This is a genomic window from Acinetobacter proteolyticus (genome assembly GCF_000367945.1).
GTDB lineage: Bacteria > Pseudomonadota > Gammaproteobacteria > Pseudomonadales > Moraxellaceae > Acinetobacter > Acinetobacter proteolyticus.
The window spans coordinates 1-230,686 of the sequence record NZ_KB849179.1 but is presented as its reverse complement, the minus strand read 5'-3'; the positions used below and the strand labels follow the sequence as shown (position 1 = coordinate 230,686).

Annotated in this window: 208 protein-coding genes, 6 tRNA genes, 3 other RNA genes and 3 pseudogenes (1 of these 220 cut by a window edge); 87 read left to right on the top strand and 133 right to left on the bottom strand. The window is 40.1% G+C overall.

The features are described from left to right. On the bottom strand, positions 1-1,750 hold the 5' portion of the coding sequence (locus F993_RS15650; protein ID WP_004652840.1) for a carbon starvation CstA family protein. 353 nt of this gene lie to the left of the window's left edge; the window shows 1,750 of its 2,103 coding nt (coding positions 1-1,750); its start codon is at positions 1,748-1,750; the stop codon falls past the left edge of the window. A 346-nt stretch (positions 1,751-2,096) separates the two neighbouring features. Beyond that, positions 2,097-2,666, bottom strand: a complete 570-nt coding sequence (gene efp / locus F993_RS15655; RefSeq protein ID WP_004652839.1) for an elongation factor P — start codon at positions 2,664-2,666, stop codon at positions 2,097-2,099. A 354-nt stretch (positions 2,667-3,020) separates the two neighbouring features. Between efp and epmB the strand changes: the two genes are divergently transcribed. From epmB to F993_RS15670, 3 genes are read left to right on the top strand one after another with little or no spacing between them, the layout of a single operon-like run. After that, positions 3,021-4,037 carry an EF-P beta-lysylation protein EpmB gene (gene epmB, locus F993_RS15660; RefSeq protein ID WP_004652838.1) on the top strand — a complete coding sequence of 339 codons (1,017 nt, stop codon included), beginning with the start codon at positions 3,021-3,023 and terminating at the stop codon, positions 4,035-4,037. 13 nt (positions 4,038-4,050) lie between these two features. Continuing rightward, positions 4,051-5,805: a hypothetical protein gene (locus F993_RS15665; protein ID WP_004652837.1), complete on the top strand. Its 1,755-nt coding sequence runs from the start codon at positions 4,051-4,053 to the stop codon at positions 5,803-5,805. After that, the gene (locus F993_RS15670) at positions 5,787-7,877 is read left to right on the top strand and encodes an EAL domain-containing protein (protein WP_004652836.1); all 2,091 of its coding nucleotides are present in this window, start codon (positions 5,787-5,789) and stop codon (positions 7,875-7,877) included. Before F993_RS15665 ends, F993_RS15670 begins: the two co-directional genes overlap by 19 nt. A gap of 89 nt (positions 7,878-7,966) precedes the next feature. On the opposite strand, the gene rpmE is transcribed toward F993_RS15670, so the two are convergent. The 4 genes from rpmE to F993_RS15690 all read right to left on the bottom strand — a co-directional run bounded on the left by rpmE (position 7,967) and on the right by F993_RS15690 (position 12,355). Next, positions 7,967-8,191, bottom strand: a complete 225-nt coding sequence (gene rpmE, locus F993_RS15675; RefSeq protein WP_004652835.1) for a 50S ribosomal protein L31 — start codon at positions 8,189-8,191, stop codon at positions 7,967-7,969. A 199-nt stretch (positions 8,192-8,390) separates the two neighbouring features. Next, positions 8,391-9,359 carry a bile acid:sodium symporter family protein gene (locus F993_RS15680; RefSeq protein WP_004652834.1) on the bottom strand — a complete coding sequence of 323 codons (969 nt, stop codon included), beginning with the start codon at positions 9,357-9,359 and terminating at the stop codon, positions 8,391-8,393. 417 nt (positions 9,360-9,776) lie between these two features. Further along, positions 9,777-10,178: a lactoylglutathione lyase gene (gloA, locus tag F993_RS15685; RefSeq protein ID WP_004652833.1), complete on the bottom strand. Its 402-nt coding sequence runs from the start codon at positions 10,176-10,178 to the stop codon at positions 9,777-9,779. 2 nt (positions 10,179-10,180) lie between these two features. After that, positions 10,181-12,355 (bottom strand): AmpG family muropeptide MFS transporter, encoded by a 2,175-nt coding sequence (locus F993_RS15690; RefSeq protein WP_004652832.1) that lies wholly within the window; start codon positions 12,353-12,355, stop codon positions 10,181-10,183. A 186-nt stretch (positions 12,356-12,541) separates the two neighbouring features. Here F993_RS15690 and F993_RS15695 point away from each other — a divergent pair, with 186 nt between their 5' ends. Further along, positions 12,542-15,172, top strand: coding sequence for a Lon protease family protein (locus F993_RS15695; protein ID WP_004652831.1), 2,631 nt, complete (start codon positions 12,542-12,544; stop codon positions 15,170-15,172). 44 nt (positions 15,173-15,216) lie between these two features. Here F993_RS15695 and F993_RS15700 read toward each other — a convergent pair whose 3' ends face one another. The 3 genes from F993_RS15700 to surE all read right to left on the bottom strand — a co-directional run bounded on the left by F993_RS15700 (position 15,217) and on the right by surE (position 17,997). After that, complete coding sequence (locus tag F993_RS15700) at positions 15,217-16,146, bottom strand: LysR family transcriptional regulator (protein WP_004652830.1); 930 nt, start codon at positions 16,144-16,146, stop codon at positions 15,217-15,219. A 136-nt stretch (positions 16,147-16,282) separates the two neighbouring features. Then, a complete protein-coding gene (locus F993_RS15705; protein WP_004652829.1) occupies positions 16,283-17,107 on the bottom strand; it encodes a peptidoglycan DD-metalloendopeptidase family protein in 825 nt (274 codons plus the stop codon). A gap of 119 nt (positions 17,108-17,226) precedes the next feature. After that, entirely contained in the window at positions 17,227-17,997 is a 771-nt protein-coding gene (surE, locus tag F993_RS15710) for a 5'/3'-nucleotidase SurE (protein WP_004652828.1), read from the bottom strand. A 326-nt stretch (positions 17,998-18,323) separates the two neighbouring features. On the opposite strand from surE, the gene F993_RS15715 reads away from it, so the two are divergent. Then, complete coding sequence (locus F993_RS15715) at positions 18,324-18,698, top strand: MCR_0457 family protein (RefSeq protein WP_032812645.1); 375 nt, start codon at positions 18,324-18,326, stop codon at positions 18,696-18,698. 99 nt (positions 18,699-18,797) lie between these two features. On the opposite strand, the gene F993_RS15720 is transcribed toward F993_RS15715, so the two are convergent. Beyond that, the gene (locus F993_RS15720; RefSeq protein WP_004652826.1) at positions 18,798-19,160 is read right to left on the bottom strand and encodes a VOC family protein; all 363 of its coding nucleotides are present in this window, start codon (positions 19,158-19,160) and stop codon (positions 18,798-18,800) included. A 335-nt stretch (positions 19,161-19,495) separates the two neighbouring features. Here F993_RS15720 and F993_RS15725 point away from each other — a divergent pair, with 335 nt between their 5' ends. The 3 genes from F993_RS15725 (at position 19,496) to F993_RS15735 (ending at position 21,811) form a co-directional block, all read left to right on the top strand. Then, positions 19,496-19,900 carry an MCR_0457 family protein gene (locus F993_RS15725; protein WP_004652824.1) on the top strand — a complete coding sequence of 135 codons (405 nt, stop codon included), beginning with the start codon at positions 19,496-19,498 and terminating at the stop codon, positions 19,898-19,900. Positions 19,901-20,027: 127 nt separating this feature from the next. Then, positions 20,028-21,176 (top strand): D-alanyl-D-alanine carboxypeptidase PBP5/6, encoded by a 1,149-nt coding sequence (dacC, locus tag F993_RS15730; RefSeq protein WP_004652823.1) that lies wholly within the window; start codon positions 20,028-20,030, stop codon positions 21,174-21,176. 92 nt (positions 21,177-21,268) lie between these two features. Continuing rightward, entirely contained in the window at positions 21,269-21,811 is a 543-nt protein-coding gene (locus F993_RS15735; protein ID WP_004652822.1) for a gamma carbonic anhydrase family protein, read from the top strand. A 72-nt stretch (positions 21,812-21,883) separates the two neighbouring features. Here the strand turns inward: F993_RS15735 and F993_RS19990 are convergent, their stop codons facing one another. Together F993_RS19990 and fmdA are read right to left on the bottom strand one after the other, a co-directional pair. Further along, positions 21,884-22,180: an FmdB family zinc ribbon protein gene (locus tag F993_RS19990; RefSeq protein WP_032812403.1), complete on the bottom strand. Its 297-nt coding sequence runs from the start codon at positions 22,178-22,180 to the stop codon at positions 21,884-21,886. A 43-nt stretch (positions 22,181-22,223) separates the two neighbouring features. Next, positions 22,224-23,399 carry a formamidase gene (gene fmdA / locus F993_RS15740; RefSeq protein ID WP_004652821.1) on the bottom strand — a complete coding sequence of 392 codons (1,176 nt, stop codon included), beginning with the start codon at positions 23,397-23,399 and terminating at the stop codon, positions 22,224-22,226. Between the two features lie 300 nt (positions 23,400-23,699). Here fmdA and F993_RS15745 point away from each other — a divergent pair, with 300 nt between their 5' ends. From F993_RS15745 to purB, 4 genes are all read left to right on the top strand, one after another. Beyond that, positions 23,700-24,188 (top strand): NUDIX hydrolase, encoded by a 489-nt coding sequence (locus F993_RS15745; protein ID WP_004652820.1) that lies wholly within the window; start codon positions 23,700-23,702, stop codon positions 24,186-24,188. A 4-nt stretch (positions 24,189-24,192) separates the two neighbouring features. Continuing rightward, positions 24,193-25,326 (top strand): tRNA 2-thiouridine(34) synthase MnmA, encoded by a 1,134-nt coding sequence (gene mnmA / locus F993_RS15750; RefSeq protein ID WP_004652819.1) that lies wholly within the window; start codon positions 24,193-24,195, stop codon positions 25,324-25,326. An 18-nt stretch (positions 25,327-25,344) separates the two neighbouring features. After that, positions 25,345-26,076 (top strand): high frequency lysogenization protein HflD, encoded by a 732-nt coding sequence (gene hflD / locus F993_RS15755; protein ID WP_004652818.1) that lies wholly within the window; start codon positions 25,345-25,347, stop codon positions 26,074-26,076. 108 nt (positions 26,077-26,184) lie between these two features. Further along, positions 26,185-27,573: an adenylosuccinate lyase gene (purB, locus tag F993_RS15760; protein WP_004652817.1), complete on the top strand. Its 1,389-nt coding sequence runs from the start codon at positions 26,185-26,187 to the stop codon at positions 27,571-27,573. A 60-nt stretch (positions 27,574-27,633) separates the two neighbouring features. Here the strand turns inward: purB and F993_RS15765 are convergent, their stop codons facing one another. The 11 genes from F993_RS15765 to F993_RS15815 form a co-directional block, all read right to left on the bottom strand. Further along, the gene (locus F993_RS15765; protein WP_004652816.1) at positions 27,634-27,903 is read right to left on the bottom strand and encodes a hypothetical protein; all 270 of its coding nucleotides are present in this window, start codon (positions 27,901-27,903) and stop codon (positions 27,634-27,636) included. Positions 27,904-28,045: 142 nt separating this feature from the next. Continuing rightward, positions 28,046-28,843, bottom strand: coding sequence for a DUF7738 domain-containing protein (locus F993_RS15770; protein WP_004652815.1), 798 nt, complete (start codon positions 28,841-28,843; stop codon positions 28,046-28,048). 71 nt (positions 28,844-28,914) lie between these two features. Then, positions 28,915-29,733, bottom strand: coding sequence for a DUF7738 domain-containing protein (locus tag F993_RS15775; protein WP_004652814.1), 819 nt, complete (start codon positions 29,731-29,733; stop codon positions 28,915-28,917). A gap of 19 nt (positions 29,734-29,752) precedes the next feature. Continuing rightward, positions 29,753-30,595, bottom strand: coding sequence for a hypothetical protein (locus F993_RS15780; protein WP_004652813.1), 843 nt, complete (start codon positions 30,593-30,595; stop codon positions 29,753-29,755). 49 nt (positions 30,596-30,644) lie between these two features. Next, positions 30,645-31,643 (bottom strand): hypothetical protein, encoded by a 999-nt coding sequence (locus F993_RS15785; protein ID WP_004652811.1) that lies wholly within the window; start codon positions 31,641-31,643, stop codon positions 30,645-30,647. Positions 31,644-31,692: 49 nt separating this feature from the next. Continuing rightward, complete coding sequence (locus tag F993_RS15790) at positions 31,693-32,811, bottom strand: hypothetical protein (RefSeq protein ID WP_004652810.1); 1,119 nt, start codon at positions 32,809-32,811, stop codon at positions 31,693-31,695. 18 nt (positions 32,812-32,829) lie between these two features. Then, complete coding sequence (locus F993_RS15795; RefSeq protein WP_004652809.1) at positions 32,830-34,383, bottom strand: hypothetical protein; 1,554 nt, start codon at positions 34,381-34,383, stop codon at positions 32,830-32,832. Continuing rightward, positions 34,373-37,207 (bottom strand): type VI secretion system Vgr family protein, encoded by a 2,835-nt coding sequence (locus F993_RS15800; protein WP_004652808.1) that lies wholly within the window; start codon positions 37,205-37,207, stop codon positions 34,373-34,375. The genes F993_RS15795 and F993_RS15800 overlap by 11 nt, the downstream gene beginning before the upstream one ends. Positions 37,208-37,451: 244 nt before the next feature. Further along, the gene (locus F993_RS15805) at positions 37,452-38,915 is read right to left on the bottom strand and encodes an amino acid permease (RefSeq protein WP_004652807.1); all 1,464 of its coding nucleotides are present in this window, start codon (positions 38,913-38,915) and stop codon (positions 37,452-37,454) included. A 450-nt stretch (positions 38,916-39,365) separates the two neighbouring features. Next, entirely contained in the window at positions 39,366-40,409 is a 1,044-nt protein-coding gene (gene astA / locus F993_RS15810; RefSeq protein ID WP_004652806.1) for an arginine N-succinyltransferase, read from the bottom strand. A gap of 388 nt (positions 40,410-40,797) precedes the next feature. After that, a complete protein-coding gene (locus tag F993_RS15815) occupies positions 40,798-41,700 on the bottom strand; it encodes a LysR family transcriptional regulator (protein WP_004652805.1) in 903 nt (300 codons plus the stop codon). 241 nt (positions 41,701-41,941) lie between these two features. Here F993_RS15815 and F993_RS15820 point away from each other — a divergent pair, with 241 nt between their 5' ends. The 3 genes from F993_RS15820 to F993_RS15830 all read left to right on the top strand — a co-directional run bounded on the left by F993_RS15820 (position 41,942) and on the right by F993_RS15830 (position 45,295). Then, the gene (locus F993_RS15820) at positions 41,942-43,306 is read left to right on the top strand and encodes a hypothetical protein (protein WP_004652804.1); all 1,365 of its coding nucleotides are present in this window, start codon (positions 41,942-41,944) and stop codon (positions 43,304-43,306) included. Between the two features lie 81 nt (positions 43,307-43,387). Continuing rightward, positions 43,388-44,581: an OmpP1/FadL family transporter gene (locus tag F993_RS15825; RefSeq protein ID WP_004652803.1), complete on the top strand. Its 1,194-nt coding sequence runs from the start codon at positions 43,388-43,390 to the stop codon at positions 44,579-44,581. Positions 44,582-44,704: 123 nt separating this feature from the next. Next, positions 44,705-45,295 (top strand): helix-turn-helix domain-containing protein, encoded by a 591-nt coding sequence (locus F993_RS15830; protein WP_004652801.1) that lies wholly within the window; start codon positions 44,705-44,707, stop codon positions 45,293-45,295. A 73-nt stretch (positions 45,296-45,368) separates the two neighbouring features. Here F993_RS15830 and F993_RS15835 read toward each other — a convergent pair whose 3' ends face one another. The 5 genes from F993_RS15835 to F993_RS15855 all read right to left on the bottom strand — a co-directional run bounded on the left by F993_RS15835 (position 45,369) and on the right by F993_RS15855 (position 48,783). Beyond that, a complete protein-coding gene (locus F993_RS15835) occupies positions 45,369-45,812 on the bottom strand; it encodes an acetyltransferase (protein WP_004652800.1) in 444 nt (147 codons plus the stop codon). A gap of 330 nt (positions 45,813-46,142) precedes the next feature. Beyond that, positions 46,143-46,216, bottom strand: a tRNA-Trp gene (locus F993_RS15840). 68 nt (positions 46,217-46,284) lie between these two features. After that, a tRNA-Leu gene (locus F993_RS15845) sits at positions 46,285-46,369 on the bottom strand. Positions 46,370-46,469: 100 nt separating this feature from the next. Then, a complete protein-coding gene (locus F993_RS15850) occupies positions 46,470-47,300 on the bottom strand; it encodes a protein kinase domain-containing protein (protein WP_004652799.1) in 831 nt (276 codons plus the stop codon). Further along, on the bottom strand, positions 47,275-48,783 hold the full coding sequence (locus F993_RS15855; protein ID WP_004652798.1) for a DUF3336 domain-containing protein: 1,509 nt from the start codon (positions 48,781-48,783) through the stop codon (positions 47,275-47,277). Before F993_RS15855 ends, F993_RS15850 begins: the two co-directional genes overlap by 26 nt. Before the next feature lie 174 nt (positions 48,784-48,957). On the opposite strand from F993_RS15855, the gene F993_RS15860 reads away from it, so the two are divergent. Together F993_RS15860 and F993_RS15865 are read left to right on the top strand one after the other, a co-directional pair. Next, positions 48,958-49,848, top strand: coding sequence for an ATP-binding protein (locus tag F993_RS15860; RefSeq protein ID WP_004652797.1), 891 nt, complete (start codon positions 48,958-48,960; stop codon positions 49,846-49,848). 101 nt (positions 49,849-49,949) lie between these two features. After that, a complete protein-coding gene (locus F993_RS15865; RefSeq protein WP_004652796.1) occupies positions 49,950-51,050 on the top strand; it encodes a DUF6670 family protein in 1,101 nt (366 codons plus the stop codon). 72 nt (positions 51,051-51,122) lie between these two features. Here the strand turns inward: F993_RS15865 and F993_RS15870 are convergent, their stop codons facing one another. Next, positions 51,123-51,683, bottom strand: a complete 561-nt coding sequence (locus tag F993_RS15870; RefSeq protein WP_004652795.1) for a TetR/AcrR family transcriptional regulator — start codon at positions 51,681-51,683, stop codon at positions 51,123-51,125. Positions 51,684-51,774: 91 nt separating this feature from the next. Here F993_RS15870 and F993_RS15875 point away from each other — a divergent pair, with 91 nt between their 5' ends. From F993_RS15875 to F993_RS15885, 3 genes are all read left to right on the top strand, one after another. Continuing rightward, complete coding sequence (locus F993_RS15875) at positions 51,775-52,317, top strand: HPP family protein (protein WP_004652794.1); 543 nt, start codon at positions 51,775-51,777, stop codon at positions 52,315-52,317. Positions 52,318-52,468: 151 nt separating this feature from the next. Further along, positions 52,469-53,047 (top strand): TetR/AcrR family transcriptional regulator, encoded by a 579-nt coding sequence (locus tag F993_RS15880; RefSeq protein WP_004652793.1) that lies wholly within the window; start codon positions 52,469-52,471, stop codon positions 53,045-53,047. Next, complete coding sequence (locus tag F993_RS15885) at positions 53,044-53,955, top strand: DMT family transporter (protein ID WP_004652791.1); 912 nt, start codon at positions 53,044-53,046, stop codon at positions 53,953-53,955. Before F993_RS15880 ends, F993_RS15885 begins: the two co-directional genes overlap by 4 nt. 3 nt (positions 53,956-53,958) lie before the next feature. Here F993_RS15885 and F993_RS15890 read toward each other — a convergent pair whose 3' ends face one another. From F993_RS15890 to tsaD, 5 genes are all read right to left on the bottom strand, one after another. Then, positions 53,959-54,303: a hypothetical protein gene (locus F993_RS15890; RefSeq protein WP_004652790.1), complete on the bottom strand. Its 345-nt coding sequence runs from the start codon at positions 54,301-54,303 to the stop codon at positions 53,959-53,961. A gap of 124 nt (positions 54,304-54,427) precedes the next feature. After that, complete coding sequence (locus F993_RS15895; protein WP_004652789.1) at positions 54,428-54,931, bottom strand: hypothetical protein; 504 nt, start codon at positions 54,929-54,931, stop codon at positions 54,428-54,430. 40 nt (positions 54,932-54,971) lie between these two features. Continuing rightward, complete coding sequence (locus tag F993_RS15900) at positions 54,972-55,727, bottom strand: tRNA(His) guanylyltransferase Thg1 family protein (protein WP_004652788.1); 756 nt, start codon at positions 55,725-55,727, stop codon at positions 54,972-54,974. Next, on the bottom strand, positions 55,727-56,179 hold the full coding sequence (locus F993_RS15905; protein WP_004652787.1) for a bifunctional polynucleotide phosphatase/kinase family protein: 453 nt from the start codon (positions 56,177-56,179) through the stop codon (positions 55,727-55,729). Before F993_RS15905 ends, F993_RS15900 begins: the two co-directional genes overlap by 1 nt. A gap of 1 nt (position 56,180) precedes the next feature. Further along, positions 56,181-57,188, bottom strand: a complete 1,008-nt coding sequence (gene tsaD / locus F993_RS15910; protein ID WP_004652786.1) for a tRNA (adenosine(37)-N6)-threonylcarbamoyltransferase complex transferase subunit TsaD — start codon at positions 57,186-57,188, stop codon at positions 56,181-56,183. A gap of 145 nt (positions 57,189-57,333) precedes the next feature. On the opposite strand from tsaD, the gene rpsU reads away from it, so the two are divergent. Next, positions 57,334-57,549: a 30S ribosomal protein S21 gene (rpsU, locus tag F993_RS15915; RefSeq protein WP_004652785.1), complete on the top strand. Its 216-nt coding sequence runs from the start codon at positions 57,334-57,336 to the stop codon at positions 57,547-57,549. 27 nt (positions 57,550-57,576) lie between these two features. Continuing rightward, positions 57,577-58,023 (top strand): GatB/YqeY domain-containing protein, encoded by a 447-nt coding sequence (locus F993_RS15920; protein WP_004652784.1) that lies wholly within the window; start codon positions 57,577-57,579, stop codon positions 58,021-58,023. An 80-nt stretch (positions 58,024-58,103) separates the two neighbouring features. Here the strand turns inward: F993_RS15920 and F993_RS15925 are convergent, their stop codons facing one another. From F993_RS15925 to F993_RS15950, 6 genes and pseudogenes are all read right to left on the bottom strand, one after another. Then, entirely contained in the window at positions 58,104-58,463 is a 360-nt protein-coding gene (locus F993_RS15925) for a hypothetical protein (protein ID WP_004652783.1), read from the bottom strand. Positions 58,464-58,503: 40 nt separating this feature from the next. Then, positions 58,504-58,869: a GFA family protein gene (locus tag F993_RS15930; RefSeq protein WP_004652781.1), complete on the bottom strand. Its 366-nt coding sequence runs from the start codon at positions 58,867-58,869 to the stop codon at positions 58,504-58,506. A 29-nt stretch (positions 58,870-58,898) separates the two neighbouring features. Next, positions 58,899-60,296: a M48 family metalloprotease gene (locus tag F993_RS15935; protein WP_228254123.1), complete on the bottom strand. Its 1,398-nt coding sequence runs from the start codon at positions 60,294-60,296 to the stop codon at positions 58,899-58,901. A gap of 170 nt (positions 60,297-60,466) precedes the next feature. Further along, positions 60,467-61,054: a 1-acyl-sn-glycerol-3-phosphate acyltransferase gene (locus F993_RS15940; protein ID WP_004652779.1), complete on the bottom strand. Its 588-nt coding sequence runs from the start codon at positions 61,052-61,054 to the stop codon at positions 60,467-60,469. Between the two features lie 111 nt (positions 61,055-61,165). Further along, a complete protein-coding gene (locus F993_RS15945) occupies positions 61,166-62,131 on the bottom strand; it encodes a 2-hydroxyacid dehydrogenase (protein WP_004652778.1) in 966 nt (321 codons plus the stop codon). A 17-nt stretch (positions 62,132-62,148) separates the two neighbouring features. Beyond that, a pseudogene (locus tag F993_RS15950) lies at positions 62,149-62,586 on the bottom strand (hypothetical protein); the annotation flags it as partial. Between the two features lie 491 nt (positions 62,587-63,077). On the opposite strand from F993_RS15950, the gene F993_RS15955 reads away from it, so the two are divergent. Further along, positions 63,078-64,181: an MBL fold metallo-hydrolase gene (locus tag F993_RS15955; protein ID WP_004652776.1), complete on the top strand. Its 1,104-nt coding sequence runs from the start codon at positions 63,078-63,080 to the stop codon at positions 64,179-64,181. Positions 64,182-64,344: 163 nt separating this feature from the next. Here the strand turns inward: F993_RS15955 and F993_RS15960 are convergent, their stop codons facing one another. Further along, positions 64,345-64,941, bottom strand: a complete 597-nt coding sequence (locus F993_RS15960) for an FMN-dependent NADH-azoreductase (protein WP_004652774.1) — start codon at positions 64,939-64,941, stop codon at positions 64,345-64,347. A gap of 99 nt (positions 64,942-65,040) precedes the next feature. On the opposite strand from F993_RS15960, the gene F993_RS15965 reads away from it, so the two are divergent. After that, positions 65,041-65,949, top strand: coding sequence for a LysR family transcriptional regulator (locus F993_RS15965; protein WP_004652773.1), 909 nt, complete (start codon positions 65,041-65,043; stop codon positions 65,947-65,949). A 22-nt stretch (positions 65,950-65,971) separates the two neighbouring features. Here the strand turns inward: F993_RS15965 and F993_RS15970 are convergent, their stop codons facing one another. Together F993_RS15970 and F993_RS15975 are read right to left on the bottom strand one after the other, a co-directional pair. Beyond that, positions 65,972-67,270, bottom strand: coding sequence for a Y-family DNA polymerase (locus F993_RS15970; protein ID WP_004652772.1), 1,299 nt, complete (start codon positions 67,268-67,270; stop codon positions 65,972-65,974). A gap of 4 nt (positions 67,271-67,274) precedes the next feature. Beyond that, positions 67,275-67,886, bottom strand: a complete 612-nt coding sequence (locus tag F993_RS15975; RefSeq protein WP_004652771.1) for a LexA family protein — start codon at positions 67,884-67,886, stop codon at positions 67,275-67,277. A gap of 292 nt (positions 67,887-68,178) precedes the next feature. Between F993_RS15975 and F993_RS15980 the strand changes: the two genes are divergently transcribed. Continuing rightward, positions 68,179-68,409 carry a hypothetical protein gene (locus F993_RS15980; RefSeq protein WP_004652770.1) on the top strand — a complete coding sequence of 77 codons (231 nt, stop codon included), beginning with the start codon at positions 68,179-68,181 and terminating at the stop codon, positions 68,407-68,409. 190 nt (positions 68,410-68,599) lie between these two features. On the opposite strand, the gene F993_RS15985 is transcribed toward F993_RS15980, so the two are convergent. The 5 genes from F993_RS15985 to F993_RS16005 all read right to left on the bottom strand — a co-directional run bounded on the left by F993_RS15985 (position 68,600) and on the right by F993_RS16005 (position 72,369). Next, positions 68,600-68,827, bottom strand: a complete 228-nt coding sequence (locus F993_RS15985) for a hypothetical protein (protein ID WP_004652769.1) — start codon at positions 68,825-68,827, stop codon at positions 68,600-68,602. 222 nt (positions 68,828-69,049) lie between these two features. Further along, a complete protein-coding gene (locus F993_RS15990) occupies positions 69,050-69,715 on the bottom strand; it encodes a class I SAM-dependent methyltransferase (RefSeq protein WP_004652768.1) in 666 nt (221 codons plus the stop codon). Positions 69,716-69,833: 118 nt separating this feature from the next. Beyond that, positions 69,834-70,163: a hypothetical protein gene (locus F993_RS15995; protein ID WP_004652766.1), complete on the bottom strand. Its 330-nt coding sequence runs from the start codon at positions 70,161-70,163 to the stop codon at positions 69,834-69,836. A gap of 145 nt (positions 70,164-70,308) precedes the next feature. Next, complete coding sequence (locus F993_RS16000) at positions 70,309-71,196, bottom strand: LysR family transcriptional regulator (protein ID WP_004652765.1); 888 nt, start codon at positions 71,194-71,196, stop codon at positions 70,309-70,311. 192 nt (positions 71,197-71,388) lie between these two features. Next, a complete protein-coding gene (locus F993_RS16005; RefSeq protein ID WP_004652764.1) occupies positions 71,389-72,369 on the bottom strand; it encodes an MBL fold metallo-hydrolase in 981 nt (326 codons plus the stop codon). Positions 72,370-72,487: 118 nt separating this feature from the next. On the opposite strand from F993_RS16005, the gene F993_RS16010 reads away from it, so the two are divergent. Then, positions 72,488-73,414: a LysR family transcriptional regulator gene (locus tag F993_RS16010; RefSeq protein ID WP_004652763.1), complete on the top strand. Its 927-nt coding sequence runs from the start codon at positions 72,488-72,490 to the stop codon at positions 73,412-73,414. A 65-nt stretch (positions 73,415-73,479) separates the two neighbouring features. Here F993_RS16010 and F993_RS16015 read toward each other — a convergent pair whose 3' ends face one another. The 4 genes from F993_RS16015 to F993_RS16030 form a co-directional block, all read right to left on the bottom strand. Continuing rightward, entirely contained in the window at positions 73,480-73,758 is a 279-nt protein-coding gene (locus F993_RS16015; protein ID WP_004652762.1) for a VOC family protein, read from the bottom strand. Positions 73,759-73,969: 211 nt separating this feature from the next. Continuing rightward, positions 73,970-76,315 (bottom strand): TonB-dependent hemoglobin/transferrin/lactoferrin family receptor, encoded by a 2,346-nt coding sequence (locus F993_RS16020; protein WP_004652761.1) that lies wholly within the window; start codon positions 76,313-76,315, stop codon positions 73,970-73,972. A 525-nt stretch (positions 76,316-76,840) separates the two neighbouring features. Continuing rightward, positions 76,841-77,857: an AraC family transcriptional regulator gene (locus F993_RS16025; RefSeq protein WP_004652760.1), complete on the bottom strand. Its 1,017-nt coding sequence runs from the start codon at positions 77,855-77,857 to the stop codon at positions 76,841-76,843. 540 nt (positions 77,858-78,397) lie between these two features. Further along, entirely contained in the window at positions 78,398-78,739 is a 342-nt protein-coding gene (locus F993_RS16030; protein WP_004652759.1) for a hypothetical protein, read from the bottom strand. Between the two features lie 680 nt (positions 78,740-79,419). Between F993_RS16030 and pgaA the strand changes: the two genes are divergently transcribed. Genes pgaA through pgaD form a run of 4 tightly spaced genes read left to right on the top strand, consistent with a single transcriptional unit; the run spans position 79,420 to position 85,410 of the window. Next, positions 79,420-81,885 (top strand): poly-beta-1,6 N-acetyl-D-glucosamine export porin PgaA, encoded by a 2,466-nt coding sequence (gene pgaA, locus F993_RS16035; RefSeq protein WP_004652758.1) that lies wholly within the window; start codon positions 79,420-79,422, stop codon positions 81,883-81,885. After that, complete coding sequence (gene pgaB / locus F993_RS16040; RefSeq protein WP_004652757.1) at positions 81,885-83,699, top strand: poly-beta-1,6-N-acetyl-D-glucosamine N-deacetylase PgaB; 1,815 nt, start codon at positions 81,885-81,887, stop codon at positions 83,697-83,699. The genes pgaA and pgaB overlap by 1 nt, the downstream gene beginning before the upstream one ends. Next, positions 83,696-84,940: a poly-beta-1,6-N-acetyl-D-glucosamine synthase gene (gene pgaC, locus F993_RS16045; protein WP_004652756.1), complete on the top strand. Its 1,245-nt coding sequence runs from the start codon at positions 83,696-83,698 to the stop codon at positions 84,938-84,940. Before pgaB ends, pgaC begins: the two co-directional genes overlap by 4 nt. Continuing rightward, positions 84,937-85,410 (top strand): poly-beta-1,6-N-acetyl-D-glucosamine biosynthesis protein PgaD, encoded by a 474-nt coding sequence (gene pgaD / locus F993_RS16050; protein WP_004652755.1) that lies wholly within the window; start codon positions 84,937-84,939, stop codon positions 85,408-85,410. Before pgaC ends, pgaD begins: the two co-directional genes overlap by 4 nt. An 84-nt stretch (positions 85,411-85,494) precedes the next feature. Here pgaD and F993_RS16055 read toward each other — a convergent pair whose 3' ends face one another. The 8 genes from F993_RS16055 to F993_RS16090 all read right to left on the bottom strand — a co-directional run bounded on the left by F993_RS16055 (position 85,495) and on the right by F993_RS16090 (position 95,732). Further along, positions 85,495-87,216, bottom strand: a complete 1,722-nt coding sequence (locus tag F993_RS16055) for an acetyl/propionyl/methylcrotonyl-CoA carboxylase subunit alpha (protein WP_032812397.1) — start codon at positions 87,214-87,216, stop codon at positions 85,495-85,497. Beyond that, positions 87,216-88,799 (bottom strand): 5-oxoprolinase subunit B/C family protein, encoded by a 1,584-nt coding sequence (locus F993_RS16060; protein WP_004652753.1) that lies wholly within the window; start codon positions 88,797-88,799, stop codon positions 87,216-87,218. Before F993_RS16060 ends, F993_RS16055 begins: the two co-directional genes overlap by 1 nt. Positions 88,800-88,831: 32 nt before the next feature. Continuing rightward, positions 88,832-89,647, bottom strand: a complete 816-nt coding sequence (locus F993_RS16065; protein WP_085942722.1) for a putative hydro-lyase — start codon at positions 89,645-89,647, stop codon at positions 88,832-88,834. A 2-nt stretch (positions 89,648-89,649) separates the two neighbouring features. Next, positions 89,650-90,414 (bottom strand): LamB/YcsF family protein, encoded by a 765-nt coding sequence (locus tag F993_RS16070; protein ID WP_004652751.1) that lies wholly within the window; start codon positions 90,412-90,414, stop codon positions 89,650-89,652. A gap of 35 nt (positions 90,415-90,449) precedes the next feature. After that, positions 90,450-91,703: an NRAMP family divalent metal transporter gene (locus F993_RS16075; RefSeq protein WP_004652750.1), complete on the bottom strand. Its 1,254-nt coding sequence runs from the start codon at positions 91,701-91,703 to the stop codon at positions 90,450-90,452. A gap of 344 nt (positions 91,704-92,047) precedes the next feature. Further along, entirely contained in the window at positions 92,048-92,959 is a 912-nt protein-coding gene (gene mumR / locus F993_RS16080; protein ID WP_004652749.1) for a LysR family transcriptional regulator MumR, read from the bottom strand. A gap of 107 nt (positions 92,960-93,066) precedes the next feature. Then, positions 93,067-94,011 carry a DUF4424 family protein gene (locus F993_RS16085; protein WP_004652748.1) on the bottom strand — a complete coding sequence of 315 codons (945 nt, stop codon included), beginning with the start codon at positions 94,009-94,011 and terminating at the stop codon, positions 93,067-93,069. A 194-nt stretch (positions 94,012-94,205) separates the two neighbouring features. Beyond that, positions 94,206-95,732: a TerC family protein gene (locus F993_RS16090; protein ID WP_004652747.1), complete on the bottom strand. Its 1,527-nt coding sequence runs from the start codon at positions 95,730-95,732 to the stop codon at positions 94,206-94,208. Between the two features lie 667 nt (positions 95,733-96,399). On the opposite strand from F993_RS16090, the gene mutS reads away from it, so the two are divergent. From mutS to F993_RS16115, 5 genes are all read left to right on the top strand, one after another. Further along, complete coding sequence (mutS, locus tag F993_RS16095) at positions 96,400-99,057, top strand: DNA mismatch repair protein MutS (RefSeq protein WP_004652746.1); 2,658 nt, start codon at positions 96,400-96,402, stop codon at positions 99,055-99,057. Between the two features lie 138 nt (positions 99,058-99,195). After that, complete coding sequence (locus F993_RS20450) at positions 99,196-99,363, top strand: hypothetical protein (protein WP_004652745.1); 168 nt, start codon at positions 99,196-99,198, stop codon at positions 99,361-99,363. Between the two features lie 168 nt (positions 99,364-99,531). Continuing rightward, positions 99,532-99,861, top strand: coding sequence for a ferredoxin FdxA (gene fdxA, locus F993_RS16105; RefSeq protein ID WP_004652744.1), 330 nt, complete (start codon positions 99,532-99,534; stop codon positions 99,859-99,861). 124 nt (positions 99,862-99,985) lie between these two features. Continuing rightward, positions 99,986-100,699 carry a D-Ala-D-Ala carboxypeptidase family metallohydrolase gene (locus F993_RS16110; RefSeq protein ID WP_004652742.1) on the top strand — a complete coding sequence of 238 codons (714 nt, stop codon included), beginning with the start codon at positions 99,986-99,988 and terminating at the stop codon, positions 100,697-100,699. Between the two features lie 138 nt (positions 100,700-100,837). Continuing rightward, complete coding sequence (locus F993_RS16115) at positions 100,838-101,506, top strand: O-methyltransferase (RefSeq protein WP_004652741.1); 669 nt, start codon at positions 100,838-100,840, stop codon at positions 101,504-101,506. Between the two features lie 119 nt (positions 101,507-101,625). Here F993_RS16115 and F993_RS16120 read toward each other — a convergent pair whose 3' ends face one another. The 11 genes from F993_RS16120 to F993_RS16170 form a co-directional block, all read right to left on the bottom strand. Then, a complete protein-coding gene (locus F993_RS16120) occupies positions 101,626-102,468 on the bottom strand; it encodes a universal stress protein (protein WP_004652740.1) in 843 nt (280 codons plus the stop codon). Positions 102,469-102,574: 106 nt separating this feature from the next. Further along, complete coding sequence (locus tag F993_RS16125; RefSeq protein WP_004652739.1) at positions 102,575-103,189, bottom strand: acyltransferase; 615 nt, start codon at positions 103,187-103,189, stop codon at positions 102,575-102,577. Continuing rightward, positions 103,182-103,781, bottom strand: coding sequence for an IMPACT family protein (locus F993_RS16130; RefSeq protein ID WP_032812393.1), 600 nt, complete (start codon positions 103,779-103,781; stop codon positions 103,182-103,184). Before F993_RS16130 ends, F993_RS16125 begins: the two co-directional genes overlap by 8 nt. Positions 103,782-103,871: 90 nt before the next feature. Beyond that, complete coding sequence (locus F993_RS16135) at positions 103,872-105,062, bottom strand: HlyD family type I secretion periplasmic adaptor subunit (protein WP_004652737.1); 1,191 nt, start codon at positions 105,060-105,062, stop codon at positions 103,872-103,874. 17 nt (positions 105,063-105,079) lie between these two features. Then, positions 105,080-107,203: a type I secretion system permease/ATPase gene (locus F993_RS16140; RefSeq protein WP_032812641.1), complete on the bottom strand. Its 2,124-nt coding sequence runs from the start codon at positions 107,201-107,203 to the stop codon at positions 105,080-105,082. After that, a complete protein-coding gene (locus F993_RS16145; protein WP_004652735.1) occupies positions 107,203-108,693 on the bottom strand; it encodes a TolC family protein in 1,491 nt (496 codons plus the stop codon). Before F993_RS16145 ends, F993_RS16140 begins: the two co-directional genes overlap by 1 nt. A 345-nt stretch (positions 108,694-109,038) precedes the next feature. Then, a complete protein-coding gene (lptB, locus tag F993_RS16150) occupies positions 109,039-109,785 on the bottom strand; it encodes an LPS export ABC transporter ATP-binding protein (RefSeq protein WP_004652734.1) in 747 nt (248 codons plus the stop codon). Continuing rightward, entirely contained in the window at positions 109,785-110,333 is a 549-nt protein-coding gene (gene lptA, locus F993_RS16155; RefSeq protein WP_004652732.1) for a lipopolysaccharide transport periplasmic protein LptA, read from the bottom strand. The genes lptB and lptA overlap by 1 nt, the downstream gene beginning before the upstream one ends. Continuing rightward, a complete protein-coding gene (lptC, locus tag F993_RS16160; protein WP_004652731.1) occupies positions 110,317-110,868 on the bottom strand; it encodes an LPS export ABC transporter periplasmic protein LptC in 552 nt (183 codons plus the stop codon). The genes lptA and lptC overlap by 17 nt, the downstream gene beginning before the upstream one ends. A gap of 39 nt (positions 110,869-110,907) precedes the next feature. Further along, positions 110,908-111,447 carry a KdsC family phosphatase gene (locus tag F993_RS16165; RefSeq protein ID WP_004652730.1) on the bottom strand — a complete coding sequence of 180 codons (540 nt, stop codon included), beginning with the start codon at positions 111,445-111,447 and terminating at the stop codon, positions 110,908-110,910. A 3-nt stretch (positions 111,448-111,450) separates the two neighbouring features. After that, on the bottom strand, positions 111,451-112,428 hold the full coding sequence (locus F993_RS16170) for a KpsF/GutQ family sugar-phosphate isomerase (protein WP_004652729.1): 978 nt from the start codon (positions 112,426-112,428) through the stop codon (positions 111,451-111,453). 376 nt (positions 112,429-112,804) lie between these two features. Between F993_RS16170 and F993_RS16175 the strand changes: the two genes are divergently transcribed. From F993_RS16175 to F993_RS16190, 5 genes are all read left to right on the top strand, one after another. Next, a complete protein-coding gene (locus tag F993_RS16175; RefSeq protein ID WP_004652728.1) occupies positions 112,805-114,211 on the top strand; it encodes a purine-cytosine permease family protein in 1,407 nt (468 codons plus the stop codon). Between the two features lie 106 nt (positions 114,212-114,317). Then, positions 114,318-115,739, top strand: coding sequence for a cysteine--tRNA ligase (gene cysS / locus F993_RS16180; protein ID WP_004652727.1), 1,422 nt, complete (start codon positions 114,318-114,320; stop codon positions 115,737-115,739). A gap of 62 nt (positions 115,740-115,801) precedes the next feature. Then, a tRNA-Gly gene (locus tag F993_RS16185) sits at positions 115,802-115,877 on the top strand. Positions 115,878-116,023: 146 nt separating this feature from the next. Next, entirely contained in the window at positions 116,024-116,149 is a 126-nt protein-coding gene (gene ykgO / locus F993_RS19985) for a type B 50S ribosomal protein L36 (RefSeq protein WP_010590029.1), read from the top strand. 108 nt (positions 116,150-116,257) lie between these two features. Continuing rightward, positions 116,258-116,731 carry a copper resistance protein NlpE gene (locus F993_RS16190; protein ID WP_004652726.1) on the top strand — a complete coding sequence of 158 codons (474 nt, stop codon included), beginning with the start codon at positions 116,258-116,260 and terminating at the stop codon, positions 116,729-116,731. A gap of 99 nt (positions 116,732-116,830) precedes the next feature. On the opposite strand, the gene tsf is transcribed toward F993_RS16190, so the two are convergent. Together tsf and rpsB are read right to left on the bottom strand one after the other, a co-directional pair. Beyond that, positions 116,831-117,706 (bottom strand): translation elongation factor Ts, encoded by an 876-nt coding sequence (gene tsf, locus F993_RS16195; RefSeq protein ID WP_004652724.1) that lies wholly within the window; start codon positions 117,704-117,706, stop codon positions 116,831-116,833. A 138-nt stretch (positions 117,707-117,844) separates the two neighbouring features. Further along, positions 117,845-118,597 (bottom strand): 30S ribosomal protein S2, encoded by a 753-nt coding sequence (rpsB, locus tag F993_RS16200; RefSeq protein WP_004652723.1) that lies wholly within the window; start codon positions 118,595-118,597, stop codon positions 117,845-117,847. Between the two features lie 235 nt (positions 118,598-118,832). Between rpsB and map the strand changes: the two genes are divergently transcribed. From map to F993_RS16220, 4 genes are all read left to right on the top strand, one after another. Then, positions 118,833-119,657: a type I methionyl aminopeptidase gene (map, locus tag F993_RS16205; RefSeq protein WP_004652722.1), complete on the top strand. Its 825-nt coding sequence runs from the start codon at positions 118,833-118,835 to the stop codon at positions 119,655-119,657. 204 nt (positions 119,658-119,861) lie between these two features. Then, positions 119,862-120,956, top strand: coding sequence for an OmpW/AlkL family protein (locus tag F993_RS16210; RefSeq protein WP_004652721.1), 1,095 nt, complete (start codon positions 119,862-119,864; stop codon positions 120,954-120,956). A 382-nt stretch (positions 120,957-121,338) separates the two neighbouring features. Beyond that, positions 121,339-122,685 (top strand): MFS transporter, encoded by a 1,347-nt coding sequence (locus F993_RS16215; RefSeq protein ID WP_004652720.1) that lies wholly within the window; start codon positions 121,339-121,341, stop codon positions 122,683-122,685. A gap of 83 nt (positions 122,686-122,768) precedes the next feature. Then, complete coding sequence (locus F993_RS16220; RefSeq protein WP_004652719.1) at positions 122,769-123,905, top strand: porin; 1,137 nt, start codon at positions 122,769-122,771, stop codon at positions 123,903-123,905. Positions 123,906-124,008: 103 nt separating this feature from the next. Here F993_RS16220 and F993_RS16225 read toward each other — a convergent pair whose 3' ends face one another. After that, complete coding sequence (locus F993_RS16225) at positions 124,009-124,596, bottom strand: TetR/AcrR family transcriptional regulator (protein WP_004652718.1); 588 nt, start codon at positions 124,594-124,596, stop codon at positions 124,009-124,011. 174 nt (positions 124,597-124,770) lie between these two features. Between F993_RS16225 and F993_RS16230 the strand changes: the two genes are divergently transcribed. Continuing rightward, the gene (locus tag F993_RS16230) at positions 124,771-125,985 is read left to right on the top strand and encodes an MFS transporter (RefSeq protein ID WP_004652717.1); all 1,215 of its coding nucleotides are present in this window, start codon (positions 124,771-124,773) and stop codon (positions 125,983-125,985) included. Between the two features lie 329 nt (positions 125,986-126,314). On the opposite strand, the gene F993_RS16235 is transcribed toward F993_RS16230, so the two are convergent. Further along, positions 126,315-127,499, bottom strand: a complete 1,185-nt coding sequence (locus F993_RS16235) for a trypsin-like peptidase domain-containing protein (RefSeq protein WP_004652714.1) — start codon at positions 127,497-127,499, stop codon at positions 126,315-126,317. A gap of 188 nt (positions 127,500-127,687) precedes the next feature. Here F993_RS16235 and F993_RS16240 point away from each other — a divergent pair, with 188 nt between their 5' ends. From F993_RS16240 to F993_RS16250, 3 genes are all read left to right on the top strand, one after another. Continuing rightward, positions 127,688-128,446 carry a Nif3-like dinuclear metal center hexameric protein gene (locus F993_RS16240; protein WP_004652713.1) on the top strand — a complete coding sequence of 253 codons (759 nt, stop codon included), beginning with the start codon at positions 127,688-127,690 and terminating at the stop codon, positions 128,444-128,446. A 345-nt stretch (positions 128,447-128,791) separates the two neighbouring features. Next, positions 128,792-129,415, top strand: a complete 624-nt coding sequence (locus F993_RS16245) for a superoxide dismutase (protein WP_004652712.1) — start codon at positions 128,792-128,794, stop codon at positions 129,413-129,415. Positions 129,416-129,641: 226 nt separating this feature from the next. Next, positions 129,642-130,268, top strand: a complete 627-nt coding sequence (locus tag F993_RS16250) for a superoxide dismutase (RefSeq protein WP_004652711.1) — start codon at positions 129,642-129,644, stop codon at positions 130,266-130,268. A gap of 316 nt (positions 130,269-130,584) precedes the next feature. Here F993_RS16250 and F993_RS16255 read toward each other — a convergent pair whose 3' ends face one another. Further along, positions 130,585-132,189, bottom strand: coding sequence for an isocitrate lyase (locus tag F993_RS16255; protein WP_004652709.1), 1,605 nt, complete (start codon positions 132,187-132,189; stop codon positions 130,585-130,587). A 530-nt stretch (positions 132,190-132,719) separates the two neighbouring features. On the opposite strand from F993_RS16255, the gene F993_RS16260 reads away from it, so the two are divergent. Further along, positions 132,720-133,721, top strand: coding sequence for a LysR family transcriptional regulator (locus F993_RS16260; RefSeq protein WP_004652708.1), 1,002 nt, complete (start codon positions 132,720-132,722; stop codon positions 133,719-133,721). 201 nt (positions 133,722-133,922) lie between these two features. Then, positions 133,923-135,251 (top strand): polyamine export protein PaeA, encoded by a 1,329-nt coding sequence (locus F993_RS16265; RefSeq protein ID WP_004652707.1) that lies wholly within the window; start codon positions 133,923-133,925, stop codon positions 135,249-135,251. 39 nt (positions 135,252-135,290) lie between these two features. Here the strand turns inward: F993_RS16265 and F993_RS16270 are convergent, their stop codons facing one another. Both F993_RS16270 and F993_RS16275 read right to left on the bottom strand, forming a co-directional pair. Continuing rightward, complete coding sequence (locus F993_RS16270) at positions 135,291-135,554, bottom strand: ribosomal protein L7/L12 (RefSeq protein WP_004652706.1); 264 nt, start codon at positions 135,552-135,554, stop codon at positions 135,291-135,293. 63 nt (positions 135,555-135,617) lie between these two features. After that, positions 135,618-136,133: a hypothetical protein gene (locus F993_RS16275; protein ID WP_004652705.1), complete on the bottom strand. Its 516-nt coding sequence runs from the start codon at positions 136,131-136,133 to the stop codon at positions 135,618-135,620. A gap of 215 nt (positions 136,134-136,348) precedes the next feature. On the opposite strand from F993_RS16275, the gene F993_RS16280 reads away from it, so the two are divergent. After that, entirely contained in the window at positions 136,349-136,897 is a 549-nt protein-coding gene (locus F993_RS16280; RefSeq protein WP_004652703.1) for a DUF2239 family protein, read from the top strand. Positions 136,898-136,945: 48 nt separating this feature from the next. Here F993_RS16280 and F993_RS16285 read toward each other — a convergent pair whose 3' ends face one another. The 6 genes from F993_RS16285 to F993_RS16310 form a co-directional block, all read right to left on the bottom strand. Beyond that, positions 136,946-137,302, bottom strand: a complete 357-nt coding sequence (locus F993_RS16285; protein ID WP_004652702.1) for a hypothetical protein — start codon at positions 137,300-137,302, stop codon at positions 136,946-136,948. A 91-nt stretch (positions 137,303-137,393) separates the two neighbouring features. After that, entirely contained in the window at positions 137,394-139,007 is a 1,614-nt protein-coding gene (gene cysN / locus F993_RS16290; protein ID WP_004652701.1) for a sulfate adenylyltransferase subunit CysN, read from the bottom strand. An 83-nt stretch (positions 139,008-139,090) separates the two neighbouring features. After that, positions 139,091-139,999 carry a sulfate adenylyltransferase subunit CysD gene (gene cysD, locus F993_RS16295; RefSeq protein ID WP_004652700.1) on the bottom strand — a complete coding sequence of 303 codons (909 nt, stop codon included), beginning with the start codon at positions 139,997-139,999 and terminating at the stop codon, positions 139,091-139,093. A 324-nt stretch (positions 140,000-140,323) separates the two neighbouring features. Beyond that, on the bottom strand, positions 140,324-141,781 hold the full coding sequence (locus F993_RS16300) for a capsule assembly Wzi family protein (RefSeq protein WP_004652698.1): 1,458 nt from the start codon (positions 141,779-141,781) through the stop codon (positions 140,324-140,326). A 143-nt stretch (positions 141,782-141,924) separates the two neighbouring features. Further along, on the bottom strand, positions 141,925-143,451 hold the full coding sequence (gene lysS / locus F993_RS16305; protein WP_004652696.1) for a lysine--tRNA ligase: 1,527 nt from the start codon (positions 143,449-143,451) through the stop codon (positions 141,925-141,927). 158 nt (positions 143,452-143,609) lie between these two features. Beyond that, a complete protein-coding gene (locus F993_RS16310; RefSeq protein WP_004652695.1) occupies positions 143,610-144,047 on the bottom strand; it encodes an SRPBCC family protein in 438 nt (145 codons plus the stop codon). 348 nt (positions 144,048-144,395) lie between these two features. Here F993_RS16310 and rubA point away from each other — a divergent pair, with 348 nt between their 5' ends. From rubA to oxyR, 4 genes are all read left to right on the top strand, one after another. Next, entirely contained in the window at positions 144,396-144,560 is a 165-nt protein-coding gene (gene rubA, locus F993_RS16315) for a rubredoxin RubA (protein ID WP_000760495.1), read from the top strand. Between the two features lie 83 nt (positions 144,561-144,643). Beyond that, positions 144,644-145,825 carry a rubredoxin reductase RubB gene (gene rubB, locus F993_RS16320; RefSeq protein WP_004652694.1) on the top strand — a complete coding sequence of 394 codons (1,182 nt, stop codon included), beginning with the start codon at positions 144,644-144,646 and terminating at the stop codon, positions 145,823-145,825. Between the two features lie 83 nt (positions 145,826-145,908). Next, the gene (gene estB, locus F993_RS16325) at positions 145,909-146,853 is read left to right on the top strand and encodes an esterase EstB (protein WP_004652693.1); all 945 of its coding nucleotides are present in this window, start codon (positions 145,909-145,911) and stop codon (positions 146,851-146,853) included. A gap of 6 nt (positions 146,854-146,859) precedes the next feature. Continuing rightward, complete coding sequence (gene oxyR / locus F993_RS16330) at positions 146,860-147,765, top strand: LysR family transcriptional regulator OxyR (protein ID WP_004652692.1); 906 nt, start codon at positions 146,860-146,862, stop codon at positions 147,763-147,765. Positions 147,766-147,823: 58 nt separating this feature from the next. On the opposite strand, the gene dusB is transcribed toward oxyR, so the two are convergent. Next, complete coding sequence (dusB, locus tag F993_RS16335; RefSeq protein ID WP_004652691.1) at positions 147,824-148,846, bottom strand: tRNA dihydrouridine synthase DusB; 1,023 nt, start codon at positions 148,844-148,846, stop codon at positions 147,824-147,826. 82 nt (positions 148,847-148,928) lie between these two features. Between dusB and F993_RS16340 the strand changes: the two genes are divergently transcribed. Together F993_RS16340 and F993_RS16345 are read left to right on the top strand one after the other, a co-directional pair. Next, complete coding sequence (locus F993_RS16340) at positions 148,929-150,137, top strand: DUF1615 family protein (protein ID WP_004652690.1); 1,209 nt, start codon at positions 148,929-148,931, stop codon at positions 150,135-150,137. Continuing rightward, positions 150,104-150,778, top strand: coding sequence for an HAD-IB family hydrolase (locus tag F993_RS16345; protein ID WP_004652688.1), 675 nt, complete (start codon positions 150,104-150,106; stop codon positions 150,776-150,778). The genes F993_RS16340 and F993_RS16345 overlap by 34 nt, the downstream gene beginning before the upstream one ends. A 25-nt stretch (positions 150,779-150,803) precedes the next feature. On the opposite strand, the gene proB is transcribed toward F993_RS16345, so the two are convergent. From proB to uvrB, 8 genes are all read right to left on the bottom strand, one after another. Next, positions 150,804-151,937 (bottom strand): glutamate 5-kinase, encoded by a 1,134-nt coding sequence (gene proB / locus F993_RS16350; protein WP_004652687.1) that lies wholly within the window; start codon positions 151,935-151,937, stop codon positions 150,804-150,806. A gap of 15 nt (positions 151,938-151,952) precedes the next feature. Beyond that, entirely contained in the window at positions 151,953-153,170 is a 1,218-nt protein-coding gene (gene cgtA / locus F993_RS16355) for an Obg family GTPase CgtA (RefSeq protein ID WP_004652686.1), read from the bottom strand. Between the two features lie 158 nt (positions 153,171-153,328). After that, on the bottom strand, positions 153,329-154,009 hold the full coding sequence (locus tag F993_RS16360; protein WP_004652685.1) for a hypothetical protein: 681 nt from the start codon (positions 154,007-154,009) through the stop codon (positions 153,329-153,331). After that, positions 154,009-154,752, bottom strand: a complete 744-nt coding sequence (locus tag F993_RS16365) for a hypothetical protein (protein WP_004652684.1) — start codon at positions 154,750-154,752, stop codon at positions 154,009-154,011. The genes F993_RS16360 and F993_RS16365 overlap by 1 nt, the downstream gene beginning before the upstream one ends. Before the next feature lie 137 nt (positions 154,753-154,889). Further along, entirely contained in the window at positions 154,890-156,347 is a 1,458-nt protein-coding gene (locus tag F993_RS16370; protein WP_004652683.1) for a glyceraldehyde-3-phosphate dehydrogenase, read from the bottom strand. 246 nt (positions 156,348-156,593) lie between these two features. After that, positions 156,594-157,547: an EamA family transporter RarD gene (rarD, locus tag F993_RS16375; protein WP_004652682.1), complete on the bottom strand. Its 954-nt coding sequence runs from the start codon at positions 157,545-157,547 to the stop codon at positions 156,594-156,596. Positions 157,548-157,650: 103 nt separating this feature from the next. Beyond that, positions 157,651-158,235 carry a lipocalin family protein gene (locus F993_RS16380; protein WP_004652681.1) on the bottom strand — a complete coding sequence of 195 codons (585 nt, stop codon included), beginning with the start codon at positions 158,233-158,235 and terminating at the stop codon, positions 157,651-157,653. Positions 158,236-158,355: 120 nt separating this feature from the next. Next, entirely contained in the window at positions 158,356-160,380 is a 2,025-nt protein-coding gene (uvrB, locus tag F993_RS16385; protein ID WP_004652680.1) for an excinuclease ABC subunit UvrB, read from the bottom strand. A gap of 418 nt (positions 160,381-160,798) precedes the next feature. On the opposite strand from uvrB, the gene F993_RS16390 reads away from it, so the two are divergent. Then, positions 160,799-161,782, top strand: a complete 984-nt coding sequence (locus tag F993_RS16390) for a GGDEF domain-containing protein (RefSeq protein ID WP_004652679.1) — start codon at positions 160,799-160,801, stop codon at positions 161,780-161,782. Positions 161,783-161,946: 164 nt separating this feature from the next. Continuing rightward, positions 161,947-162,744 carry an A1S_2505 family phage non-structural protein gene (locus F993_RS16395; protein WP_004652677.1) on the top strand — a complete coding sequence of 266 codons (798 nt, stop codon included), beginning with the start codon at positions 161,947-161,949 and terminating at the stop codon, positions 162,742-162,744. A gap of 36 nt (positions 162,745-162,780) precedes the next feature. On the opposite strand, the gene F993_RS16400 is transcribed toward F993_RS16395, so the two are convergent. Then, a complete protein-coding gene (locus F993_RS16400; RefSeq protein ID WP_004652676.1) occupies positions 162,781-162,960 on the bottom strand; it encodes a hypothetical protein in 180 nt (59 codons plus the stop codon). 214 nt (positions 162,961-163,174) lie between these two features. On the opposite strand from F993_RS16400, the gene F993_RS16405 reads away from it, so the two are divergent. Beyond that, complete coding sequence (locus F993_RS16405) at positions 163,175-164,410, top strand: pyridoxal phosphate-dependent aminotransferase (protein ID WP_004652675.1); 1,236 nt, start codon at positions 163,175-163,177, stop codon at positions 164,408-164,410. Positions 164,411-164,507: 97 nt separating this feature from the next. Here the strand turns inward: F993_RS16405 and F993_RS16410 are convergent, their stop codons facing one another. After that, positions 164,508-164,927 (bottom strand): GFA family protein, encoded by a 420-nt coding sequence (locus tag F993_RS16410; RefSeq protein WP_004652674.1) that lies wholly within the window; start codon positions 164,925-164,927, stop codon positions 164,508-164,510. 181 nt (positions 164,928-165,108) lie between these two features. Between F993_RS16410 and F993_RS16415 the strand changes: the two genes are divergently transcribed. Then, complete coding sequence (locus F993_RS16415; RefSeq protein ID WP_004652672.1) at positions 165,109-165,546, top strand: PaaI family thioesterase; 438 nt, start codon at positions 165,109-165,111, stop codon at positions 165,544-165,546. A gap of 37 nt (positions 165,547-165,583) precedes the next feature. Here F993_RS16415 and F993_RS16420 read toward each other — a convergent pair whose 3' ends face one another. After that, positions 165,584-166,015, bottom strand: a complete 432-nt coding sequence (locus tag F993_RS16420) for a hypothetical protein (protein WP_032812640.1) — start codon at positions 166,013-166,015, stop codon at positions 165,584-165,586. 236 nt (positions 166,016-166,251) lie between these two features. Here F993_RS16420 and F993_RS16425 point away from each other — a divergent pair. The 4 genes from F993_RS16425 (at position 166,252) to F993_RS0119550 (ending at position 167,474) form a co-directional block, all read left to right on the top strand. After that, positions 166,252-166,327: transfer RNA gene (locus F993_RS16425), tRNA-Asn, on the top strand. 179 nt (positions 166,328-166,506) lie between these two features. Then, the gene (locus F993_RS16430) at positions 166,507-166,815 is read left to right on the top strand and encodes a DUF8200 family protein (protein ID WP_004652670.1); all 309 of its coding nucleotides are present in this window, start codon (positions 166,507-166,509) and stop codon (positions 166,813-166,815) included. 85 nt (positions 166,816-166,900) lie between these two features. Further along, positions 166,901-166,976 (top strand) — tRNA-Asn (locus tag F993_RS16435). 57 nt (positions 166,977-167,033) lie between these two features. Beyond that, a complete protein-coding gene (locus F993_RS0119550; RefSeq protein ID WP_032812378.1) occupies positions 167,034-167,474 on the top strand; it encodes a DUF2726 domain-containing protein in 441 nt (146 codons plus the stop codon). A 19-nt stretch (positions 167,475-167,493) separates the two neighbouring features. On the opposite strand, the gene F993_RS16440 is transcribed toward F993_RS0119550, so the two are convergent. The 6 genes from F993_RS16440 to glnA form a co-directional block, all read right to left on the bottom strand. Then, a complete protein-coding gene (locus F993_RS16440; protein ID WP_032812375.1) occupies positions 167,494-167,700 on the bottom strand; it encodes a hypothetical protein in 207 nt (68 codons plus the stop codon). A 105-nt stretch (positions 167,701-167,805) separates the two neighbouring features. Beyond that, complete coding sequence (locus F993_RS16445; RefSeq protein WP_004652666.1) at positions 167,806-169,146, bottom strand: alpha/beta hydrolase; 1,341 nt, start codon at positions 169,144-169,146, stop codon at positions 167,806-167,808. A 109-nt stretch (positions 169,147-169,255) separates the two neighbouring features. Continuing rightward, entirely contained in the window at positions 169,256-170,137 is an 882-nt protein-coding gene (gene ubiA, locus F993_RS16450; RefSeq protein WP_004652665.1) for a 4-hydroxybenzoate octaprenyltransferase, read from the bottom strand. A 15-nt stretch (positions 170,138-170,152) separates the two neighbouring features. After that, positions 170,153-170,644: a chorismate--pyruvate lyase family protein gene (locus tag F993_RS16455; protein WP_004652664.1), complete on the bottom strand. Its 492-nt coding sequence runs from the start codon at positions 170,642-170,644 to the stop codon at positions 170,153-170,155. Positions 170,645-170,806: 162 nt separating this feature from the next. Next, positions 170,807-171,292 carry a hypothetical protein gene (locus F993_RS16460; RefSeq protein WP_004652662.1) on the bottom strand — a complete coding sequence of 162 codons (486 nt, stop codon included), beginning with the start codon at positions 171,290-171,292 and terminating at the stop codon, positions 170,807-170,809. 138 nt (positions 171,293-171,430) lie between these two features. Then, on the bottom strand, positions 171,431-172,846 hold the full coding sequence (gene glnA, locus F993_RS16465) for a type I glutamate--ammonia ligase (protein WP_171057879.1): 1,416 nt from the start codon (positions 172,844-172,846) through the stop codon (positions 171,431-171,433). 623 nt (positions 172,847-173,469) lie between these two features. On the opposite strand from glnA, the gene F993_RS16470 reads away from it, so the two are divergent. Both F993_RS16470 and F993_RS16475 read left to right on the top strand, forming a co-directional pair. Beyond that, a complete protein-coding gene (locus F993_RS16470) occupies positions 173,470-174,054 on the top strand; it encodes an anthranilate synthase component II (RefSeq protein WP_004652659.1) in 585 nt (194 codons plus the stop codon). A 356-nt stretch (positions 174,055-174,410) separates the two neighbouring features. After that, positions 174,411-175,775 carry an L-cystine transporter gene (locus F993_RS16475; RefSeq protein WP_004652658.1) on the top strand — a complete coding sequence of 455 codons (1,365 nt, stop codon included), beginning with the start codon at positions 174,411-174,413 and terminating at the stop codon, positions 175,773-175,775. Positions 175,776-175,834: 59 nt separating this feature from the next. On the opposite strand, the pseudogene F993_RS16480 reads toward F993_RS16475, so the two are convergent. Together F993_RS16480 and F993_RS16485 are read right to left on the bottom strand one after the other, a co-directional pair. Then, positions 175,835-178,601, bottom strand: a pseudogene (locus F993_RS16480) (M1 family metallopeptidase). Between the two features lie 13 nt (positions 178,602-178,614). Beyond that, a complete protein-coding gene (locus tag F993_RS16485; RefSeq protein ID WP_004652656.1) occupies positions 178,615-181,341 on the bottom strand; it encodes a TonB-dependent receptor plug domain-containing protein in 2,727 nt (908 codons plus the stop codon). A gap of 367 nt (positions 181,342-181,708) precedes the next feature. On the opposite strand from F993_RS16485, the gene trpD reads away from it, so the two are divergent. Together trpD and trpC are read left to right on the top strand one after the other, a co-directional pair. Further along, positions 181,709-182,758: an anthranilate phosphoribosyltransferase gene (gene trpD, locus F993_RS16490; protein WP_032812186.1), complete on the top strand. Its 1,050-nt coding sequence runs from the start codon at positions 181,709-181,711 to the stop codon at positions 182,756-182,758. 9 nt (positions 182,759-182,767) lie between these two features. Beyond that, positions 182,768-183,574, top strand: a complete 807-nt coding sequence (gene trpC, locus F993_RS16495; RefSeq protein WP_004652653.1) for an indole-3-glycerol phosphate synthase TrpC — start codon at positions 182,768-182,770, stop codon at positions 183,572-183,574. A 75-nt stretch (positions 183,575-183,649) separates the two neighbouring features. On the opposite strand, the gene F993_RS16500 is transcribed toward trpC, so the two are convergent. After that, positions 183,650-184,381, bottom strand: coding sequence for a hypothetical protein (locus F993_RS16500; RefSeq protein WP_004652652.1), 732 nt, complete (start codon positions 184,379-184,381; stop codon positions 183,650-183,652). An 82-nt stretch (positions 184,382-184,463) separates the two neighbouring features. Between F993_RS16500 and F993_RS16505 the strand changes: the two genes are divergently transcribed. The 4 genes from F993_RS16505 (at position 184,464) to F993_RS16520 (ending at position 186,973) form a co-directional block, all read left to right on the top strand. Beyond that, complete coding sequence (locus tag F993_RS16505) at positions 184,464-185,078, top strand: TetR/AcrR family transcriptional regulator (RefSeq protein ID WP_004652651.1); 615 nt, start codon at positions 184,464-184,466, stop codon at positions 185,076-185,078. A gap of 189 nt (positions 185,079-185,267) precedes the next feature. Further along, positions 185,268-185,957: a Smr/MutS family protein gene (locus tag F993_RS16510; RefSeq protein WP_032812373.1), complete on the top strand. Its 690-nt coding sequence runs from the start codon at positions 185,268-185,270 to the stop codon at positions 185,955-185,957. Between the two features lie 91 nt (positions 185,958-186,048). Then, positions 186,049-186,597 (top strand): GTP cyclohydrolase I FolE, encoded by a 549-nt coding sequence (folE, locus tag F993_RS16515; protein ID WP_004652649.1) that lies wholly within the window; start codon positions 186,049-186,051, stop codon positions 186,595-186,597. A gap of 13 nt (positions 186,598-186,610) precedes the next feature. Further along, positions 186,611-186,973 (top strand): cupin domain-containing protein, encoded by a 363-nt coding sequence (locus F993_RS16520; protein ID WP_004652648.1) that lies wholly within the window; start codon positions 186,611-186,613, stop codon positions 186,971-186,973. 10 nt (positions 186,974-186,983) lie between these two features. Here the strand turns inward: F993_RS16520 and F993_RS20885 are convergent, their stop codons facing one another. The 5 genes from F993_RS20885 to hemE form a co-directional block, all read right to left on the bottom strand. Next, positions 186,984-187,817 carry a PoNe immunity protein domain-containing protein gene (locus F993_RS20885; protein WP_004652647.1) on the bottom strand — a complete coding sequence of 278 codons (834 nt, stop codon included), beginning with the start codon at positions 187,815-187,817 and terminating at the stop codon, positions 186,984-186,986. Positions 187,818-187,819: 2 nt separating this feature from the next. Continuing rightward, positions 187,820-189,700, bottom strand: a complete 1,881-nt coding sequence (locus F993_RS16530; RefSeq protein WP_004652646.1) for an Lnb N-terminal periplasmic domain-containing protein — start codon at positions 189,698-189,700, stop codon at positions 187,820-187,822. Between the two features lie 77 nt (positions 189,701-189,777). Beyond that, positions 189,778-190,248: a DUF3015 family protein gene (locus F993_RS16535; RefSeq protein WP_004652644.1), complete on the bottom strand. Its 471-nt coding sequence runs from the start codon at positions 190,246-190,248 to the stop codon at positions 189,778-189,780. A gap of 182 nt (positions 190,249-190,430) precedes the next feature. Beyond that, a complete protein-coding gene (locus F993_RS16540; protein WP_004652643.1) occupies positions 190,431-191,225 on the bottom strand; it encodes a DUF817 family protein in 795 nt (264 codons plus the stop codon). Positions 191,226-191,267: 42 nt separating this feature from the next. Beyond that, entirely contained in the window at positions 191,268-192,341 is a 1,074-nt protein-coding gene (gene hemE / locus F993_RS16545; protein ID WP_004652642.1) for a uroporphyrinogen decarboxylase, read from the bottom strand. A gap of 197 nt (positions 192,342-192,538) precedes the next feature. Here hemE and F993_RS16550 point away from each other — a divergent pair, with 197 nt between their 5' ends. Continuing rightward, positions 192,539-193,741, top strand: a complete 1,203-nt coding sequence (locus tag F993_RS16550; RefSeq protein WP_004652641.1) for a L,D-transpeptidase family protein — start codon at positions 192,539-192,541, stop codon at positions 193,739-193,741. A gap of 55 nt (positions 193,742-193,796) precedes the next feature. On the opposite strand, the gene F993_RS16555 is transcribed toward F993_RS16550, so the two are convergent. Then, a complete protein-coding gene (locus F993_RS16555) occupies positions 193,797-195,068 on the bottom strand; it encodes a GGDEF domain-containing protein (protein WP_004652640.1) in 1,272 nt (423 codons plus the stop codon). A gap of 163 nt (positions 195,069-195,231) precedes the next feature. On the opposite strand from F993_RS16555, the gene pyrC reads away from it, so the two are divergent. The 3 genes from pyrC to F993_RS16570 all read left to right on the top strand — a co-directional run bounded on the left by pyrC (position 195,232) and on the right by F993_RS16570 (position 197,011). Further along, positions 195,232-196,266, top strand: a complete 1,035-nt coding sequence (gene pyrC, locus F993_RS16560; protein ID WP_004652639.1) for a dihydroorotase — start codon at positions 195,232-195,234, stop codon at positions 196,264-196,266. Beyond that, entirely contained in the window at positions 196,251-196,916 is a 666-nt protein-coding gene (gene rnt, locus F993_RS16565; RefSeq protein WP_004652638.1) for a ribonuclease T, read from the top strand. Before pyrC ends, rnt begins: the two co-directional genes overlap by 16 nt. A gap of 19 nt (positions 196,917-196,935) precedes the next feature. Beyond that, positions 196,936-197,011: transfer RNA gene (locus F993_RS16570), tRNA-Glu, on the top strand. 87 nt (positions 197,012-197,098) lie between these two features. Here F993_RS16570 and F993_RS16575 read toward each other — a convergent pair. The 6 genes from F993_RS16575 to F993_RS16600 form a co-directional block, all read right to left on the bottom strand. After that, positions 197,099-198,343 carry an NADH:flavin oxidoreductase/NADH oxidase family protein gene (locus tag F993_RS16575; RefSeq protein WP_004652637.1) on the bottom strand — a complete coding sequence of 415 codons (1,245 nt, stop codon included), beginning with the start codon at positions 198,341-198,343 and terminating at the stop codon, positions 197,099-197,101. Positions 198,344-198,454: 111 nt separating this feature from the next. Then, positions 198,455-200,050: an ABC transporter ATP-binding protein gene (locus F993_RS16580; protein ID WP_004652635.1), complete on the bottom strand. Its 1,596-nt coding sequence runs from the start codon at positions 200,048-200,050 to the stop codon at positions 198,455-198,457. After that, positions 200,028-201,038, bottom strand: coding sequence for an ABC transporter permease (locus F993_RS16585; protein ID WP_004652634.1), 1,011 nt, complete (start codon positions 201,036-201,038; stop codon positions 200,028-200,030). The genes F993_RS16580 and F993_RS16585 overlap by 23 nt, the downstream gene beginning before the upstream one ends. After that, on the bottom strand, positions 201,038-202,108 hold the full coding sequence (yejB, locus tag F993_RS16590) for a microcin C ABC transporter permease YejB (RefSeq protein ID WP_004652633.1): 1,071 nt from the start codon (positions 202,106-202,108) through the stop codon (positions 201,038-201,040). Before yejB ends, F993_RS16585 begins: the two co-directional genes overlap by 1 nt. A 296-nt stretch (positions 202,109-202,404) precedes the next feature. Further along, positions 202,405-204,246, bottom strand: coding sequence for an extracellular solute-binding protein (locus F993_RS16595; protein ID WP_004652632.1), 1,842 nt, complete (start codon positions 204,244-204,246; stop codon positions 202,405-202,407). 6 nt (positions 204,247-204,252) lie between these two features. Next, the gene (locus F993_RS16600; RefSeq protein ID WP_004652630.1) at positions 204,253-207,507 is read right to left on the bottom strand and encodes a LysM peptidoglycan-binding domain-containing protein; all 3,255 of its coding nucleotides are present in this window, start codon (positions 207,505-207,507) and stop codon (positions 204,253-204,255) included. 311 nt (positions 207,508-207,818) lie between these two features. Here F993_RS16600 and dnaQ point away from each other — a divergent pair, with 311 nt between their 5' ends. From dnaQ to nudC, 3 genes are all read left to right on the top strand, one after another. Continuing rightward, entirely contained in the window at positions 207,819-209,174 is a 1,356-nt protein-coding gene (gene dnaQ / locus F993_RS16605; protein WP_004652629.1) for a DNA polymerase III subunit epsilon, read from the top strand. Between the two features lie 127 nt (positions 209,175-209,301). Beyond that, positions 209,302-210,948, top strand: coding sequence for a hypothetical protein (locus tag F993_RS16610; protein ID WP_004652628.1), 1,647 nt, complete (start codon positions 209,302-209,304; stop codon positions 210,946-210,948). Beyond that, positions 210,948-211,700 (top strand): NAD(+) diphosphatase, encoded by a 753-nt coding sequence (gene nudC / locus F993_RS16615; protein ID WP_004652627.1) that lies wholly within the window; start codon positions 210,948-210,950, stop codon positions 211,698-211,700. Before F993_RS16610 ends, nudC begins: the two co-directional genes overlap by 1 nt. An 18-nt stretch (positions 211,701-211,718) precedes the next feature. On the opposite strand, the gene F993_RS16620 is transcribed toward nudC, so the two are convergent. From F993_RS16620 to F993_RS16635, 4 genes are all read right to left on the bottom strand, one after another. After that, on the bottom strand, positions 211,719-212,591 hold the full coding sequence (locus tag F993_RS16620; RefSeq protein ID WP_004652626.1) for an alpha/beta hydrolase: 873 nt from the start codon (positions 212,589-212,591) through the stop codon (positions 211,719-211,721). Positions 212,592-212,594: 3 nt separating this feature from the next. Next, positions 212,595-213,305 carry a BON domain-containing protein gene (locus F993_RS16625; RefSeq protein WP_004652624.1) on the bottom strand — a complete coding sequence of 237 codons (711 nt, stop codon included), beginning with the start codon at positions 213,303-213,305 and terminating at the stop codon, positions 212,595-212,597. 71 nt (positions 213,306-213,376) lie between these two features. Next, positions 213,377-213,781 carry a YraN family protein gene (locus F993_RS16630; protein WP_004652623.1) on the bottom strand — a complete coding sequence of 135 codons (405 nt, stop codon included), beginning with the start codon at positions 213,779-213,781 and terminating at the stop codon, positions 213,377-213,379. Positions 213,782-213,793: 12 nt separating this feature from the next. Beyond that, the gene (locus F993_RS16635) at positions 213,794-214,726 is read right to left on the bottom strand and encodes a penicillin-binding protein activator (protein ID WP_004652622.1); all 933 of its coding nucleotides are present in this window, start codon (positions 214,724-214,726) and stop codon (positions 213,794-213,796) included. A 16-nt stretch (positions 214,727-214,742) separates the two neighbouring features. On the opposite strand from F993_RS16635, the gene rsmI reads away from it, so the two are divergent. Beyond that, positions 214,743-215,585: a 16S rRNA (cytidine(1402)-2'-O)-methyltransferase gene (gene rsmI / locus F993_RS16640; RefSeq protein WP_004652621.1), complete on the top strand. Its 843-nt coding sequence runs from the start codon at positions 214,743-214,745 to the stop codon at positions 215,583-215,585. Between the two features lie 65 nt (positions 215,586-215,650). Here the strand turns inward: rsmI and F993_RS16645 are convergent, their stop codons facing one another. Beyond that, positions 215,651-216,292 (bottom strand): cation efflux transmembrane domain-containing protein, encoded by a 642-nt coding sequence (locus F993_RS16645; RefSeq protein WP_004652620.1) that lies wholly within the window; start codon positions 216,290-216,292, stop codon positions 215,651-215,653. Between the two features lie 61 nt (positions 216,293-216,353). On the opposite strand from F993_RS16645, the gene F993_RS16650 reads away from it, so the two are divergent. Then, positions 216,354-216,803: a MerR family transcriptional regulator gene (locus F993_RS16650; protein WP_004652619.1), complete on the top strand. Its 450-nt coding sequence runs from the start codon at positions 216,354-216,356 to the stop codon at positions 216,801-216,803. A gap of 23 nt (positions 216,804-216,826) precedes the next feature. Here F993_RS16650 and F993_RS16655 read toward each other — a convergent pair whose 3' ends face one another. The 6 genes from F993_RS16655 to F993_RS16675 all read right to left on the bottom strand — a co-directional run bounded on the left by F993_RS16655 (position 216,827) and on the right by F993_RS16675 (position 222,547). Next, positions 216,827-217,075: a hypothetical protein gene (locus tag F993_RS16655; protein ID WP_004652618.1), complete on the bottom strand. Its 249-nt coding sequence runs from the start codon at positions 217,073-217,075 to the stop codon at positions 216,827-216,829. Positions 217,076-217,248: 173 nt separating this feature from the next. Continuing rightward, the gene (locus F993_RS16660; RefSeq protein WP_004652617.1) at positions 217,249-218,481 is read right to left on the bottom strand and encodes an FAD-dependent monooxygenase; all 1,233 of its coding nucleotides are present in this window, start codon (positions 218,479-218,481) and stop codon (positions 217,249-217,251) included. Then, the gene (ubiH, locus tag F993_RS16665) at positions 218,478-219,689 is read right to left on the bottom strand and encodes a 2-octaprenyl-6-methoxyphenyl hydroxylase (RefSeq protein WP_004652615.1); all 1,212 of its coding nucleotides are present in this window, start codon (positions 219,687-219,689) and stop codon (positions 218,478-218,480) included. The genes F993_RS16660 and ubiH overlap by 4 nt, the downstream gene beginning before the upstream one ends. A 198-nt stretch (positions 219,690-219,887) precedes the next feature. Beyond that, positions 219,888-220,442: a hypothetical protein gene (locus F993_RS20590; protein ID WP_004652614.1), complete on the bottom strand. Its 555-nt coding sequence runs from the start codon at positions 220,440-220,442 to the stop codon at positions 219,888-219,890. An 83-nt stretch (positions 220,443-220,525) separates the two neighbouring features. After that, a complete protein-coding gene (pepP, locus tag F993_RS16670) occupies positions 220,526-221,845 on the bottom strand; it encodes a Xaa-Pro aminopeptidase (protein WP_004652613.1) in 1,320 nt (439 codons plus the stop codon). Between the two features lie 69 nt (positions 221,846-221,914). Next, positions 221,915-222,547, bottom strand: a complete 633-nt coding sequence (locus F993_RS16675; protein WP_004652612.1) for a UPF0149 family protein — start codon at positions 222,545-222,547, stop codon at positions 221,915-221,917. A gap of 66 nt (positions 222,548-222,613) precedes the next feature. On the opposite strand from F993_RS16675, the gene F993_RS16680 reads away from it, so the two are divergent. The 5 genes from F993_RS16680 to ssrS (F993_RS19970) all read left to right on the top strand — a co-directional run bounded on the left by F993_RS16680 (position 222,614) and on the right by ssrS (F993_RS19970) (position 224,594). After that, on the top strand, positions 222,614-223,168 hold the full coding sequence (locus F993_RS16680) for a hypothetical protein (RefSeq protein ID WP_004652611.1): 555 nt from the start codon (positions 222,614-222,616) through the stop codon (positions 223,166-223,168). 2 nt (positions 223,169-223,170) lie between these two features. Beyond that, positions 223,171-223,455: a cell division protein ZapA gene (locus tag F993_RS16685; protein WP_004652609.1), complete on the top strand. Its 285-nt coding sequence runs from the start codon at positions 223,171-223,173 to the stop codon at positions 223,453-223,455. A gap of 307 nt (positions 223,456-223,762) precedes the next feature. Further along, positions 223,763-223,951, top strand: a non-coding RNA gene (gene ssrS, locus F993_RS19980) — 6S RNA. Positions 223,952-224,089: 138 nt separating this feature from the next. Next, positions 224,090-224,278, top strand: a non-coding RNA gene (ssrS, locus tag F993_RS19975) — 6S RNA. 134 nt (positions 224,279-224,412) lie between these two features. Next, a non-coding RNA gene (gene ssrS, locus F993_RS19970) (6S RNA) lies at positions 224,413-224,594 on the top strand. A gap of 97 nt (positions 224,595-224,691) precedes the next feature. Here ssrS (F993_RS19970) and F993_RS16690 read toward each other — a convergent pair. The 5 genes and pseudogenes from F993_RS16690 to F993_RS16710 all read right to left on the bottom strand — a co-directional run. Further along, positions 224,692-225,131, bottom strand: a pseudogene (locus F993_RS16690) (SMI1/KNR4 family protein). A 172-nt stretch (positions 225,132-225,303) separates the two neighbouring features. Next, a complete protein-coding gene (locus F993_RS16695) occupies positions 225,304-226,542 on the bottom strand; it encodes a putative solute-binding protein (protein WP_004652607.1) in 1,239 nt (412 codons plus the stop codon). A gap of 235 nt (positions 226,543-226,777) precedes the next feature. Beyond that, positions 226,778-226,978, bottom strand: a complete 201-nt coding sequence (locus F993_RS16700) for a hypothetical protein (RefSeq protein ID WP_004652606.1) — start codon at positions 226,976-226,978, stop codon at positions 226,778-226,780. 429 nt (positions 226,979-227,407) lie between these two features. Beyond that, a complete protein-coding gene (gene tpgA / locus F993_RS16705) occupies positions 227,408-228,199 on the bottom strand; it encodes a trimeric autotransporter adhesin/peptidogylcan-associated protein TpgA (RefSeq protein ID WP_004652605.1) in 792 nt (263 codons plus the stop codon). 65 nt (positions 228,200-228,264) lie between these two features. Next, positions 228,265-230,686, bottom strand: a 2,422-nt coding sequence (locus tag F993_RS16710; RefSeq protein WP_004652604.1) for a YadA-like family protein, incomplete at its 5' end; no start/stop codon positions are given.

Genomic DNA, 230,686 nt, shown 5'->3' with positions numbered 1-230,686 from the left:
TGGTCACCCAAACATACTTCTCTTTTTTCATCTTGAATAAAATGACGGTTCCTAAAATTAAAGCCATGGACGCCAAGATTTGGTTACCGATACCAAATAACGGCCACAAGGAGTTAATCCCACCAAGTGGGTCAACCACACCTTGGTAAACGAAGAAGCCCCAACCTGCTACCGCGACAAAAGTTCCGACCAAGTTCCCAAAGAATGAACTCGATTGTTTAATCGCTGGAACCACGATACCTACCGTATCCTGCACCATGAAACGACAAGCACGTGTACCTGCATCTACCGCGGTTAGAATAAATAATGCTTCAAACAGAATCGCAAAGTGATACCAGAACGCCATCATTGAGCGGTTGTTGAAAATCTCTGAAATGATATGTGCCATACCAATTGCAAATGTAGGCGCACCACCTGTACGAGACAGGATTGAACTCTCACCGACTTCCTGAGCCAGTAAGGTCAACATTTCTGGACTCACCACGAAACCAAGATTACGCACTGCTTCCGCAGCGGTCTCAACCGAGGTTCCTAGAACTGCTGCAGGCGCATTAATCGCAAAGTAAATACCTGGATCAAGTACTGTCGCACAAATCATCGCCATGATGCCAACAAAAGACTCCATCAACATACCGCCATAACCGATCATACGAATATTGACTTCGTTATCCACCAGTTTAGGGGTTGTACCTGACGCAACCAAAGCATGGAAACCTGAAATTGCACCACAAGCAATCGTAATAAACAAGAAAGGAAATAAACTCCCTGCGAATACAGGCCCTGTACCATCAATGAAATGTGTTACCGCTGGCATTTTCAAATCAGGCATCGCAAAGATAATCCCGATGGCTAAGCCAGCAATCACACCAATTTTCAAAAAGGTTGATAGGTAGTCACGTGGTGCTAATAACAACCAAACAGGTAACACTGAGGCAATAAATCCATAAATGATCAATGCCCATGTCAATTGTGTTCCACTTAGGGTAAATAACTGCCCCCAATATGGGTCTTTTGCAACATCACCCCCATAGACAATCGCCGCCATCATCAATACAAAACCGATGATGGATACCTCTGCAATTTTCCCTGGGCGTAGATAACGCATGTAAATGCCCATGAATAATGCAATAGGAATGGTAGCTGCAATACTGAATACACCCCATGGGCTATGCGCCAAGGCTTTAACCACAACCAATGCGAGCACTGCAAGGATAATGATCATCACGCCCAGCGTACCCAGCATCACAATCACGCCTGCAAAGGTACCCAGTTCCTGTTTAGCCATTTCTCCCAAAGAACGACCATCACGTCGTGTTGAGATAAATAGAACAAGGAAATCTTGTACCGCGCCTGCAATCACCACCCCGACCAAAAGCCAGATCGTCCCAGGTAAGTAACCCATTTGCGCTGCGAGAATTGGACCAACCAAAGGTCCTGCGCCCGCAATCGCGGCAAAGTGATGACCGAATAGAACAAATTTATTGGTCGGAACATAATCCAGACCATCTGCGAGACGATGAGCTGGAGTTAACCGTTTAGGATTTAATTCAAAAACTTTGTTTGCAATAAATAAACTATAGAACCGATATGCAATGCTATATACACAGACCGCGGCAAGAACCAACCAGACCGCATTAACATGCTCACCACGACTGACCGCCAATATCCCAAATGAAATTGCCCCAACAATGGCAACCAAACTCCAAAGGAGTTTCGAGGGAAGTGTTGACTTTGCTTGTGTTGTCTCCATTCAAAACCTCTCAAATACATAACGCGTGGCTAGGGTCTGTTGATATTTCACAGATGCATGCGACAGAGGACATTTTATAGATGGCACAAGGCATGTTTTATGCAATTTAGCTATTCTAAATAATGAGTAGCGATTACAGCTACGCAAGATAACGTAGTGGCATCAAAAAATGTCAACAAACCCTATTAGATTTCCCTTTCTATATTTTCTGTAGAAGAAATATCTTTGTAAGTTTACCTTCTAGCTTCAATTATTTATCTAATACTTTGGCATAAAAAAAGGGATGATTGTTCATCATCCCCTTCGATAATTGTATATCTTGCGTAGCTCAGCTACACAGGCACAATTATGCACGCTCTAGGTAGTCACCAGTACGGGTATCTACACGAACGCTTTCTTCTTGCTGTACGAATAATGGAACACGTACCACAGCACCTGTTTCAAGTTTCGCAGGCTTACCGCCACCGCCAGAAGTATCACCACGGACACCTGGATCAGTCTCAACAATTTTGAGCACAACAAAGTTCGGTGGGCTTACAGTTAAAGGTACGCCATTGAATAACATAATCGTACATTTTTCATTAGAATCGTCTTTTAACCATTTCGCAGCATCACCCATTGCTGTTTTATCAGCAGCGATTTGCTCGAAAGATACAGGATCCATAAAGTTCCACATTTCGCCATCGTTGTAGAGGTAATCCATTTCTACTTCTACAATATCAGCTGCTTCTAAAGAGTCACCTGATTTGAATGTTTTTTCTAATACTTTACCAGAGCGAAGGTTACGTAATTTCACACGGTTAAATGCTTGACCTTTACCTGGTTTTACATATTCATTTTCCATGATTGAACATGGGTTGCCATCAAGCATAACCTTAAGGCCTGCTTTAAAATCATTTGTAGAATAATAGGCCATGAAAGGCGCACTCCAAACTTAAAAATCAAATCTTATGGGCTTATTTAACATTCATATTTGGTTGCGACAGAGGAGATTTTTTCGACGATACAAGGCATGGATGGTGAAATTTAGTTATTCTAAATGAACCATACATAACGCAGTAGCTACAAAAAATCTCCCTGTCCCGTAGGGTTATGGCTAAAATTTCCTCATACTTCGTTATGAAACTTGGCAAGGGAATAGCCATTCCCTGCGTTTCACGCCTCGCATGATTAAATTTTAACCGATAACGCAATTCATATATGAACGTTAAACAAGCCCCAATGCTAGACTAGGCACACAGCTGCGGCTAACACTATTTTTACGTATGGCATGATAAACTATTTACATCAAGAGCAAAACTGGCAATCACAACTCAGTGATCTAATTACTGATCCTTTAGAGCTGTTAAATCTGCTTGAGTTATCTACCGATCAGCTATTATCAGGGGCAATCCTCGCCTCTGAACAGTTTAAATTGCGCGTCCCGCGTGCATTCGTCGGAAAAATGACCGTTGGCGATCCACTCGACCCTTTGCTACTGCAAGTCCTACCGCACCATCTGGAACTGGAAGAACATCCAGAGTTTGTTACCGACCCTCTCGGTGAAGAAGCAGCCAATCAAATGGCTGGGGTTTTACACAAGTATCAATCACGTTTCTTGCTGACTTTAACCGGTGCCTGCGCCATTCATTGTCGCTATTGTTTTCGACGCCATTTTCCATATCAAGAGAATTTGCCTAAAAATGACGACTGGATCAACATTAAGCAATATATTGAGCAAAATCCGCAAATCAATGAAGTAATTTTTAGTGGTGGTGATCCACTGACACTGAACAATCGAAAAATTTCTTTGTGGCTAGAACGTCTAGCATCTCTCCCTCAGATCAAGATACTGAGAATTCATTCACGGGTTCCGATTGTAATCCCGAATCGTATTGATGAAGAGCTGATTTCTATATTAAAAAACAGTAGGCTACGCATTGTAGTAGTGGTACACTCAAACCACGCAGCTGAACTCGATGATTTCACTTGCTCAAAGTTATTACAGTTATCACTTCACCATATTACCGTGCTCAATCAGGCGGTTTTACTCAAAGGTGTGAATGATGCTGCAGAAACTTTAAATGACTTGAGTCTCCGTTTATTTGACGCACGAGTAATGCCCTATTACCTTCATGTTTTGGATAAAGTCAAAGGTGCTCAGCATTTTGATTTAAGATCTTCAGAGATAGATCAAATATACAGTGATGTATTAGCGAGTTTACCCGGATATCTCGTCCCAAAACTCGTCAGGGAAATTGCGGGCGAAAAAAATAAAACACCGCTTTTTGGGGTTCAAACGTTCTGAGATTGATAACACAATGATGAATAATGCTTTTTCGGATATTTTTCAAATTCCAACGGTCTTAAGAAGAGACAAACTGAGTTTTTGCGATACCAATTCAAAAAGCCTGAATGAATGGATTTCAGACCTGTCTATCATGCAATTGGGTGATACCTCCAAAGCACTGTTTGCTGCTTTATTAGAACTCAGTGAATTAGAATGTTCTGAAACTTTAAGATTCGATTTAATCCAAGTTTTACACCCGACCATAGAAAATGTTTTGGGTAGCTTGGAAAAAAACTTTTTTAATCAAGGTGTAATCAGTTCTGACCGTAATGAGCATATCATCGAATTGGCGATGCTATTACGTTGTTATTTTGCTGCTATTTACATCAATATTGTACGCCGTAGTAATGACCAGCTCGATCAGCAAAAATTTTCTATTTTCGCCTTGAATCAAAAGAAGAATCTGCAAACCGCAAGAACACTTGCTACCTTTCAATCTTTACAGCAACTGACCCAGTTACTCTATCAACAACATATGTTGTATAGCGAACCCGTTGCTGGACAGTGGTTAATTGCTCATCAGCTTTATGATGCCGCAGTAACACATAAATACCAACATACCAATTTAGATCAGTCTCAAGGTAAACCAAGTTCGATTACCAATATTACTCAGGCCTATGCACAATTGATTTTGATGGATATTTTTAATACCAATCAAATTCGTCAATCTGAAATTCAAGCGTTATTTCAGTGTAGTTTTGACTGGGCCAAAATGGTTCAAATCTTGGCTAAAGAAACTGATTTAACCAAGTATGTCGTTGATACCAGCAAAGACCACCCACCCATTTATAATAAAAAACAAAGTTCTGGCTTTAACCCAAATATTTTTATCAGTACCCATGGTCTACTCGACCATGTCACGGCAACCCTGCATAAAAATGCAGAATACATTTCCAAAAATGAAAAAATTTACTTAACCCCTGCGCTGAAGTTCCACGTACAAACCATTTTAGGCACCACCGCAGAACGCCGTCATGAGCGTTATGAATATTCAGCTCAGTTGCATATTTGCTTTGGTTTATTGACTGCACACTTCTATCTGTCCAAAGCCAAGAATTTCGCAGAGACCTTATTGCTAGACCATAGCTATGGCCTACAAAATGAATCGAAATTTATGTCTGCCTGGGACAAAAAAAGCGCCTCTGACAACCAAGAGTCTGCGATTCAACGTTTAAGTCGTGAAAGTAAAGCCGTTTATCAAGCCGATATTTTGGACATCAGTGTCAATGGTTATCGTATCAAATGGTCTGGAGAAGCACCTAAAAATCTAAGAACAGGCGAGTATATTTTAGTTAAAGAAACATCACATGGACATTGGCGTGGAGGCGTCATTCGTTGGCTGAAACAATCGACCGAGAAAAGTCTGGAACTTGGTTTAGAAGTATTGGCACAGGAGATCTTCCCTTGTGCTGTTCGCATACAGGCAGATCGACATATCAGTAATTATCATCCAACACTTTTATTAAAAAACCAAAATTTGGATGAAACAAAAACAACTTTAATTTTACCAGGTTCACAAATTTTTAGAGAACACCAAGCTGTTCATTTAAGATTGGGGAAAGAGGAAGTCAAAGTGTATTTATTAAACGCACAATTAATTACCCAGAGTTTTGTTCAATTTGAGTTTGAACTGCTAAATGATGAGGAACTTCCTGTTCTTCAAAAATATATGGCACAAAAAAATATGGACACAATTGATCAAGATTTATGGGAAGCATTGAAGTGAGAAATTCTTTACTCTCTAAAAAACTCAAACGGACAGAGACCCGTTTACTGATTATCGATGATAACCAGCTTCGTTATAATCAGATTGCAGCGATATTTAATGCACAAGATCATCAAATCAAGGCAACTTTATTGGATGATCTGAAAACATTTGAAAAGCAGTTGAATTTACCATGGGATATTGTGATTTTTGGTCGCGCTTATGACCTAAAAATCGAACAGACCCTGTCTTTGATTCAAGCGTCATCACAGCCCAGCCTACCTGTATTATTACTGGAACCAGATGACTACAATACTGATCAATATCAGAATTATATTCATAAAGGCATCTATGATGTTTTGAATCTCAAAGTACCTGAAACGTTCTATATCAGCCTGATCCGAGCATTGTCTTATAGTCGTCTGGTTCAAGCTGAACACCGCCTACTGAATGAATTAGAAGCAGCACAAACTCAGGCTCAATCCTTAGTCGCTGAGACACATAAAGCCGTCGCGATTTTGCAAGAAGGTATCCATATCAGTGCCAATACTGAATATGCTCATTTATTTGGATTTTCCAGTGAAGATGAGCTGATTGGCTTACCCATCCTTGATGTATTACAACCTGAAGATTTAGCGCAATTTAAGCTACGCTTTAAAAAGATTTCGCAAGGCCAGTTCGAGCAAGGACGTTTTGAGCTGCGTACTCAAAACCCAACCGTAAAAAATAATCCATTGCATATTGAATTTTTACCTTCAGGCAATGAAGAAGAAATTCAACTCAATATTGAATGTGGATCATCATCACAAGCGGCAGCAGCACCCGCAACCGTCGTTTCATCTGAAAAAGTATCCAGTTTAAATAGTGCCTTACAACAGATTAATCGACAACTCACCAATCACCCAGCCAATGCCAATGCTGTGGTCCTTTTTAGTCTGAGCAACTGCCCAAATGAGGTTTTCCAAAGCGATTGGCGTAGCACTAAAGCTTATTTTGCCAATATCCAAAACTTTATCAAAGAACAAGTCAGTGTTCCTGTTTATCAAGTCGATAGCACTCTCTACGTTGCCTTATTTCAAGCTGAATCCAAGAATGTTTTAAATTCATTGCTGATCGGTTTAAACAGCTTGCAGAAGCCACAACTTTTAGCGACTGCTCAACATACCTTTCCTCTGCATCTTAAATTAGGTTATTGCGAACTTGCGCAGGCCATTCCAGATGAAGCGCTTTTCGAGCAAGTTTTAAGCAAAGCATTTACTGCAACTTTACCCGTATTCAACAGCCCAAAAATTGATAGTGATATTGGTTTAACGACCGAACACATTCCAGCCAAAGTCCAATTAAGCCTGTTGCAAGAGCTTAAACAAAAACTGGATGCGGGTGATATCCATCTTAAATATCAACAGCTTTATGATAAACAAGACCAGCATACGCATACTTATGAGGTTTCTGGCGGCTTTATCTATAATAATCAATGGCAAGACTTAAGTGATCTGGCTGATCTTAAAGATGATGTCGAGCTCTCTGTGCAACTTGATCGCTGGATTCTGGTAGAAGCTTGCAAGCAATTGCATAACTTTATTACCCAATATCCGAAGGCCAAACTGATTGTTAATCTGAACCATCACGTCTTATTAAATGATAAAAAATTGCCGGAATTAGTTGCAAAATTATTGACTATTATTGGCAGTAAACAAGCACACCCATTAATTCTGCAATTCTCTGAACAAGCACTGCAACAGAACCTGTCACAAGCACAGCCACAAATTGCCTTGTTACGTCAACATGGTGCCGAAGTTTCAATTCGAGGTTTTGGTGATTCACTCTATAGCGATTCGATGCTGCAACAGATTGATGCGCAATATTTGAGTCTACATGGCAAATTGACCAAAATGCTTGCCTCTGAAAAAGATATTGCAAACTTACAAGAAAAAATCCTGCATTTTATTGGCCAAAAGCCAGTGGAAATTTTCTTGATGGAGCTGAACGACATGAACCTATTTGCCAATGCATGGAATGTTGAAGCGCGATTCTTACAAGGCAACTACTTCCAGAAAAAGCTTGATCGCCTAACCGATGTACAAGACCAATAAGGTCTTGTACATCACTGTCTATATACATTATCGATAAAAATATAGGTACAAAAAAACGGGCATAATGCCCGTTTTTTTCTTTCTTGATATTAACGTTTGATAGAACGTGACATACCAGAGAAACGTTGTTTGAATTTGTCGATACGGCCGCCTGTATCCACATTCTTTTGTTTACCAGTATAGAATGGGTGGCAAGCTGAACATACATCAAGGTAAATAGTTTCTTTACCAAGAGCAGAACGAGTTTCGATTACGTTACCACATGAACAAGTAGCAACTAATTTTTCATATTTAGGGTGAATATCGGCGCGCATGGTCGATGCTCCTATTTAGTAAGAAAGGCTTAAGCTGTTATCGCAATTGATCACTCTCAATTTGAGGAAAGCAAAGTGTTTTCACACTTGCAGATCAACACCATAACAGACCATTTCTTTTGACCCACCGAGACGCTAACGGTCAGAGCAAAGCCAACAAGTGGCAAGCATTATACGCCAAAAAATTTAATTTTGCGAACTATTCCTGATTTGATTTTGACCAATGGTTCGCAATCATGCCACAGACCATCAACTGGATTTGATGAAAAATCATAATTGGCAGCACTATCATCCCTAATGGCTGTCCAATGAACAGAATTTGTGCCATTGGCACCCCGCTCGCCAAGGTTTTCTTAGAGCTACAGAAGAAGATCGTGACTTGATCAGCATGATTAAAGCCCAACCACTTAGGAATATACAAAGCAAGCAGCATCACGATGGTCAATAACACCGAACATGCCAGCACCAGATACAACAAGGTTAAACCACTGACTTGATGCCACAAACCAGCCACCACCGCACTACTGAATGCCCCATAGACCACCATTAAGATTGATCCCTGATCAAATGCTTTGACGATACTGGGTACTTTAACCATATACGGGAAAACATAAGGTCGAAGCAACTGCCCCAGAATAAAAGGAACCAACAATAACAAAGTGATTTGAATAATTGATGTGGTTGGATCAAAGCCATGTTGACTTTGTCCTAAAATAAAATAGCTGACCAAAATCGGAGTAATGAACATCCCGATAATATTGGAGAAAGATGCACTACACACAGCAGCAGCCACATTCCCCTTAGCCATTGAGGTAAATGCAATGGAGGATTGTACAGTCGACGGCAAGAAGCACATAAACAGGAAGCCCCAATACAGTTGCTGTCCTAACATTGGCTCTAACACAGGTTTAGCCAGCAACCCGATTGCAGGGAAAATCAAAAAAGTAAAAGCGAACACCAACGCATGCATTTTCCAATGCAGCATCCCTTCTACCACAGCCTCACGTGACAACTTGGCGCCATGTAAAAAGAACAGCACAGCGATGGCGACTGTCGTGAGAATATTAAAATAATGCGCAATCTGCCCCGAGACTGGCAAGAAAGTCGCCAGTGCCACCATTGCAACTAATAATAGTGTAAAGCGATCCAATGCCAATAGCTTCAACATAACTTATCCTTACCTATTTACTAAAAATTATAAAGCCCAATATGATGTTGTTGACCATTTGATCGACTCATCATACTGGGCTATATAAATAAAGCTAGGGCTTTAGATTAGAAATCTTGGACTAAGTAGACCAAAGAGAGGGTCTATTGACATTTCAGCCATGCCTTGCGTTATCGGCTAAAATGACATAAACAAGGCATGAAACGCTGGCAATGGCATTCCCTTGTCAAGTTTCATAACGCGGTTTATGGAAGTTTTAGCCATAACCCTACGGGACAGGAATGTTTTTTGCCGCTACTGTGTTAGGTCTTGCTTACCTAGAATAACTAGGTTTCACAAAACCTGCCTTGCACCGTCTAAAAAACATCCTCTGTCGCAATGAGAGCTATAGCTCGTAAAGTGAAATGTCAACAGACCCTAGTTATTACGTGCATTTTGATCCTGTTGAATCAATTCAACTTTATAACCATCTGGATCTTCAACAAAGGCAATTACAGTAACACCACCTTTCATTGGACCCGCTTCACGTACGACTTTACCACCTCGTGCTTTAATCCCTTCACAGGCTTTATAAGCGTCATCAACACCAATGGCGATATGACCATAAGCATTGCCTAAATCATAGCTGGCTGTGTCCCAGTTATGCGTAAGCTCAAGCACAGTATTATTTGCTTCATCACCATAACCCACAAAAGCCAAGGTAAAACGCCCTTCTTCGTAATCACGTTGGCGTAGCAATTTCATACCAAGTACCTCAGTGTAGAACTTCAAAGATTGTTCTAAATTACCTACTCGTAGCATCGTATGTAACATGCGCATAGTTATTCACCTGTCTGTTGAGTTGTTTGTTTTTCATGATCGCGTAACAGTTTTGCCACCCAGACCACTAAAACTAAAATTGGAATACCAATTAAAGTCGTCATTAAAAAGAAATTCGGATAACCGATATTGCTGACAATCGTTCCTGAATAACCACCCAATAATTTTGGTGTTAAAGTCATTAATGAACTGAAAATCGCATATTGAACTGCGGTAAATGATACGCTGGTTAAACTCGATAAAAAGGCAATAAATGCCGCACCTGCTAAACCTGAGGCTAAATTATCGACAATAATGGCAAAATATAACCATAATGAACTATAGCTTTTAATCACTTTACCAGACAATTCAACCATACCTGATTGAGCTGGATCAACCACTGCAATCGGTTGAATATCAACATTTAGATCCGTTTCTGCATGAGATGCCGTATCGACGTGATATTGTCGAGTTGCCAATAATTCATTGCTCGTATTGTTGTTTAAATTAGCCAAAGCTGTAATGGTCTTGGTCGGTGAAGCTTGCAGAATTTTGCCATCAATCACGCCCGTGAATAAGCCATTTTGATCCACTTTCGCTACAAACTCCTGCCCATCTAATGTTAAAACAACCGGCCTTTCTGTATTGAGCTGCTCAGCTTTTACACCAGCTAACTGCCCCTTAATGACCAGACTTTGCTTTAACTCTTTCGGCGTGAGTTGATCATCACCACTCATTGGTAGCAGTTGAATCTGGGCGTGTTGGGTGTTCACCAAATAAGGAACTTCAAACTGAGTCTTCGAGTCCGCTTGCTTTTGATACTGAGTACTGACCTGAACTGTATTCGCTTTAGCTAAGACTTCATTTGGGACTTGTAACTTCCAATAACCGACCTCATCGGTTTGAACTTGATAATGTTGATGGCCGACTTGAACTTCAACCTGATCCAAAGGCTTGCCAGATTTAACCAAACCGATAAAGATCAAATTGGTCGAACTTGCCAACACCGCACCAACGAACATAAGTTTCATAATGTTCATACGCTGTGCAAGCAAACCTCCCAAGAAACCACCAACCAAGCTAAATATTACACCGTAAATTTTGACCGCTTCAGCAATCTGTTCCTTACTAAAATTTAAATCTTGATAGAACACATTGGAAATTACCCCTGCAATAATGTCAGAGATACGGAAGAAACCAATCAAAAGTAATAAAACTAACGCCAGTTTCATCCCATAGCGTTTAAAGAAATCTAGAATCGGTGCGACCCATGTTTCATGAGCCATCTGCTTATTCACCACACCAAATTTAATGAGTAAAGAAGCGACAAAAATAGCACCCGCACCTGAACCAAGAAACCGGACCGTCTCCATTAAAAATTTCAGTATGCTGTCATTAATTTTCCATTGGGTTTGCAAATACTGAACCACGTCATCCGAATAGATATAACAACAGACAAAGGTTGCAACCGCGATAAAAAACACAAACACTAAACGATAATAATCTGTGGTTTTATAATGCTTATACACACGATTTACTTGTGGTTCTCGTACACTTAAGGTGGTGATAATCCCCACCACCATCACTGCAGCCATGGTTAAATAGGTATATTTCCAAGCTTCGTAGATATAATTGCCTTTGGCTGTTCCAAGATATGCTGCCAAAAACAGAGCCCCTGCACCCGCCACAATCATCCCGATACGATAACCGGCATTGTAAGTTGACGCTAAAACAGTTTGCATTTCAGTCTCAGCCAGCTCAATACGGTAAGCGTCAATCACAATATCTTGTGTTGCAGCAGAAAAGCCCAGCAATACTGCACCAAAGGCCATTTGAATTAAATAGCTCCGCCCAAGTGCTGGATCTGAAAAAGCCATGATACAAATTGCACAGATAATCAAACATTGCGCTATCAGCAACCAAGCACGACGACGACCTAAACTCTTGGTTAAAAATGGGACGGGTAATTCATCAATTAATGGCGCCCAAACAAATTTAAAGGAATAACCTAACGCAGCCCAACTAAAAAAAGTGACCGCACTTTTATCAATACCAGCCTCACCTAGCCATAACGATAGACTAGAAAAAATCAATAAAATTGGAATCCCCGCAGAGAAGCCAAGAAATAACATAATCAGCGCACGGCGATCTAAAAAAGCTTTAAATGCCGACGCCCAACCAGAGGCTTGAGTTGTCATTGGTTATTATTTTCCATGAACATTCGCGAATGTGCTTATTCAATCGTTTCTTGCCCTCGCTTGCAAGTTGCTTTATGCAATCATTCTTTTGTTTTGTCGATAAAAAACACAAGTTCGCTTGATCTTTGGGGCTAAAACTGTATACCTTTAATTACTCAACTTTAGTTTATTTGTTGGATAGCAACAGTGACCCAAAAACTCGATCAGATGACTGCAACAACTTTATCTTTAACACCAACAAACACTATCACCGCAAATATAAACTCTTTACCTAGTGCCTTTGAGCAGACGGAAATACAAGCAACTCTGATTAAAACCGCTTTACGTGCCGATCAACTGACGCATATTCCAGACCTCGCAGAAATTCCGAGTTCAACTAAACGAATTAAACCGCTCAATAATTTTTTGGGGCAAGACCGAGCACGCGCTTCTGTTGAAGCAGGTATTTCACTCCCTTACTCAGGCTATAACATTTTTGCTGTAGGCACAGCAGGCCTTGGTAAACGTACCATGATCAAACGTTTACTCCAGCAACACGCCAAAACTATGCCGACGCCAAACGACTGGGTCTACGTCAATAACTTTAAAAATCCAAGACAACCAATTGCGCTACGCTTCCCTGCGGGACAAGGCAGCAAATTTCAAAATGCATTGCAACAAGCATGGCAAATCATTTTAAAGCAGCTTGAGCGTCGCTTTAGCGCAGAAAGTTACCACAATCGTATTGAACGTATCCGTCAGGATACTGGCGATGTGCAACAGCAAGCTTTGGTTGAACTCACCAAAGAAGGCGAAGGGCTTGATCTAAAATTGGTTTCTCGCAATGACAAGCATGTGTTTATTCCAATGCAATTACGCGATGATGAATATCACGAGCTAAACCAAAATGATCTAAATGCACTCAGTAGCAAAGAGCGTGCTGAAATTAATACCAATATGCGATATATGGAGAAAAAACTTGAGCGCTTGGGTCTGCATCTTGGTGATTTGGAAGATGATGCCCGTGACCAAGTATCAAGTTTGAATCGCGATATCGCGACCCAAGTAGTCATGCCACGTGTTGAGTCGCTATTAAACAAAAACAAAGAAGTGAAAGGCCTAGACTTATATCTAAAGCATTATGCTGAAGATATTATTGATAATGTTGAGCTGATTTTAGAGCAAGAGGAAGATGACTTTACTCCTGCTTTATTTAACCGTGTACCTTCACGCTATCAAGCCAATGTGATTGTAGCCAACAAACCGAATAGCGGTGCTCCCGTAATTTTTGAAGACTTCCCAACCCATTACAATTTATTGGGTCATGTTGAGCAATTGACACATAACGGCACCATTACTACCGATTTCACATTAATTCGCCCAGGCTCTTTACATCAAGCCAATGGTGGTTTTCTCATGCTTGAAGCGGAGCAATTGCTTGAACAGCCTTATGCATGGCAAGGTCTAAAGCGTGCTTTAAAATCTGGACAACTCAAGCTTTCATCACTCGAGCATATGCTGACTTTAACAGGCAGTATTTCGATTGAACCTGCTTCTGTTCCACTTGATATTAAAGTGGTTTTATTGGCAGAGCCTGAAATTTATTATGAAATTTTGGAAGTTGAACCCGAACTGGGCAGCGTCTTTAAAATCCGTGCTGACTTTACCGATACATTACAACGTAATGACAGTAATGAGCAGGCTTATATGCAGCTGATTGCTGATTATGTGCAAGCAGATAAACTTCTTCCATTTGATCGTTCTGCACTTGCAGCTTTGTTGACAGATTCTAGTCGCCAAGCTGAAGACCAAAGCTCATTGTCACTTCATGCATCCACTCTCGGTGATCTCATTCGCGAAGCGCATCATCACGCGTTTAAAGCCGATGACAAAATTGTGACTGATCAACATGTCAATCAAGCCTTACATCATCGTCAATACCGCTTAGGCTATTTACGTGAGCTGTATTGGCAGGATCTTTCTCGTGGCACCCAGCTGATTGAGACCTCAGGACATCGTCTTGGCCAGATCAACGCCCTCTCTGTGATTCACTATGCCGATGTTGAGTTTGGTCTTCCGTCTCGTCTAACTGCATCTGTGTATCAAGGTGGCGGTGATATCCTCGATATCGAACGCAGTGTTGAGTTAGGTGGTTCCCTACATGCCAAAGGTGTCTTGCTGATGTCGAGCTTCTTAAAAGCTCATTTTGGTCGTGAACAAATACTACACTTCTCTGCTGCTTTGGCTTTTGAGCAGAGTTATGGGCAAGTCGATGGTGATAGTGCCACAGTTGCAGAACTTTCAGCGCTGATCTCTGCGATCTGTCAAATCCCGATCGATCAGTCTTGGGCAATTACTGGTTCGATGAACCAGTTGGGCCAAGTACAGCCGATTGGTGGTGTCAATGCCAAAATTGAAGGCTTCTACGATGCCTGTAAATTACAAGGCCTAACCGGCAAACAAGGGGTTATCATTCCGCGTCAAAATATGCAGCACTTGATGTTACGTCAAGATGTGAGTGATGCTGTACAAACCGGTCAATTCCATGTTCACGCGATTGATACCATTGACCAAGCTTTAGAGATCTTAATGGCGCGTCCAGTCGGAACGCTCGATAAGAAAGGTCGTTATACCAAAAACTCGATTTATGCAGCAGTGATGGAACAACTTGAGTATTGGCAAGCGATTGAAGATGGTGAAGCAGTTGAAGATGACGAACCAAAGAAAAAGAAAAAACGCAAAAAGACCAAAAAAGACGAGCTTGCAGCAAAAACCAATGAAGAAACTGCGGTTGAAGCAAAAAGCTTAAAACCTCTCAGCAAAAAGAAACGAAAATAGAGTGAAGAAAAAAGCCATGTTCCTTTCGGAGCATGGCTTTTTTATTAGGCTACGCCCTGCAAGGAACGTCCACCAGGTAACTGAGCAAAGTATTGCTTCAGCGCATCAATACAGCGATGCACTTTCATTGGATATTGCTCACGCTTAGAGGTTAAAGCATGCAAGGTATAGGCTGGTAATTGCCAATCGGGTAAAACTTCAACCAAAGAACCATTTACTAATTCTTTTTGGATATCCATATATAGGATACGCGCGACACCATGGCCTTGTTGACACAATGATTTCGCAACAAAAACATTATTGGTGCCTAAACGTGACTTCATATCAACGTTAACGACTTCTCCGCTCGTCCCATGACGAAATGCAAAGTGTTGATAGTTTTGCATGAGCGTGATTGGAAGCAACTCATGATGGCGCAAATCTTCAGGACGTGTGATTGGCTGTGCTTGATTGAGATAACTTGGTGAAGCGACCAATACTTGATCTACTCGCGCTAAAGGCACGGCAGACAAGTGGTGATCATCCGCCTTTAGACTCATACGAATTGCGATATCAATCCGTTCTTCGATTAAGTCAATATAACGATGATCTGCTTCAAAGTGAATAGCCAAGCCTTTATGTGCTGACATCCAATGCGAAAGTGCAGGAATGATATGTAATGCACCTAATTCTGGTGTCGTTGCAATACGCAAATCGCCAACCAAATCATCCCGTAGTTCATTGATTCGAATCTTGCCACGTTCTGCCGCAGCCAACATTTCTTGGCAACTTAAAAAGAAAGCCTGTCCAGCTTCTGTGAGACTGAGTTTTCGGGTTGAACGATGGAGTAACGTAACATCCATTTCTTGTTCTAAAGAACGGATTTGTTGACTGACTGCGCTGGTTGTAATTCCTAACTCTCTAGCAGCACCGCTAAATGAGCTTTTTTCCACAACACAGGCGAAGACCCCCATAGCACGCAGTTGATCTAGCATAGACTTCCCTCTACCTTAATTTATTAATATGCTTATTGTTCTAATGAAAGCAATCTCATTTCAGTATACAAGGAAGTCTATTTACGCACTAGAGGATTATTAATAAATAATTGAAATATTGTTAATAATCTTAAGGTTAATTTGGTAAAACTGTGACAGGATTCACAGGTTTTCCATCTAAACGGACTTGGAACTCCATCATGACACGCGAAGCACCAGAAGAACCCATCTCTGCAATTTTCTGTCCAGCCGTTACCGTATCACCACTCTTCACTAGCATTTTGCTGTTATGTGCATAAGCAGTGATATAACCATCAATATGCTTAACCAAGACGAGATTGCCGTACTCTTTTAAGCCATCTGCTGCATAGACGACTTGACCATTTGCAGCTGCAAAAATTGGATCACCCTCATTACCACCGTAACGCGTACCTTTTACATTACTCGCCATATTATAGCTTTGAATAATTGGTCCATTCGATGGTTTCACCCAACGTAAACTCGAAGCCAATGTGGTAGATGGATTTACAGGTACGGCTGGAACAACGGGTCTTGGTACAACAGGCTGCGTTTTTGGAGCAACAGGTTGCTGAGTTGGTAAATTAATACTTTGACGTTGAATTGGTGTGGTTTGTGTCATAGCTTGCGTAGAGGTTGTACGCTGCGCCACAGAGCCTTTTAGACGCAAAGACTGATTGACGTAAATTCGATAAGGTGGAGCAATACCATTTAATGCAGCAACATCCAGGTAGTTCAAACCATACCGGTTTGAAATCGCACTTAAAGTATCACCCGAACGGACGGTGTAATAGTTCGGTGCTTGCACATAACGCGACCCACCATTTACTTGCGGTTTAGATGCACAACCCGTCATAACTGCCACTGTCGCAACCGCCATAGACAAAACGATTGTTTTAATCATTTTCTGTGATAGAAAAACCGAGACATGGTTTAAGTGCATCTTCGCCCTCATCGAAAAAAACCTTAATTCATTATTACATTTGCGCCTAAGAGTACCAAAAAAGTGAGAAAAAACGAGTTCTCACATTCTATATTCACAAAGTTATAACATTCATACGCCTAACCATTTACATGAGCATGTAAATTTTCAAGCACCGCATAGTTAGTTGCATCCATCTGAATCGGTGTAATGCTGACATAACCGTTCGAAACTGCAAAGAAATCGGACTGAATATCACTTGATACGGCTTGTGGATCAGTAATCGCCTCTCCTGCCAATCCAATCCAATAGACTTGACGACCACGTGGGTCAACATGACTACTAATAGGCTTAGATTGAGCACGGCGCCCCTGATAGGTTACCTGCGCACCCTTAATCTGTTCAATATCTGGAATGTTAATATTGAAAATATGACGTGGCGGCAATACAGGGAGACCTTTGGCAATAAAATCATGTACCCATTGTGCCGCAACGGCATAGTTTTGTGGATGTTCATAAGAACGTACATTAGAGCCTGCCAAAGACACTGCAATTGCAGGATGCTTCATCAAACGCCCTTCAAAAGCTGCGCCTACTGTGCCTGAATAGAGCACATCATCACCGAGGTTCGCACCACTGTTGATGCCACTTACCACCAAATCAAATTCAAAATCGAATAGCCCATTCATGGATAAATAAACACAATCTGCAGGCGTTCCATTGACTGCCCATACATCTTCAGAAATTTGTATAGGACGTAAAGGGCGATCCAAGGTCAAAGCACTGGAATAACCACTCCGTTCACTTTCTGGCGCAACCACCACGACGCGGCCCAAAGGTTTTAATGCTTGCGCTAAAGCTTGCAATCCAGGTGCAAAAACACCATCATCATTTGCGATCAAAATATTCACTGGAATCTATTCTCTATTTGAGGACAACTGAGATTTCAGTCATCCCTTGCGTTTAAGCCAACATATTTCAAATCAGGCATGAAACCTAGGCAATGACGCTCCTCTTGTCAAGTTTCATCACCATATTTGTGTCTATTTTCGTGAATAACAGCATAACAAGTGAACTCAACACTCAACAAAGCTAAACGCTTAAACTTAATACAATTCATGCCATCAACATTGTTGATGTGTCAACTAAGCTCAGCTTACTCAACAGTTTTTTCAATTGAATTATTCCTTGAATTATATATATTTAGGTCTTCATGGTATTAGAAATTTATACAGCCATGAGACATTTATCTAATTTTATTCGAATTTTCGGGGTGAGTTTCACACTTTTAGCGGCACCTGTCGTTTTTGCTGATGAAGCGGTTTCAGTGAAAGAAGCAGATGCGTTAATCAAAGATGACATTGCCAATGCCCAAGTGCTTATTGAAATGTGTCCAAACTTGATTGGCAAAAATGCAAAATTTGACCAAAACATCAAAAAGATGGTGGGTTCATATCTCAGCAATTATTCTGACAAATCTGCTTCTTTAGACAGCTTACAGAAAGATGCTGAATTTAAAACTTTACTGAAAGATGCTCGTGAAGCAGCATCAGAAGTGGATAAAGCTGAACAAAAATCAGTTTGTGATGAAGTCCTTAACTTTGAAGGTTAATTACTTTTAAAAATCTGATGTGGTTTTAACAATTGAATGATTTAAAACCACATCGCTATATCTAATTCATCAAAAATGTTGATGTTGCTCGAATCATGCTTACCAAGCATCCGGTTCACGAACCATATGAATAATATTAGCTGGACTGCTAATCCATCCTCCTCGAAATCCCTCTTCTAAGGGTTCAATTGCATCACAACGGACCACGCCTGCGGCTTCCAAATATTCAGCAGCTTCGGGGAAGTTATCGGTAAACAATTCAAGCCATAGCTCAGCTTGGCTCATTTCTGGCGCCGCAGCGATCCATAATTTAACAGGTCCAAGTTCAAAACCGATATCAGGCAGTTTTTCTGTAATTTGTTTAAGACCAATCACATCACGATAGAATGCAACGGTGGCTTCAAATTGATGTGGTGGAAGTTTAAGCGCGATATCAACACCGCCTGTGAATTTTGTCTTCATCTTATTGCTCCTGTTCTATACAGATTTATTATTTTCTCTCACATTTTATTTACTTTGCGCACTTAGCCTGCGGTATTTGCGGCTTGATCCATTCTCATCACAATACTGTAAATAATTACATCCATTTCAAACAGCATAATTTTTAAGCATGTGATGTATAAATGGCGATGTCAAGTTGCAACCCATGTTGTCGATATGGTGAAGGCACTTAATATTTTGAAAATTTAAAGCCACATTTTCTCCACGCTTCCTACAGCAAACATACATTTTTTAACATGCATTTATGCTATAAGTTATTCAAATTCTTTAAATCTTGTTTTTGAGTTTGATTTGTTATGAAGAAAATTTTTTTTAAAACACTAGGTTTATCATTGCTTATCGCTTCGAGCGCTTTAGCTCCTACAGCCTTTGCAGCAGATAAAAAAGCCGCTGAAGCAGAAAAGATTGAAGTTACTCCAACTTCTGATACTGTGACCAAACAAGAACTTGCAGCGATCTATGTGCTTTCCGAAATTTGCCCAGGCTTAATCGGCAAAGATTTAAAATTTAATAAAGCCTATGACAACCTCGTCAAAGCTTATTTAAACAACGATGGTAATGCTGTTGAAACCCTCAATAAACGAGTCAAAGGCAAGGACTACCAAGAGGCACTAAAAGAAGCACGTGCAGATGCAAAGGCGGCTTCTGATAATGACAATCGTCAAATTTGCGATGATGTTCGTAATTATTATTCGAAATAATCCGACCAATTAAGCTTCAGGTTACAATACTGTATGAAAAAGCCGACTTCCCCCGTAGAAGTCGGCTTTGCTTTGTCCTAAAATGCTAGGCTCGTCTGCTTCATACAAGATATTGGAACCACCTAGAATGACTCAAAAAAGCGCTCTTGCTGCATTACTCCTTTTGCCAAGCTTTTCATATGCAGCAACTGTCCTATCTGCCCCACCAGAATTAAATAATAAATCCTACGTATTAATGGATTATGAGACAGGACAGATTCTCGCTGCCAAAAACGAAAATGAAAAACTTGCACCTGCTTCAATGACAAAAATGATGACAAGCTACATCATTGAACAGAAACTTTTAAAGGGTGAATTGACCGAAAACGAACAAGTACGCATGAATGAATCGGCGTGGTGTCGTGGTAGCAGCTCTGAATCATGTATGTACGTTCCATTAAATGGCACGGCAACAGTTTTAGAAATGCTACGTGGTATTATTATCCAGTCAGGTAATGATGCATCTAAAGCAATGGCTGAACACATTGCGGGCAACGAAGGTACTTTTGCCCACATGATGAACCAAGAAGCAAAACGTGTGGGTATGGTGAATACGCATTTCATCAACTCAACAGGTATGCCTGCTGATGGTCATTACTCAACTGCAAAAGATATGGCGATTCTTGCTCAGCATATTATTAAAGATAGCTCTAAATACTACCCGATCTATTCGGAAAAAGAATTTACTTTCAACGGGATTAAGCAAGGTAACCGTAATGCCCTGCTTTATACCGACCCAAGTGTTGATGGTTTAAAAACAGGTCATACCAATGAAGCAGGTTTCTGCTTAACCACGTCAAGTAAACGCGGTCCAATGCGTTTGATCTCGGTGATCTTTGGTACACCAAGCATGAATGAACGTGCCAGCCAAACTCGCACCTTATTGGCTTGGGGTTTTGCAAACTTTGAAACTGCAAACGTTCAACCTGCCAACCAAGTGCTTGCTAAAGCAAAAGTATGGTTTGGTAAACAAGACGAAGTTCAAATTGGCTTAGCTGAAAACTTCAATGTGACTATGCCTAAAGGTCAAGCAGACAAGATCAAAACTCAGCTTGTGGTTCAACCTAAACTGAATGCACCTTTAGCCAAAGGTCAAGTGGTCGGTAAATTAGTGGCGAGTCTTGATGGCAAAGTGATTGCAGAAAAACCACTTGTGGCATTAAAACCTGTTGAAGAAGCTGGCTTCTTTGCCCGTATGATTGACCATATCAAAATGTTCTTCAGTAACTTATTCTAAGTTTTAGAAGAGTACGATTAAGCATTCATGCTCTTGGGCATGGATGCTTTTTTATTTTATAATTCCTTTAAATTTTCCGATCGAAAGCCCTTATGCCAAAGAACATCCGTCCTTATTTAGATCAAAAACCTGATGTTGATGCAAGCTGCTATGTAGATGAGATGTCAGTTGTAGTTGGTGATGTCAAATTAGCAGAGAATGTTTCAGTCTGGCCTTTTGCTGTGATTCGTGGTGATGTAAATTCGATTCAAATCGGCAAAAACAGCAATGTGCAAGATCACTGTATGTTACATGTCAGCCACAAAAATCAATCTAAACCGAATGGTTCTCCGCTGGTCATTGGCGAAGATGTAACGGTTGGACATCATGTGACTTTACATGGCTGTACCATTGGTAATCGTGTCTTGATCGGGATTAATACCGTGGTGTTAGATGACGTGATTATTGAAGATGATGTAATGATTGGTGCAGGTAGTCTGGTACCGCCACGAAAAGTATTAAAAAGTGGTTATCTTTATGTCGGGAGTCCAGTACAGCAAATTCGCGCACTGACCGAAAAAGAAATGGAGTTCCTTCCTTATTCAGCACGTCATTATGTGAAAGTGAAGGATAATTATTTAGATCAAGAGAAGTAATTTTAAAATCAGCATATAACAGGTGTTAAATGCTGATTAAATATGTGTCTTAAACACTAAAATAATGAGATATTAAAGCTCACATAAAGAACAATTTACACCTCGGCAGTTATGCAACACCGATGTCCGAGCACTTTTTTTGCTGGTTCCAGGTCCTTCAACCAAGGGCCCTGCCAATTGCTCAGCGCTGGATGAGGGTCGCCATTTATTTTTGACTGAGATCTTTTGATGCCCTGTAATCATCGGCCTTAGTAATATGGATTGCTGGCAGTATGGGCAAGATGTGTTATCCCTTGCAATACTGGCGATTGAGACATTCTGCTCGAAAATCCCTTCACAATGTTCACATCTAAAATCATACAATGGCATCTTAAAATCCTTCTTTAACGATCAATCTTGCATTCATCCAAGACTAACGATGTCCCCAAAACTTATTCTCGTTTAAGGCACCTTGCGGCAAAATATTCTTCTCAAAAATAGAAGTTGGTAGAGAAATTGTGCAAGCACAGTTTGGAATATCCACAATGCCACCGATACGCCCTTCCACAGGTGCAGCAGTCAGCAACATGTAGGCTTGAGATCCCGTAAATCCGAAATTCTCAAGATATTTAATCGCTTTTAAACAAGCCTGACGATAGGCAACTGTAGCATCCAGATAATGATTTACTCCATTTTCCACACTAATGCCTTCAAAAGTTAACCACTGATCGTAATTAGGTCTGACATTGCTTGGAACAAAGATCGGTGAATCAATATTATATTTTTCCATTCCACCTTTAATCAGGTCAAAACCAACACGGGTTACCCCATCCATTTCAATCGCACCACAGAATCCGATTTCGCCATCACCTTGCGAAAAATGCAGATCTCCCATCGAGAAACCAGCACCTTTCTGATACACAGGAAAATAAATACGACTGCCCGCAGCAAGATCTTTAATGTCGGTATTACCACCATGTTCGCGCGGTGGCACAGTACGAGCTGCTTCAACTGCCATCCGATCAAACTCTGCACCCGTGACACCACGTAACACCGCAGTTCTTGGATCAGGTGGATTTGCCTGTCCCTTAGGTACCAATAAGGCCTCTCTACGATTCCACTCTTTTAAAAGCTCATGCGAAGGAAGCGTCCCCATTAATCCAGGATGCTTTAAGCCCGCAATACGAACACCAGGGATATGACGTGACGTTGCAAACAATCCTTTTAAATCCCAAATCGCCTTATCTGCTTCAGGGAAATAATCCGCTAAAAAACCACCGCCATTTTCTTTCGCAAAAACGCCAGAAAAACCCACAGCGGAGATCGGCTGAATATCCAGAAGATCAATCACTAATAAATCACCCGGCTCAGCACCTTCAACATAAAAAGGTCCTGTCAACGGATGCGCTCGAGTGAGATCTACATGTTTTACATCAGACACATCATCGGTATCTTTAATTTGAGCGTCCAGAAAATCTAGACTTTCAATGAGGATTTCTTCACCTGGTTTCACCGATGTTAAAAAAGGAATATCTGGATGCCAGCGATTATGGCCAATCTCTGCTTGTTCTGCTAAAGCGACACCAGGTTTAATTTTAATATGCTGCATAATATTTTAACTCCGTGTGCTGTCTATCAATCTAATAAATTATCTGTTCTACTTCTAAATCATTGAAAGGCCATCACAAATATGACTTTTCTTGGCAGGGATTATTATTTTTACCTTGCGGTCAAAAAATACACTAGCATATTCTGTTTTTTTGAAGCAATTCCTTTTCGATTCTCAACACATCAAATACACACTGATGGCAGCAAATATTTTTCTTCCACTTTAGTGAATTAGCCTTCCTGTGTAGCCAAAAACAGTCAAATTTTGTAGAATACGTTTTTTAAAACCTTGGTGCTTTCTATGACCGCTTGGACACCTCATGTCACAGTCGCCACTGTAGTCGAAAAAGACGGACGTTTTCTGTTTGTTGAAGAACACAGCGAGGGCTTTGTACATACCGTGTTTAATCAACCTGCGGGTCATGTCGAATGTGGTGAAACCATTATCGAAGCAGCCATCCGTGAGACCTTAGAAGAAACAGGTCATCATGTTGGAATTGATCATCTGCTTGGGATTTATACCTATACTCCACCGATGTTTCCTGACCGTACTTATTACCGCTTTTGCTTCCTGGCCCATGTCACGGCAGTTGAAGAAAATGCACAACTGGATACAGGGATTGTCGCTGCAGTATGGATGAATCTGGATGAGCTACAAGAAACAGCGCGTGCGCGTAGCCCACTGGTTGTAAAAGCTGTTAAAGATGCCCTTGCTGGCAAAAAATATCCTTTATCGCTTATTTATGAGCACCCTTTTTCTCCCTCATTAACTTCTCATTTGGACGCTTAATTAGATGCAACAACGTGTCATCGTCGGTATGTCTGGTGGTGTAGATTCCTCCGTTTCTGCCGCATTATTACTTCAACAAGGATATCAAGTTGAAGGTCTTTTCATGAAAAACTGGGAAGAAGATGATGGTACGGAATACTGCACAGCACTCGAAGACTTGGCAGATGCGCAAGCCGTTGCAGATAAAATTGGCATCAAGCTACATACAGCTAACTTTGCGATGGAATATTGGGATCGTGTCTTTGAGCATTTCTTAGCTGAATATGCTGCAGGCCGCACACCAAACCCAGATATTTTGTGTAATAAAGAAATTAAATTCCGCGCTTTCCTTGATCATGCCATGACCTTGGGTGCAGACTTTATTGCTACAGGTCACTATGCACGTCGTGGTGCAAGCACACAAAACTCACGCGGCGAGACTTATGCCCCATTGCTCCGTGGTGTCGATAATAATAAAGACCAAACCTATTTCTTACATGCGGTACATGGTCGTGAAATTAACAAGACCTTGTTCCCTGTTGGCGAAATTGAAAAGCCAGAAGTTCGTCGTATTGCAGAACAGCTTGATTTAGCAACTGCCAAGAAGAAAGACTCAACGGGTATTTGTTTTATTGGTGAGCGTCGCTTTACTGACTTCCTTAAACAATACTTACCTGCACAAGCTGGAAAAATTGTTTTGGAATCAGGTAAAGAAGTTGGTGAACATCATGGCTTGATGTACTATACGCTGGGTCAGCGCGGTGGTATCGGTATCGGTGGTATGAAAGGTGTACAAGAAGGTGCATGGTTCGTACTCCATAAAGATATTGCCAATAACCGACTGGTGATTGGTCAAGGACATGAACATCCGTTGATGCAAAGTACGCAACTTTGGAGCGAGTCGATTGATTGGGTTGCAGGTGAACAGGACATTCCATCGGCTGGATTCCGCTGCACAGCGAAAACCCGTTATCGTCAGCCAGATCAAGCGTGTACTATCTATCGTGATGAACAGACTGAAAATGGCATCCGTGTTGAGTTTGATGAGCCGCAACGCGCTGTGACTCCAGGACAAAGCGTGGTGTTCTATTCTGGAGAGGTCTGCTTAGGTGGTGGTGTTATTCATCATACCAATGCACCTGAACCAGATTTTATTTAAGGAAATTGGAAGCGAAGCATGGTCGAGTTACCCTTTCAGCACACTCAAGCGTTGAATGTTAGACAGAACCGTGCTCTAGCATTGGCCGCAGTCTTTCAGGCAACTCAGTTAACACATATGACTGCGATGGCTGGCCAGCAAAGCATTGGCGATAGTGGTAATTTCTATTTTGAACTATTGATTAAAGCCAGTCTAAATATTCGTCCTGCAGCAAACAATGCCACTCAAACCTTAGATTTTTTTAATCAACTTGCAGACATTTCACTCGGATTAAAAACATTAGAAGGCTGTATTACTCAGCCTTTTAATACCGCACCAAAATCCCGTGTTCCTAAAATGTCGACAGCAAAACTACCCATGTCCTATGCGATGGCCCTGTTGCAGTTAGAAAAGAAAGTCTACAGTAACCCTGAATACGTAAAAATTATAGAAAGCTCGCAACAAAAAATCTTAAAGCAACTCTCCTTTTTCGATAATAACTATTTACACCCAAGCATTATTGCCAACCTCGCACAGACCTATGTAGAAACTGCTGGTCAAATTAATCCACGTATTTTAGTTCGTGGCAATGCTGAAGCATTTAAAGACATCAATCATACCAACCGTATTCGTGCCTGCCTCTTTACAGGCTTACAACTTGCGCATTTATGGAAGCAGCTCGGTGGAAGCTCTTGGAGTATGATCTTTAGTAAACGCAAGTTATTGCAAGATATTCAAGCTCTCGCTCGTTTGCAGTATCAGGTGGTATAGACCGATGCTGCAACGAATTTATTTTTATGCCGTTTTACAACCTCTCTAAATCTCTCCTGAGGAACGACTAAAGTTCCGCAAGGAAGAGCTAAACTTTAAGGAATCTGTATGAATGCTTTAACCGCACTCTCGCCACTTGATGGACGTTACGCTAGCAAATGCGATGCCCTACGCCCTTTTTTGTCTGAGTTTGGTTTAATCCACGCTCGTGTCACGGTTGAAGTGCGTTGGTTACAAGCACTTGCAAATCGTGCAGAAATTATTGAAGTTGCGCCATTTTCAAATGAAACCAATGCTGCTTTAGATGCAATCGTTTCAAATTTCTCTGAAGAAGATGCAAACCGCATTAAAGAAATTGAACGCACCACTAACCATGATGTAAAAGCAGTTGAATATTTCCTTAAAGAAAAAATTGCCAACATTGATGAATTACAAAATGCAGGCGAATTTATTCACTTTGCATGTACTTCTGAAGACATCAACAACTTGTCTCATGCGCTGATGTTGAAAAATGGTCGTGAAGTTTTAGTTGCAAGCATGAAGCAACTTCTCAATGCAATTTCAGCTTTGGCAACAACGCATGCTGAACAACCGATGTTGTCTCGTACACACGGTCAAACTGCAAGCCCGACTACGCTGGGTAAAGAGATGGCAAACGTTGCTTATCGTTTAGCACGCCAAATCAAGCAATTCGAAAATGTTGAATTATTAGGCAAAATCAATGGTGCTGTAGGTAACTACAATGCGCACCTTTCTGCATACCCAGAAATTGATTGGGCTGCACATGCACAAGCATTTGTTGAATCTTTAGGCCTAAGCTTCAACCCATACACCACACAAATCGAGCCACATGATTATATGGCTGAATTGTTTGATGCTTTACGTCGTTACAACACCATCTTGATCGACTTTAACCGCGATGTTTGGGGTTATATCTCGCTTGGTTACTTCAAACAAAAGTTAAAAGATGGTGAAGTTGGTTCTTCAACTATGCCGCATAAAGTCAACCCTATTGACTTCGAAAACTCAGAAGGTAACTTGGGTATTGCCAATGCTGTTTTAGGTCACCTAGGTGAAAAACTTCCTGTGTCTCGCTGGCAGCGCGACTTAACTGACTCAACTGTATTACGTAATATGGGTGTTGGTTTTGCGCAAAGCTTAATTGCTTTTGATGCTTGCTTAAAAGGTGTTGGTAAACTTGAATTGAATGCTGCTCGTTTAAATGAAGATTTAAACCAAGCCCAAGAAGTTCTTGCAGAGCCAATTCAAACTGTTATGCGTCGTTATAACGTTGAAAAGCCATACGAAAAATTAAAAGCTCTTACTCGTGGTCAAGCAATGACACGTGAGATGATGGTGGACTTCGTCAATGGCGATGAACTTGCTCAAGTTCCAGCTGATGAACGTGCTCGTCTAGCTGAGTTAACACCTGCAACTTATACTGGTAATGCGGCTGAGCAAGCAAAACAAATCAATGATTTGATCAGCAAGATCTAAAACTGATTGACTCAAAAAAGCAGAGCTTCGGTTCTGCTTTTTTATTTCATCAGCATACAATTATTTTTCTTTTTTACACCGATCAATATATTTTTCAATCATAAAGTTTACTATGTCAGCCTCTCCTCTTGGTTCTCTTTTTTTCTCATTATTATAAGTCTTCCAAGCCTCATCCCAATTCTCTTTTAGGAAGTTAACCATACACTCCTTGTAAGGAGCAGGCACTTTTTCTGCAACATGAGCTATAAACTTCTCTTGATATTTAACTTGTGAATTCGTACAACCAAATAATAAAAATATGGTAATTAACCCTATACTCCAGTTTTTCATTGGCTAATCACTCTTCATGTTTTGATTTCAACAACCTAAAATTATTTAGTCTATAACCGTTATCAGAAAATGAAATAACCCATCACAATATTTCACTACAAACACTTTATTTTATTGAGAAAAACTATTTATTAGTATTTTTCTATTCCTCCTCCAACTCCTCTGGCGTACAGTAACTTGGAATAATTTTCATAGTTTTTATATCCATATAATCACCACAAATTTCTCTACCATTTTCATCAGTTCTACGTCCTAATGCCTTTTTTTGCTCTTCACTCATCGAATCTAAGTAATTATAAAAATACATATGATCAATCACTTCAGGATCATTAAAACTGGTGCTTAACTCGATTCCAAATGCTTCACCTTTTTGATTTTCATTACAATCCGCTGTAAGGTTGTAGCTCACCCGTGTTTTTGAATGAAATTTACTTCTAATTTCATCATGCATTGGATAAGCACCGACAAGTACACCATCTACATCAATCGCATCTTTAAATATACTTCGCACTTGTTCCGTATCAGGTTTCTTTAGCTCTTCTTCTATTTCTGCATCTGTTTCTTTCTTTATATCATGCTCTGGTCGTTCTAAACGGAAACGAAAACTATCAATTTGCTTATCATTTTTTCTCTCAACCAATCGCACCCCTATATCATCATAGATATATAAATTGGTTAAATTAATTCCATCAGTACTGTCCACTTTTCTATAGTTTTCCCCTAAAACTTTGATCCAAGGTTCAACACCAGAATTCATATAAAGATCTGTACCGTTATAATTAATTGCACAACCATGCACCTTAAACCGATGTTGTGGATTTAATTTTTTTATAAACCCTTCGGTATCAGAATCTGTCTGAGCAGCTGACTGACCATTACTGCAACTCATACATAAAACAACGGGTAAAAAGCCTAGTAGAACCTTTTTAGAGTAACTCATAAATTTTTATTACCAAATACGTTTGCTGTATTGCTCACCCTCCTTTACACAAATAATTTATTGAGAAAGGGCTATTTATTAGCATTTTGCCTTTCCTCTTCTAACTCCTTTTCTGTGCAGTATCTTGGGACAACTTTCATAGCTTTTACATCAAAATATTCGTCACATACCTCCTTACCAGTTTCATCTTTGCTTCTATATAATTGTTTTTTTTGCTCCTCACTCATCGAATCTAAGTAATTATAAAAATACATATGATCAATCACTTCAGGGTCATTAAAACTGGTGCTTAACTCGATTTCAAATGACTCACCTTTTTGGTTTTCATTACAATCCGCCGTAAGATTGTAGCTCACTCGTGTTTTCGAATGAAATTTACTTCTAATTTCATCATGCATTGGATAAGCACCGACAAGTACACCATCTACATCAATCGCATCTTTAAATATACTTCGCACTTGTTCCGTATCAGGTTTCTTTAGCTCTTCTTCTATTTCTGCATCTGTTTCTTTCTTTATATCGTGCTCTGGTCGTTCTAAGCGAAATCGAAAACTATCGATTTGCTTATCATTTTTTCTCTCAACCAATCGTACCCCTATATCATCATAAATATATAAATTGGTTAAGTTCGCTCCATCCGTACTGTCCACTTTTCTATAGTTTTTACCTAAGGCTTTAATCCAAGGTTCAACACCAGAATTCATATAGAGATCTGTACCGTTATAATTAATTGCACAACCATGCACCTTAAACCGATATTGTGGATTTAATTTTTTTACAAATCCTTCAGTATCAGAATCTGTCTGGGCAGTTGGCTGACCATTGCTGCAACTCATACATAAAATAATAGGTAAAAAGCCTAATAGAATCTTTTTAGAGTAATCTGTCATTTTATACCAGTAATGAAGTTTATTGAGAAAGTTTCTCTTTACTAAATGCCAAATTGCTATCACCATCCTCAACTACTTTTTCCACCAGTATCCATGTCGTTTCAACTCTTATTGGGTTTTCAATTGTATCTGGAGTTGTAAAAAGATCTAGATTACTTTTAAAGCTGAAAACTTTAGGAGCTAATTTCCAGTCTTCAGGATGCTTGGCTGACATTTTTTCTTCTTTTATCATAAAATTACAAGCAGAGTATGGCTCAATTGAACGATAAATCCCTGTCACCATGATCGGCTCACCAGTTTTAACCATAATATTCGTATTGAGCTGATATTTAGGTAAATACTCTGGAAAATCTATCCCCACAACATACTCATCTTCTAATAGATCTTTATAATCCCATTGAGCTGTATAATAATCACTAGCAATATAGATATTCGTTGCTCGAGTTAGAACAATTTTTTCTTTAGCTTCATATTTTTCGACAGCTCCTTTTTCTACTTTTTCCATCCAGTCATAGGGATAATCTCTACCCTGTGCGATTGCAGCATTATTAATGCTGCTCATTCTTCTTAAGATAGGTAAAAAGCCCTCTTTTAAGTCATCCAAGCCATCAACTAAATGACGTAACACTCCTTTAAAGTTTGGTAGTACGATGGTTCCCCAAACATAGTCGGCTTGATGAGATGAAGGTTGGGCACAATGATCGGGTGCTAAATGAGCACTATATTTATCTAATAGTTCTTCAGTATATTGAATCAACTCCTTCCATAACTTTACCGTTCCATAGTAATAGTTATATGAAATAAATTGTTCAATTGCATAGATCTCTTGAGGGAATAACTCTAGCTTCTTTAAATCAATCATTTTAATTATATAAATCTCAAAATTTTAAATGCCCCGAAGGGCATATTAGTTATTCGTCACCATCCCAATACCAATACACCTCACCCCAGTCTGCTTCAGGAAGCACTGGTAATATTGCACCTTGAGTAAAATAGAGTCTTGTATTTGGTTGTGCAGGAGTGGACCAATAACCTGTTTTCGTTACTTTTTCTCCACCTTTTTTAGAAATTCTTTTTTCATTAAATATGGCATCTTTTTCACCATCTTCAACTACTTTTTCAACCAGTATCCATGTCGTTTCTTCTTCTTCTGAATTTTCAATTGTATCTGGTGTCGTAAAAAGGTCTGGATTCGTTTTAAAACACTGAACCGCTGGAGCTAATTTCCAGTCTTCAGGATGCTTGGCAGACATTTTTGTTTCATGTATCAGAAACTTACACGCTGAATATGGTTCAGTAGAACGATAAAAACCTGTCACCATAATTGGTTCATCTGTTTTTACACTTATCTTAGGATTTAAATAATATTTAGGTAATATTGGAGGATACTCTATACCCACATCTCTTTTATATACATCTTTTTTTAATAGATCTTTATAGTCCCATTGCGAGTCATAGTAATCACTTGCAATAAAGGTATTATTAGCTCTTATTGATACAATATCCTGTTTAGCTTTATAAATAGCAGCTGAGCCTTTTTCAACATGATCCATCCAATCATAAGGATAATCTCTCCATTGAGCAATAAGAGCATTACGAATGCCACTCATTCTTCTTAATATAGGCAAAAAGCCCTCTTTTAAGTCATCTAAACCATCAACTAAATGATGTAAAACTCCTTTAAAATTTGGTAGTACAATTGTTCCCCAGACATAGTCGGCTTGATGAGATGGGTGCTGAGCACGATGATCGGGCGCTAAATGAGCACTATATTTATCTAATAGTTCTTCAGCATATTGAATCTGTTTCTCCCACAATTTTACCGTTTCATAATAATAGTCATAAGAAAGAAATTGCTCTAATAAATAGATTTCTCTTGGGAATAGCTCTAGTTTATTTAAATCAATCATTTAAATTATATAAATCTCAAAATTTTAAATTCCCCGAAGGGCATATTAATTATTCTTCACCATCAAAGACCCAATATTCTTCACCCCAGTCTTTATTATATTTGGGAATTAATGTTCCTTTGGTAAAGTACAAACGCTTCTCCTTTTGGCTAGATAAAATCCAATAACCTGTTCTTGGACATAATTCTCCACCTATAACTTTTAAATCAGGTGTAGCAAACATATCTACATCCTCAACCCCAATATCTTCAAACTCACCATCAACCAATTCAACAAAGTACCAACTACAGTCAAAGCCAGTAAATGCATTTCTTGCAATCAACTCTGGGGCTAATCTTAATTGAGTGTCATAATCAAACTTTACATAACCAAAATCGTCATCTATTTTTTTCTTTTTAATATTTTCAATTGCAAATGTTCTTAGTTCTTCAGATGGAGTCCATGCTGTATATTCATTAAACTTAGAAAATAACTGCTTACCTAAAGCATTTAATGTTTCACATTCTTCCAATTGCCCCCCCTCAAAACCATTTTCATCACGGTAAGTCCAAGCAAATTGTGGTGTACCCAATTGATCGCCTACAGGGATATATACGCCTGTCCTATAAATAGATTCCTCACTATTTATATGTATATCTGTATGAACTCTAAGCTTTGGGACTTTATGATCAAAAACTCCAAGCTCTTTAATTACTTCAAATAAACTATATAAAGTCCATGATCTTGGAGGCTTAACACAAGAATCATAATAACTACATAATTTATATAATTCATCAAAGCGCATTTTAAAATCAGATTCTTCTTCTTCTGACATCCAATTAGGTCGAAACTCACCCAACATACGTGCTGTATTATATGCAGGTGTCCAACCATATTCATCTAATTTTGTTTCTTCAATTATTCTAATTAACCCTATTCTAAAATCGAGTAAAGATGGGTAAGCATAGGTACTCCAATTGGCTGAGGTATCACGCATTCCCCAACCTTCTTGCAATAGAACACGGTCACGATACTGCTGATCAGCCAAATCAATTACACCACCAGTATACTGAATCAAATCTTCCAGTTTGGTCAGCAACATTTCCAAATAAGGCCGTGAAGTAAAATAATATAACAAAGCAATTGATTGCTTTTGAAAACGAGTCAATTGCTGTTCTGTATTCTGCATTATAACGATCTCTTAATTTTATCTATTAATAACTTGTCCAGATATATTTGGAAGACCAATTCTGACATCTTTTAACTGCTCATCAAAATCCGTCATGCCCCAATTTGTATCATAAGGACCATGAAGATTCGGTTCTTTTATTTTGCTTCGAACTGCCTGATATTTCGCTTTCTCGGCTGGAGATAAACTATTATAAGCATCTCGACTTTTTGGGGATTTAAGCGATAAACGTCCGTAACTATCTATAGGGTAGTAGAAGGTATCATCATACTCTCCCTTTCTAAAAATAATCTGCTCCCAGCCCCCCTCCAAATGATAGGTTTCTTTTCTTAAAGCATCTTTTGTCTGACTTGAAGCTGGGCCTCGCCATACTTTAATAGATTGACCAGCGGGAATATCGTAAATTACAAACTGCCCATTCGCATTCCAGTCTGGCCAAACCGCTAAATATTTTCGCCAAGCCGCTTTCGGATCAGGACTATTCTTAATTTTAACGAAGACCTCTTCTGTAACCCAACACTCACCAAACGCACCATTTGCAGGTGAAGTTACCCGGTATAATCTGGCTGGTCCTGAAATAATATCTGCAGATATTTTACTAAAAGATTCAATATTATAGTCAGCTAAAGAAGGATATCCTTCTTTGACTTTTTTATCTATATCACTTCTATAGTCACTAGGTCTCAATGGCTTATTTTTCATACTTCCTTTGCTTAACCAAGTTGGACGTGGCTTTTTAGTACGCATTAAAGTAATGGCATGCGCTTCTGGTAATGTACCTCTAAAGTGAACATTAGTAGTATTTCTCACTGCTGTTCTTTGTAGATATGACTCCATATCTAATCTATAAATAACTCTTGCTAAGGCATCATTAAGTGGCGCCAAAGCTTTTGCCAATGGGGCATCTGCAGCATTTCGAATTTTTCTAACAATGGCGACAGTATTTCTAATTTTATCTTTTAAACCAGGAATATATTTGGCCTTATTCGTTAAGTTATCTAATAACTGAATCCCTCGATCAAAAGCAGCCAATAACTCCTTTGCACTAAGCTTATTTTTTACTTTTATAATTTCATTCTTTAAATAAACGAGAATATCCACGTTCGGTAGATATTTTTTAATATAATCTTGTACTTGTTTTTTTCTTAAAAAAGTAATAACCCATGTCATAGCTGAATCAACAGCTTTAACAACGGCTTTTCCTCCGCTTCGTCTTACAAATAAGAAGAAGATTTTTAGAACCCCTTTAACCAAACTCCCTAGGCTTGGAAATAGACCAATTAAAGTAAGGGCCAATGCGACCCAAGCCCACTGATCCGAAATATCTTCATTTAGCTTCTTACAATTTGCCACCAAATCGCGAACATCACATATCTGATCCACAAATGGGATCATGGAAATTGCAGCATCAAATACAATTTGCCCTGTACTACGATTATCATTGAAGTCTCCTTCAATGGCCTCTACCATCCACTCCCATATACTTTTTTCCTCTTGAATATCTTTTTGCTCACCAGTCATCCAAGCCAATGCATCTCTAGCTTGCGTAGCATTAGGAATATTATTTGCCATTATTTACATCCCCATAACTACGGATTGATGAGTCGTCTTCAATTTCTAATAACTCTTCTAATCGATTGGCAATTTTTTCTTTACCTTCTTGAGGTTCATATACTACTTTTTTTATGGTTTCAGGTGGTACATTTTCATGCCTAGCAAATCCATTAGCATCTAGTTTTCCTGCTAATGTTGTTCCATTTTTAAAGAAAATTTTATAACCATTATTTGCAATACCCTTTCTTGTTTCAGGGTCACGATAATCCAAAGCAATCCAATTTTTATTATCGAATTCAGGCAAAGCTGGTAATTGTGCATTCGCTTGTGCCCCACCCATAAACAAATGTTGCCCTGCCTTTACTTCAAACTTGCCACTTGTGATAGGGAAAATACCTGAACCATTCAGCTTGATCTGAGAACCACCCGCAGTAATCACAATCTCTTTCGGACTACTGATCTCAATACGATCTTCAGTTGAGATAATCTGAATGCCTTGCTTGGCAAGTAAATCCATTCCATCGCCTTGAGCATGCATTTCAATCTTGCCTTTGGCTGCGACTTGTTTAATGCCATTCTGCGCAGCAAACACACTGATTCTGTTTTGCGCATGTGTAATCAGATTCTTTTGTGTGCTCAGATTAATACTGTCGCCAGCAAACTGATTGATCTGGCCATCCGCAGATAAATGAATATCTTCATTCGTACTCAGAGCAATGCTCTCTGGTGAATTGAGCAAAAGTACAGCTTTATTAAACTTGGCAATATCCGATTCAATTGATTCGAAAAAAGATTTTAACTGTGCTAAAGATTCAACCTCATCAGTTTGCTGATTCTTAGCCACTTCGCTGAGTGCCTTGGCATTGTTTTGATTGCTTTCTAGCTGCTGTTTAGCAACTTGTGCGTCCAGATGTTCACCTTGCGCTTGATCCTGTTTATGCGTGGAAAGCAGTAAACCTTCACCTGCACGCACGGCACCCCATTGGTCAGTGCGTAGTTCAAAACCTTCACCACGGTCTTCACTTTCCGCTGTTGCTTTAGGATGACTCAATTTTCCGAGATTGAGTTGACTGGCGGCATGGCTGCTTTGCAACTGGGCACTGATCTGCCCTGTGGTGTCATCAAAACGCAGTTGGTTATAGCCTTCACCTTGATACTCTTTGGACTTGATCCCTGCCAGTTTCTTGGTGTCTGGCATTTTGCCTGCATGATCAAACTTGGTTGGGCTACGATGGCCTTCATGAATTCTTCCCACCACAAATGGACGGTCAATATTGCCATCAAAGAAGTCGATCACCACGATTTCATCAATACGCGGTAAAAAGCGTGCACCATAGCCTTCACCAGCCCAAGGCGTAAGCACATCCACCCACGCTGAATCGGTGTCGTTGTCATTGGCACCCGCACCACCATCCTGGCTATGGTCGTCATTACGAGTGAATAGAAAACGGACTTTAATTCGTCCCCATTCATCGACATGGATTTCTTCACCGCTTGGTCCAACCACTTTGGCTCGTTGCGGTGAGGCGGTTGGGCGGTGTTGCAATGGGTTAAATTCAGGAACAGTTTTAATACTGCGGCGTTGTAGTGTTAGTTGGTTGGCTTGGCGTTCTTCATTATTAGATTGAGTCGGTTGCCAGTTGCTTTGTACTAATAATTGATTGATCTGTTGATGTAAATCTTTAGGCAAATTGTTTTGGTTATAGAAGTTTTTGCCCGTAATCAGGAATTCTTTATCGCTGCCATCATGCTGATCTATTTCAGGGTGTTCAGCCAATTCAAACCAGTAACCGACATGGGTATCGCGCACGGTGCTATGGGCTGTAAATTGTTTGGATTGCAAGTCGTAGTATTGACCCAAGTTCCGATTCAGTTTTTCAATTTGGGCATTGCCCGATGGGGTTGCACCATCTTCACCATTCAGGTCTTGCATCCATGCCGGTGAAAAATGCCATGCTTGTTCCAGACCTAAACTGGCATTGTCATGTTGTTCGCTGTGCTTATGTGTGCTTTGTACACTGCCTGCGCCATCTTCCTGTTCCAGTGCATCGGCTTGCCAGCGTTGTACATGCACACTGCTCGGCTGTAGAGAGCGTTGCCCGACCAGACTAGTCATGCTGTCATATTGTTCAGTGGCACTACTACGGTGATAACGGATCTGTCGACGATCGAGTGCTTGGTACTGGCTATTGTCATCAATCAGACGGAGCTTTTGCGGCTGAATCGCGGCACTGCTTTGCGCGACGGTTCGTTCAGCTTCATCAATGAGCCAGTTAATCGATTCACTACGTAGCAAACGCGTCAGAAAGTCGTAGTCACTTTCCAAAGATTGCATGATAAAGGGACGAACATCGTAATCTTGGCTCAATCCGCTTAAATCAAGCGTTAAGCTGGATGCAAATAAGGGACTTTTGCTCTGCCATTCCTTGAAGATGATTTCCACCACATCACGCACACTTTTGTTCATAAATACGCGGCTGTTACGGCGTTGCTTCCACAATGCGGTTGGATCTTCTAAAGTCAGTTTATAGACAGTTAGGCTACCGTCTGATTGTCCTTGTAAGGCTTGAGTAATAATCCCTGTGACGCGGGTCAGTTGACCTTGATCGGTGACGGTATCAATTGCCGCTTGGCTGCCGATGAACTGTTTCAGGGGAATAGTCGCATTGGTCGACAGGCAAATCAGTTCTGCCTTAAATCCATCATTCAGCTGATGCTGACCATCAATACGTTGTAGGAAGACTTGAGTATTTAAATTTTGATTTGAAAATTGAATATGTACTGCACGTTTTTGTGCAGTAAGGCCAAGACTCTCTAAAGCTTGATGAATATTGTTCAACATTTTTATAGATTTTTTTGCTTAAATTTACGGCATTTTACTGATAGCAATACGCCTCTGTCTATACGGTATTGTCTGTTTATGACAATTTTTGTCACTTCCATAAATTACTTTTTAAATATTACGTTTTTATTCATCAAGATAAAGTACATGCTTTAAAGCATATTTTTTACCATCAATGTAAAAAGCAGAGCTTCAGCCCTACTTTTTAAAAGTGTATCAACCTATCACCGCTAATTATTCCAACTTAGACATAATCCACCGTTCTGGTTTTTAACAGATCAAGTTGCAGCATTTTTTTCTTTTTACGACGATATGCGATCAACAAACCAATGAACCACACAGGTGAAAAAGCCAATGCAATCAACGTATCATGATCTAATGCTAAAATAACAATGGTAAACACCAAAAATGACATGGTCAGCCACGCCATAACCAAACCACCTGGCATTTTAAATTTAGACTGTTGATGTAACTCTGGGAATTTTTTCCGATAGCAGATATAAGACAGAATAATCAGCATGAAGGTAAACACGCATAAAATTGAAGTCAGTGCTGAAATGATGGTAAACGCCGTCATGACATTCGGCACAATAAATAAAATAGAGGTTCCAATGGTGACGCAGGTCATTGAAAAAACTAGACCGCGAATTGGCACCTTTCTTTTTGACAACTTACTAAAGCTTTTAGGCGCATCATTGTCTAGAGACAAACCATAAAGCATGCGACTGGTCGCAAAGATACCGCTATTTGCAGAGGACAATGCCGAAGTTGCCACCACAAAATTGACCAATCCTGCTGCAATTGGCAGTCCAATCAATGAAAACATTTCTACAAATGGGCTCTTTTCTGGTGAAATTTTTGCCCACGATGTGACGGCGATAATACAAACCAAGGCACCGACATAGAACAGTAAAATACGCAACGGAATTGAGTTAATTGCTTTAGGCAAGGATTTATGCGGATCTTTGGTTTCAGCCGCTGTCGTACCAACCAGCTCAATACCGACAAAAGCAAAAATTGCAATTTGGAAACCTGCTAAAAAGCCTGTGACGCCATAAGGAAACATCGATTGAGTTTCAAATACATGACTCATCGAAGCTTTGACACCATTGGGTGAAGTAAAGCCAGTACTGATTAAATAAATACCCGCAAGAATAAACAGGATAATGGCGGAGATCTTAATCAACGAAAACCAAAACTCCAACTCACCAAACATTCGAACCGCAACAAAATTCAAGATGGTTAAAATTGCTAGCGAGGTAAATGCTGGTATCCAAACGGGTACGTCTGGATACCAAAACTGCATGTAGCCCCCAATCACAATCACATCGGCTATCGCAGTAATAATCCAGTTACACCAATAAGACCAACCCAAAAAGAAACCAGCCCAAGGGCCGATATACGCTGTGGCAAAATCAGCAAAGGTCTTAAAATTAGTATTTGCCAGCAATAGTTCACCCATTGCCCGCATGACAAAGAAAAAGAAAAAACCAATAATTAAATAAGTTAAAACAATCGAGGTCCCTGAAATACTTAAGGTCTTCCCAGACCCCATAAATAGACCCGTACCAATTGCACCGCCAATGGCGATCATCTGAATATGACGATTGGTTAAAGAACGTTGTAACTTTTCTTCATCCTGCTGCGTCATATGTTGACTGCCAAGCAGATCTCCTTGCAGAAGTTGCTTTTCATTATTCTGAGTCATGTCATCCTTACTCCAATGTATAACAACCGTTATCATTGCCTGATAAAAATAAATTATTTTTAAAATGCTTTAATTTAAAAGTTCCATTTTTCTAAAATTATTTTGAAATTAATAGTTTAAATAATCCACCTCATCTATAAATTGTTTGCATTAGATCCCTTCTCTGCGCGTTAGAATCTATTTTTATCGATCAAAAATATTTGAGCCGCAAGCATCATATCTCATCACCAAACGAGTTGAAGAGGATGCTTTTCACTTCTGCTTAATTAATATCCAATTAACATGAAATATACCCTATTATCACAATCCAATTCATCTTAGAAATATATGAATATCGATAATAGTAAAAAATTATGCATCGATATAAATAAAAAAATATGGCTAAAAATACAGTATAAGTGTTGTTAATTAAGATCTAGATCTGTGGATTTTCTGCTGATACATAGCCCATCAGTGCTTGTTCTGATTTGCAATATTGATATTGAGCAAACGCACCGATGCACCTTCTTTCACATGTAACTGATGAGCTTGTTCTGTAGTCAATATCACTTGGTTTTGATCTGGCTGGCTAAAGATCAGAATGGCGCGAAAATTTTCATAATCATCATTTGCAACAATATACGGTTCATCGCCTAGCGTCACTTGATCAGATGACTCAACCTTTACCATCACCACATGGCTGTCTCTAATCGCTCTTAAATTTTCAATATCAGCCTGCAAGGTTGCTCCCGCATCAAAGATATCGACATAACCCTTATAGCGTAGCCCTTCTTCTATTAAAAGGTTATAAGCTGGCACCGTATTGGGATGAACCGCAGCAATCACAGCCTTGGCTTCATCAGGCAACATATCGACATAGAGAGGATGCCGTGGCATCAATTCTGCAATGAAGGCTTTTTTGCCTGTACCACTCAGATAATCTGCTTTGGTAAATTCCATATCAAAGAATTTATGACCAACCGCATCCCAAAATGGCGAACGACCATTTTCGTCTGAAAATCCGCGCATTTCAGCCACAATGGTTTCTTCAAAATATTGCCTAAAAGCGGAAAGGAACAGAAACCGCACTTTAGATAAAAACTTACCATTCTTATTTAAGCGATAGTCAGGATCTAAAAATAAAGTACATAATTCACTACAATTGGTATGGTTATTACTCAAATACAAAGTTGGTAAAGCTTTATAGACATTTAGTGGTTCAGAAGAATGCACTTGCGTACCCACATGGAAATTATACCAAGGCTCTTTTAGGCCTAAAGCAACCTCAATTCCACATACCCCGACCACCTTATGCAGTGTGGTGTCTTCTAATGCAAATAAATAGCCCTGCTCCGACTTTTCTAGTTTGCCTTCGACCGTTTTAATCGCTCGGTCAATACGTGCAGCCAGTATTTCCATATCCGGCTGCAACGAAGTTAAGCCAAAACCCGCTTTTTGAGCCAAATGGTAAAGATCATGAATATCTTTCTGTTGAATATAACGAATTATCATCATGTCATTTATCCCTTATTTTGAGTCATAGCAAACGAAGCAAAGCTTAGGCTAATTGTGCTCTTGAGTAAGACATCCAATTCATTCTTTCTATGCTGAACCATGCACAATACTGACATTTGTTATTCCTTAATTCTTAAATTTTCCCTAGCATCAGCTCATTTACGTCTGAGCTGGCTTTATTTATCTAAGTCTTTTTTGTGACTTTTTCATCAAGCTGAAATCAAATTTAAATAAGCTAAACTGATCAACCGCTTTGCTGATCACTCTATTATTCAAAAACTAATTGGTACAAAAAATTTAAAATTAAGCAAAAAATGAGCTGTTTTTTAGCATTTTATTTATTGACAGTGACAATATGAAAAACTATGGAGAGGTCTAAAAGGGAAATTTAGGAATTTATCTTTTCAAACCAATCCTGAATCATCTCTAAAAACAGCCTCATCCCCATCGAGTGAATACTAATCGATTTATAAACTGCACATGCATGCCATGAAAAAGCAGGATTCTGATAATTTAAGACAGCAATATTCCGATTTTCCAACAAAGACTGAAATAAATGGCTTGGTCCAGCCGTAATTGCATCACTATGCATGACATGATGAATCAATAAATCGTAGTCATTCACAGTTAAGCAAATTCGTGGAGAGTGCCCCGTATGTGTTTGAGCTTTTAACCATTGCATTTTCTGTTTTGAAATTCGCGGTAAAGCAAATGGATAATCCAAAAGATGATCAAATGCCAAAGGGTTAATTTCAAGCAAAGGATGTCCAGTACGAACGATAAAATTAATCGGGTCTTGGAACAGTGAAACTGAAATTAAGTCGTCATTCAGATCAACATACTCGGTACTTAAAATTCCCAAGTCTAGAATCCCTTTCTCTAATTTTTCAACAATATTCTTGGGGTTATCAACATATAAATGTACTTCAATTTCAGGATATTGCTTTGAAAATAAAGGAATCACATCTTTCATCAATGCATGAATAATCACAGGCCCTGTCCCGATGTGTATTTCTCCAACTTGACCACTCGAAAGGAGCTTAATTTCTTTATGCAAGGTATCTAACTGCTGCAAAATCTGTGGTGCCTGTTTTAGGATATGCTCAGTATATAAAGTGGGCTTCACCCCTTTACTGGTCCTTTCAAACAGACTCACGCCCAAATCATGTTCTAATTTTTTAATGCTATTGGTTAACGACGGTTGGGTCATGCAAAGTACCTCCGCCGCCTGATTAATAGTCCCAATTTCAGTCAGCACCATAATTTGCTGCAAATGTCTTGGCTTAATCATGTCTCATCCTTGAATATTTTATTGCGATCCATAAACCTATTAAAAATCAGCTTCTATCCTCACTTAGCTAAAAATATATCTTATTTTCATTGTTCTTTTGGGTATATCTAAAAACTATAACTTCCATACAAAAAATCCATTATCCAATATATCTGAAACTTTTTATGCTCATTCCAGATTAAACTTTTTTTAATCCAAAGTTTTTCATCAGAGATAAATGTCATATTCACAAGGATGTAAAATGAATCACACGCTCTTACCACTGTTCATTGCAAGTACTCTATTTTCTATTGCTTGCTCCTCACAAGCCCAAGAAATAAAGACTCAAGCAAGCGCTCAACAGCCAGAGGCAATTCCGGGACCACGTTCATGCTTTTGGGCTCGCGGTCCTGTCAGTGCTGATCCCTATATCAATATCGCCTATCCAGATGCCAATGTTTATTATTGGGCGACTACCTTCACGATTCCTGAGGGTGCAAAACTTCAATTAAAGGGTGAATTTACACACTCTCGTTATATGTCTTTTATTAGTTATGATGAGGCAGGAAAACCTGTTGAGTCCGTTGCCGACTATTTAATCAAACCAGACAATAATTCTGCGAACCCTTTTGTTTACGGGCAACACCGCAATCCATCACAACGCAATTATACATTAGATCTATCAACCACACCTGTGACAGCACAACGTAAGGTGGGACAGCTCGGTCAAGCGCAAAGTGTTAACCAGCTATATGCTCCAGCCTATGGAAAAAAACAACAAACCGTTTTATATCGCATTTACCTACCTGATAACGGCCAAAGTATTACTGGTGGTGTACGCTTACCAACTCCTCGACTTACGCTTGCGGATGGCCGTGTTGTTGAAGCAGATCAAGCCTGTGCGCAGCTCAACACCAACCAGCCTCTACAACTCTCCTCAGCTGCTGTAAGCATTTCACCTAATGATTATCGACAACTTGTTCATCAAGCTGGCAAACCAGATACATGGCCTGCGCAGAATCCTGCCCAATGGTTTATTCAGCTTGATCGAGAAAGCCTGTTAGGTATTTTCACGGGCAAAATCAATGAACAAGCAAGACGTTCAGAAGGTGGTTTTTATCCAAACCTCGATAATCAATACATCCGAACAGTTGTGAATCGAAAATATGGCAAGGTCTTTGTACTACGTGGAAAGGCACCTACAGTTTCTAAGACTTTCAACAATACAGGGCAATTCACTCAAGGTGATTTACGCTATTGGTCAATCTGTTCAAATCAGGGTTTTGCCAATACGCGCGTCAATGACTGCTTATTTGATGAGGAAATCCCTGTCGATCAAAATGGTTATTACACCGTTGTCGTGAGTCGAGTTGCTGATCGTCCACGCAATGCCAAACCAGAATGTGGTATTGGCTGGTTACCGATGGCAGAAGATGGCGATGGTGCCGTCGATCCTGATATGACCATTGTCCAAATCAGACATATGCTCGCATCTAATAATTTTAAACACACGATTGCCAATGTAGAGCAGCAAAAAGATTTAGCTTCGGTCATGCGCGAATATCTACCCAAAACCCATTATCTAATGCCAAATCAAGTCGAAATTTTTAATCCATGTTTTAAATAACAATCAAAACAATCCATACAGCACTCAAGAAAATAATAAAACTTGAGTGTTGTATGCCCCAAAAGGAATTTGGAGGCTGCAATGAATTTACCAATCAAACATTACACCCTAGCCACTTTAGTCACGGTGCCCTTTATGATCAGCACAGGATATAGCGCAGGTCTGGATCGTTCTGGCCAATCCATTACTGATTTTTTCCAAATTGGAAGCTATGCATCCCTCTCTTATAATTATTCAATGCCTAAAGTCAGTGGGCAGGATAAAGGATTGAGTAGCCAAGGCAATCCCAACAGCATTCCCAATATTAGCGCTAATAATAGCGCTCTACGAAGCAGCTTAAAAACAGATTTAACGGAGAAAATAAGTCTAGGACTGATCTACGACCAGCCCTTCAATATTGATCTACATCATCGTGGACATAGCGATTTTGTTTCTCAATTTGAAAATAAACCTGCAAAAGGAACACAAGCCACTCTAGACAGCCATAATTTAACTGGGCTGCTTGGCTTGAATATCAATCAAAATTTAAGTATTTATGCAGGTCCAGCACTGGAGCAAATACAAGGTGAAATCAAACTACGTGGACAAATTTATAGAGGAACAGCCAATTACAACGCTAAATTACATTCAGATTATGCGATGGGTTGGGTTACAGGATTCAGCCTTAAAAAACCTGAAATTGGGCTAAAAGCAGCACTCACGTATCGCTCCCAAATCAAACATCAAACACGCACCACTGAGCAGTTTTCAGCAGTAAGTGATGAGCTATATGTTCTACCCGCTACTTTTACATCGCCTGAATCTGTTAATTTTGATTTTCAAACGGGCTTAAGCAAACAAACCTTACTCAGTGCCAATATTCGCTGGGTGCCTTGGCAAGACTTTGAACTTAAACCCGCCAAATTGGCAGAGCGGACAGCCCCAGTCAGTCCAGATAAAACAGGACTCCCTCTACTCAGTTATGAACAAGATCAATGGTCTGCACAAATTGGAATCGCGCAGAAACTTACTGATAAATTTTCAGTTTCAACGTCTGTCAGTTGGGATTCAGGTCTTGGTGATCCTGCTAATGCGCTTGGGCCAGTCAATGGTTACTGGGGTGTTGGGCTTGGATTGCAATATAATTTCCAGCCTAACTGGGCACTTTCACTCGGTGGAAGATATTTATGGCTAGGCGATGCCCAAGCAAAACGTCAGAATGGTGATATTGTTGGAGACTTTAGAGATAACCACAGTATGCTTCTGGGTTTAAAACTGGCATACCAAAAGAAATAAATTAAAAATGCTAATAGAAACAAACAGCATTCATTGTACTCGTTTGTTTCTATACCAATTTCATGCAACATCCATCTCATTTCTATCGCATAATATGCCTGTCCAAAATTGTAGGTTCATATCATGGTTGAAAAAGCGGATAGTCAGATGCTTGATACTGAAATCGCTCGTTTACTGCTTAAGCAAAGAAAAAGTAAGGGGTGGACTGTTGCCGAATTAGCGCAATATTCGGGAGTCAGCCAAGCGATGATCAGCAAAGTTGAGCGCGGCGCTTCCAGCCCCAGTGCAGCCATTCTCAGCCGTTTAGCCAGTGCCTTGGGTATTACACTTTCTAAATTATTTGCTGAAGCTGAACTCAACCAAAATACACATGTATTGGTCTCTAAACAATCACAACAACAATATTGGACAGACACTCAATTGGGACTTACCCGCTGGTCAATCTCGCCAGCAGGCGCAAACCCAGAAATGATTAAAGTCGAAATTCCAGCGGCAGGAAAATTCAGCATTCCTGCGAGTGCGTATCAACATCTTAGCGGTCAGACGATTTGGCTATTAAGCGGACAACTTGATATTCAAATTGATACGCAACATTTTCATTTAGACGCTGGAGATTGTATTGCATTGACAGCACCAGCACATTGCCAATTAACCAATCCAGATGATCAACAACCTTGTGTTTATATCGTGAGTTTTAGCCAAAAACAGGCTTAACACTTCATAATCAACGCGATTTTGCTGTCCTATTCATCTCACCCAATACCAACGATGTGTTAATAAAACAGCATTAAGCCTTTGGTTCAATCGCAAGATGCAACAATGGATATGCTCGACCTTGGCTATCCAGTTCTGAGCGGCCTGTAACCTGAAAACCGAGATGTTGATAAAACCCAACTGCTTGCTGATTTTGTTCATTCACATCAATGGTGAGATTGGGATGCAGCGTTAAAGCATGGGATAACAAAAATTTTCCAACGCCTTGTCCTCGAGCTGTCGCATCAATAAATAATGCTTCCATATGCCCTTCATGCAAGAACATAAAACCCAATGGCTGATCATCTGAATTCACAGCAACCCATACTGGAGTCTCTGAAAAAAAGCCAATCACCTCTTTTTCAATTTCAAGACGATCTTCAGGCTTAAGAAATTGGTGAGTTGCATCAACAGAACTTTTCCAAATTGCAACGATCTGAGCGCCCTCATCAGGACGCGACATACGAATGTCTAACATTTGATATCTCTTCACATAAACTTAAAAGTCAGGCAAAGAATTCCTCTAGAATGAATAATTCACCATGGGTTTAATTTACTATAGTGAACAAATAATTACAATAGTAATAAAAATAAAGTCTTTTCGACCGAACTAATCCAGGTCGCTTGGAAATTATAATTTTCAAATCTATAGAACCTGCTCACAGTACTGATCTGGGTCGATAGCCTGCCTTTCAAGTTGAACGCAAGATTTTTGAAAGATGGTACGTTTTTTAGAAGAGATATGAGATGAAGAAATATCACAGACAATAAAAAAGCCCTTGTTTTCACAAGGGCTTTTTTATTTATTTGGCAGAGGATCAAGGACTCGAACCTTGACGAACGGTTTTGGAGACCGTCATGCTACCATTACACCAATCCTCTATAACCACATGATTAAATCATCTCAGATTTAACCATAAAAAAAGCAAGTTAAACTTGCTTTTTAAATATGGTGGGGGCGAAGAGACTCGAACTCTTACACCTTGCGGCGCTGGAACCTAAATCCAGTGCGTCTACCAATTTCGCCACGCCCCCGATGGCTATGCATATTAGTGAGAAACATGCGGTATGACAAGTCTTTCCTATAAAAAAATCAATCAACTGAACACATAATATTCAAATCCAGTATTGATGTTTATTTTTGCGACAAATCAATTGCATTTAGGCTATTTTTTGCAGCTAAAACTGAATTAAAACGTTGTTTAACATGCTTTTGGGTTAACCCATTCAATAGCGGAAGAAAAACCTCAAATTCAATCGGAAGCTGAATCTGTAGTTGCTGACAATGTAAAACGGCCCAATCGTGATAAGTCGTTGCCTTTAATCGTGATTGAGTCAACCATTCATACACGATAATACCCAAAGCATAGAGGTCACTTTGAATACTTTTGCCTACCCCATGGAAAAGTTCGGGTGCCATATAGTGAGGCGTCGCATCTAGGGTCTGGATTGGCTGTCCAATTCTAAAACATTGCTCAAAATCGATTAATTTGCACGAATACTCATATAAACGGAAATGTTCAGTCTTCAAATCCCCATGAATCCAACCAACCTGATGCAAGGCCTCGACAACATCTAGCGCGCTTAGAATCTTTTGTTTTATCGTATCAATATCACGAAACATATTAATATCACTAAAATAAACATCTGAATTGACGCTTAACAACCCCTGCTCAACCCCTGCAAAATCTAAGTCTGTTGCAACATCGCTCAACGGAATGATTTGATAGGGCAATAAAAATGTTTGCTTTGCTTGAGCAAATTGTTGATAGAACACGAGTTCCCGCAGAAAGGCCTGTTCTAAAAGCGGATGTGTCCCTAGCTTATGAAATTTAAGCCAGTAGCATTGTTGCTCGACTTGAAAGGTATAAACACGTCGTCCAAAGCGATAACTTTGTACTTTTGTCTTTAACCTTACATCTTCAAGTTGAATTTTTGGATTAGAGATCCACGTAGTAAAACTCATTCTGCTGCTTTTCGTCCTGCTTCCGCAATGATGTTAAACAATGCTCAATGGTTTTACCAATCCGTGCATGGATTTCAATTGAGGCAATTTTCGGCCAAGTTGCCCGTTCGCCCTCTTGTTGCAAGATTTTAAACAGTTTCGGACGTGGATTTTGCAGCATATAGCTATAGTGTCTGAAACCATATTTGGCAATGATATTCACATCACCATAATAACGCTGCCCTAAAATACCGTAACCATGATCAAGTATCCGGCGAATCGGGAAAAAACTGCCCATATAGCTTCGAGTTAAATCCATGACATCCAAGGCAATGGTTTTGCCTTGATGACGGATAATTCGCTCAGGCCAACTGAGCACATCCCGTCGGAAGCGATTACTGTCACTTTGCATAAACGGCACGATATGTGGATTGACCTGACTGGCAATGGTGTAATTAATATTATACAGCCGAGCCATTTTCTCCTGCGGAAAATCACTGCGCATACTGCCATCCACCCATTTGGTATTGGCAAGATACGGGGTATGTTGTCCATCATAACGCTTACTGGTCAAATGCACGGGCGGGAATAACACAGGCACAGCACAAGAAGCCAGTACGGCGCTCCAAACCAACACATTGGGTGCAGTCAATGCATTCATAATGCGTGGGTTTTGTGCGGTGTTATACGGTGCAATCACAATATTAATATGACGCTTGGACTGTTTATACGCTTCGGCAAAAGTCACATCACCCAAGTTTTGCATCAGGAATTTTTTCAAATACATCACATCAGCAATACCACCACGACCTCGAATGAGCTCACTGATTTTTCTAAATTTAAATGCATCACTAAAAAAATGTTCCCCTTGTAGCAATTCAGGCACTTTATCTGGTGTAGAAACCCCCAACATGCCTGTCATGATTGCCCCTGCGCTAGAGCCAGATAAAACTTGCGGCATCAAATCTTGCTCGAGAAGCGCCTTACACACCCCTGTATGAAATAACCCCAAAGTTGCACCGCCTGAAAACATCAAAGCTGGTTGACCATAGGCTTTTTGACATTCCTCAAAAAACTGAATTTTCTCTTTCAACTGGAAGGTAATACATTCACTCGAAGCCAAGTAACGGAAACAGTCACTCATTTCTTCGACATAATTTTCAATAATCTTTTTGGTACCAATATAGGTTTCGGCAAATAACATTGGATGCCCAATATTGGCGAAGTCATAAGACAGACCTTCTCGCAATACATAAATCAGATCGAGCGTTCGATGCTGGATACGATACTTTTTTAATAAGTTATAGCGTTTCGAAAGAATTTCCGCATCAAAATAAGGCGATTCATTGTCATATTTCCATGCTTCATGCCCAGATTCTTCATCCAGTTTTAGTGCAATTTCTTTCCATTCTGTATAAGAGCTTGCATGCCGTAGGCGTTCTTGCAACACGTCAACTCTATGTGTCTGATATGTATTCTTTTTCTCTTGAACTCTATTGAACATTTGCAATCCTACATTTCAGCTTATTTTTTATACGCTTGCACCTATACAATGCAAAAAGCCGTAGCAACAATCAAGGGTAAAATCGATTTATTTCGATATTTCTGATGATATTTTCTTTATTTCAGTAATAGCAGTGATAGTATCCCTATTCATCATTGAGTTTGGTTTATATGTATGGCTATCCTTGATTTACCCGAATCTATCCTTCAATCCTTATCCAGTGTGTTAACACAGCTCCAGCAAGTTCTCCCAGAACCAAAGCAACCCACGGATTTCTCCGCAATTGCTTTCCGTTGGGAAAATCAGCAACTGGTCGCCATACAGCAGCCCAAGAAAATGTATCTGGAAGACTTAAAGGGAATTGAGCGTCAAAAAGACAAGATCATTCAAAATACTTTACAGTTTCTAAATGGTTTACCTGCCAATGATGTGTTGCTGACAGGTTCACGCGGTACAGGAAAATCATCCATTGTGCGTGCCCTATTGACTGAATATTCTGCTCAGGGCTTACGCTTGATTGAGATTGAACGTGATGATTTATCGGATTTACCTAAAATTCAAAAACTGATTGAAGATCGTCCTGAAAAATTTATTGTTTATTGTGATGATCTCGCCTTCAATGCTGAAGATGAAAACTACCGTAGCTTAAAAAGTGTGCTGGATGGTTCACTACAATCTGGTTCGAGCAATTTTATTATTTATGCAACCAGTAACCGCCGTCACTTACTACCTGAGTTTATGCACGAAAATACCCCTGTGCGTAAGGTCGATGTGCCGCAATATACGGAACTCCATCCACAGGAAGCGATTGAAGAAAAAATTTCGCTTTCCGACCGTTTTGGCCTGTGGCTATCGTTTTACCCAATGGATCAACAGCTCTATTTAGCCATCGTCGAGCACTATATTGTCAAAGCCGATTTGGAATATAACGATCTGGTTCGCGGTGAAAGTTTGAAATGGTGTCAGGCACGTGGGCAACGTTCTGGTCGTGCTGCCTACCAGTTCTCAAAACACTGGATTGGGTCACAAAACCTAGAAAAATTGTCAAACAAAGCCAGCGCATAAATGTCCTGAAAAGCTGTAGCTTTGTCCTTATTTCCGCTTAGCATCGGCAATTGTTTCTCATACTCTAACGGTCACAGCATGGATTGAGTTTAGGAAACAAGATGAAGAAACAATTGCCACCGACATCCCTGACCAGCAAAATTTTGGGTAAAAGCTTATTGCTTGCGCAAGGTACGCTCGATAAAGCCGTAAAATACTCGACCCTTCCATTTTCGGAACCTGAAATTATTCGCCCACGTACCGAAGAAAAATTTTATACGTGGACGCATTATGGAATTTTCTTTCCTTTATTGCCAGAACCGCATCGTTATTTAAATATCATGATTTTATTGGGTACACCTGGCGCATTGGCCTTTGACCATGATGATATTACGGTAGGTGATCCAAGAAAGAGTGCAACCTTCTTTTCCAGCACCGCGGCTGTAGATGAACACCTATTAAAAGCGTATATCATTCCAGAGAATGCCAATATTCAACAAGATGGCACACTGATCGAACTGGGTGAGGAAGTTTCGATTCAAGGCACATTACCGAATATTCATCTCAAAGGTGCCTATCATGGGCTCAACTTTGAATTTGAGTTAGATGTCAGCGATCAAATTTCATGGTTTATCAAAACCCCGATTTATGATCATTTTAGTTTATTGGCAAGCTTTAAAGGTCAACTTGAATATCAAGGTAAAACCACCCCTGCCGAAGGTTTATGTACTTATGAATATGCCCGTGCAACAGGCGCACATGGCGTGGTGAAAAAACTCCTGCCTGAACCGTATAAATTACCGTTGGATTTCTTTACCTATCAAATTATTAACTTAACTGAGACCACCCAATTACTGCTCACTAAAGCCGATATTCTAGGACAACCTGCCGCCTATAGTCTGCATGTTCGCCATACTGACCAGCCAGCAGAAATCTATACCAATGTGGAATTCAAGGTCATTGCTCATCAAGTTGATGATCATGTTTCACCGAGTGGCAAGAAAATGCGCTTACCACAACAGTTCTCTTGGTCAGTCAAAGATGATGCTGATCAAAAGGTTCTCGAGATCACTGCGGAAATTGATAGCCCATTCCGTTACGGTCATGGTGTTGGTTATGCCAGCGCCTATACGTTTACAGGCGAATATTTAAATAAGCCCGTTCAAGGTCGTGGTTATATCGAATATGTGGATGTAGAAGATCAGAACGCATTTAAACAATAAAAAAAGCAGTAAGCCTTTGCAATCTATCAAAGGCTTACTCACATACCATAACAATGATTTTACGACCAATTTTTAAAGTACTGCAGGATGAAACGCATCAATCATTTGGTTAATTGAATCTTTGATCTCCGCTGCCACCTTTGCATCATAACCTTCGACCAAAAAACGGCTAATGAGCCCTTCGATCAGCGTATAAGTCACCTCAATCAACATTTCTGCCTTTGGATAAGTGTGCAGATATTTTGTGATTAAGTTTCTAATCCAAACTTTATGTTCTTTTGACACAGAGATAATCTCTTGATCGCCCAAATGCGATTCCGCTACCGCTCTTACGAACAAGCAACCTTTAAAGTTATCTTCTTGAAACCATAATAAATGCCAATCGATCAGCCTATTCAACGCTTCTCGTCCTGTTGCATCTGCAACATAATCCAACAGACGCTGTCTGAACTTTTCATCACGCGCTTCTAAGACCGACTTCACCAATTGATTTTTGTTTTTGAAATAGGTGTACATGGTGGTTTTTGAACAGCCAGACTCATCTCGAATCAAGTCAACTCCCACTCCAACAAAACTATTTTCATAAAATAATTTTTCTGCGGTATGCAAAATTTTATTGGCTGACTTTGACATAAAAATTTACCCAATCAAAATAGTACAGATCTGTACTATTTGTAATTTTAGTTTTATTATCGGCATAAAGCAACCCTGTAGTGAGATCACCATGTTATCTTTATTCAACGGTAGAGAGCATCTCGCCCCCATACCCCAATCCATTGATGTCATAAGAAGCCTCATCGGTGGAACATTGAGTATTTTGATCTTAATTTTACTCAGTAAATTCACCCACAATCTATTTATCATGGCACCATTCGGTGCAACCTGCGTCATTCTATATGCGGTATCTCAATCGCCCTTGGCGCAACCTCGCAATGTGATTTTGGGGCATTTTGTCTCGGCTTTTATTGGTTTACTGTTTCTAAAAGTTTTTGGTGTCTCGACACTGAGCATTGCTCTGTCTGTCGGTTGTGCCATCGCAGCCATGCAACTTCTGCGTTGCGTTCATCCACCTGCTGGGGCAAATCCATTGGTGATTTTGCTAACCGCGAATACCATTCAATACCATTGGAGTTTCTTATTCTTTCCTGTGTTGCTCGGTTCAATTGCATTGGTACTGGTTGCATGGCTGGTCAACAATCTAAAATCCGAGAAAAAATGGCCTGTGTATGGATTGGCTTTTATCCACAGTAAAAAGAATCTTCAGTAAAATCCTGATCGATTAAGACCAAATCCATGCGCTTTAATCGATTTCCTTTTATCAATCCAACTTAAATAAATAGAACGCATAAACTTTTGCTTGCAAATAATTTACTTTTCCATAAAATTAGGTAGGTCGGTATACATAAATATATTTTCTTATGAGCTCGAAATCAGCAAAACAAAAAATCCTAGATGCGGCATCCACCCTGTTCTATAACGATGGCATCAGTAATACAGGCATCAACAGCATTACAGAGAAAGCCAATGTCGCAAAAATGTCTTTGTACAATAACTTTGCGACTAAATCAGACTTGATCACCTGTTATATCGAAGCCCGTCATCAGGAATGGCTGGATTTATACGAAAAAAGAAAAGTGCAAATCCAAACTCCGATTGATGGTATTTTGGCAATTTTTGATGCCTATCAGGATCATGCCGAATTCGCTTATGAAAAGGGTTTTCGTGGTTGTGGACTACTCAATGCAGCCGCCGAATTCCCCGCACATAGCCCGGAACGTTTGGCAGTTAAACAGCATAAAGATGAAATCGAAGCGATTTTAGCAGGTCATTTGCAGCAACTCAGCATCAACCCACAACGAGTTAAAGAGCTGGCACTACTGCTTTCATTTATCTTGGAAGGTTGCATTGCCCGTGCCGGTTTGGAAAGCTCCAGTGATAAAGTATTTGCCGCAAAGCAAATGGTTCACAACTTATTAGAACAAGAGGTTGCAAAGTGAGTAACGCATCTTTAAACCTCAGCTCTCATTCTGGCTTTATTGCGGTTTTAGTTGCTTCTATTTTATGGGGCACCACAGGCACAGTTGCCTCTTACGCACCTAATTTGAGCCCATTGGCCATTGGTGCAATCGCAATGGGTGGCGGTGGATTATTACAAGCCTTACTCGCCCATAAAAATATCCGCAGTCATTTACCGCAAATTCAGTCTTACTATCCATTACTGTTAATTGGCATGGTCTCAGTTGCCATTTATCCATTGGCATTCTATTCGTCGATGCGTATGGCTGGAATTACCATTGGTACAGTGGTTTCAATTGGTTCAGCCCCGTTATTTACCGCTTTACTGGAAAAGTTCTTTGATAAGAAAGCCCTCTCTAAAAAGTGGTTTATTAGCTTTATCTTTGGCGTGGCAGGTGTCCTATTGCTCTCTCTAGGAGAGTCACATTCCCAAGCATCAGCACACACAATTGCTACCGATCAGAAAACTATTGGCATTATTCTCGGGCTGATCGCAGCATTGACCTATTCGTTATATTCTTGGGCTGCCAAAAAGATGATTGATCATGGGGTCGACTCGAAAGCATCTATGGGATTAATTTTTGGTTTTGGTGCTTTAATTTTATTACCTACATTATTTTTTACTGGCTCCAACCTGTTTGATGAGCCTGTGAATTTGTATGTTGTTACCTATATGATGCTGATTCCAATGTTTCTCGGTTATCTACTATTTGGTTATGCACTAAAGACCATTTCAGCCAGCACCGCCACCACATTGACCCTGTTTGAACCACTGGTTGCCGCATTATTTGCAGTTTTATTGGTTGGCGAGCAATTAGCAGCCATTGGTTGGATTGGTATGGCATTGATTTTTTTGTGTTTGGCAGTGTTATCTAAAGCTGATCGTTAACAGTCAATCAACTAGAAAAATTGCTAAGCCATTAAAATCGATAAATAGTAATAAAGCGCACACAAAGCTAAAAGCAATGATTTTCCCATTAAAGAACAATGCTACTTTGGCTAGTTTTTTAATGGGTTCATCTTTTTTCAATCCAATGATCGAAAAAATGATGCCAATAAAATTACAGATAACTGAAATGATCCATGCCAGCAAAAAGAATAAATGAATAGGTGGCATTTCACAGATTCGATCAGTCGTACATGGAATACTGAGAACATAAATCGAAAAAATTGCTGCAGCAGCAACTATAATGATACTTAACCATGCACAGCCATTGGCTGCGTTGATCACCCACATTATTGATTCTTTTTTTATTTATATTTTATTAAACAAATCGCTAAAATCATTTGATAATTAAAAAGATGAGCAGTATCGATGCAGAAAAAGAAATTTTCCCTGCATCGAAAAATATACTGAAAGATTAATACTCTTTTGCTAGCTTCTCTAGAGTGGTAAGCATTTTTCTGACCACACTTCTTTTATGATGCAACATATTCTTAATGTTACTTGGATTAAAACCCGTCAATTTTGCAACACCACGACTGGTCATATACTCACCCGTTTTCGCAAAGTGTTTTTCACTTAACTCAGTTTTTGCATTTGAAAATCGAACCGCCAGCTTATAATCATTAAACTCAGACCATGCACCAGTCTTATATTCATCCGCATCAAAACTCCCCTTCTGCTGAGTCGGTTTTTCTCGAAGAATATTACTCAAGCGATTAATGACAATTTTTTCTTCGCTTTGTTCAATCAATTGATACAGTTCAGTTTCTTCAAAAGGTCGTCCTAAAGCGATATCTTTTCTATATTGTTCAACGATTTTTTCTTTTGACTCGACCTTTTTCTCACCTTGTTGAGTGAGGCAGAGAATCTTAAATAAAGACTCTAATCGGCCACATGTAAAAATATAAGAAATTTTCAACTTACAACTCCATTATGAACGATAGTTCATAAAAATATTTTCAAAAAAAATTTTGACCTATAAATTCACTATAGAATTCATTTAAAGGCAAATCAAAATCAGCAACTAACTGCCTTCTTGTCGTTTGTGTAATTTCACCAGTTTTTGGATTCAGACCCGTTTTTTCAACGTCTTTCCAATAAACACCTGTGCCACGTTTTTGCCATGCAGGGAGTTCATTAAAATTAATCTGCTGTGAAAAGAGTAAATCATGCTTTTCTTGACGATTTAACCCTTTAACTTGTTCTGTTGCTTCAGCTACTGCATGACCCGATTTTCTTAACATCCAATAACAGTGTGCATTTAATGCATTTCGATGAGCATCCTCTTGTCGCCAACGGAAGTAGTCATCTACTAATTGCGAATTAGGTAAAACACAAACTCGAGCATCAAAAGTAGCAATTTGGCCATGCATAACAGAGAATTTTGCACTGGCTTCACCTGCTAAAATAGAAAGAATTTTACGTTCCTTGCGGTTAAAACTTTCATCACGATAATGGAATAAAAGAGAAATTTCATCGCTCTGGGTATAACCATAGATGATATTAAAACCACACTGTAATAAATGGGTTGTGGTTTCTACCATTAAATCTCTAAAATGTACATCAAATGGCGCTTCGAATTGCCAAATCTCTTTGGTTAAGCGTGTAAATCCACGACCATCCAACCTGACGACAATATAATTTTCTGGTGGAATACAGAAATCGTAAGCGGTCTCATATTTTCTTAGTCTTGTATCTAGATCTTCAAATCTCATTATTGTTCTCTTTGATACAGCAAGCTCACATTAAAATCATTTTCTTGATCAATTGAAACGCTGTAAATTTCATCAAAACCTTCATTAAGCTCAGGAATTTCTAACTTTTTAAACGTAGAAATCACACCAACTCGAGGAATTTTCGCCTTACCTACTCGTTGTTCATTCCGCAAAAGAGCATCATCCAGACCACTATCAAAATAGTAAGCAATCACTTTAAAGTGAGCATTTTTTGCATCTTGAACATATATCTTTCGATCTAGTTTACTCGGATTGGTATTATCAACAACAACCTTCTGTTTTGCGTCCAAACAAGCCTGAAACAATATTTTCTCACGATGTCTGGTTTTCAACATATCAAGATTGAGACGAATATGCGTGTCAGAGAAATATTGCTTAAAGAATGTTGATTTACCTGAAGCTTGCCCACCTACAAAAATGATAAGTTCCATTTTAGGTCGGTTGTAACTCAGTCATTGGCCATCTTGGTGTTGTCGTTACCGCCAAACCATCATGTTGCCCAGCTTTTAAACGTTGATATCCAGCAAAAGCAATCATAGCGCCATTGTCCGTACACAATGCGGGTTCGGCATAATAAACATGTGCCTTGATCTTTGCCAGTGAAGTTTCTAATTGTTCACGCAAACGCAGATTAGCACTTACACCACCCGCAATCACCAAACGTTTTAAACCCGTTTGTTTTAAAGCTTTCACTGATTTTTTTACCAAAGTATCGACAACCGCCTCCTGGAAAGAAGCTGCCACATCGGCATCACGATTCTCTTCACCTAACTTTTTCAATTGTACTGAAACGGCAGTTTTAAGACCGCTAAAAGAAAAATCCAAACCTTGATGCAAGATTGGTCTCGGGAATTCAAATGCTTTGGCATCGCCCTGTAACGCCAATTTCGCAATATTCGGCCCACCAGGATAAGGCAATTTCATCATTTTTGCGACTTTATCAAAGGCTTCACCCGCTGCATCGTCAATCGACTCACCAAGCAGTTCATATTGACCGATCCCATAAGCTGCCATTAATTGGGTATGCCCACCTGAAACCAATAAAGCCACAAACGGAAATTCCGGTGGAGTTTCCGAAAGTAATGGTGCAAGCATATGACCTTCCATATGGTGTACACCAATCGCTGGCTTATTAAATGCAAAGGCTAAACTGCGGCCAAATAAAGCACCTGTCATCAATGCCCCCATCAACCCTGGACCACGGGTATAGGCAACAGCATCAATCTCTTGCTTTTTGACGCCACTTTGCTCAAGCAGTTGATTAATCAAAGGAATCATTTTACGAACATGATCACGCGAAGCCAGCTCTGGCACCACACCACCATATTCGGCATGTAGTTTGATCTGGCTATAGAGAACCTGTCCACGTAAGCCGAGCTCGCTATCATAGAGTGCTAACCCAGTTTCATCACACGAAGTTTCCAAGCCCAAAACAATCATTAAACTGCCTTTACAACGATCAAAAATAATATCCGAGCTATTATAGACTTGTGATCTGAGTTGTAAATGAGTAAAATACTGACCTTCACTTGCGATCTAGTGCAATCGTGCGTTAGATCTTATCCATTATCTTAGAGGATTTTACATGCCACAAGTTAAGTTGAAAGAAGGCGAACCAGTAGACGTAGCTATCCGTCGTTTCAAACGTTCATGCGAAAAAGCGGGTGTTTTAGCTGACGTTCGTAAGCGCGAATTCTATGAGAAACCAACTCAAGAACGTAAGCGTAAAAAAGCTGCTGCAGTTAAGCGTTATCAAAAGAAATTGACTCGCGAATCTGTACGTACTACTCGCCTTTACTAATTAATTTGTGATTGACTGTTGAAGACTATGAATACTTTAAAAAACCAGATTACTGACGTGTTAAAAAACTCAATGCGTGCCAAAGATATGGCAACAGTAACGGTTATTCGTGGTGTACAGGCAGCAATTAAGCAAATCGAAGTCGATGAGCGCATAGAGCTTGACGATGCTCAGGTTCTTGCGGTCATTGAAAAGCAAATTAAACAACGTAAAGAATCGATCAAAGCCTTTCAAGGCGCTGGTCGTGATGATTTAGCTAGTAAAGAACAAGCCGAAGTTGAGGTTATTTCTCAATTTCTACCAGAAGCTATGACTGAGGAAGAGCTTGATTCTATCATTGAGCAAACGATTGCTGCTCAAGAAGCTACTAGCATGAAAGATATGGGTAAGGTGATGAATTCTCTACGTCCGATCATAGCCGGGCGTGCCGATCCTGCACAAGTATCTGCTAAAATTAAAGCAAAATTAAGCTAATCCGCTTAATTCTCCTCTTTATATCATCTATTCAATTAAAAATTTGGATTCATTATAATAATGAACCCAAGGTGTTTTTATTATTTAAAATCACACTGAACATTATATTTCGCAAGCATTTGCATTTCTTTTGATTCAACCACCTGCTTGATTAAATCTTGCTTGTTCATGCTGGCATATTGCGCTGGTAGTGATGAGCGATTTTGTTCAATCGCATCAGACATATCCTGAATATAACGCTGATTAATCTGACAATACTTTGCTTGCTGCTCAGGCGTAAATTGTGACGTTTGGGGATTCAGACTCCGCAAAAAGCTACGGATATCTTGTGCATATACACCACGAATTTTATCTACTGAGTTTGCATATTGCTCAATCGATGCCGCTGAGCTAATCACCACACTGCTGATCGCAAAAATAAAAACTAAAATTTTCTTCATAAATGTTCTAACTTCTCAGCGATTGCTTACGCACGTCATCTTATCTTAATTCAATAAATTTTGGTTTATGCTCCAGAAAAAATTCTTCCTTCGGTGCAGGAATAACACCTTCTGTCACAGTGCCTAGGCGTAAACGAATTACATCAGGCAAATCCTTTCGATAAGAATAGACTGGACTTGCACAATTTTGACAAAATACACGTGCCTTGTTGGGTGTATGAAAATATTCTTTCAGTTGCTCTTGTCCAGAAATCAGCTCAAATTTGCTTTGCTCAATCGGACTGTTCCACCCCGCAATTGAACCTTGTGCCTGTTGGCAATCGCTGCAATAACATAAAATGCTGTTTTCAATTTCTCCATGATATTGATACTGCACAGCACCACACAAACATTGCCCTTTAATCATTCGCTTTCCTTGAATTGTTTTAATCGGTATTACAGTCGCATACGGCGCTCATCTTGCATCTGTTTTAAACGCGCGTCAATCTTGGCGGACATGGCTAGATTCCCCTTCGCCAACCGTTGTGCATGTAGCATCGACTTAATCGCATTTTCTTCATAACCCGACCAATACTCTGCCTCTGCCCGATAACCCAATACATTGACCGCTTGTAATGGTGAACTCTTATCTAAATTGGTGGCTTGTTGCAGCAATTGCCAACCTTCTATATCACGCTGGTTTTTATGGATAAAGCGCTGTACCAAGGCTTGTGCCTGTGCAATTTGTCCCTGCCGAATCAGGACTTCCGCCAGCTTATAAGATAAGGCTCTATTCTCCGGCATGGTCTTTTGAATCGGATTAATTGTGGCATAGGCCTGATCAAACTTATTTTGTCCCAAATAAATATCGGCCTGAATCAAGGGAATCAGCACATGATTCTTGAGTTTCGTTTTTACTAAATCCAAATTGGCCTGTGCCTGTGCATAGTCACCTTGTTCAAGATAGAACTTGCTCAGTGCTAATTGTGCAGCTGTACTTTTCTGATTCGCCAATGACTGTAATTGAAGTTCAGTGGCCTGATTTGAAACCACCAAGGTATAGAGTTTTAATATTTCAAAATCGAGATCGTAAATTTTTGATTTCACTTTCGGCAATTGATTAGCGCGCAAACGTGCCTCGCTCATCCGCTCAGTGGTTAAAGGATGGGTAAACCAGAAGTCTGGTAAAAAGCTGACCCGACTGGTGGCACGATGCATGGTTTCAAAATAATCTGCCATGCTCTGTGGGTTATAACCTGCGGCATACATAAACTGCATACCAATACGATCCGCTTCACGCTCCTGATTACGGCTATAACTCAACTGCTTATCCATCAATGCCGCTTGAGTCCCCATCATCACCGCCGCACCCGCATTGCCATCGGCTTGAGATGCAATGGCTGCACCAACAAGAATCCCAGCCAATGCGAGTAAACCCTGTCCCTTGAATGCCTCTTGGGAGCGGCTATAGTGGCGCTGTGATACGTGTGCAATCTCATGCGCCATGACCCCTGCAATCTCATCCAGATTCTTAGCTGAAGTAATCAAACCTGTATTTAAGGCAAATAAACCACCAGGAACGGCAAAGGCATTAATTTGAGGATCTTTGATAATCACCAAGCCAATCGGTTGACCAAGTTGGGTCTGACTTAAAATGCCTGAAAAAACCTGAAAAAACTGATCTTCCAACCATGCATCTTGCACCGTTGGCATTTGACGATGCACTTCACGATAGACTTTTTCACCGATAAATTTTTCTTTTTGTTGATCGAGTAAACCTATACCGCTGCCAATTTCAGGCACTTCTGTTTGCCCAGCACTATGCGCAGGCAAAAAAACCTCAGTGTGACTCAGTTGAGTTGTGGCGAAAAGGCCACAGGCGAGCAGGAACGATCTCAAGTGGTTTCTCTATGATTTTAATAAAGAAATTTAATATAGCATTGAAAAAAGGAGAAATTTGCAACAAAGTGTTATAAAAGGCAGGAAAATCCTGCCTTACTTTATGATTTTTGAAATCGACTGAATTACTCTGCCGCAACGTAACGCTGATCTACACTAAATTTCTCAGGGAATTTGGCATTGATCGTGGCATAAAAAGACATGATCTCTGTCATATCTTTTTTATAATCCCCTGTAGGATAAACAATTTTTCCTACGCCTGTTTTTTTCTTGGCATAATCCATATACGCAAGTGCAATCGGCACACCCGCTGTCATTGCGACATGATAAAAACCAGTTTTCCACTGCTCTTGTTTTGCACGTGTTCCTTCTGGAGTGACCAACATGACTAACTTAGGATGTGTCTTGAATAAATCACTCATCAGTTGAACCATACTTGGACGTTCTTGACCTTCATGTTTGACACGACGATCAATACCGATACCACCCATGGCACGAACAAAAGGACCAAACGGCAATTTCATATAACTGTCTTTGATGGTGAGGCGAACATGAACACCCAAAGCTTTCAAGGCTAAACGGGCATATAAGGCATCCCAATTGCTGGTATGTGGAGCCGCAATCATCACACATTGATCAATATTTAAATCCCAATGATTATCAATTTCCCAGCCCATTAAACCCAAACTTTGTTCAGCTAATTTCTCGAACACCAGACACCCCAAGACGAAGTCACAAAGGGCGCAAGTGTACCAATATTAATCAACTTAAAAAGATGGAGCCGTACAATAATGCAGCAATCAAATGGTCAGCATTGTAAGCAATTATTCAAACTTTGGATTCACTAAATAGCGAGGTGTACGATCTTCTAATGCATCAATCAGGTTCTGATAAGCAAGGTCCACCATCTTCTGGCGAGTTTCAGCGGTTGCCGAGCCAATATGCGGCGCAGTCACTGCATTGGGTAACTCAAACAAAGGAGAACTTTGTAGTGGTTCCTTGGCATACACATCTAAACCAGCAGCAAAGATTTTGTTTTGCTGCAATGCGTCGATCAATGCATGTTCATCGACCACCGAGCCACGCGCGATATTGACGAAGACCGCATGTTTTTGCATCAAGTCAAATTGCTCTGCGCCAATCAGTGCTTTTGATTCAGTATTCAAATCAACAGCCACCACAATAAAATCAGATTGCTGCAATAACTGATCTAAATCACGATATTGCGCATTGAAGGCCTGAGCCACTTCAATCTTTTCACGGCGGTTATGGTACAAAATATTCATATTGAAACCATAAAAACCACGACGAGCAATAGCTCCCCCGATATGTCCCAGACCAATAATGCCTAAGGTCTTGCCAAAAACATCCACCCCAAATTGTTCCGTCGCAACAGTACGTTTCCACTGCCCTTGCTTGGTCCAAGCATCTAATTGTGGAATCTTACGCGCGGCGCTCAGCAACAAGCTAAAGGCTAGATCGGCTGTGGTTTCCGTTAAAACGTGTGGCGTATTGGCGAGCCAGATTTTCTTTTGATTGAGATAGTCGACATCATAATTATCATAGCCAACCGACACCGTAGAAATGATTTTCAGTTTTTGTGCAGGTGCTAAGTTGCTTTCATTGAGTAAACGCCCTGCACCAATCATGGCATCAGCATCAACCACTTCGGTACGAATCTGTTCATTGATATCACCAAGCTTTGGATTGAGCACCACCACCTGATAATCTTGCTGTAACTGCGCTATAACATCCTGATTTATTTGGCTGAATACAACGACTTTCTTCATGATTCGATTTCCGTTCTTTATTGCATGAGCTGCCACAACCGTCTTTTCAAGACTGGTTGAGCCAGCATTTCTTCTAAACTCGCTAAATGTAATATATTAGAATGCTGAATAAAGTCCAGTTGACCTAAGCATAATATCTTTTTGCTGCTTGCCGTTGCATCCAGAAAGCCTTGAATATAAGACGATAGTCCTCTGCTCTCTTGAAACGTAGCCAAGGGAAATGGCCATTTCAACTCTGCGTATTGACCTAATCTTGCCTTTTGAATATTTTGCCAGAGCTGCCGTTGTGCATCACTGAGCTGACTGCTTTCCAACAAAATGGCACAATTTTCTAAAACATACATTTGCAGTTCAAATGCCTGAATTTGAGTTGTAATAACAATCTGTTCTTTTTCAACAACAGCTTCTTTTACAATAGGCTTTGCAATAATTTCTGTAGGTTGAGGAATTTCTTTTTCAGTGATCGCTAATGTTGGTCGCGATGCAATTTGAATTTCTTGTGGCGTTGGTACGACATCTAATATCGGTGTCAGCGGCTGTATGGTTTCTTCAACCACTTGATCTCGCCATAGACTTGGTGCAGTATTTTTTTGACATACGACTTCTCTTGGAATCCAAACATCTATTCCTAAAGTTGCCAATATGTTTCTTTGCTGCCCGATCATTTTACCTACTCGTTGTCTTGACTCACAGTGATTTACAACACTGTAACCTTGCATAGTCTAGCATAAACCAAGCTTCGCTAAATGACTTCCTTTTGCTCAATCACATCAATACACCTTCAATTTCGCAAGTAAACATTCAGTTCTTCTTCGTTTAGCTAAAGATTCAATAATGATAGGCAAGTTTTCATTCGTCGACATTTAAACCCTATTTCATCATTTTGTCGCTTTTAGTTTTTATTACTGTGGTATCGAATGCTCAAATGAAAAGGTTGACTCCATTTATGCTTATTCTTTTTGTTGCGATCGCCGTGGCCCTGCTTATTGCAGCGAGTGTTATATATGCACAACAACCCTTATTCGGTAAAATTCCTTCTGGTGAACGACTACAAGTCATAGAAAGCTCTCCCAACTACCGCCAAGGTCAATTTCGAAATTTAATTGAAAAATCAGGCATGAGCGAAGGCTCTAGTATTGCGGTTGAACTCTATAAAACCTTTATTAAAACCATTCCTCATCGCAATCCAATTGATCCAATTCCTTCCATTAAAACCAATCTGCTCAGCCTTGATTCCAAACAGGATGTCATCATTTGGTTTGGACACTCATCTGTGTTTATGCAGTTGCATGGTAAAACCTTTTTGATTGACCCTGTTATGAGTGGCAAAGCCTCTCCTTTCCCTTGGGGCACACGCGCCTATAAAGGAACTGATATTTATAGTGTCGAGGATTTACCAGCGATTGATTACTTGCTGATTTCACACGATCATTATGATCATTTGGATTATGAAACCACGCTTAAACTTAAGGATAAAGTCAGATATGTGATCACAGGCTTAGGTGTAGGTGAACACTTTGAGTACTGGGGTTATCCTAAAGAAAAACTGATTGAAAGAGATTGGGGCGACAGAATCGAATTTAATGATGGCATTACCATTATCACTGAAACCACCCATCATGATTCACGACGCGCCTTTGATGGCGGTAAAAATCTGTGGGTTTCTTTTGTGATTCAATCCCCGAATAAAAAGATTTTCTATACCGGTGATGGTGGTTATGACAAGCACTTTGTCGAGATTGGACAGAAATACGGTCCCTTTGATTGGGCATTGATGGAGAATGGGCAATATGATGCCGCTTGGCGTTCAGTGCATTGTCATCCAGATGAAGTTGCTCAAGCCACTGAAGAGCTGAATGCACGAAATATGATTCCTGTACATCATTCAAAATTTAGTTTAGCCAAACATGCATGGCATGAACCGATTAATCGTATTGTCGAATATTCAAAAAGCAGAAAATATCGTCTTGCCACCCCCATGATCGGCGAGTTAGTTGAACTAGACAATGATCGGCAAGCCTTTAAACAGTGGTGGAAAAACATTCGTTAATTGAAACATTAATTTTTATACAAGCCTCATTTTAGTGGGGCTTTTTAATTGACTGAACACAATCCTGAAATAGTAAGTGGTTATTTCAAACATAAAAAATCGGACAAACAGGCACCCTGCTTGTCCGATCCTACCAAAACTCGGTAGTAAGGGGTACCTAGTTTTAAACAGCAACCTGCTGTGCTTGTAGATGCGCCTCTTTTAATGCATCTACTCTTAAAGCAGGGATATCTAAACCTTCGGCGTACACAAAACTGACATCATGGATTCCCATCAAACCCAAAACTGACTGAAGATACGGTGTTACCGCATCGGTCACTTGCCCGAGATGAATACCGCCCCGACTGCTCATCACAATCGCTTTTACGCCTTCAACCAAGCCTTGTGGATAGGTTTCGGTATATCTAAAGGTATGACGGGCACGTGCCACCAAATCGAACCAGTTCTTCAATTGCGTTGGCACATTCAGGTTGTACATCGGTGCACCAATCAGTAATAGATCCGCTGCTTTAAGTTCTGCAATCAGCTCATCCGATAACTGGACAATCTTTTGTATCGGCGCTGCAATGTGCTCCGCACCACGCAGTGCATGGAAAATTTCAGCATCCAGTACAGGTAAGTTAAGCGTGGTTAAATCACGAATGATCACCTCATCCTGCACGCCTTTTTCAGCACGTTCTGTTAAAAATGCATCGATCAAACGGCTAGTCTGTGATTGATCACCCATAATGCTTGATTTCAATACCAACATTTTCGCCATGTTTGTTCTCCATATCTTTGATGGAGCTATCTTACTATTAGATTATAATCACCAGTAGTGATACTATTTCAATCAATTGATTCCAAAAACTCTACAATCATGCAAACAGAGCTGAGTACGATTTCAATCTTTGTGACAGTGGTCGAGGCAGGAAGCTTTAGCAATGCTGCTGAACAACTACATCTGACCCGCTCGGCGGTGAGTAAAAGCATTGCGCGTTTAGAACAACGTTTGGGCGTGACTTTATTTAAGCGTACTACTCGAACCCTGAGCTTAACAGCGGAAGGTGCGCTATTTTATGAGCACAGTCAGCGCGCGATTGCTGAGATTCATAGCGCTGAAAGCTTGTTAGACCAAGGTAAAATCAATGCAACGGGATTATTGAGAGTTTCAGCCCCAGTCCTGTTTGGACAACTTTATGTTGCGCCGTTGATGGTTGAGCTTGCACAACAACATGCTGATTTGCAGGTAGAACTTTCCTTCAATGATCGCACCATCGATTTGGTCGAAGATGGTTTTGATTTAGCCATTCGTATTGGCACTCTAGACGATAGCAATCATTTGATTGCAAGGAAGCTGGGTGATCATCGGATGCTGCTTTGTGCAACTCCGAAATATATACAACAGTCAGGTCCAGTGAATCACTTGGATGACTTACACCAACATACCACCATTGCTTACCCCTATTCTGGGTCCCCGACAAAGTGGCATCTTCAAGATAAAAACAAACAACTGTATGCCATCAAACCCAAAGCAAAATTGATGCTAAATGATATGCAGGCGATTAAAAATACAGTGTTATTAGATCAAGGAATTGCATGGCTTCCTGATTGGCTGATTCATAAAGAACTACAAGATGGCAGCTTAGTTCAGGTATTGGCAGAGTTTTCCAGTGTCGACTTCCCGATTCATGTGGTTTGGCCTGCTTTAACCTATATGCCACTTAAAACGCGTTTAGCCATTGATCTGTTAGTCGCGGTATTCCCATCTCGGCTCAGTGCGAATTAACCCCCCATCTATACAGAAATCATTATCCAACCTTTAAAACCTCATCCCATTTGGTCAAATAACTCGGTGACTTATGATTCTGTGTCATCTGCCATGCACGTCCATGAGGGCTAATCAAACGCCCTAAGGTCATACAATCGCGACCAAATTTCTTATTAATATCATCAAAAGCGACTGAAAGATTTTGTCGCGCAATCAGCTCATCGGTATCGTGGAAGAGATCAACAGCATGACGGTGTTGTGGAATAATATCCATTAAAATCACTTCGGCTTTCTTATAACGATGCCCTGTTTGATAAATCCGATCCAGCCCCTGTTGTACCGCTTTGATAATTTCCAAACGATCATCGCTATAATCAGACAAATACACCACCGTAAATGGTCGATAATATTGGTCTTTATTAAAACGATTGGTCCGAATACTGACCCCAATGGCTTTACACAGTAATTTCTGTTGCCTCAACCGCTCAACTGCACGCAAACTAAATTCAGTCAGTGCACCACTTAAGTCGCTTTTCTCCTGAATCGGCTGACCAAATGAACGACTGCTTAACACCTGCTGCCGATCCGTAATTACATCTTCTAGCTCTAAACAGGCCATGCCTTGCAATTCTTTGACTGTATTTTCCATCAACACGGAAAACTGCTTTCCCATCATTTTAGGATCAGATTGCAGCAGATCCATCACTGAGTAGATCATCATTTTTTCTAAGCGTTGCCGAATCTTTCGCCCGACACCCCATACTTCGCCCGCAGGCATCTGCTGCAACAAGTCTTCAATCACGCACGGATCTTCAGCAACGAGATTACAGACACTCTTAAAACAGGCGTGGGTCTTGGCTAAGTTATTGGCAAGCTTGGCCTGCGTTTTGGAATAACCAATTCCAATACAACATGGCAAACCCAACCAGTTTTTTACCGTATCTAGAATCTGGTGTGCATATTCGGTTAGGTCATAACTGTGTTGATAAGCCGTCAGTTCTAAAAAACATTCATCTATCGAATATACTTCCTGCTCACATGGATCAACAAAACTTGCCAATATATTCATAAAGCGGCGTGACATTTCCGCATACAAGGCATAATTACTGGAAAAGACTTGTACTTGATGCCGTTGAATAATCTCCTCGATCTGGAACATCGGAACGGCCATCCGAATACCGAGCTGTTTCGCCTCATAGGAACGAGAAACCACACAACCATCGTTATTGGACAGCACCACCACAGGACGATTTTCCAGCTTTGGATTAAACACACGCTCACAACTGACATAGCAGTTATTCACATCAATCAAAGCAAAAATACGTTGTGGCAGACTCATAAGCTTATCTCATCGGTTTCAGGTTATAAGTCACAACACCCCAAATCAATAACTCCTGCCCCTCGGTAATATAAATATTTTGATAATCAGGATTTTCGGCTTTCAACCAGACTTTCGGTGGACTGAAATGATGATCAACCATCAAACGTTTCACGGTAAAATCATTGTCGATCAAGGCAATCACAATGTCTCCAGATTTGGCTACAAGACTGCGATCCACGACCAATGGATCATCAATATCAATCCCGGCATCTAACATCGATAGCGAATTGGCTTTTACAATGAAAGTCGAATTTTCGTTACGAATTAAAAATTCATTTAAATCCAGTGCTTGTTCAACATGATCTTGGGCAGGTGACGGAAAACCCGCAGCAACCCGTTCCGTTGCCAATGGAATGTGATAAATTCGATCATTCTTGGGCTGTACATTCTGGATTTTCATTGAGCTAGTCAAATCGTTACGCGTATCGGTTTTGACATTATTCAGTAACCAATTTTTGATGAAATCAACTTGAGACTCTGGAACACGAATGACTTTAGTGGGTTCACTAAATTGTGCTTTACGCCCTGCATTGGTTCTGGCTCCCCCATGCTCAAATTCGTTTTTTTTGGACATGATTCCCCCGCCCCAAGTTTAAAATGCTTGTAAATAATTTAACTTGAAAAAGTTACAAATTCAAGTTGACGTACAATTAATTTTGCATAACAATGAATCCATAGATCAGATTTTAGCTTGTTTAACTTAGACAAGGATGTATAAGACAAACTGAAATTAATGTTTTAAATGAATGCCTTATCGTATTTTTATTCAATTAAAAAATATTAAGTCATTGATCTGATTCATTAATCTATTTGATCTCTCAGCAGTTAAGTTTTATTCAAATATTTTTGATGTGGAGACATGAAAAATGAACAATCGACGTGATGCTATTCTTGGTTATGCTGACGAACAACATGCTTTCTTTATTCGCCTGATCGAGAACAATACCGTTCTAGGTGATAGTTATGGACTATTTTGTGACAACCAAAATAGTGAAGCGGCAGAAAGTATTATGACCACACTGTTTTTAAAGAAATCTTTTTGGCTAAATGGTTCCGAGTTTAATGACATTGTGAAAGGGCTTAACCCAATCCATTAAGAACAATATATCTATTCAATTATCGCTTTGCCAGAAAAAGAGCTTGTACAATGATCGAAACAGCAAGCTCTTTATTTTTTTATTCTCAATTAAAGTATGCTTGCCAATATTTTATCTGTTCCAAATAAAAAACCCACCTATTGGAATCCCATAAGTGAGTCTTTTGTAGCGGTGAACAATAGAGTTAAACTCAGATAAATCTTTTGTCATTTACAGGTGCAACCAACTTATAAATTTTTCCATCTATCTCACTTTCAAAGAGTAAGTCAATATTTGGAAAAATGATATTTCCTTCTACTTCAATATGTTCAACCCGTTTAAAAAAAGGAATATCTTGGTCTTCTAAATCATTTAACTGTGCAACGACAATTGATTCGTTTTCTTCTTGGTCCTTGACGATGACTGTAATCTTATCCATAACAGTTCTCCCAATATGTATAGTTCATAGGACTATGGGAAATTTTGTATAAATTGTCGACTAAATGGTTGTAACAAGAATTATAAGTATTATCTTTTTATTTTTTAAACAGCTAAACCATTGAAACTCACTTTAAAATTATAAATTTCATTAATAATTGTTTAACCAAACAGTTACAGTAGGATGGAAAACGTATCAAAATAATTCGAACTCCTTTTCAATTTAATTGCTAATCAAACTCACCTCATCCCTCTTTTTAAAATACTCGTTTTTGAATTGCCAGATTGTATTTAAAAATCGTTGTTCTGTGTTCCAAGGGGTGATATGAATCTCGACCTCATGGCGTAACAAAATAAAGTTTCTGCCCAGTTTCTGGGCTAACTTTTCAACGCTATAACGCTCTACAGGCAGACCACTACACTGTGTTGGCCCATCTTCAGCAAAAGTCGACAAAATCATAAATCCATTTGGCTTTAATGCTTGACGGACGTTGTGCAGATACTGTTGTTGATGCACTTCTGTCACCATAAAGTGAAATACCGCGCGATCATGCCATAAATCATAGTGCTGTGGTTCTAACGCCACAGTACAAATATCAGCAACTTGCCAATCAATATGGCTGCTGTCTAAATTCTTTTCTAGCAATCTGGCTTGTGTTGTATTTAATGCTGTTTCTGATAAATCAAGCACATGTAAGTTTTTATAACCTGCCTCGATAAGCTGATCAACGAACAGTGAAGCACCACTTCCCACATCAATGAGTTTGGCCTGCAACGGTAAATCCAGAGATTGAATGAACTTCATTGTTTGACTTGGATGCTGCTGATACCAACTGACCTGATCTGTCTGTTTAGATTGATAGACATCCTCCCAGTAATTATCACTCATGTTAGCTCCTACCGAATGCCCATCTACAGTAAAAATAGAAAACCACCTCATGATTACCACACTCAGTTGGAATGAGCTAGAGCAACGCGATCAATTGTCCCAATACATCAAACAGAATCTATTTTTGTGTCACCACATTGGATATTTCTTTCTGATTTTTAGTTTTATCATTGTCCCGTTCATTGCTTTGTTCTACTTGATTTTTTAATTCCAAATATTGTCTTGCATCTTCCCGCCGATGAATTCCACCTAATTTTAAGGCCTGTGTATCAACTTCCTCATCTATATCTGCTTTTTTTGTAGACTGCTTAATAAGTGAAAGCTTACTTTTTTCTGGTGCTGGATTTACAGAGGTCATCTGTTCCCCGCTCTTGCTGACAGGTGTTTCAGTTGCATAAATTGTTATGGATATGATCAAGACAGCCATCACAGCGAGTGTACGTCTCATGCTCAAGCCCTAGCTTGTTTTTAATTTTAATGCACTATCTTAACATATGGGCTTGAACGTATTGCTTTAAATCTTCTCCAAAACTTTACTCCATTAAACTTATTGCTGTAGATGTCATAAAGTCCAGTCATGGTCTGTTCACACCCTAGAAATAGCGTTCTCTTAGAATTCCAGCAAAATAATTCACCTCATTTAAATGCTGCTGATCGGCATAAATGATTCCCACATTTAAACTGACATTAAAATCATCCACAGCCATAATTTCAAGATTCGAATTAAATGCAGCATGCTGATCAATAAAGGGTTTCGGAAAAATTCCCAGACCATCCCCATTTAAAATACTGTGTAATTGAGGTTCTATGCCAAAGATTTCCTTATTCGCATACAGAAACAGCTTTCGTTGCTTTAACTCTATGTTTAAACATTCCCTAAAACAGCAACCTTCAGGATGAATCACCCATCCCTTTTTACTGCAACGTTCCAAACTTGTATGTTGCTTAATGCCATTTTTGAGCGAAACAATAACTAAAGGTAACGTACCGATCTGTTCAAAATATAAATGGCTGGAGAAATTAAGGTTGGACGGAATCATGACAATCGCAAGTGCCAACTCACCTTCGGCGACTTGCTGAATTAAGCTCCGGCCCCACCCGCTCTGCATTTCTACTTCAGTCAAATAGTGGTCATGCTTATATCTTTCCGAAATATATTCCGACAGATCATCGACCAATGTGATTGGAACACCTATTTTAATTTTTGCTTGATATGTCAGAGTTTCTTGCTGATAAAAATATTCTAATTGTTCCATTTGCTCGAGAATATAACGACCTTTAAAATAAACTTTTTCACCAAAATGAGTAAGTTGCAAGGGGCGGCTTTTACGATTAAACAACTTCCCTTTTAATTTTTTCTCAATATTATTAATTCGTTTCGTGACAGTGGACTGATCAACACCCAGCTTTTCTGAAGTTACAGTTAAGGAAGAATTTTCAACAGCATATATAAACGTTTCTAAATCTTTAATCTCTAACACTCATTCACCTGTTGTTCAGATACATTCCAAATCAATTTCATCTCTTTCATGCCTAACCCTGTATTCATACATGGTGCGACGCATAGATTCGCCCTAACAAATCCATGAGAAATCACCATGTTCACTACATTCATATTGCTTTAAAATTATGACCCTACATAACTCTCTTTATTTTTATCAATCATCTATCAATTACCAATTCCCTCTACGATGATTCGATACCCAACGGTACATTCCCTGAATATTTGGCATTTTCATCGTACTGAATCCAATCCAGTTCTGAACATTCGGACTAAATTTGACATTACGATAGAGTTGATCCCAAGACTGGCCTGCCCGAACCAAATCAAGGACTTGTTGATGCAAGTCGACAATATAATCGCGCAATGCAATCTGATCTTCTCGCGTTGCAGGGCTGTAATGTCCAACGTCGATAAAATCGACATCTTGCTTGATTACCCAATTCAAGGTATCAATCCAACCCGTGTAATAAAAATCTAAAAAATCATTGTATGGCATGCTTTTACTTTCACATACATCAGTACATTGCAGCGCTTTGTATTTAGGGAAAAGTACCATCACCATACTGTCTGAATGGCTCGGTGCAACATAATGTAAAAGTACCTCCTCGCCCCCTAAGCTAATTTGCATATCCTGATCAAAAACGCGATCGGGTAATGCTGTAGCTAACTTTTCTCCCACAATCGGCTCAAGACTACGTTGATTGGCAACAATAGTTGCACCATCTGCTTTAAATATCTGTCCACCACTGATATGGTCCGCATGTGCGTGCGTATAAACGACATATTTAACAGGCACATTAAAGCGTGTCTTAATTTCATCTTTTAGCCATGTCGACGTACATGTCATTGCGGGATCAATTACCAATGCCCCTTCTTTGGTAATCAAGACTAAACCGCTATGTACTGCCAGACCAGCACCTGTAGTATGCCGATAAAGATTACCTTTTACCTGCGTTAAACTTCTTGGATTATCAGGACAAGATGCAGCGGTAAAATCGGTTAAAATTGTACGATTCTGATAGATCGATTGATCTACAGGAACCCCATTATCTTTCGCAAAAACTGAGCTAAAAGGTAGCGACAGCAATAATGCTACAAAAAAATTATTGCTCAGAGATGCCCTAATTCTTTGATTTTTAAATGTGCTCATCGATAAACCTTGCATAGAATTCACGAAGACCAATCTACCAAGTTCAGCCCCCTGACAAAACCCACAAAATCCGCAATATACTGTCCTAAAACTAGCAACAATAAAGGGTTGGGCCGCCATGCAAAAACTTGATGATCTGTTATTATTTGCAGAGGTGGTCGAACACGCAGGTTTTTCAGCTGCAGCACGTAATTTGGGTCTGCAACGCTCTAAACTCAGTCGACATATTGCAGAACTGGAAAATAGAATCGGCGTCCGTTTATTACATCGCAATACACGAAATGTTGTTCTGACACCTGCTGGGGAAGAAGTCTATATTCATGCAAAAGCTCTCAAGCAAGCCGCACAAAATGCTTTTGCCGTTGCAACAGATCTTGCAGGAGACCCAAAAGGAATATTAAGAATTGGGTGCTCCTCAACATTTGCACAAGAAGCATTGCTGCCTATTCTTAATTTGTTCTTACATCAATATCCGCAATTGCGTGTGATCATCAACACATCAGATCACAATATTGATTTGATCAGCGCACAAGTCGATCTGGTTTTTAGAATTTCATCCAAACTGCTCAATGACTCCAGTTTAATTATTCGTCCAGTCTGTGATTTACCAATGGTACTGGTTGCCAGTCAAGATTACATGAAGAATAAAGAAAAAATTGAATATCCAGATCAGCTCAAACAGTTAAACTTCATTGGATTAGGTGTGCAAAAAAACCTGATCCCCCAAATATTTACCAATCAAAATAATAACTTAAATACAGTCCTACTTGAACCTTATATCAGCTGTGGCAATATGTCGGTACTTAAATCGGCTGTACAACACAGCATGGGGGTTGCGGTTCTCCCCTGGTATTTATGTATCAATGAATTGAAGTCTGGCCAATTTGTAAATGTCTTTGAAACTGATTCAGCCTGGTCACCTCAAGCTTCTTTAGTGAATGCGCTTATACCAACACGACAAAATATTCTATTGGCAACCAAGCTTTTCTTAGATTTTTCAATTCCGCAATTACGGCACAATCTCAACCCGGCCTTAACCAATTAAATGATCCACTGTTTAATTTATTTTATCTAACGGACATAAATATTTTACTTGAATATCACGTTATTTTATTGAGAACAGCAACACTTACCAAACATATTATAAATAAAGTCTACAGGTGCATCGATCGGATAGACATCTCTATCAAGTAAATAAAAGAGTTCACCTTCATCCAATATAGTTAGGATTTTATTTTTCCGTTTTAAGATAATCCCTTTTTTTATTATTCTCTGAATTTCTTCTGCATCAATTTTAAACTGATAAAAGCAAACAATTTGCCCTGTTTTCAAATGCTCTGGAGCAATCTTTTTGTACTTTCCACAGGTCAAGCAAATCCATTTTTTCATTATCAATGCTCTGCAAAAAGCTCATCCTTATTGTATAAAAAGTATTCATTAAAAAATTAACAGCAAAGCCTTAAAAAATTATCATTTGGTGAAAATTTAAGTTTTAATTATATGAGACACGATTATCTTTTCTTAAATCAAAGTACAGATGTTCAGCAGTATGATTGCATCTGTACTTATCATTTAATTTCAATGCAGCACATCCAGACGACTAGAATCGCTGTGAAATACTGAGCTTATAATCGCGACCTGTACCGGTCATATATTCCCCTAAATACATTCTGTAATCTCGATTAAACAGATTGTCGATTGAAAAATTCAAAGTTGGTCCTTTTTCCCCAATCGGTTGCCAATCCGCATAAACACCATGTAAGGAATATCCTTTGGTCTTGGGTAAAGAAAAAGAGGAAGCAGCAATCGACTTATCATTATCTGAAAGGCTTCGATCTTGTTTAGCCACAAAGATCCCTCGCCAGCCCATCGTTAAATGATGTTCAGGCACATTCACCCCCAAAGTCGCCGTTGCCTTTTTCGGCGGGATATCTGTCATCCATGTTTTTTGTTCAAACCATGGATTTACAGGTGAATTATCTCGTTGGCCTCGGATATAAGAATAGGTTAATCCTGTGAACCAAGTCGGCTGATTATAGAAAATTTCAGCTTCATAGGCTTTGATCGTATAATCAGTGACATTACGGTAAAAGCCATGCTTATAGTTTCCATTACAGTCATTAATGCTGCCATTTCCACCATTGGCATTATTTTCCGCTTGTGCCTTACAGAAGGTTGATCGATTGCGGAAAATTTCATCACCACCCCGATTATGATGATAGGTCAAACGAACTTGCAAATGATCTCGCTCTGCAAAAACATCATCAAAATTCATTTCATTGCCGAGGCGGATCGCCAGCATTTTTTCGGGCAATAAATAGCGACTGGTTGATGGCACCGAAGTTATTGCGGATTGCACATAATATTGCTCGTCGACACGGGGTGCACGCCATGTTTTACTGATATTGGCAAACCAAGTGAGATAATCTGCCTGTTTCCAAGCCAAAGCCAAACGTGGCGACCAGCCGGTATAGGTCTTACTGGAATAATCATGCCCTGTGCTTGGATCATTATAACGTGATGCTCGGTTCGGATGACCTGTATTGGTAATATGATCATAGCGGAGCGATGGGGTAATGGTGAAGTTATTGATCTGATATTGATCTTCTACAAATGCACTCAGCATTTGCTGTTTGCCTGAAGGCATATAGTTTGGCTCATAATAACCAAAGTTATAGTCTGGTTTTTTGGCATTGTTCTTATCGTAAATGAGCGAGTTTTGCTCCATCTTTTGGTATTGTGCCCCGACCTTTAATTTATGCGTGCCGTAGTCTGTTGTAATATCACTGATATTACTGAGTTTAAATGCTGTATTGGTATAGGTCACCCAGCTTTCATTGCCCAGTGTTGCCGCAGATCCAGTCACGCTCGGTAATCTTTGATCATGTTGATCGGTCTTTGAATACGATGCTGTTGCCTTTAAATTTACATAAGGGTTTGATTCAGGGTTTAATTCATATCCAACCGAATAGCTGCTATCGCTTTGGTCGCGATAGACCAACCGACGTTTCCATGCCTCCTCATATCCATATTTTTTAATATCTGCTTCAGTTGGAACTGCATCTTGATCCCGCATTGCTGCAAAAGGTTCCCAACCTTTATGCCCACTCTGCATTGCATTCAAACTGATTTTTTGGCTGTCTGTCGGATGAAAATTAAGTTTGGCCAAATAAGTATCCTGCTGCTGCGCAGAATACAAAAACTTGCTGCCATCAGGGCGTTGAACATCGCCACTATCTCGATTGGTATAGTAGAACATCCCATCAACGACACCATTTTCACTCTTTCCATATACAGCACCTGTATAGGTATTTTGTGAATTATTCGAAAAACGTGAATATTTTAAAAAAGCCCCAATATTTTTGTCATCAACCAATAAATCAGTGGCATCTTTGGTTTCTAATGTGACTTTTCCTCCAAAACCACCATTTCCAACTTCAACATTATGTGGACCTTTATCGACTGTAATTTTTTTTAACAGTTCGGGTTCAATAAAAACTGAACCTTGTCGATATTTATCAAAACTTTTGACCGAATCATCTAAGGTAATCGGAACATCCTCAACACCTCCCATACCTAAGATATTAATGGTTTGCCCACCTGGTCGTGGAGAACCGGCAGAACCCACACTCGGCATGTGGTCCAGCAATTGTGCAACATTGTTGGCTTGATAACGGTCAATCGCTTTTTGATTTAGGACACTCTGGCCAAACTGGATGGTATCTTCCTTATCCGCCTGCACAATAATGGGGGTCATTTGATAAATTTGATTCTGAACATTGGCCTTAGACAATGCTGCTTGTACAGTTGGTACTTTTGTGATGGTGTTTGCCAAAACAACCTTGGTATTATCTGCATAAACAGGCATGGTCAAAGCATACATAGATAAAGCAATAGCCAGTACCAGAGGCTTAATCACCTTTGTTTGAGAGGGAGATTGGGACATAAACTTCACCAGAAGATCAAAAGCATCAGCAACCTAAATCAGGTGCTAAAATAATCGATGTTCTAACTATATAAAAAATAATAAAAAACAAGATTCAATAAAGCGTTGCAGCATACGCCAAATCATTCAGACTACAAACATAATTGACTGGGGTCTGACAGCAGCATGACGTCGCCCTTTAGATAGCGACGATGAATCAACTGCTATCTAGGCAGATTGAGGTAACATAACGCATTCAATTAAGCAAAACGACACAAATAATATTAATTATCATTTACATTTAGATAAATGTAAATGGATGGATAGAATTTTTTAGACATCTAAAGCGCTCTCTTCCGTATTGTACTGCAATTGTTTTTGTTTCAATCATTGAAGTCGAGATTGAATATTTTTAAAATTCGATCCATGTCCCACTTATGATGATCTTGATATATAGCCTATAAGTGATGATTGGTACAAGCATTGGCTAGATGGCCTAAAGTTGTCCCCCCTGCACAACAACATTGCAGGAGGAATATGCCAGAATCACGAACGATGATTTAAGATTTTTTTCTTCCGATATTGTAATGGGCTCATCCCTGTCCATGTTTTAAATGCCCGGATAAAGGACGTTTGCTCTTGGTAGGCCAATAACATGGAAATGTCCAGAATGCTTAAATTGAGATCGGCAAGATAATCAAAAGCTAAATCTCTACGAACCTGATTCAATCTTTCTTTGAAGGTATAACCTTGCTGCTTTAATTTCAGTTGAAATATCCGAGCTGGTAAGCCCAATTTATTTGCAACCTCTTCCACGCTGATATTTCCCTTACTCACAGCTTGAATAATTGTTTTCTGTATTAATTCATCAAAAAGGTCAAGCTTGGGACGTTTTGCTAGCAGTAGATTTGCTTGCTTGATTAAAATATCATTTAATACGGGGTCAGCATTTGAAACAGCCAAGTCCAGACTTGTCATTGAAATATATATTTCAACATCTTCACTTTCAAACTCGACAGGACAGCCAAAGAAATTTTCGTAATTATAAAAAAATTTTGTTTTCTCTGCACTAAAACTAATTTTTTGAACTTCTATTCTATTCGGGTGTACTAACTGATCTAAAAAAGTATAAAAAACTCCCATTAATAATTCATCTATCAGATGGTTATTTTTTAGATAAGGATCTGCCCCCCAACGAATGACAATAAATTGATCAGAAATTGACATCTTTGCAGGTTTAGCCTCACAAAAAAGTCTTTGATATTTTATAAAAACGTTTAATACCTCTAATATATTTTCACATGATGATGCAATGTATCCTAAAATACCTAAATGCTTAGGCTGTACATATTTTGATATTTCTAGCCCAAGTGTTGGTTTAGGCTTTTTTTGATTAATATCCTCCAGCAATTCAATCCACTCCCCCATTGGAATGAGCTCACTGGTTTTATAATCATTCAAATATTTTGCATTTTTAAGGTTATTTTCTACACAAAAATAATTCAGTAAATTGAGCATCGAACTTGATACTAATTTAACTTGATTAGGATTACTCAAAACCATTGCTACCCACTCATATCATATCCAAAAGCCCACCTCAGAAAAGGAATCAAAAAACCAGTTACATAAGCACATTATTTAATCAGTCTTAAAAGTTAACGATAATCCAGTTTTCCATTTTTCATACTAATGCGGCAAAAAATCCATTTTTTGTGATATTAGTCACAGATAATGCTCAGAATCTACTTTAAAATTCAATAAAAAAATTATCATTTCTATAAAAAAACTTATCATTTCAAGGAAAGTTTTAAGATTGTGAAAGCACTTCCACGAAAGAGAGAGTTAAAAGCAATTTTTATTGAAAATTCAAAAGCCAAATTATATAAAAGTAAGGTTTTATAATTCTTAAAATTTTATTTTTAACATCTAAATTATTTCATCGTAATGAATAGTAGCTATTCTCAAATCAATTTTTGATTATTTTTTCAATGTACTAAACATGACAAACAAATGCATTAAATTGGTGCAAAATATAAAGTATAGCGTTTTTTACATCGATCCATATTGAAATCAAATTTATTTTAAAACTAAAATTTAAAAAAATTATTTCGATGAAAAAAATAGTTCGACAACAAACATTAAAAAGAAAATAGAAATGATTAAACCAAAGCTAAATAAAAGAGAAAAACCCACCAAAAAATAATAACCACTCATTTTATCAAAAATATAATTTACAAAGTATAAAAACAAAAAAATATAACCAATATTTGAATTCCACAAGCACATCACCAGTAAAAAAAATAAATCATTTTTCAGATATTTTTTATTTACTTTAACTTCACTTTCTCTATTTATCTTCCGATAGTCGGATACTGTAATTTTTTTATATACCACATCTACGCCTTGGTTATATAATATAAAAATTAAAATAACGCCTTTGCTCATAAAATAATTAGCATTTAATACACAAAAGTTAGCATTTTTTCAAAAAACCATTTACTGACCTCTTTAGCAAAAATAATATTTATTGTATAAATTCAACCATATACAAAAACAACTATTGAGAAAAGTCTTCAATAAAGCTCATCAAAGCAGCTAACTTTTTGAAAATAAAATTTATAAAAAAACTTAAATAAATATAAAATACAATTATTTAAAGTATTCAATAACGTCAAATTAAAAAAAGAATGGGTTTATTTTTTGTAATTATAATACAAAGATAAAATTAATTTATATTTAAGTTTTTCTTATCCTGAATGCTTCATCTAAAACAGATATGTACGAACCAAATAAGACATACAATCACATGATTTTGCTTAAAAATATATTTATTAAAACTTAACTATATTATTCTTAAACTTATCTTTTTCAATCTATTATTCATATTGCTTGTTCAGCCTAAATAACCAAAATACAAAACATAAAATACACAAACGCATGAACAGAAAAAACAAAAAAACATCTAGCAATTTGGATGTAAAAACCAAACCAGTCAATAACAAACTGATTAATATATATTTATTTAAATAAAAACCAATCAGAATAGCTGTACACAAGCAAAACAATATGTGATTTAAATCACATATTAAAATAAAAAAGATAATTAACACACGCTTTAACACTTTATGCAAAATCTTCAATCACTCTTTCCAGCTAGCCTGTTGTTTCTTTTTATGTCTAATATTTCACATGCACATCCCTCTGATTTTTTAAGAGAAAAAGCAGTTTCTCAAATTAAAAATGGACAAACAGTCCAAGGATTAACAACACTTGAATCCTTATTACAGCAATACCCAGATCAACAGCTCATCTTAGCTGACTATTTACTATCAGCCTCAAGCATTCAAGCTCTGCCACAAGCCACTCTGATTGATTTAACCCAACGAATTCAGCCAAAGCTCTTCCCAGAATATGCTCAACTTGTAACAGTTAAACTTTTACGAGATCAGAAGCAGTTTGCTGCGGCATTGGCGCTATTAGATAAATTTGAAATTTATCAATTACATAATAAAGTTCAAGTCACCATTCTCAAAGCGGCATTATTGGCTGAAAATAAACAACCGACTGAAGCAGCAAAGCAATTAAAGAATCTTGATACAACGCAAATGAATGCTGAACAGTTGGCCTTAGCCGCTTATGTTTATCGGTTATTGCAACAATACACTTATGCATTACAAGTCATTCAGTTGGCCTATACCCAACAACCCAACAATGAAGCCATTCAATATGAGTATTTGAATATTTTGGTGGCACTGGGTAGCTATGAAATGGCAACTGCTTTTTCTGAAAAGCACCACCTATCTAATAGCCACCAGAATTTTATTTGGCTAAATAGAATTGGAAGATTTTCACAAAATGTGAATGAGGCCATCAAACAACAAAAATATTTATCCTCACGCGCTGAAAATGACAGCACAAGCTTTGCACAACTCGACCAAGTCTTGGAACAGGCAGAACAAATCGCCCAGCAGATTCCAGCTGATCAAGCAATGTTTAATCGCTTCTATTATGACTATCTCTATGCCTTAAATTATCGAGGTAAAACACAACAGCTTTTGTATATCTTAAAGCAAGTCGGATTAGCTCCAATTGAACAGATGCCAGCCTATACACGCCATGCGATTGCAAATACATACCTTGCAAATCAACAACCTGCTGAAGCCGAAAGGATCTACCGCAGCCTGCTCACGGAGAAAAACTATCCCGATATCAGTCTGTATACATCACTTTATTATGCATTAATCGAACAAGAAAAATATAAAGATGCAAATACCTTGATTCACGTCATTGATGAACTGATTCCCACATATGAATACAGTGAAGCGAAAGGTGTCGATAAAAGTGTACATGCAGATCGAAATGAATATCTGTCTTTGCTGGCTTTAAATATGGCTTATCGCAACCGCTTGGATTTATCAGAACAATATCTAAATAACACCGTAGCCAAAGCTCCGAATAATGCGCAATTTTTAAATGATTTGGCCAAAATCCAACGTTGGCGCGAAAAACCTCGTCAAGCTCAACACACAATTGAACTTTTAAATGGTTTACAACCGCAATCCAAGTACACACGGATCAATGCCATGCAAAACCATCAAGCACTTGGGGATATTCAAGCTTGGCAGCAGCAAACGCAAGCCCTTATTAAAGACTACCCAAGCGATAGCAGCATTATAAAAAGTCATAAAGAATTAAATGATCGTAATCACGCCAGTATGAGCCATGAAAGTCGCTTTTCACATAGCCGCTCTGAACAAAACCAATTACTCCAATCACTTAAAGGAACCCGTGATCGTGAATCTAACACTACTTTATATTCACCTTGGCTCGCAGACAATTATCGCATCTTGCTTGAACATCAAGATACTTGGGGAAAATACGCCGATGGTGATTTACAAGAACAACGCTTTGGTTTAGGTCTGCAATGGCAAGACAAAGGTAAAAATTTGGCACTGGTTGCCTCTCAAAATACAGAAGGTCAGCGTCAAGGCTTAAGAGCAGATTGGTCACATCAACTGAATGACTATTGGCAATATGCATTATCCATCAACACCCAAGCCAATATCCCTTTACAAGCCATTGCACAAGGAGAAAATGGCGAATCTTATGGCGCTGCAATTCGATGGCAACAACATGAATCTCGGCAAGCCGATGTAGGCTACAGCTATACCAAGATCAGTGATGGCAACAAACGCCAAGATTTTTTTGCAAATTATAAGCAACGTATTTTCCAAACTGCTCATCACACTACACAAGCAGGCTTTTCTACATTTCTAGGAAAAAATCGTTTAGATAACGTTGCTTATTTCAGTCCCAAACAAAGTTATAGCCTTGCGATCAACTTAAGTCATGACTGGTTAACTTGGCGAAGTTATGAGCGTCACTTCAATCAAAATTTTTCTATTGATGCAGGGTTGTTCCAGCAACAGGATTACGCTTCCAAACCGACTTTTGACGTGCAATATCGACATGAATGGCAATTGTCACGGATTTGGGCATTGCAATATGGCATTGGTTGGAGACTACATCCCTATGATGGCATCAATGAAAAACAAAGCTATGCCCTATTCGGTTTTGGAGGGCGATTCTAATGAATTTTTTGAATATTTTTAAAATACTCTCCGCTTGTGCAGTTCTCCTTCCAGTTCATCTTGTTGCAGCGGAACCTGCTAAATTCGACGCTCATCATTTTGTCAGTTTGACCTTTCATGATGTACGTGATGATGTTTTGAAGAATGGCGACCGAGATGTCTATGCCATTAATACCCAAAACTTAGTGCAGTTTTTTGAATGGCTGAAACGTTCTGAATGGACTCCAATTAGCCTCAAACAAATTATGGCATCTCGGGAACATGGTGTTCCATTACCGAAAAATGCAGTTTTAATTAGTTTTGATGATGGCGCCTTAAGTAGCTACAGCCACGTCTATCCACTCGTAAAACAATATCAAATCCCTGTGGTCTTTGCCTTGGTGATCAGTTGGACCGAAGGTAATACGCAAGCGGCCTATGAAGCCTATGGTCAAAATAATTTGATGAGCTGGAAACAATTACAAGACATGCAAAAGTCAGGTTTAGTTGAATTTGCCAGCCATAGCCATGATTTGCATAAAGGCGTATTGGCCAACATACAGAAAAATGAAAAGCCTGCCGCCTTAACTCGACGATACGATGTAACCCAACAGCGCTATGAAACCGAGTCAGAATATAAGCAGCGGATTTATAACGATCTGGTGAAATCCAAACAAATCTTGCAGCAAAAATTAGGAATAGATTCACTTGCAATCATTTGGCCCTATGGTGCGGTTAATCAACAAGTCACTCAAATTGCCAATCAAGCAGGTTTTCCTCTATCTTTTAGCTTGGGAACAGAAAAATTAAATAATACCAGCGATGCAACCTTTCAACGCGGTATTGTTTCAAATAATCCAACAGCTGAAAATTTACGTGAACAACTCACAGGTTTTATGGAATACGGTCAGCGACAAGCGTATGAACCTATTCGAGCTGTGCAATTTGATCTGGGCCAATTCTCACAAGACAGTACACAGTTTAATCAGCAGTTAGGTAGTTTATTAAATAATTTAAGTGCCTTAAAAACCAATACTTTAATCGTTAATGCATTCACTGATCAAAATAATGCTGCCTATGCTCAAAGCTACTTTCCAACAACGCATCTAAAACTGGCTCAAGATATTTTAAGCCGGACCCATTGGCAGACACGAACACGAATTTTTCATCGGGTTTATGCACAAATGCCGACTCCCCGCGACCCAAAGCAAGCACATCGAGTTATCGATTTAAGCAAAGATCTGATCCAGAATAATCCCAATCTGGATGGCATTATTTTAAAAACAGATCAACAACTCGCTTGTCGTTATAGCACTGTGGTGAACTCAGCGTGTCTGAAAAAAGAAGCTCAAATTTTAGGATTAACCCAACAGCTAAAAACAGCGATCGCGCCTTATCTCAATCAGAGTAATCCCTTTCATTTAACGCTACAACTCTCACTCTCTGATTTAGCAGATCAGGGCTTAGAGCAAATGGTTAACACCTATCTGCCTTACGTATCCTTATTGAATATTGAAATTGACAGTCTAGACAATTTCAATAGCTATCAAAAATTTATACAACAGGTAGATCATTTAACTGCCTCACAAAAAGCCAGGATGATGGTGACTTTAGTTAATCACGACCAGTCATCTCCAAAGCAGTTACAACGTTTGCAGCAACACTATTTAAATTTACAAAGACATGGAATCCAAAAATTGGTTTTAAGCAATTACCGCTTTGATAATGCAAAAGCGGTACATGAACAACTATTTACCCCACTCAGCTTAAATGACAGTCCAATCAGTTATCGTAATCCATTTCTCCAGCAGCACGTAAATGGAGAACAGCCATGACCTTAATGGAAACTCTTTTCCTGTTTGCCTTTATATATCCCTTGCTGATGGCATGGACATGGATGGTAGGTGGTTTATGGTTCTACTTTAAACGCGAATATAAGCAAAACCAATTACCCGAGATTTCAGAACAAGGATGCAGCATTATCATTCCTTGTTTTAATGAACAAGCTCAAGTTCGAGAAACCCTACGGTTTGCACTACAAACACAATATCCAAAATTTGAAGTCATCGCCGTCAATGATGGCAGTTCAGACGATACCGCAAAAATATTGGATGAAATGGCGCTTGAACATCCCGGTTTACGGGTTGTACATCTGGCAGAAAATCAAGGTAAAGCTTTTGCCTTACGTTCAGGCATGATGGTCAGCCAATATGAATATTTGATTTGTATTGATGGAGATGCCTTGCTGCATCCCCATGCTGCGATTTGGATGATGCATCAACTTACAGCATTTAATCAGGTCGGCGCTGTGACTGGAAACCCTCGGATTTTAAATCGCTCCAGTATTTTAGGTAAATTACAGGTGGGTGAGTTTTCCTCCATTATTGGTTTAATTAAACGTGCCCAACGGACGTATGGACGTATTTTTACAGTCTCAGGTGTGATTGCTGGCTTTAGAAAAACTGCACTGATGCAAGTGGGCCTATGGTCAGAAGATAAGATTACTGAAGATATTGATATCTCATGGAAACTTCAGCTCGCTGAATGGGATATTCACTATGTTCCCAATGCGCTGTGCTACATCTATATGCCTGAAACGTTTAAAGGGCTATGGAAACAAAGATTGCGCTGGGCTCAAGGTGGGGTTGAAGTCATTAAAACCTATTTTCCCAAACTCTTTAAGATTTCAGCACTCAAAATGTGGCCTGTCGCGCTTGAAGCGATCATCAGCATGGTCTGGGCCTATGTCATTTTGCTGATCATTATCCTGTTTTTCCTTGGGTTGTTTGTTCCGCTATCCGCAGAATGGCAGATTAAATCCTTATTTCCACAGTGGTACGGCGTCATTTTAGCCATCACCTGTCTGATTCAATTTTTTGTGAGTTTATTCATTGACAGACGATACGACGGAAACCGTTTCCTTAGAAATTATTTTTGGGTGATTTGGTATCCCCTGTTTTTTTGGATGCTCGGTGCAGCTACAACCGTGGTAGCTGTTCCCAAAGCTTTATTTACCCGTAACAAAAGAGCGAGATGGATCAGCCCGGATCGCGGTTTTAAAGGTGAGTCAGAATGAACAAACAACATTTGAATATCATTGAGGATATCTCACAGCTGGATATTCCTGAATATATTGACCAACATCAGTATGTAAAAAACAAAGGCGCACATTATTTGCTGCATGCGGTCGGTTGGGCACTCTGGACACTGCTATTTTTACCTCTATTGGCGATTTTTTTATGGCTATACCAAGGTAAGCTGATTAAAAACTATATTTTTGCAGAACAGATGAGCGTACAGATCCACAATTTCTTTTGGCTCGCCTTGATGGTGATGATCTGTTGTGCCTCATTGTTGTTATGGGCAAGCTATAACTGGTTGCGATACCGAAACACGGAAAAAACGACTGTGGTGAACGTAAGCCATTCCATTCTTGCTGAAGGATTTTTGATTCCAAAGGAGGAACTATCCAAAATTCAACGCTCAAAAAACATTGTACTGCACTATAACCATGACGGTATTTTAGCTGACTATGAACTGAGATAGATATTCATGAACGAAAATGAAAAGAGGCAATCAATTGCTTCTTTTCATCGCTTCAATTTCATGTATACCGACTGCTGTCGAGCATCATTCGATCATGCCAATAATCGATTCAGCCTGATAACTTTTTCCCTGTTCTGCCACGATTTGAATGACTCCATTTTGATGCGCAAGCACGGGGACTTCCATTTTCATGGCTTCCATAATCGCGACAATCTGCCCTTTGGTCACCTGCTCACCCTGCGTAACTTTCCATGAACTAATCACACCATTGATCGGAGCCAGTAAATGCTCAGCGCTCAGTTCAGGTTCAATCGACTGCTGCTGTTCAACCGCACTTGCAGGATTTTGTGCAAACATGCCTGCTGGTAAACCTAAACGATGTAATTTGCCATCAATTTCAATATAGCTGAGCAGCATGGGTTGTTGATGATTGGGAATACTGCGTTTGCTTGGCTTCAACTCCTGTTTAAAATCGTTTTCGATCCAACGGGTATGGATATTAAACTCATCACTAAAATCAGGTTCATTGAGTACCGCACGGTGGAAATCTAAAACCGAAGCCACACCTTCAATTTTAAATTGCTTTAACGCACGTTTAGCGCGGGCTATAGCAACTTCGCGGGTTGGGCCCGTCACAATCAGTTTTGCCATGAGAGAGTCAAAATGACTGGAGACCAATGACCCAGTTCGGACCCCTGTATCGACGCGTACGCCATGACCAAACGGCGCTTCAAATAAGCTCAGCACACCAAATGCTGGAATAAACCCACGTGCTGGGTCCTCGGCATTGATACGAAACTCAATCGCATGGCCTTGTGCTTTTGGTGTTTCTTGAATCGACAAGGTATGCCCTTGTGCGACACGGATTTGTTCTACCACCAAATCGACTTTTGAGGTTTCTTCAGTGACAGGATGCTCAACTTGCAAACGGGTGTTTACTTCTAAAAATGAAAGCTTTCCGTCACGACTGAGTAAATATTCAACTGTCCCCGCACCGACATAGTTTGCCGCCTGACAGATATTTTTTGCCGAACTTAAGATTTGTTGATAGATCTCATCGCTAATAAAGGGTGCTGGCGCTTCTTCAACTAATTTCTGGTTACGACGTTGCAAAGAGCAATCACGCGTTCCGAGTACCACAATATTGCCATGTTGGTCAGCAATCACTTGCGCTTCTACATGGCGCGGTTGATCTAGATATTGCTCAACAAAACATTCACCACGACCAAAGGCAGCTTTGGCCTCTCGTACTGCAGACTCATACAGCTCTTTGACTTCTTCAAGTTTCCACACCACTTTTAAACCACGACCACCACCACCAAATGCAGCCTTAATCGCAATCGGTAAACCAAATTGTTTGGCAAATGCTAAAGCTTCATCGGCATTATTGAGTGGGTCTTGGGTCCCTTGAACCAAAGGTGCACCGACCGAAGCCGCAATTTTACGTGCTTCGATTTTATCGCCTAATTTTTCAATTGCACTCGGTGATGGCCCGACCCATTTTAAACCTGCATCAATCACTGCTTGAGCAAATTCGGCACGTTCAGATAAAAAGCCATACCCTGGGTGCACCATGGTTGCTTTGGATTTCTTTGCAATCTCGATAATGGCTGCAATATTTAAATAGGTTTCACTGGCGGTTGCACCAGCCAAACCCCATGCTTCATCTGCAAGTTCGACATGCATACTGCCAATGTCGTCATCAGCATATAACGCGACCGATGCAATTCCCATATCACGGCAAGCATGGATAATACGAACGGCAATTTCACCACGATTGGCAATCAGTAATTTTTCAGTTTTCATCATTTATTCTCAAAATCTGTAAATTCGGCAATTTTTTTAAATTTAATCCAGCAACCCGCAGGAATCTGTGCCACCAAATCCCAATGATGTTTTGCAACGGCGGCAATGACGGGATAGCCACCCGTTAAAGGGTGATCATTCATAAACAAAACCGGTTGGCCACTGGGTGGAATCTGCAAAGCGCCAATGCATGTGCCTTCACTTTCGAGTTCATGGGTAATTGTGCGTGTTAAAGGCTGTGCGCCTGAAAGTCTGAGCCCAACGCGATTGCTTTCATTGGTCACTAGCCATTCCTGCTGACACAACAGTTCAATACTGTCTTGCTCAAACCAATCGGTACGTGGACCCATCACGATGTCTAGCTCAACCACATCACCAACTTTGGGCAAATCGTTTTTACCCACTTCATTGACACTAATGTTGGCTGCCTTTATCTGTCCTTGGTAAATAGTATCTCCAAGCTTTAAAGGTTCTGGCCCTAACACCGCCAAACTATCAAATGAAGCACTATTCAGTATGGGTTGAACGTCGATACCTCCACGAACGGCAACATAGTTTCGTAAGCCTGCCGTGGGTGGTTGAATATGAAACTCATCGCCTTCATCCAGATCAATCGGCTGATCACTTGTAAAGTCTGCGCTTTGACCATCAGTAAATTTCACACGAATATTTGAGATGGCACCTGTAACAGCAATCACGGCGGCATGCTGCATTTTGGCTTTCAATCCGCCATTTAAAACTTCAATGACAGGTGTATTAGTTGGATTCCCCACAATACGGTTAGCACTGTGCATGGCAGACAAATCCATTGCACCTGCCATTCCAACGCCAATCTTGGTCTGGTTTAAGCGCCCTTCATCTTGAATCAGCATCTGTAAACTTGGCGCAGTAATCTTAAACAGCGGCAGCGATTGTTTTGGCTCAACTGTGCGCGTGATTTGCTGCGGTACAGTCACTGTGGTTGGACGATACGTGACATCCTCAAAATGTACGGTCATGCCTGGTAACAATAGTGCTGGATTTTTCCGCTCCAAATCCCACATTTTTTCCGATGTGCCCCCAATCAACTGCCAGCCACCCGGACTGTCTTTTGGGTAAATACCAGAGTATTGTCCAGCCAAACCCAAAGAGCCTGAGGGTATTTTTTTACGCGGAACCGTTAAGCGTGGAATATCGGTAAAAGGCTTATCGGGACTGCTCATATACGCAAAGCCCGGCGCAAAACCAATAAAAGCTACATTCCAGACGCTATGGTGATGTTTTCTAATCACATCGGCAACAGATAACCCTTGTAACTCGGCAACCTGCACAAGGTCTTCGCCATCGTAACGAATCGGCACAATCACTTCTTGGCCGCTACGCTCAAATCCAGCAGCAATTTTGAGCCTCTGAATTGAAGCAACCAGCGTTTTAAAGTTGGTTTCGATCTCGTTAAAAAAAACCAAAATTGTTTTTGCAGCAGGGACTAAGTCTTTAATTCCATTCAATTGCGTATGTTGCAATTTATTGTACAACGCCAATGTTTCTTCGAGGCTCGCAAGCTCAATCAGAAAACAGTCGGCGTTTACGGATAAAAAACGCATTTGCTTATCCTTTTAATTGTTCTTTAGTCCAATTAACCAATCCAAGCACGGTCAGGAATGTCGGTAATCAACATGTGACCCGGTGCATGACTAATCGCAAAAGGAATTTTCGAATTCATGACTGCCGCTTGCGGTGTTACCCCACATGCCCAAAACACAGGAATCTCACCTGCTTCGATACGAGAGGCTTCACCAAAATCAGGTTTATTTACATCTAAAATTCCTAAACTTTCAGGGTGTCCAATATGCACTGGTGCACCATGTACACTTGGCATACGTGCGGTAATTTTTACGGCTTCACTAATTTGATGTGATGGAATTGGTCGCATAGAAACCACCATATTGCCTGAGATTCGCCCTGCTGGTTCGCACTTTATATTGCTCAAATACATCGGCACATTAGTGTCATCATGAATATGGCGAACTTCGATCCCCGCTTCTTGCAAAGCGGTTTCAAACGAAAAACTGCAACCAATCAAGAAAGTCACCAAATCAGGATGAGCATTATAAATCTCGCTGGCATCGGTCACTTCTTCAACCATTTCTCCCTCTTTCCAAATGCGATAGCGCGGGAAGTCGGTTCGGATGTCTGAGTCTGCTGCAAGCTGAGTTGCATAGATGCCTTCTTCGAGCACATCAAGGACTGGGCAGCTTTGTGGATTACGATGTGCATAGAGTAAAAAGTCATAGGCCCACGCTTTTGGCACCGAAATCATGTTGACCTGTGTCATACCCGCAGCCATACCTGCTGTCGGTTTGTCAAAGCCAGCACGGATTTTTAAACGCGCATCTAAAGCGGCTTTAAGCTGAGCTGGTTCGACTTTAATATCCTTATACATGGTGCTCATCCTTATGCTTTGTTTACAAATGGTCTGATTTCGATATTATTTTTTACAAGCTCGGCTTTAATCGCTGCCGACATTTCTAATGCACCGTCGGTGTCTCCATGTAAGCAAATGGTGTCGGCCTGAATTGGGGTAAATACGCCATCAATTGACTCGACCCCACCATTTTTAAGCATAGACACCACACGGCTCGCCACAAATGCCGAGTCATGTAAAACTGCACCTTCTAGACGGCGAGAGACCAGTGAACCATCGCTGTTATAAGCGCGGTCTGCAAATGCTTCAGACACCACGTTTAAACCAGCGGCACGCGCCTGCTCGACCAAGCTTGACCCCGCCAAAGCCACTAAAACCAGTTCAGGGTTGTACATTTTAATCGCATCAATCACAGCGGCTGCCTGAGCTTGATCATGAGCAATGGTGTTATACAGCGCGCCATGTGGTTTAACATATTGCACTTTCGAACCTGCCACTTTTGCCAAACCGTCCAATGCTGAAATTTGATACAGCACATCAGCAATCAGTTCATCACGTGACACATCCATATTACGGCGGCCAAAACCAACCAGATCTGGGTAAGACACATGAGCACCAATGGTCACACCAAGCTCAACTGCTTTACGAACTGTTTTTAAAATGCCGAGCGGATCGCCAGCATGAAAACCACATGCGATATTGGCACTGGTCACCACAGGTAATATCTGATCATCATTACCCATTTTCCATGAGCCAAAGCTTTCGCCCAAATCACTGTTTAAATCTACAAACATGGCAGTATTCCTTTTTCGCTATACGATTATCTAGCTTAAAGTTTGGTCAAATAGTTAAACACGGTTGTAAATGACATATAGCCCATCCACCACGTCAATACACAGGTTAACGCACCTAGAATAATTAACCATTTTGGATAATTATAATTGCCCATCAAGTCTCTACGGCAAGCCGCAACATAGACAAAAATTGTAAGGCCAATTGGCAACACTAAACCGTTAAAACCACCCACAAAAATGAGCAGACCTGCTGGCGTTGCCCCTAATACCACATAGAGTAATAAGGCTAAGGCAATAAAAGTGATGGTGGTATAGTTGCTTTGTTTTGGGGTTAAATTCTTTTTAAATGCACTAAAGAATGAAACCGAGGTATAAGCTGCACCAATGGTGCTACTAATACCTGCTGCCCAAAAGATCAGGCCAAATAATTTATAACCAAATGTGCCTGCTGCATATTGGAATGCTTGTGCCGCTGGATTAGCATTATGACTGGCTAAATCAATACTTGCTCCACTCACTACCACACCCAAGAAGGCTAAAAATAAGACATAGCGCATGATACCAACCACCACAATACCTTTGGTCGCAGCTTTGGCTACTTCATCAATATTTTCAGGGCCAACCGCACCTTTATCAAGTAGACGGTGCGCACCTGCATAACAGATATAACCACCCACCGTGCCACCGACAATGGTGGTAATAATGGCAAAGTCAATCTGATCTGGTGCAAAGGTTTGCTGTACCGCCTGCCCAACAGGCGGCATTACAATCACAGCCACAATGATGATCAGGATGATTTTCAGCAATCCCAATACGATCATGCTTTTGTCCATCGCAAGCGTGGCTTTTCTTGAAGCGAAAATCAAAATCGCCAATGCCCCGCTGAGGATACCGCCCCATTTGGTATCCAGACCAAATAGCGCATTCAGCCCCAGTGCAGCACCTGCAATATTTCCGATACTAAAGAAGAAACCACCTAAAATCACCAGAAATGCAAGTAAATAACCACTGCCTGGTAAAGCCTTATTGGCAATATCGGATGCACGCATTTGCGTGAGCGTCACTACACGCCAAATATTTTGCTGCACCACATAATCAATCAAAATTGAAACTAAAATGGCAAAACCAAATGCAGCCCCTAGTTTCACTGTAAATACAGCAGTTTGGGTTAAAAACCCAGGTCCCATGGCAGAGGTTGCCATCATAAAAATGGAGGCGACAATGGCCCATTGACGATCTGATAGCAAAGAAGATTTCAGTAAAGACATATTGATGCGTTCCTCATCCATTTGAGCTCAATAACGCGATTTTCAACTTGATCCAAGAGCATCATTTTGTTTATAAACGATCTTCTTTAATCCTTTTTAAATCACAAAGATTCCCTGTTCTCCCACTCAGCGATGGGTAATCAAATCTTCTCGTTCAAATAAAAACATATGCAAGCCAACTGAACAATACGACTTTTTAGATATAAAATTAAAATCAATCCATTGAATTTAATTACTTTTTATTTATGATTAGTTTAAAGATAAATTTTACTTATCACTCCTGATAAGCTGCTTTTATAATTTTTTAACTTTGCAGCTGTTGGATTCCATATACACGGTTCTTACAGAAGCTTGCTTTAAGCACCTCAAATTTTTATTTTCTGATTCAAGCTTTTCATCGCACTTTCAGAAACCGTCACGGCGACATCGGTTAATTTCTCTTTCAATGCAGCATCATTGCCTTGAATATAAATAGAGGTAAAGTGAAAGGTCTTTAACTTAATTGGTGTATTTAATATTTCTAATCGACCATCGGTAATTTCTTTTAAAGCGGTTAAGGTCGGCACCACAGCGATTCCCAAACCTTGCTCAGCAAGTCGTAATAATGTTGCCAAGGAATAACTGGTGATCGAAAGCGGCTCATCCAGCCCCTGTTCCTTCATTTTGGCTTTCAGCTCTTTATAGGGATAGGTAATTTTTGGATAGGTTAAAATGGTATGTGACATTAAGGTCTTAAATGACATTTGAGCAATCCCTCCTTTAAATGAAGGTGAAGCCAAGAAACTAAGTTCAAAGTCACAAAGTGCCTGTTCAATACATTCAAAAGCCAGCGTTGGTCCGAGTAAAAAGGCCATATCCAGATCACCTGTGCGTACGCCTTCTTGTAAATTCGGGGTTAGATCAACCACAATTTCCACAGAAACTTTAGGGAATTCCTGCTGAACTTTCTCGATATATTCCACCAACCATGTGTAGACTATGGTTTCCGAAACGCCCAAACGAATTGTACCAGTCAAATGCTGATTTTCAGTTAATTCTGCGATGAGTTCAGTTTCTAAACGCATCAATTTTTCAGCATATTTAAATAAGGTCATGCCCTTGTGCGTCGGTTTCAGTTGGCGAAAACTTCGATCTAAAACTTTAAATCCAAGGTCATTTTCAATCGCGGTGATTTTCTGTGATACTGCTGGCTGAGTGGTTTGTAATTTTGTCGCTGCCTTATTAAAACTATTCAGCGTCACCACCCAGTAAAATGCTTCCAGATTCTTTAAATTCACTTTAAACCAAAGCTCGCTATCCTTTTCTCGCTGTATAGTATGAGAGTGATCCGCCTGATTAAGCTACCTATTTATTGATTTTTGTTGCAGCTCGTTTGTAGATTGACTCATTTCACTCTTACAAAAATGATATCCAAATCCTGTTTGGGAACAAAGTTACGCTTGCTCATCTGAAATTGTGTTGAACTAATTTTTTCAACTTTGCCATTCCAACAAAATGAAACCAATTCATTCTTATCACGCTCAATCGTCAATTTAAAATTTTCAATCGGTTTAGCCCAATTTGCCCCCGTGGTCAGAATATAGCTTAAAGCATTAAACGGTGAATTCTCTGCTTTGGCTTTTTTTAAGCCCTGCTTAAATTGTGCATCCATACAAAAGTTTTGATTATATTCATCAGGATATAGAGCAACCGCGCCACCCAACAAAGGTTGATATTGATGCTGAATTTTGGTCAGAGCATTGGCTTTAAAGGTTTGCTTCCAACTATAAATCACTTGAGATGACCATGGAATTTCATCATCTTTTTTAAAATTCGCCAATATCTTCTGCATTTGTGGCTGCTTACATTGCTTTAATTTATCGACAAAATAGCGATCATCATCATTGTTACGCATCCAAGGATTAAGCATGTCGGTTTGACTAAAACCACATTGTTTAAATAGATCTGTTGCATCAATCAACGGCGACTTTTCATCCTTTTGGATAAAAGTACGCACATGCATTTCTGGCTGAATATTTTGACCATCAACTATAATTTTAAAGCTTTTTAGCAATGCTTCGGTATGGGCAAAATCCGCTTCAAAGAAATTATCAATACGTGGTAAGGGAAACAAAACGGTTTCTGTCACATCTTTATTACTTAAGTTTTTATAAAGATAATTCACTTTAATTAGTTTCTTGCTAATAAATAAGTCTTCACTTTGCATCGCAACATGCGCATTTTTAAGATAGGCCACTCCGCCCGTCCCCACATAGCCCGTTGAATCATTGGCTAGGCTATACATCGGTGTTTGCAGCAAAATAGAACATGCCAAGATGATTTTTTTCATTTTTAAGTGTCCAGTTTAAGACTGTCATTATCAGGATCAATCATAGCGGCTTAAAGCCTTAGATATTCACTTTTTTAGTTATTACACATTAAAAAAGGAGCAGTCTGTTGATCACAAACTACTCCCCTGATTCAGACTTTTATATTCAAGTTCAAAGTTTATTCAACCCTGAACGCTGCTTTAAGCAAGATGATTTACTTTAATCGAATCATCACCGTTTTAATTCGATTGCTTTCCATCTCCACCACTTCAAATTGTAGGTCTTGATAGTCCAGCATTGAACCAACCTCCACCATGCCATTACACTTATCTAGAATCAATCCTGACACAGTAATATAGCCGGTCTCTTCATCGACCAGATCAACACCCAGCTGCAATTCAAGTTGATACAGATCCAAAGTGCCTGCAGCTTTCCAAGTACGTTCATCGACTTGAATCAAATCAAGCTGCTCATCTGCATCTGGAAACTCACCCGCAATGGCTTCAAAAACATCCAGAGGTGAAATTAATCCCTGCACATTTCCAAATTCATCATTCACGAGCACCAATGAGCCTTTAGAAGTTCGCAATGTATTGATCACATCAATCACTTTCATTTTTTCAAAAATAAAGATCGGACGTTGTGCTTTAATCAGTGATTTTAATTGCGTCTCATCATCCAATGCATCCAAGATTTCCTTGGCGCGAACCACAGTTAACACTTTATCCAAACTACCACGACACACTGGAAATAAGCTATGCGGCACAGATAAGATCTGCTCACGTATTTTTTCTGGCGTTTCGTTGATGTTAATCCAAGAAATTTGACTACGTGGCGTCATAATTGAGGCCACAGATCGTTCTGCCAGCGTTAATACGCCCCCGATCATATAACGTTCTTGGTCATCAAATGTTTCTTGTGCTTGCAAATGTTGCAGCGGATTGGTTGCAGTGGTTTCTGCCTTGCCACCCATAAGCTTTAAAATCGTATCTGCTGTTCGATTACGCAACGGGATCTTCGACTCATGTTTAGATCTGTTGCGTTGGGTAAACTGATTAAATGCCTCAATAACAATCGCGACACCAATACCCGAATAGATATAACCTTTCGGAATATGGAAACCAAAGCCTTCGGCAATCAAACTAATACCGATTAACAGTAAGAAGCTGAGACAGAGAATAATGACGGTTGGATGTCGATTGACGAACTCAGTTAATGGTTTAGAAGCCAACAGCATCACCAACATGGCGACAACCATCGCGACCATCATGACGTAGATATTATCCACCATACCAATGGCAGTAATGACTGAGTCTAATGAGAACACGGCATCCAGCACCACAATTTGGGCTACGACTGCAGAAAAGCTTGCATACACCACATTGGTGGTAATTTTGACTTCTGCTTTGCCTTCCATACGTTCATGTAATTCACTTACCGCTTTATACAGTAAGAATAAACCACCGAATAAAAGAATCAGATCTCGACCTGAAAAAGACCAGTCAAAAATAAAGATGAGCGGTTTGGTTAATGTGACCAACCATGAAATGGCGAACAGTAAGCCCAAACGCATGATCAATGCGAGAGATAAACCAATGACTCTGGCTTTATCTCGTTGGGAAGGAGGAAGTTTATCTGCCAAAATGGCAATAAAGACGAGATTATCAATCCCTAAAACAATCTCTAAAACGATTAGAGTAAGCAGACCTACCCAAATCCCTGGATCTAATAAAAATTCCATTATTTACTCCTTAAACAAAAACAAGGAGTCATGAAATTGTATTTTAAATTTGTATCCGGCGAGGGATCCATTTATGTTAACCTTTTTGACAATAGTTGCTCTGATTATGCCTAATCTTTAAGAATTTGGTTTAATTTTTTTAAGATTCAAACACAGGTAAAATAAATTCAACAAAATTTCATAAATATCAATAAATTAAATAAAATAATAAGCGCTACCCCAGTTGAATTTTGCATAATTTGTTACATATTTTAAAGACCCAATATTCACACTAGAATGCCATTAACAAGACAATTTAGGACACCATCTTTAAATTAACAATGACCATGCCAAAGAACATCTCATATGTTCTTCACTTGTTTTATCTGTAATTCTCTAATTTTCCGAGCATGCAAACAACTTGAATCACCGTCTTTTTGCTGTTTATTTCTGCATCTACCACAGGATTCTTTTTTGTGAATCTTTCTCAATTTGTTAAGATGATCTAATGAGGAAGTCATTCAATTTCTCATACACTGTTGACTCAATTTTGACAGAATAGAAGTCCTTAGAAAGGTATACTTCCTTCGCAATTTAGTCGAATTTTACAGTGATTGTTAGAATTGGCGAGGCAGCCAAACGTTCAAATTAAACTTATTTATTATTTAAATTTAAGGATTTAACATACATGAATAGCGCTGAAATCATGGCTGATCTTTCATCTCATACGCCGATGATGCAGCAATATCTCAAAGTCAAAACGGACTATCAACATGCCCTGCTATTCTACCGTATGGGTGACTTTTATGAGCTATTCTTCGAAGATGCACATTTAGCAGCTAAACTGTTGGGTATTACGCTGACGCATCGCGGTAAGGCTAGTGGCCAACCGATTCCAATGGCGGGTGTACCTTATCATGCAGCAGAAGGCTATCTCGCGCGTTTAGTCAAAGCTGGACGCACAGTTGCGATTTGCGAACAAGTGGGTGAAGTCACAGGCAAAGGACCTGTTGAACGTAAAGTGGTTCGTATTCTAACCCCTGGCACATTAACTGATGATGCATTATTGGGGAGTTATCAATCCTCGAATCTGGTCGCGCTCTGTATCCAACAAAATCAAATTGGTTTTGCCTTACTCGATTTGAGTGCAGGTATTTTTAAAGTTCAACAACAAGACTATAAACCTGAACAGCTACCAATTGAGCTGGCACGTTTAATGCCAAGTGAAATTTTGATTGATGAAGATCTAATCGATCAAAATATTATTGAGCAGATTAAGAAAAATCTGGACTGCCCAATTACCAAGCGTCCAAACGTTGACTTCAATTTAAACAATGCACAAAAAACCTTATGTGATCAGTTTAGTGTTTCAACCTTATCTGGATTTGGCTTAGACCCACTCCCACTGGCGAAAGCTGCTGCTGCTGCTTTGATTCACTATGCCAAAGAAACTCAGAAAACAGCCTTACCACATATCCGTTCCATTCAAATTGAGCAAAGCACGGACTTTATTGCACTGGATCCCATCACTCGTCGCAATTTAGAAATTATTGAGCCGCTATTTGATCATGGTACATCGCTGTTCCAATTGATTAATGATTGTCAAACTGCAATGGGTGGACGCTTATTGAGCCGTACCCTGATGCAGCCAATTCGGGACACCGCGGTTTTAGATGCACGTCTTGATGCGACTGAACAATTACTCAAAGGCTACCATGAGTCACCGCTACGTTTGGTCTTAAAAGAAATTGGCGATATTGAACGTGTACTCAGTCGTGTTGCACTAGGTAGCGCTCGTCCACGAGACTTAGTGCAACTGCGTCAAGCTTGTGCACAAATTCCTTTTCTTCGCCATGCCTTAGATCCTGTTTTAAAAACACAGCAATCTAAGTTATTAACTCAATTAGATGAAGAACTTGGCGACTTCAAGAGCCTGCATAAACATCTGATGGCTGCAATTGTTGAAAGCCCGCCTGTATTACTTCGTGATGGCAATGTAATTGCAGAGGGTTATGATGATGAGTTGGATGAACTGCGTAAAATTCGTGATCATGCAGGACAGTTTCTGATTGATTTAGAAATCAAAGAACGTGAACGTACGGGAATTAACACACTGAAAATCGGCTACAACCGTGTCAGTGGTTATTATATCGAGTTAACCCGTGCCCAAGCAGAACAAGCACCTGCCGATTATATTCGCCGCCAAACCCTCAAAAATGCTGAGCGTTATATCACGCCAGAATTGAAAGGCTTTGAAGATAAAGTCCTGTCCAGCGAATCCCGCGCCCTCGCCCGTGAAAAACTCTTGTTTGAATCATTACTGGATGAATTACGTCAGAATATTGCGCATTTGCAGATGATGAGTGCTGCAATTGCTTCGATTGATGTATTGGCAAACTTTGCCCATCAAGCACGCCTCAACAATTGGGCAAGACCAGAATACATCCCTGAAACCAGTATCAAAATTCAGGCTGGTCGCCATCCTGTGGTTGAAGCTTTAAATAAAGCCCCCTTCACACCGAATGATACCTTTTTAGATACGCAACATCGCATGGCAATCATTACGGGTCCAAACATGGGGGGTAAATCGACCTTTATGCGCCAAACGGCTTTAATCAGTCTATTGGCCTATTGCGGCAGTTTCGTACCTGCCAAAGCTGCAAAACTGGGTTCGATTGATCGAATTTTTACCCGTATTGGCTCTGCCGATGATTTATCGACTGGTAAATCAACCTTTATGGTTGAGATGACCGAAACCTCGCAGATCTTGCACCATGCGACCAGCCAATCTCTCGTTCTGATGGATGAAGTGGGTCGTGGTACTAGTACCTATGATGGCCTTTCCTTGGCTTGGGCCTGTGTCGTTGATTTAACCAAACGGGTAAAATGCCTCTGTCTATTCGCAACGCATTACTTTGAGTTGACTGAATTGGGTAGCGAAGCTGGCATTGATAACTATCATGTTACAGCTCAAGAACTGAATGGCAATTTGATTTTGCTACATAAAGTTCAACATGGCCCAGCCAGCCAAAGTCATGGTTTGCAAGTTGCCAAATTGGCAGGTATCCCTGCCAACGTGATAAAAGAAGCACAGAAGCGTTTGAAGATTTTGGAAAAACAACAGCATCAACACTTGCAAAGTAGTGTGCAAAATGACTTATTCAGTGCTGTCGAGCATGAGATCGAAACCCAAGTGGTTGAGAGAATTGTTGAAGTCGAAACGAAATCACCTGCTTTGGAATTGTTACAGCAAATTGATGTCGATGACCTAACGCCACGTCAAGCACTTGAACAACTTTATCAACTTAAGGCTTTATTCAAAACAACTCAAACACTTGAAAGTTAATCGCCTTCAAATCAGCTCTAACATTTATGCTAGAGCTGATTTACACAGTTGCCGCTCAAATAAACAATCTCTCACCCATTCGCCTAAGTGAGCATGCTATTGCTATAACAGATCTAAAAGTCGATAGAGGATAATCTCATGTCTCGTGGCGATAAATCTGCTTATACAGCAAAACAGAAAAGACAAGCGAAACATATCGAGGAAAGCGAGTTAGAACAAGGTCGCTCTCAAGAAGATGCTGAACGTATTGCTTGGGCAACAGTCAATAAACAAGATGGTGGTGGTCTCAAGAAAAAACACAGATGAGCGAATTCACGCTGTTGTTGAGACGTATTATCAACAAAAGTCATATAAATAAGTCCATTTCATTGATACGAATAATAAATATCAATAAAAGGAATTGTTTCTATCGGTATTTTTTGCCTAAAATACGCTATGCAAAATGAAAACCATATTTTTTAGGTAGCTGCCGCCATGACCTTTGTTGTCACCGAAAATTGTATTAAATGTAAATATCAAGATTGTGTTGAAGTTTGTCCTGTAGACTGCTTCTACGAAGGTCCAAACTTCCTTGTAATTAATCCAGATGAATGTATTGACTGTGCACTCTGTGAACCGGAATGCCCTGCAAATGCGATTTTCTCAGAAGATGAGTTACCAGAAGGCCAAGAAGTGTTTATTGAGCTCAATGCTGAATTGTCGGAAAAATGGGCGGGCAATAATATCACGCAAATTGGTGAACAACCTGCTGACCGCGAAGAGTGGAATGGTAAACCAGATAAGCTTCAGTATTTAGAAAAATAATAAAAAAGGCCAGTTTTACTGGTCTTTTTTATACCCGAACCACACATTTCTTTGCAATTACCTCATTATTCATGCGCTATTTTGCATTAAAATAGTACGCCTACAGATTTTGAACTGCCTTTTTATGATGCGAAATAAATTACAGGGTCTATTATCATTATTTATCATCCCTGTGATGATGGCGGGCTGTACCAGCTCAACGACAAAAGTAAATCAAAACCAAGGTAAAAGAATTTACATTCCTCAAGAACAAGTCACTTTTACCCGCCCGATCCCAAACAAAGTTGAGCCAGCCTCTTATCGCCAATGGCTGAATCAGGGTGAAAACTATGCACGCGTTCGTGAATATGAGCAATTTTTAACACGCAACAATGTCGCACATATTATTCCAAGCTTTGAGTTACTTCGTACTGCTCGCGACTGGCAAAAATGTGGTCGTACTGAATATATGGTGCCGAATCGTGAATTGTGGGGCAATTCCCTTTCGACCTTACGAGTGTTTAAATATTTAATCGCCGCCAAAATTTTGACCGATTTTGAAGTGACTTCGGTCTATCGTGATTTACCACTCAACCAGTGTGCGGGTGGTGCAGGCTCTTCAAAACATTTATTCAACTCAGCCATCGATTTTCGGATTGGACCTGAATATCCTCAGCCTCAAGACTATGCCTATATTGAACAAACCAAGTTTAAGTTATGTCAGTTCTGGGCTCAGCATGGTCAAAGCCTAGACTTGGGAATTGGCTTATATAGTTCCGGTCAGATTCATATCGATACCCAAGGCTATCGTACCTGGGGACCCGACCTCACTCGAAATAGCTCAATGTGTAATTTCTAAAATAGATCACATTTAAAAAAAGAGATCAAAATGATCTCTTTTTTGTTTCAATCATACGGATTGATTCAGCAATAAAATTGCACTCTGAGCATAAACGTTTAAAATGCAAAGCTAACAAATTGGTAGGTAAACTTGATTATGCAACAGATGTGGACCGAAATTGATGACTATATCAATTCACATTTAATTCCCACGGATCCAAGACTTCAACATGCATTAGACAATACTGATACTCAGGGCTTTTCTAATCATTTGGCTGTTGCACCTAATCAAGGCATGTTTTTGCAAATGTTGATTCAGATGAACAAATGCAAACGTGTATTGGAACTCGGTACGTTTGGGGCATACAGTACCATTTGGCTTGCCAAAGCCTTACCTGAAGATGGCTATCTACTGACGGTTGAGGGACGCGACACTCATGTGATCATCGCCCAAGAAAATATTGATTATGCCAGTATGCCAACGACTATCGAACTCAAAAAAGGCCGTGGTGCCGATATCATGAACCAGCTCATTGCAGATGGTAGTGAACCCTTTGATCTAATTTTTATTGATGCAGACAAACAAAGTTACCGCGAATATTTTGAACTCAGCCTCAAGCTGTCACACTCAGGTACCATCATCGTATTAGATAATGTGATTCGTGCAGGGGCAATTCTGGATGCAGATAACAAGAAACCGAGTATAGAAGGAATTCGTGAAGCTTTCACTGCATTGAAAGACCACCCTCAACTGCTTTCTTGTACAGCTTTGCAAACCGTTGGCTCAAAAGGCCATGATGGTTTCGCAATTGCCATTGTCAAATAGAGATTAAAAAACAACCTATTATTTTTAGTCTTTCAATATCAAGACATTATATTTATCTACACCGCTTTTCCATATAGTTATCCACAGTAATTGCGGATAACTATATGGAATAAAATGAATCACTTAGCAACTAATAGCGGCACATTAGCATTACGGAAAATGCTTGTCGTAATACTACCCAAGAAGAATTGATGAATTTTACTATGACTGAATGCACCTAATACAATCAGTTGAATATCATGTTCTCTTTGATATTCAAGAATATTTTGTGCAACATCACCATAACGGTACACTGAAACCACTTCCAAACCCGCATCGGTCAAATACTTTTCGGGTTCCGCCAGCATTTCTGGATGGTCTCCTACATAAAGCAAATGGCATTGTAGTTTTTTTAACAGGTCACTTTGCGCGATTCGTTGCAGCATCTTTTGGCAAGTTGGTGAATATTCATAAGCAAAGATAAAACGTTTTGGCGGTTGGAAATGTTCTCCAACAGTGATGACTGTACAATTCGCACCACGAATAAAGTTTTCGACATTGCTGCCTATCGGCTTATTCTTCTCTGCGGCGCGCTCACCCACCCGTCCGATGATGACCACATCATTTTCATGGAGAATATTAAAACTTTGTTCAAGAAAATCGCCTTTTTCCTGAATTTTAGTACTGCTTAAACCATATTGTTTTTCGATCAATTCGGAAATATGATTCAGTAAATTATTACTATAATCGAGCGCCAACTCACTTTGCTTTTGTTCTAACTCTGCAAGTTCTTTAAGTAGCATGGCATTACTTTCAAAACCAATCACGCCACTGATTTCACCTAAATGATAGCTAGCTGGGTAATAGTCCAAGATTTGCAACAGTACCAACTCTCTTTGCGTTTGTTTCGCAACCCATGCCGCTGCTTCCGCAACTGCATCAATACAGGGTGAAGAATCAATACATGCAATTACACGGTTCATTTTCGCCTCTCTCTAGGTATATACCTTAGGTCTTCTACTTATTTTTAACTTAACATAGATAAAAGCATGGTGGGTTAAATTTATGTATCGAATCTCATACACTTTTTTATTCGCTTCGATAACGAATTAATTTTGCTGGATTCCCTGCTACCACTGCATAATCCTCGACATCTTTGGTCACCATACTGTTCATTCCCACCACGGCATGATCTCCAATTTTAATTCCATCCTTGATCCCAACATGAGCGCCTAGCCACACATCACAGCCGATTTCTATGCCTTTAGAAGTGACAGGCTGCTGATAAATGGCGCGATCTAAATCCATCCCATGATCAAATGCATATAGGTGACTATAGGCCGCAATTCGAACTTGATCGTGCAACTTAATCCCGCTACGACCACCATCTAAAATACAGTGGTGGTTGATCGCAACTTCATTGCCAATCTGTAAAGGACCATGCAAAGTACAATCGGCAGCAATGAAAGTATTATCGCCAATCGTAATCTTTCGACCACGTTCAGCAAAAATATGTGCTAAAGGTGAAATAAAACAGTTCTTACCAATTTCAACGGTTTCCATATCCATCAGATAGGCTTGATACTCGGCCTGCCATGCCTCAGCCCATTCACGATGCTTGGATTTTAATGTCCAATACAGCCACGGCATATAATTCAGACGCTGTTTATGCTGCTCTCGGTATTTTAATAAAGGATCATTCATTGTCTTGCTCCTCAACCAATACCAATTGCTCTCGACCTCTCGTGACATCTTGGAGTTTTAATCTTAATGGTTCAATCTGATGCACTTGAACTCGCGCCTCAATCACAACACCTGTTTCAGTATATTGCTCTTGATATTCGATCTGCTGCTGCATTAGCTCATACTGAATAATCGCCCATTCATTGAATAAACAAGCAAAGCGAATTTGCTTTTTTTCAATCAACTCAATTTTTTCAGCCAAGACCAAACATTGTCCCGCACAGCCACTATAAGCACGAACCAATCCACCTGTACCTAACTTAATCCCACCATACCAGCGATTCACCAATACAATCACATTGGTCAGCTCATTGCCTTCAATCGTCGCGAGTATAGGACGCCCTGCTGTGCCTGAGGGTTCGCCATCATCATTGAATCGAACCTGATGCCCAATTTTCCACGCCCAACATTGATGCGTCGTTGACAGATCTTTATGCTCTTCTAAAAAGTTCTTCACCTGCTGCTCATTTTCAACAACAGCAGCAATCGCTTGGAAACGACTTTTTTTAATGTCTTCTTCAAAAGTAACCGTAGTGGCAATAGTGAATGGCATAAACATAAATACAAATTTAAAACGAGATTATAGCTTTTTAACACCTAAATAAAAAACCTCGCATCAAGCGAGGTTTTTTATCAACACAAATTAACGTTCGCGTAATGCTTCTTTGGCTTTATTAAACGGTTTCAACAAGTAATCCATAATAGTTTTTTGCCCTGTACGAATATCCACTGTTGCCACCATACCCGGTGTGATGCTAAAGGCTTTACCCGCTTTGTTATATAAACGGTCTGAATCAGTACGAATATAAACACGATAATAGAACTGATCTTGCTTGACCTCATCACGAATGGTATCTGGTGAAATCACAGTCACTTTACCATCCAAACCACCATAGATTGAATAATCATAGGCCGTGATTTTAACCAGAGCTTCCTGACCAGGACGAATAAATGCAATATCTCGTGGTGAAATACGCGCCTCGATCAACAACTTATCTTCTAAAGGAACAATGGTCATCAACTTACCATTTTGAGGAATTACCCCCCCCAAAGTCGTAACATCAATTTCTTTCACAACGCCACGAACAGGCGCTTTAAATACCGCACGCTCTAAACTGTCATTTCGACCATTCACAATCTGCTGCTGAGTTTGAATATCGGTATTTGCCTTAGACAATTCTTCTCGTGCTTTGACATAGTACTGGTTGCGCGTGTCATTGATTTTATTGCTTAGATCATTGGCTTCACGCTTTAAACGCAAGACTTCAACCTCACTGGCCGCCCCTTTGGCAACCAATGGCTCAGTCATCGCCAGTTCTTGTCGTACCAGTTTTGCTGCTTGTTCATAGCCTTCAATTGACTGTTCCAAATTGGCACGTCGTGACAAATATAGCGCTGTTTCTTCTTGTACCAATTTAGGACTCTTTTGTACGTCTTCTGGAAAACTTAAGGGTGAACCTGTCACCTCAGCACGTAAACGCGCTGCGGTAGCTTGTGCCGATATCAGTAAGGACTTTGACTCTCCAACATTCGAAGCAAAACGTGTAGGATCAAGTTGAGCAAGGATTTGTCCCTTTTCAACCACATCCCCTTCATTGACATCGAGTTTAGTTAAAATCCCCCCTTCAAGCGACTGAATAATTTGCTCTTTTGAAGAAGGAATCACTTTCCCCGTACCGGTTGAAACCTCTTCAAGATTAAATAACCATGCCCAGATTAAGAGTGAAAGTAAACCAATCCCAATCATCCAAACAACAAGCGTCGAACGAGGTAACTTTGGTTCATTATAGGTTACGTTCATGGGACGACTGCTGTTCTGTTGTTGTTCACTCATAAAATTTCCTCAAAGTATTAAACTATTTTTTGTTTTATCGTTGATTGTTGTAAAACTTGATCTACAGGTCCATCCATGACGATTTTGCCTTCATTCATGACAATAATTCGGTCAACCAATTCCAAAACCGCACGTCGATGCGTTGCAACAACTAAAGTCCGATAACCGAGCCAAGACTTTAAGTGATCAATCAATTGCTTTTCTGCCACATCATCAATGGCAGCAGTCGGTTCATCCAGCAATAAAATATTTGGCTGACGAATCAATAAACGAGCCAATAATAAGGCTTGTCGTTGCCCACCAGAGAAACCAACACCCCCTTCCAATACTAAATGATCTAGCCCTTCTTTCTTTTCATGCACAAAACTCAACGCACCGGTTACTTTTAAAGCTTTGAGAATATCTTCATCACGTGCTAAAGGCGCACCAAGCGTCAAGTTTTCACGAATAGTGCCATAAAATAAATGTGCATTCTGGTTAAGTAAGCCCATGTCACGACGCACATCGGCAGGATCAATCAGGCTAATATCCAGATCATCCAAATACACCGAACCCGAATTAGGGAACTGCATTGCAGACAAAATCTGTAATAAAGTAGATTTACCTGCACCATTGCGCCCCAAAATCGCAATACGTTCACCCGCACGAATCTTAAGTTGTGGGATTACCAAACTTGGACGTGGATCATCTTCGGTATATTGGAACACCACTTTTTTCAACTCATAATCACCATGTAATACTTCTTTGTGTACTAAATGCGCTTGATCTGGTTGATCTACTGGTTTCTGCATTAACTCATCTAAGCTTTTCTTCGCGACTTTTGCCTGTTGTAAACGTCCCAAAATCCCTGTGATTTGTGAAATCGGCGCAAGCATACGTGAAGATAAAATCGAACAGGCCACCAACGCACCTGTGGTCATATCGCCTTTCATTACCGCAAAACAACCGACTAAAATCACCGCAGCATATGTCAAGCCCTGAATCTTTTGTGTCCACGCAGTCAGTACACCTACGATCTTGCGCTGCTGCATACTAATATCAGCAGATACTTCATTCATATGATTCCATTGATTCTGGAACCGTGACTCTGCACGTAATAATTTAATATCTTCAATACCTTGTACTGCTTCAACCAAAATGGCATTGCGAATTGAAGATTCACGCATCCCTTCCTGTGCAAGTTGTGCCAATTTATTCTGGGCCAAAATTGCAGGCAAAATCATCAAAGGAACCACCAATAGCATCACCCAGAAGAGGTTGCCGCCAATGATTGCAAAAATAATCAGGAATAAGAAAAAGAAAGGGAGATCGGCAATTGCGCCCATGGTGGTTGACGTCACTAAGTCTCGAACCCCCTCCAACTCACGTATTTGAGAAATAAAGGTACCTGTTGACTTAGAACGTTCACTATTTTTGATTCTTAAGGCATGACCAAAGACTCGATCAGAAATCCGTAAATCAGCTCGCTTACCAATAATGTCCGAAATATAGACCCGAGATAGCCTTAAAACAAACTCAAAGATAGCTGCAATCAGTACACCACTCGCAAGTACCCAGAGTGTAGGAATGGATTGCGATGGAACTACACGGTCATAGACTTGCATCGAGAAAATAATGGTGGCTAAAGCCAAAATATTGGCAATCATCGATGCCAACATGATATCGATATAGCGTTTCCAATCCTGTAATACAATTGACCAGAACCAGCTTGGTTCATACGGTTTGATATACTCATCGATACGCGCATCAGGCACCGACTGTTCTGGGCGAAGCACATACACATTTTTAATAATGTGTTTCAATGCACCCACTGCAAACTTTTGCGATAATCCCTGATCACCACTCAGTTGAACACTGACATGGCCTGAACCGTCTGCTTTATCGATAACACCAACCTGCCCGTCGGCTAATTCTACCAGTACAGGTAAACGCCAAGGGTTAATCACTTCGTTACTAAAAGCAACTCGCCTAACATTCAAACCGACCTGCCGACTAATCAAAACCAAGACTTCATCGAGATTTTGATTCTGGTTCCAGTCAAGCTGTAAACGAATCCGTTCCTCAGAAGGTTCAATGCGATAATGTTTTGCAATCGTCAGTATGGCCTGTAACCAAGGCTGATAATTTATTTTTGTAGTCATCATGGTTGTACCTCAAATCCTTGGATTTTTATATTATTGAGGTCATAGGCTTGGCGAGAACGTCCTGTCGCAGCAATATATTGTGCAATACTGCTGTAAATGTCATAACGTGCCGTTTCTGCTTCTGAATTCGCACTATGAATTGCCTGTTCTGCATTGAGCAGGTCAACCAAAGTCCGTGTCCCTAACTTATATTGTTCTTGGTAAAGTTCTCTAGTTCGTATTGTTGTTGCTTGTTGCCCTGCCAAAACCTGCATTTGGCGTTGCTTATTTTCGATTTGTTCACGGCTGGTTCTAATTTGATCCAACACTTTTAAATATACGGCATTGACTTGTGCTTTAGCTGCCTCTTCAGCAAAACTAGCCGCCCGAGTTTTTGAGGAGGTTGCTCCCCCCTGATAGAACTGACTGCTGGCTTCAAACATGATGGCACTATCAAACCCGCCCTCTTTATCATTGCTTGGGTTTCGACCGTGCAAAGCTTGACTCAGTTCACCTTTTACGGCAAGTGTCGGATAATTACTCACCTGTGTCTGTAATTTTTGATTACGCGCAACTTCAATTCCAGCTTGTGCTGCAATCATTTGCGGAATGGTATTGAACTGTGGTGCAGCATATAAATCTGATTGTTTTACATAATCTTCTGAAATGGCCCATTGTACATTTCGTGTATCAAAGCCCAATAAAGTATACAAATGCTGCTGATATTGACTCAGTAATGATTGTTGCGCAATCATCGCAGATTGTGCTGATTGCAAATAAGACTGTGCTTGTATTGGGTCAGCCTGACTACTAATCCCTGCATTAGCACGTAAATTCGCCATCTCTTGAATACGTTTAATCCCTGCGATTTGCTGATTCGCAATCTGGATCAATTTTTGATAACGCTGAATATTTATAATCGTCTGTGCAACGTCTAAGGAAATATCATCAATTTTGACCAGTACATTGGCTTGCCCAACCAAGACTTTTGCTTTTTCGACATCAACACCCGATTTTACTTTCCCAAAATCGTACAGCATTTGTGTTGCACTTAAAGTAAGCAACTGCTGGCCTCGGGTACTTTTTTTACCTAAATCTCCGGTACTCACGCCACCACCAATCTGTGGATAATAACCAGATTTGGCGACATCAATATTGGCATTTTGTGACGCTAATGCTGCAATGCCTTGTGAAATTTCAGGATTACGCTGTACTGCAATCTGTACCGCATCTGTAAGTAGTTTGCGTTGATTCTGCCAAAAAGCAGTTGGAATCGTATCGACTTGAGGGCGACCTGACCCAACCACAGGCAAATCACTTCCTAGCGAGGTATCTACAGAAAAATTACTCAATTTCTGCATTTGTGCCACTTTGAACTCATCACTACTTTTTGGGACAAAAAGCTTAGAAATGTTGTTTTTTAAAGTGTGATATTGTTCACTCGGTGTTGTTGCATGTGTGATTGGCACAGACAGTGTTGCTACATAGAGTAACCACTTAAAATCCATACTTTTTTTCCATGTTCCATTATTCACTTTTATATCGTTGTGCAAGTTCATATTTTTTTCGTATTGTTATCATTTCAGCATTTTCATTTTAAGCATTTTTTTATAAAAAACACTATGTTCCTCACATAAATTCCCCCATAGATATGTGTATATTTTTGTAAAACAGTTCACATTTTAATAGATTATGCCTTGGTAAGAGGATAAATAAAATAAATACTTATCAATAAATTAATTAAAAACATCCCTAAACATTTCATGATCGACCCAATCTTTCACCGCTTATCATTTTTTTCTTCATAAAAAAAAGAACCTTTCGGTTCTTTTCTTAAATACAGATTCTGCTGACTAAACAACAAAATCATCGCCTAGATATACTTTACGGACTTGCTCATTATCTAAAATTTCTTGCGGTGTGCCTTCTGCAATCACAGAACCCTCACTCACAATATAAGCTTTCTCGCAAATTGCTAAGGTCTCACGCACGTTATGATCGGTAATCAACACGCCAATGCCACGGTCTTTGAGCGTCTGGATAATATCTTTAATATCACCAACAGAAATTGGATCAACCCCCGCAAAAGGTTCATCCAGCAACATAAACTTCGGATCTGCAGCCAAAGCACGTGCAATTTCAGCACGGCGACGCTCACCACCCGACACGCTCATGCCCAGGGAGTCCTTAATGTGATTGATTTTAAAATCACTTAATAGTTCATTGAGACGTTGTTGGCGCTGCTGTTTATTTAAATCTTTACGTGTTTCTAAAATTGCCATAATGTTTTCGGCAATTGTCAGCTTTCTAAAGATTGAAGCTTCTTGCGGTAAATAGCCAATGCCTTTACGGGCACGTTCATGCATTGCAAGATCAGACAAATCAAGATTGTCTAAGTGAATTTCGCCTTTGTCCATGCGAACAAGACCAACGACCATATAAAAGCTTGTGGTTTTACCTGCACCATTTGGCCCAAGCAGACCCACAATCTGTCCACTTTGCATTGTAAAAGAAACATCTTTTACAACCCAACGTTTACTATAGTTCTTAGCCAAATGCTTAATACAAAGCGTCTGTGGTTGCTGCACTGATTGTTCCATTAATCACGCGCCCCTGGGAAACTTTTTGAGCTTGAAGGTGGAATAATGATTTGCACGCGATTGGTTGAAGAACCTTGCGCTTCAACATCTCCTTTGTTCATACTGTATTTTAGGCTGTTACCCCGAATACTCGAGCCATCCTGATACAGATAAGCTTTACCCGTTAAGGTAATAATACCCGTATCTGCATTATAGACGATGGTTTGTGCCTCACCGCGAGCTAAGCCCTTATTTGCATCCATTTGCTGCTGAAATTTTGCAAGCTGACCTTTTGCCGTGATGATCTGGATCTCTTTCTTACTATTTAAATTTGCAACAATTGAATCCGCCTGCAGCTTCATCGTACCTTGCTCAATCACGACATTGCCGGTGTATGTCGTTACACCTGTTTTATCATTATAGGTTGCGCGATCAGCAACTAATGAAAGTTGTTGATTACGATCTGACGGCAAAGCAAAACTTGCAGCAGAAGATAATGCAACCACGGCAGCACAAGTGATTTGTTTCAGGAAAGTAGAACGAGATTTAGAATTAAGAGCTTGGCGCATACTTTCCTCGAATTTTATAAAATTCATATTGACCATTATTTAAATTAGCCTTGAGGCCTTGACTCACGAACTCAGCTGACGGTGATTGCACCGTGACTTGATGTTGTGTTTCAAGCTCTCTTGTTTTTGGGTAACCCGTGAGTTCATCTGTATGAAACTCCATTTTATTACCCTGATCAGACAATTTCGTTGCGACTACATCACCTAGCAAAACAACTTTAGTATTATCATCATAACCATGTGCTTGTTTAGCATAGAATGTCGCATCAGGTTTGCCCTGTTTGTACATCACTGCATTCAGTTGATCAAGCTGAGAGGTTTTTTGTTGCATATTTTGTTCTAGCTGTTTGACTTGAGCACGAATATACAAATTACCCTGTTCATCGGTCTGGGTTAAATGTACACCCTGTGCTGAATAGGTCATATTCTTGGCTGAATCAACATCCAATTTTTTTGCTTTGCCACTGTAATAGTAATAGCCACCACTCACAGTAGCAACTGCGACAGCAACAACATATAAAACTTTGGTATCCATAAACAGGGTTACCTAACCTTTGAGCAAATCAACACTCTATTAATGTGGTACAGCAAGATATTTTTCAAGCAGTTCTTGGTAAACACCTTTTGCCATCAACAACATATCGCAGACTTCACGTACTGCTCCACGGCCACCCATTGCTTGGGTGACCAGATTCGCACGACGGCGTACTTCTTCATGTCCATTTGGCACAGTAACTTTCATGCCCGCAATCGCAAAGGCAGATAAATCAGGCCAATCATCACCCATATAGATACAATCTTCAGGTAAAAGACCTAGTTGTGCACAGGCTTCACGCAATGCAACACCTTTATCTTCACGTCCTTGGAATACTAAATCTACACCAAGATCAGACATCCGTTTTTCAACGATATTACTTTTTCGTCCAGTGATAATAATCACTTTCATTCCCGCTTGCTGAACCAGTTTCATGCCCAAGCCATCACGGATATCAAAGGATTTAATCTCATCGCCTGAATTGGTTAAAGTCACAAAGCCATCGCTTAAGATCCCATCCACATCAAGCACAAGGGCTTGTAAATGACGAGCTTGTTCTTGTAAAGCATAAGATGCCATGGCTTAATTTACTCCTGCCTGAATAAGGTCATGCATACTAATCACACCAATGACTTTATTGGCTTCATCAACAACCACAAATTGATTGACTTTTTTCTCATGCATTTTTTCTAAAGCTTTCACCGCACGGGCTTCCTGAGAAATCGTTAGTGGGTTTTTAGTCATGACTGCAGACACGGGTAAATTCACATCAAAACCTTGTTGCTGGTCAATCATGCGACGTAAATCACCATCGGTAAAAATACCCAACAAGGTATCATTTTCATCAACGACTGTAGTTAATCCCAGACGTTTGTCAGAAATTTCATATAACACTTTGTTCATTGGTGTATCTGGTCGAACTTTAGGTAACTCTGCGCCTGTATGCATCAAGTGTTTGACATGCAAAAGTAAACGTTTCCCTAAAGCTCCCGCTGGATGCGAACGGGCAAAATCATCTGCTGTAAAACCACGCGCCTCTAAAAGTGCCACGGCTAAGGCATCACCCAACACCAAAGTCGCAGTGGTACTTGAGGTTGGTGCTAGACCTAAAGGACAAGCTTCATCTGCTTGCCCCAATGTCAACGCAACATCCGCATTTTGTGGCATTGGTCCCCTGTCATCACGACTAATGGTAATTAAAGGCACGCCTAAATGCTTGATCAGCGGCATCAACATCATGATTTCATCACTCTTACCCGAGTTTGAAATCGCGATCAGTACATCTCCACGTACCAACATGCCAAGATCACCATGACCAGCTTCACCTGGATGCATAAAGAAGGACGGTGTTCCGGTCGATGCAAAGGTAGCCGCCATTTTACGACCAATATGCCCAGATTTCCCCATCCCTGTCACAACAACACGTCCTTGACATTGCAACAGGATCTCACATGCAACGTCAAAACGCTCATTAATCTGGGCAGCAAGAACTTCAATCGCTTGTTGTTCAATACGCAACGTTTCTCGTGCGCTTTTTTGAAAATCTATGGTGTGTGACATATGAGTTTGACTCAAAATAATACTCTATCCACTTGTACAGTAGATAATTTTAATCAAAAGAATGATGGGGATTCTAGCATATCTGCAAATATTACACGTTTCTAAATGTATAAGTTTTCATGAAAAATGAAGAGATGAAGTATGAAATAACACGCATTATATTGAGATTAAACACCCATATTCTGAATCCGCATTTAGTTAGGGATATGTCCATTCATCTTGAATGGTACGTCCCTTATATACCTTATAGAAAAACTTGCTTATTATTAAGCCTAGTTGTATATACATATATAAATAAGATTATACATGGCCACACCTAAGCACCCAATTAGGTATTTTTTATGACGATAATTGCTTCAAGGATGCGCAGTAAAAGATGAGCTCATTGGATGAGAAAGAACAACATCAATTTATTGAAAACCGCAGTATTGATTTCATTCCAGAACACGAAAGACATGGCAGTGTTTTCGGTCAATTTACGTTATGGTTTGGTGCTAATTTACAAATCACAGCAATCGTCACAGGTGCTTTGGCCATTGTACTCGGTGGTGATGTCTTCTGGTCGATTATGGGTTTATTAATTGGGCAATGCTTCGGTGCCACCATCATGGCTTTACATGCAGCACAAGGTCCCAAACTTGGCCTTCCGCAAATGATTTCAAGCCGCGTTCAATTTGGCGTATATGGTGCCTGTATTCCGATTTTCTTGGTTTGCTTGATGTACATTGGGTTTACCGCCACAGGCGAAGTCCTCGCAGGTAAAGCGATCGCACAACTCATCAATGTCAGCAATAGCACTGGAATTTTAATCTATGCGACGTTTATTGTGATCTTTGCCACCATTGGTTATCGCTTAATCCACTGGGTAGGTAAAGTTGCAAGCGTTATTGGCATAGTTGCCTTTATCATTATTTTGACTCAAATTTTAACCCATTCCAATTTTTCAGAATTAATTGCTGTTCGAAAATTTAGCTGGTCCTCATTTTTACTCGCGATTTCCCTTTCTGCTTCTTGGCAAATTTCATTTGGCCCTTATGTTGCCGATTATTCCAGATACCTCCCCTCAAAGACTTCTTCGACTCGTGTGTTTCTGGCGGTCGGTCTGGGATCCTTGCTTAGTTCACAGATCTCAATGACTTTGGGAGTATTGATTGCACAAATCTCACAAGGTGGCTTTGTTGGAAATGAGGTGCAATATGTCGTGAGGATGAATGCAGCCGCACTGATCATCACTTTCCTCTATTTCAGTATTGCCTTTGGTAAAGTGACCTTGTCCACCCTGAATGCCTATGGTTGTTTTATGTGTATTGCAACCATTTGGAATAGTTTTAAACCTGAATATCACATTTCAAGAATGACCCGTTTAGGTATTGTCTTAAGCATGGTTGCCATTTCTACCATCATCGCAATTCTGGGTGAACACACTTTTTTAAACAGCTTTAAAGCATTTATTTTGTTCTTACTCACCTTCTTTATTCCTTGGAGTGCAATTAACCTCGTAGACTACTATTTCATCTCTAAAGAAGAATGTGATATCGCTGCCTTATACGATCCAAATGGAAAATATGGTCGCTGGAATAGTATCGGCATTGGGTGTTATGTCATGGGGGTATTACTACAACTCCCCTTTATTCATAGTAAAGTTTACACTGGTCACATCGCGACCATATTAGGGGGTATGGATATCTCTTGGTTGGTCGGTATTCTGGCAACGGCAGTGATTTATTATTATTTTGCAAAAAAAGTCCAACTTCGGACAGCGAGTCAAATTGGTTTTGAATAAAGAAATATTGCAAATGAAAGCCATCTTTTTTCTGCTGATAACTTTATGAAATATGGTGCATACGTTATGATGAATAACGATTTTTGTAGAGTGTTTGAAAACCCTTATGCAACCTTTTGTTCTATATAACTCTGAGCAACGTAAAAAAGTTGAATTTGTCCCACGCAAAGAAGGTCAAATCGATATGTATGTCTGTGGTATGACGGTTTACGATTACTGTCATATCGGGCACGCTCGGGTTATGGTTGCATTCGACTACATCATTCGCTTCCTACGCAGCCAAGGTTGGAAAGTTCGCTATATTCGCAACATTACCGATATTGATGACAAAATCATTGCACGTGCCAATGAGAATGGCGAAAGCATCCAACAACTCACTGCTCGTTTTATTCAAGCAATGAATGAAGATGCGGCTAACTTAGGTTGTGCTGAACCTGATGAAGCACCTAAAGCAACTGAATATATCGATCAAATGCAAAATATGATCGGTACCTTGGTTGATAAAGGGGCTGCATACCCTGCTGCCAATGGCGATGTTTATTTTGAGGTGAGCAAATTCAATAAATACGGTCGTTTATCTGGTCGTAAATTGGATGATATGCAAGCGGGTGCATCTGAGCGTGTGGATGTTGAAGTTGAAAAGAAACATCCCTTTGACTTTGTACTGTGGAAACATGCCAAAGCAAATGAACCTGCTTGGGCTTCACCTTGGGGCAATGGCCGTCCTGGTTGGCATATTGAATGCTCAGCAATGTCGACTTGCTGCCTAGGCAATCATTTCGATATTCATGGGGGGGGGTCAGATCTGATGTTCCCGCATCATGAAAATGAAATCGCGCAAAGTGAAGCATCAACGGGTGAACAATATGTAAACTATTGGATGCATGTTGGTTTCATTAATGTCGATGGCGAGAAAATGTCTAAGTCTTTAGGCAACTTCTTTACCATTCGCGATGTGATGGAAAAATTCCATCCAGAAGTGATTCGCTACTTTATCGTGTCTTCACATTACCGTAGCCCTGTCAACTTCTCTGATGTTGCCTTAAAAGAAGCAAAAACTGCTTTGAGCCGTTTTTATCATTCATTTAAAGCTTATCAACAAGTATATGGTCAAAAAACGATTGAGACATTAGAGCAAAACTTTGTTGAGCGCTTTAACAATGCGATGTGTGATGATTTCAATACGGCTGAAGCAATGGCGGTGCTGTTCGAACTAAATAAAGAACTTAATCGCGCGGTGAAAGAAGAGCAAGCAGCACAAGCGACGACGCTTTACTCTACCCTGCGTCATTTAACCAACATTCTTGGTTTGGTTCAGCATGATGTGGATGAATTTCTCAAATCAGATATTGGACAAGAAGCACTTGCACTTTCTGACAGTGAAATTGAAAACTTCATTCAGCAACGTGTTGACGCGAAAAAAGCCAAAGATTTTGCGAAAGCTGACGGCATCCGCCAGTCTTTACTCGATCAAGGTGTCGTTCTGGAAGATACGCGACAAGGTACGATTTGGAGACGTGCTGATTAATTCAGCACTTAGTGCACTAGAGAGTTGACACTTGAATGAAACTCTCTATAATGCGTCCTATTGCGGGAATAGCTCAGTTGGTAGAGCATAACCTTGCCAAGGTTGGGGTCGCGAGTTCGAGTCTCGTTTCCCGCTCCAAATTCAAAAAAGCCCTTATCTTTCGATAAGGGCTTTTTTTATTTCCAATACCCACCTCTTCATTTAGGCTTTCAACAATGCGGCGAGCTTTACAATACAAATTAACTGAAATATTATAACATTACATTTACTCCTAAAGACCCAAAATGAAAGTCTGCTCATCTCTTAAAAGTGCTAAACGCCGCAGTAGTGACTGCCAGATTGTAAAACGTCGCGGTAAGTTATTTGTCATTTGCAAGTCAAACCCTCGCTTCAAAGCACGACAAGGCTAACTTGCCTTGCTTTACCAAAGGTTAAATAACCCTTACATTCCCTTACTACCATTTCTTTTTAAAATCTAATAACTTGGATATTAATGTTTTCACAAGGTTATATCTAAGATGAAAAAATCAATTATCGCCATTTCTTTAGCTTCTATTTTTTTAGTTGCATGCAATAAAGCAGAAACACCAAAAACTGATGAACAAGCTCCACCTGCAACGAGCACAGAAAGCAGCACTGAAGTTGTTGATAGTGCACACACAGCAGAAAACTCATTAGACTGGAATGGCACATATAAAGGTGTACTTCCTTGTGCAGATTGCGAAGGAATTGAAACCGAACTTGAACTTAATCTAGATAAAACTTACGAGCTCAAAGAGACTTATCTTGGCAAAGGTGATGGCAAAGCGTTTGAAAGCAAAGGCAGCTTTACTTTTGACAGCAAGAATACCTCTATTATTGAACTCGACAAAACTGGTGATGGCCGCAAATACTTTGTTGCTGAAGGCTACTTAAAAGCCCTCGACACGGAAGGCAAAGAGATTACAGGCGAATTAGCTGACAAATACGAACTCAAGAAAGAAGCTGAATAAGTTATTTCTACCGGTAAAAGCCCACTTAATATAGTGGGTTTTTTCTACAGGCAATAAAAAACCCAGTCAAAATGACTGGGTTTTTTTAGAAGATACGAATTACTTCGCAGCAGCTTGAGCAGCAGCAACTTCTTCTGCAAAGCTCATTTCAGCTTTCTTCTCAATACCTTCACCCACTTCGAAACGAACGAATTGAGCTACAACAGTACCAGTTGCTTTCAATACATCAGCAACTTTCTTGTCATTGTCGATAACATACATTTGACGATCAAGAGCAACTTCGTTCAAGTATTTTTCAACTGAACCCGTTACCATTTTCTCAACGATGTTTGCTGGCTTACCAGATTCTAATGCTTTCGCTTCAGCAATTTCTTTCTCTTTAGCGATCAAGTCAGCTGGAACAGCTTCAGCATTTACAGCAACTGGGTTGAACGCAGCAACGTGCATTGCAATACCTTTACCAGTGTCAGCATCACCTGTGTAAGAAACAACAACACCGATTTTTAAACCGTGTTTGTAAACAGCCAAGTTTTCGCCTTCAACGATTTGAGCACGACGAACTTGGATGTTTTCACCGATTTTTTGAACCAATGCAACACGAGCTTCTTCTACAGTTGCGCCGTCTTCAAGCTTAAGTTCAGCAATTTTCGCAGCATCAGTTTCGTTTGCAGCAAGTGCAGCAGCAGCAACTTTATCAGAGAAGTTTTTGAAGTTTTCGTCTTTAGCAACGAAGTCAGTTTGACAGTTAACTTCAACAAGAATCGCTTTGTTACCGTTTTGAATAATTGTGATCGCGCCATCAGCAGCAATGTTACCTGCTTTTTTAGCAGCTTTTGCTTGACCTGATTTACGAAGGTTATCAATCGCAAGTTCGATGTCACCGCCTGCTTCTGTTAATGCTTTTTTGCATTCCATCATTGCAAGACCAGTACGGTCACGTAATTCTTTTACCATGCTCGCAGTAACTGCAGTCATGTTGATCTCCTAAAATCGGTAGAAAATAAATCTGTTCAACAAAAACGGCCCAAAGAATCTCTGGGCCGTTTGCAATCTCGACGCTTTAATTTGCCACCATTACATGTCGCAAAAATGACAAGCTTGCGTCAAAACGCATTAAGCCTCAGAAGCGTCTTTAGCAGCGTCGTCGCCTTTAGCTTGTGCATTTGCTTGTGATTGAGCATATTCTTTACCAGCAAGAATCGCATCAGCCATAGCAGAAGCATATAAAGTTACTGCACGGATCGCATCGTCGTTACCCGGAATAACGTAATCAACGTTGTCTGGGTTAGAGTTTGTATCAACGATACCGATTACAGGAATACCTAAGTTTTTCGCTTCTTTGATTGCAATCGCTTCGTGATCAACGTCGATTACAAATAATGCGTCAGGTAAACCACCCATGTTCTTAACGCCGCCTAAAGCACGTTCAAGTTTTTCCATCTCACGAGTACGCTCTAAAGCTTCACGTTTAGTAAGCTTAGCAAAAGTACCGTCTTGAGATTGAGTTTGAAGATCTTTTAAACGGTTGATAGATTGGCGAAGTGTTTTCCAGTTCGTCAACATACCACCTAACCAACGGTGATCTACATATGGTTGACCAGCGCGTTGAGCTTGTTCACGGATGATGTTAGAAGCAGCTCGTTTTGTACCAACGAACAATACTTTGTTCTTTTTGCTCGCCAAGTTGTTAACGAAGTTCAAAGCATCATTTAACGCAGGAACAGTGTGCTCAAGGTTGATGATGTGAATTTTGTTACGTGCACCAAAAATGTATTGACGCATTTTTGGGTTCCAGAAACGAGTTTGGTGACCAAAGTGTGCGCCTGCTTGAAGAAGGTCGCGCATGCTTACGTTGTAATCTGCCATTTTCTTTACCTTAAAGTTTGGGTTAGGCCTCCATATATCCGCATTCTCCACCTATTGCTAGGCACCCAGAGTAATGTGTCGATATATGTGCGGATTTTTTTACGCCTATTGTTATCAGATATCTTCGTAAAATCTTTTCATAAATAAATAAAAGATAGTCACGAAAAGCATTTGATAAAATAGGCGGCTATTTATACCATAGACGCTTGCAAATTACCAAAAGTTTTTAGAGATCATGAATACAACTTATACGGCCCCACGTCGATTAATCAAAACACCTGAAGAAATTGAAAAGATGCGTGTTGCAGGGAAATTGGCGGCTGAAGTTCTAGACATGATTAAACCGCATATTAAGGCGGGTGTGAGCACACTAGAACTCGATACAATCTGTCGCAATCATATTGAAAATGTTCAACACGCAATTCCTGCATGTGTAGGCTATGGTGCTGCACCAGGCCGCCCTGCGTTCCAACATTCTATTTGTACTTCGGTTAACCATGTGGTTTGTCATGGTATTCCCTCTGAAAATAAAATCTTAAAGAACGGTGATATTCTGAATATTGACGTGACTGTGATTAAAGATGGCTATCACGGCGATACCAATATGATGTATATCGTTGGGGGCGAAACATCGATTCTTGCCAATCGTTTATGTTCAGTCGCACAAGAAGCGATGTATCGCGGTATGGCAACGGTAAAAGATGGCTCATATTTAGGTGATGTGGGCCATGCCATTCAACAATATGTTGAATCTGAGCGCTTTAGTGTTGTACGGGAATATTGCGGTCACGGCATTGGCAATGTATTCCATGATGAACCACAAGTGTTACATTATGGTCAGAAAGGGACAGGTATGCGCCTAGAAGCTGGCATGACCTTTACTATTGAACCAATGGTCAATGCAGGTGTTTGGCAGACTAAACTTTTAGGTGATAAGTGGACCGTTGTCACAAAAGATCACAAGTTATCTGCCCAATATGAACATACGATTTTGGTAACACAAACAGGGATCGAAGTACTTACTGCTCGCCCTGAAGAAGATCTATCACGCTTTATGTAATTCATAATATTTGGATTATTTTTAAAAAGTCACTTCGGTGGCTTTTTTTATCTCTTCACAATTTCTTCATCAATTTATTTAAATCAAACAAAAATATTCATAAGCATAACAATTATAAAATTTAACTAAACAAAGCCTGCATAAAAATAGCGTTATGGTGGGCGCAAGAAAAATCCTAACAAACTTCTGGACATGGAGTCCCAAATGATGAAGAAATCATTCGCTTGCCTGATTACAGGTCTATGTGCCCTACCGACCGTGACTTTCGCAGACTCACCTTATTTCAGTCTAAAAGATGGCTATGGGTTTAAACGCTTTTCTGTTTCAGTAGGTGCTTTGTATGTTAAACCAACAGGTAAAGCCCAACCCGTCAAAGTTAACACTGCTGTCGCAAACGGAGAACAATCCAAAGTTGGAGATGTTTCAATAAAAACCGTTAAAGACAGTATATCTAAAGATATGGACCCTAACCTCTCAACAGCTTTCATTAATTTTTTAGATGGCTTGGGACAAGAAACCTTACCTGGTTCATTAAGTGGTAATGCTGAAATCTATGGTTTAAATGAATGGAACAACCCAGGCACAGGATTAGAAGCAGATGATGTCATGACTCTTGGCATCATGACAAATTACTTCTTTACTGATAATGTTTCACTTGAAGTTAAAGCCGGTATTCCACCAAAGGTCGACATTCAAGGCAAAGGGCAAATTTACGCACCATTAACAGCTACAGCACATCCATCAATAGAACTTCCTATTATTGGAGGGATAGATTTACCTTCAATCGATTTAGAAAAACAAATTTTCATTACAGACCTAGAAGCACATGGTACAGCAGCTACTGCGCGCGCATGGACGCCAGCTTTTGAACTCCAATATCATTTCGGTAAAACAGGCGTAAATAAATTCAGACCCTATGTTGGATTAGGTCTAATGTATGCTTATTTTAATGAGCTGAAAATCAATTCCGCAATCGAAAATGATCTAATCAATGCTGGACATATGATTGTCAATATTAAAGATGGTAAAGCAGGTGCAGCCTTGGATCAAAAGACTAGCTCAGGTGATCCAAAAGTTAAATTAGAAGCTTCAGATGCATTTGCACCTGTTGCCACTGCTGGTTTTACTTATGATTTCAACGATCGTTGGTTTGCAGTTGGTTCAGTTTCATATGCACACCTTACAGGAGAAGCAACAATAACAGTGAATGATGCTAAATATGGAGAGCTCATTCGCGCAAAAACAGATATCGAGATCAACCCTATTTTAGGTTATGCAGGTGTCGGTTACCGCTTCTAAATTTCATTTCATAAAAAGCAGCACTCGCTGCTTTTTTTATTGTGCAATCTTTCAAAGCAGTATGATCAAAAATCACGCACCACGAGAACGCAATTTATAGAAGATTGTCTAACATAGACACCTTCTATCTACGACCCCACATTTACACCAATAATCTGGATTCACTTAATCCTCTTATAAATACCTTGATGATTAACATTTTAAATTATTCATTTGGTTAATTTATTTTTCTGGCACGGCACTTGCTATATATCAAGTACATTGAATCAATGACGATTCATAAAACAATTTGATGACGGCCAACGACGTCCGTTCTGTTCGATTTGCTTAAGCAGCGTAATGACTAAGCAAAAATAAATGACGTGCAGTTCAGGAGAAAGTTATGTCTTCACCAATGAATATTGATGCAAAAAAAGCCACAGAAATAAAATTATTTAGCTTTTCTACACCTGCAATGCGTGCTTTCCATATGACATGGCTAGCATTCTTCGTGTGTTTCTTCGCCTGGTTTGCCTGTGCTCCCCTCATGCCAGTCATCAAAGGCGAGTTCAATTTAACCAAAGACCAAATCGCCAATATCAACATTGCCGCGGTTGCGATTACCATTTTAATTCGACTCATCGTTGGCCCATTGTGTGATAAATACGGTCCACGCAAAACCTATACCGCACTTTTACTTCTCGGCAGTATTCCCGTGTTCGGTGTTGCTGCAGCCAATACCTACGAATCTTTCCTGTTCTTCCGCTTATTGATTGGTGCAATTGGCGCAAGCTTTGTCATCACTCAATACCATACCAGTGTGATGTTTGCTCCCAATGTGGTGGGTACAGCCAATGCAGCTTCTGCCGGTTGGGGCAATGCAGGTGGTGGTGCGACACAAGCAATTATGCCTTTAATTCTTGGGGCTATCGTTATGTTTGGCGTAGAACAAGCGATGGGATGGAGAATTGCGCTACTTGTACCAGGCATCATGATGCTGATCGTGGGTGTGCTGTACTGGAAACTTACTCAAGATTGCCCTCAAGGAAATTTTAAAGCGCTCCGCGAGCAAGGTATTGAAGTTGGCAGTGGTAAAAAAGGCGGCGTTGCGATTCTGATGCAAGCTGCACGTAATTATCGTGTCTGGATTCTATTTGTCTCTTATGCTGCCTGTTTTGGTATCGAGATTTTTATTCATAACATCGCTGCAATGTACTATGTCGATCACTTCAACATGGGATTAAAGGAGGCTGGCTTAACTGCAGGTATTTTTGGTCTGCTTGCCCTGTTTGCCCGTGCATTAGGTGGTTATCTTTCAGATAAAGTTGCAATCACTAAAGGTTTAGATGGTCGCACTAAGGTTTTGTTTATCATGATCCTATGTGAAGGCTTATTCCTGATTTTATTCTCACAAATGAATACTGTTGCACTCGCAATCATAAGCATGACTGTTTTTGCCTTGTTTACCCATATGTCCTGTGGTGCAACTTACGCGCTTGTACCTTTCATTGACCGCAATGCTTTGGGCGGCGTCGCTGGCATCATCGGTGCTGGTGGTAATGTCGGTGCTGTTGCTGCAGGCTTCTTACTCAAAGGTTTACTGGATGTACAAACCTGCCTGATGATTTTAGGTGCTTTGGTGACCGTAGCCGCATTTAGTGTCATCCTCATTCGCTTCTCTGTCGAACATAAAGCCAAAGAACAACAATTGTTCGAGCAAGCTGTATTGGAACGTAACTCTCTCGCTTAATCACAACACATTTTGTGTGGGATAAACCCTCCCACACGATTTTCAAACTAAATACTTCAACACCATTTTTCAGGGGTCTCAATATGAAATTGAATCTTCTTGGCTTTGCCATGCTTGGGTGCTTAACCACGACTACTTTTGCAGCACCTACACTTTATGGGGAAATTGATGCAAGTATCGATTACTTATCAGAAAAGAATGCCCATAGTTCTGATAAAGATGTCTGGGAAATCAGCTCCAATAGTTCCTATCTGGGTATTAAAGGAGATGAGAAACTAACTGAACGTCTAAGCGCAGTTTATGCGATTGAATGGGGATTGAGTGCTGACGGCGATGGAACAGACTGGACGCAACGAAACCGCTTTGTCGGATTAAAGGACAGTCAACTCGGCACCATCAAAGTGGGGAAATATGATACGCCGGTCAAACAGCTCTCAAGTACGGTGGATATTTTCAATAATTATGTGGCCAATAAAGCAGATATTGGTGGGATTCTAACTGGAGAAAACCGTATCGATAACATCGTTCTATATGAATCGCCAGTCATTAACCTCTCTAAAGGTGTAATTAAGCTCAATGCTCTGCTCGCCACGGGAGAATCATCTGGAATTAAAACATCCAGCGGTGGTGCAAAAGTTGCAGGTCGCGGCTTAGGCGATGCATGGTCTGCAAGTCTGGTTTATGAACATCCATTTTTTGTCGCAGGACTTGGCTATGACAAAGCCATTCCAAGCACTTTTGCAGGACGTGGCTTTCTCAATGTTGCCACAGGACAGGCTTATACAGCCGACACGCAAGCTTTTGCCGCAGCAAAGACCATACGTGCCATCGGACGTTTAAATCCGATTGAAGGCTTGGCGATTAAAAGCTTGTATCAACGTTCCGATGTTGAAGAAACTAGCTATGCAGACCCAACAGAAGCAACAAAATGGGTCACAAAAGCCAATAGTATTGATGATGCTCAAGGTTGGTTAGTAGGTGCCGAATATATTCTTCCCAATGCAAAAAAATGGATGCTCAAAGCACAATATAGCCAGAATGATACTCGCTTTAAAAACACCACAGCTGATTTTAAAGCCAAGCAAATCATGGCTGGCGCTGATTATGCCTTCAATAAGCAGGTAAAGAGCTATGGCTATGTAGGTTATTTAACGCTTGAACAAGCAGATAAAAAAGACAAGCAACCCGTTGTTGGATTAGGCTTGGAACTAAAATTCTAAGGTAGTTAATCAAAAGGCATAGAACAGGAGTAACTTTAAGTTATTTCTGTTTTATTGATTCGTCATTAAAACCAATCCATGCTTATTGACCAAAAATTCATAGTTAATATTGTTCTAATAAGTGACGCTTGACGGTATCAAGTATAGATAATGCCAAAGCATGGTCAACTGATCGAGCCAATGTGAGTGCACCTGATAACAAACTCAACTGAATAATAGCACGCTCAGACATCTGCGCTTGATCTTTAAGATTTAAAGCGTTCAGCCCAGTTAAAATAGAAAGCAATGATTCCACACCTTGGTGAAATGTCTGCTTCACAGGCTTGTCGTTAAGTTCTCTTGCAATATCACTACTTAAAGAAGATAAAGGACAGCTTAATCCAGGATTTTCCAAGTTTCGTTCAGATAAATAAGCCTTAAAAATTTCATGCAATGCGGTTTTTTCATCATCAGCCCCATTTATGATGAACTCCCACTTACTTACAGATTGCAAAAAAATATCTTGGCATGCGATATCAATCAACTCATCTTTATTCTGAAAATGTTTGTAAAATCCACCGTGTGTTAAGCCTGCAGCTTTCATTAAATCTGCAACACTGACTGCAAAGCCCTTTTCCCGTATCAATCGCGACGTCGCATGTTCAATATTCTTCCTGTTTTCGATCGCTAACTTTTTAGACACACGTGGCATAAGCAAACCTTCTTAACTCAATAAAAATAAAGAATCAGCAATTCATCATCTATAAATGGAAAGTATTTTAGCATTCCCAATACACGTTATTATAGATTATAGTTGTAATCTATTTTAATATCGTTCAATCATCATCTGAAAGCCCCTATAGCAAATGATAAATACGGACAGCGTATGAACAACAACCAAGATTCTAGTTTCTCTAAAACCTTAATTATGATGCTGATCGGAAGCGCGCTGATTCTTGCACTTTCATTGGGTGTACGCCATGGCTTTGGTTTATATCTGGTACCGATGAGCGATAGTTTTGGTTGGGGCCATCATATTTTCAGTTTTGCAATTGCCATGCAGAACCTGATTTGGGGGGCAGCACAACCCTTTACAGGTGCGATTGCTGATAAATACGGTACTAAAAGAGTCGTTATGGCGGGGGGCGCACTCTATGCCATTGGCTTAGTCCTTATGGCATTTAGCTCTACGGGGCTATTACTGAACCTCAGCTTAGGGCTCGTGATTGGACTCGCCTTATCTGCAACCTCTTTTACCGTATTGCTTTCTGCGGTTGGTCGCGCTGCACCACCAGAGAAACGCAGTATGGTCATGGGGATTGCCAGTGCTGCGGGTTCCTTTGGGCAGTTTATTATGCTGCCATCAACCCTGTTACTCCTTAAAACCATCGGTTGGTCTTCTGCATTACTGGTGAGTGCCTTTGCTATTGCATTCATTATCCCTTTGGCTTGGTTATTGAAATCCCCTTCTTCTCCAGTACCTAAAGCGCTGAATCAGCCCAGCTTAAGCTTTAAACAAGTTTTACATATCGCAAGAAAACATAAACCCTTTTGGTGGTTATCCCTCGGATTTCTGGTCTGTGGTTTCCAAGTGGTATTTTTAGGCGTACATCTGCCTGGTTATTTAATAGATCATGGCTTTGATGCCACAACAGGTACAATATTCTTGGCACTGGTCGGTCTATTTAATATTGTGGGAACCTATGGCGCTGGTTGGTTAGGTGATCGCTACTCAAAACCCAAATTACTGATGCTACTTTATGGTTTACGCGGTATTGCCATTATTGCTTTTCTACTGCTCCCACTCAGCACATTGACCGTTTATAGTTTTGGGATCATCATGGGACTACTCTGGCTTTCAACTGTTCCGCTTACCAACGGGATTGTGGCCAATATGTTTGGTGTCAAATATTTATCCATGCTCAGTGGTATTGTGTTCTTTACCCATCAAATCGGCTCATTCTTTGGTGGCTGGCTCGGTGGAGTTAATCACGATATTACAGGCAACTACAATATGATCTGGCTCGCCTGTTTAGTGCTCAGTGCTTTTGGTGTGGTCATCCATCTTTTCGTGAATGAAGAGGCTGTGATTCATGACTAATATAGAACGTCATTTTAAGTTGCTATTGTTTGTCACACTTCTGTGCTTGATGAGTCTTTCGATCTTAATCTGGTTTCAAACCCCTGATTTATTTGAATACTTCAATCAAGCATTTTGTGCACATTGAAGCAGATAGCTCGTGTTTTATCTCTGTCATATAAACATCAAAGCGCTGTCATCAAACCATCAAATTTCGATGCTTTAATAAAAAATAAAAAAGTCGATAAAATGCAAAAAGCGTGTTGATCAGTCGGTCAACACGCTTTTTTTATGACTTGAAATAAACAAAGGCTGCTCATTGGCAGCCCTTATTTATCATCAAAGCGACGTTACTGTTGACGCTTAGGCAATGGAATATATTGCGATTGTGCATTCTGCTGCACTTTACGCTCTCCAACTTTAACCTGTAGCGTTTGTTGCTTGCCTTCACGCTCAATTACCACATCAATTAAACTTTCTGGTGCTTGCAATGCAACATAATTAATCAAATGCGATGCTGAAGAGATCTGCTCATTATTTACTTGAATAATCTTATCACCACGTTTAATACCTGCAGAATCAGATGGTCCGCCACGTAAGACATCTGCAACAGTGACACCAATCGGTTTAGCGGTCAAAACATCTTCATCAAGATTATTTGGAATTAAACTAATCCCTAACCAACCACGTACCACACGCCCATCTTTCAAGATTGAATTAAGGACTTGCTGACAAACCTGGGCAGGAATCGCAAAACCAATCCCAAGTGAACCACCCGATTGCGAGAAGATGGCCGTATTGACCCCAATCAAATTACCCGCAACATCAATCAATGCTCCACCCGAGTTACCTGGGTTAATCGCAGCATCGGTTTGAATAAAGTCTTCATAGGTATTGATACCCAAATCCGAACGTCCAGTTGCGGAGATAATCCCCTGTGTTACAGTTTGACCAACGCCAAATGGGTTACCAATCGCAAGCACAACATCACCTACTTCATTGCCACTCAATTTAAATGGCAACACCGGTAATTTGTCCAATTCAATTTTGATTACCGCCAAATCGGTGTCCGGGTCAGTGCCAATCACAGTCGCTTCAGCACGGCGCCCATCTTGTAAAGCCACGACAATATGTTCAGCCTGCGCAATCACATGATTATTCGTTAAAATATAACCATCCGCACGTACAATTACGCCTGAACCCAAACTGTTTTCGTTTTGAGGTTGCTGCGGCATTTGATTGCCAAAAAACTCTCGAAACACAGGATCATTCAACAAGGGATGATTCATCTGTTTCACTTTTTGCGTGGTAAAAATATTGACCACAGCAGGCGCTGCTACTTTGACCGCAGCACTATACGAAACCACCCCACCCGTACGCGTGGTATCAATCAGTGGTTCAACCTTTTCTGCGGGCATTTTCACCCCATCAGCAGCCACCGTTGGCTTCGGTTGATGTGATTTCTGCCAAGCCAGAAAACTAAAAATAACAAGAATGAGTAATACCCAAGGTAACCATGTAAATGCACGGCGCACGTCTATTATCCTCTAGGCGAAATTATGTGATGAACGTAATTTATTGAAGAACTGGAAGTTTCCACTATTGTAAAGTAAATTGCTTAAAATCAATGCAAAAGTTAAAAAAGTTTTGTCTAGCTTTAGTTACATTTAAAAATATGTTCTTATTGTTACCGAGAAAAGATGTAAAACATTTGAGGAATCACATGGCAAATTTGCATGACATTGTGCAATGGTGTAATCAGACTTTAAAAGCCAATGAATTTAAAGACTACGCTCCAAACGGCTTACAAATCGAAGGCAAGCCCGAAGTCAATAAAATTGTATGTGCTGTGACTGCATCTGAAGATGCAATTGATGCTGCAATTGCCCAACAAGCCGATGCCTTACTTGTTCATCATGGCTATTTCTGGAAAGGTGAACCCTACCCAATTACAGGCATGCGTGGCAACCGTATCAAGAAACTGATTCAAAATAATATTTCCCTGATAGCCTATCATTTACCTTTGGATGCACATCCAACTTTCGGCAATAACGTCGCTATTGCCGATTTGATCGGTCTAAAAGATTTGGAAGCTTTGGATCCAAGTGAAAAGCATCCAATTGGCAACATTGCCTATTTAGACGATTCGCTGAGCCCTGAACAATTTAAAGCAAAGTTACAGAGCATTTTTGACTTTAATATAATTCATCTGCCGAGTGATAAAACGCTAATCAAAAAAGTAGGCTTCTGCACAGGTGGTGCTCAAGACTTTATCCCCAAAGCAGCTCAAGCAGATTGTGATGCTTATATTTCTGGTGAAGTCAGCGAACGTACGTTCTATGAGGCAAAAGAACTTGGGGTACATTATTTCGCCTGTGGTCACCATGCCACTGAACGTTATGGTGTGCAGCGTTTGGCACAAGCCATTGCCAAACAATTTTCAATCGAAACTGAGTATTTTGAACTCAACAACCCGATTTAACCCGACCCAATGTTGAATGGAGTGAAGTTCGTTCACTCCTTCCCTTTATATTTCAACTCAAGGTTTAAACCAATAGCTGTGTAACTTGAGTGATTGAAATAATCAGGTATTTCTCAGTGCAATACCACTGCTACTTTAAATAAGATAAGAATCAAATACTTAATCGTATTTCTCAGCCAACTCAATACCTAATAAAAGCAATGATAAATAAAATTTATTTTTTATCCCTTTTTATATAGATAAAAGCAAATTAAAAGATATTGATTCTCATTTACTTTTAAATAAATAATGAAGGCGCTTTAATTTATGCCAATAAAATCATTTTGATTAAAAGGAATCAAACACATGGCTTATTCTTTACCAGCGCTTCCTTATGCTTACGATGCACTTGAACCCAATATTGATACCAAAACAATGGAAATTCACCATAGCAAACATCATCAGACTTACATCAATAATATCAATGGTGCAATTGAAGGGACAGAATGGGAAAAACTCCCTGTAGAAGAATTGGTTGCCAAAGTGAATGAAGTTCCAGCAGACCTTAAAAATATGGTGATCAATAATGGTGGCGGACACGCCAATCATTCACTGTTTTGGTCGATCATGAGCCCACAAGGCGGTGGAGAACCTACTGGAGCGGTTGCAGAAGCAATTGATCAACAACTGGGTGGTTTTGATGCTTTCAAAGATGCATTTACCAAAGCAGCGATTAGTCGTTTTGGCAGTGGTTGGGCATGGCTGAGCGTCACGCCTAAACATAAATTAGTGGTCGAAAGTAGTGGCAACCAAGACTCACCCTTGATGCATGGCAATACACCTATTTTAGGTCTAGATGTATGGGAACATGCCTACTATTTAAAATATCAAAACCGTCGTCCTGAATATATTGCTGCCTTTTATAATGTTATCGATTGGGATGAAGTGAATCGTCGTTATCATGATGCTTTACAAGCCAGAGCCTCGTAATTTTCATAGCCGCTGAACTTAGGTCAGCATCTCGCTAAAAACAGGTTAGAGTCTTTTGCAACGTTCACTAAACGAGCTAAAAACTCTAATCATTGTTGTATCGTATATGTCTCATAACGAAATTTTTTGCATATTTTGTGTATTAAAAGACTGCCCTATTGTCTATAGAATCATTTACAATAAAGGCACTTAATGTAAAACCCAGCAAATTTGCAAGGAATGAAACATGACAACCATTACTTTACCTGCACTTCCATATGGCTATGATGATTTAGCGCCACACATCACTCGCGAAACTTTAGAATACCATCACGATAAACACCACAATACTTATGTTGTTAACTTAAACAACTTAATCAAAGGTACTGACCTTGAAGGTAAAACTTTAGAAGAAATCATCAAAGCATCTGCTGGCGATGCATCTAAAGCAGGTATCTTTAACAATGCTGCGCAAGTATGGAACCACACGTTCTACTGGAACAGCATGAAACCAAATGGTGGAGGTAAACCTACAGGCGCTATTGCAGCGAAAATTGAAGAAGCTTTTGGTAGCTACGAAAAGTTTGCAGAAGAATTCACTGCTGCTGCAACAACTCAATTCGGTTCAGGTTGGGCTTGGTTAGTGGCTGATGAAGTAAACGGTAAATTATCGATTACTAAAACTGCCAATGCAGACACTCCACTTGCACATGGCCAAGTTGCAGTATTAACTATCGACGTATGGGAACACGCTTACTACATCGACTTCCGTAACTTACGTCCTAAATACATCGCGACTTTCTTAGAAAGCCTAGTAAACTGGGACTATGCAAATGCAAAACTTGCAGGTCAACCAGCGGGTGTTGAGAAATAATTTATTATTTCCCAAACTAAAAAAACTGCTCTTTATGAGCAGTTTTTTTATGTCTATATTTTGATGGAACCATTCAACTCAGCCATTCAATTCACTTGCTCTTTTTAAATAAAGTCTCTTTTACATCGTCCTTAGATTAATAAAGATAAACCTACTCTCATTGAACAAACTCTTTCAATAGAAAACGTCTGATCACTAATAATCAGAAAGACCATAATTAGTTTTCTTGAAACAAAGATTCAGTCTTGAGCATTTATTTTAAAACAACAAAAAAAAACCCTGCTTTCGCAGGGTTTCTCTTGAATCAGTTCAGTGCTTAGTGAGCAGCGAATTGGTTCATTGTGTTTTTAGCATCATCGTGTGCTTTAAGAGCGTTGTCACCAGAGAAGATTTCTTTGTGATCATCACCGATGTCAGAACCCGCCATTGCTTGGTGTTTAACACAAGCGATACCACCACGGATTTCTTTACGTTGTACGCCAGCAACATAAGCCAACATACCTTCAGTACCGAAGTAACCTTGTGCAAGCTCATGAGTAGAAAGAGCAGCAGTGTGGTAAGTTGGAAGAGTAATCAAGTGATGGAACACACCTGCTTCACGAGCAGCATCTGCTTGGAATGTACGGATCTTAGCATCTGCATCAGCAGCTAATTCAGTCGCATCGTACTCAGCGCTCATTAACTTAGCACGGTCGTAAGCAGAAACGTCTTTACCTTCAGCAACCCAACGGTCGTAAGCTTGTTGACGGAAGTTTAAAGTCCAGTTGAATGATGGGCTGTTGTTATAAACAAGCTTCGCATTTGGAACTGTTTCACGTACACGGTTAACCATGTGAGCGATTTCTTCTACGTTTGGAGTCGCAGTTTCGATCCAAAGAAGGTCAGCACCATTTTGAAGGCTAGATACACAGTCAAGTACAACACGGTCAATTTGAGTGTCAGCACGGAACTGATACAAGCCAGAAGCTAAACGCTTAGGACGGTGTAATTTACCATCACGCTTGATTAGGATTTCATCTTCTTGCGCATCAGCGATGTCGATTTCAGTTGTATCTAAGTAGCTGATGTATTGAGAAGCGATGTCACCTGGCTCTTTAACCACTGGGATTTTTTGAGTCAAGTCAGCGCCTTCAGAGTCAGTACGCGCAACGATGATACCATCATCAAGACCCATTTCTAAGAATGCATAACGTAATGCATGGATTTTAGCGATGAAATCTTCGTGTGGAACAGTTACTTTACCAGCTTGGTGACCACATTGTTTCGCATCAGAAACTTGGTTTTCGATTTGAAGTGCACAAGCACCCGCTTCGATCATTTTCTTAGCAAGCAAGTATGTTGCTTCTTCGTTACCGAAACCAGCATCGATGTCCGCAATAATTGGCACAACGTGAGTTTCAAAGTTGTCGATTTGAGCAGTGATTTCAGCAGCTTTAGCCGTATCGCCCGCTTCGTTTGCTTTTTTAAGTGCGCGGAATAAATCGTTTAATTCTTTTGCATCAGCTTGACGTAAGAAAGTGTAGATTTCTTCGATCAATGCAGGAACAGATGTTTTTTCATGCATAGATTGGTCAGGAAGTGGACCAAATTCTGAACGAAGTGCAGCAACCATCCAACCAGAAAGGTAGATATAACGACGTTCAGTAGTACCAAAGTATTTTTTATTCGCGATCATTTTTTGTTGCGCGATAAAACCGTGCCAGCAACCTAATGATTGAGTATATTTGCTAGAATCAGCATCATAAGCAGCCATATCACGACGCATAATCGCAGCTGTATATTTAGCAATGTCTAAACCAGTTTTGAAACGGTTTTGCAATTGCATACGAGCAGCATCTTCAGGACTAATATCTGCCCAAGTGTTGCCAAATTTTGCTTTTAATTCGCGGATTGCATCAATCGCTGTTTGATATGTAGTCATGATATATTCCTTTGAGGATTGGCATCGAATGAGGGCTAGGAAATCCTGATTTTAGTTAGTCTAGATTTCAAGCGCCCCATCAACATGTCTCAAAGCTTAGTCTTTGGCAAGCGATTTATCCAATATTCTGGCTTAATCTTCAGTATTTTCTAAAAAAATATATGTATAAACATTTTTCAAAAAGGCAAAAAATTACACTTAAGACAATGTTTTTATTATATTTTCAAAATACAACAACAAGTTTAACAAACCAATTCCAGTACTATTTTCTAGACTCTCCAGTTCATAAAACTCTGGATTTTGAAGATTCAAAACCTAAAAAAATCCAATTTTTTTCTGCGCTTTTGTCTAATCTACAGCAAGTAAAATCCCCACAAGTAATTCGCTAAATTAAATAAATCAACAGAATGTGCCAAGTTACTGTACACATAACGCTACTGTCGCTTTTATGTAGGATTAAGTTACACAAATTGCTTTAGATATGTCATAATTCAAGACAATTTAAGGATTTTATTTTCGGTATTTTTTTTATGAATCTGGAGCGGGTCGATCTCAATTTATTAATTTATCTTGATGTACTTCTTCGTGAAAAAAATGTCACCCGTGCAGCAGAACAACTGGGTGTTACCCAACCTGCAATGAGTAATATTTTACGTCGTTTACGTAATTTGTTTAATGATCCCCTACTCATTCGCTCTTCTGAAGGCATGACGCCAACTGAACGTGCATTAGAATTACAACCTCGTATTCGAGATGCATTGTCAGACCTTTCAATGATTCTTGAACCTCGTACCGAATTCCGTCCTTATACCAGTAACCGCGTGTTCCGGATTATGACATCCGATTATGCTGAAGCGACCCTTGTACCACGTTTAGTGAAGGCACTACGTTCCGAAGCACCCAATGTAGTTTTGGACTTCTTAACGCCAAGTGATGTGTCTTATCGCGATATGGAACAAGGTAAAGTTGATTTAGCGATTAACCGTTTCAATGAAATCCCACAAAGCTTCCACCAAGTTCTAGTTTGGCGTGATAGCTTTAGCTGTATTTTAAATGACAAACACCCTGCAGTTACTCACCTCAATTTAAAAAGTTATTTAGATGCACAGCATATTTGGGTGTCTAAAACAGGTATGGGTGTGGGCTTTGGTGTCAATCCAGAAAAACAAGCTGGATTAGGCTGGATTGATCAGGCATTGGAACGTATTGGCCAACGCCGTAAAATTTCAGTCTTTACCCGCCATTATCAAATGCCGGCATTATTAGCGCAGAATGTAGATTTAATCGCAACCTTACCAACCCGTATGGCGCGTTTACAAACCCAAAATCCACGACTGGTTATAAAGGATCCTCCTTTTTATATTCCAGAGTTTGAATTAAAAATGGCTTGGTGTCCGTTATTACATCATCATCCTGCACATCGTTGGCTCAGACAATTAATCCTGTTTGTTGCTCGCCAAATGATTGAGGAAGAAAATCGTGAGTATTTGTTGAATAATGGCAATTCACAATTACCACACAGCTTTTTTTAACTAAGCAGATTAATAAGATGAAATTTCAGCCATATCTTAGGTGTGGCTGATTGTTTTAATAATAATATCAATAAAAACTTATTTCTTTTACTTATTGATAGATTATATTCTCTTACAGAATAAGCGAGTGAAATAATGCGTAACAAACAATTATTTGCATAAGCGAACTTATAGGCTGTGTCCTATCAACATAGGTGATGTATGGATATTTTCCAAAGCATGATGATTCTAGTCCTTCTAGTCGCATGTTCATTCTTTTTATCCTTATCTGAAATCGCGATTGCTGGATCACGAAAACTCAAACTCAAACTCATCGCTGAAAGCGGTGAGGAAAGAGCAAATAAAGTGATTGAGTTACAAGAAAACTCAGCAGATTTTTTTGCCTCAACTCAAGTCGGCGTCAATGCAGTCGCGATCTTGGGTGGTATTGTCGGTGAATCATCATTGCGCCCCTACTTCCACAATTTGGCAACGGAACTTTATCCAGGGCCATGGGCAGATACCATCGGATTCAGCTTATCTTTTTTAACCGTCACGTCCCTATTTATTTTATTTGCTGATTTAATGCCAAAACGCTTGGCCATGATCTTTCCAGAAAAATTAGCAATTAAAGTCATCAATCCAATTATCATCTTTATTAAAATCTGCCGGCCTTTAGCATGGGTCATTAATATCATTGCCAATTCAATTTTTAGAATTTTTAAAATTGATACCAAACGCGATGACAGTATGACCTTTGATGATATTTCTGCCATCGTAAATGCCGGTGCACAAGCCGGTGTTTTACAAAAACAAGAACATCATTTCATCGAAAATGTATTTGAGCTTGAGGAACGTACTGTTCCATCCAGTATGACAGCACGAGAAAATATTGTTTATTTCACTTTGGATGAAGCTGAAAAAAGTATTCGCCAAAAACTGGCTGATCACCCTTATTCAAAATTTTTAGTGTGTAGCGAGCATATTGACCAAGTGATTGGCTATGTCGATGCCAAAGATATTCTGGTTCGTATTTTACATAACCAATCTTTTACCCAACTCAATGAATCGATTATTCGTAATGTGCTGATTATTCCTGACACATTGACCCTGTCAGAACTACTTGATCGTTTCCGCTCCACCAAAGAGAAGTTTGCAGTAGTGATCAATGAATACGCTTTGGTTGTAGGGGTAATTACGCTGAGTGACATTATGATCACGGTCATGGGCGATTGGGTCACGCCAATGGATGAGGAACAACAGATTATTAAGCGTGATAATCATTCTTGGCTGATTGATGGCAGCACACCAATTGAAGATGTGAAACATGCCTTAGCCATTGAAGAATTTCCAGATAATGAAAATTACGAAACAATTGCTGGTTTTATTATGTATCGTCTACGCAAAATTCCGCGCCCTGCCGATGCGGTAGAATATGCTGGTTTCAAATTTGAAGTTGTGGACATCGACCACTATAAAATTGACCAATTGCTAGTCACACAAATTACCCCTAGTCTAGAAAATGACACATCTGTGGCTCAAGAAGACTAAGCTAAATAGCTCATAAAAAAAGCCCAATCATGGGCTTTTTTATTTCATCATGAACCAGATCACGGCAGCAAAGATCAGGAGCATCAAAATAAAGACTTTAATACCACCGCGACTACGCTGTGCCAATTGTTCTTGAATCTGTGCCTGCTCTTGTGGATGATCTTGCAAATACTGATCAATTAAATCTTTAGATTCCTTAAGGCCTAGACCTGTTTTTTCCCGCGTGATCTTAATTGCATCAATCAATTGCCCTGCTCTGAGTACATTGAGTGCTTCTGGCGGAATCTTCGGTGCTAAAGTCATAAAATTAACAATCCTTGTTATTTTCTATTGAAAACCGCATCAGGGCAGGATGTTTAAAATCCCTTAATTTCCACCATACAATGAAATTAACTCGTCAAGTACGGCTTGATAATGAATACTGATATCTTCTGAAAGAATTTTATAGGCATTATCAAACTGAACCATCGGCCAACCTTCTTTCCAGAATGGGAAAATATTATGCAAATCGTGCGTTACAGTCGCATCTTCACGGCCAATGGCTTGTGCAACTTGAGCCAAGACCTGAGCCGTTTCAGCACCGTCAATTGCAAGATAATCAATACCACGCACTTTTAGAATACGGATACGGTCTTTTTTATAACGGATTTTTTTGGCCTGGCCTGCGTTCAAGCCTAATGCTAATGTCACTGCTTCTACAAACTTCTCTTCGAAGCTTGTACTGAGTGCGACCAAAGCTTGTTTATGTGCTTCTTGACGCCCAGCTTTCCCCCCATTACGGATCATCTCATTTGCTTCCGTATCCAGCTTATCTTTTTTCATAGACTGTAAAATGTCTAAAATTTCGATATCGCTTAAAGATTCAGGAGATTGCTCAATCATGGGAGTCCTAATACACAAAAATAAAAAAAACATTGTCTCATAAAAGCCTATTCAAAACAGAATAAAAATTCAAAATGCTTGGTGATCTTCATTATTTTTATCTCCTCATTCAGACAAGCAATATGAATAACATCAGACTTTACTTGCTTGCTGAGTTGCTAATTTATTTTTACCCTGATAATATCATTTTACCCAGATAAAAATATGCGATTAGAATGAATATTCAAACGACCTATACTGCATTCAGTGGCAATAGCTTGATTGCAAATGGCACTCCTGCTGATCTTGCCTTGAAGATTAAGCGTATTCCTCAGATAACGGAAAATATTTTGTTCTTTAACGATCAAACTGGTCAACAAATTGATCTCGACCTTTCCGGTTCTGACCACGAAATTCAACAGCGTTATAGTGAGCCTGAACCAACCAAAAAAGTTGGGCGACCAAAACTTGGCGTTATTTCTCGTGAAATTACTTTACAGAAAAAACATTGGGATTGGTTAGATCAACAAAGTGCCAGTGCATCAGCAGTGATTCGAAAATTGATTGATAAAGCGCTGAATGATCCTACATCTGAAAGTAATATCATGCTTGCCAAGCAAGCGACTGACCGCTTTATGTCGGCCATGTTGGGCAATATGCCGAATTACGAAGAAGCAACCCGTGCTTTGTATCAAGGTGATCGGCAAGTCTTTTTGAAGATGATTCAAGATTACCCTAAAGATATAAGAGAATATTTAATTCAAAAAACCCAAAATATTTTTTAATTTTTTGATTGTTCCGCCTCCTTGATAGGTGGAACAATCTGACATAATCTATAAATTATCTTCATCATTTATTATAGATGTCATTTTCATATCAATATTTTTATAATCAACTCCCTGCAAACAACTTAGACATCTCTGTTTCAATTCATTAATCATTTGCTGTTGCATTCCCTCTCCACCATCAAAGCTAGATAAAGCATCAATCTCATCAAAACATGCGATTACATATTTCAGATCGTCAGAAATTATTGTGGATTTTAAGACTTCATTAGAAAAGCTCGGCCTTGCTAAAGACCATATTCCAGCTTCAGGAGAAATAATACCCTGTTGCATTCCCTCTAAAACTCCCAGAGCTAGTGAAGCGATATAGAATTCAGCATTTTTATTTAGAGTTTCAAGTTTCATTTATTAGAAATATAGTTATATAAAAATATCGTGTATACACGATACAACAAAAAACCCGCTTAAGCGGGTTTTTCCAAATCAATTCTGTCTATTAAAGACGAACCAATTCCACCACTTTTTCAGCAGCTTCTTCAACCGTTTCAGCAGCAATCTCGGTATCTGTACCTTCAACAGTCGTCGTGATAATTACAACACCTGTTTCACGCAACAATACAATTTGCTCAGCCGTTAAATTTGCTTTCGCAATCGCAACTACACCCTGTTGAATCAGCAAGCTTTCTAAAGCTTGAGCTTTCTCAACCAATGATGCTGACACGCCAATCACCGCAGGTTTTTGACCTAAACGTGCCGCACGATCTTCCGCAGTCACAGGATTGCTATGCGCTGTCCATTCAACAGCAGCTTCAACCATACCCGCACCAACTGTTACGTTGCTTAGACGGTCAATAAAGATAAATGAACCTGTGTAACGGCTATCTTGGTATTGATCAAACACGACTGGCGCATCAAACTCAACGACAACATCCGCAATTGCATTCAACTCAAGCTCTTCAACCTGAGTATGCTCTAATGTGTTGACATTGACACGGAAGTTAATTGCAGTGACTTTAGCAGGCACTGTCTGCGTACCAATTTTGACGTTGTACAGCTTGCCTTTCACCAACGGATGTTCATTCATCCAGACTACTGATGCACGCACACTACGTGAAATCAATGGTTGCTCGCCTGCACGTACTAATACGTTACCACGAGAAATATCAATTTCATCATTTAAGGTTAAAGTCACGGCTTGACCAGCAACAGCTTGTTCAAGGTTGCCATCAAATGTGACGATTTCTTTCACCGTTGATTTTTTGCCAGATGGCAAAGCTACAATTTCATCGCCGACGTTGATTTCACCCAAGGCAATCGTACCCGCGAAACCACGGAAATCGAGGTTTGGACGATTCACATATTGAACTGGGAAACGGAATTCATGTTTATTTGATTCGCGTTTAATTTCCACAGATTCAAGAATGCTCATCAAGGTTTGACCCTCGTACCACGGCGTGCTTGCAGATGGATTCACCACGTTATCGCCATTCAGTGCCGAGATTGGTACGAACACAATATTTTCAGGACGACGATCACCGAGTTGGCTCACGAAAGCATCATATTCAACTTGGATTTCATTGAAACGTGCTTCTGAGAATTCAACCAAGTCCATCTTATTAATCGCAACAACGATATTTTTAATACCCAATAAGCTTGCGATAAATGAATGGCGACGAGTTTGGGTTTGCACACCATAACGTGCATCGATCAGGATAATCGCAAGGTCAGCAGTGGATGCACCAGTCGCCATGTTACGCGTATATTGTTCATGCCCTGGGGTATCCGCAATGATGAACTTACGCTTTTCGGTAGAGAAATAACGATAAGCCACATCGATGGTAATACCCTGCTCACGCTCAGCCTGTAAACCATCAACCAATAATGCAAGGTCAGGTGCATCACCCGTTGTTCCGACTTTCTTACTGTCACGGGTCACCGCTTGCAATTGATCTTCATAAATCAATTTTGAATCATAAAGTAAGCGACCAATTAAGGTACTTTTACCATCATCGACGTTACCGCAGGTCAAAAAGCGTAATAAATCTTTTTGTTCATGCTGTTTTAAATATCCCAAGATGTCTTGGCTAATAAGATCTGATTGATGAGACATTGCTCAAAACTCCACATATTCTTTTGAAATCGCTTTTAATCTCCCTAAATCCCTCTTTAAAAAGAGGAACTTGCTTAAGGAAATTAGAAATAACCCTCTTGCTTTTTCTTTTCCATCGAGCCCGCCTCATCATGGTCAATCATACGACCTTGACGCTCTGAGCTGGTGGCTAAAAGCATTTCTTGGATAATTTCAGGCAACGTATCTGCTTCAGACTCAACTGCACCTGTTAATGGATAACAGCCAAGTGTACGGAAACGTACCGATTTCATTTGTGGAACTTCACCCTCTTTTAAACGCATACGTTCATCATCCACCATGATCAACGTACCACTACGTTCAACCACTGGACGAACTGCAGAGAAATAAAGCGGAACGATTTGAATATTTTCTAAGTAGATATATTGCCAAATGTCCAACTCAGTCCAGTTCGACAATGGGAATACGCGAATACTTTCGCCTTTGTTCACTTTACCGTTATAAAGATTCCAAAGTTCTGGGCGTTGGTTCTTAGGATCCCAACGATGCTTATTATCACGGAAAGAATAGACACGTTCTTTGGCACGCGACTTTTCTTCGTCACGGCGCGCACCACCAAAAGCAGCATCGAACTGGTACTTATCCAAGGCTTGTTTTAAACCTTGGGTTTTCATGATGTCGGTATATTTTGAACTACCGTGATCAAACGGGTTAATGCCAGCATCGCGCCCTTCAACATTTTGATGTACGATCAAATCAAAGCCGTGCGTTTTCGCCATGTTGTCACGAAAAGCAATCATGTCTTTAAACTTCCAACCCGTATCTACATGCAGTAACGGGAATGGGAGTTTTGCTGGATAGAAGGCTTTTAATGCCAGATGCAACATTACCGCTGAATCTTTACCAATCGAGTAAAGCATCACAGGGTTTTCAAATTCAGCTGCAACTTCACGAATAATATGAATACTTTCTGCCTCAAGTTGCTTGAGGTGAGTCAATCTATTTTCAGTCATGTACAATTTCCTCCTTATCCATGCTATCCATAAAATCTATAAGCGGTACTAAACCACCACTTTGAAGACTGTGTGGAGGAACGAGTGCCATAACAACTCCAATTTTTCATGATATCGATATTCTTACTTGCAGCAGGATATACTACTGAGTAAAGGTTATTCATTATAATAATTTAGATTCAGTTCTTTAGCTTGTTTTTTCATATCAATATGCAAAATTATGATATGAAAATAATATTCTGGAATATCAATACAACCTATTTCACATAAATAAAACACAAAAAAAGAAGCCGAAAGGCTTCTTTTCCAATCACTTAGCTTCTGTTAGAAACCAAACATTTTACGTTCTAATGGAATTTCAACCCCTACTGAAACACCACCGTCATTTCCGTTTAAATCAGAGTCGCTCACCCAACCATTCACTTTTAAAGGAATTGTCGGTTTCAAATAATGCGTCCAAGTCAAATCAAGACCTTTTACGGTATCTTGTTTTGGAAATGCAGCATTAATAGCCAAGTTTGATTGGTTCACTTTGGCATAAATTGCACGACCACTTAAACGATTCATCACGTCAAAACGAATATCACCACCGACCGAGTACATTTGACTATCCCCGCCAATTGCATGACCTAATGAAAAACCATGTTGGTAATAACCATCTGTATATTGATGATGGCTATATGAAACGCCTTTTACCTCACCATTGGTACGGGTATCCGCCCACTCAGCATAAAGTTGATAAGGCATATTTTTATAGCTTGATGAAAAATCTGCGCCAGCAAGATAAAGGTACTTCGCCGGTAATCCACCCGCTTCATCTTCACCAACAAATTGAGTATATAAACTTACTGGTACGTTCAGCACAGGCTGCAGCAATAAACGTCCATCAAAACCAGCAATTTGGTTAGATGCATTGTCATCTCCTACACAGCCACTATCATCACAACCATTGTCTTTACCAATCATTGCATTCCAATAAGCCTTAAAGCTATTCGGCTGGCCTTTGCCCCCAATTTGAATTGCTCGAGAAGCGCCAAGTTCCAAATAAGGTAAAGGCTGAGCAGTAAAACGCAGCCCAATCAATTTTGTGTCTGGTACAGCTTTATAGTCATCTAATTGCCCAGCAAAGGCTTGGTACTGCCATGGACCAATCCAAGACAACCATTTGGTCTCAAATGCATTTTGAACAGCGCGCTGAACAGTGACACCATAAACAGGACGACTCGCATCACCACGGATCAAACTGCCATCATGGCCTGGTCCCCAGTAGGTCGGAATCTGACCCGCAATTACCCATTGATTCCAGAGTTTTCCTGCTAGATAAGAACCTTCAACATTGGCATCGTGTCCATTGTCAATTAATGGATCCTTTTCCCCATTGACACGCAGTTTGGCATCCCAATTCTCACCACCTGCATTAAATTCCGCAGCAATTTGATATTGTGATTTTTGATTATCACCAAATGTTTGAGGAACAGTTTTAAGATCAGAACCCGCATGTAAACCAATTTTAACCGTTTCATTGTCTGCTTTTAATGCATTAACAACTGAATTCACCACCTTTTGCTGAGCATTATTGCTCACTTTAGCTTGAGATAGGGCACGTTGAATTTCGTCCCCACTGATTGGCCAAGTCGATGTACTGATTTGTATAACACCTTGTTGATTCAGCCAGTTAAGATCTGTTCGCAGGTTTGCATCATTTAAAATAAGACCTTGTGCAAATGTTGCAGATGAAAGCGAAGCAAATAATGCGACATAAAGCGATTTTTTTAGAAACATGTCTCAACTGTTCTCAAATTTATTTATGTGCACATGATCGTTTTTTTACGATCTCTTTTCAATCATCAAATGCAATAATTATTTTTTAATGATGAAAATAAAAAAAGCCACTTCATTGAAGTGGCTTTTGAATAAACGGTAAATTAATCTTTACGGCGCATATGCGGGAATAACAATACATCACGGATACTTGCTGCATTGGCAAATAACATCACCAAACGGTCAATACCAATCCCCTGACCTGCTGTCGGTGGTAAGCCGTATTCCAAGGCTTCAATAAAGTCAGCATCATAATGCATTGCTTCGTCATCACCTGCATCTTTTTCAGCAACCTGTGCTTGGAAACGCTCAGCTTGATCAATTGGATCGTTTAACTCAGAGAAACCATTTGCCAACTCACGGCCACCAATAAAGAACTCAAAACGATCAGTAATGTGCGGATTATCATCATTACGACGTGCCAGTGGTGAAGTTTCCGCTGGATACTCTGTAATGAAAGTCGGCTGGCGGAGTTTAGTTTCAACCGTTTCTTCAAATACAATAGTTTGCAACTTACCTAAACCAAAACCAGGTTTCACCTGCTCTTTTAGAACATCTTTGGTAAATTTCGCCAAGAACTCGCGATCATTAACATTTTCAGGCGTAAAGTCTGGATTATTCTCAAGAATTGCATCAAACATTGAGATTTTCTTGAATGGGCCTTTGAAGCTATACACTTCTTCACCATAAGGCACATCAGTTGTACCCAAGATATCTAAAGCCAATTTTTCAAGCATGTTCTCAGTGAGTACCATCAAATCCTTATAATCAGCATAAGCTTGATAGAACTCAATCATGGTGAATTCAGGATTGTGGCGTGTTGAAACCCCTTCATTGCGGAAGTTACGGTTAATTTCAAACACACGCTCAAAACCACCCACCACAAGACGTTTTAAATAAAGTTCTGGCGCAACACGTAAATAAAGCTCCATATCCAACGCATTATGATGCGTCACAAATGGTTTTGCAGATGCACCACCCGGAATCACATGCATCATCGGCGTTTCAACTTCCATGAAACGTTCATTAGTCAAGAATGCACGAATACCCGCAACCACTTTAGCCCGAATTTCAAAGGTTTTACGCGTTTCTTCGTTTACGATCAAATCTAAATAACGTTTACGATATTTGGCTTCAGTATCCGTTAAACCATGGAATTTGTCTGGAAGTGGACGCAGTGATTTGGTGAGTAATTCAAAACCTTCAAGGTGAACATATAAGTCACCTTTACCAGAACGCCCAATATAACCTTCAGCTGCAATAATATCGCCAAGGTCTAAGCTTTTAATGGTTTCTAAAATGTCTGTAGGTAAACCTTTACGGTCCACATACAATTGAATACGACCTGTCATGTCTTGGATCACAATGAATGATCCACGGTTGAGCATGACACGACCCGCAACTTTTACATAAACTTTTTCAGCGCCTTCAATTTGCGCCTTGTCTTGATCTTTAAATTGTTCTTGCAGATCACCAGTGTAATGCTCACGTTTAAACGTGTTTGGCCACGGGCTCTTACCCGTTTGTTTTGCAGTCTCTTGGATTTGCTTTAATTTGGCATGACGCTGTGCGATTAAATCGTTTTCGGAAAGTGTTTGTTCAGAAGTCGATTGAGCGTTTTGTTGCGTCATCTCTGCCTCGATTAAGTAAAAAATGAAGTGACATAGAATAGCAGATCACAACTCATTTTCGTATTGTTTCAACCAGACAATTCAAAAAAATCAAGATTGATCCCTTTTTGAATCGAGATAACGCAGCAATTCAGTCTCTGAAACCACTCACGAATGAATTATTTTTCAGCCAAATGTTTCACCATGGCAAGCCCTTGATCAAAGCCTTTATTCATAAATTCAGCATGTTCAGGTTGAATATCTACTTCAACATGCAGTTGCGTTTCACCATTAAAATCAAACAGCATATATTTCTCTAGCGCACCCGCCCAAGATTTTACCTCCTCGCTGTCTAGATCTTCCTTGCCATCTTGAATCATCCCAAGATGTTTAAACACAATCTCTTTAGGTTCTTCAATGCTTTCAATGGTGGAGATCATGCCGTTGCCTTTACCATCACCAAAAAAAGTTTTACCGCCCACTTTCCAGTCGGTTTTCATGGTTGAATCGCATGCAAAGAATTTTGTCCATGCCTGATAACTCTCAGGTGTCCACAAAACCTCCCAAACTTTCTCTGGAGTTGCATAAATTTTTATATTATATGACAGAGTTTCCATGCCCTATTCTCCGTTTTCATTGTTGTGATTCATCATAACTTGATTCTGAATGTTTGTTTTTTATACACACTATATTCATACGATTATTCATTTTTAATTACATAAGCATTTATATTGCTGTAAAAAATTAGAGTAATTGCTCAAATAACAAGAGTTTCAGATAGAATTGCCATATCGCTTTTTGAATAAATGATTAAACTCTTGCATTTACTTTACTTAAATGGCGTTCTGCGTAAAAATCTAACTCCCGATCAACACAAGTTAGTTCTATTGCAGCGATCGTAGCGACATTATGGAATAGTTTTACTGAAAGGCAATTTGAGCATACCTATCAGTTTGGAGAGTCACATGAAAAAATATCAATGTATCGTTTGTGGTTGGATTTACGACGAAGCAGAAGGTTGGCCACAAGACGGCATTGCAGCAGGAACCAAATGGGAAGATATCCCAGATGATTGGACTTGCCCAGATTGCGGCGTTTCAAAAGCTGATTTTGAAATGATTGAAATCTAAATAGATCGAGAAGGCCGTGACAATGATCATGGTCTTTTTTTTGCTATCGTTTGTTTTTAAATAAGAAAATATTGGAGAATAGAATGCATCCTATCGTTATCATCGGATCAGGTATGGCGGGTTATACCGTTGCTCGAGAATTTCGTAAACTGAGTCCTGAACAAGAGCTCGTTATGATCTGCGCGGATGATGCGGTAAATTATGCAAAACCAACATTATCCAATGCCTTCGCAGGCAATAAAGCACCTGAACAAATTGCTTTAGGCGATGCCAACAAAATGGCAACCCAACTGAATATGCGCATTGAAGCAGAAACGTGGGTAAAAGAAATCAATGCAGCCAACCACGAAATCACATTAGAAAAAAATGGTGAAACGGTTACTCAACCTTATTCAAAACTGGTGCTTGCGGTCGGTGCAAATCCAATTCGCTTAGCCATCGCCGGCGATGGCAGTGATGATATTCATGTGGTGAATTCACTCATCGACTATCGTACTTTCCGTGAAAATCTCGCGAAACGTAAAGACAAACGCGTGGTTATTCTCGGGGCAGGTTTAATTGGTTGTGAATTTGCCAACGACTTATTGCATAGCAATTATGATGTCACGGTGATTGATCTTGCAGCACAGCCTCTGGGTCGTTTATTACCAAACCATGTTGCCGAAGCCTTCAAAACCAATCTAGAACAAGCGGGTATCAAGTTCGCACTTTCTACGACCGTAGAAAAAGTATCGAAAATCAATGACGGCGAAGACTACGCAGTCACTTTAGCCAATGGTCAGACTTTGGTGGCGGATATTGTACTTTCTGCGATTGGTTTGCAGCCCAATATTACTTTGGCAAAAGCAGCAGATATCCAAACCAGTCGTGGCATTATTACCAACACGCTTTTAGAAACCAATCAAGCAGATATCTATGCCGTTGGTGACTGTGCTGAAGTGAATGGTACCTTGTTGCCATTTGTCATGCCGATCATGCAACAAGCACGAGCTTTGGCAAAAACACTAAGTGGTCAAAGTACCTCTGTACATTACCCTGCCATGCCAGTTGCGGTAAAAACACCTGCTGCCCCATTGACTGTTTTACCTGCCCCGCTTGATGTTGATGTGAATTGGGAAACTGAAGAATTTGATGATGGCATGTTAGCAAAAGCGGCTGATGGTGAAGGCACCTTAAGAGGATTTGTCCTGCTTGGTGCAACTGCAGCAAAACAACGTCTAACCTTAACCAAGTTGGTTCCAGACTTGATTCCCGCACAGGTTTAAGGTTTAAATACGAGAGTTTGCTGAGAAAAGAACTTGCTGTAAACTCTCAACCAATAAGAAGAATTCAACTCGGAACGAATACCATGAACAGTGCCCTTCAATTTAACGTGTCGCCTTATGCTTCATTTATGCAAGAAACCAAAGTCACTTTGGGCAATGGGATTGAGTTGCATGTTGAAATGGGCGGTAACCCTGAGCATCCAACGATCTTATTAATCATGGGTCTGGGTGCACAAATGCTGTTCTGGCCTGATTTCTTTTGTAAGGCCTTAATTGATCAAGGTTTCCGAGTGGTTCGTTTTGATAACCGTGATATCGGTTTATCTTCTAAAATTCGTAATAAAGGAAAACGACTCAATACCATGAAACTGATGAGCCGTTTCATGTTTGGCCTTGGTAATGAAGGCGCACCTTATACGCTTTATGATATGGCAGATGATGTTGCCCTACTGATTGATCAGTTATGTATTGAGAAAACCTATATTATTGGCGCCTCTATGGGCGGGATGATCTCACAGATTGTTGCTGCAAAATATCCAGAAAAAGTAGAAAAAATCGGTTTGTTGTTTACCAGTAATAATCAACCTTTTCTTCCTCCTCCTTTTCCAAAGCAACTTTTTAGCTTATTGGGCAAACCTGAAGGACATGATGAAGAAACGATTATCAATCACAGTTTGAATGTTTTCCGTATTATTGGTTCCCCTGGTTATGTCAACCCAGTCGAGTCAATTCAAACCATTCGTAAATTATATCGACGTAGTTTCTATCCAGCGGGTGTACTTCAACAATTTTTAGCAATATTATGTACGGGTTCTTTGTTACCATTGAACAAGACGATTACTCAGCCGACTTTGGTTGTACATGGCTCAAAAGATCGCCTGTTACCACCAAGTCACGGGAAAGCTGTTGCAAAAGCAATTTCTGGTGCTAAGTTTGAATTAATCCAAGGAATGGGGCATGATATTCCTGCACATTTCATTCCACAACTTAGTGGTTTGTTTGCTCACCACTTTAGATCATCACACTAGGACACTATGGCTGCATTACCCTCATTAAGACAGCTATCATATTTAGTTACGTTGTCAGAAACTTTACATTTTACTGAAGCAGCGCGTCGTTCCTTTGTCACCCAGTCAACGTTATCGGGTGGCATCATGGAATTAGAGCGTTTATTAGGTGGCGTCTTAGTTGAGCGTGATCGTCAAAACGTCCGTTTAACCCCCTTAGGTGAACAGGTTGTGGCTCGCGCACGAGTATTACTGGCCGATGCCCAAGACCTGATGCGTTTGAGTCGGGAAATGAGTGAACCACTGACCGGTGATTTACATCTCGGTATCATCCCGACCATTGCACCGTTTATCTTGACGCAATTGCTCGATGAAGTTCATCAACAGTTACCCAAAATCCAACTGCATCTACACGAAGCACAAAGCGAGAAAATTGTAGAGAAGCTGGAACACGGTAATTTAGACATGATCGTGCTTGCACTTCCTTTTGATACGCGTAGTTTGAAAGTTGCTGAAATTGCCAAAGAGCACCTGTTCCTTGTATATAACAAGCAAGATACCAATGCAGCCAACGCAAACTCTTTAGATGACTTGGACCTGTCACGGTTAATGCTGCTTGAAGAAGGACATTGTCTACGTGATCACGCACTCAGTGCCTGCCCTGTTGGCGAACGTAAAAATGATCACCGCTTAAAAGCGAGTTCATTGCCAACCTTGGTGGAAATGGTCTCTTCAGATTTAGGTTTTACCCTGTTACCTGAGATTGCATTGAAAAACAGTATGATTCATTTCAATGAAGATATTGCAGTGAAATCTATTGAAGCAGCACCAAGCCGCACACTAGCTTTAGTGACGCGTAAAAGTACGCCATTGCAAAGTGAATTTGATGTGATCTTGCAAATTCTGCAAAAAATCACCGCACATTTAACCTAATCAAACAAAAAAGCCTGTAGTTTAATTACAGGCTTTTTTCAATCTAAAATAACAACTATTAAATATCTAATAAATTAACGTGTTCAACCTGCACATCGCTCATACGTAGGCCTTGATCAAGTAACTGATCGAAATATGATTCCACCACTTTGGCTTGATCAGCCGTATTTTCAACTTTATACATATTCTGACGAAACTCATTACTTGAACGTAAGCCTTTGGTATACCAAGCAATATGTTTACGAGCAATACGACAACCTGAGTATTCACCATAGAACTGGTACAGTTCCGCCAAATGACCCAGTAACACCGTCTTAACTTCGGCAATATCTGGTGCAGCAAGATGCTCACCCATTTTTAAATAATGCGCAATTTCTCTAAATATCCAAGGTCGCCCTTGAGCAGCGCGCCCAATCATAATCGCATCTGCACCCGTATAATCCAGTACATATTTGGCTTTTTCTGGGCTATCAATATCACCATTGGCAATCAATGGGATATTAATCAATTCTTTGACCTGCTTAATCAACTCATAACGTGCCGTATTTAAATACATATCTTCACGGGTACGACCATGTAGTGCTAATGCCGCAATTCCAGATTCTTCGGCGCGTTTCGCGACACGTAAAATATTTTCATGGCCATTCAAAAAACCCAAACGAGTTTTTAAAGTGACAGGCACATCCACTGCCTCAACCACCGCATCAAGAATCCGCGCGACGAGATCTTCATCTTGTAGCAATGCGGAGCCCGCTAACTTGTTACAAACCTTTTTGGCTGGACACCCCATATTGATATCCACAATTTGCGCACCATTCGCCACTTGATAACGTGCCGCTTCAGCCAGTTGCTCTGGATCAGAACCCGCGATTTGTGCTGAAATTGGTGCAAGTTCGCCATCAAAATTAGCCCGATACAAGCTCTTTTTACTCATACGTAGGGTCTTGTCAGCAGTCATCATTTCACTGACTGCATGTCCTGCACCAAAGTATTTACATAGCGTCCGAAACGGTCTATCCGTCACGCCTGCCATCGGAGCAACAATCAAATTATTTGACAGTTGATATGAACCAATATACATATATTTTCTTACAATTTCTGATCAACATAGTATACTTCATTCGCCCGTTCGGCTCATCTTTTTGTGCGGTGTTGTCTTCATTATGAACCAATCGTTTTCGACTCGTCCTCTACTCAAAACATTCAGCCTTTTGGCAATCAGCATAAGCTTAGCGGCTTGTGGCGATAATGCTTGGTGGTCAAATAGTAAAGAACCTGAAATGAAAGCAGAACAAATCACTAGAGTTCTTCCACCACGTGTCAATGATCGCCAGTCTTGGTCACAAGATATCTTTGATATCATGCAACAACTGAGTATCCCCAAGACCAAGCAAAATGTATGCAGTATTGTCGCTGTCGTAGATCAAGAGTCAAACTTTGTTGCAGACCCTGCTGTGCCTGGACTAGGTGAAAAGGCGGTCAAGGAAATTAATACCCGACTTAAAGAAAAATTTGAAGCCAAGCTTGGTGAAACGATCGGTGGAACCGTCGCTGGCTATTTTGAAGATGTGCTCAAAAACCAACCTTCACCAGAAAATAACTATATGAGCCAAATGCGCAAAGTCAGAACTGAGCGTGAACTCGACTTACTCTATCGTGAAATTTTTGACTATATGTCAAAACATTATCATGTCAGTGCTCTAACAGGCGCAGCGAAATTGGTTGGACAAGATATTGGCGAGAAAATGAACCCGATTACCACACTGGGTTCTATGCAAGTGCATATTAATTATGCCAAAGAGCATAAACGCCAAAGCGGAAATATTGCCGAACTACGTAATGATCTCTATACCCAATATGGTGGTCTATATTATGGCATCCATCGTTTGATGGAATATTCTGCTGATTATGACAAAGCCATCTACCGTTTTGCCGATTACAATTCAGGCATGTATTCAAGCCGCAATGCAGCTTTTCAAAAGATGCTTGAAGTCATACAAGGTAAAGACCTTGATTTAGATGGTGACCTGTTACTTTATAATAAAGATGGAAATGTACAATCTGCACTGAGCCAATCTGAAAAAGAAGTGATCTCGGCGTTTACCAACAATAAAATTTTGGTCACCCCACGCCAGATTCGTGCCGATTTAAAGAAAGAAAAAGAGAAAAAGTTTGAAGATACGCAAACCTATTTAGCTGTTCAAAAATTGTATCAAAGTAAAACCAACAAAGAACCAATTTATGCAATGATGCCTGAAGTCGTTATTTCTGGCCCCAAACTAAGTCGTGACTACAACACCAATTGGTTCGCCAGTCGCGTTAATGGACGATATGAAACATGCATGCAAAGAGCGAAACGCATAAAACTCTAAATCTTGCTTTATTTGATTTTGATGGAACACTCTATCCAAAAGACAGTTTCACAGGGTTTATTTTTTTTGCTTTATCAAAACGTCATATTGTCAAAAAGGGCTTGAAAATCCTGCCATGGATTCAAGCCTACTATTTACGCCTTTACCCTGCGCATGCCATGCGACCACGGCTATTCCAAAGCATGTTTAAAGACATTTCTGTAGATTTTGTCCAGCAGCTTGCCCAAGAATATGCACAGAAGCTGATTAAACGACTCGATCAGGATTTATTACAACAGCTTCAACAACACCAACAACGCGGTGACCATATCGTGCTGGTGTCGGCTTCGGTTGACCTTTACTTGACACCCATTTGTGAATTTCTAAATATTGAACTGATCTGTACCCAAACAGAAATTAAAGATGGGCTGTTAACAGGTCGTTATCGCTCAGAAGATTGTAGTTGTGAACAAAAGAAATTACGTATTCTGCAGCAATACAATCTTGCAAACTACCAATCTATTTATGCTTATGGCAATAGTGAAGAAGATTTAGAAATGCTTTCGCTAGCAGACTACCCCTATATGATGGGAGAAGAAAAAGCACTTCCCACCTTAGAGCTAAAACAATTGAACCAAGCAGACATAAAAAAGCCCGCTTAATGCGAGCTCTTTTATTTCAAACAGTTTAGTAAATTGCCATATGATCGCGGTGAATCATTTCCAAAGAACGCGCCTCACCCAAAACCTGATAGACCTTTTCTGATGATAAACCTTTGATCATTTCTGCTGAACGCGAACTAAAATTCACACGTCCAACCGCAATACGACCACCATTCTTATCTACACATTCAACGACATCGCCACGATCGAAGTGCCCTTCTATCGCTCTGACTCCGACGGGTAGTAAACTACGATGCTTGAGCTTAATCGCTTCAACTGCACCATCATCAATCACTAAACGTCCAGCAGTTTGCAAATGCGCAGCCAGCCATTGCTGATGTGCAGTGACACGATCATTGTCTGTAGTAAATAAGGTGCCCAACATCTCACCCGCCATTAAGCGTGCTAATACGTTGTCGCTTTCACCACTGGCAATCAAAGTTGGACAGCCTGAGCGAGCAGCAAGGCGTGCGGCACGGACTTTGGTGACCATACCACCACGACCCAGTACACCGCCACCGCCTGCCATTTCAAACAGACGATCATCCAATGCGCGAACAGCTGAGAACAGCTTAGCATTCGGATTACTGCGCGGGTCAGAATCAAACATGCCTTGCTGGTCTGTCAGAATAATCAACAATTCCGCTTGTACTTGTCCTGCAACCATCGCGGCCAAGGTATCGTTATCACCAAAGCGAATTTCATCGGTAGAGACCGTGTCATTCTCATTGATGACTGGAATCACCTGCCAATCAATCAGGTTCTGCAACGCATCACAAGAGTTGAGATAGCGACGGCGATCTGCAAGATCATCATGCGTGAGTAACACTTGTGCTGTTTGAATACCATGTTGTTCCAATACACTTGACCATGTATGGATCAAGCCCATTTGGCCAATGGCAGCACAAGCTTGCAAACTGGGTAGATCGGTGGGTCGACTCGCAAGTTTCATGCGTACCATCCCTTCTGCAACTGCACCTGATGACACCAGAATAATCTCATGTCCAGCATTGTGTAGATCTGCAATTTGTTTCGCCCAATGCGAAATTGCTTTTAAATCTAGACCTTGCCCGTTTGCAGTGAGTAAAGATGATCCGATTTTAACAACGATTCGTTTACACGCATTGAGCTGACGTTGCCCATCGACCACTTCTATCATTTTTCCCTCGGTTTACTAGTCACGAATGTAGACGCTTTCTACATCGCCTTCGTCTTCATCATCATCAAAGTCTTCATCATCGTCCAGACCCGCTTCACGCTGAGCTTTACGCAAGGCACGATATGCTTCTTTTGCTGCGATGGTTTGTTCTCGTGTCTCAGCTTCAAGCTGCTCACGGAATGCTTTCACTTCTGCTGCATACTCAGGATCTTCAACTTCGCGCTCACGTTGTTGCTCGATTTGATCCATTAAGTAATACACAACTTCTTTGGTTCCTTCTGACATCAAACCAGAAGTTTTAAATACAGGACCTTTCCATTGCAATTCATCCAGAATGTGCTGACACCATTCTTCTCTTGATTCTTCTGCAATTTGATCCAATTTATTGAGTACCAACACCACAGGCAGTTTTGCCAATGTCGGAGAGAATTTCTCTAACTCACCTAAAATCGCTCTTGCGTTATGTGCCGGGTCAGAACCATCAATCGGCTGAACATCCACAATATGCAACAGGATACGGGTACGTGCCAAATGCTTAAGGAAGCGAATACCTAGACCGGCACCTTCAGCAGCACCCTCGATTAATCCAGGAATATCGGCCATGACAAATGAGCGATGACGATCCGCATCGACCACACCAAGGTTTGGAACCATGGTCGTAAACGGATAATCTGCAACTTTTGGTTTTGCTGCGCTGACTGCACGAATGAACGTTGATTTACCCGCATTTGGCATACCCAGTAAGCCTACATCTGCAAGTACTTTCAACTCTAAACGAACTTCACGATATTCACCTTTGATACCGTGCGTACACTTACGTGGCGAACGGTTGGTTGATGATTTAAAGTGAGTATTACCTAAACCACCATCACCGCCATGGGCAACTTTTACGCGCTGACCATCAGCGACCAAGTCACCAATAATGTCACCAGACTCGGTATCTACAATGGTTGTACCGACTGGCACTTTCAAAATAACGTCTTCACCGCCACGACCAGAACAGTTCGCACCCGAACCATTTTTACCGCGCTCTGCACGATAGCGACGCGTATAACGGTAATCTACCAATGTGCTAGTATCATCATCGGCTTGAATATATACACTTCCGCCACGTCCCCCATCACCGCCATCTGGGCCACCAAAAGGGACAAATTTTTCACGGCGAAAACTGGCTACGCCATTGCCACCGTCGCCAGCCTCTACGATAATGACTGCTTCATCAACAAAGCGCATGTGCCAATCCTCAAATTCTTAAAAGCGGACTATTTTGCCACATTTTAAGAAAATTCTCGAATAGAAAAATCAGCAAATTGATTTTTTTAAATTGATTACCCGCTCAAACTTCAATTTCATGATCAGAGTTGGCTCATGATACAGACTTTATGAGTGGATTATGGTCTGACATTCTTCAACGGTAATTGCATCTGCATATCTAAATTGGCTTTGGTTTGCTGTACCGAGTTGTACATGATCGCATCGAAAGAAGAAATATTGCTCATATTAATCGCATCATTCATATAAAAGCTTGGTTTAAATTGATGCTTCACTGGTAAATCGACAGACTCATCAAAAGCAAAATAAACAGGCCCATCAAAAACAATTTTCACTGGAACGGTATAAGTACGTTTCAATTGAAATGGGATATCTAATTTAACCGGAATATTTAAACTCAAAGGAAACTTAGGCAATAATTTATTTTGATAGATCAAATCTGTACTGGTTTCAATCGGTACCACTTCATCTACTTTCAGCATGGTTTCGTAGTTGATGTCCACGGTAATCGGTGTTTCCACCTCAAAACTCAGATCAGCCAAATACTTACCTTTTAAAGGCAAATGCAAAGTCCGATCAATGTCCAAAACTGTATTCAGTTGACCTTCTGATTTCACTCTTAAATGATCACCGACTTGAATCTTGGTGCCCAAAGATTCAGGCAAACGAATATCCGCCTGTTGTGCAGAAACAATCAAAGACGCCTGAATATTTAAATAGAACCAAAATAAAATCGCCACCAACGTGGTCACGATCACAAAACTGATCAATAAGCTTTTAAGCGATTTGGTGATATCCATTACTCACCTGCTTTTACATCATGTTGAGCTGCTTGCACTTCGACAGGCTGAGCTTTGACACGATTCAAATACATGGTTGAGAGCGGAATCTTTAATTCTCCCTGCGCAATTTTAACAGGCAAGGTATTTTTCACATCCACCGAGGCATTCAGCTCAGACGTAATTGGAACATTCAAATTGCCCTGAATTGGAATATTGGCATTCAATTGTGCTTTCAATGGAATATTCAAATTTTCCTTGAGTTCGGTGCGCACAGGGGCATCAAATTTTAAATGAACTTTTTGCTGTAAGGGAACCTGAATATCAATCGGTACATCCAGTTGTAAAGGAATTGATCCCTTCAATGGTAAGGTGACATCCCGACCTAAAATCTTCACCTGTACTTTGGTGTCAATCGGTAGGCTTTGATTGACCTTAATCGTTTCCTTTACAGGAATCGTGGTACTGATCGGGACAACATTATCGAAATAAACCCGTGGTGTCAGTGTTTGCGTGAGTGGAACATTGAGTTGTTCATTAATTGGGATCTTGGCATCGACACGTCCATTCACATCAACATTGAGCGCATCTTTAACTTTGACCCGAACCTGTAAAGGTTCTTGCAAGTCAATTGCGACATCTTGATTCTTCAATGGAATATAAATATTAAAATGCTTAAATACCCACATTGCGATGTATACACCACACAAGTTGGCAACCACAATTAAAGCAAATACCACGAACAAACGTCTGAACTGCAACAATGATCTATCCCTTGATTAATTATTTCCCTTTTCCCCTATTCTTATCGATTTTTATGTTTAATTCAGCATATATTCTGTACAGTCAATAAAAAAGCCCAGTTAAAAACTGGGCTTTTTGTTATCGCTGTGCGAACAAATTATGCATTTGTTTCAGCAGGAACTTTCGCATAGCTTACGCCACACATTTGTTCAGCAATACGTAATACTTGGCAGCTATAACCCACTTCGTTATCGTACCAGACATAAGCAGTTAAACGCGTACCAGATGCGATTGTTGCTTGTGCATCAAAAACACCCGCAGTACGTGAACCAATAAAGTCACTTGATACAACTTCTGTTGAGTTGGTATAACCAATTTGACCTTGTAGCTTCGAGTTGATCGAAATTTGACGAATGTATTCGTTCACTTCTTCACGATCAATTTCTTTCTCTAAGTTCAAGTTCAAGATTGCAAGTGAAACGTTTGGTGTAGGTACACGTACCGAGTTACCTGTTAACTTGCCTTTAAGGCCTGGCAATGCTTTTGCAACTGCTTTAGCCGCACCAGTTTCAGTAATCACCATGTTCAATGTTGCAGCACGGCCACGACGGTCTGCTTTATGGTAGTTATCAATTAAGTTTTGGTCGTTTGTAAACGAGTGAACCGTTTCAACATGACCATTTAATACTTTGTATTTGTCGTCTAAAACTTTTAACACAGGTGTAATTGCGTTGGTTGTACAGCTTGCAGCAGAGATGATCTTGTCTTCATCTAAGATATCGCCGTTGTTCACACCAAATACAACGTTCTTCATCTCACCTTTACTTGGTGCAGTTAAGACCACACGTGCAATACCTGCACATTTCAAGTGTTGGCTTAAGCCTTCTGCATCACGCCATTTACCCGTGTTGTCGATAAGAAGTGCGTTATCAATACCGTAAGCCGTGTAATCTACTTCGCTTGGGCTTGATGCATAAATCACTTTAATGAATTGACCATTTGCAATGATTGCTTCGTTTTCTTCATCAACAGAAATTGTACCGTCAAAGGTTCCGTGAATAGAGTCACGACGTAATAAAGAAGCACGTTTCGCCAAATCACCATCAGATGATTTACGAACAACAATAGCTTTAAGGCTTAAACCACGACCTAAACCAGATTGGCTGATGATTAAGCGCGCCAAGATACGACCGATACGGCCAAAACCGTAAAGTACAACATCTTTAGGCTCAGCAACCGCTGCATTGCCTTGAATTGGAGCAACTGCTTGTGCAACAAAAGCGTCTACATCGCCACCTTGGTTTTTATATTCAACTGCAAGTTTACCGATATCAACTTCAGCAGAACCGATATTGTCAACTTTCATTAACGCTTCCAAAATTGGGAAGGTATTTACCACTGAAAGTTCAACATCAAGCATACGTGTACGGCGATGCGTTTTAAGAATTTGAATAACCGAACGGTTGATTAAAGAGCGTCCGTAAACAGAAACAACAATATTTTTCTCACGGTATAATTGACCGATTAAGGTAATCATACGTTCCGCGATTTCTTCACGGTTTTTCCAACGACCTTGGTGTTCAGCGTGTAGGGCAACGATTGTTTCTTTGCTCACAGTTACGTCCTCTAATTTATATATACTGGGCGTGAATTTTTAAAACGCCATTATTGTAATAGAATTATCATCAAGATTGAATCAAAAGCTGTTAAACGAGCTAAGATTTTGTCCTAATTGACTATAAATTCATAAAATACCTATAATTATTTTTGTGAATTTTGGTAAAAATCTTTTCCTATCATCATAATAGCGGTGATTTAGCTCACAGCAATCACAATTTTACTGATCATTTTGACGATCAAATCAGCTTTTTTGTTCTTTATCGTCTAGATTCACACGTTGTGAATACTGTTTTAGATTCAATTCTAAATGTTGCTTACGCAGTTTCTGTTGATATAGATGTGTTGCCCCTTCAATCACAAGGACCAAAACAGCCAACCAAATCGGGATATAAGTCAGCCATTCATCAGCACCGATTTTTTCGCCGATCAGCAAAGAAACCAAAGCCAATAAAACAGGTTCTAGATAGCCGAGTAAACCAAAAATAATCAAAGGCAGGTAACGACTGGCAAGAATATAACTTCCCAACCCAATGGCACTTAACAACCCCAAACCAATCACCACAACAATAAGACTTGGATGCTCCAAGAACTTGAGATATGACATCTCCCCTGTTTGAATAAAGAAAATCGCAATTGGTAGAATCAAGATAAGATCCCACCAAAAACCACCCAAATGATCGGTTTGAATTTTTTTACGCAGCACAAAGTAAGCAGCATATCCCAATGCAACAAAAGCAGTTTCCCAAGCAATACTGCCTAAACGCCATATTTCATGTCCAACCCCAAACACGGCGAGCAATACAGCGACATATTGGAACTTAGAAAGTTTCTCTCCATATAAAAAACTCCCAGCCAACACCAAAACCAAAGGTAAAAGAAAATAACCCAAGGAAACCTGTAGCCCTCTTCCATGCATGGGCGCCCACAAAAACAGCCAGAGTTGAGCCGAAGTGAGTACTGAGGTGGCAAATAAAAGCAATAATAAGCTGGGATTGGCAAGAATCCGTTTAAACACAGTTTTGATCAGGGATAAATCACCACTCAACCACATAAATAAGGTCAGAAATGGAATGGTGGCAATAATTCGCCAACCAAAAGTCTGTTCACTATCTAAGGAACCGAGAAGCTGGCTATAAAAATAGAGAACACCAAAAGTGACAGAAGCCAAAATTGAATAAGCTATTCCTTTAAACATTTCCAGCCTCTGCTTGAAGAATATTTTAAAAAGTACGTGATTTATCTACTATATAAAATAAAAAAAACCATGCATGCATGGTTTTTCAACAAGTATAGCTGATTTAGTGATGTTCAGGATAAATAACATCACCAATATCATAGCCTAATGATTTTGCATAATTTAAATATTCATTAATAATTTCTTTTTTAGGATTTGGTATGCGTGAAAGCACCCATAAATATTTACGACGTGGCTCACCCACCAGTACAGTTTGATAATCAGCATCGAGCTTTAAAATCCAGTAATCACCACGGATTACAGGTACCCAACGCACGACTTCTGGTAAAAAACTCACACGCAATTTACTGTTAAACGGCGCATTGGCGACAAATGCCTCTCCTAGACTTTGCTGAAGATTTCCATCACTGTCATAGCATTTATTATCCACAACAATATTACCATTTTCATTTAAGGTATAAGTTGCAGTAACGTTATAGGCACACTTACGCTCAAAAAACATTGGTTTTCGAGCCACTTCATACCAAACGCCCAAATATTTATCGAGTTCGACTTTATCTACTGTTGGCAAAGGCTTTGCTTGGGCATAAGCAATGGTTCCAACTGCCAACCCTGTTAAGACCGCCCCACCAATCGCAATCTTTGCAAGGCGCCAACTCGCTTTCGGGAAATTTTTAATAAATGGCATGAGAAATCCTCAAAACAGTAATTTGTTATCAATAGTCATATAGTTAGCAATTTAAAATAGCTTACTTTGTGAACAAAAACTGTTGCGATATGTATCCCTTTTGAGGATTTCTCTCCTAGATTAAGATTGCAATATATGCGCTTTGAGACGGACAATCTCATCGCGTAATCTTGCCGCTTGTTCAAACTGTAACTCTTTCGAGGCTTTTAACATTTCCTTTTCCAGTTTGCCAATATGCTTGGCAAACAGTTTTGGATCAGATAACAAATGCTGCTCATCAGCACTAATCGCCTGCGCTTGTTCAAGCACTTTTTCATCAATTTCATCGTCTGTCAGCACTTCACCGGTATCGATTTCCTTGATTGCTTGGCGTACCGCACTACGTGGAGTAATACCATGTAATTCATTAAATTCAATTTGCTTGTTGCGACGGCGCTCTGTTTCATCCATCGCTTTACGCATCGAATCCGTAATACGATCGGCATACAAAATCGCTTTGCCTTTAACATTACGTGCTGCACGACCAATGGTTTGAATCAATGAACGTTCTGAACGCAAGAAGCCTTCTTTATCCGCATCAAGAATTGCAACTAAGGATACCTCAGGCATATCCAAACCTTCACGTAACAAGTTAATCCCGACCAGTACATCATGTACGCCAGTACGTAATTCGTGAATAATTTTGACACGCTCAACCGTATCAATATCCGAGTGCAGATAAGCCACTTTGACCCCATATTCTTTCAGGTACGAGGTTAAATCTTCTGCCATACGTTTAGTCAAAGTTGTCACAAGGACACGTTCATTCAATTGTTTACGAATATTGATTTCTGAAAGTACATCATCCACTTGGGTTAATACTGGACGTACTTCAATTTCAGGATCAATCAAGCCTGTCGGGCGAACTACCTGCTCAACAATTTGCTCTGACTTTTCCAATTCATAATGAGCTGGGGTTGCGCTAACGAAAACAGTGGTTGGAACAATCCGTTCCCATTCTTCAAATTTCATTGGACGGTTATCCAAAGCACTGGGTAAACGGAAACCGTAATTGACCAAGTTTTCTTTACGCGAACGGTCACCTTTATACATCGCCCCAATTTGCGGAACAGTCACATGCGATTCATCAATGATCAGCAAAGCATCTTCAGGGATATAATCAAACAAGGTGGGTGGCGCTTCGCCTGCTCCACGACCTGAAAGATGGCGCGAGTAGTTTTCAATACCATTGGTATAACCCAATTGCTGCATCATCTCTAAATCATAACGCGTACGCTGTTCAATCCGCTGTGCTTCCAATAATTTGTCATGCTCTTTGAAGAATTTAAGCTGATCTTTTAACTCATCTTTAATCGTATCAATCGCGCGTGTCAAATGATCTTTCGGGGTCACATAATGACTTTTTGGATAAATAGTCACACGCGGTACTTTACGTACCAACTTTCCTGTCAATGGATCAAACCAACGAATCGAGTCCACTTCATCATCAAATAACTCGACTCGAATCGCATCTTTATCCGATTCCGCTGGAAAAATATCAATGATTTCGCCACGAATCCTGTAGGTACCACGTAAGAACTCCAATTCATTACGGGTATATTGCATTTCCACCAAACGACGAATGATCTCATCACGACTGACGCGATCACCTTGCACAATATGCAACAGCATTTGCATATAGGCATTTGGATCACCCAAACCGTAGATTGCAGAAACCGATGCCACAATAATCGCATCACGACGTTCTAACAGCGCACGTGTTGCCGAAAGACGCATTTGGTCAATGTGATCATTAATCGCCGAATCTTTTTCGATAAAGGTATCGGATGATGGCACATAGGCTTCTGGTTGATAGTAATCGTAATAACTGACGAAATACTCAACCGCATTATTTGGGAAGAATGCTTTAAACTCACCATACAACTGAGCCGCAAGTGTCTTGTTATGTGCCATGACGATGGTTGGCCGCTGCGTTTGCGCAATCACATTAGCCATGGTATAGGTTTTACCCGATCCAGTTACGCCAAGCAGTAATTGATTACGAAAACCTTGGTCAATACCATTGACCAATTTCTCAATGGCCTGCGGTTGATCTCCTGCGGGTTGATAATTGGTAACTAACTCAAAAGGTTGGTTTTCGCTCACAAGACGTCTCTTTTCCTGAATATGGGTTATTTATGGAGTCACTCAATTCAATTTGCAATCCACTTTATGTACTTTAATATAATTTTTTAGAGACCTATATTATATTTAATAAATTACTATCAAATTCACGTATTTTTTTAGTGTTAAAATCTCAATTTTTCTCAACCAATAATTGTAAATATATTGAATTTTCACACAAAAAAAATTAATATATATACTTTAAAAAGATCAAGAACTTTGAAATTTTTCTGTGAACTCAATTAATACACAATATTTTATATTAATCGTTCCAATCTGCATATTTTTCATCGGCTTGGCATTTATATGCTGCCGTTTAATCTTCAAAGCCGATATTTTTTTATTGTGGATTGGTTTGGCTTATGCAATTCCATCTATTGCACTTTTAATACAATGCTTAATGAGCAACCCACAACTTACGATTGCAGCCCCGTTCACTGCGGCTCTATATTTATTCGGGGGATGGGTTGCAGCATATGCAATGAGTGTGAAACTCAATGCGCCGTTCAGGCACCTACTCGCCTTAGTTTTTATCGGGTTGACTCTTGTTGGCCTTAGTTATTTTTCATATTTAAATCCACAAATATGGTTAAGACTGATTATTTTAAATATGGCATTAGGACTGATCGGCTTAATTACAGTCCCCGCTGTATTCAAGCAATTTCCACATAGTCAATCATTTGATCGCTGGATATTAATTCTCTATTTACTCAATGTCTTATATTATTTTTTCCGTGCCTTGATCAATCTTATTTTTTTAGATCACATTAATCATGACCACATCAACTTAACCTCGTCAACATGGTGGTTATTATGGACCTCCATTAATATTCTTTTAAACATTCTATTCGCTATTGTCATCAGTGCTGGCGCCATCCAAGATGTTATTCAACGTCTGAACAAAGAACGCCAGTATGATCCATTGACTCAAGTACTTAATCGTCGAGGGTTCTTTGAAAAATGTGAAAAGTTAATCTTCACCACTCAATCTTATTATTTGATTTGCTTAGACATCGATCACTTTAAATTAATTAATGATACTTGGGGGCATAATATTGGTGACCAAATCTTACAAGGCATAAGCCAAATCATGTTGCAACACAAAAATTCGAATGACTTAATTGCTCGTTTTGGTGGAGAAGAATTTGTTTATCTCATTTCCGCGAGCAATACTTCTGAGGCTTTGTATCGAACAAATCAACTCAAAAAGCAGCTTGAACAAACCACATTTACCCATCATGAAATTAAAATGACAGCAAGTTATGGTCTTACCAAGATAGCTCATTTTCATGAAATTAAATCTGCATTGCAACGTGCCGACAAACTCCTGTATCAAGCAAAAGAGAATGGACGGAATCAAATATCATTTGACTTAATCACTTAATTAAAATGGACACATGATTCAACGATTTATTTTGATCCGACCGATTGATCCAAATCATTTTGGCACCTGAGCTCGAATAAAATAAAAGAAAAATACAAACAGCGCTTGACCCTGTTAGCAATCAACTGCAACATGGACTTATACTCAAATTCAATGATAAAAATATGGCTTACCAATACCATGACGAAACAATCGTAACGGAACTCCCTGAAGATACAGTCTTTGTTTTCGGCAGTAACTTAGCAGGTATCCATGACAGTGGCGCAGCTCGTGTCGCAGCACAACACTTTGCTGCTGTAAAAGGCGTTGGGCGTGGTTGGGCTGGACAAACATTCGCGATTCCAACACTGAATGAACACCTACAACAAATGCCATTGGCTCAAATTGAGCATTATGTAGAAGACTTTAAAGTCTATGCAAAACACCACCCTAAAATGAAATATTTTTTAACGGCTTTGGGGTGTGGGATTGCCGGTTATAAAGTGTCTGAAATTGCTCCTTTATTCAAAGGGATTCATTCCAATGTGATTTTCCCCGAATCATTTCGCCCGTATATCGAAGAGGACGCGGTTTCCCAATTTCCCGACTTAACTGCTGATGCAGTACATGCCTTTATTTCAGATGAAGTCATATTCTATTTCGATCATGGCTATGAATCTTTTGAAGAGGCACTTAATCAGACTAAGCTAACCGCAGCAGAAAAAGCCATTGCTTTGGTTGTTTTGAATGAAGAATTGTACCCGCGTGATCGTTATGGGCGTGGCCGTGAACATGAGATTAACGATATTTTAGGCAAACTCAATGGCAAGATTTTTAATTTCCATAGCAATTCTGAAGGCGCAATGATTTTTGTCAGTGTGATTATTGCTTTAATGGAGTTATATGATATTGATGAATATGATTTCATCAAGCTCTGGCGTGGCGAGTTAGAAATACAACATCCTCTCAACCGTCATCAATAATTAATAAAAAAGCCAATCAACAGATTGGCTTTTTTATTAACGCTTACCCATTGAACGACGGGTACCACGTGGAGGCATCCAAGTACGATCAGCATATTGCTCAGGTTTTGGACGGACCTGATTATGGGTTGCATCCTCAGCATCATCCTGAGCAGATGGCATAGGAAATGGCAATTTCACCAAAGCTTTTTTTGCTTTAGGTTGTTGGGTACTCATTGAAATTCTCTCGAAATCTAGATTTCTAGCCGCATATTGTAATAGATTTTTGCCATTTTTATAAAAATAAAATATGTAAAAAAACACAATGACGCTAAAGCTTAAAATTTAGTAACTTTTTATACGATTCAGGCAAGTTTCAGCCACAAAGAAGTCGAATTAAGCTAAGATAAGCTGCTTTTTATTTTTTAATCCCATAAGAAGGAATAATGCCGTGGACGTACGTCTCTCTGATCGTGTCAATGCCATCAAACCGTCCCCTACACTTGCAGTAACCAACAAAGCTGCTGAGCTTAAAGCTGCTGGTAAAAACGTGATTGGTTTAGGTGCAGGCGAACCAGACTTTGATACCCCTCAACACATCAAAGATGCTGCAATTGAAGCGATTAATAAAGGCTTTACAAAATATACAGCTGTAGACGGTACTCCAAGCTTAAAAAAAGCAATTATTGCGAAACTCAAACGTGATAATAATCTAGATTATCAAGCCAACCAGATTTTAGTGTCTTGTGGTGGTAAACAAAGTTTCTTTAACTTGGCCCTTGCTTTGTTAAATAAAGGCGATGAAGTGATTATCCCTGCGCCATTTTGGGTCAGCTATCCAGATATGGTAATTATCGCTGAAGGTACACCAGTGATCGTGAAATGTGGTGAAGAACAGCGTTTCAAAATTACCCCTGAACAATTAGAAGCGGCGATCACCCCAAATACACGTTTAGTGGTATTGAACAGCCCATCTAACCCAACAGGTATGATCTATACCAAAGCTGAATTAGAAGCTTTGGCAGAAGTGTTACGTCGTCACCCACAAGTCTTTGTTGCTTCTGATGACATGTATGAACCAATCCGCTGGGAAGATGAGTTCTACAATATCGCGACTGTTGCACCAGACTTATATGACCGCACCATCGTTCTCAATGGTGTTTCAAAAGCCTATGCAATGACAGGCTGGCGTATTGGTTATGCGGCGGGTCCTGCAAAAATCATTGGCGCAATGAAAAAAATCCAGTCTCAATCCACTTCTAACCCAACTTCGATTTCGCAAGTTGCAGCTGAAGCAGCATTGAATGGCCCACAAGACGTATTACAGCCAATGATTGAAGCGTTTAAACGCCGTCATGACTTAGTGGTTAACGGCTTAAATGACATCAACGGTATTTCTTGCTTACCTGCTGATGGTGCATTCTATGCCTATGCCAATATCCGCCCGTTAATTCGTGCCAAAGGTTTAAAATCTTGCACAGAATTCTCTGAATGGTTACTGGAAGAAACTGGCGTTGCGGTCGTTCCTGGCGATGCATTTGGCCTAGGCGGATTTATGCGTATCTCTTATGCAACTGCTGACGAAGTTTTAGTCGATGCTTTAGCACGTATCAAAAAGGCTGCTGATTCAATTGAAGGCGTTGATGCTGCAATTGCTTCAATTCAAGCAGAAAAAGCTGCGAAATAATTTTTGCCGCAATAAAAAAAGAAGCTTCCCAATGAAGCTTCTTTTTTTATGTCTTAAATTTATACCTTAACTAAAATTGGGATTCCTAAAACGAGTACTATTTAGCTGATTCACCACTAAAAAGTGCAACGACCTCCGCTTCTGTCATCTTCTTGGTCGCATTTTGAAAAGCATAAAACTCAGGTTTGCAATCGATATAAATTTCCAAATCAAGATTTAGATCTTTGGGTGACTCATTCAATGCAAAGGCATTGATATTGCAATAATTCTGATCTTTCGTCCGCCAAAATAAATTGGTGCCACAGGCATTACAGAAACCTCTTTCACCCCAAGCCGATGAGTTATAGACAGAGAGATGATCTTGTTTTAAAAATTTTAAGCTGCCTTGTTTCACATCAATGGTCATAATCACGCCACTGGTCTGTCGACGACAAATCGAACAGTGACAGGCATGTACATCATGATTACTTAATTCAACTTCAAATGTGGTCTCACCACAAACACACTGTCCTTTCATTATAAATTTACCTTTTATTCAAAATTGTTATTTATGAATTAACGTAAGCATAAAACAAAGCAAGCATGGCGCAATCAATAATTTGTAAAACTTAGAATTCATCGATGAACTGTATTGACAGCCTGTCATGGAAAGACTACGTTATACACAAGTTCCTTTTTAGAACTATATAGGAAAAAAGATGAAACACCCAAAAGAAATGAATGGACTTGAGTTTTTAACGGCAATGTGTGAAGGACATATTCCACCGGCCAGTATTAGTGAAACAATTCCAATGCAACCCGTTGAAGTTACTGAAGGTTTTATAAAATTTGAAGTACAAGCAGATCAACGCCATCTCAACCCGCTAGGAGGCGTTCATGGCGGTTTTGCTGCAACCGTACTTGATTCTGTCACAGGTTGCGCTGTCCATACCCTTTTAGAAGCAGGTGTCGGTTATGGCACCATTGATCTGAATATTAAAATGTGCCGCCCTATTCCAAAAAATCAAAAGCTCATAGCGACAGGCAGCATGATCAATATCAGTAAAAATTTAGGGATTTCGGAAGGTAAAATTGTCGATGCAGAAGGCAAACTTTATGCGCATGCAACCGCAACCTGCATGATCATTCGCCCATAAGCCTAAATAGAAGCAAATGGGCTATTTCATTATAGCCCTATGCAATGGCCTTATTACTTTGGAAGTTTTTTGGACGAATGCATAAATGACTAAATACCGCGTATTGCCAAATGCTTTTCACTTGCACTGACACAACCTTTTGCTCTACTACAGACCAAGCCAAAGCCGTATTTGCACCTAAAAATAATTCACCACCAAGTTGAAATAAATATAAAGGTGCATGCTCATCGACAGTCAAGGTATTTTTTTGTGAGAGTAGATCTTTAGCCGTTTGAATTTTCCATTTATTGCCAAACCATAATTGCAATAAATCCCCCAGATACAAGGCTTGTTGCTTAAACGGAAAAGTATTTATAAATGAATGCTCAACGGGCGTGTAATACTGCGCAGCATCTTGAATAATTTCGAGATAATGCTGTTGATAAAAAGACAAATTTGAAAAAATAGATTGAATATTTAGAATAGTCATTTCGACCTCCAGTTTAGCCATTTTAGTGCTGGCAAGTAGGGTTAAATCCACACTGTTTAGATGAATATCTAAACGCTCTTTCTCATTTGAATCTAGCAATACCCTGTTCAAAGTTCAAGTTATTTTTCTGACTTTATCGCAATTGTGCAAATAAAAAGCATACGATGCAAAAATGAAAGAAACATGACACTTTTATCTTGACCAATTTTAAAAGCTGCCTATAATGGCACTCAGATTCTCCCATAGCTCAGTCGGTAGAGCGACGGACTGTTAATCCGCAGGTCCCTGGTTCGAGCCCAGGTGGGAGAGCCAAGATTCTAAAAAGCCCAGATCAATGATCTGGGCTTTTTATTTTGAATGCACAAAATATGCTTAAAACAATAATTATGATTATTTTGTTCATTTCCTGTTGAGTATCGTATAACTTTAAACCACCTCCCTGCTTTTAATATAAGATCAAAATTTAATTATTATATTAGGGAAAAGATATAATGAAAAAACTTCTGTTGTGTTTAATATTTCTTAGCAGTCCAGCAATCGCCGCCCAAACCACTTGGTATGCTGGTTCTTCCTATAAAGGTACTGTGACTGTTCCAATTGAGAATGGACCCAATGTGGTCTGGAAATGTAATGGTCGTGTCTGTAGCATGTCTGGCCCTTGGGGCAATGCGCTTTCTTTAGATTCCTGCCAAAGTCTGGTCTTACGTATTGGTAAGATTAGTTATTATAAAAACTCAGCGGGTGCAATCTGGAATGCTCGCTCTACTGAATTAGCACAATGTAATCAAGTTGCACGTTAATATGCATTTTTTTGGTTAAGCGTTTATTATTCATACTCATTTTACTTGACGGACTTCCATTTAAGCCCTAAAATTCGCTCCAGATTCTCCCATAGCTCAGTCGGTAGAGCGACGGACTGTTAATCCGCAGGTCCCTGGTTCGAGCCCAGGTGGGAGAGCCAAGATTCTAAAAACCCACTCTTATTGAGTGGGTTTTTTATTTGCCCTTTGATAAGCATATGTTTCAGTCAAATCATCTCCTCTTTCTTAGCATTGGCTTCATAAGTACAGCTTTACTGCTGTTTAGCTGCCTACGTCCTTTCTTTCCAAAACAAAAATTCTTCGCGCGTCCTGTCATTACAACTTTTGAGTCGCGAATGTTTAGTCGACTACAACAAGCCTTTCCGCAGCACCACGTGCTTGCACAAGTTGCCTTTAGTGCGTTGATTACCAGTGATCATTATAAGATCCGCAGTAAATTTAATCGTAAAGTGACTGACTTTGTGGTTTTAGATCAGGAGATGAATGTGCTGGCGATTATTGAGTTAGATGACCCAAGCCATGTTGGTAAGGAATTAGAAGATAAAAAACGCGACCAGATGCTACAAGAGGCAGGCTATTTGGTACTGCGCTATACGCAAATTCCATCTGTAAAACAATTACAGATGGATATTCAATAATAAATCGCTCTCAGATAAATTACTCAGCCGGCGTGGTTGGTTCAGCTTGTTTTTGTTGTTCAAACTTTTTTGCAATTTCAGCATGTTGCTGATCATATTTTTTCTTGGTTTGCGCATCACTTCTTGCCGCAAGAAAAGCCATCCCCACAATAAAAATTGGAATTAATAATCCAAGCCCCATCAATAACCAAGGGACAGATCTTTTTTCAACAGGTTGCTGGCTCATAACGACTTCAAACTCAAACGGCATCAATTTCAAGATGCGTAACAATATAACAAAAAAGAGCCTCTATAAAGAGGCTCTTTTTTGTTAGCTTAAAACCTTAAAAAATTATGACTTTACACCCGTGCATTGCTCATTTTTACTTGCATCAATCTTGGCTGGATCAACCACTATATTTGTTTTAGCAGGCATCTTAGATTGAATAAAGTTATACACATCAAGGTTTCTACACACAATCGCTTGAGTATGCGTTGCATTCACAACAGGATCCAGTTTAATACTTGGTGATCCTAATGCTTGCAAATTAGCAACCAATGCCTGTGTAACAGGGAATGGAACATTTGTATCCGCAGTTCCCTGTACAATATAAACTGGTTTATCAATACGTTTCGTTCCTGGTTGGTTTGCAACTAAAAACTTCTGTACGGTCTCATTATTTTTAAAGTTATTTGTATCCAATCCTGGATAGTCCATAACTTTTTTATCAGGATTAACCGTCATAAATTGAATGATATCAGCTTTAAACTTCTCAATCAGACTTAAGCTTGGATCAGTTTCATTATCTAGACAAAGACCATTTTCGCCTGTAGTACCTTCAGCGAATTCTGCAAGAGATTTAGCACGTTCTTGGAAAATGTCTCGATAATTGAATCTTGGCTCATATGCTTTAATCCCAACACCTGTCAGTGCGGCATAAGCAAGTAAAGTCGCGTAGGAATCAACAGATACTCGATTTGCTAACGGTACACCCGCTGCGATTTCTTTCAACTCAATACCTGCCAAAGCAGTAGGTGCAACCTCTAAGATAATTTTTCCTAAACTTGATGCAGGTGCGCCAGCCACGGCTCCCTTATAGGTTGCATCCGCATTTGCATACTCCGCAGTCCCCAAAGATGCCTGACCACCTTGAGATTGACCAGCAGACATCCACTCCCCATTTAGCTTAGCACCATAATGATCTTTAGCTGCTTTTACAGCTGCAATCGCAGATTTCGCCTCACTACCCAAGTTCAGATATGGATGAATGCCTGGTGTGCCCAAGCCTTCATAATCTGGCGCAACAACAACATAGCCTGCTGCTAATAAGCTTTCAGCTAAAATTCTAAAGCGAGCACCGATTGCGTTATTACTTGGTGCACAACTATCCGCGACACCAACCGTACCATGCTCCCAAACTACAACTCGGTAACCATCGGCAGGTTGAGCCGCTTTTGGAAACATCACTAATGCTGTCGCTTTTGCCGTACGCCCTTGGACATTGACCATGTTATAAGTCATTACTTTAATTGACGATGCATTTTCTACCTTATCTTTCGAATAAGTTGTTTCAGACAGATAGGTTTTTCCCGAATCCACCCCAGTGTAATTATCATCATTGTCATTACATGCGGTTAAAAATAATGCAGAAATAGAGAATGTCATTGCCAACGCAATTTTAGACCGTTTCATAAAATATCCTTTTAGTCCTTGTTTTATTTTAGGCATGAAACTACATGCCACATTATTAAGGCATAAAAAAAGTGCTCTGCATAGAACACTTTTCAACTATTCAGTCAATTTAAAATATGAATTCTAAAAAAATTCCAATGAAAATGATCAGCCCCACCCAACGATTGTGACGAAATGCCCAAAAACAGATTTGTGGATCACGATCTTTGGTTTTAAACGCTTGATAAACAAAATCAGCAGCGACGATCAACAATGCCGCCAACCCAAATGGCAATAACAGATTTTCCAGATATAAAGCTCCACCAATGAGGAGCAAGCTTAAAATTTGAAGTAAGCCAATAATCTGAATATCGTAACGACCAAATAAAATCGCGGTCGATTTGACGCCGATCTTTAAATCATATTCACGGTCAGTAATCGCATACTGAGTATCATAAGCCACCGTCCAAGCTAAATTACCAAAATAAAGCAACCAACAGGTTAAATCAGGTGTTTGCCCTACCGCTGTATAAGCCATAGGAATCGACCAAGAGAATGCAGCACCTAAGAAAACCTGAGGTAAATTGGTATAGCGCTTCATAAAAGGATAAATAAACGCGAGGAATAATGCACCAAATGACCAATAAAAGGTTTCAATCGGAAGAAAAAATAATAACGTCGCACTGGCACCGACTAAAACCAAAAAAACAAAAACAGCTTCGCGAGGGCGAATGATACCTGTTGCTAATGGACGTGTTTTAGTTCGCTCGACATGAGCATCCACTTTTCGATCAGCAAAGTCATTAATTGCACAACCTGCCGCACGCATAAAAATCACGCCTAAGATCATAATAAATAGGATCTTAAAATCAGGTATCCCTTTTGAAGCAACCCATAAAGCCCACATGGTTGGCCAAAAAACCAATTCCGTACCAATAGGTTTGTCAAAGCGGCATAGATAGTAATAGGCTTCTAAACGTTGCCGCCATGTTGTGTGTTGCACTGTTTCCATGATGAATCCTTAGAGTCAATGCTGTCGAATAAACTGTTCAAATGCAGGAAGAAATGTTTCTTGCACGATAAATTTGCAGCCATGCCAAGTATAGCAACTTTGTCTGGTCCAACCTTCCTCAAGATAAATGACGCGTCTTTCGCAGGCAGGATTGGTTCGTTGAAATAAAAACCAACCAATAGGCTTATTACGAATATGCCGAAATAAACGTGCTTTCTTATGTAAGCTTAAAATTGGAAAGATACTTTTTGCTTTCACCCAAGCTTCTGTTTCACTGCCGTATAAATTGGTTTCACGTACCCAGGCAATATGATGTGCTGGCATCCGCATCCATTGGCTATCATTAAAAGTGAGTCGGTGAAAATGCTCTTTAAGACGTTCGACATGAAATTCCCCTTCACCCAAATCAGTCAACTGTTGAGTGAGAGAACCTGATGCATACAACCATTTTTTTAATTCAGCTGGGATCTCTCGTCCCTTAATTCTGTTTGGTCGTAAATTTCGCATGCTTGGCTCACTAAAAACATCGCGATTAGTGTACATGAATTTTTTTATAAAAATGTAGGATTTATTGATCAATCACAGCAAGTACATCTCTCCACACATATCATACAAAGAATCTAAAAATTATATAGAACAGTGAAATTTAAAAAATTAATTGAAAAAAATTTATAATTTCAAAACTTCTTCCTTAAAGACAAATTCCTTTGTAACACCGAAGTATTTTAAATAAATCTTTTTTCTATTTAGTTCTACAAGAATATGAGTTGATAAGTCATTCAGTACCCTATTTACACGATCAGTAACTTTCTGTTTTATCTCTGTACTTTCTTCTTCAAGGACGTCATCACTTATATTTTGGGCAATCAATTGATCAAAATATATTTGATAGTATTGATAAACCAAGCACATATAAGGATCAAGCCTTTCATAGTCAAAGCTTTCAGGATAAAGAATCAACTGACCAGAATCAAACCAGAACTCTATAGATATAAAATCCCAATCCATACTATTTATCTGATCTTTAAAGGTTTCCAAATAATACAGAAATAACTTTTTAAAATCCTCAGAGAACTGATTATTAGATAAAGAAACTGCCTGTTTTGAAATCGCTCCTACAAATTCTTCTGTCGTTTTTAATTCGATTAAACTCACCCTAGCCTCTCTACCTCAATATAAACTAACCAATAAATATAATATGAACTGTCCTAAAACTTTAAGATAGATACAACTAGATGTATTAAAATTGCCAAAAAAAAGCTCGCCGAAGCGAGCTTTTTTAGACTAGATGTATTACAGGCTGTAGTACATATCAAATTCAACTGGGTGAGTCGTCGTGTTAAGACGACGTACATCTTCAGTTTTAAGTTCGATATATGCATCAAGCATTTCTTTAGTGAATACACCACCTTTCAACAGGAACTCATGATCCGCTTCAAGTGCAGCAATCGCCATTTCCAAGTTGTGCGCAACTGTAGGGATTTTTGCTTCTTCTTCAGGAGGAAGATCATACAAGTTCTTGTCAGCAGCTTCACCTGGGTGGATCTTGTTTTGGATACCGTCAAGACCAGCCATCAACAATGCCGCAAAACCTAAGTACGGGTTCATTAATGGATCAGGGAAACGTGCTTCGATACGCTTGCCTTTAGGGCTAGAAACGTAAGGAATACGGATAGAAGCAGAACGGTTACGTGCTGAGTAAGCAAGCATAATTGGTGCTTCGTAGTGTGGAACCAAACGCTTATAAGAGTTTGTACCTGGGTTAGTAATCGCATTCAACGCACGCGCATGTTTGATTACACCACCGATGAAGAACAATGCCATTTCTGATAAACCAGCATATTCATCACCAGCAAACAAGTTCTTGCCATCTTTAGAAATTGACATGTGAACGTGCATACCAGAACCATTATCACCAACCATTGGCTTAGGCATGAATGTCGCTGTTTTGCCATATTGATGAGCAACGTTCCAAACTGCATATTTGAACTGTTGAACTTCGTCCGCTTTACGAACTAAGGTATTGAAGCTCACACCAATTTCTAATTGGCAAGAAGCAACTTCGTGGTGATGTACTTCTACACGACCAGGACCCATGATGTCTTCAATACGTGCACACATTTCAGCGCGCATGTCTTGATGAGAGTCAACTGGAGGAACTGGGAAGTAACCGCCTTTAACGCGTGGACGGTGACCAGAGTTACCTGCTTCGTAGTCTTTACCTGTAGACCAAGCAGCTTCTTCAGCGATCAATGTGTGGCGCGCACCAGACATGTCGATGTCCCATTTCACTTCGTCAAAAACGAAGAATTCAGGTTCTGGACCAAAGAATGCTGTATCACCGATACCTGTAGATTTTAAATATTCTTCAGCACGACGAGCAATCGAACGTGGGTCACGCTCGTAACCTTGACCAGTTGAAGGCTCGATTACGTCACAAGTCACAACAACTGTAGGCTCAGCAAAGAACGGGTCAAGAAAACCTGTTTCAGCATCTGGACGTAAGATCATGTCAGAAGCTTCAATGCCTTTCCAACCAGCAATTGAAGAACCATCAAACATTTTACCGTCTTCAAATGTATCTTCATCAATGGTATCAGCTGGGTAAGTTACGTGTTGCTCTTTACCCTTAGTATCAGTAAAGCGAAAATCGACCCATTTTGCGCCACTTTCTTTGATGAGTTGAAGGACCTTGTTCGCCATGCTCATTTGCTCCAATGAAGTTTTTATGCACTTGTTAAGTGCGTGTTAGTTGTTGATGTATAATTAGCAATTATCATACCAACAATTTAAAAGCATACCTAAAACATTGAAATTCTTTGCAGAAAAAATGCTTTAGGTTCCCTGCCCTATGCCTACCATAATGTCTGCATTTAAAAATGCACCATATTTAAACATTCCTATTTTAGCGCGTCCTCAAAAAAGACATAATGAACCAAAATAGTGCAATACATATAACAAAGAACCAATGTAGTGCCAATTACGCTTTTATTATTCGCGTAAATTGGCTTTTTATATCATTCTTTTCAACATCATTCCAATCAATTCATTTAGACTTTCGATTCACATTCAGTTTTTCCCCTCAAGCCTTTCAATTACAAAAATTTATGATCAATTATCAGCTCATTTCAACAAACAAAATTGCCCTTTTATTCTGCCGTTAATCCTTTGAAAATTTTCCACATGAATGATCCATTTTGTTATGATGATTTCCCGTTGTCGCTAGAATAATCTTTTCTCTATTTAAGATAGATGGAAAAAATACAGCGTACGAATCGGTTTGTCGAACTCAATAGCACATTTAAGTGCTTATATTTCAAAAGGTTATAATCATGCTTCTAATGATTGACAATTATGACTCATTTACTTACAACATCGTTCAATATTTTGGCGAGTTGAATCAAGAAGTAAAAGTTGTTCGTAATGATCAAGTGACATTAGAGGATATTGAGCGATGGCAGCCGAAATATCTGGTGATTGGCCCAGGTCCTTGCTCACCGAGTGAAGCGGGTATCTCTATTCCAGCCATCAATCACTTTGCTGGCAAAATTCCGTTACTGGGTGTCTGTTTAGGTCATCAAGCCATTGGACAGGCGTTTGGTGGCAATATCATTCGTGCTAAAACAGTCATGCATGGTCGCCTATCTGATATGCACCATAGTGACAAAGGAATTTTTAGCAATTTGCCTTCACCTTTTGCTGCAACACGTTATCATTCGTTGGTGATTGAGCAAGAAACGTTGCCAGAGTGCTTAGAAGTGACGTGTTGGACCAATCAAGCAGATGGCACGATTGAAGAAATCATGGGTGTCAAACATAAAACACTGCCTGTGGAAGGTGTGCAATTTCACCCTGAGTCTATTTTGAGTGAACACGGGCATCAAATTTTCAAAAACTTCTTGGATATTTATGCTTAAATCCTAGAACTTAATTCAATTTAGTTTCCTGACAGTCCATTTTTAATCGATGGGCTGTTTTTATTTTGAACATATAAAATCAATATACAATTCATACATACGGTATAAATTTTCAGCATTAAAATTAATCTTAAAACTTACATTTAAAACAAGTCATTCTTTTTCAATAATTAATCCACTTTTCACACGTTATAAAAAGTAAGTTCAATCCTCAATTTCTGTTTTGTCTGATTGCATTTTACTTTTTTAGATTAACTATAGTCATAGGAATGATTAAGTTTCAGGGCAGCTGGATGATAGAATCTAAGTCATTGTTCTTAGCATTCCCCCTGAATGATCTATCAGGATAACCTATTGTGAATACCTTGGTTTTATTGAATATTATTGTTTTTGTCCTGCTCATGGCAGGATTGTTTTTTACTTATCGAAAAGACTGGAGTCTCTCCAAAAAAGTTCTGATCGGTATGGTGGTTGGTATCTTCTTTGGTTTAGCCCTTAAAGCGATCTACGGCGATAACCCTGTGCTTGAACACTCGGTTGCATGGTTCAACCTTGTGGGTAATGGTTATGTACAACTATTACAAATGGTGATCATGCCACTGATTTTTATATCGATTTTAAGTGCAGTGGTAAAGCTACACCAAACCACTTCTCTTGGAAAAATCAGTGTACTTGTGATTGGTATCTTGTTAGCGACCACGGCAATTGCCGCACTGGTGGGCGCAGGTATCACCAATTTATTTGGTTTAACGGCGGAGGGACTGGTACAAGGTACCAAAGAAGCAGCACGTCTAGCCGCCATTCAAAGTCAATACATTGGGCAAGTGACAGATTTAGATGTTCCTAAACTCTTGCTTTCACTATTCCCTCAAAACCCATTTGCTGACTTAACCGGCGTTCGCCCTACTGCAATTATCAGTGTTGTGATTTTCTCTGCATTTTTAGGTGTGGCTGCACTTAAACTGATGGATAAAGACACCGTCAATGGTGAAAGAATCAGACATGGGATTGAAGCACTGCAAGCCTTGGTGATTAGCCTTGTTCGTTTAGTGATGCAATTTACGCCTTATGGTGTGTTGGCGCTCATGACCAAAATGGTGGCAACGGCAAATGTTGCCGACATCGTTAAATTAGGTGAATTTCTGGTCGCATCGTATCTGGGATTGGCAATCATGTTTCTGGTACATGCGCTGATTTTACTATTTGTACGTGTCAATCCAATAGACTTTTTCAAGAAAGTTTTCCCTGTTTTAACTTTTGCTTTTACCAGTCGTTCAAGTGCAGCCAGTATTCCGCTCAATATCGAAGCACAAACCAAACAATTGGGTGTGCCTGAAGGGATTGCCAGCTTCTCTGCTTCATTTGGTGCAACCATTGGTCAAAATGGTTGTGCCGGTTTATACCCTGCGATGCTGGCGGTGATGGTTGCGCCAACTGTGGGTATCAACCCGCTTGATCCATTGTGGATTGCTCAGTTGGTGGTGGTGGTGACTCTCAGTTCGATTGGTGTTGCTGGCGTTGGTGGCGGTGCAACCTTCGCAGCTTTAATCGTACTGCCAGCCATGGGCTTACCGATTACGTTAGTTGCGCTATTGATTTCAATTGAGCCACTCATTGATATGGGTCGTACGGCTTTAAACGTCAACGGTTCAATGACGGCAGGTACAGCAACCAGTCAGTTATTGGGTGTCAGAAATCCTGACGCTGCGGATGATGCTTAAATCATCCTGAAAATAAAAAAGCCAACGCATGATCGTTGGCTTTTTTATAACTGAATAAATTATAATTTCAGTTGTTGCACAAGCGAACCATCTTGCTTCGCAACCAAGGATTCACAGAGTTGAATCCGCTCTTTGGTCTGATTCAAACCGCGCTCAACCCCAACCAGCTCTTTGGTGCGTGGCGCAAAGAAAGTGTTGAGTTGTGTTGCTTCCTGTTGCGTACATGCAGCGCCACTAAACAATGCGGGGAACCGTCCTGCAGAAGACTTGCCTAAACGATCAAACACAGCATCGTGATTGGCCTTAAACCATGACCAAAGTCCGCCTTGTTCGCCGCTATAGCTATTGATTGAATTAATCACGGTACGTACTTCACCGACTTTCACACGTAGATCCAAAACTAACTGGCGTGCCTGCTGACGTGTTTCCACCTGATTTGCTGAACCTAAAGCAGTGAGAATCGCCAAACGTTGAGTCGGTTGCGTGATGCGTTGTAACTCCCCTACTAAACGGTCAAATGTAGGCTGTCCTTTTTCTTGGACACGTACTGCCAAAATCGTTGGCAATAACTCTGGTGTGAGCTGGGCAAAGTTCAGTTGCGTCTGTTCAAATAAAACGTTGGATTGCTTTAACAGCTGTTGACGTACTTCTGGTACCTGAATATCCAGTGCAAGGAACTGCGCCAACTCACTCCGCCATAAACTGTCTTCGGCAGACTCACCTGATTTATTGGTATAGCCCAATTGGTTCAACTTTGGCAGATATAAATTCGTGAGTGCTTTTCTGAAATGTTCACGTTCTGCTTCTGTCTTCAACACATGGCGCTGGATTGTACTCAATTGCGGGAATAATGCAGTACTGATTTGACGGCTATTCGAGTTCGCAAACTTCTTCGCAACATCCGCCACCGCCAACAGGTTAATATCACCATGGTTAAATGCAGCTGAAACAGCATAGGCATAGGCCAGTTGTTCAGTATTAGAAAGTTTTTCCGTAGCGGCGGTCAGACGAGCAAGTTCTGGTTCAGGCAAACTAAATTGGTAATAGCCTGCTGCATCCGCATTTGGAATATACCAACTGTTAATACTTGCGCCTTTGAGTTCAATTTTGGCTTCGGCTTGGTCAACCAACTCACACTGAACTTTACTCGCCGCATTTGAAACTTCGTAACGTACACATAATGGTACCCCCCAAAGACTGTTGGCATCTCCTTTAGAGCCAACAGGTAAATAACGCGTTTGTTTCACATTTAAAAAGACTTTATTGCCTTGTTGCTGCAATGAGGTATTCAGCAATGGTACACCTGGTTGATCAATAAAACTTTTTACCGCTTTGCTAAAACGCTCAGCTTGACCAGACTGTTCTGCGAGGGAGCTAATTAAATCATTAGCGGTAGCACTACCATATTGATGCTTGTGAATGTAATTACGCACGCCTTGTTTGAATTTTTCTTCACCTAGATAGCTCTCAAACATATTTAAAACGGCTGCACCTTTTTGATAGGTAATCCCATCAAAAGCCGTTTGAATATCGGCATTACTTAAAATTGGCTGACGGATACGGCGTACACTGACCAAGCTATCACTTTTCATCGCGCCTGCGGTATCGACCACACGTTCAAGATCTGCGTTAAATTCAGGATGTAATTGTTGAGTAATCTTACTTTGCATCCACGTAGCAAAGGATTCATTCAACCACAGGTCATCCCACCACGGCATGGTCACCACATCCCCAAACCATTGATGCGCCAACTCGTGTGCATTGACATTAAATGAACTCTGTACAAAAGACACGGGGGAGTCTTTATCCAACAACATTAAATAATCTCTGAATGTGATCAGCCCCGGATTTTCCATCGCACCCGCGGCAAAGTCAGGTGCAGCAAGTAAATCTAGTTTGTCGAATGGATATCCGAATGCAAAATAATCTTCTAATGTTTTTAAAATGGTTGGGGTTTCAGACAAGGCATGCTGCATTTTTTCAGCCTTAGCATCGGGTGCTAGACCTCGTAATTTGATCGCCTGTTTACGCCACTCCGTCGCCCCAATATCTGGCCCTTGTTGTACTTGCCAAGGACCAACCGCCAATGCCAGTAGATAAGTTGGTAGCGGTTTGGTCGGTGCAAAGCTTAACGTTTTCCACCCCGATTTTTCGGCCTGTTCAGCGACTTGATTGGTATTGGAAAAACCTGAATATTTGCTTGGTATGGTTAAGCGAATATTAAAGGGTGTTTTAAAACGTGGTTCATCAAATGAAGGAAAAGATTGACGTGCACTGATCGCTTCCATTTGAGTCATGACATAAGGCTTACCCTCAAATTCAATTTTATAAATACCATCCAGTTGCTGATCATAGTCTGCATTGAAATCCAGTACCAAGCGGTATTGCCCTGCAGGTAGCGTCTGGGCAAATTTAATCAGACTGACACCATCGACTTCTGAAGCTTGCTCATATTTGGCGGTGGTTTTCTGTCCAGCTGCAGATAGGATGTTAACGTCTTTTACCGATAAAGATTTACCATGAATCCAAACATGATCGGTGGCTTGAGTCAGTTTTAAATGAATGGTGGTTTTACCCGTATAACTTTTTTGTGCAGGATCAATTTTAAAGTCTAAATCATACGATTCAGGGACAACCCATTCTGGTAATTTACCAATCGGAATCTGTTCATTGCTATTGGATGCAAAAATTTGTGTTGCAGATAAAGAAAGTAATGTTGTAAGTAGTAATGTTTTTTTTAATGAAGGTTTGACCAACATAGGAGATCTGTCCTCTGTAGTTTTTAAAATAAAAAGACGCAGCAAATGGTGTATCACTTCGCTGCATCCATACATCATTGTTAGAATTTATAGTTAAACTCTAACCAAGCTTGACGGCCGTAAAGAGGATAACCTGTTGCATAATAGGCCCATCCACCGGTGTAATCCAATTTATCCTTATCAAATAAATTATTGACAATAATCGAAGCTGATGCCTTAGGTGAAATTTGGTAAGTGCCACTCCAATTGACGACATACATCGGGTTCAACCAACCCGACTCGTCGGCTTTCGGTAATTTTCCATAACGGCTCAACAATACTGTAGACTCAAATGGACCACGGCTCCAGCTGAGACTGCTATTGAAACGATCACGCCAATCGAGGTTACTTTTATCCCAAAGTAAATCATCAACTGGATCTTCTTTGGATTGCTGATATTTATTCTTCAGTGTGCGGCTAAAATTGATACTCCAGAGAAAGTTCCCCCAATGATCAGTCTTCCAGCGCCATTTACTGGTCAAATCGATCCCACTAGAACTTACGGAAGCCGCATTGATTGGAACAATATTAATATTTCGAATCACATTGGGATTAACCACTGCATCACTAGGATTTCGCTCAATCCGAGCCAGCGCATCTATACATTGCGTATCATTAATATTTCTACGCCCAGCGCGACAGTCAGCCTCGGTTCGAAGTAACTTGTCGGCACTCAAATTCGTTACTTGATCATCAATTTGGATATTCCAGTAATCCACCGATAAATCAAAGGCTTTAACAGGCGACCAAACAAAACCAAAACCATAAGATGTGCCATTTTCTGGTTTTAAATCTTTATTTCCAACCTTGATATAATCTGCACCAGGTGAGTACAGCCTAAACTCACAGTTATTTAGTGGCTGTCCAGTTTGCTCGCAACGTAAATAATCCGTTGTACTTGAATAATATCCTTTTTGTTTATTCAGGAATAAATAATTCATGTCTGGTGCACGGAAGCTGGTTTGGTAATTACTTCGTAGTAATAAAGTTGGGTCTGGGCGAAATTCCAACCCTGAACCAAAAGTAAATTTATCAATACTATTATCTGACAGTGCATAACGATCATAACGTCCAGATAAAGTTAAATTTAATGGTTTTGCCAAAGGAAGGAATAACTCTGTTCCCAATGCTTGCCGCGAACGAACACCACCGTACTCACCATAACTGATTGTATTAAATTTACCCTGCTCAAAGGCTTTATCTGGTCTATTTTTAAAACCCTGCCGGCCAACTTCAGCAATTGCTGCCAATTTAGCCGTCCCAGCAGGTAGCTCAAAAACATCTCCATTAGCACTCACACTCAAACTTTGAACCCAAGAACGGTCTTTTTGCTCGCTCGTACCAAAGACTTTTGCTATTTCACTTGGGTTTAAGGGTTGATTTAAACGTTTTAAATCTGGCGCATAAATTGGAACACCATCTTGATCTACCCCCAAACGAGACCCTAAGAAATATTCATCTATACCAGCAAGTTGATTGATTGGGTTGCGTAAATTGCTGGTATAAATCGAACCATTGTATGCAGCTTCATAATTCCAGCTACTGTCAGCAATATCCCCTCGGATACCAAAATTTAAATTAGATGAAAACTCCTGCCATTTCTTGTTAACTTTATTGAGCCCCCCAAACTCCTCGGGTGCAAAAGCACGATTCCAAACTTCATAATTACCTGAATTTTGATTTAAAAAGTAACCATTCGTTCCTAATGAAGTCCATGTTGGTGAACGGGTATTATTCTGAATTTGATTCGCGCCAATGAGGACATCAGCGAATAACTGTGTTTTATCATTCAACGCATAATCCAGCCCTAAATATCCATTTTGACTACGGTTTTGAGTTTGTACGGACCAATAAGTGGAACGTACACGATCACTGGCACAACGATCGCCATTTTTGCCAAAATTATGAACTGAGCCCTTAAAAAGCTGTTCATATGGCTGACAACCGTCGCCCCCTATTGGCAAATATTGTCCTGTCTCTGCATTCCGACGCCCAACAATCGTTGTCGGTGTTTCACCTTTCTTTGTACTGGTAGACATGAAGTGACGATCTGTTGCGAAAATAGGCTCTCGCGCACTAAACTCGAAGCCATAAACAAGATTAAGCTGATCTAGACTGTTACTGCCACTGAGTTGTAAGCGTAGATTTTCTCCGCCTTCCTTGGTCGTACCAGCTTTGATATTTACCTGTGTGCCATCAGTTTTCTTTTTCAGAATGATATTCACGACACCTGCAATGGCATCTGAACCATAAATTGCAGAAGCACCACCATTTAAAACCTCAATCCGATCAATAATCGCAGTGGGAATATTGGCCAAATTGACAAAGTTGACATTACCCTCATATGCGACAGGATAGTCCGCAACGCGATGACCATTGATTAAGGTCAATGTATAGTTCGGTCCTAATCCCCGTAGACTGATGGCATTTGCCGCAGGCGTTCGGATATTCCCAAAATCAGCACCTTGAACAAAACCTGTATTTTGAGCCAGATTATTTAAGGCATCAAAAGCATTTGTATAGCCTTGTTTTTCAATATCTGCTGCAGTGATCACGGTCACACTAGTTGGGCCATCTTTCTGTGCTTTAGAAATGCGTGAACCAGTCACCGCAACACGTACCACTTTATCCTTTATTGCATCTTGCTGCGGAGTCTCAGTTTGAGTTTCCGCATAGGCTTGCAGTGGATGAAGAAGTGCAACCAATACAAAAACAAAGCAATGCTTATTTTTCTCGACCCCAAGATATTTCAAGTAATTTAAATACATATTTATTGATGAATGATATAAAGACCGCCCTAATATATCTAGTTTTATTTAGTTGATTTATACACATTTTTTATAGGAATATGTAGGATTAAGATATACCAAATGGTTGATTATTTATCATAAAAAATCAAATAAACCCCTCATAAAATAAAACCTTTTTCATTCAATCACTCCTACCCCAAAATTTAGCAACCTACTTAAACAGGTGAAATTTTAAAAACTCTCTAGCAACACTCTAAATCTTCGATTATTTTCTGTTAACATAGCTGCTGAATGAGTGGGACACATACCACAAAAGCCGAGCTATCCTTCATCATCAACCACTTTCATCAAATTTTTTAATCATTAAATGCTGTAACTCATGACTATGAATATCCAACAGGCACTCAATAACATTACCAAGAACATCCATCTGACCCAGCCACAAATGGAAGATGTGATGCGCAGTATCATGCAAGGTGAAGCCACTGATGCTCAAATCGGTGCGCTAATGATGGGCTTGCGCATGAAGGGTGAGAGTATTGATGAAATTACAGCTGCTGCACGTATCATGCGTGAGTTTGCGATTAAAATTGATGTCAGTGATATTCCTCATCTGGTGGATATCGTGGGGACTGGTGGTGATGGTCAAAACTTATTTAATGTTTCAACCGCTTCAAGTTTTGTGATCGCCGCTGCGGGAGCAACCATTGCGAAACATGGTAACCGCGGTGTATCAAGCAAATCGGGGTCTTCTGACGTGCTTGAACAGATTGGCATTCAACTTGATTTAGACATGCAACAAACAGAACGTTGTATCCGTGAAATGGGCGTGGGTTTCCTATTTGCGCCAAATCATCATAAAGCCATGAAATATGCGGTGGCGCCACGTCGTGAATTGGGAATCCGTAGTATTTTTAACTTACTTGGCCCACTCACCAACCCAGCTGGCGTAAATCGTTTTGTGATTGGCGTATTCTCAGATGAATTGTGCCGTCCCATTGCTGAAGTATTAAAACAGCTTGGTGCTGAGCATGTACTGGTGGTGCATTCTAAAGATGGCCTAGATGAAATTAGCCTAGCTGCACCAACTGCAGTCGCTGAGCTTAAAGATGGCGAAGTTACCGAATGGACGCTGAACCCTGAAGACGTTGGTATCGCCTCTCAAACCCTGACCGGTTTAGTCGTCAATAGTTCTGAAGAGAGCCTAAAGCTAATCAAAGATGCTTTGAGTCGTGATAAATCAGACGTAGGCGAAAAAGCAGCAAATATGATTGCACTGAATGCAGGTGCAGGCATTTACGTCGCAGGTATTACCAAAACCTATAAACAAGCCGTTGAGCTGGCTCAAGATATTCTTTACGGCGGACAAGCCTTAGAAAAAATGAGTATCTTGGCTGAATTTACCAAGACATTGAAACAATATCAGGCAGACTAAGGACTTCTCATGATCGATATTCAAAATACCATTTTAGGTAAAATTGTTGACCGCAAACATGAGGAACTTGCAGCACGTTTAAAACAACGTAGCTTGCATGATGTTGAGCAGTGGGCAAATGCAGCAACGCCTGTGCGTGGTTTTGCCAATGCTTTACAGCACAAACGCCCTGCTGTAATTGCTGAAATTAAAAAAGCATCACCTTCTAAAGGTGTGATTCGTGCAGACTTTAATCCTGCGGAAATTGCACAACAATATGAACAGGCGGGCGCTGCTTGCTTATCGGTATTGACCGATGTGGATTTCTTCCAAGGTGCAGACGAAAATATTGCGATTGCACGTCAGCATTGTGCCCTACCTGCTTTGCGTAAAGATTTCTTGATTGATCCTTATAATGTGGTGGAAGCACGTGCCTTACATGCCGATTGTATTTTATTGATCGTGGCATGTTTATCCGATCAACAGCTGGAAGAAATGTCAAAGACCGCATTTGAACAGCAGTTGGATGTATTGGTTGAGGTGCATGATGAATATGAATTAGAACGTGCGCTAAAACTTTCTGAGCAATGTATTTTGGGTGTGAACAACCGTAATCTTAAAACCTTTGATGTGGATTTAAATACCTCATTGCGTTTAAAGAAATTATTACCTGCTTCTCGTGTTTTAGTCACAGAAAGTGGAATTGCCACACCTGCTGATGTAGACATGATGCAAGCCAATGATATTCATACTTTCCTTGTGGGTGAAAGCTTTATGAAGCAACCTCGCCCTGATCAAGCATTTCATGCATTGTTTGGGCAACCTGAGCAGATCTAAGCAAATCAGGTTCAAGGTAAAATTCTACCTTGAACCTTAATACTCTTTGTTATATCAATTACAGAATGACTCACTTTACTCATTAAATGATCTGCCAAATGCAGCACTGATCCAGTTTGAAAACTCACTTGCTAAATGCCATTGATGCCCTGAAATAACCGTAGGTAAAATCAATAAAGGATACTCAACAGTTAATTTTGCTCGAAAACCATTCTCCTCATTACGAAATTGATGTCGAACACCACCAATAGCAAAACCATCTTTTGAACGTGCAACTCCCGCTATTTGTAGAGGAAAGCTTGGATCAATATCCGAGCGTAGACTTGATAATTCATTGTAATCTATATAAAAGTGAGCAACCAATGGTGAACCACCATTGGTTTCAATGACTTCCTGAGTACCATTATGTGTTGAAATAACGTAATGATCGGGTGTACCAGCAAGCATCGCCTCTTCGTTATTTTCTTTAGTGCACTTTTCAAACCATTCAACAAACTGTTCTGCCTTTACATTTTCTACAAATATTTCGGTAATGCTCAATCGACGATAACCCAATGATAAACGTGCAATCAATTTGGCAAAAAAATCTGAAATTCTTAATTCATTTTTCAATATTGCTTTAATCTTATTTTGTCCCAATTCAGCCTTCCTGTTAAGTAAAAGCTGCCTTAGCACAAGTAGATCCTCACTTTTAGATATTAAACCTAGTTTTTTCAATACAACTTGAGCACGTCGTTTTTCCCATTGAAGAATAGCGGTATTTGTTATGCGCTGATCGTTTATAAAAATATGAATGTTAGAATGCATTGTAGAACTATCCTTTATATAATCCACTAAAGCAACTATAGTTGCTTTAGTGGATTATATAAAGATCTATATGGAGTTTTAGATGGAAGGTGAAATGACGAACATAGAATTAAAAGCAAAAAAACAAAAACGTCCTGGTGGCCGTGCTGAAAGGATGGTGACAGCAATACACCAAGCCACCTATGAATTATTGATGACCACTGATTATGAAAATATTGAAATACCAGAAATTGCAAAATTAGCTCAGGTAAATAAAACGACGATTTATCGTCGTTGGCCGACTAAAATTGAACTCATCCTAGATGTTGTATCAACACAAATCAAAGCGAATGTCGTACTACCTAATACAGGCAATGCCCTTACAGATCTTTCATTATTTTTAAAAATGATTGTAATAACGCTACATACTCCTTTTACGACCAATATTCTAAAAGCAACCTTAAGCCATCCTGACGAACATGTGCAAAAAGCGAGAAAGCGTTTTTGGGAAGAACGTTTTTTATTAGCAAAGCCGCTAATTGACCGTGCTATTCAACGAAAAGAATTAGCAGAAGCAACGCAAGTTCGTGATTTTTTTGAGCTTGCTGCCGCACCATTATTTTATCGAGCCATTATTACAGGAGATCCTATATCTGATCAGGATATAGACTTTTTTGCCCAAAGAGCAATTTCATATTTTAGTCCTCAATCAAAATAGCTGTTCGAACCAGTCTGATCAAAACTATATTCAGTTTTAGGCGTATCGCTATATTAAATTGAATACAAATCAGTTCCTGACTCTCTTCTTAAAATCCATACCTTTCCCATGAATGCAATTCAGTTCAAATCATCACAGTTTCGGACTATAATTTTACATCTCTGGTATCTTGCCTATTTTTCTAAACTTATGAGTAAACACGATTCATCGCTTTCTAAAGATCAGTTTAACTTACTGAAAGCCTTTAAAAAGCAAATTTCCAATCCGCAATCAAGTGCTATTGCCAAACAAGCAGAGTCACAAAAGACTCCAGCCGTTGCTGAAGAATTGGAAGATAATGAGCTTTTCAAAAAAGCTTTGCTTGGGGTCAAGCCCATCGACAATCAGAATATTGCCGATACCAAAGTGACGCGCAGCAAAAAAGTTGACGCCCAGACGCTGGCAAAACGTGCTGCGGCAGAAGGTGGAGCTGAGCAAGAGCTCACAGAGATTTCAGATACCCAAGCTATTCTTAATCCTGTCGCTAGCCAAGCCGCTTTGAGCTACCGCATTGCGACCTTACAGCACAAAGTATTTGAAGACTTAAAAGCAGGTAAAATCCGCTGGTTTGAAGCAGTCGATTTGCATGGTTGTACTGTTGAACAAGCACGTGCGGCTGTTTTACAAGTGATTCAAATGGCCAAAGATGAAAATCAAAATGTCGTTAAAATTGTACATGGCAAAGGTCCTGAAGCCATTTTAAAAACGTATGTGAATGGCTGGCTCAGACAACATCGAGATGTACTTGCTTTCGTCAGTGCCCCTGAAAATCAAGGCGGTACAGGTGCTGTTTTAGTGCTCTTGAAGCGTGCCGAAAAGAACCCAAAATTCAAGCAGTAATCGGCATTTATATCAAAATTAAGATTTTTAATCGTTTTCTGATACAATTGCCGTTTTTGTTCAACCCACCTAAGTGAACATTGTTATGTCTATGCAGCAATCGTACGCAAATATCTTAACTGCCGTTGGTGAAGACCTTAATCGCCCAGGCCTGCAAGATACACCGATGCGTGCGGCGAAAGCGTTTTCTTTTTTAACTTCTGGTTATAGTAAAACCCTTGAAGAAGTTACGAATAGCGCGCTCTTCCCTTCCGATAACCATGAGATGGTATTGGTTAAGAATATCGAATTTTATTCACTTTGCGAACATCATTTATTGCCGTTCTATGGTCGGGTACATATTGCCTATTTACCTGAAGGTCAGGTACTTGGTTTATCTAAGTTTGCACGCATTACCGAAATGTTTGCGCGTCGTTTGCAAGTTCAAGAAAATCTGACTCAACAGATTGCAGAGGCCGTGGCAAAAGTGACACAAGCACGTGGCGTTGCTGTTGTGATCGACTCAGCGCATATGTGTATGATGATGCGTGGTGTCGGCAAGCAAGAATCGACCACTCGTACGGTTTCTTTTATTGGTGATTTTAAAACCGACAAAGATACCCGTCGTGAATTCTTAAGCGCTGTTCCTGAAAGCTATTAAACCGAGCACACACATGTCTTCTCTTCAGTTAGCTGGTTTTGGTGAGTTAATAGCAAGCGAAGCCAGCATCGATTACCCTCGTCCAGACCGTCTGGTTCAGGGTAATCCTGAGCGTCTAACCTATAGTTTATATGAACATCCGCATATGGACTGTGGTATTTGGCAATGTGAAGTTGGAGCGTGGAACATTGTATTTGCTGACAATAAACAAGAGTTTTTTCAGGTCATCGAAGGAATCGTGCGTATCCACGATGCAAAAACCAATTCTTTTATTGAAGTGACTGCGGGCAATGCAGGGATTATCCCACCCGCATTTGTCGGTACTTTTGAAGTGATTGAAGCAGTTAAAAAATACTATGTGATTGTTGAAGTCTGAACACTTTGCTTTAATTCTCAAATGCGTCTGGAAAACTCTCGAACTTTTTCATTTCATCTAGCTCAATTCCATATAATTTACAGATCATCAACGCTTCAAAACGCCATTTGCCCAGCAATGCAATTTTGTGGAAAAATTTCTTAGACCAGTATTTACCTTGCTGCTGATCATGTTCAAGCTGCTGTAGATACAAACTCATCGTAGAAACATCGACTGTTGTATTCAATAGGCCATCTAACTGTTTAAACGGATAATCAACAGCATAAGTTTCACTAATCGTTTCAAGCTCAAGATAGGGATAGCTAATCAAATCAATAAGTCGATCCGAAGGATAAGCTAACAATCCATCGATTATTTTAATAATATCAGCCTCATCCCCATAACACATTGCGCAGCAAAGCAATAACAATGCATGGCTATAATCTGTCGTAAGTTCTATTACAGCAACACCGAGCTGTTGTCCATGAGATTGAATGAGAGACAGTAAGTCAGCATAGGCCAACCAGAACTGATAAACAGACAGATAAATTTCTCGGATTTGTGTTGCAGCCAAACCCAAGTCATAAGCAAGACGAATCAGATAGGTCAGCTCCAAACAAAAGTTTTTAAAATATATTTCCTGTTCTAATAACTGATAGACATCCAGATCATCAACGGCATAGGGATCAAAGTATAAGTTCTCATTTTCTTTATACTCAGAAACTTGCGCTTTAATATCATTCCAATGGTTTAAAGATCCCGATTGAGAAATTCTCCATTTTGTTCGGTCAGAGATACTTTCTTGAATCTCTTCCAATCGTTGTTGTAATTTTTCAAATTCTTGTGCTTGATCAATATCGTTCATTATTAAAAAAACCGTACATAAGCCGCACCGATTTTATTCCAGTCTTTATGATCTTGCTGTTCAAAATCCCAATTTATACGCAAGGCATTATTTGCATTCAAGCTATATTGAAGTTGCGTTCCAATTCTTAAATTCCACTGACTCTGATCTTGCCAATACGGCAACTCAATCTGTACGACGCTGTTTATATTGTCTGTCCACAGATTCATACATCCTACGGTCGGCCCAGCTCCAACACGCCAGCCTTTATCTAAATTTTTCCCGCCTTGAATATGGCTTTGTAATTGGGCATAACACAAATTTCGACGATCATAATCTGCCAGGCTATAGCCGACTTGCATATTTAGATTCATCACGCCATGTTGTGTATCTTCACTAAACTGTCCCTTCTCAATTGCTTCTTGTTTCCAACCTAAATTGAAACCCCAAGTAAGTGGCGATTTAAAGGGTTGAATAGGATTATAGGAATTTATCGACAGTAGATCTAAATGTTCGAGCTTAAGCTTGTCGTCACGATATTGCAGACTACCATCTAAAAACAAGAGTTGTGTGCCTACACGGTAACCACCTTGCGGATCAATCAAATCGTGGTAGGCCTGACGATGTCCGAGCTCAACAAACTTTTGCCCTTGCACCTCGCCAATATTCACAGAAAGATTTCGTGCATGATGTCCTTCTACAGGCTGCTTTTTTGGGCGTATCGGTTCTTGGCGTTGTTTCTCAATGTCGATTTGACTGCGCTGAGCAAGCAACTGCCGTAATTGAGGTTGGGCAAAATCAGCATCTACCTTATGGCTAATATATTGTAGATATAAATCATCATAAGCCATTTCTAGAATCTTGGCCTGATCTTGTGGCTGATATGCTTTTAAAATGGGTTGAACTTTATCCGTTTCGGTAAAAGCGACTCGATGGGCAACTTTGGCTAAAGCAGAGCCATGTTGTTTGGCTTGTGCGAGTAACTGCGTTTCTAATGCAGGACGATAGACCACCTCTTTAACCAGATCTTGCTGGTCCACTGCCTTCAAGGTTTCAATTGGAATGGCCGCATAATTAAACTGCTGTTTTAAGTTTAAATTGGGACGTACCAAGTCAATTAGCCCCAATAAACGATAAGCACAGTTATCACTAACAAAATAATAAGGAAAACTCACATGCTGCATTTCCCAAATATGTTCAACCAAAAATCGGGTTTCTTCTGGTGTGAGATTAAGTTCATATTCCCATAGATCACGGCTTTCAAAATCACCATATTCTTTGACTTTACGGTAATACGGCATCAAAGAATATTCACCAGGATACTGCCCTGTTAAACCTTTCCATGCATAAGACCAATTGTCTTCACCTCTCACTGTGGCAGCATAATTCACAGCATAGGATACTAAATTCAGCTGCTTCTGATCTTTTGGGTCCAGACGCAATAAAGTATGCCCGAACATGGAACTTGGATTACCCATAAAGTCGGTGGCATAGATCAAAGTTGCTTTATACGGCTTGATTTGATTGATCCATTCTTCAAATTCATTGCAATTGGCTTTAGGGAGTTGCCCTGTCTCGATATTAAGCTGTTGCATTAACCAACGACTACGAGCAGGAAACTTACAACGGATGGATTGGTTATCTGCGGCTTCAACAAATAAGGCGCGAATATCGGCCTGTAATTCACTTTTTAAATTGGTTTGACCATCTTTTGCGTAGAAATAACCACTATACGCAACTTCGCTATTTTGCTTCTGATCAGCGTACATTAAACGCAGCCACGTGGTCTGCTGATCTAATTTTTTCTTGTTGGCTCGATCCAAATAAGTCTGAATATCTGATTCAACCGCTGCATGTGCAAAGTGGCACGTCAAAAACGCAAGTGCAAAAGTAGCTAATTTCATTCAATCGCAATTTAAAAAATAATAGGAATTGGTATAAGAAAACCCTGCCATTAAGACAGGGTTTTAGCATGGAGCAATTAAACGTACGCTTTAAGCACAGCGTCTTTTGCCATCACACCTTGTAATGCGTCCAGAACTTGAAGTGAGTTGGTATTTTTGCTTGAATAAATTTCAGCAAAGTTTGCTTTAGATACAGCAAAGAAACGTGCTTTGTCATTGGCTTTAATTTGCATCAATTCAGCAAGCACATTTAAGCTTTCACCTTGGCCAACAGCCATATCACGTGCTAAAGATTCAGCATTTTCATTGGTAAACGTCACCACTTGAGCTGTGACAGTACCACCTTGACGGCATCCTAAAGTACCAAAAGTAATACCTAATAATTGGTTCGTAAAAATACCATTGGTTGTTGCAGCAAGAATTTTAGGCCCAACGCCTTTTTTACCTGCCCATACTTGTGTACCAACACCACAACCAACATCATTGTCAGCCATTGCAACAGTTGAACCAGCGGCTAATAGAGCGGCTAATGCAATTTTTTTTAACATAGGAACGATCTCCAGTATCAATTATTTTTCAATATTTGTTATCACTATTGTGTGTGTAATTATTCTTACACAGAAGTTAAAATAACGAGCTTAGCTTGTTTTAGCAAATAAATTTTGAAATATATCTGAAATATTCATAATCAAAGGAAATGTGGAGGTCGGTTCAAAGCATCTTAATCTGCTTAATTTAACCTCCATGCCCCATTTTTATCTCGTGTACCCAAGATTTTTAATACCAAAACCAAGCTCAGCAATAATAAAAGATACCATGAACCCAGTTTGCCCCATCCCACCATATGCCAAGCATCGACTTGGCTTGGATAAAGCCAGATTTTATAAAAGGTACTGATGTTTTCTGCAATCCAAATCAAAAATGCCAGTAATAATAAAATTGGTAACATCGGTACGCTAAAACGATGTTGTTGCAATTGGAAATAAAGTTTTGTTTTCCAGAAAATCAAAATGCTCCAAATAAATAATGCAACACGAATATCTGGGATAAAAAACTTGGTCATAAAATTGAGATAAGACAACAGCGCCAAGCACAGCATATTGCCAAAATTGGGTAAGTTTTCGAAAGAAACCTGATAAAGTCTCAAAGAGCGCGCAAAAAAACTCCCAACTGCTGAATACATAAAACCAGCAAACAACGGGACAGTGAACAGTTTTAAAACCACAGGTTGTGGATATTGCCAGGATGCGATGGCGGGATGAGTAAGAAAAATCTCCATTCCCATTGCCATAACATGAAATAAGGCAATGACTTTCGCTTCTGCCCATGACTCGAGTTTTAAATAGATCAGGCAAACTTGAATGATCAATGCATAAAACAACAAATAGTCATAACGGAAGAAACCATAATATTCATGACTTCCCATCGGTGCGGTGACTGCAAATGCAATCAAAAGCAACAATCCAAATAAGGCAGCCGAAGCTGCCTTAGTGATAAAGTTGAGCGGTAATACAATCAACTGCACAAAACGAATCCTAGCGTGTTTATTTTAAAATACTTAAAAATATCAACCTAAATACTTAGCACTGTACTCATGTACAGTATCGACAAAAATCTTCGGTTGCGCTGGATCAACCCATTGGGTAATACCATGACCTAGGTTTGCGATATAGCCCGTTTTCTCACCATTGGCATAAGCATCATCCAGCATTGCTTTCACTGATTTTTCTATTGAAGCGGCTGAACCATAAAGCACAGCTGGATCTAAATTACCTTGTAAGGCTGCCCGTCCTGCAACCACATCACGCGCAGTATAAAGCGGTGTGGTCCAATCTAGACCAAAGGCATCAGCACCCGTGGTCAACATGGTCTCCAACCACTGACCGCCACCTTTGGTGAACACAATAATCGGAACACGTTGACCATCTTTTTCACGTTGAAGACCTGCAATAATCTTGGTCATATAATTCAATGAGAATTCAACATACTCTCTATGCGCAAGCGCACCACCCCAGCTATCAAAAATCTGAATCGCTTGTGCACCTGCATCAATTTGCGCATTCAAATAATCAATCACTGAATCAGCCAAATGATCTAGCAAAGCATGTAATACTTCTGGCTGCGCGTACATCATATTTTTAATGAAGCGAAACTCTTTGCTAGATCCGCCTTCAACCATATAAGTCGCTAAAGTCCAAGGACTACCCGAAAAGCCAATCAACGGAACTTGTCCATTTAAAGCAGAACGGATGGTCGAGACTGCATTCATGACATAGGCCAGATCAGACTTGGCATTGAGTTTAGGTAAATTCGCCACATCTTGTTCAGTGCGAACTGTTTTATGAAACTTCGGCCCTTCACCTGTTTCAAAATATAGACCTAAACCTAGAGCATCAGGCACTGTTAAAATATCTGAAAATAAAATTGCAGCATCCAGTTCATAACGGCGTAATGGCTGCAAGGTCACTTCACAAGCAAAGTCAGTATTTTTACATAGAGATAAGAAATCCCCTGCCTGCGCACGAGTTTCACGATATTCTGGTAAATAACGTCCTGCTTGACGCATCATCCATACAGGTGTGGTGTCTACAGGTTCACGTAATAAAGCTCGTAAAAAACGATCATTTTTCAACGTTGTCATTACCCATCTCTAAATTGTTTCGTATAGCGCGCATCATAACAAAGTTAGCTTGGAATTTATAATTTCAATCGTACTCAAATTTATGCGCTTAAATAAATTTCGCTTTTACACAAAACTGCTACTGCAAGTGACATTATTTTCTGTAATACTTGCAATATCTTATATCTCAATATGAATAATTCTTAAGGTTGAATTACATGTTTGTTCGCTCATTACTCGCTATGAGTTTAAGTTGTATTCTTGCTAATGTTGCTTTTGCTGCTCCAACAACTGAGCAACCATTAAATCCAAAACAAATTTCGGGTTCAGTACAAGATCCTATTGATCCATTAGCGATTGAACGTAGCGCTTCCAGTGTTGTTGCTGATCCTGCTTCAAGTGTTGCTGCACCAGCAGCATCTGAGCCACAAATTAATACGGGTGCTGCATCAGTTGTATCGCAAAAATTAGAAAGTACACCAGATACCACCACCACGACAGCTGCTCCAGCGACTAAAATTTCGTGGACACTCGATAGCATGAATAATGCTGAATACCCTGAAGGTTTACCAAAAGGACAGCTTCCCGCCTACGCACGCGCACATGTCATGTTGAACAATGCACATGCATCACCAGGTGCGATTGATGGTTCAAACGGTAAAAATACATTAAAAGCAATTGCGTCATTCCAACAAATGAATGGTTTAACGCCTACAGGTCAGTTGACACAAGAAACATGGGATGCCTTGGTTGCAAAACAAACCAAGCCTGCCTACGTTGAGTACACGATTACAGATGCTGACTTAAAAGGTCCATATGCAGACTCAATCCCGTCTGACTATGCATTACAAGCCAAAATGAAAGGTTTGTATTACACCCGCGTTACCGAAATGTTGGGTGAAAAATTCCATATGGATGAAAATTTCTTAAAGAAATTAAATCCGACGGCTACATTCAAAAAAGCAGGTGAAAAGATTATTGTGGCCAATGTCCGCAATGACCTACCTGAAGATATTCATTTGATTGTTGCACACAAAGGCGCAAGACAGCTTTATTTGTTCAACAGTCGTAATCAAATGATTGCATCATTTCCTGCAACAATTGGTAGTACTGACACGCCTTCTCCAACAGGTACCTATAAAGTAGTAGGTGTGGCAAAAAATCCTTGGTATAGCTATTCACCATCTAACTTCGTGCAAGGTAAAAATCTTAAACCACTTTCTTTACCACCAGGTCCAAATGCACCAGTCGGTAATATTTGGATTGGTTTAAGCAAAAAATCTTTTGGTATCCATGGCACACCTAATCCATCTTTAATTTCTAAGACTGCCTCACATGGTTGTATTCGTTTAACCAACTGGGATGCCAATGACTTAGGCGCTAAAGTTCGTTCAGGCGTAACGGTAAAATTCTTGGAATAATCTGAGTATTTTCAATAAAAACCGAATATCAGTAATGTTATTCGGTTTTTTAATTTCAAATATTTTCTTCTATATTTGGCAAAGGCTGATAATAAATTTGATTACGCCCAAGCTGCTTGGCTCGATATAGCGCCTTATCTGCTGTATGTATCAACATCTCTTGGCTAATTTTAGCATTACCATTAAATACCGTGATCCCTAAACTAATGGTCACATGGTTAGATACCAGAGATTTATCATGTGGAATCATTAAACGATCAATGGCGCGATAAATATTAGTTGCAACCGCATAAGCCCCTTGTGCAGAAGTTTCAGGTAATAACACCACAAACTCTTCCCCACCATAACGTGCAATAAAATCCATATGTCGAATCGAGCTTTTAATGGTTTTCGCAATGGCCGAGATCACTTGATCACCCATTTGATGCCCATAAAAATCATTATAGTTTTTAAAATAATCAATATCGATAAACAGCACCGACAACGATTTGCGCTCTTTACAAGCTAAATCATAATAATAGGTACACATCTCTTCAAATGTACGGCGATTTGATACATCAGTCAGTTCATCATGCTGACTCAAATGTAATAATTCAGAAGCCTGAATACGTAAAATCTGCTCATCGATTTCTGAAATTTTAGACTTTATAAATATTTTTCTTTCTTTTGAAGTCAGCATCACGCTAATCGAAAAACCAAGCAGTAAGCTTCCAATCAGCGTCCGCCCCACCATGAGAAAGTCACTTGAGTTATCAGCCCCATATAAAAGAAATAAGATCGTAATTGCAGCCAATGAACCAATCCACAACATATGTAAAGGACGGATGCCACTAAGAATAAATCCCAACATATATAGGAATGCAATGAGGACCATAGCCTGATTTTGCAGCACCAGATTTGAAACACTCATCATCAAGACTGAGGTTAATACAATGGTCAGAAACACAATCAGGCAGGCAGCAGGGTAAAATAAAGTATTGAGTTTTTTAAAACGAGAAAAAGCCCAGAATAAGAACAGTGCAATACCAACAACGATCAGACTGAGAATACTGTATATAAAATCGAGGACAAAATATGTACTTCCACGAATCACGAGAAAGTTAGATGGCAGAATTAACAACACAAATATGGTATAGGTAATGACGCCCTGACCAAAGAACTGAATCGCATTGAGACGAGTTCGATCAACATTAAACTTCCAAAATTCATTTTCTAATTTTTGCGGTAAAGTTTGATGAGTATTTTTGGATTTAGAGTGTTGGGCAACAAGCTGCTCTAGGTCCTCTTTTGACCTCCGTAATTGATCAAGATCGTAGCTGTTGTCCATTCCATCTACTCTTTTTATACTGCACTATTATTGTGCCGCATAAAAAATAACATAATTTCTCATTTTGTCATGTGCTTTGCTTAACCACTTATCCGTAATTGTAGTTACCATTTTCACACTTTATGCATTATTATTTGTATTATTTTTAAGTTTGAAGTAGACCTTGAATACTCTTACACTTTTGCAACCTGATGATTGGCACGCACACCTGCGTGATGGTTTAGCTTTAAAACGTACTGTCCCTGATTTAGCCAAACAATTTGCACGCGCAATTTGTATGCCCAATCTTGTTCCACCCGTTAAAACCGTAGAAGAAGCTTTAGCTTATCGCGAGCGTATTCTTGCCCATGTGCCTGAAGGCTTACATTTTGATCCACGGATGGTACTTTATTTTACCGATCATACTTCTCCAGATGAAGTGCGTAAAATTAAAGAGTCTGAATTCGTCAATGCCATCAAGCTTTATCCTGCGGGTGCAACCACCAACTCAGATAATGGTGTCAGTGATATTCGTAAAGTCTATGCCGTGATTGAACAACTGGAAGAACATCAGGTTCCATTGTTACTGCATGGAGAAGTCACCCATAATCACGTTGATATTTTTGATCGTGAAAAAAAATTCTTAGATGAAGTCCTGTCGCCTTTATTGAAACAGTTCCCAAAACTAAAAGTCGTGTTAGAGCACATTACAACAAGTGATGCGGCGAATTTTGTACTGGAACAAGATCGTAATGTTGCAGCAACCATTACTCCTCAACATTTATTATTCAACCGTAATGATATGTTAGTGGGTGGTGTCAAACCACACTTCTATTGCTTACCCATTTTAAAGCGTCAAACGCATCAAACAACATTGTTGGAAGTCGCAACCAGTGGTAATCCAAAATTTTTCTTAGGTACTGACAGTGCACCACATGCACAAAATGCCAAAGAGAATGCTTGTGGTTGTGCAGGTTGCTATAGTGCACCAAATGCGATTGAACTTTATGCACAAGCCTTTGATCAGGTTGGTAAGTTAGAGCGACTAGAAGGCTTTGCCAGTATGTTTGGTGCTGATTTCTACGGCCTACCACGCAATACTTCAACCATTACCTTGGTGAAAGAAGACATTACCGTCGCTGAATCTTTTGATTATCTCGAAGATCAGAAAATTATTCCACTTCATGCAGGTAAAACCCTGCAATGGAGAAAAGTGTGACCCAAGAAGAAAACAAAGCGCCTGTCATTGGTCAGCGTTTTCGTGGATTTTTACCAGTTGTTGTCGATGTGGAAACAGCAGGCTTTAATTCGCAAACCGATGCGCTACTCGAAATTGCATGCATACCGATTGTCTATGATGAACATGGGCAATTTGTCCCAGGCCCATCTTTCCAAGCACACATCAATCCTTTTGAAGGTGCGAATCTAGACCGCCGCTCATTAGACTTCATTGGTATTGATCCTTTCAATCCAATGCGTGTTGCAATGGCTGAAGATGAGCGCAGCGCTTTGCGTCGTATTTTCAAATCATTGAATGAAGTGCGTAAAGCCCAGCACTGTACTCATGCTGTCTTAGTGGGTCACAATGCACACTTTGATTTAGGTTTCCTGCAAGCTGCAATTGCACGCTCTGGCACCAAAAATCAAAACCCGTTTCACAGTTTCTCCGTCTTCGATACTGTTACCTTAAGTGCGGTCATGTTTGGGCAAACCGTGTTAGCACGTGCTTGTATTCAGGCTGGTATTGAGTTTGATGGGAAAGAAGCGCACTCTGCTTTATACGATACTCAGAAGACTGCTGAACTGTTTTGCTATATTTTGAACAAACTGTCTCCTCACCTTCTTGACAGTTTGGTGACAGAACCCTAATATACACCCACCTCAAGAAGTCCCTATCGTCTAGAGGCCTAGGACATCGCCCTTTCACGGCGGTAACCGGGGTTCGAATCCCCGTAGGGACGCCAAATTTGAAAAAGCCACTGCATTTTAAGACAGTGGCTTTTTTATTTGCTTAGAACAATAAAAAGGACTCCGAAGAGTCCTAATATATCTTATGCAGACTTCCGCGAATTAACCCGACCTTTGACCACCGCCTTGATATTCCCTTTGGCATAGTTCAAGAAGACCAACAATGGCGATAATTTTGGATTCGGCTTTTTACCTTGTCCAATGGCTTTGAACTGTGCCGCATACCAAATGATTTCCATAATTGCCATTTTATCGACAAACGGAATTCCTGTTTTAATTTGATTCACTGCATAACGCACATCATGACCTGCGATTAAACGTTCAGGTAAATCAACTTCAACCGCCAATGGGCGCGCAATCCCAATAAAATCACATGCGCCACTTTCCAGCGCAGCATTCATTCCTTCAACAGTACGGAAACCACCTGTCACCATCAACTTACAGGCAACATGCTGACGGATCTTCTCAGCAAACTCCAAGAAATACGCTTCACGCGCAATGGTACTGGCCTTACGTTTTTCTGCCTTAGCACCCGCCATTGCGGGAGCCTCATAAGTTCCCCCAGAAATTTCGATAATATCGATTCCCGCAGCATCAATCGCTTTAAACACGGTAATGACATCTTCCTCTGTAATCCCACCGCGTTGGAAATCTGCCGAGTTCAGTTTGACTGAAATAATGAAGTTTTCAGAAGTTGCATCACGCACCGCCTGATAAGCATCGATCAAGAAACGCATACGATTCTCAATCGAACCGCCCCATTGATCTGTACGTTTATTGGTCAAAGGCGATAGAAATTGGCTAATCAAATAACCATGTGCACCATGTAATTGCACACCTTCAAAACCCGCTTTTTCACAGACTGCAGCTGCTGTCGCAAAACGCTGGATAATATCTAAAATTTCGTCGTGTTTAAGTTCACGTGGTGTGCCAAACATTGCCGCAAGCATTGGGCTAAATGGCACAGCTGAGGGTGCGACCGTTTCCTTGTTTAATCCCTTTGGACATTGACGACCAGGATGTGACAATTGAATCAATTGCACCATGCCATGTTTCTTACCAACCGCTGCCCATTGCTTGAGTTTTTCCAAATCACGTTCGGTTTCAATTGCAACCACACCCGGCTCATTCTTAGCGCCCACATTTACCATCACGTTTCCAGTAATGGCACAGCCCAAACCACCTTTTGCCCATGCTTCGTATAGACCAATCAATAGATCATTGGGTTGCCCTGCATCATTGGCAAGTGCCTCGCTCATCGCCCCTTTGATAATGCGGTTTTTAAATATGGTATTGCGAATCTGGATACTGTCTGCAATCTGACTCATGGTCATCCTCTGCTACAATTAGAGTATTTGCTCTAATTTAATCTGATTATTGTTACTGTCAAGCATTCTTCCGATGAACTGACAATAGCATATGTCAATTTAATTACAATGCTAATATTCACTCGCGGAAATCAGTTGGCGGGTATATTCCGTCTGAGGCTGGCTAAATAAAAGTGCTGTGGCTTGATATTCCAAAGCTTTACCCTGATGCATCACCAAGACTTTTTGACATAGTGCTTTAATGACTTGTAAGTCATGACTAATAAAGAGATAGCTAATTTGTTCTTGCTGCTGCAAACGACGTAACAATTGAATGATGGCTGACTGCGTGCTTCGATCTAAAGCAGAGGTCGGTTCATCTAAAATCAGTAGCTTTGGTTTTAGCACCAATGCTCTTGCAAGTGCAACACGTTGCCGTTGCCCACCAGAAAGCTGATGTGGATACTTATCTTTATCCGCTAAAGATAATTCAACTTTTGCCAAAACAGCATCAACTTCAACTTGGCGCTGTTGCTTTGAAATGGATTGAAGATGAAGCCCTTCTGCTATGATCTGTTCGACTGACATACGAGGATTCAGGCTGCTAAAAGGGTCCTGAAATACAATCTGGAAATCACCTCTGAATGGTCTTAGCTGCTTCTGGGTCAACTGATTTAAATCATGTGACTGAAAATAAATATGGCCTTGACTACGAATCAACCGTGCAATTGCCAAAGCCAGTGATGATTTACCTGAACCACTCTCCCCAACAATTCCCAAAGCTTCGCCCTGAGACAGACTCAACTGAATAGATGCTGCTGCAACCTTATATGCTTTAACCCGATGAAATAACCCCTGCCGAATCGGATATTTGACCGTGACATCGTTCAGTTCAAGCAAGGTTTGTGTCGGCTGCATTACCAAGGCTTGTCCAAAATCATGATTGAGTAAATTCTGGGTATAGCTCGTTTTAGGATGAGTAAATATATTCTGAACAGTACCTTGTTCTTCAACACGCCCTTGATTCAGTACCACGATATGATCAGCATAAGCTTTGACCAAATTCAGGTCATGACTAATCAAAATGATCGCCATCTTTCGTTGCTGCTGTAGCCGATTTAATAAGGTTAAAATCTGCGCTTGCAACACCACATCTAAAGCTGTGGTTGGCTCATCAGCAATCAGAATTTCTGGTTCTAAAGCCAAAGCCATTGCCAACATGACCCGTTGCCTTTGCCCACCAGACAACTCATGTGGATAGCACTTCAGTAGATCTATTGCATCGTTGATTTCGACATCCTGTAACAATGCCACGCAACGCTGCTGAATTTCAGCTTTTGCAACACCAAGTCGCAATAAACTCTCACCTAATATCCGTTCTACCTTGTGCAACGGGTTTAAAGCGGTCATTGGCTCTTGGAAAATCATGCCAATACGTTTACCACGAATCTGCTGTAACTGACGCTGACTCAACGCCAGCAAGTTTTCTCCATCGAGTTCCACTTTGCCTTGCACTGTAAAGTTTTCTGGCAATATCCCCAATAGAGCCAACGCACTGATGGTTTTACCTGAACCACTTTCACCGACCAGTGCAATCGTCTGTGCAGGATATAAATCAAAGCTCAACGCTTCCAGCAAGCACTGCCCTGTTCCATTACAAATATTGAGTTGCTGAACAGTGAATAAAGCTGATTGATCAAACTGTTTAGCGTCTTGGGTCAAATGCATCACGGGCAGCCTCCCCAATATAAATCAATAATGAAAGAACAATTGCCAGCGTAAAGAAACCGGAAAGAGCCAACCATGGCGCATCCAGGTTATTTTTGCCTTGTAATAATAATTCCCCCAATGAAGCCGCATCAGGCGGTAAACCATAACCTAAGAAATCCAGTGCAGTTAAGGCAATAATATTGGCGGTCAGCATAAACGGAATCTGCGACAAACTTGAACTCATTGCATTCGGTAAAATGTGCTTGAAGATAATTTGCTGGTCACTTAGTCCCAATGCTTGCGCTGCACGCACATAGTCATAATTGCGCGCACGTAAGAACTCTGCACGTACTAATCCAACCAATTCAGTCCAGCCAAATAGCAACATGATCAAAAATAGCCAATAAATACTCGGACTAAACATACTGACCAAAATCATGACTATGAACAACATCGGCAAGCCACCCCAGACCTCCAAAATTCGCTGCCCAATTAAATCAATCCAGCCCCCATAGTAGCCCTGTATTGCGCCAACCATGATGCCTATCAACGCAGAACACAGCGTTAAAGCAAACCCAAATAAAAGAGAAACACGCAGACCATACAAAATTCGGGCAAATACATCACGACCTTGGTCATCAGTTCCAAGCCAATTTTGTGAACTCGGCGCTGAAGGTACGGGTACTGCCAATGATAAATTTGGCGTTTGATAAGAAAAAGCGATGGGGGGTGAAATCATCCAACCCTGTTTTTGAATCAGTTGTTTTACCGCAGGATCTTGATAATCTGTCGCTGTCTCAAATCCACCACCAAAGGTGGTTTCTGGATAATCATTCAAAATCGGGAAATAAAAAGACTGCTGATAGCGAACCAACAGCGGTTTGTCATTGGCAATCAATTCAGCAAATAAGGACAATACAAAAATCGTTAAAAATAAAATCAGACAGCGAAAGCCCAATTTATTTTGCCTAAATCGATCAAAACGTGCACGCATCAAAGGGGACATTATTTACCACCTCTTGATTCAAAATCAATGCGTGGATCAATCATCTGATACAGCACATCACCGATTAAACGCAACAACATCCCAAATAAGGTAAATAAAAATAAAGTCCCGAAAATCACAGGATAATCACGCTGGGTAATCGCTTCAAAACCTAATAGACCAATCCCATCTAAATTAAAAATGATTTCGATAAATAAATTACCGACAAAGAAAATACCGACTAATGCTTCTGGTAAGGCTGCCACCACCACCAAAATCGCATTGCGAAACACATGTCCATAAAGAATCTGATTGTCATTCAGTCCTTTGCTGCGAGCAGTGAGCACATAAGGCTTTTTCAGTTCTTCAACAAAAGAATATTTAGCCAAATAAGTCAGTGCCGCAAAACTGCCCAATACCATACTCAAGATGGGCAAACTCATATGCCATAGATAATCTTGTACTTTTGACCATAGGCTCAATTGAGCAAAGTTCTCTGAAACCAGACCTTGTAATGGAAACCATTGCAAATAACTGCCCCCTGCAAAAAAAACAATCAACACAATAGCAAACACAAAGGATGGAATGGCATAGCTCACTGCCAATAATAACGAGGTAGATTGATCAAACAATAAGCCATTGTTTTTGGCTTTTTTGATGCCAAGCGGGATTGCGATCAGATAAATCAGGAAGGTGCTCCACAAGCCCAAAGACAACGTGACAGGCAGCTTTTCGTATAGCAGTTGGGTCACAGGTTTATCTTTAAAAAAGCTGCTACCAAAATCCAGATGCATATAACCTTTAAGCATGAGCCAGAAACGTTCTGCGGCAGGACGATCAAAACCATATTGGGCTTTGATTTTTTCAATCATTTCTGGACTTAAACCCCGCGCACCTTCATATTGTGCCAAAGTGGTCAAACCTGAGGGTGCACTATTGCCTACCCCTAGGCCTTGCGCATTTTGGATTTGCTGAATCGCTTGTTCGACTGGTCCACCTGGGGCAATTTGCACAATACAAAAATTAATCAATAAAATGAAAAATAATGTCGGGATCATCAATAACATTCTTTTTAGAATATAGTGAACCATTGAAGTCGAACCCTTATTAATTTATTTACTAAGTTTTTATGAAATCTAACATGAGATAAAATACGCGGAAACGTCATCCACAACCTGCGTGTTATAAACAAGATAATGTTTTTGCGAAATAATAAAAGAGGTCCAATAAGTAAACAGGTTTTGTGGATGACAATGCCTTTGGTTACTTTGGGCGAAACCAAAGTAACTCCAGCTGAAAGCTTATCTTGAAATTAAGATGAGAACTCGGTAAGACTCCGTTATATTAATCTAACGTCTTCATCAAACGCTAGTCAAAACCATTCTAATTAATGCTTTTGTATAGACTGCTCCTGTTTCTTAACCTTATTTGCATCGACCCACCAATATTCCCATCCTACAGAAAGTTTTGGCTTAACCGAAGGCTGCTGATAGATGTCCCAATAAGCAAACCAACGTTCAGGTTTTCCAAAAGTCAAAATTTGATAATACCCTGCACGTAACAAGCGATCGAGCACGCGTGTGTATAACACCACTTCTTCACGGTTTTTTGCTGCCACAATTTTCGCGATCATCTGATCAATCGCAGGATTCTTGATCCCTGAATAATTATAATTGCCTGCCTCATCTGCAGCAGCACTTCCCCAGAATTGAGCTTGTTCTTTTCCTGGGGTTAAAGTCTGGGGCAATTTCAACACCATCATATCAAAATCTTGATGCCGAATCCGCTCCATATATTGCGGCACATCCACTTGCCGTAACTGAACCTGAATGCCTAAACGCTTCAAATTCCGCACAAACGGCATTAATTCACGTTGTGGGTTTTCCTGTTGCATCAATAATTCAATTCGAATGGCTTTGCCAGTTCGATCATATAACTGACCATTACGAATCAGATAACCAGCATCTTTTAAGATCTGTTGTGCAGTCAATAAATTCTGTCGATTGAAACCACTGCCATCCGAAACAGGATAGCGCCAATCAGCCAAAATGCCTTGTCGCATCACTGGATTGAACTGGGCCCAAAATGGCTTTAATAAATTTAATTCAGCAGCATTCGGGCGGCCTGTTGCAGCTAAATCGGTATTGTCAAAATAGCTTTGCAAGCGCCGATTTTGGTTAAAGAACAGTGCCTTATTCTGCCACTCAAAATCATAAGCATAGGTCAGTGCCTGACGTAGATAAATATCATTGAGTGGCGCACGGCGGATATTAAACACCAAGCTTTGGATATCTAGAGGAGTACCTAACTGCGCTTTATATTTTTTGACTAAACCTGATTTCGCTGCTGGAAAGTTATAAGCCGTCATCCAGTTACGAATATTTTTTTCTTCGTATAAATTGAATTGTCGAGATTTGAATCCTTCAAAACTGACATCTAAATTACGATAATACACATATTTGAGTTGATCAAAATTATAGCGACCTTTGTTTACCGGCAAATCTTTGCCCCAATAGTTTGGACTGCGCTTATAACTAATACTCCGTCCTGCATCAATTCTGTCGACGATATAAGGCCCCGATCCTACAATCGGTTGAAGAGTAACTCGACTAAAATCTTTATTTTTCCAATCTAATTTTGAGTAGATCGGCAGGCTCGCTACGATCAGTAGCATTTCCACATTGTTCTTAGACTTAAAAATAAATTTGATTTGAAGTTTAGATAGCACTTCAGTTTTAGCTAAATCTGACAAATACATTTGAAAGCCTAAATTGGCTTTGGTCTGATAGGTATCGAAGGTAAATTTCACATCTTCAGCAGTTACAGGCTGACCATTATTAAATCGCGCTTGAGGATTCAAGTGGAAGATCACTGACTGCAAATGATCTGGATCATAACTGACCTTTTCAGCAAGTAAGGGATACATCACACGTGGCTCATCCAGCGAACGATCCATCAAGCTATCAAATAGATAATTGACACCTTCAGTCGAATTGCCCTTGCCATTCATACTATTTAAATTATCAAATGTCCCCAAACTCGATTGGCTCAGCGTTCCCCCTTTCGGTGCATTCGCATTAGCATAAGGCATCACCTTGAGCTGCGCATATTTAGGTTGCACATGCATCGCCAGATACGGCGTGGTTTGCATTGCCGCAAATGAAGACTGATCAAAAAGGCTTAGTCCAGCATATAGACTAAGCCTTTTGATTAAACGTAAATGAATCATTTACAATTACAAGTTAGGCACTTTAATCACATCACCGATGCGTAATTGAGTACTTGGGGTCAGATCATTCATTTCCGCCAATGCACTTGTGTCTAAACCATAACGGCTTGCCAAGCCGATTAATGTATCACCACGTTTGACTTTGTATTCACTCACTGTTTTAGGCACTGCAATATTCTGACCACGTTGCAGGCTTGCATTGGCTTTCAGATTATTTAACTCCGCCAATTCACGTCCAGACATCCCAAAACGATTGGCAATACTGTTTAAAGACTCTCCCGCTTTTACGGCATATCTTTCAGTATTACGACTTGATGCTGAAGGCTTGGTCGTTGTTTTGCTGTCATCTACTTTTGCTGTTTCAGTTTTTGGTAAATCGCCAGTCAATTTGAGCTTTTGACCAATACGAACATTACTGCCGCGCGTTAAACCATTTAAACCGGCAACATAGTCGAGCTGTAAATTATGACGGCTCGCGATATTACCTAGCGTATCGCCAGACTTAACCGTATAAATATCTGGTGTAGTTTCTTCTCTCGATTTGCTTGTATTGCTAGCAGTGGTTTTTGCAGGTGCCTCACCCGTCAGTTTCAAACGTTGCCCCACACGAACACCAGCGGTTCTTTCCAAACCATTCAGATCAGCCACATAGCTCAGTTGCAGATTGTACTTGGCTGCAATCGCATTTAAACTGTCACCGGACTGCACCACATACTGATCAGGCACAGTTGAACCCGCAGGAATCTTTATGCTTTGACCCAAACGCACACCACTATTCGCCTTTAAATTATTTAGCTCAGCCAACTCGCTCAAGCTAATTTTCGACTTGGTTGCGATACTAGATAAGGTATCACCACGTTGCACGGTATAATTTTCAGTTTTATAACTGGTCGATGCGCTGACATTGTCGTATTTCACACTGCTCTTCGTTGGCTCAGTTGTTTCCTGAGTTGAAGAAACTTCGTGTAAGGGTACATTAATTTTTTGTCCAACGAATAAGCTGCTACCGGCAGTTAAACCAGAAGTTAAATCAGCCAGTTCCTGATTCGACAATGCATAACGATCAGCAATCAGCTTTAAATATTCACCACGCTTGACCGTATAGGATTTGGTGGCAATTTTTTGAATCGCTGTAGCTTTGCTTTCAGTTGTACGTGTTGCCTGTTGCGCTGTACGGCTATTACTCTTTGGCTCAATCAAGGTTAATTTTTGCCCAACAAATAAACCATCTGTCACAGACAAATTATTATAATCCGCCAACTGTTTCAGGCTTAAATCAAAGCGTGAAGCCAAGTTAGTTAAACTATCCCCTGACTGCACCACATAACTATCGGGTTTTTCTGCAGCTTTCGGCGCTTCAGGTTTGGCATCATATAAATATAAGCTTGCGCCAACAAATAAGGTGCCGTTTGGATCAATCTGATTCCACTGTGCAATATCACGCCAGTTCACACCATTTTTTTGCGCAATAATCGCTAAAGTATCACCTGGTTGTACCACATAAGTGCTGCGCTTGCCTTTCGGTGCAACCACTACCACATCGGTATCGGTTTTGATATATGGCTTACCTTGGTTACGCTTGGCATCTTCACTATTGGCCGTTGCACTGTCTTCAACCAAGTTCTTTGGATAAGCAAAGCCCTTACTGACTTCTTGACCCTTTTCATCGGCAACCGACTGGCTGGTTTGGATTGCTGTTAATTTAATCTTGCCATCAAATGGATCGACAATTTCTGTGCCCTTCGGCGCAATCGCCTTGATTTCAGCCACAACCTGATCTCGTTCAGCTTGTGTTGCTTGTGGCTCTAACACTTGGGCCACTGTTTCTTTCTTGCCTTCTTCTTTAATTGCAGCCGTAATTTGCTCACGCTCTTTCGAAGAAATTGGCGGTTCAGTCACCACAGGTTTCACATTTGTTGCAGGTGTAATCGCAACTGGAATACGCGGTGCGCTCGGCACATCTGCCGCTGCAGCAAATGAGGCTAAAGCATTCGAGCCTCTAGGTGTGCTGACCTTACTGGTACTTGAAATTGATGATGTTGGTCGAGAAGTATTACTTGCCGTTAAATTCGGTGGTGTTGCTGTTGATGAGCTACTAATTTGGCTGGTACTTGTCGTGGTACGAACCGTGGTTGAAGTACTCAACGGATTGGTATTCATCGGCGGCGGAGTTTTATTACTTGCCCAGAAACCACCAGAACTTGCTTTACCGGAACGTAGTTTTGCATCAATCGAAGGACTAAGGTCGGCAGGAATTAAAATACGCATCGGGCTCATTGGATCAACCATCTCACCTCGATAACCCGGGTTCAATGCATAAAGCTCAGCACGACTTAAACCCGTGATTGAAGCAATCTGATTCAATTCAAGAGGTGCCGCCAAACTGACTTCACGGAAGTGAGGACGGTTAGCAATCGGTGGTAAGCTCACACCATAAGCATTTGGATTTTTAATAATTTGTGCTACAGCCAAGAAACGCGGAACATAGTTCATGGTTTCTTGCGGGAGTTTCAATGACCAATAATCGGTTGGTAAACCTGCGGCGCGGTTGCGGTTAATTGCTTGTTGGATACGCCCTGGGCCCGCATTATAAGCGGCCAGTGCAAGCTCCCAAGAACCGAACTGATTATATAAACTACCAAAGAATTCATATGCTGCACGTGTCGATTCGACCACGTCACGACGGCCATCATAGAGGCTGGTTTGTTGTAAGCCATAAATTCGGCCCGTACTTGGAATAAACTGCCATAAACCTGCCGCTGCCGCACTACTGGTCGCAGCAGGGTCATAGGAACTTTCAATAATTGGCAATAATGCCAGTTCTGTTGGCATACCACGACGTTCAGCTTCTTTTACGGTGTGATATAAATAGCGGCTGGCACGTGCACTTAAACGGTCTAAATACGGTTGACGTGAAATAAACCAGCTACGTTGCGCTTCAATACGAGAATCCCAATGATTCAAGTCCATCTTGAATCCAACTGTCATTCGTTTCCACACATCACCGTGTTTCAGCACCAATAGACGATCGCCTTCCACGGCACGCATATCTGTTGCAGATAACAAATCTTCAAGCGAATCTAAGCTACTGGCATCCAGATAACCTGAACCTGCTTGCTTAGAAGATGATGCTTTACTTGATTGAGGGGTTGAAGAACACCCTGTGGTGATTCCCAACGCAACGAGAGCAGAAGTAAGTACAGTAATTTTGAATAATGATGTTGCAGATGTTTGCGACACCAATGTGCTCGATTTATACATAAAAACTTCCAGTCAACTCACGCTAGTTTATTTCTTCGATTTGCCATTGTAGTAAAGCATGGCACTTAGACAAGGCAATAATTTAACGTGATTTGCATGGAAATGTTACAAGAAATTAAAAAAGATGAGTTTTGTAACGTTCAGAATCGGAATTTAGCTTTACAATACAAGACATCGCTCGAAAATGCTAAAATTCGCTACTTACTTAAGCCCAAGGTAAATTGGCTTAGGTAATCCTTGAATATTGAGCATTCCTTTTTCGGATTGCACATACTCAATTTTTATTCTGCTTAAATTGTTCAGGTTCAGATATGTCACAAACAATCACTCTTTACGTTGATGGCGCATGCAAAGGTAACCCAGGTCTTGGTGGTTGGGGTGCGTATGTCATTACCGAACAAGGTGAGCATAAACTGTTTGGCGGTGAACCTGAGACAACCAATAATCGTATGGAGCTTCAAGCGGCGATTGAAGGTGTTTCATTCTGCCCCACCGATGCGCGTTTAATCATCTGGACTGACTCCAATTATGTCAAACAAGGCATCACCGAATGGATTCACGGTTGGAAAAAGAAAAACTGGAAAGATGTTAAAAATCCAGATCTATGGCAAAAGCTCGATGCCGTCTGTGCCAATCGTGAAATCGAATGGAACTGGATCAAGGGCCATGCAGGACATGCAGGCAATGAAATGGCAGACCAATTGGCCAACTTAGGTGCTGAACAAACGGCACAACAACTTAAATCTGCAACACAGGCTAACGCTGATACAAAAAAGCCTGAATCCGATTGGCTCTTAAATGATCCTTTCGGATTAGATATTGAAGTGGATAGCGATGAAATGATCGAAGAATCAGAACTTGAAGAAGTATTGGATCATATGGATGAAAAGGCAGCATCAGATGAAGTAGTAGAAGCTACTCCATTAAATCAGCATCCTCACATTGTCATCACCAAAGCAAAATTAGATTTACAAGGCCCGCGCCAACTGATTCTCGATACTGAAACCACAGGTTTTTACTATCAAGATGGTGACCGTATTATCGAAGTCGGTGCGATTGAAATGATTAACCGCAAGCTCACAGGCAGCTCGATTCATATCTATATCAATCCTGAAAAACCTGTCGGCGACTCTGAAAATGTGCATGGTATCAGCGATGACTTTTTAAAAGACAAACCTAAATACGCTGAAATTTCCGATGTACTTTTTGACTTCCTAAAAGGTGCCGAAATTATCGCGCATAACGCGACCTTCGATATGAACTTCTTGGATATGGAGTTCAAACGCACTGGATTACCTCCGCTTTCTGAGGTCTGTGAAGTTACCGATACCTTGGCGATGGCCAAAAATAAGCATCCTGGACAAAAAAACTCTTTGGATGCCTTGGTCCGTCGTTACGAAATTCCAGCGCGAGATCGTACTTTCCATGGTGCATTACTCGATGCCGAAATCTTGGCCGATGTTTATCTTGCCATGACCGGTGGGCAAGTTTCATTTGATATGGATGCCCTTTCACAAACAGAACAGAACCAAGGCAAAACCACTCGTCAGCGAGTACAAATCGACCTCCCTGTGATCGAGCCATCAGAACATGAATTAAATGAACATGAGACCTGGGTCAAACAATTCGAACAAAAACATGGAGAGCCTTGCCTTTTCGCAAAATAAATTTGCAGCTCACTGTAATTTTTTGTATTTCAAGGCTCTAAAGTTAAGTTATATTAAGCCTTAAAGATTTAGACCTCCTAAAAAAGGAGGTCCATGGATATAACAACTTAGGAAAGGTGTAGGTCATATGTCTTACCAAACCTCGATTCATTTCGACCCAACGGCATTATTAATAATAAAAAATGAAATCGACAATTCGATTAAATTGGTAGAAACAGCGGTCAATACCCTTGCCGAAGAACAAGCATTACCATTCGGGATTGATGATGCGCTGAACCAATTTGAACAATGTACACAAGTGCTGGCATTAATTGATATGCCGCATTTATCGCAAATTACCCAATACTCTGCTGAGTTGATGCGTAAAATTATGGCACAACCCCAGCAGATTCAAACCAGTGATGTGATTGCCCTCAGTGAAGGCACCACCATGCTGAAGCGTTATATTGAATTCATTTGCTTACGTGAAGTCAAAGTTCCGCAATTCTTACTCGATACCCTCAATCGTTTAGAGAAAGCATTAGGTAAACCACTCACCAAAGAAGGTCAAACGGTACAGCCACTACTTGAATTCATTACGCCAAGTTTTAATTTGCCACAAGCACCGAGTTTGGAGCAGTCACAATATATTCATCAGCTGTATAAACTATGCTTAAACAAACTGATTCGACAATCAGAAACAGCGCTTGATCTACAGGGGATTAAATTGGTCGGTGTTTATGTGGCAGGTTTAGCAACAGCTCAACCAAGTCAGCAATACTGGCAACTGGTGAATGTGGGGCTGAGCCACATCAATGAGCTCTCGATTACCGAAGCGCGTCTTCGCACCCTGATTCAAATTGAAACCAATATTGGTAAATTCTTGCTGCAACCAGCAAGCTTTAAAAATAGTATTGCTGATCTTGCAGACATTCTATGCATCTGTATTAGCCAAGAAGATGATGTATCGCACCATATTCGTGAGCAACTGAACATTGGCGATGAATTACTCAGCGATACACAGCTACAGGTGTTAAGCCGTCATTTATATGGTCCTGACTATGAAACGGTACATACCATCAGTCAATTGATGACCGATGAAATGGCTCAAATCCGAAATGAGATTGAGTACAATCATCAAAATATGTCGGCTGAAAAAACCCAAGAGTTACAGCAGAAGCTACACCAACTCTCGAATGTTTTTAAAGTGTTGAATTTAAATGAAGCGGCAAGAGAGTTAACTCAGCAAGCGGAAAAACTAAGTCAACCGAATACCTTAACCGATGCGACTTCGGTGCAACAGCTAATGAACAGCATTCTGGCTTCAATGAATTCAATTGGCATTCTGGAACGGAATTACACCTCAAGCCGTTTACAGTTACGTGTCAATAATATGCAGATTTCGCTTGATCGCCTAGATGAAGCACATAAAGCATTACTGACCGAAACCAAAACTCTGATTGATACCCTAACTCAGACTCTGAGCCTATATATTCAAGACCCTGCTGCGCATAGTTTGGAAGCCCTGCCTGAGTATCTAAAAGAGCTTTCTGGCGCAGCGTTATTCTTGGGTAGTTCAGCACAACAAACTGCTTTATTGGGTGCGGCTCATTTTGCCCAGTACCGCCTGGCCCAAAATCAAGCCTTCAATGCTGAACAGATTAATTGCATCTTGAATGTTGTGGCTGGTTTAGATTTATTAGTGGATAACTTGAAGAATAAGCAACCTGTATTGCAATCTATGTTTGATGTGGCATTATCAAACAGTCAGCAATTACAAACTATAGCCGCATAATGACTCAACTATCACTTGCTTATATTTTTCAACACCAAAAACTGTTAGTCGACCAAAACTTCCAACTTCCTCAAGTTGAGAAATTAGCAAGTGACCTGCCCATCCATCATAATGATCACGTCATTGCACGTGATCTACTGGAAAATGAAGCCATTCCCGAAGGCTATCAACTGATTCCTATTCGGGAATTGATTCAATCTTGGTCCAGCAGTGACTTCCTGCAAGCTAGCCGTGCCGTTCAATTACTGGAATGGCGCCGTAACCACAAGTTTTGCAGCCATTGTGGACATGCCACTGAAATTCACCCTAAAGAATATGCCATGGTTTGCCCTGCCTGTGCTTATCATCAGTATCCTCGCGTACAGCCATGTATCATTACCATTATCACCAAAGGTCAGGATGAAGTTCTATTGGCAAAATCTGCGCATAATAAAAGTAATATGTATGGGTTAATTGCTGGTTTTGTTGAAGTTGGTGAAACTTTAGAAGAAGCGGTGCAACGTGAAGCTTTTGAAGAAGTTGGACTGAAACTGAAAAATATTCGCTATATGTCGAGTCAACCGTGGCCGTTTCCAAGTAATCTGATGATCGCCTTTCATGCCGAATATGAATCTGGGGATATCCAGTTACAACTTGAAGAAATTAGTGATGCTCAATTCTTTAAGTTTGATCAACTGCCCGAAATTCCATTTAAAGGCAGTATTGCCCATAGCATGATCATGCAAATGATCGACAATAAAAAAGCATCTTAAACGATGCTTTTTTATTGATTAAGGATCTAAGGCTTCATCTAGAAAGTGCAGAATCGTCCGTTTGGTTTTGAAATAATGGCTCATTAAACTGGCCAGTGTCGCCACAATAGTGATATGTCCCGTTTTTGGAATCACGGCGATGTGACTATGATTGCCCTTTTCTCTTAACGCCTTATCCAGATCAAAACTATTTTCCTTACCGACGAGCTGATCTTGCTCCGCCATCAATAAATAATGCTTAATCTGATTCGGTTCAATAAAGTAATAAGGCATTACCTGTTGGTACGACACTTTCAGATCAAAAGCGTGTTCTGCTAACGGGTCACCCTTATAATCAAAATGATAAGGTCCCGCCATACCCACAATGGCACGAATCTTGTCTTTATATTTAAAATTTTGTGAATAGGCTGAATAGACCACCGACATCACATTAAAAGCACCCGCAGAATGCCCCATCAAAATGATATTGTCCGTAGAAATGTTTAATTTGCTTTGATTTTGGCTGAGGTAGTGAATCGCTTGAGCAATATCATCAATATAGGTCGGAAAGATATGCTCAGGTGCAAGGTGATAGTTAATGACTGCAACATCATAGCCTTCTCTTGCAAAGCTTTCTCCAACAAATAAATAATCACGCTTATTGCCATGCTGCCAAGAGCCACCATGTACAAATATAATCAGCGGTCTTTGCTTTTTCGGATTTTTAGTCCGATACAGATCCAGACGCTGTCTTGCTTTCAGTCCATAAGCAAGATGCTCTTCCTTCTCAAAAGTATCTTTGGGTGTTAGGTAATTAATTGAATAACTAGCAAAATCATAAAGGCGAAACTCCTGATAAAGGGTTTTCGCCTTGATTACATTTTCTTGTACTTGTTGGATAAGTTGCTTCATAAATTAAGGATTAGTTGGAGTAATGGTCGCAGGGTCCGCCTGATCTGGATCAATTGCAACAGGTGTCTCAACTAAAGGCTGTGTCGTTGCTGTTCCGACCATCGGCGCTGCCGCGGTTGAACTTGCTACGGTACCAGAAGGTTGATCCACATTGTCAATGAGTGTCACAATTTTAGTCACATTTCCAACTTTTTGTAAGACGTCATCTAAATCTCTTGATTCAGCAGTATTTAAACGCCCCATTACATACAGCACGCCATTTTCAGTATGTACAAGTACTTTACTGTCAGAGACAACAGGTGCTTTCATTAACAGACCACGGGTATTTGCAGTAACTGTTGCATCTTGCATGATGGTGTTATAACCCACCTTGTCACCCACCGTAATGTAGTTATGTACGGCCTTCACATCCGACATTGAACGTAAATTGTCTTCCGCCAGTTGTTTTAAATATGGATCAGGAACTTGTCCTGTCAATAAAACATTGCTGTGAAAACTTTCAATGTTGATACGTGACTGTTTGAAACGGTGATCTAATTTGTACAAATTGATATTTGCAGTACGTTTGATTGAAGAATCAATAAAAATCTGCCCTAGACTACGTTCACCACTATTCGTTCCAACGGGTGAACTTCCTGTACCACCAGAAATAAAACTAGCACAACCCGATAAACTTGCAGCGCAAAGCAACGTAATCGATAAACGTTTTAACACTTGGCAAGACTCCCTATCTACAAACAAATTTGTTCAATTTTCAATATTTAGCTTTACAGTAGACCGATCAATCAATCTAAAGTAAATGCATGTTCAATCCATTGCTGATCATACTGCAATTTTGAAAAATCTGGTTGTACTGTTTTTGCAATTTTCTGTGGAAAATCAAAACAAATCACATCAAAACGACAATCAAACTCCTCATAATGTGGAGATTTCTGTAAAAACCATTGTGCGGTCTTAATAATTTTACGCTGCTGGGCAAGCGAGATGACTTCACAGGCTTCTGCATAACTCCCGATTGATCGGGCTTTAACTTCGACAAAAACCAGCTGCTTATCCCGCTTTACGATTAAATCTATTTCACCATAACGTGAGTGATAATTTCGTTCTATACATTCATATTGCTGCGATTGCAAAAGAGCAAGTGCTGCCTGCTCAGCCCATTGCCCTAAATCTTGCCGATGTTGTGACATACCTGTTCAATCTTATTTTAACAGTTGGATGCCCTTTTTCTGCTGTTGATAGCAATAAGGTTGACGATAAACTTTGCCATCTTTGATATTAATTGCCCCAGTACGGCCCTCAAAGGAAAAATGACGATCAGGACTATTCAAAAACTGCTGACTAATACTCCACGCATCACCACCAAAGGCCAGTAAGCGTTGAAACGCCATATTTTCAGGTTGCTCTTTATAGGCACTGATTAAATCTGTCCATTGCCCATTATATAACGCCGGTGTATCACAGAAACTTAACCCTATCGGAATGCTCTTGTCTTGTTCAATACTCAAAGCTGTGGCGTAGATATTTTTTTCAGGTAATGGACCTAATTGTTCTAACCACTGTTGATCCCCCAAGAGCAACAACCCTTCTCTACGAGCCAGTTTTTTAGGGAGTTCATTGACCACATGAATATCTGAGCCGAACTCAGACATCAATGCCATCATCAATAATTCTGTCGCCGATTCAGTTCCTGCTTGGCGTAACACCAATAAGTTTTTAATTTTGTCTTGCTTGAGTAATTGATTCAATGCAACAGCATCATGCTGCTTAGCCAAACTAAATTGCCATACATTGGTGTTCTGGCTATTGACATCATTCAATGCCAGCACAGGAATTGCTGGATTCAGTTGCATCACGGTTTCAATTTCAGGTCTAGCCAATGGCCCAACAATCAATCGAGTCTTGTTATTGACCCTTTTCTTGAAAATCGTATCAATACTGTTTTTGGCAGAATCTACAAAAATGATTTTTTCTTTACTACCAGATGCTGTATAAGCACTCAAGAAACCACGTTTGATGCTCTGACCCGCTCGCGCCATCGTACCTGATTCGGGTAGAATCACCAGTACGTCCGCATAAACTGGGCTCATACATGCTGCCAAACATAGTAGCAGCCAATATTTTTTGTAATACATTAGGGAGTTACCTTTTATGAGTGCTCAATTATTTGTTGTAGCAACCCCAATTGGGCACTTAGATGACATGACCTTTCGTGCGATTGATATTTTAAAATCCGTATCGGTGGTTGCCGCAGAAGACACTCGTCAATCTGCTCAATTATTCAAGCACTATAATATCTCAACTCCACTCACTGCGTGTCATGATCACAACGAAAGTAACAAAATTGATCAACTTCTCCAAAAAATCTTAAACGGTGAAAATGTTGCCCTTATTAGTGATGCGGGTACGCCTCTGATTAGCGATCCAGGCTTTAAACTGGTTCGCGCTGCACAAGAACGCGGTATTCGTGTGATCCCCGTCCCCGGTGCTTGTGCCGCGATTGCAGCTTTAAGCGCAGTTGGCTTGCCAAGCGATCGTTTTAGTTTTGAAGGATTTTTACCATCAAAATCATCGCAACGCATCAGCCAGCTTGAAAAACTGAAAGATGAAACCCAAACCCTGATTTTCTATGAAGCACCACATCGTATTTTGGCGTGTATTCAAGATATGGTACAGGTTTTTGGTGAAGACCGTCCTGTCGGTTTTGCCCGTGAAATTACCAAGACCTTTGAAACCATCAAGAAAATGACCTTAAAAGAATTGGTCACATTGATTGAAAATGATCACAACCAAGAAAAAGGTGAGATCGTGGTCGTGGTCGGCGGTGCTTCTGCCGAAAAAGACATGGAACAAGATAAACTGGATACGTTGTTAAAACGCCTATTACAGGATTTATCGGTAAAAGCAGCATCACAATTGGCTGCTGATTTGACCGGAATTAAAAAGAAAATCGCTTATCAACGAGCTTTAGAACTCACCCAACAAGATCAATAAAACCTAAGGGGCGATTACAAAAATCGTCCCCTTATCATTTTAATATGAAATAACGATACGCTGTTTTAAGCCTTGGTCATGAGATTTGTTTGATCCATTTTTCTTTCTGCTCTCGCCTGCTTAATCACAGCCAAACCAGAAGAAACACCTAAATACGCAATAACAAAAGCAACGAATAAATCGGGGAGCATAGTTCCTGTTCCAAATACACCGATCGCTGCGATAATGATCGCGATATTGGCAATCGCATCATTCCGACTGCATAACCATACCGAACGCATATTGGCATCGCCATCACGGAATGCATAGAGCATCAACGCAGAGATGACATTGACAGTCAATGCCAATACACCAATTGCGCCCATAAGCATTGGTTCAGGTGTTACACCTAGCCACCATGACCAAAACACTTTAACAATCACAAAAATACCAAATGCAGCCATGGTGATTCCTTTGACTAAGGCTGCGGTCGCTCGCCAGTATAGGGTCATGGACAATACAGCCAAAGAGATGGCATAGTTTGCAGCATCCCCCGCAAAGTCCAAGGCATCCGCCCAGAGTGACACTGAACGTGCATGCGATCCCCCGATAATTTCCACAAAGAACATCAATGCATTGAGGATCAAAGCAATCCACAAAGCCTTTCTAAACTTTGGACTAATCTTTTGTGTTGGTGAACATGTTGTGTTGCAACCACATCCTGCCATGACTTTTCTCACTTAATCTTTTATAGTGATTTAAAACCCTAGAGTAACTCCAGAGTCAAGCATGATAAATTTCACGATTGGACAATTGGCAAAAAAGGCGGGTGTTTCGGTCGATACCATTCGTTATTACGAAAAAATTGGATTGCTTGAAAAAGCAAAACGAAGTGCTGGAAATTATCGGCATTATTCCGAACAAATACTGTCAGAACTTTTATTTCTGAAGCATTGTCGAGAACTTGGCATTACCCTGCAGGATATTCAAAAGCTCAAGGATTTGTCGAACAACCCGAACCAGACTTGCATAGAAGTAGATCATTTGATTGACCAATATCTTGCCGAAGTATCGCAAAAGATTAGAAACCTAGAGCATCTACAACAAGATTTAAGTCATTTAAAGCAACAATGCTCTCAACATCGCACCATTGAGCAATGTGGTATTCTCAAAGAACTGCATCAGCCACTAGACTGTAGCCATGAGTCGCATCAACATAAAAAAGCATCACAACCGTGATGCTTTTTTATGTCAATTTAGACTTAATCTTGATGCTCGCCTGGTGGAACTTCAGTAATTCGCCCACCACGAGCAAGAAACGCTGCAACTTCATCTTCTAAAGCTTGGCGTTGTTTCTGCTTCGCAGTCACGGTTAAAGTTTCCGCTTCAGCTAGATCAGCGTCATTGGCGCTCGATTCTTCACTCTCTGCACCACTTTCTGCCGCTTTCGCCTCTTCGTCGTCTACAGCAGCATCTTCTGTATTTTCGTCGTAATCATTCATTTCCGTCATCTTCATCTCCCCACAATGACTAAACTCTCATCATCGCTATTTGGCCATCAGAACTAGGTGGAATTTAGCAAGCTCTTCAGATTTAGCAAAGCACAATATTTGTTAAAACGTACTTTTTATGACCAAATTCACTCTGATTTATAAATGATTGTTTAAAAAATATCTACTATTTTTTAACATGCATATTGTGTGTCTTTCAATGTTCCTAGTCCATTGGCTTGTTGCATAAAACGATCTTTAAACCAATCGAATTGTTCGACCTGTTTTAGACCAAAGTTTCGGGCCCAGACAAACGGAAATAATTCTGAACTTTCCAGCCAACCAATCGCAGACATGCTATGCATCATCGCATCATTCTGGCCTTTACGAAGGTGTTCATAACGTAATAAGGTTTGTTCATTGGCCCATACCCCACGTTTTAAATCATGCAGTAATACATCACATAACACGGCCGCATCCAGACAACCAATATTCACGCCTTGTCCAGCTAAGGGATGAATCACATGCGCAGCATCACCGATCAATGCCAAGCCTGATTTGATATAGCGCTGAGCAGCACGTGCTTTCAGTGGGAACTGTGCTCTGGAACGTACCTCAACCACTTCACCCAGCATTTGCAGACTTTCTTGGGTCAGTAATCGCATAAAGTCTTGATCGCTGAGTGCCGAATATTCATCGGCATAATCATCTGGTAAAGTCCAGACAATCGACTGCCAATAACCATTTTCTTGAGCGTCCAAACTTGCCATCGGCAAATAAGCCAAGGGGCCTGTCGGTAGGAAAATTTGTCGTGCCACATATTGATTCGGCTGTGTGGTTTTAATCGCACAACTGATTGCAGCCTGCTGATAATCCAGTACATCCAAATCGATATACGCCTGCTCTCTCACAAATGAGTTTGCGCCATCTGAACCAATGAGCAACTTGGTTTTCAGGGTTGTACCATCCGCCAATTGAATGGACCAACCTTGGGGAATTTGTTCAATCCGAATCACTTTGACTTGAGTTCGATAGTCTTTGAGCTGCTGCAACATTTTTTGTTGAATCGCCACATTCAAAACACTGGGCTCGACCATTGAACCTAAAGCCTGATCTGATTGAGGCTGCTGTTCAGATGCATGGCCAAAATTAATTTCACCATAGCCATTTTTATTCCAGACCTGCATACCTGAATAGGGCATTTGACGCGCTAAACCATCCCAAACATCGACTGTTTTAAGTAAGTGAATCGTCGCCTGACTGAGTGCCAATACCCGCGGATTCATCACAGCCAAAGTTTTGTCCTGATCAAGGACAGGTGCAGCATCCAATACCGTCGCTTGTACGCCACCTTGAGCCAACAATAAAGCGGTTAATCCACCGACTAAGCCACCGCCAACAATCACAACATCTAACAGCTCACTCATGCTTTTAGCCCCATTGCATAGTTAGCAACTAGAGGTTTAACCCCCGGAATCACATCAAATGCGATCAGTCCCGTATTACGTAATAACTTGAGAATTGGATTTTGATTACTAAAACCACGTACCACTGAATCACAGAACTTAATCACCCGTTGCTGATCTTTCAAACGTGATTGTTCATAGGCCAATAAATTTTCAGGCGCACCGATATCATCTGACTTCGCCAGTTGCTCCATTAGGAAACGAACCAACACATCTGCATCACGTAAACACAAGTTAAACCCTTGGCCTGCGACTGGGTGAATGGTATGTGCTGCATTGCCCATCAACACCACACGACCAACAGCCTGCTTATGTGCCAAAACCTGAGCCAATGGATAACTAAAGCGTTTACCTGTTTTTTCAAATTTTCCAGCACGATCACCATAGGTTTCCTGTAAGGCATCAAGAAAATGTTGATCATTTTCTTCGCCTAACCACTCGGCTTCAGTGCCTTTTTTCACAGGCCACACCACTGAACGGCGATATTCACCCGGTAATGGTAACAATGCCAATGGCCCCAGTGCACTAAAGCGTTCAAAGCCAACATGTTGATGCGGTTTAGAAGTTTGTACGGTGGTCACAATCGCGACTTGGTCATAATCATGCTCATCCACCCCCACGCCAATGGCTTGTCGGCAAAAGGAGTCACGACCATCCGCAGCAATTACCAACTTGGATTTTAAGGAATGGATATATTCACCATTACGCATGGCTTCAATTTGGACTTGATCTGCATCTTGGGTCAGTGAAGTCACTTGTACACCATCAATCAACTCGATCAATGGCTGTTGACGTACTTGGGTCAGTAATACACGCCCCAACCATGCGTTCTCAATCACTTGTCCAAAGCTTTCTACTTTTTCTTGTTCTGCGACTAAACGCGCCTTACCAAAACTGCCCTGCTCGGTAATATGCACTTGCAGAATTGGGGTAGCATGTTGCTGTAAGGCTTCCCACAAACCCAATTTTTGGTAAATCTGTACGCTACGGCGTGACAGTGCGGTATTTCGCGCATCAAAGCTGGAGTGATAAGGGGCAACGTTTTCGTCATCGTAATTTGGATATTTCACAGCTTCTAATAACTTTACTGCGATATTAGATTTTGCCAACATTAAAGCAAGGCTGAGTCCAACCATACCTCCACCGACAATGATGACTTGTTGCTGCATAATATTATTCCTTATCAGTTTTTCATGACTTGATGTTTCGGGACTATCTTACTCTAACTTAAATCAGGAAGGGAATTTGTACTTTGTTTGGTCTATGTTTTTTTAAATCAATATGCTGCACAAAAAGGGTTATTTTTAGAATTATTAACCATTAAAAACATTCTACAAAAAGGTATTATTTCGATTATAGCTGCAAGTTTATTCAGACAATCCATTGATAAGTGATTCTCTATAGGACTCATCTTTTTCATTCCAGTATACAAAGCCATTTTTTAGATCAAGATTGAAAAAGGATTCATTGTAATCTTTATCTAAATCATACTGTTCTTCATCATCTCGACCAAAAATTTTTATTCGTACTTGCTCTTCTCGCATATTCAGGTTGCCTTGATGAAGAGCAATAGCCGTGAATGACTCTACTTCACGCATCTTATGTTGCTTTTTGAATGGTAACTGATAAAGGTGACTCAAGCTATTTAATAAATTATCACTCTCGATACCAGATCTAGACAAGATCACTCCTGCACGATAGACATGTTTTTGAATAAGATGCATATCATTATCCAAACCTCCCTCCATGCTTTTAATCACCTCAGCATTTAATCCCAAAATTTCACCGTTAAATGAACTGGTCATATGAAATTTATAACTTGTTTTATTCTCGGTTAAATTCATTATACGAAATACACAATCAATAAACCCATCCTCACTATATTGAGTGAGATAGGGCCTTCCTTCTGAATCCATCTTCATATTTTCACCTTGTCTCACCACGAATGATACTGGTGAGACATAAGAAATATACAAGCCAATAAAATTTAAAATGAAATTAGGTTTTAACGGCTCACCATCAAGCTTTCAATCTCTTCAACGGTTTTTACCACATTCTTAGTCAAAACCAACGGTCCATTTTCTGTCACGACAATATCGTCTTCAATACGAATGCCGATACCCCGCCATTTTGCATCGACGGTTTCATCATCAGGTGCAACATAGAGACCTGGTTCAACAGTGACCACCATACCCGCCTCATAAGCACGCCAGTCTTCGCCAGTTTTATAAGCACCCACATCATGCACATCCATACCGAGCCAATGCCCTGTACCATGCATAAAGAATTGACGGAATGCTTCATTTTCAATCAACTCATCCACATTACCATGCAGTAAACCAAGATCAACCAACCCTTGGGTTAAAATCTTTACAGCCACTTCATGCGGATATTTATAGTGATTGCCGATACGGGTTGCATCAATCGCAGCCAGCTGTGCTTCTAAAACCACATTATAAAGTGCTTTTTGTTCAGGGCTAAATTTACCATTTACAGGAAATGTACGGGTAATGTCCGATGCATAGAACTCATATTCACACGCCGCATCAATCAGAACTAAATCACCATCTTTTAACGGCTTGTTATTTTCAACGTAGTGCAAAATACAGGCATTTTCACCACCACCAACAATACTGTTATAAGATGGTACACAGCCGTTTTTACCAAAGATATAATTGAGTTCCGCCTCCAGTGCATACTCCATCATCTCAGGTTTAACCGTTTGCATGGCACGGGTATGCGCTTCTGCACTGATATTGGATGCAATCTGCATTAGCTCAATTTCTTGTGCCGATTTTTTCAAACGCATCTCATCGACAATACGATCAAGCTGAACCACTTCTGCTGGCGCAGCACCACCACGACGCTGCTGTGCATCTGCCTTTTGAATCCATTGGCTTACACGTGCATCAAATTCAGCATTTTGACCAATACGATAGTAAAGACGCTGTTTATTTAATAACTTGTCAATAATTTCTTCATCTAGCAAATCAATTGCATAAGCTTCATCTGCATCATAAATTTCAATCGCACCGTCAATTCCAGCACGATAGCCATTCCAGATTTCCATTTCACGATTACGTTCGCGGCAGAACAAGCTATAGCTATATTCCTCACCTTCTTCAAAAGTTTCGATCACGGCAACGGCTTCTGGCTCTGCAAATCCAGTCAGATAATAAAAACTACTGTCTGCACGATATTTATAATCCGCATCGCGATTACGATACATTTCTGCCCGAGTCGCAATAATTGCAATGCTATTGTTGCCTATTTGTTTAGCAAGAAGATCACGACGTTGTTTAAAATCGGCTTGACTTAATTTCATATTTTCCTTCAGATGAAGATGAATGATTGTAAGTATCTTTATTTATAAAGTCATAAGACAAAGTCCGAGTTAACTCGGACGATGCGGGGTAAACATTTCTACCACAGTTTGTGGATCTACAGGATTATCTGAATTTCTGCTTTTGGCATGAAAGTTTTGTAATAAAGAGCTTTCGGCTACAGCAATCTTTTTACGACCAATTGACAAGCTTACAGGGATCAAGCGCACAAACTCATACAACTCCTGATAGCTTTCTTCGCCCGCTTCATCGTTATCCGAATCTTCAAACTCAACCGCTGCAACATCTTGTAAATGTTCAATCAGTTCTTGTTCCTCGCCACGAATATGACCAGAAGCCAGACCAAAACCAAGAACGACACCCGCACACCAATCTGCCAACGCTTGCACACGGTCTGCAAGTAAGTGGCTATCATCAGGTAGCATCGGTAGATAATCCAACTCATCATCTGACAAAGCATGAGAAACGTCTTCTGCTTCGTCGGTTAAACTCTCCAGTGCCTCTGGCTGTAAAGCAGGCACATTCAGGGTGTTTAAAATTTGTGACCATTCATCTGTGGTCGGTGCTTGTGTCACACAAACTATACCTGTGAGCAAACCATGTAACTCACTTGGACTTGAAATTTCCTCAATCCCATCAAAATGGGCATTCCATTCCGTCCAACCTGAAATATCGTCTTGCATTCGTTTATCCAATCTCTATACTGCTGTATATATTACCTTTGATTGCAACTCTGTGCGACCTTCGTTATGTTAGAACAATTACAGCGTCTACAAGCGCATATTGGTGTTTTAAAAACACGCTTACATCACTTGGAGCGAGAAAACACTTCGCTCACCGAAGCTAAGCAATTAGCTGAAACTGACCACCATGCACAAGTTGTGCAGAAAAATAGCATCATCACGCAAAAGCAGGAAGAAGTTGATAACTTAACTGAACAACTGACTCAGTTACAAGATCAATTTAAACAACTGAATCAAGATGCAACAACTTTAGCGGAACGTTATAGCCGTTTAGAGAAAAGTACCACTGATTTGAAAAACCGCTTTCAAGAGATTTTGGCTGAGCGCAATGACTTACGTGTGAATAAAGAAAAACTACAAGCACAGCAACGTCATAGTCAGCAAGAGATTCAAGATTTACAGCAAGATCGTGATCGCCTATTGCAGAAGAATGAACTGGCAAAATCTAAAGTTGAAGCGATTATCCAGCGCCTTTCAATTTTAGGCACTGCACAAGATCAACATGCACAAGAAATTCAGCAGCTGGCACACCCCAATGCTGAGACTCAAGAGGAAACCTGATCATGAGTGAACCTATTGTTGTTGAGCTTCGCTTAATTGAACAGACCTTCCGTCTTAACACGACTGAAGATAAACGTGAAGAGCTCGAACGTGCGGCAGAATTGTTAAATCAAAAATTTCATGATATGCGTCGTAATGCCCCGCGTGTCGAGCATAATAAACTGGTGATTATGGTGGCACTGCAAATGGCTCAAGAAGTATTTAGCTTGAATAAGTCATTGCAGCAGTATGCTCATTGTGAAAGGCTTCTAGAAGCTATTCTGGAAGATGTTGAACAAAGCATCTGAATCAGAAAAGCCTGAAATACAAATTTCAGGCTTTTTTATTAACCCGACTTTTACAAAAATTAATTTTCCCCCTTCTAGCTTGTACTTTGTTATTTTTATCTCCCATTCCTCATTTCATCTCAGTCAAAGTGATCCCATCAGGTCAATTCATCTATTTATTTTTAATTATTATTCAACAAAAGATCAGCAATTCCTACTTTCCGTTGAGCCTAAAGGGCCAAGCATAAATCCACATATTATTAAGCATTATTAATAAATAACTTTAGCCCAGACCTTGCTGCATGATCTGAATTTACTATAATTCAATCCATCTCTGGAGTACTCGCCAGCCGGTCTGACTCCCCTGAGCCGTGAAGTATTTCCTAATTGAAAAGCGTTTCTGAATAGTTAGCATGTATGCCTACCTAGAGTAGGAAACCCAGACAATATACAGCATTTTCCACCTTGAACCTGAGTATTCAAGGGTAAAGACAGCAGTGGTACTTCTGGAGATTATTTGCTTTAATAAAGTCCAATTTTTTTATTATATTTTTCAATTCAATTACTTCTATTTAATATTTTAACTGTAAACTTAAACTTACAAATTTCTCTATTTTCTCCCCTTGAGATGACCTCCTTTTTTACTATAATTAAATCATCTCTGAGGTGCACGCCAGCCGGTCTGACTCCCCTGAGCCGTGAATTATTTCCTAATTGGAAAGCGTTTCTAAATATTTAGCGTGTATGCCTATCCTGAGTAGGAAACCCAGAAAATATATAGCGCTCTCCACCTTGAACCTTAGTGTTCAAGGGTAAAGACATGCAGCGGCATTTTGGAGACCCATTTTATTTCCAATAACCATTGATCCTGTTTCGGATTTTATAATTCTATTAAACTTAATTTACTAATTGTTAGTAAAACATACAAATCTCAATATTTCCCTCTTGTGGTCGTTGTTGATTTAACTATAATAGGAAACATCTCTAGGGTGTTCGCCAGTACGTCTATTCCCCTGCCGATACTTAAATTTATGGATGTGTTCTGCGTATTTTGAGTGTATGCCTACCCCGAGTAGGAAACCCAGTAAGTATGCGTCACCTCCACCTTGAACTCATCGGGTTCAGGGTAACGACCATGCAGCGGCATCTCTGGAGTATCTTTTTCAAATAGAATTAAAATAATAATTTAACTTCTGCCCATCCTTTTATAAACCATTTATCTCAAATGAACCTTTTAACAATCCCCATTCAATATTTTTATAATAATTCATCACTATCAATCAAATATTGATTTAAAAATGCTGTGACGAATCTGCAATTTTTATTTTTTCGGATCCTCCCACTTGGTATACGACACTATCTAAACCAAGCTGATCGAGTTGTACCGCATATCCCCAACACCACACTAAATAGTCCGAAAATACAAAACTGTTAGGATATAAATACTTATCTTTATCATAGCAGCTTGAAATGCTTTCAACTGATTGGAATTCCGCCAGCGACAAAAATGTGAAATATTTTTCATCCATTTCTCGGTCGGCGATACCATTAAATTCTAAAAAATAAGCTCTTAAAATTGGTGATAATTTAACTTGATACTTATATTCAAAAGCTAAAATCTGTTGCCATGTTGCTGGTTTGTTTAGCTTAATATCTTGTTTTATTAACTTATTTTTAATTTTAAAAATTATATCCATGATTAATCCTATAGCTATTCATTCTATAAAATAAACCATTTCTATCAGTCTAATAATCAGTTCTTTGCATATGGCGTATCATCAAATTGATCAAGGTTGGAAATACCAAGCCTATAATTTAATCCTAGTATTTCCATGATTCTCTTTTACTATGATGAATAGTGCTTAAACATCATTCATCTTTCAAAGCACATTCATAATTGCTTGGATCTTGTGAACAACGCACCTGTTTCAATAACTTCATCATATCTTTATCGTAAAAACCTTCCTTGGTCATTTGAATACGTGCTTCGCGCATCAATCGAACATAGCCTGGCTTATCACTTTCATTTAACTTCAACCAAAATTTATCAGGAATTTTTGCTTCGATTTTGTCAACAAATTCAAAAGCAGGGTTCAACTGTTTTGAAATGACTTCTCGTGCGATTGAGCCCATCCCTGCTGGAAACTTGTTACGATGCATAATTAGTGTCCCTGTCACTTGAATGACAGGAAATTTAATAATACCCCCAACGGCTTTTCCTGATTTATCGGTCATACCTTTTTGTAATTCTAGCGGTTCAAATAGAATGGCTGGACCCGCCATAATATCTACTTCTTTATTATTAAATTTGCCACCCACAGTTACCAAATCAACTGAGACAGGTTGTGCACCCACATTTTGTACCAGTTTCTTTTGAGTTTCATCAAATTGGAACACTGCAACTTTCTTGCCTGCGGCTTTAGCCAAAGTATTAATATTGCGATCGGTGACCATGATATAAGCTGCCCCTAAAGGTACAATCCCAACCACTTCATAATCTTTGTTCACCATCTTTTCATCAAATTTTGGATTGGCCAGAACCTGAATCACAGAACTGAGTTGTTTATAAGTCTGTAGAGCTCCAATCGCATCCACGCTGCCCACGAACTTATTAAACTGCTTTGCACGTAGATTACTAATCCCTGCGCCATCACAACGTTTACTACGGAAATCTTCGGTCAATACAGCTTCATTGGTATACACTTTAAGATTCACCAAAGTGGACGCCTGTTTTTTCAATTTTGGATAATCGAAATCTAATTTGAATTGTAAATGTGACGGACGTGTCACATTCATGTTCACACCAAACTGCTTGGCGACACGGACGATACTTGGAATTTCGGTAATATAACTGGTGGCTTGCTCAAAGGCTTCACTATGTTCACCATTAGGAGAAAACACACACAGAGTGACTTGTTTTGGGATCTGTTGCCACGTTTTAGGATCATTCAATAATTGCTTAACTTTATTTTGTGAATGAGGAGAGAGGCTTAAATCCAGTTTACCTTCAGGCGCTGCATAGCTTGTATTCATCATGCCCCATGACGATGCTAATACACAGGACAAAAGTACAGGTCTTAAAAACGGTGTGAATTTATTATTTTGCATTGTTTGATCCATCCTTAGCGAGCTATTTCCCAATAGTCTTTATTCAATGTAAGAACAACGCACAAAAATAGAATTGACTGATTTTATTTGGATAGCGTCAATTTGGTCAAAATTAGAACCAATACTCATTTTATGAAAAGCAAATAGATTAAGAAACCAAAAAATAATAAAAATAAGCATTTGAATAATAAATATTTTTAATAAATTTATTATTCAAATGCTGGCTATTCTTACTTTAAATAAATGACCAAATCACATTTTCATCTTGTCGCTTTAATAGAAAACTAGTTTGATGATCATCTTCAACCACAATATGCTGATTTGAAATCATTTTCACTTTAAGCAAAGTGTCATTTTGATAAACTAAATCATTTTTGCCTTCTTTGGTTAAGACTAGCATCTGATCTAGTACAATCAATTTCTTTGATTCCAACATCGTTTTACCCTCTTAAATGGTTTGCAATATTGAGTATTTTTATCTAGCTGGTAAGTTCGACTCATCTTGAATAGCAGCCCAATTCATACGTAAAATACTCATTTTAATTATTTAAATACATGAAACTGACATCTAAACATGTTATTTCATGCGAGATATTTTAGATTATTTTTTAAACAATCCTGTAGTTTTTGTCAGACAGTTCACACAAATCGTCTTTTCCGTAATAAATATTAAAAAAGCAAAAAACTGAAATAAAAATCAATTTTATTATATATTTAGCAACATCATAAATATTCATTATTTCTTTACACTAAATGTTTAATATTGACCATCTGTAAAAATAAGTTCTATTTATTTGAAAAATAATATTTTTTAAATGATATAAAAAATGGCTACATGAATGTAGCCATTTTTTATGCTTGCTTGTTACCAACTGACATTCACGCGTCTATTTGGCGCTAAACAACCAACTAATTGGCGGTTTGCTTTATGTCCTGCACATTGTTGATATAAATCAGTTTGGCTATTGGCCTGAATTTGAATACGGTTCGCATCGATCCCTTCATTCACCAATAGCTTAGCAACCGTATTTGCACGCTGCGCTGACAATTGATGGTTATAGGCAAATTTACCTAAAGGATCTGCAAAACCTGCAACAATCACTGGACTATTCGAGGGTGCTTGTTTAATCCGTTGTGCAATTGCAGCAACTGAACTTGAACCTTGTTCAATTGCATTGGCATTCGAACGATCAAAGGCAAAGAATACACTCGATGATCTCAAAGTATTTAAATTGGCATCACTTGGAACTTGATTATTTGCTCCCCAAGCCATTAAACCTTCACATGCCTCACCTTTCCAAGATAAACGTTCAGAAAGCGTATCTTTATTAAAGTCGATGCGTAACTGACAACGTAAATAATCCTGACTGTTCGGCTGACGGACATCTAATACATAGTTCCAAGTTTTAACAAAAAATAAACCTTCACTAAATTGAGGATTTCCCAAGATATGTCGGATTTGGTCTTTGGTTAAACCAGTGCCTAGGCGAGCAACATTATCGTATTCATAACGCTGCACCTGTTTTAAATAACTTTTTTCAACAGCTGGAAATTTGATTTCCTCTTGTTGAACCACGATCTCATCATCGGCTGCCAAAGTCATCATTGCACAACCAGAAGCGATCCCAATAACCAATGCTTTTATCATGTTTTTCATATTTTTACTCTCTTTATCTATTGGAGATGAGGAGAGCCTAAGGGCTCTCCGACATAACGAGTCCCTTAGTCAATTACACCACTGATACCAATACGTACGCTTGGATCACCTTGCGATGCGGCAGCGACACCCCCTGTGATTGACCAACGACCATTATCCGCAGTCTTACGTAAAGTTACGCCAACTGCATTTTCACCACCATGATAAGAAGCACCTGCTGCATATGTATATTTACCTGCGATGTATGGCGCTGCTTCCAATGCCATCGCTGCTGCAATACCTGCATTGGCTTTTTTCTCTACATCTTCAATACGTTGATTAGTTGAGTAGAATGCTTGCTCAAGTTTGTTATCAAGGTTATCGATACGATTGCCCAAAGCTTGATCGGCTTTGTTTAAAGCATCAACCGCCCCACCAACATTGTTGTAATCTTTACCACCGACAGTGTAGGTTGGACTGGTGAAGCTATTGGTAATGTTGTCATAACCAGCTCCACCTCCCAAGAATTCAACAACTTTCTTGTTGGTTGCATTCAATTGAGAACCATTGATCGCATCTTTAGATGTTGCACTGATTGCGCCATCTTTAACACCTGTGACAACGCGATCACCATCTTTACCAGCGACATTGACACTGGTACCACCAGTATCTTTAGCAACGGTAACTTCAGCACTGCTATTCGCCTGTTTAACCAAACCAACAGCACCATTATTAATATCATTCTTAATGTTATTAATATCATTGGTATTGTTGGTAATCTGCCCTTGCAAATTATCTCTAATTTGCGCAACTTGACCACCATTCACAGCATCTTTAGAGCCCTGAGCAACAGTACCATCTTTTACATTGGTGATTGTTGTGCCATTTGCCCCACCACCTAATGTGATTTTGTCCTTAGTCGCATCGTCATATTTCACTGCATTATTGGCAAGCTCATTCACAGTGTTATTCACATTACTAATTGCGCTATCCAATTGACCTTTGTTCACTGCATCTGTTGCGTTAACACCAGCTGCAACATTAGTCACTTGTTTATTGCCAGCATTGATACCCTGAGTTGTTACACTTGGGCCACCTGCAATCGTTAATCCAGTATTGCTTAAGACAACCGCGTTATTACCAATGGTGATTCCAGCATTATTCAGAACAGTGTCACCTGCTTTCACAGAGTCAACCGTCAAGTCTTTTGCTGTTGCGACTTCATAGTTATCAGACCCATCTGCATTTTTGCTCTTATTCACAACAATGTTTTGACCATTGGTTACAGTCGTTTTCGATGTTGTTGCAGCAGAACCAATTGCCTTATCAAGTGCAGTCAACGCATCGCCAACATTGGTTTGATTCGCTTGAGCCACATTATAAGTTGGACCTGTAATAGTACCGTCGGCATTCACTTTAGCACCACCACCCAAGCTATTTACCAACGCAGTTTGGGTTGTTACAACTTGGTTACCCACAGCTTTCAACTGAGCAACGTTCACTGCATCAGCATCGGCACTACCCGCTGCAACACCCGTAATTTGACGATAAATACCACTCGCCTCATCACCTACTGCAACTGCACCTGTGGTTGATGTTGTCTTAGTAATTGCTGCTTTATCAGCACCTGTTGCAGCTGATAATGCATAACCTGCAACACCTGCATCTGTGGTCGCCGCTGAGCCGTTTCCTAACACCACTGAACCAGCCACTGTTTTGGTCACATTATTACCAAGCACAAAGGTATCATCCGTAAGCACTTGATTATTGTTACCTACTGAATAACTGTTCGCACCATCAACAATCGTTGGATCACCAATTGCACCAGAGTGATCACCTTTCACTTTGTTGCCTGTACCAATACTGATTGATTGTAGACCAGTTGCCTCAGCACCCTGACCAATTGCAATTGACTCTTTGCCTCCAGCTTTACTGTTGTGGCCTAAAGCAACTGCACTATCAGCACCAGTTGTCACAATTGCGTTTACACCAATTGCAGTCGAGTTTAAACCACCCGCGCTTGAGTCATTGGTTGTACCCAAATCACCTTTAGAGGTATCCGCATTGGTATGGAAGAATTTAATACCATCGGTATTCATCTTCTGAACCGTTTGACCAATCGTCAGACGATCTGTCGTTTCTTGACCTTGCTTATCATAGGTTAAGAACAACGAGTCTTGGTTCTTGTTATCAGGATTTTTATTCACAACCTGATCAACAATGTTCACCTTATTGCCATTTCCATCTACAACTTCAGTAATATTGCTCGTAATTGCACTCTTCAATTGCTCCTCAGTCGCAGCTCGACCTTTGGTTGCAAAATCACTTGCTTTAATATCTGTATTACTCAAGCCCTCAATGGTATTGCTTGCTTTATCAACAACAACACTGCCTACAGTCACCTTGTCGAAGTTCACATCTTTCGCTGTCGATACTTGATAGTTGCTTGAACCATCTGCATTGGTTGTTGGAGTAACTACAACATTATCTCCTGCTGTAACCGTGGTT

Coding starts and splice junctions, on each gene's coding strand:
- efp (WP_004652839.1), bottom strand. CDS start 2,666: ATGGCCTATTATTCTACAAATGATTTTAAAGCAGGCCTTAAGGTTATG.
- epmB (WP_004652838.1), top strand. CDS start 3,021: ATGATAAACTATTTACATCAAGAGCAAAACTGGCAATCACAACTCAGT.
- F993_RS15665 (WP_004652837.1), top strand. CDS start 4,051: ATGATGAATAATGCTTTTTCGGATATTTTTCAAATTCCAACGGTCTTA.
- F993_RS15670 (WP_004652836.1), top strand. CDS start 5,787: ATGGGAAGCATTGAAGTGAGAAATTCTTTACTCTCTAAAAAACTCAAA.
- rpmE (WP_004652835.1), bottom strand. CDS start 8,191: ATGCGCGCCGATATTCACCCTAAATATGAAAAATTAGTTGCTACTTGT.
- F993_RS15680 (WP_004652834.1), bottom strand. CDS start 9,359: ATGTTGAAGCTATTGGCATTGGATCGCTTTACACTATTATTAGTTGCA.
- gloA (WP_004652833.1), bottom strand. CDS start 10,178: ATGCGCATGTTACATACGATGCTACGAGTAGGTAATTTAGAACAATCT.
- F993_RS15690 (WP_004652832.1), bottom strand. CDS start 12,355: ATGACAACTCAAGCCTCTGGTTGGGCGTCGGCATTTAAAGCTTTTTTA.
- F993_RS15700 (WP_004652830.1), bottom strand. CDS start 16,146: ATGCTAGATCAACTGCGTGCTATGGGGGTCTTCGCCTGTGTTGTGGAA.
- F993_RS15705 (WP_004652829.1), bottom strand. CDS start 17,107: ATGCACTTAAACCATGTCTCGGTTTTTCTATCACAGAAAATGATTAAA.
- F993_RS15715 (WP_032812645.1), top strand. CDS start 18,324: ATGAGACATTTATCTAATTTTATTCGAATTTTCGGGGTGAGTTTCACA.
- F993_RS15720 (WP_004652826.1), bottom strand. CDS start 19,160: ATGAAGACAAAATTCACAGGCGGTGTTGATATCGCGCTTAAACTTCCA.
- F993_RS15725 (WP_004652824.1), top strand. CDS start 19,496: ATGAAGAAAATTTTTTTTAAAACACTAGGTTTATCATTGCTTATCGCT.
- dacC (WP_004652823.1), top strand. CDS start 20,028: ATGACTCAAAAAAGCGCTCTTGCTGCATTACTCCTTTTGCCAAGCTTT.
- F993_RS15735 (WP_004652822.1), top strand. CDS start 21,269: ATGCCAAAGAACATCCGTCCTTATTTAGATCAAAAACCTGATGTTGAT.
- F993_RS19990 (WP_032812403.1), bottom strand. CDS start 22,180: ATGCCATTGTATGATTTTAGATGTGAACATTGTGAAGGGATTTTCGAG.
- fmdA (WP_004652821.1), bottom strand. CDS start 23,399: ATGCAGCATATTAAAATTAAACCTGGTGTCGCTTTAGCAGAACAAGCA.
- F993_RS15745 (WP_004652820.1), top strand. CDS start 23,700: ATGACCGCTTGGACACCTCATGTCACAGTCGCCACTGTAGTCGAAAAA.
- mnmA (WP_004652819.1), top strand. CDS start 24,193: ATGCAACAACGTGTCATCGTCGGTATGTCTGGTGGTGTAGATTCCTCC.
- hflD (WP_004652818.1), top strand. CDS start 25,345: ATGGTCGAGTTACCCTTTCAGCACACTCAAGCGTTGAATGTTAGACAG.
- purB (WP_004652817.1), top strand. CDS start 26,185: ATGAATGCTTTAACCGCACTCTCGCCACTTGATGGACGTTACGCTAGC.
- F993_RS15765 (WP_004652816.1), bottom strand. CDS start 27,903: ATGAAAAACTGGAGTATAGGGTTAATTACCATATTTTTATTATTTGGT.
- F993_RS15770 (WP_004652815.1), bottom strand. CDS start 28,843: ATGAGTTACTCTAAAAAGGTTCTACTAGGCTTTTTACCCGTTGTTTTA.
- F993_RS15775 (WP_004652814.1), bottom strand. CDS start 29,733: ATGACAGATTACTCTAAAAAGATTCTATTAGGCTTTTTACCTATTATT.
- F993_RS15780 (WP_004652813.1), bottom strand. CDS start 30,595: ATGATTGATTTAAAGAAGCTAGAGTTATTCCCTCAAGAGATCTATGCA.
- F993_RS15785 (WP_004652811.1), bottom strand. CDS start 31,643: ATGATTGATTTAAATAAACTAGAGCTATTCCCAAGAGAAATCTATTTA.
- F993_RS15790 (WP_004652810.1), bottom strand. CDS start 32,811: ATGCAGAATACAGAACAGCAATTGACTCGTTTTCAAAAGCAATCAATT.
- F993_RS15795 (WP_004652809.1), bottom strand. CDS start 34,383: ATGGCAAATAATATTCCTAATGCTACGCAAGCTAGAGATGCATTGGCT.
- F993_RS15800 (WP_004652808.1), bottom strand. CDS start 37,207: ATGTTGAACAATATTCATCAAGCTTTAGAGAGTCTTGGCCTTACTGCA.
- F993_RS15805 (WP_004652807.1), bottom strand. CDS start 38,915: ATGACTCAGAATAATGAAAAGCAACTTCTGCAAGGAGATCTGCTTGGC.
- astA (WP_004652806.1), bottom strand. CDS start 40,409: ATGATGATAATTCGTTATATTCAACAGAAAGATATTCATGATCTTTAC.
- F993_RS15815 (WP_004652805.1), bottom strand. CDS start 41,700: ATGATTAAGCCAAGACATTTGCAGCAAATTATGGTGCTGACTGAAATT.
- F993_RS15820 (WP_004652804.1), top strand. CDS start 41,942: ATGAATCACACGCTCTTACCACTGTTCATTGCAAGTACTCTATTTTCT.
- F993_RS15825 (WP_004652803.1), top strand. CDS start 43,388: ATGAATTTACCAATCAAACATTACACCCTAGCCACTTTAGTCACGGTG.
- F993_RS15830 (WP_004652801.1), top strand. CDS start 44,705: ATGGTTGAAAAAGCGGATAGTCAGATGCTTGATACTGAAATCGCTCGT.
- F993_RS15835 (WP_004652800.1), bottom strand. CDS start 45,812: ATGTTAGACATTCGTATGTCGCGTCCTGATGAGGGCGCTCAGATCGTT.
- F993_RS15850 (WP_004652799.1), bottom strand. CDS start 47,300: ATGAGTTTTACTACGTGGATCTCTAATCCAAAAATTCAACTTGAAGAT.
- F993_RS15855 (WP_004652798.1), bottom strand. CDS start 48,783: ATGTTCAATAGAGTTCAAGAGAAAAAGAATACATATCAGACACATAGA.
- F993_RS15860 (WP_004652797.1), top strand. CDS start 48,958: ATGGCTATCCTTGATTTACCCGAATCTATCCTTCAATCCTTATCCAGT.
- F993_RS15865 (WP_004652796.1), top strand. CDS start 49,950: ATGAAGAAACAATTGCCACCGACATCCCTGACCAGCAAAATTTTGGGT.
- F993_RS15870 (WP_004652795.1), bottom strand. CDS start 51,683: ATGTCAAAGTCAGCCAATAAAATTTTGCATACCGCAGAAAAATTATTT.
- F993_RS15875 (WP_004652794.1), top strand. CDS start 51,775: ATGTTATCTTTATTCAACGGTAGAGAGCATCTCGCCCCCATACCCCAA.
- F993_RS15880 (WP_004652793.1), top strand. CDS start 52,469: ATGAGCTCGAAATCAGCAAAACAAAAAATCCTAGATGCGGCATCCACC.
- F993_RS15890 (WP_004652790.1), bottom strand. CDS start 54,303: ATGTGGGTGATCAACGCAGCCAATGGCTGTGCATGGTTAAGTATCATT.
- F993_RS15900 (WP_004652788.1), bottom strand. CDS start 55,727: ATGAGATTTGAAGATCTAGATACAAGACTAAGAAAATATGAGACCGCT.
- F993_RS15905 (WP_004652787.1), bottom strand. CDS start 56,179: ATGGAACTTATCATTTTTGTAGGTGGGCAAGCTTCAGGTAAATCAACA.
- tsaD (WP_004652786.1), bottom strand. CDS start 57,188: ATGATTGTTTTGGGCTTGGAAACTTCGTGTGATGAAACTGGGTTAGCA.
- rpsU (WP_004652785.1), top strand. CDS start 57,334: ATGCCACAAGTTAAGTTGAAAGAAGGCGAACCAGTAGACGTAGCTATC.
- F993_RS15920 (WP_004652784.1), top strand. CDS start 57,577: ATGAATACTTTAAAAAACCAGATTACTGACGTGTTAAAAAACTCAATG.
- F993_RS15925 (WP_004652783.1), bottom strand. CDS start 58,463: ATGAAGAAAATTTTAGTTTTTATTTTTGCGATCAGCAGTGTGGTGATT.
- F993_RS15930 (WP_004652781.1), bottom strand. CDS start 58,869: ATGATTAAAGGGCAATGTTTGTGTGGTGCTGTGCAGTATCAATATCAT.
- F993_RS15945 (WP_004652778.1), bottom strand. CDS start 62,131: ATGAAGAAAGTCGTTGTATTCAGCCAAATAAATCAGGATGTTATAGCG.
- F993_RS15955 (WP_004652776.1), top strand. CDS start 63,078: ATGCTTATTCTTTTTGTTGCGATCGCCGTGGCCCTGCTTATTGCAGCG.
- F993_RS15960 (WP_004652774.1), bottom strand. CDS start 64,941: ATGGCGAAAATGTTGGTATTGAAATCAAGCATTATGGGTGATCAATCA.
- F993_RS15965 (WP_004652773.1), top strand. CDS start 65,041: ATGCAAACAGAGCTGAGTACGATTTCAATCTTTGTGACAGTGGTCGAG.
- F993_RS15970 (WP_004652772.1), bottom strand. CDS start 67,270: ATGAGTCTGCCACAACGTATTTTTGCTTTGATTGATGTGAATAACTGC.
- F993_RS15975 (WP_004652771.1), bottom strand. CDS start 67,886: ATGTCCAAAAAAAACGAATTTGAGCATGGGGGAGCCAGAACCAATGCA.
- F993_RS15980 (WP_004652770.1), top strand. CDS start 68,179: ATGAACAATCGACGTGATGCTATTCTTGGTTATGCTGACGAACAACAT.
- F993_RS15985 (WP_004652769.1), bottom strand. CDS start 68,827: ATGGATAAGATTACAGTCATCGTCAAGGACCAAGAAGAAAACGAATCA.
- F993_RS15990 (WP_004652768.1), bottom strand. CDS start 69,715: ATGAGTGATAATTACTGGGAGGATGTCTATCAATCTAAACAGACAGAT.
- F993_RS15995 (WP_004652766.1), bottom strand. CDS start 70,163: ATGAGACGTACACTCGCTGTGATGGCTGTCTTGATCATATCCATAACA.
- F993_RS16005 (WP_004652764.1), bottom strand. CDS start 72,369: ATGAGCACATTTAAAAATCAAAGAATTAGGGCATCTCTGAGCAATAAT.
- F993_RS16010 (WP_004652763.1), top strand. CDS start 72,488: ATGCAAAAACTTGATGATCTGTTATTATTTGCAGAGGTGGTCGAACAC.
- F993_RS16015 (WP_004652762.1), bottom strand. CDS start 73,758: ATGAAAAAATGGATTTGCTTGACCTGTGGAAAGTACAAAAAGATTGCT.
- F993_RS16020 (WP_004652761.1), bottom strand. CDS start 76,315: ATGTCCCAATCTCCCTCTCAAACAAAGGTGATTAAGCCTCTGGTACTG.
- F993_RS16025 (WP_004652760.1), bottom strand. CDS start 77,857: ATGGTTTTGAGTAATCCTAATCAAGTTAAATTAGTATCAAGTTCGATG.
- F993_RS16030 (WP_004652759.1), bottom strand. CDS start 78,739: ATGAGCAAAGGCGTTATTTTAATTTTTATATTATATAACCAAGGCGTA.
- pgaA (WP_004652758.1), top strand. CDS start 79,420: ATGCAAAATCTTCAATCACTCTTTCCAGCTAGCCTGTTGTTTCTTTTT.
- pgaB (WP_004652757.1), top strand. CDS start 81,885: ATGAATTTTTTGAATATTTTTAAAATACTCTCCGCTTGTGCAGTTCTC.
- pgaC (WP_004652756.1), top strand. CDS start 83,696: ATGACCTTAATGGAAACTCTTTTCCTGTTTGCCTTTATATATCCCTTG.
- pgaD (WP_004652755.1), top strand. CDS start 84,937: ATGAACAAACAACATTTGAATATCATTGAGGATATCTCACAGCTGGAT.
- F993_RS16055 (WP_032812397.1), bottom strand. CDS start 87,216: ATGAAAACTGAAAAATTACTGATTGCCAATCGTGGTGAAATTGCCGTT.
- F993_RS16060 (WP_004652753.1), bottom strand. CDS start 88,799: ATGCGTTTTTTATCCGTAAACGCCGACTGTTTTCTGATTGAGCTTGCG.
- F993_RS16065 (WP_085942722.1), bottom strand. CDS start 89,647: ATGAGCACCATGTATAAGGATATTAAAGTCGAACCAGCTCAGCTTAAA.
- F993_RS16070 (WP_004652751.1), bottom strand. CDS start 90,414: ATGTTTGTAGATTTAAACAGTGATTTGGGCGAAAGCTTTGGCTCATGG.
- F993_RS16075 (WP_004652750.1), bottom strand. CDS start 91,703: ATGGATGAGGAACGCATCAATATGTCTTTACTGAAATCTTCTTTGCTA.
- F993_RS16085 (WP_004652748.1), bottom strand. CDS start 94,011: ATGAAAAAAATCATCTTGGCATGTTCTATTTTGCTGCAAACACCGATG.
- F993_RS16090 (WP_004652747.1), bottom strand. CDS start 95,732: ATGGAATTTTTATTAGATCCAGGGATTTGGGTAGGTCTGCTTACTCTA.
- mutS (WP_004652746.1), top strand. CDS start 96,400: ATGAATAGCGCTGAAATCATGGCTGATCTTTCATCTCATACGCCGATG.
- F993_RS20450 (WP_004652745.1), top strand. CDS start 99,196: ATGTCTCGTGGCGATAAATCTGCTTATACAGCAAAACAGAAAAGACAA.
- fdxA (WP_004652744.1), top strand. CDS start 99,532: ATGACCTTTGTTGTCACCGAAAATTGTATTAAATGTAAATATCAAGAT.
- F993_RS16110 (WP_004652742.1), top strand. CDS start 99,986: ATGATGCGAAATAAATTACAGGGTCTATTATCATTATTTATCATCCCT.
- F993_RS16115 (WP_004652741.1), top strand. CDS start 100,838: ATGCAACAGATGTGGACCGAAATTGATGACTATATCAATTCACATTTA.
- F993_RS16120 (WP_004652740.1), bottom strand. CDS start 102,468: ATGAACCGTGTAATTGCATGTATTGATTCTTCACCCTGTATTGATGCA.
- F993_RS16125 (WP_004652739.1), bottom strand. CDS start 103,189: ATGAATGATCCTTTATTAAAATACCGAGAGCAGCATAAACAGCGTCTG.
- F993_RS16130 (WP_032812393.1), bottom strand. CDS start 103,781: ATGCCATTCACTATTGCCACTACGGTTACTTTTGAAGAAGACATTAAA.
- F993_RS16135 (WP_004652737.1), bottom strand. CDS start 105,062: ATGAGTGAACAACAACAGAACAGCAGTCGTCCCATGAACGTAACCTAT.
- F993_RS16140 (WP_032812641.1), bottom strand. CDS start 107,203: ATGACTACAAAAATAAATTATCAGCCTTGGTTACAGGCCATACTGACG.
- F993_RS16145 (WP_004652735.1), bottom strand. CDS start 108,693: ATGGATTTTAAGTGGTTACTCTATGTAGCAACACTGTCTGTGCCAATC.
- lptB (WP_004652734.1), bottom strand. CDS start 109,785: ATGGAACAATCAGTGCAGCAACCACAGACGCTTTGTATTAAGCATTTG.
- lptA (WP_004652732.1), bottom strand. CDS start 110,333: ATGCGCCAAGCTCTTAATTCTAAATCTCGTTCTACTTTCCTGAAACAA.
- lptC (WP_004652731.1), bottom strand. CDS start 110,868: ATGGATACCAAAGTTTTATATGTTGTTGCTGTCGCAGTTGCTACTGTG.
- F993_RS16165 (WP_004652730.1), bottom strand. CDS start 111,447: ATGGCATCTTATGCTTTACAAGAACAAGCTCGTCATTTACAAGCCCTT.
- F993_RS16170 (WP_004652729.1), bottom strand. CDS start 112,428: ATGTCACACACCATAGATTTTCAAAAAAGCGCACGAGAAACGTTGCGT.
- F993_RS16175 (WP_004652728.1), top strand. CDS start 112,805: ATGAGCTCATTGGATGAGAAAGAACAACATCAATTTATTGAAAACCGC.
- cysS (WP_004652727.1), top strand. CDS start 114,318: ATGCAACCTTTTGTTCTATATAACTCTGAGCAACGTAAAAAAGTTGAA.
- ykgO (WP_010590029.1), top strand. CDS start 116,024: ATGAAAGTCTGCTCATCTCTTAAAAGTGCTAAACGCCGCAGTAGTGAC.
- F993_RS16190 (WP_004652726.1), top strand. CDS start 116,258: ATGAAAAAATCAATTATCGCCATTTCTTTAGCTTCTATTTTTTTAGTT.
- tsf (WP_004652724.1), bottom strand. CDS start 117,706: ATGACTGCAGTTACTGCGAGCATGGTAAAAGAATTACGTGACCGTACT.
- rpsB (WP_004652723.1), bottom strand. CDS start 118,597: ATGGCAGATTACAACGTAAGCATGCGCGACCTTCTTCAAGCAGGCGCA.
- map (WP_004652722.1), top strand. CDS start 118,833: ATGAATACAACTTATACGGCCCCACGTCGATTAATCAAAACACCTGAA.
- F993_RS16210 (WP_004652721.1), top strand. CDS start 119,862: ATGATGAAGAAATCATTCGCTTGCCTGATTACAGGTCTATGTGCCCTA.
- F993_RS16215 (WP_004652720.1), top strand. CDS start 121,339: ATGTCTTCACCAATGAATATTGATGCAAAAAAAGCCACAGAAATAAAA.
- F993_RS16220 (WP_004652719.1), top strand. CDS start 122,769: ATGAAATTGAATCTTCTTGGCTTTGCCATGCTTGGGTGCTTAACCACG.
- F993_RS16225 (WP_004652718.1), bottom strand. CDS start 124,596: ATGCCACGTGTGTCTAAAAAGTTAGCGATCGAAAACAGGAAGAATATT.
- F993_RS16230 (WP_004652717.1), top strand. CDS start 124,771: ATGAACAACAACCAAGATTCTAGTTTCTCTAAAACCTTAATTATGATG.
- F993_RS16240 (WP_004652713.1), top strand. CDS start 127,688: ATGGCAAATTTGCATGACATTGTGCAATGGTGTAATCAGACTTTAAAA.
- F993_RS16245 (WP_004652712.1), top strand. CDS start 128,792: ATGGCTTATTCTTTACCAGCGCTTCCTTATGCTTACGATGCACTTGAA.
- F993_RS16250 (WP_004652711.1), top strand. CDS start 129,642: ATGACAACCATTACTTTACCTGCACTTCCATATGGCTATGATGATTTA.
- F993_RS16255 (WP_004652709.1), bottom strand. CDS start 132,189: ATGACTACATATCAAACAGCGATTGATGCAATCCGCGAATTAAAAGCA.
- F993_RS16260 (WP_004652708.1), top strand. CDS start 132,720: ATGAATCTGGAGCGGGTCGATCTCAATTTATTAATTTATCTTGATGTA.
- F993_RS16265 (WP_004652707.1), top strand. CDS start 133,923: ATGGATATTTTCCAAAGCATGATGATTCTAGTCCTTCTAGTCGCATGT.
- F993_RS16270 (WP_004652706.1), bottom strand. CDS start 135,554: ATGACTTTAGCACCGAAGATTCCGCCAGAAGCACTCAATGTACTCAGA.
- F993_RS16275 (WP_004652705.1), bottom strand. CDS start 136,133: ATGATTGAGCAATCTCCTGAATCTTTAAGCGATATCGAAATTTTAGAC.
- F993_RS16280 (WP_004652703.1), top strand. CDS start 136,349: ATGAATATTCAAACGACCTATACTGCATTCAGTGGCAATAGCTTGATT.
- F993_RS16285 (WP_004652702.1), bottom strand. CDS start 137,302: ATGAAACTTGAAACTCTAAATAAAAATGCTGAATTCTATATCGCTTCA.
- cysN (WP_004652701.1), bottom strand. CDS start 139,007: ATGTCTCATCAATCAGATCTTATTAGCCAAGACATCTTGGGATATTTA.
- cysD (WP_004652700.1), bottom strand. CDS start 139,999: ATGACTGAAAATAGATTGACTCACCTCAAGCAACTTGAGGCAGAAAGT.
- F993_RS16300 (WP_004652698.1), bottom strand. CDS start 141,781: ATGTTTCTAAAAAAATCGCTTTATGTCGCATTATTTGCTTCGCTTTCA.
- lysS (WP_004652696.1), bottom strand. CDS start 143,451: ATGACGCAACAAAACGCTCAATCGACTTCTGAACAAACACTTTCCGAA.
- F993_RS16310 (WP_004652695.1), bottom strand. CDS start 144,047: ATGGAAACTCTGTCATATAATATAAAAATTTATGCAACTCCAGAGAAA.
- rubA (WP_000760495.1), top strand. CDS start 144,396: ATGAAAAAATATCAATGTATCGTTTGTGGTTGGATTTACGACGAAGCA.
- rubB (WP_004652694.1), top strand. CDS start 144,644: ATGCATCCTATCGTTATCATCGGATCAGGTATGGCGGGTTATACCGTT.
- estB (WP_004652693.1), top strand. CDS start 145,909: ATGAACAGTGCCCTTCAATTTAACGTGTCGCCTTATGCTTCATTTATG.
- oxyR (WP_004652692.1), top strand. CDS start 146,860: ATGGCTGCATTACCCTCATTAAGACAGCTATCATATTTAGTTACGTTG.
- dusB (WP_004652691.1), bottom strand. CDS start 148,846: ATGTATATTGGTTCATATCAACTGTCAAATAATTTGATTGTTGCTCCG.
- F993_RS16340 (WP_004652690.1), top strand. CDS start 148,929: ATGAACCAATCGTTTTCGACTCGTCCTCTACTCAAAACATTCAGCCTT.
- F993_RS16345 (WP_004652688.1), top strand. CDS start 150,104: ATGCATGCAAAGAGCGAAACGCATAAAACTCTAAATCTTGCTTTATTT.
- proB (WP_004652687.1), bottom strand. CDS start 151,937: ATGATAGAAGTGGTCGATGGGCAACGTCAGCTCAATGCGTGTAAACGA.
- cgtA (WP_004652686.1), bottom strand. CDS start 153,170: ATGCGCTTTGTTGATGAAGCAGTCATTATCGTAGAGGCTGGCGACGGT.
- F993_RS16360 (WP_004652685.1), bottom strand. CDS start 154,009: ATGGATATCACCAAATCGCTTAAAAGCTTATTGATCAGTTTTGTGATC.
- rarD (WP_004652682.1), bottom strand. CDS start 157,547: ATGTTTAAAGGAATAGCTTATTCAATTTTGGCTTCTGTCACTTTTGGT.
- F993_RS16380 (WP_004652681.1), bottom strand. CDS start 158,235: ATGCCATTTATTAAAAATTTCCCGAAAGCGAGTTGGCGCCTTGCAAAG.
- F993_RS16390 (WP_004652679.1), top strand. CDS start 160,799: ATGAGCAACCCACAACTTACGATTGCAGCCCCGTTCACTGCGGCTCTA.
- F993_RS16395 (WP_004652677.1), top strand. CDS start 161,947: ATGGCTTACCAATACCATGACGAAACAATCGTAACGGAACTCCCTGAA.
- F993_RS16400 (WP_004652676.1), bottom strand. CDS start 162,960: ATGAGTACCCAACAACCTAAAGCAAAAAAAGCTTTGGTGAAATTGCCA.
- F993_RS16410 (WP_004652674.1), bottom strand. CDS start 164,927: ATGAAAGGACAGTGTGTTTGTGGTGAGACCACATTTGAAGTTGAATTA.
- F993_RS16415 (WP_004652672.1), top strand. CDS start 165,109: ATGAAACACCCAAAAGAAATGAATGGACTTGAGTTTTTAACGGCAATG.
- F993_RS16420 (WP_032812640.1), bottom strand. CDS start 166,015: ATGACTATTCTAAATATTCAATCTATTTTTTCAAATTTGTCTTTTTAT.
- F993_RS16430 (WP_004652670.1), top strand. CDS start 166,507: ATGAAAAAACTTCTGTTGTGTTTAATATTTCTTAGCAGTCCAGCAATC.
- F993_RS0119550 (WP_032812378.1), top strand. CDS start 167,034: ATGTTTCAGTCAAATCATCTCCTCTTTCTTAGCATTGGCTTCATAAGT.
- F993_RS16440 (WP_032812375.1), bottom strand. CDS start 167,700: ATGAGCCAGCAACCTGTTGAAAAAAGATCTGTCCCTTGGTTATTGATG.
- F993_RS16445 (WP_004652666.1), bottom strand. CDS start 169,146: ATGAAACGGTCTAAAATTGCGTTGGCAATGACATTCTCTATTTCTGCA.
- ubiA (WP_004652665.1), bottom strand. CDS start 170,137: ATGGAAACAGTGCAACACACAACATGGCGGCAACGTTTAGAAGCCTAT.
- F993_RS16455 (WP_004652664.1), bottom strand. CDS start 170,644: ATGCGAAATTTACGACCAAACAGAATTAAGGGACGAGAGATCCCAGCT.
- glnA (WP_171057879.1), bottom strand. CDS start 172,846: ATGAGCATGGCGAACAAGGTCCTTCAACTCATCAAAGAAAGTGGCGCA.
- F993_RS16470 (WP_004652659.1), top strand. CDS start 173,470: ATGCTTCTAATGATTGACAATTATGACTCATTTACTTACAACATCGTT.
- F993_RS16485 (WP_004652656.1), bottom strand. CDS start 181,341: ATGTATTTAAATTACTTGAAATATCTTGGGGTCGAGAAAAATAAGCAT.
- trpD (WP_032812186.1), top strand. CDS start 181,709: ATGAATATCCAACAGGCACTCAATAACATTACCAAGAACATCCATCTG.
- trpC (WP_004652653.1), top strand. CDS start 182,768: ATGATCGATATTCAAAATACCATTTTAGGTAAAATTGTTGACCGCAAA.
- F993_RS16500 (WP_004652652.1), bottom strand. CDS start 184,381: ATGCATTCTAACATTCATATTTTTATAAACGATCAGCGCATAACAAAT.
- F993_RS16505 (WP_004652651.1), top strand. CDS start 184,464: ATGGAAGGTGAAATGACGAACATAGAATTAAAAGCAAAAAAACAAAAA.
- F993_RS16510 (WP_032812373.1), top strand. CDS start 185,268: ATGAGTAAACACGATTCATCGCTTTCTAAAGATCAGTTTAACTTACTG.
- folE (WP_004652649.1), top strand. CDS start 186,049: ATGCAGCAATCGTACGCAAATATCTTAACTGCCGTTGGTGAAGACCTT.
- F993_RS16520 (WP_004652648.1), top strand. CDS start 186,611: ATGTCTTCTCTTCAGTTAGCTGGTTTTGGTGAGTTAATAGCAAGCGAA.
- F993_RS20885 (WP_004652647.1), bottom strand. CDS start 187,817: ATGAACGATATTGATCAAGCACAAGAATTTGAAAAATTACAACAACGA.
- F993_RS16530 (WP_004652646.1), bottom strand. CDS start 189,700: ATGAAATTAGCTACTTTTGCACTTGCGTTTTTGACGTGCCACTTTGCA.
- F993_RS16535 (WP_004652644.1), bottom strand. CDS start 190,248: ATGTTAAAAAAAATTGCATTAGCCGCTCTATTAGCCGCTGGTTCAACT.
- hemE (WP_004652642.1), bottom strand. CDS start 192,341: ATGACAACGTTGAAAAATGATCGTTTTTTACGAGCTTTATTACGTGAA.
- F993_RS16550 (WP_004652641.1), top strand. CDS start 192,539: ATGTTTGTTCGCTCATTACTCGCTATGAGTTTAAGTTGTATTCTTGCT.
- F993_RS16555 (WP_004652640.1), bottom strand. CDS start 195,068: ATGGACAACAGCTACGATCTTGATCAATTACGGAGGTCAAAAGAGGAC.
- rnt (WP_004652638.1), top strand. CDS start 196,251: ATGGAGAAAAGTGTGACCCAAGAAGAAAACAAAGCGCCTGTCATTGGT.
- F993_RS16575 (WP_004652637.1), bottom strand. CDS start 198,343: ATGAGTCAGATTGCAGACAGTATCCAGATTCGCAATACCATATTTAAA.
- F993_RS16580 (WP_004652635.1), bottom strand. CDS start 200,050: ATGCATTTGACCCAAGACGCTAAACAGTTTGATCAATCAGCTTTATTC.
- F993_RS16585 (WP_004652634.1), bottom strand. CDS start 201,038: ATGTCCCCTTTGATGCGTGCACGTTTTGATCGATTTAGGCAAAATAAA.
- yejB (WP_004652633.1), bottom strand. CDS start 202,108: ATGGTTCACTATATTCTAAAAAGAATGTTATTGATGATCCCGACATTA.
- F993_RS16595 (WP_004652632.1), bottom strand. CDS start 204,246: ATGATTCATTTACGTTTAATCAAAAGGCTTAGTCTATATGCTGGACTA.
- F993_RS16600 (WP_004652630.1), bottom strand. CDS start 207,507: ATGTATAAATCGAGCACATTGGTGTCGCAAACATCTGCAACATCATTA.
- dnaQ (WP_004652629.1), top strand. CDS start 207,819: ATGTCACAAACAATCACTCTTTACGTTGATGGCGCATGCAAAGGTAAC.
- F993_RS16610 (WP_004652628.1), top strand. CDS start 209,302: ATGTCTTACCAAACCTCGATTCATTTCGACCCAACGGCATTATTAATA.
- nudC (WP_004652627.1), top strand. CDS start 210,948: ATGACTCAACTATCACTTGCTTATATTTTTCAACACCAAAAACTGTTA.
- F993_RS16620 (WP_004652626.1), bottom strand. CDS start 212,591: ATGAAGCAACTTATCCAACAAGTACAAGAAAATGTAATCAAGGCGAAA.
- F993_RS16630 (WP_004652623.1), bottom strand. CDS start 213,781: ATGTCACAACATCGGCAAGATTTAGGGCAATGGGCTGAGCAGGCAGCA.
- F993_RS16635 (WP_004652622.1), bottom strand. CDS start 214,726: ATGTATTACAAAAAATATTGGCTGCTACTATGTTTGGCAGCATGTATG.
- rsmI (WP_004652621.1), top strand. CDS start 214,743: ATGAGTGCTCAATTATTTGTTGTAGCAACCCCAATTGGGCACTTAGAT.
- F993_RS16645 (WP_004652620.1), bottom strand. CDS start 216,292: ATGGCAGGATGTGGTTGCAACACAACATGTTCACCAACACAAAAGATT.
- F993_RS16650 (WP_004652619.1), top strand. CDS start 216,354: ATGATAAATTTCACGATTGGACAATTGGCAAAAAAGGCGGGTGTTTCG.
- F993_RS16655 (WP_004652618.1), bottom strand. CDS start 217,075: ATGACGGAAATGAATGATTACGACGAAAATACAGAAGATGCTGCTGTA.
- F993_RS16660 (WP_004652617.1), bottom strand. CDS start 218,481: ATGAGTGAGCTGTTAGATGTTGTGATTGTTGGCGGTGGCTTAGTCGGT.
- ubiH (WP_004652615.1), bottom strand. CDS start 219,689: ATGCAGCAACAAGTCATCATTGTCGGTGGAGGTATGGTTGGACTCAGC.
- F993_RS20590 (WP_004652614.1), bottom strand. CDS start 220,442: ATGAAGATGGATTCAGAAGGAAGGCCCTATCTCACTCAATATAGTGAG.
- pepP (WP_004652613.1), bottom strand. CDS start 221,845: ATGAAATTAAGTCAAGCCGATTTTAAACAACGTCGTGATCTTCTTGCT.
- F993_RS16675 (WP_004652612.1), bottom strand. CDS start 222,547: ATGCAAGACGATATTTCAGGTTGGACGGAATGGAATGCCCATTTTGAT.
- F993_RS16680 (WP_004652611.1), top strand. CDS start 222,614: ATGTTAGAACAATTACAGCGTCTACAAGCGCATATTGGTGTTTTAAAA.
- F993_RS16685 (WP_004652609.1), top strand. CDS start 223,171: ATGAGTGAACCTATTGTTGTTGAGCTTCGCTTAATTGAACAGACCTTC.
- F993_RS16695 (WP_004652607.1), bottom strand. CDS start 226,542: ATGCAAAATAATAAATTCACACCGTTTTTAAGACCTGTACTTTTGTCC.
- F993_RS16700 (WP_004652606.1), bottom strand. CDS start 226,978: ATGTTGGAATCAAAGAAATTGATTGTACTAGATCAGATGCTAGTCTTA.
- tpgA (WP_004652605.1), bottom strand. CDS start 228,199: ATGAAAAACATGATAAAAGCATTGGTTATTGGGATCGCTTCTGGTTGT.